General features: G+C 49.9%; 200 protein-coding genes and 2 tRNA genes (2 of these 202 only partly in view). 96 read left to right on the top strand and 106 right to left on the bottom strand.

Annotation, left to right across the window (positions count from 1 at the left end):
- Nucleotides 1-334, top strand: the 3' end of a protein-coding gene (locus SD10_RS03635; protein WP_046375728.1) for a DUF3108 domain-containing protein. Its footprint begins 455 nt before the window's first position; 334 of the gene's 789 nt are visible here — the last part of the coding sequence; the start codon falls outside the window, past its left edge; the stop codon is at nucleotides 332-334.
- A 53-nt stretch (nucleotides 335-387) separates the two neighbouring features.
- Here SD10_RS03635 and SD10_RS03630 read toward each other — a convergent pair whose 3' ends face one another.
- Nucleotides 388-1,251, bottom strand: coding sequence for a GNAT family N-acetyltransferase (locus tag SD10_RS03630; RefSeq protein WP_227699133.1), 864 nt, complete (start codon nucleotides 1,249-1,251; stop codon nucleotides 388-390).
- A 156-nt stretch (nucleotides 1,252-1,407) separates the two neighbouring features.
- Entirely contained in the window at nucleotides 1,408-2,817 is a 1,410-nt protein-coding gene (gene dnaA / locus SD10_RS03625) for a chromosomal replication initiator protein DnaA (RefSeq protein WP_046375726.1), read from the bottom strand.
- A 294-nt stretch (nucleotides 2,818-3,111) separates the two neighbouring features.
- Between dnaA and SD10_RS03620 the strand changes: the two genes are divergently transcribed.
- Nucleotides 3,112-4,497: a methylmalonyl-CoA mutase family protein gene (locus tag SD10_RS03620; protein ID WP_227699131.1), complete on the top strand. Its 1,386-nt coding sequence runs from the start codon at nucleotides 3,112-3,114 to the stop codon at nucleotides 4,495-4,497.
- A 22-nt stretch (nucleotides 4,498-4,519) separates the two neighbouring features.
- Entirely contained in the window at nucleotides 4,520-6,664 is a 2,145-nt protein-coding gene (scpA, locus tag SD10_RS03615) for a methylmalonyl-CoA mutase (RefSeq protein WP_046375725.1), read from the top strand.
- Nucleotides 6,665-6,733: 69 nt separating this feature from the next.
- On the opposite strand, the gene SD10_RS03610 is transcribed toward scpA, so the two are convergent.
- Nucleotides 6,734-8,767, bottom strand: coding sequence for a hypothetical protein (locus SD10_RS03610; RefSeq protein ID WP_046375724.1), 2,034 nt, complete (start codon nucleotides 8,765-8,767; stop codon nucleotides 6,734-6,736).
- 108 nt (nucleotides 8,768-8,875) lie between these two features.
- Here SD10_RS03610 and SD10_RS03605 point away from each other — a divergent pair, with 108 nt between their 5' ends.
- Complete coding sequence (locus SD10_RS03605) at nucleotides 8,876-9,769, top strand: DNA/RNA non-specific endonuclease (RefSeq protein WP_046375723.1); 894 nt, start codon at nucleotides 8,876-8,878, stop codon at nucleotides 9,767-9,769.
- A 73-nt stretch (nucleotides 9,770-9,842) separates the two neighbouring features.
- On the opposite strand, the gene SD10_RS03600 is transcribed toward SD10_RS03605, so the two are convergent.
- From SD10_RS03600 to SD10_RS03555, 10 genes are all read right to left on the bottom strand, one after another.
- On the bottom strand, nucleotides 9,843-10,940 hold the full coding sequence (locus SD10_RS03600) for a fatty acid desaturase family protein (protein WP_046375722.1): 1,098 nt from the start codon (nucleotides 10,938-10,940) through the stop codon (nucleotides 9,843-9,845).
- 217 nt (nucleotides 10,941-11,157) lie between these two features.
- Complete coding sequence (locus SD10_RS03595; RefSeq protein ID WP_046375721.1) at nucleotides 11,158-11,532, bottom strand: VanZ family protein; 375 nt, start codon at nucleotides 11,530-11,532, stop codon at nucleotides 11,158-11,160.
- Nucleotides 11,529-12,254 (bottom strand): gliding motility-associated ABC transporter permease subunit GldF, encoded by a 726-nt coding sequence (gldF, locus tag SD10_RS03590; protein ID WP_046375720.1) that lies wholly within the window; start codon nucleotides 12,252-12,254, stop codon nucleotides 11,529-11,531. Before gldF ends, SD10_RS03595 begins: the two co-directional genes overlap by 4 nt.
- A 61-nt stretch (nucleotides 12,255-12,315) precedes the next feature.
- On the bottom strand, nucleotides 12,316-12,837 hold the full coding sequence (locus SD10_RS03585) for a DUF4199 domain-containing protein (protein ID WP_046375719.1): 522 nt from the start codon (nucleotides 12,835-12,837) through the stop codon (nucleotides 12,316-12,318).
- Between the two features lie 11 nt (nucleotides 12,838-12,848).
- Nucleotides 12,849-13,400 carry a DUF4199 domain-containing protein gene (locus tag SD10_RS03580; RefSeq protein ID WP_046375718.1) on the bottom strand — a complete coding sequence of 184 codons (552 nt, stop codon included), beginning with the start codon at nucleotides 13,398-13,400 and terminating at the stop codon, nucleotides 12,849-12,851.
- Entirely contained in the window at nucleotides 13,397-14,713 is a 1,317-nt protein-coding gene (locus SD10_RS03575; protein ID WP_046375717.1) for a dihydroorotase, read from the bottom strand. The genes SD10_RS03580 and SD10_RS03575 overlap by 4 nt, the downstream gene beginning before the upstream one ends.
- Nucleotides 14,714-14,814: 101 nt before the next feature.
- Nucleotides 14,815-15,198 carry a glycine cleavage system protein GcvH gene (gene gcvH / locus SD10_RS03570; RefSeq protein WP_046375716.1) on the bottom strand — a complete coding sequence of 128 codons (384 nt, stop codon included), beginning with the start codon at nucleotides 15,196-15,198 and terminating at the stop codon, nucleotides 14,815-14,817.
- 107 nt (nucleotides 15,199-15,305) lie between these two features.
- A complete protein-coding gene (locus SD10_RS03565) occupies nucleotides 15,306-16,367 on the bottom strand; it encodes an aldo/keto reductase (protein ID WP_046375715.1) in 1,062 nt (353 codons plus the stop codon).
- A gap of 78 nt (nucleotides 16,368-16,445) precedes the next feature.
- Nucleotides 16,446-24,071 (bottom strand): T9SS outer membrane translocon Sov/SprA, encoded by a 7,626-nt coding sequence (gene sov, locus SD10_RS03560; RefSeq protein WP_046375714.1) that lies wholly within the window; start codon nucleotides 24,069-24,071, stop codon nucleotides 16,446-16,448.
- Nucleotides 24,072-24,378: 307 nt separating this feature from the next.
- Nucleotides 24,379-25,869 (bottom strand): cellulose synthase family protein, encoded by a 1,491-nt coding sequence (locus tag SD10_RS03555; RefSeq protein ID WP_046375713.1) that lies wholly within the window; start codon nucleotides 25,867-25,869, stop codon nucleotides 24,379-24,381.
- A 214-nt stretch (nucleotides 25,870-26,083) separates the two neighbouring features.
- On the opposite strand from SD10_RS03555, the gene SD10_RS03550 reads away from it, so the two are divergent.
- The 5 genes from SD10_RS03550 to SD10_RS03530 all read left to right on the top strand — a co-directional run bounded on the left by SD10_RS03550 (nucleotide 26,084) and on the right by SD10_RS03530 (nucleotide 30,388).
- Nucleotides 26,084-26,884, top strand: coding sequence for a Rossmann-like and DUF2520 domain-containing protein (locus tag SD10_RS03550; protein WP_046375712.1), 801 nt, complete (start codon nucleotides 26,084-26,086; stop codon nucleotides 26,882-26,884).
- Between the two features lie 254 nt (nucleotides 26,885-27,138).
- On the top strand, nucleotides 27,139-27,594 hold the full coding sequence (locus tag SD10_RS03545) for a hypothetical protein (protein ID WP_046375711.1): 456 nt from the start codon (nucleotides 27,139-27,141) through the stop codon (nucleotides 27,592-27,594).
- Between the two features lie 13 nt (nucleotides 27,595-27,607).
- Nucleotides 27,608-28,123, top strand: coding sequence for a hypothetical protein (locus tag SD10_RS03540; protein ID WP_046375710.1), 516 nt, complete (start codon nucleotides 27,608-27,610; stop codon nucleotides 28,121-28,123).
- Between the two features lie 69 nt (nucleotides 28,124-28,192).
- Nucleotides 28,193-29,233 carry a WD40/YVTN/BNR-like repeat-containing protein gene (locus SD10_RS03535; protein WP_046375709.1) on the top strand — a complete coding sequence of 347 codons (1,041 nt, stop codon included), beginning with the start codon at nucleotides 28,193-28,195 and terminating at the stop codon, nucleotides 29,231-29,233.
- 129 nt (nucleotides 29,234-29,362) lie between these two features.
- A complete protein-coding gene (locus SD10_RS03530; RefSeq protein ID WP_227699129.1) occupies nucleotides 29,363-30,388 on the top strand; it encodes a M48 family metalloprotease in 1,026 nt (341 codons plus the stop codon).
- Between the two features lie 78 nt (nucleotides 30,389-30,466).
- Here the strand turns inward: SD10_RS03530 and SD10_RS03525 are convergent, their stop codons facing one another.
- Together SD10_RS03525 and rocD are read right to left on the bottom strand one after the other, a co-directional pair.
- The gene (locus SD10_RS03525; RefSeq protein WP_046375707.1) at nucleotides 30,467-31,084 is read right to left on the bottom strand and encodes an NADPH-dependent F420 reductase; all 618 of its coding nucleotides are present in this window, start codon (nucleotides 31,082-31,084) and stop codon (nucleotides 30,467-30,469) included.
- Nucleotides 31,085-31,153: 69 nt separating this feature from the next.
- On the bottom strand, nucleotides 31,154-32,407 hold the full coding sequence (gene rocD / locus SD10_RS03520) for an ornithine--oxo-acid transaminase (protein ID WP_046375706.1): 1,254 nt from the start codon (nucleotides 32,405-32,407) through the stop codon (nucleotides 31,154-31,156).
- 123 nt (nucleotides 32,408-32,530) lie between these two features.
- Between rocD and SD10_RS29615 the strand changes: the two genes are divergently transcribed.
- The 3 genes from SD10_RS29615 to SD10_RS03510 all read left to right on the top strand — a co-directional run bounded on the left by SD10_RS29615 (nucleotide 32,531) and on the right by SD10_RS03510 (nucleotide 33,883).
- Nucleotides 32,531-32,692 carry a DUF5522 domain-containing protein gene (locus SD10_RS29615; protein ID WP_158500538.1) on the top strand — a complete coding sequence of 54 codons (162 nt, stop codon included), beginning with the start codon at nucleotides 32,531-32,533 and terminating at the stop codon, nucleotides 32,690-32,692.
- Between the two features lie 63 nt (nucleotides 32,693-32,755).
- Nucleotides 32,756-32,995, top strand: coding sequence for a 50S ribosomal protein L28 (gene rpmB / locus SD10_RS03515; protein WP_046375705.1), 240 nt, complete (start codon nucleotides 32,756-32,758; stop codon nucleotides 32,993-32,995).
- Nucleotides 32,996-33,160: 165 nt separating this feature from the next.
- Nucleotides 33,161-33,883 (top strand): RluA family pseudouridine synthase, encoded by a 723-nt coding sequence (locus SD10_RS03510; RefSeq protein ID WP_046375704.1) that lies wholly within the window; start codon nucleotides 33,161-33,163, stop codon nucleotides 33,881-33,883.
- Between the two features lie 132 nt (nucleotides 33,884-34,015).
- Here SD10_RS03510 and SD10_RS03505 read toward each other — a convergent pair whose 3' ends face one another.
- Nucleotides 34,016-34,513 (bottom strand): DinB family protein, encoded by a 498-nt coding sequence (locus SD10_RS03505; protein WP_082111504.1) that lies wholly within the window; start codon nucleotides 34,511-34,513, stop codon nucleotides 34,016-34,018.
- A gap of 126 nt (nucleotides 34,514-34,639) precedes the next feature.
- On the opposite strand from SD10_RS03505, the gene SD10_RS03500 reads away from it, so the two are divergent.
- The gene (locus SD10_RS03500) at nucleotides 34,640-35,605 is read left to right on the top strand and encodes an NAD(P)H-quinone oxidoreductase (RefSeq protein ID WP_046579002.1); all 966 of its coding nucleotides are present in this window, start codon (nucleotides 34,640-34,642) and stop codon (nucleotides 35,603-35,605) included.
- Between the two features lie 51 nt (nucleotides 35,606-35,656).
- Here SD10_RS03500 and SD10_RS03495 read toward each other — a convergent pair whose 3' ends face one another.
- From SD10_RS03495 to SD10_RS03485, 3 genes are all read right to left on the bottom strand, one after another.
- The gene (locus SD10_RS03495; RefSeq protein ID WP_046375703.1) at nucleotides 35,657-38,839 is read right to left on the bottom strand and encodes an efflux RND transporter permease subunit; all 3,183 of its coding nucleotides are present in this window, start codon (nucleotides 38,837-38,839) and stop codon (nucleotides 35,657-35,659) included.
- A 78-nt stretch (nucleotides 38,840-38,917) separates the two neighbouring features.
- Nucleotides 38,918-39,874: an efflux RND transporter periplasmic adaptor subunit gene (locus SD10_RS03490; protein ID WP_046375702.1), complete on the bottom strand. Its 957-nt coding sequence runs from the start codon at nucleotides 39,872-39,874 to the stop codon at nucleotides 38,918-38,920.
- A 2-nt stretch (nucleotides 39,875-39,876) separates the two neighbouring features.
- Nucleotides 39,877-41,172, bottom strand: a complete 1,296-nt coding sequence (locus SD10_RS03485) for a TolC family protein (protein WP_046375701.1) — start codon at nucleotides 41,170-41,172, stop codon at nucleotides 39,877-39,879.
- Between the two features lie 360 nt (nucleotides 41,173-41,532).
- Between SD10_RS03485 and rihA the strand changes: the two genes are divergently transcribed.
- A complete protein-coding gene (gene rihA / locus SD10_RS03480) occupies nucleotides 41,533-42,471 on the top strand; it encodes a pyrimidine-specific ribonucleoside hydrolase RihA (RefSeq protein WP_046375700.1) in 939 nt (312 codons plus the stop codon).
- A gap of 74 nt (nucleotides 42,472-42,545) precedes the next feature.
- Here rihA and SD10_RS03475 read toward each other — a convergent pair whose 3' ends face one another.
- Nucleotides 42,546-43,130 (bottom strand): hypothetical protein, encoded by a 585-nt coding sequence (locus SD10_RS03475; RefSeq protein WP_046375699.1) that lies wholly within the window; start codon nucleotides 43,128-43,130, stop codon nucleotides 42,546-42,548.
- Nucleotides 43,131-43,324: 194 nt separating this feature from the next.
- Between SD10_RS03475 and SD10_RS03470 the strand changes: the two genes are divergently transcribed.
- The 8 genes from SD10_RS03470 to SD10_RS03435 all read left to right on the top strand — a co-directional run bounded on the left by SD10_RS03470 (nucleotide 43,325) and on the right by SD10_RS03435 (nucleotide 50,029).
- Nucleotides 43,325-44,590 carry a glucuronyl esterase domain-containing protein gene (locus tag SD10_RS03470; protein ID WP_046579001.1) on the top strand — a complete coding sequence of 422 codons (1,266 nt, stop codon included), beginning with the start codon at nucleotides 43,325-43,327 and terminating at the stop codon, nucleotides 44,588-44,590.
- Between the two features lie 20 nt (nucleotides 44,591-44,610).
- A complete protein-coding gene (locus tag SD10_RS03465) occupies nucleotides 44,611-45,168 on the top strand; it encodes an NUDIX hydrolase (protein WP_046375698.1) in 558 nt (185 codons plus the stop codon).
- Nucleotides 45,169-45,369: 201 nt separating this feature from the next.
- Nucleotides 45,370-46,548 (top strand): pyridoxal phosphate-dependent aminotransferase, encoded by a 1,179-nt coding sequence (locus SD10_RS03460; RefSeq protein ID WP_046375697.1) that lies wholly within the window; start codon nucleotides 45,370-45,372, stop codon nucleotides 46,546-46,548.
- A 50-nt stretch (nucleotides 46,549-46,598) separates the two neighbouring features.
- A complete protein-coding gene (locus SD10_RS03455) occupies nucleotides 46,599-47,456 on the top strand; it encodes a prephenate dehydrogenase (RefSeq protein ID WP_046375696.1) in 858 nt (285 codons plus the stop codon).
- A 110-nt stretch (nucleotides 47,457-47,566) separates the two neighbouring features.
- Entirely contained in the window at nucleotides 47,567-48,433 is an 867-nt protein-coding gene (locus SD10_RS03450) for an aldo/keto reductase (RefSeq protein WP_046375695.1), read from the top strand.
- 101 nt (nucleotides 48,434-48,534) lie between these two features.
- Complete coding sequence (locus SD10_RS03445) at nucleotides 48,535-48,888, top strand: hypothetical protein (RefSeq protein ID WP_046375694.1); 354 nt, start codon at nucleotides 48,535-48,537, stop codon at nucleotides 48,886-48,888.
- A 107-nt stretch (nucleotides 48,889-48,995) separates the two neighbouring features.
- Complete coding sequence (locus tag SD10_RS03440) at nucleotides 48,996-49,388, top strand: hypothetical protein (protein ID WP_227699128.1); 393 nt, start codon at nucleotides 48,996-48,998, stop codon at nucleotides 49,386-49,388.
- Nucleotides 49,389-49,498: 110 nt separating this feature from the next.
- A complete protein-coding gene (locus SD10_RS03435; RefSeq protein ID WP_046375692.1) occupies nucleotides 49,499-50,029 on the top strand; it encodes a ferritin in 531 nt (176 codons plus the stop codon).
- Between the two features lie 89 nt (nucleotides 50,030-50,118).
- On the opposite strand, the gene SD10_RS03430 is transcribed toward SD10_RS03435, so the two are convergent.
- Genes SD10_RS03430 through SD10_RS03415 form a run of 4 tightly spaced genes read right to left on the bottom strand, consistent with a single transcriptional unit; the run spans nucleotide 50,119 to nucleotide 53,551 of the window.
- Entirely contained in the window at nucleotides 50,119-50,757 is a 639-nt protein-coding gene (locus tag SD10_RS03430) for an HmuY family protein (RefSeq protein ID WP_046375691.1), read from the bottom strand.
- A gap of 9 nt (nucleotides 50,758-50,766) precedes the next feature.
- The gene (locus SD10_RS03425) at nucleotides 50,767-51,012 is read right to left on the bottom strand and encodes a hypothetical protein (RefSeq protein ID WP_046375690.1); all 246 of its coding nucleotides are present in this window, start codon (nucleotides 51,010-51,012) and stop codon (nucleotides 50,767-50,769) included.
- A gap of 13 nt (nucleotides 51,013-51,025) precedes the next feature.
- Nucleotides 51,026-51,406: a hypothetical protein gene (locus SD10_RS03420; protein ID WP_046375689.1), complete on the bottom strand. Its 381-nt coding sequence runs from the start codon at nucleotides 51,404-51,406 to the stop codon at nucleotides 51,026-51,028.
- A 51-nt stretch (nucleotides 51,407-51,457) separates the two neighbouring features.
- Complete coding sequence (locus SD10_RS03415; protein ID WP_046375688.1) at nucleotides 51,458-53,551, bottom strand: TonB-dependent receptor plug domain-containing protein; 2,094 nt, start codon at nucleotides 53,549-53,551, stop codon at nucleotides 51,458-51,460.
- Nucleotides 53,552-53,729: 178 nt separating this feature from the next.
- On the opposite strand from SD10_RS03415, the gene SD10_RS03410 reads away from it, so the two are divergent.
- The gene (locus SD10_RS03410; protein WP_046375687.1) at nucleotides 53,730-54,659 is read left to right on the top strand and encodes a DUF6607 family protein; all 930 of its coding nucleotides are present in this window, start codon (nucleotides 53,730-53,732) and stop codon (nucleotides 54,657-54,659) included.
- 236 nt (nucleotides 54,660-54,895) lie between these two features.
- Here the strand turns inward: SD10_RS03410 and SD10_RS03405 are convergent, their stop codons facing one another.
- The 4 genes from SD10_RS03405 to atpA form a co-directional block, all read right to left on the bottom strand.
- Entirely contained in the window at nucleotides 54,896-55,198 is a 303-nt protein-coding gene (locus tag SD10_RS03405) for a hypothetical protein (protein ID WP_046375686.1), read from the bottom strand.
- A gap of 99 nt (nucleotides 55,199-55,297) precedes the next feature.
- On the bottom strand, nucleotides 55,298-55,867 hold the full coding sequence (locus SD10_RS03400) for a DUF4136 domain-containing protein (RefSeq protein WP_046375685.1): 570 nt from the start codon (nucleotides 55,865-55,867) through the stop codon (nucleotides 55,298-55,300).
- Nucleotides 55,868-56,131: 264 nt separating this feature from the next.
- The gene (atpG, locus tag SD10_RS03395; RefSeq protein ID WP_046375684.1) at nucleotides 56,132-57,031 is read right to left on the bottom strand and encodes an ATP synthase F1 subunit gamma; all 900 of its coding nucleotides are present in this window, start codon (nucleotides 57,029-57,031) and stop codon (nucleotides 56,132-56,134) included.
- Between the two features lie 92 nt (nucleotides 57,032-57,123).
- Nucleotides 57,124-58,698 carry a F0F1 ATP synthase subunit alpha gene (gene atpA / locus SD10_RS03390; protein WP_046375683.1) on the bottom strand — a complete coding sequence of 525 codons (1,575 nt, stop codon included), beginning with the start codon at nucleotides 58,696-58,698 and terminating at the stop codon, nucleotides 57,124-57,126.
- A gap of 376 nt (nucleotides 58,699-59,074) precedes the next feature.
- Here atpA and SD10_RS03385 point away from each other — a divergent pair, with 376 nt between their 5' ends.
- The 3 genes from SD10_RS03385 (at nucleotide 59,075) to SD10_RS03375 (ending at nucleotide 62,403) form a co-directional block, all read left to right on the top strand.
- Nucleotides 59,075-59,848: an FKBP-type peptidyl-prolyl cis-trans isomerase gene (locus SD10_RS03385; RefSeq protein ID WP_227699126.1), complete on the top strand. Its 774-nt coding sequence runs from the start codon at nucleotides 59,075-59,077 to the stop codon at nucleotides 59,846-59,848.
- A gap of 102 nt (nucleotides 59,849-59,950) precedes the next feature.
- Nucleotides 59,951-62,089: a carboxy terminal-processing peptidase gene (locus tag SD10_RS03380; RefSeq protein ID WP_046375681.1), complete on the top strand. Its 2,139-nt coding sequence runs from the start codon at nucleotides 59,951-59,953 to the stop codon at nucleotides 62,087-62,089.
- Nucleotides 62,090-62,163: 74 nt separating this feature from the next.
- Nucleotides 62,164-62,403, top strand: coding sequence for a hypothetical protein (locus tag SD10_RS03375; protein ID WP_046375680.1), 240 nt, complete (start codon nucleotides 62,164-62,166; stop codon nucleotides 62,401-62,403).
- A 5-nt stretch (nucleotides 62,404-62,408) separates the two neighbouring features.
- On the opposite strand, the gene SD10_RS03370 is transcribed toward SD10_RS03375, so the two are convergent.
- Nucleotides 62,409-63,812: an MATE family efflux transporter gene (locus tag SD10_RS03370; protein ID WP_046375679.1), complete on the bottom strand. Its 1,404-nt coding sequence runs from the start codon at nucleotides 63,810-63,812 to the stop codon at nucleotides 62,409-62,411.
- Between the two features lie 136 nt (nucleotides 63,813-63,948).
- Here SD10_RS03370 and SD10_RS03365 point away from each other — a divergent pair, with 136 nt between their 5' ends.
- From SD10_RS03365 to SD10_RS03345, 5 genes are all read left to right on the top strand, one after another.
- A complete protein-coding gene (locus SD10_RS03365) occupies nucleotides 63,949-64,797 on the top strand; it encodes a DUF4290 domain-containing protein (protein WP_046375678.1) in 849 nt (282 codons plus the stop codon).
- 86 nt (nucleotides 64,798-64,883) lie between these two features.
- Nucleotides 64,884-66,191, top strand: coding sequence for a UDP-N-acetylglucosamine 1-carboxyvinyltransferase (gene murA, locus SD10_RS03360; RefSeq protein WP_046375677.1), 1,308 nt, complete (start codon nucleotides 64,884-64,886; stop codon nucleotides 66,189-66,191).
- 264 nt (nucleotides 66,192-66,455) lie between these two features.
- On the top strand, nucleotides 66,456-67,112 hold the full coding sequence (locus SD10_RS03355) for a DUF305 domain-containing protein (RefSeq protein ID WP_046375676.1): 657 nt from the start codon (nucleotides 66,456-66,458) through the stop codon (nucleotides 67,110-67,112).
- A 63-nt stretch (nucleotides 67,113-67,175) separates the two neighbouring features.
- Nucleotides 67,176-67,982 (top strand): bacteriorhodopsin, encoded by an 807-nt coding sequence (locus SD10_RS03350; protein ID WP_046375675.1) that lies wholly within the window; start codon nucleotides 67,176-67,178, stop codon nucleotides 67,980-67,982.
- Between the two features lie 74 nt (nucleotides 67,983-68,056).
- Nucleotides 68,057-68,950, top strand: a complete 894-nt coding sequence (locus tag SD10_RS03345; protein WP_046375674.1) for an SAM hydrolase/SAM-dependent halogenase family protein — start codon at nucleotides 68,057-68,059, stop codon at nucleotides 68,948-68,950.
- Nucleotides 68,951-68,968: 18 nt separating this feature from the next.
- Here the strand turns inward: SD10_RS03345 and SD10_RS03340 are convergent, their stop codons facing one another.
- A complete protein-coding gene (locus SD10_RS03340) occupies nucleotides 68,969-70,801 on the bottom strand; it encodes an ABC transporter ATP-binding protein (RefSeq protein ID WP_046375673.1) in 1,833 nt (610 codons plus the stop codon).
- Nucleotides 70,802-71,014: 213 nt separating this feature from the next.
- Between SD10_RS03340 and SD10_RS03335 the strand changes: the two genes are divergently transcribed.
- The 5 genes from SD10_RS03335 (at nucleotide 71,015) to SD10_RS28580 (ending at nucleotide 74,971) form a co-directional block, all read left to right on the top strand.
- Entirely contained in the window at nucleotides 71,015-71,881 is an 867-nt protein-coding gene (locus SD10_RS03335) for a tetratricopeptide repeat protein (protein WP_046375672.1), read from the top strand.
- Between the two features lie 105 nt (nucleotides 71,882-71,986).
- Nucleotides 71,987-73,042: a chemotaxis protein CheB gene (locus SD10_RS03330; protein WP_046375671.1), complete on the top strand. Its 1,056-nt coding sequence runs from the start codon at nucleotides 71,987-71,989 to the stop codon at nucleotides 73,040-73,042.
- Nucleotides 73,043-73,267: 225 nt separating this feature from the next.
- Complete coding sequence (locus SD10_RS03325) at nucleotides 73,268-73,612, top strand: PadR family transcriptional regulator (protein ID WP_046375670.1); 345 nt, start codon at nucleotides 73,268-73,270, stop codon at nucleotides 73,610-73,612.
- 3 nt (nucleotides 73,613-73,615) lie between these two features.
- The gene (locus tag SD10_RS03320; protein WP_046375669.1) at nucleotides 73,616-74,266 is read left to right on the top strand and encodes a hypothetical protein; all 651 of its coding nucleotides are present in this window, start codon (nucleotides 73,616-73,618) and stop codon (nucleotides 74,264-74,266) included.
- A gap of 6 nt (nucleotides 74,267-74,272) precedes the next feature.
- The gene (locus SD10_RS28580) at nucleotides 74,273-74,971 is read left to right on the top strand and encodes a hypothetical protein (RefSeq protein ID WP_052731059.1); all 699 of its coding nucleotides are present in this window, start codon (nucleotides 74,273-74,275) and stop codon (nucleotides 74,969-74,971) included.
- A 1-nt stretch (nucleotide 74,972) separates the two neighbouring features.
- Here SD10_RS28580 and SD10_RS03310 read toward each other — a convergent pair whose 3' ends face one another.
- Nucleotides 74,973-76,070 (bottom strand): glycosyltransferase family 4 protein, encoded by a 1,098-nt coding sequence (locus SD10_RS03310; RefSeq protein WP_046375668.1) that lies wholly within the window; start codon nucleotides 76,068-76,070, stop codon nucleotides 74,973-74,975.
- 186 nt (nucleotides 76,071-76,256) lie between these two features.
- Between SD10_RS03310 and hemE the strand changes: the two genes are divergently transcribed.
- Entirely contained in the window at nucleotides 76,257-77,291 is a 1,035-nt protein-coding gene (hemE, locus tag SD10_RS03305; protein WP_046578999.1) for a uroporphyrinogen decarboxylase, read from the top strand.
- 40 nt (nucleotides 77,292-77,331) lie between these two features.
- On the opposite strand, the gene SD10_RS03300 is transcribed toward hemE, so the two are convergent.
- The 3 genes from SD10_RS03300 to SD10_RS03290 form a co-directional block, all read right to left on the bottom strand.
- Nucleotides 77,332-78,321 (bottom strand): bifunctional heptose 7-phosphate kinase/heptose 1-phosphate adenyltransferase, encoded by a 990-nt coding sequence (locus SD10_RS03300; RefSeq protein WP_046578998.1) that lies wholly within the window; start codon nucleotides 78,319-78,321, stop codon nucleotides 77,332-77,334.
- 108 nt (nucleotides 78,322-78,429) lie between these two features.
- Nucleotides 78,430-80,031, bottom strand: coding sequence for an NADH-quinone oxidoreductase subunit N (locus SD10_RS03295; protein WP_394330462.1), 1,602 nt, complete (start codon nucleotides 80,029-80,031; stop codon nucleotides 78,430-78,432).
- 56 nt (nucleotides 80,032-80,087) lie between these two features.
- Complete coding sequence (locus SD10_RS03290; protein ID WP_046578996.1) at nucleotides 80,088-80,900, bottom strand: TerC family protein; 813 nt, start codon at nucleotides 80,898-80,900, stop codon at nucleotides 80,088-80,090.
- A 365-nt stretch (nucleotides 80,901-81,265) separates the two neighbouring features.
- Between SD10_RS03290 and SD10_RS03285 the strand changes: the two genes are divergently transcribed.
- Both SD10_RS03285 and tamL read left to right on the top strand, forming a co-directional pair.
- The gene (locus tag SD10_RS03285) at nucleotides 81,266-86,320 is read left to right on the top strand and encodes a translocation/assembly module TamB domain-containing protein (protein WP_046375667.1); all 5,055 of its coding nucleotides are present in this window, start codon (nucleotides 81,266-81,268) and stop codon (nucleotides 86,318-86,320) included.
- A 2-nt stretch (nucleotides 86,321-86,322) separates the two neighbouring features.
- The gene (gene tamL, locus SD10_RS03280; protein WP_082111503.1) at nucleotides 86,323-88,758 is read left to right on the top strand and encodes a translocation and assembly module lipoprotein TamL; all 2,436 of its coding nucleotides are present in this window, start codon (nucleotides 86,323-86,325) and stop codon (nucleotides 88,756-88,758) included.
- Between the two features lie 19 nt (nucleotides 88,759-88,777).
- On the opposite strand, the gene SD10_RS03275 is transcribed toward tamL, so the two are convergent.
- The gene (locus SD10_RS03275; protein WP_046375666.1) at nucleotides 88,778-89,482 is read right to left on the bottom strand and encodes an arylesterase; all 705 of its coding nucleotides are present in this window, start codon (nucleotides 89,480-89,482) and stop codon (nucleotides 88,778-88,780) included.
- A 121-nt stretch (nucleotides 89,483-89,603) separates the two neighbouring features.
- Between SD10_RS03275 and SD10_RS03270 the strand changes: the two genes are divergently transcribed.
- From SD10_RS03270 to SD10_RS03260, 3 genes are all read left to right on the top strand, one after another.
- A complete protein-coding gene (locus SD10_RS03270; RefSeq protein ID WP_046375665.1) occupies nucleotides 89,604-90,299 on the top strand; it encodes an ABC transporter ATP-binding protein in 696 nt (231 codons plus the stop codon).
- Between the two features lie 77 nt (nucleotides 90,300-90,376).
- Nucleotides 90,377-92,875, top strand: coding sequence for an ABC transporter permease (locus SD10_RS03265; protein WP_046578994.1), 2,499 nt, complete (start codon nucleotides 90,377-90,379; stop codon nucleotides 92,873-92,875).
- A gap of 170 nt (nucleotides 92,876-93,045) precedes the next feature.
- A complete protein-coding gene (locus SD10_RS03260; protein WP_046375664.1) occupies nucleotides 93,046-93,738 on the top strand; it encodes a class I SAM-dependent methyltransferase in 693 nt (230 codons plus the stop codon).
- 35 nt (nucleotides 93,739-93,773) lie between these two features.
- Here the strand turns inward: SD10_RS03260 and SD10_RS03255 are convergent, their stop codons facing one another.
- From SD10_RS03255 to SD10_RS03235, 5 genes are all read right to left on the bottom strand, one after another.
- Entirely contained in the window at nucleotides 93,774-94,394 is a 621-nt protein-coding gene (locus SD10_RS03255) for an ABC transporter ATP-binding protein (protein WP_046578993.1), read from the bottom strand.
- A gap of 155 nt (nucleotides 94,395-94,549) precedes the next feature.
- Nucleotides 94,550-95,347 carry an acyl-ACP--UDP-N-acetylglucosamine O-acyltransferase gene (gene lpxA / locus SD10_RS03250; protein ID WP_046375663.1) on the bottom strand — a complete coding sequence of 266 codons (798 nt, stop codon included), beginning with the start codon at nucleotides 95,345-95,347 and terminating at the stop codon, nucleotides 94,550-94,552.
- 120 nt (nucleotides 95,348-95,467) lie between these two features.
- Nucleotides 95,468-96,862, bottom strand: coding sequence for a bifunctional UDP-3-O-[3-hydroxymyristoyl] N-acetylglucosamine deacetylase/3-hydroxyacyl-ACP dehydratase (locus tag SD10_RS03245; RefSeq protein ID WP_046375662.1), 1,395 nt, complete (start codon nucleotides 96,860-96,862; stop codon nucleotides 95,468-95,470).
- Nucleotides 96,863-96,985: 123 nt separating this feature from the next.
- The gene (gene lpxD / locus SD10_RS03240) at nucleotides 96,986-98,014 is read right to left on the bottom strand and encodes a UDP-3-O-(3-hydroxymyristoyl)glucosamine N-acyltransferase (protein WP_046375661.1); all 1,029 of its coding nucleotides are present in this window, start codon (nucleotides 98,012-98,014) and stop codon (nucleotides 96,986-96,988) included.
- 163 nt (nucleotides 98,015-98,177) lie between these two features.
- Nucleotides 98,178-99,437 (bottom strand): HD domain-containing protein, encoded by a 1,260-nt coding sequence (locus SD10_RS03235; RefSeq protein ID WP_046375660.1) that lies wholly within the window; start codon nucleotides 99,435-99,437, stop codon nucleotides 98,178-98,180.
- Between the two features lie 125 nt (nucleotides 99,438-99,562).
- Between SD10_RS03235 and SD10_RS03230 the strand changes: the two genes are divergently transcribed.
- Nucleotides 99,563-99,636: transfer RNA gene (locus SD10_RS03230), tRNA-Ile, on the top strand.
- A gap of 335 nt (nucleotides 99,637-99,971) precedes the next feature.
- Here SD10_RS03230 and SD10_RS03225 read toward each other — a convergent pair.
- The 8 genes from SD10_RS03225 to SD10_RS03190 all read right to left on the bottom strand — a co-directional run bounded on the left by SD10_RS03225 (nucleotide 99,972) and on the right by SD10_RS03190 (nucleotide 107,373).
- A complete protein-coding gene (locus SD10_RS03225; protein WP_046375659.1) occupies nucleotides 99,972-100,778 on the bottom strand; it encodes a carboxypeptidase-like regulatory domain-containing protein in 807 nt (268 codons plus the stop codon).
- Nucleotides 100,779-100,921: 143 nt separating this feature from the next.
- A complete protein-coding gene (locus SD10_RS28575; protein ID WP_052731058.1) occupies nucleotides 100,922-102,238 on the bottom strand; it encodes a hypothetical protein in 1,317 nt (438 codons plus the stop codon).
- A 48-nt stretch (nucleotides 102,239-102,286) separates the two neighbouring features.
- A complete protein-coding gene (locus SD10_RS03215) occupies nucleotides 102,287-103,300 on the bottom strand; it encodes a ScyD/ScyE family protein (RefSeq protein WP_046375658.1) in 1,014 nt (337 codons plus the stop codon).
- Nucleotides 103,301-103,409: 109 nt separating this feature from the next.
- The gene (locus SD10_RS03210) at nucleotides 103,410-104,006 is read right to left on the bottom strand and encodes a c-type cytochrome (protein ID WP_046375657.1); all 597 of its coding nucleotides are present in this window, start codon (nucleotides 104,004-104,006) and stop codon (nucleotides 103,410-103,412) included.
- Nucleotides 104,007-104,120: 114 nt separating this feature from the next.
- Nucleotides 104,121-104,966 carry a helix-turn-helix transcriptional regulator gene (locus SD10_RS03205; RefSeq protein ID WP_046375656.1) on the bottom strand — a complete coding sequence of 282 codons (846 nt, stop codon included), beginning with the start codon at nucleotides 104,964-104,966 and terminating at the stop codon, nucleotides 104,121-104,123.
- Nucleotides 104,967-105,071: 105 nt separating this feature from the next.
- Nucleotides 105,072-105,743, bottom strand: a complete 672-nt coding sequence (locus SD10_RS03200) for a hemerythrin domain-containing protein (protein ID WP_046375655.1) — start codon at nucleotides 105,741-105,743, stop codon at nucleotides 105,072-105,074.
- Nucleotides 105,744-105,894: 151 nt separating this feature from the next.
- The gene (locus SD10_RS03195; RefSeq protein WP_046375654.1) at nucleotides 105,895-106,287 is read right to left on the bottom strand and encodes a RidA family protein; all 393 of its coding nucleotides are present in this window, start codon (nucleotides 106,285-106,287) and stop codon (nucleotides 105,895-105,897) included.
- Between the two features lie 249 nt (nucleotides 106,288-106,536).
- On the bottom strand, nucleotides 106,537-107,373 hold the full coding sequence (locus SD10_RS03190) for a helix-turn-helix domain-containing protein (protein ID WP_046375653.1): 837 nt from the start codon (nucleotides 107,371-107,373) through the stop codon (nucleotides 106,537-106,539).
- 119 nt (nucleotides 107,374-107,492) lie between these two features.
- Between SD10_RS03190 and SD10_RS03185 the strand changes: the two genes are divergently transcribed.
- The 11 genes from SD10_RS03185 to SD10_RS03140 all read left to right on the top strand — a co-directional run bounded on the left by SD10_RS03185 (nucleotide 107,493) and on the right by SD10_RS03140 (nucleotide 116,212).
- The gene (locus SD10_RS03185; protein ID WP_046375652.1) at nucleotides 107,493-108,362 is read left to right on the top strand and encodes a 3-keto-disaccharide hydrolase; all 870 of its coding nucleotides are present in this window, start codon (nucleotides 107,493-107,495) and stop codon (nucleotides 108,360-108,362) included.
- A gap of 236 nt (nucleotides 108,363-108,598) precedes the next feature.
- Nucleotides 108,599-110,314 carry a tetratricopeptide repeat protein gene (locus SD10_RS03180; RefSeq protein WP_046375651.1) on the top strand — a complete coding sequence of 572 codons (1,716 nt, stop codon included), beginning with the start codon at nucleotides 108,599-108,601 and terminating at the stop codon, nucleotides 110,312-110,314.
- 314 nt (nucleotides 110,315-110,628) lie between these two features.
- Entirely contained in the window at nucleotides 110,629-111,960 is a 1,332-nt protein-coding gene (locus SD10_RS03175) for a DUF2254 domain-containing protein (RefSeq protein WP_046375650.1), read from the top strand.
- 15 nt (nucleotides 111,961-111,975) lie between these two features.
- Nucleotides 111,976-112,371: a DUF1622 domain-containing protein gene (locus SD10_RS03170; RefSeq protein ID WP_046375649.1), complete on the top strand. Its 396-nt coding sequence runs from the start codon at nucleotides 111,976-111,978 to the stop codon at nucleotides 112,369-112,371.
- A gap of 257 nt (nucleotides 112,372-112,628) precedes the next feature.
- On the top strand, nucleotides 112,629-112,775 hold the full coding sequence (locus SD10_RS29610) for a hypothetical protein (protein WP_158500537.1): 147 nt from the start codon (nucleotides 112,629-112,631) through the stop codon (nucleotides 112,773-112,775).
- Between the two features lie 96 nt (nucleotides 112,776-112,871).
- Nucleotides 112,872-113,228, top strand: coding sequence for a SpoIIAA family protein (locus tag SD10_RS03165; RefSeq protein WP_046375648.1), 357 nt, complete (start codon nucleotides 112,872-112,874; stop codon nucleotides 113,226-113,228).
- 153 nt (nucleotides 113,229-113,381) lie between these two features.
- Nucleotides 113,382-113,948 (top strand): hypothetical protein, encoded by a 567-nt coding sequence (locus tag SD10_RS03160; protein WP_046375647.1) that lies wholly within the window; start codon nucleotides 113,382-113,384, stop codon nucleotides 113,946-113,948.
- A 53-nt stretch (nucleotides 113,949-114,001) separates the two neighbouring features.
- Nucleotides 114,002-115,009, top strand: a complete 1,008-nt coding sequence (locus tag SD10_RS03155) for a mechanosensitive ion channel family protein (RefSeq protein WP_082111501.1) — start codon at nucleotides 114,002-114,004, stop codon at nucleotides 115,007-115,009.
- A 26-nt stretch (nucleotides 115,010-115,035) separates the two neighbouring features.
- The gene (locus SD10_RS03150) at nucleotides 115,036-115,251 is read left to right on the top strand and encodes a hypothetical protein (RefSeq protein ID WP_046375646.1); all 216 of its coding nucleotides are present in this window, start codon (nucleotides 115,036-115,038) and stop codon (nucleotides 115,249-115,251) included.
- Nucleotides 115,252-115,274: 23 nt separating this feature from the next.
- Nucleotides 115,275-115,676: a hypothetical protein gene (locus SD10_RS03145; RefSeq protein WP_046375645.1), complete on the top strand. Its 402-nt coding sequence runs from the start codon at nucleotides 115,275-115,277 to the stop codon at nucleotides 115,674-115,676.
- A gap of 50 nt (nucleotides 115,677-115,726) precedes the next feature.
- Nucleotides 115,727-116,212: a DUF305 domain-containing protein gene (locus SD10_RS03140; RefSeq protein ID WP_316933126.1), complete on the top strand. Its 486-nt coding sequence runs from the start codon at nucleotides 115,727-115,729 to the stop codon at nucleotides 116,210-116,212.
- A gap of 186 nt (nucleotides 116,213-116,398) precedes the next feature.
- On the opposite strand, the gene SD10_RS03135 is transcribed toward SD10_RS03140, so the two are convergent.
- Nucleotides 116,399-117,793, bottom strand: a complete 1,395-nt coding sequence (locus SD10_RS03135) for a DUF389 domain-containing protein (RefSeq protein ID WP_046375644.1) — start codon at nucleotides 117,791-117,793, stop codon at nucleotides 116,399-116,401.
- Nucleotides 117,794-117,883: 90 nt separating this feature from the next.
- Here SD10_RS03135 and SD10_RS03130 point away from each other — a divergent pair, with 90 nt between their 5' ends.
- Entirely contained in the window at nucleotides 117,884-119,146 is a 1,263-nt protein-coding gene (locus SD10_RS03130; RefSeq protein WP_046375643.1) for a cation:proton antiporter, read from the top strand.
- Between the two features lie 161 nt (nucleotides 119,147-119,307).
- Here SD10_RS03130 and SD10_RS03125 read toward each other — a convergent pair whose 3' ends face one another.
- From SD10_RS03125 to SD10_RS03110, 4 genes are all read right to left on the bottom strand, one after another.
- Nucleotides 119,308-120,615 (bottom strand): Gfo/Idh/MocA family protein, encoded by a 1,308-nt coding sequence (locus SD10_RS03125; protein WP_046375642.1) that lies wholly within the window; start codon nucleotides 120,613-120,615, stop codon nucleotides 119,308-119,310.
- A gap of 93 nt (nucleotides 120,616-120,708) precedes the next feature.
- The gene (locus SD10_RS03120) at nucleotides 120,709-121,485 is read right to left on the bottom strand and encodes a hypothetical protein (protein ID WP_046375641.1); all 777 of its coding nucleotides are present in this window, start codon (nucleotides 121,483-121,485) and stop codon (nucleotides 120,709-120,711) included.
- A gap of 22 nt (nucleotides 121,486-121,507) precedes the next feature.
- Entirely contained in the window at nucleotides 121,508-121,939 is a 432-nt protein-coding gene (locus SD10_RS03115; protein ID WP_046375640.1) for an ABA4-like family protein, read from the bottom strand.
- A gap of 111 nt (nucleotides 121,940-122,050) precedes the next feature.
- Nucleotides 122,051-123,256: a dipeptidase gene (locus SD10_RS03110; RefSeq protein ID WP_046375639.1), complete on the bottom strand. Its 1,206-nt coding sequence runs from the start codon at nucleotides 123,254-123,256 to the stop codon at nucleotides 122,051-122,053.
- A 214-nt stretch (nucleotides 123,257-123,470) separates the two neighbouring features.
- Between SD10_RS03110 and ubiE the strand changes: the two genes are divergently transcribed.
- The 6 genes from ubiE (at nucleotide 123,471) to SD10_RS03080 (ending at nucleotide 128,481) form a co-directional block, all read left to right on the top strand.
- Nucleotides 123,471-124,208, top strand: a complete 738-nt coding sequence (ubiE, locus tag SD10_RS03105; protein WP_046375638.1) for a bifunctional demethylmenaquinone methyltransferase/2-methoxy-6-polyprenyl-1,4-benzoquinol methylase UbiE — start codon at nucleotides 123,471-123,473, stop codon at nucleotides 124,206-124,208.
- A 32-nt stretch (nucleotides 124,209-124,240) separates the two neighbouring features.
- Nucleotides 124,241-124,963, top strand: coding sequence for a type IX secretion/gliding motility protein PorT/SprT (porT, locus tag SD10_RS03100; RefSeq protein ID WP_046375637.1), 723 nt, complete (start codon nucleotides 124,241-124,243; stop codon nucleotides 124,961-124,963).
- A 134-nt stretch (nucleotides 124,964-125,097) separates the two neighbouring features.
- Nucleotides 125,098-125,172 (top strand) — tRNA-Val (locus tag SD10_RS03095).
- 215 nt (nucleotides 125,173-125,387) lie between these two features.
- Nucleotides 125,388-125,978, top strand: coding sequence for a hypothetical protein (locus SD10_RS03090; protein WP_046375636.1), 591 nt, complete (start codon nucleotides 125,388-125,390; stop codon nucleotides 125,976-125,978).
- 129 nt (nucleotides 125,979-126,107) lie between these two features.
- Nucleotides 126,108-126,992, top strand: coding sequence for a hypothetical protein (locus SD10_RS03085; protein WP_046375635.1), 885 nt, complete (start codon nucleotides 126,108-126,110; stop codon nucleotides 126,990-126,992).
- Between the two features lie 40 nt (nucleotides 126,993-127,032).
- Nucleotides 127,033-128,481: an ApeA N-terminal domain 1-containing protein gene (locus SD10_RS03080; RefSeq protein ID WP_046375634.1), complete on the top strand. Its 1,449-nt coding sequence runs from the start codon at nucleotides 127,033-127,035 to the stop codon at nucleotides 128,479-128,481.
- A gap of 292 nt (nucleotides 128,482-128,773) precedes the next feature.
- Here the strand turns inward: SD10_RS03080 and SD10_RS03075 are convergent, their stop codons facing one another.
- Both SD10_RS03075 and SD10_RS03070 read right to left on the bottom strand, forming a co-directional pair.
- Complete coding sequence (locus tag SD10_RS03075; protein WP_046375633.1) at nucleotides 128,774-130,057, bottom strand: Y-family DNA polymerase; 1,284 nt, start codon at nucleotides 130,055-130,057, stop codon at nucleotides 128,774-128,776.
- Between the two features lie 44 nt (nucleotides 130,058-130,101).
- Nucleotides 130,102-130,572, bottom strand: a complete 471-nt coding sequence (locus tag SD10_RS03070) for a S24 family peptidase (protein WP_046375632.1) — start codon at nucleotides 130,570-130,572, stop codon at nucleotides 130,102-130,104.
- Between the two features lie 101 nt (nucleotides 130,573-130,673).
- Here SD10_RS03070 and SD10_RS03065 point away from each other — a divergent pair, with 101 nt between their 5' ends.
- A complete protein-coding gene (locus tag SD10_RS03065) occupies nucleotides 130,674-130,865 on the top strand; it encodes a hypothetical protein (RefSeq protein WP_046375631.1) in 192 nt (63 codons plus the stop codon).
- Nucleotides 130,866-131,138: 273 nt separating this feature from the next.
- On the opposite strand, the gene SD10_RS03060 is transcribed toward SD10_RS03065, so the two are convergent.
- A complete protein-coding gene (locus tag SD10_RS03060; RefSeq protein ID WP_046375630.1) occupies nucleotides 131,139-131,498 on the bottom strand; it encodes a LytTR family DNA-binding domain-containing protein in 360 nt (119 codons plus the stop codon).
- A gap of 464 nt (nucleotides 131,499-131,962) precedes the next feature.
- Nucleotides 131,963-132,376, bottom strand: coding sequence for a response regulator (locus tag SD10_RS03055; RefSeq protein ID WP_046375629.1), 414 nt, complete (start codon nucleotides 132,374-132,376; stop codon nucleotides 131,963-131,965).
- A gap of 214 nt (nucleotides 132,377-132,590) precedes the next feature.
- Here SD10_RS03055 and SD10_RS03050 point away from each other — a divergent pair, with 214 nt between their 5' ends.
- The 3 genes from SD10_RS03050 to SD10_RS03035 all read left to right on the top strand — a co-directional run bounded on the left by SD10_RS03050 (nucleotide 132,591) and on the right by SD10_RS03035 (nucleotide 135,142).
- On the top strand, nucleotides 132,591-133,001 hold the full coding sequence (locus SD10_RS03050; RefSeq protein ID WP_046375628.1) for a response regulator: 411 nt from the start codon (nucleotides 132,591-132,593) through the stop codon (nucleotides 132,999-133,001).
- 36 nt (nucleotides 133,002-133,037) lie between these two features.
- On the top strand, nucleotides 133,038-133,328 hold the full coding sequence (locus SD10_RS03045) for a hypothetical protein (RefSeq protein WP_046375627.1): 291 nt from the start codon (nucleotides 133,038-133,040) through the stop codon (nucleotides 133,326-133,328).
- A 716-nt stretch (nucleotides 133,329-134,044) separates the two neighbouring features.
- Nucleotides 134,045-135,142, top strand: coding sequence for a type I restriction endonuclease (locus tag SD10_RS03035; RefSeq protein ID WP_046375625.1), 1,098 nt, complete (start codon nucleotides 134,045-134,047; stop codon nucleotides 135,140-135,142).
- On the opposite strand, the gene SD10_RS30425 is transcribed toward SD10_RS03035, so the two are convergent.
- The 6 genes from SD10_RS30425 to SD10_RS03015 form a co-directional block, all read right to left on the bottom strand.
- Nucleotides 135,130-135,216 (bottom strand): DUF4113 domain-containing protein, encoded by an 87-nt coding sequence (locus SD10_RS30425; protein WP_227699220.1) that lies wholly within the window; start codon nucleotides 135,214-135,216, stop codon nucleotides 135,130-135,132. The genes SD10_RS03035 and SD10_RS30425 overlap by 13 nt on opposite strands.
- Before the next feature lie 59 nt (nucleotides 135,217-135,275).
- The gene (locus SD10_RS03030; protein ID WP_046375624.1) at nucleotides 135,276-135,455 is read right to left on the bottom strand and encodes a hypothetical protein; all 180 of its coding nucleotides are present in this window, start codon (nucleotides 135,453-135,455) and stop codon (nucleotides 135,276-135,278) included.
- A complete protein-coding gene (locus tag SD10_RS29605; protein WP_158500536.1) occupies nucleotides 135,452-135,625 on the bottom strand; it encodes a hypothetical protein in 174 nt (57 codons plus the stop codon). The genes SD10_RS03030 and SD10_RS29605 overlap by 4 nt, the downstream gene beginning before the upstream one ends.
- 66 nt (nucleotides 135,626-135,691) lie before the next feature.
- Nucleotides 135,692-136,030, bottom strand: a complete 339-nt coding sequence (locus SD10_RS03025; protein WP_046375623.1) for a hypothetical protein — start codon at nucleotides 136,028-136,030, stop codon at nucleotides 135,692-135,694.
- Nucleotides 136,027-136,428: a hypothetical protein gene (locus SD10_RS03020; RefSeq protein WP_046375622.1), complete on the bottom strand. Its 402-nt coding sequence runs from the start codon at nucleotides 136,426-136,428 to the stop codon at nucleotides 136,027-136,029. Before SD10_RS03020 ends, SD10_RS03025 begins: the two co-directional genes overlap by 4 nt.
- Before the next feature lie 201 nt (nucleotides 136,429-136,629).
- Nucleotides 136,630-136,836, bottom strand: coding sequence for a helix-turn-helix domain-containing protein (locus tag SD10_RS03015; protein ID WP_046375621.1), 207 nt, complete (start codon nucleotides 136,834-136,836; stop codon nucleotides 136,630-136,632).
- A gap of 436 nt (nucleotides 136,837-137,272) precedes the next feature.
- On the opposite strand from SD10_RS03015, the gene SD10_RS03010 reads away from it, so the two are divergent.
- Nucleotides 137,273-139,168 (top strand): hypothetical protein, encoded by a 1,896-nt coding sequence (locus tag SD10_RS03010; protein ID WP_046375620.1) that lies wholly within the window; start codon nucleotides 137,273-137,275, stop codon nucleotides 139,166-139,168.
- Between the two features lie 313 nt (nucleotides 139,169-139,481).
- Here the strand turns inward: SD10_RS03010 and SD10_RS03005 are convergent, their stop codons facing one another.
- The 18 genes from SD10_RS03005 to SD10_RS02925 all read right to left on the bottom strand — a co-directional run bounded on the left by SD10_RS03005 (nucleotide 139,482) and on the right by SD10_RS02925 (nucleotide 163,721).
- The gene (locus tag SD10_RS03005) at nucleotides 139,482-141,518 is read right to left on the bottom strand and encodes a hypothetical protein (RefSeq protein WP_046375619.1); all 2,037 of its coding nucleotides are present in this window, start codon (nucleotides 141,516-141,518) and stop codon (nucleotides 139,482-139,484) included.
- A gap of 26 nt (nucleotides 141,519-141,544) precedes the next feature.
- The gene (locus SD10_RS28570; RefSeq protein WP_052731057.1) at nucleotides 141,545-143,044 is read right to left on the bottom strand and encodes a terminase large subunit; all 1,500 of its coding nucleotides are present in this window, start codon (nucleotides 143,042-143,044) and stop codon (nucleotides 141,545-141,547) included.
- Nucleotides 143,041-143,448: a hypothetical protein gene (locus SD10_RS02995; protein ID WP_046375618.1), complete on the bottom strand. Its 408-nt coding sequence runs from the start codon at nucleotides 143,446-143,448 to the stop codon at nucleotides 143,041-143,043. Before SD10_RS02995 ends, SD10_RS28570 begins: the two co-directional genes overlap by 4 nt.
- A gap of 53 nt (nucleotides 143,449-143,501) precedes the next feature.
- Complete coding sequence (locus SD10_RS02990; RefSeq protein ID WP_046375617.1) at nucleotides 143,502-144,236, bottom strand: hypothetical protein; 735 nt, start codon at nucleotides 144,234-144,236, stop codon at nucleotides 143,502-143,504.
- A 29-nt stretch (nucleotides 144,237-144,265) separates the two neighbouring features.
- The gene (locus tag SD10_RS02985; protein ID WP_046375616.1) at nucleotides 144,266-145,708 is read right to left on the bottom strand and encodes a replicative DNA helicase; all 1,443 of its coding nucleotides are present in this window, start codon (nucleotides 145,706-145,708) and stop codon (nucleotides 144,266-144,268) included.
- Between the two features lie 7 nt (nucleotides 145,709-145,715).
- Entirely contained in the window at nucleotides 145,716-145,910 is a 195-nt protein-coding gene (locus SD10_RS29315; protein ID WP_046375615.1) for a hypothetical protein, read from the bottom strand.
- Entirely contained in the window at nucleotides 145,907-146,659 is a 753-nt protein-coding gene (locus SD10_RS02975; protein ID WP_046375614.1) for a hypothetical protein, read from the bottom strand. Before SD10_RS02975 ends, SD10_RS29315 begins: the two co-directional genes overlap by 4 nt.
- A gap of 281 nt (nucleotides 146,660-146,940) precedes the next feature.
- Entirely contained in the window at nucleotides 146,941-147,297 is a 357-nt protein-coding gene (locus SD10_RS02970; RefSeq protein WP_046375613.1) for a DNA-binding protein, read from the bottom strand.
- 76 nt (nucleotides 147,298-147,373) lie between these two features.
- On the bottom strand, nucleotides 147,374-148,219 hold the full coding sequence (locus SD10_RS02965; protein WP_046375612.1) for a hypothetical protein: 846 nt from the start codon (nucleotides 148,217-148,219) through the stop codon (nucleotides 147,374-147,376).
- An 8-nt stretch (nucleotides 148,220-148,227) separates the two neighbouring features.
- On the bottom strand, nucleotides 148,228-149,514 hold the full coding sequence (locus SD10_RS02960) for a site-specific integrase (RefSeq protein ID WP_148562376.1): 1,287 nt from the start codon (nucleotides 149,512-149,514) through the stop codon (nucleotides 148,228-148,230).
- A gap of 904 nt (nucleotides 149,515-150,418) precedes the next feature.
- Nucleotides 150,419-150,568 carry a DUF5989 family protein gene (locus SD10_RS29945; RefSeq protein WP_227699125.1) on the bottom strand — a complete coding sequence of 50 codons (150 nt, stop codon included), beginning with the start codon at nucleotides 150,566-150,568 and terminating at the stop codon, nucleotides 150,419-150,421.
- A 20-nt stretch (nucleotides 150,569-150,588) separates the two neighbouring features.
- On the bottom strand, nucleotides 150,589-152,496 hold the full coding sequence (locus SD10_RS02955; RefSeq protein WP_082111499.1) for a GDSL-type esterase/lipase family protein: 1,908 nt from the start codon (nucleotides 152,494-152,496) through the stop codon (nucleotides 150,589-150,591).
- A gap of 148 nt (nucleotides 152,497-152,644) precedes the next feature.
- Nucleotides 152,645-154,024, bottom strand: a complete 1,380-nt coding sequence (locus SD10_RS02950) for an enolase C-terminal domain-like protein (protein WP_046375611.1) — start codon at nucleotides 154,022-154,024, stop codon at nucleotides 152,645-152,647.
- Between the two features lie 46 nt (nucleotides 154,025-154,070).
- Complete coding sequence (locus SD10_RS02945; protein ID WP_052731330.1) at nucleotides 154,071-156,272, bottom strand: outer membrane protein assembly factor BamB family protein; 2,202 nt, start codon at nucleotides 156,270-156,272, stop codon at nucleotides 154,071-154,073.
- A gap of 206 nt (nucleotides 156,273-156,478) precedes the next feature.
- Nucleotides 156,479-158,209 (bottom strand): RagB/SusD family nutrient uptake outer membrane protein, encoded by a 1,731-nt coding sequence (locus SD10_RS02940; protein ID WP_046375610.1) that lies wholly within the window; start codon nucleotides 158,207-158,209, stop codon nucleotides 156,479-156,481.
- Nucleotides 158,210-158,251: 42 nt separating this feature from the next.
- Nucleotides 158,252-161,707 (bottom strand): TonB-dependent receptor, encoded by a 3,456-nt coding sequence (locus SD10_RS02935; RefSeq protein WP_082111498.1) that lies wholly within the window; start codon nucleotides 161,705-161,707, stop codon nucleotides 158,252-158,254.
- Nucleotides 161,708-161,889: 182 nt separating this feature from the next.
- A complete protein-coding gene (locus SD10_RS02930; protein WP_046375609.1) occupies nucleotides 161,890-162,999 on the bottom strand; it encodes a FecR family protein in 1,110 nt (369 codons plus the stop codon).
- A 110-nt stretch (nucleotides 163,000-163,109) separates the two neighbouring features.
- On the bottom strand, nucleotides 163,110-163,721 hold the full coding sequence (locus SD10_RS02925; protein ID WP_052731054.1) for an RNA polymerase sigma factor: 612 nt from the start codon (nucleotides 163,719-163,721) through the stop codon (nucleotides 163,110-163,112).
- Nucleotides 163,722-164,061: 340 nt separating this feature from the next.
- On the opposite strand from SD10_RS02925, the gene SD10_RS02920 reads away from it, so the two are divergent.
- The 4 genes from SD10_RS02920 to SD10_RS02900 all read left to right on the top strand — a co-directional run bounded on the left by SD10_RS02920 (nucleotide 164,062) and on the right by SD10_RS02900 (nucleotide 166,052).
- Complete coding sequence (locus SD10_RS02920) at nucleotides 164,062-164,610, top strand: DUF4468 domain-containing protein (protein ID WP_046375608.1); 549 nt, start codon at nucleotides 164,062-164,064, stop codon at nucleotides 164,608-164,610.
- Nucleotides 164,611-164,742: 132 nt separating this feature from the next.
- Nucleotides 164,743-164,943, top strand: coding sequence for a hypothetical protein (locus SD10_RS29940; protein ID WP_227699124.1), 201 nt, complete (start codon nucleotides 164,743-164,745; stop codon nucleotides 164,941-164,943).
- Nucleotides 164,944-165,238: 295 nt separating this feature from the next.
- Nucleotides 165,239-165,691, top strand: a complete 453-nt coding sequence (locus tag SD10_RS02905) for an Imm63 family immunity protein (RefSeq protein WP_052731053.1) — start codon at nucleotides 165,239-165,241, stop codon at nucleotides 165,689-165,691.
- Between the two features lie 67 nt (nucleotides 165,692-165,758).
- Nucleotides 165,759-166,052: a hypothetical protein gene (locus SD10_RS02900; RefSeq protein ID WP_148562375.1), complete on the top strand. Its 294-nt coding sequence runs from the start codon at nucleotides 165,759-165,761 to the stop codon at nucleotides 166,050-166,052.
- Between the two features lie 364 nt (nucleotides 166,053-166,416).
- Here the strand turns inward: SD10_RS02900 and SD10_RS02895 are convergent, their stop codons facing one another.
- Entirely contained in the window at nucleotides 166,417-167,280 is an 864-nt protein-coding gene (locus SD10_RS02895; protein ID WP_046375605.1) for an oxidoreductase, read from the bottom strand.
- 81 nt (nucleotides 167,281-167,361) lie between these two features.
- The gene (locus SD10_RS02890) at nucleotides 167,362-168,264 is read right to left on the bottom strand and encodes a helix-turn-helix domain-containing protein (RefSeq protein ID WP_046375604.1); all 903 of its coding nucleotides are present in this window, start codon (nucleotides 168,262-168,264) and stop codon (nucleotides 167,362-167,364) included.
- Nucleotides 168,265-168,504: 240 nt separating this feature from the next.
- Between SD10_RS02890 and SD10_RS02885 the strand changes: the two genes are divergently transcribed.
- Both SD10_RS02885 and SD10_RS02880 read left to right on the top strand, forming a co-directional pair.
- Nucleotides 168,505-169,383 (top strand): helix-turn-helix domain-containing protein, encoded by an 879-nt coding sequence (locus SD10_RS02885; RefSeq protein ID WP_046375603.1) that lies wholly within the window; start codon nucleotides 168,505-168,507, stop codon nucleotides 169,381-169,383.
- A 67-nt stretch (nucleotides 169,384-169,450) separates the two neighbouring features.
- Complete coding sequence (locus tag SD10_RS02880) at nucleotides 169,451-170,188, top strand: SDR family oxidoreductase (RefSeq protein WP_046375602.1); 738 nt, start codon at nucleotides 169,451-169,453, stop codon at nucleotides 170,186-170,188.
- A gap of 337 nt (nucleotides 170,189-170,525) precedes the next feature.
- Here the strand turns inward: SD10_RS02880 and SD10_RS02875 are convergent, their stop codons facing one another.
- The 5 genes from SD10_RS02875 to SD10_RS02855 all read right to left on the bottom strand — a co-directional run bounded on the left by SD10_RS02875 (nucleotide 170,526) and on the right by SD10_RS02855 (nucleotide 174,850).
- Complete coding sequence (locus SD10_RS02875) at nucleotides 170,526-171,113, bottom strand: hypothetical protein (protein WP_052731052.1); 588 nt, start codon at nucleotides 171,111-171,113, stop codon at nucleotides 170,526-170,528.
- Nucleotides 171,114-171,324: 211 nt separating this feature from the next.
- Nucleotides 171,325-171,567, bottom strand: a complete 243-nt coding sequence (locus tag SD10_RS02870; RefSeq protein ID WP_046375601.1) for a hypothetical protein — start codon at nucleotides 171,565-171,567, stop codon at nucleotides 171,325-171,327.
- Nucleotides 171,568-171,642: 75 nt separating this feature from the next.
- Complete coding sequence (locus SD10_RS02865) at nucleotides 171,643-172,575, bottom strand: dihydrodipicolinate synthase family protein (protein WP_046578979.1); 933 nt, start codon at nucleotides 172,573-172,575, stop codon at nucleotides 171,643-171,645.
- 1 nt (nucleotide 172,576) lies between these two features.
- Nucleotides 172,577-174,169, bottom strand: coding sequence for a sodium:solute symporter (locus tag SD10_RS02860; RefSeq protein WP_046375600.1), 1,593 nt, complete (start codon nucleotides 174,167-174,169; stop codon nucleotides 172,577-172,579).
- Between the two features lie 132 nt (nucleotides 174,170-174,301).
- Nucleotides 174,302-174,850, bottom strand: coding sequence for an RNA polymerase sigma factor (locus SD10_RS02855; RefSeq protein WP_158500535.1), 549 nt, complete (start codon nucleotides 174,848-174,850; stop codon nucleotides 174,302-174,304).
- 825 nt (nucleotides 174,851-175,675) lie between these two features.
- Here SD10_RS02855 and SD10_RS02850 point away from each other — a divergent pair.
- Complete coding sequence (locus SD10_RS02850) at nucleotides 175,676-176,410, top strand: LytR/AlgR family response regulator transcription factor (RefSeq protein ID WP_046375598.1); 735 nt, start codon at nucleotides 175,676-175,678, stop codon at nucleotides 176,408-176,410.
- A gap of 148 nt (nucleotides 176,411-176,558) precedes the next feature.
- On the opposite strand, the gene SD10_RS02845 is transcribed toward SD10_RS02850, so the two are convergent.
- The gene (locus SD10_RS02845) at nucleotides 176,559-180,776 is read right to left on the bottom strand and encodes a CheR family methyltransferase (protein ID WP_052731051.1); all 4,218 of its coding nucleotides are present in this window, start codon (nucleotides 180,774-180,776) and stop codon (nucleotides 176,559-176,561) included.
- A gap of 151 nt (nucleotides 180,777-180,927) precedes the next feature.
- Here SD10_RS02845 and SD10_RS02840 point away from each other — a divergent pair, with 151 nt between their 5' ends.
- Complete coding sequence (locus SD10_RS02840; protein WP_316933125.1) at nucleotides 180,928-181,962, top strand: chemotaxis protein CheB; 1,035 nt, start codon at nucleotides 180,928-180,930, stop codon at nucleotides 181,960-181,962.
- A 134-nt stretch (nucleotides 181,963-182,096) separates the two neighbouring features.
- On the opposite strand, the gene SD10_RS02835 is transcribed toward SD10_RS02840, so the two are convergent.
- Nucleotides 182,097-183,056, bottom strand: coding sequence for a glycosyltransferase (locus tag SD10_RS02835; RefSeq protein WP_046375597.1), 960 nt, complete (start codon nucleotides 183,054-183,056; stop codon nucleotides 182,097-182,099).
- Between the two features lie 244 nt (nucleotides 183,057-183,300).
- On the opposite strand from SD10_RS02835, the gene SD10_RS02830 reads away from it, so the two are divergent.
- The 8 genes from SD10_RS02830 to aspS all read left to right on the top strand — a co-directional run bounded on the left by SD10_RS02830 (nucleotide 183,301) and on the right by aspS (nucleotide 193,925).
- Nucleotides 183,301-184,608: a glycosyltransferase family 4 protein gene (locus SD10_RS02830; RefSeq protein WP_046375596.1), complete on the top strand. Its 1,308-nt coding sequence runs from the start codon at nucleotides 183,301-183,303 to the stop codon at nucleotides 184,606-184,608.
- Nucleotides 184,605-185,192: a D-glycero-alpha-D-manno-heptose-1,7-bisphosphate 7-phosphatase gene (locus SD10_RS02825; protein ID WP_046375595.1), complete on the top strand. Its 588-nt coding sequence runs from the start codon at nucleotides 184,605-184,607 to the stop codon at nucleotides 185,190-185,192. Before SD10_RS02830 ends, SD10_RS02825 begins: the two co-directional genes overlap by 4 nt.
- Before the next feature lie 220 nt (nucleotides 185,193-185,412).
- Nucleotides 185,413-186,489: a lipopolysaccharide heptosyltransferase II gene (waaF, locus tag SD10_RS02820; protein WP_046375594.1), complete on the top strand. Its 1,077-nt coding sequence runs from the start codon at nucleotides 185,413-185,415 to the stop codon at nucleotides 186,487-186,489.
- A 12-nt stretch (nucleotides 186,490-186,501) separates the two neighbouring features.
- Nucleotides 186,502-188,295, top strand: a complete 1,794-nt coding sequence (locus SD10_RS02815; protein ID WP_046375593.1) for a carbamoyltransferase family protein — start codon at nucleotides 186,502-186,504, stop codon at nucleotides 188,293-188,295.
- A gap of 3 nt (nucleotides 188,296-188,298) precedes the next feature.
- On the top strand, nucleotides 188,299-189,276 hold the full coding sequence (locus SD10_RS02810; RefSeq protein WP_046375592.1) for a glycosyltransferase family 2 protein: 978 nt from the start codon (nucleotides 188,299-188,301) through the stop codon (nucleotides 189,274-189,276).
- A gap of 36 nt (nucleotides 189,277-189,312) precedes the next feature.
- On the top strand, nucleotides 189,313-190,326 hold the full coding sequence (locus SD10_RS02805) for a glycosyltransferase family 9 protein (protein ID WP_046375591.1): 1,014 nt from the start codon (nucleotides 189,313-189,315) through the stop codon (nucleotides 190,324-190,326).
- Nucleotides 190,327-190,549: 223 nt separating this feature from the next.
- Complete coding sequence (locus tag SD10_RS02800) at nucleotides 190,550-192,019, top strand: amidohydrolase (protein ID WP_046375590.1); 1,470 nt, start codon at nucleotides 190,550-190,552, stop codon at nucleotides 192,017-192,019.
- Nucleotides 192,020-192,155: 136 nt separating this feature from the next.
- Nucleotides 192,156-193,925, top strand: coding sequence for an aspartate--tRNA ligase (aspS, locus tag SD10_RS02795; RefSeq protein WP_046375589.1), 1,770 nt, complete (start codon nucleotides 192,156-192,158; stop codon nucleotides 193,923-193,925).
- Nucleotides 193,926-194,052: 127 nt separating this feature from the next.
- Here the strand turns inward: aspS and SD10_RS02790 are convergent, their stop codons facing one another.
- On the bottom strand, nucleotides 194,053-195,450 hold the full coding sequence (locus tag SD10_RS02790; RefSeq protein WP_262507371.1) for a sulfatase family protein: 1,398 nt from the start codon (nucleotides 195,448-195,450) through the stop codon (nucleotides 194,053-194,055).
- 370 nt (nucleotides 195,451-195,820) lie between these two features.
- Between SD10_RS02790 and SD10_RS02785 the strand changes: the two genes are divergently transcribed.
- Nucleotides 195,821-198,805, top strand: a complete 2,985-nt coding sequence (locus SD10_RS02785; protein WP_046375588.1) for a sialate O-acetylesterase — start codon at nucleotides 195,821-195,823, stop codon at nucleotides 198,803-198,805.
- A gap of 49 nt (nucleotides 198,806-198,854) precedes the next feature.
- Here the strand turns inward: SD10_RS02785 and galU are convergent, their stop codons facing one another.
- From galU to SD10_RS02765, 4 genes are all read right to left on the bottom strand, one after another.
- Entirely contained in the window at nucleotides 198,855-199,718 is an 864-nt protein-coding gene (gene galU / locus SD10_RS02780; protein ID WP_046375587.1) for a UTP--glucose-1-phosphate uridylyltransferase GalU, read from the bottom strand.
- Nucleotides 199,719-199,798: 80 nt separating this feature from the next.
- Nucleotides 199,799-200,794, bottom strand: a complete 996-nt coding sequence (locus SD10_RS02775) for a mevalonate kinase family protein (RefSeq protein ID WP_046375586.1) — start codon at nucleotides 200,792-200,794, stop codon at nucleotides 199,799-199,801.
- A 155-nt stretch (nucleotides 200,795-200,949) separates the two neighbouring features.
- Nucleotides 200,950-201,435: a hypothetical protein gene (locus tag SD10_RS02770; protein ID WP_046375585.1), complete on the bottom strand. Its 486-nt coding sequence runs from the start codon at nucleotides 201,433-201,435 to the stop codon at nucleotides 200,950-200,952.
- Between the two features lie 123 nt (nucleotides 201,436-201,558).
- Complete coding sequence (locus tag SD10_RS02765; protein WP_046375584.1) at nucleotides 201,559-201,921, bottom strand: transcriptional regulator; 363 nt, start codon at nucleotides 201,919-201,921, stop codon at nucleotides 201,559-201,561.
- 255 nt (nucleotides 201,922-202,176) lie between these two features.
- Here SD10_RS02765 and SD10_RS02760 point away from each other — a divergent pair, with 255 nt between their 5' ends.
- The 5 genes from SD10_RS02760 to SD10_RS02740 all read left to right on the top strand — a co-directional run bounded on the left by SD10_RS02760 (nucleotide 202,177) and on the right by SD10_RS02740 (nucleotide 206,373).
- On the top strand, nucleotides 202,177-202,815 hold the full coding sequence (locus SD10_RS02760; RefSeq protein WP_046375583.1) for a hypothetical protein: 639 nt from the start codon (nucleotides 202,177-202,179) through the stop codon (nucleotides 202,813-202,815).
- Nucleotides 202,816-202,851: 36 nt separating this feature from the next.
- Nucleotides 202,852-203,640, top strand: coding sequence for a PD-(D/E)XK nuclease-like domain-containing protein (locus SD10_RS02755; protein ID WP_046375582.1), 789 nt, complete (start codon nucleotides 202,852-202,854; stop codon nucleotides 203,638-203,640).
- 96 nt (nucleotides 203,641-203,736) lie between these two features.
- Entirely contained in the window at nucleotides 203,737-204,084 is a 348-nt protein-coding gene (locus SD10_RS02750; RefSeq protein WP_046375581.1) for a hypothetical protein, read from the top strand.
- A 184-nt stretch (nucleotides 204,085-204,268) separates the two neighbouring features.
- Nucleotides 204,269-205,048: a pentapeptide repeat-containing protein gene (locus tag SD10_RS02745; protein WP_046375580.1), complete on the top strand. Its 780-nt coding sequence runs from the start codon at nucleotides 204,269-204,271 to the stop codon at nucleotides 205,046-205,048.
- A 131-nt stretch (nucleotides 205,049-205,179) separates the two neighbouring features.
- Nucleotides 205,180-206,373 (top strand): DUF748 domain-containing protein, encoded by a 1,194-nt coding sequence (locus SD10_RS02740; RefSeq protein WP_046578970.1) that lies wholly within the window; start codon nucleotides 205,180-205,182, stop codon nucleotides 206,371-206,373.
- A 60-nt stretch (nucleotides 206,374-206,433) separates the two neighbouring features.
- On the opposite strand, the gene SD10_RS02735 is transcribed toward SD10_RS02740, so the two are convergent.
- Together SD10_RS02735 and SD10_RS02730 are read right to left on the bottom strand one after the other, a co-directional pair.
- A complete protein-coding gene (locus tag SD10_RS02735) occupies nucleotides 206,434-206,763 on the bottom strand; it encodes a hypothetical protein (protein ID WP_046375579.1) in 330 nt (109 codons plus the stop codon).
- 44 nt (nucleotides 206,764-206,807) lie between these two features.
- The gene (locus tag SD10_RS02730) at nucleotides 206,808-207,086 is read right to left on the bottom strand and encodes a hypothetical protein (RefSeq protein ID WP_046375578.1); all 279 of its coding nucleotides are present in this window, start codon (nucleotides 207,084-207,086) and stop codon (nucleotides 206,808-206,810) included.
- A gap of 187 nt (nucleotides 207,087-207,273) precedes the next feature.
- Between SD10_RS02730 and SD10_RS02725 the strand changes: the two genes are divergently transcribed.
- The 6 genes from SD10_RS02725 (at nucleotide 207,274) to SD10_RS02700 (ending at nucleotide 213,304) form a co-directional block, all read left to right on the top strand.
- The gene (locus SD10_RS02725) at nucleotides 207,274-207,876 is read left to right on the top strand and encodes an RNA polymerase sigma factor (protein WP_046375577.1); all 603 of its coding nucleotides are present in this window, start codon (nucleotides 207,274-207,276) and stop codon (nucleotides 207,874-207,876) included.
- Nucleotides 207,877-207,930: 54 nt separating this feature from the next.
- Nucleotides 207,931-208,347 (top strand): hypothetical protein, encoded by a 417-nt coding sequence (locus tag SD10_RS02720; protein WP_046375576.1) that lies wholly within the window; start codon nucleotides 207,931-207,933, stop codon nucleotides 208,345-208,347.
- Between the two features lie 140 nt (nucleotides 208,348-208,487).
- Nucleotides 208,488-209,168, top strand: coding sequence for a porin family protein (locus tag SD10_RS02715; RefSeq protein ID WP_046375575.1), 681 nt, complete (start codon nucleotides 208,488-208,490; stop codon nucleotides 209,166-209,168).
- A 103-nt stretch (nucleotides 209,169-209,271) separates the two neighbouring features.
- Nucleotides 209,272-212,280: a glycoside hydrolase family 3 N-terminal domain-containing protein gene (locus tag SD10_RS02710; protein ID WP_046375574.1), complete on the top strand. Its 3,009-nt coding sequence runs from the start codon at nucleotides 209,272-209,274 to the stop codon at nucleotides 212,278-212,280.
- Nucleotides 212,280-212,747 (top strand): DinB family protein, encoded by a 468-nt coding sequence (locus tag SD10_RS02705; protein ID WP_046375573.1) that lies wholly within the window; start codon nucleotides 212,280-212,282, stop codon nucleotides 212,745-212,747. Before SD10_RS02710 ends, SD10_RS02705 begins: the two co-directional genes overlap by 1 nt.
- Nucleotides 212,748-212,773: 26 nt before the next feature.
- The gene (locus SD10_RS02700) at nucleotides 212,774-213,304 is read left to right on the top strand and encodes a DUF4468 domain-containing protein (RefSeq protein ID WP_046375572.1); all 531 of its coding nucleotides are present in this window, start codon (nucleotides 212,774-212,776) and stop codon (nucleotides 213,302-213,304) included.
- Between the two features lie 154 nt (nucleotides 213,305-213,458).
- Here the strand turns inward: SD10_RS02700 and SD10_RS02695 are convergent, their stop codons facing one another.
- The 4 genes from SD10_RS02695 to SD10_RS02680 all read right to left on the bottom strand — a co-directional run bounded on the left by SD10_RS02695 (nucleotide 213,459) and on the right by SD10_RS02680 (nucleotide 220,256).
- Nucleotides 213,459-214,121 (bottom strand): endonuclease III domain-containing protein, encoded by a 663-nt coding sequence (locus tag SD10_RS02695; protein WP_046375571.1) that lies wholly within the window; start codon nucleotides 214,119-214,121, stop codon nucleotides 213,459-213,461.
- Nucleotides 214,122-214,200: 79 nt separating this feature from the next.
- Nucleotides 214,201-215,499, bottom strand: a complete 1,299-nt coding sequence (locus tag SD10_RS02690) for an OmpA family protein (protein ID WP_046375570.1) — start codon at nucleotides 215,497-215,499, stop codon at nucleotides 214,201-214,203.
- A 327-nt stretch (nucleotides 215,500-215,826) separates the two neighbouring features.
- A complete protein-coding gene (locus tag SD10_RS02685) occupies nucleotides 215,827-217,197 on the bottom strand; it encodes a RagB/SusD family nutrient uptake outer membrane protein (RefSeq protein ID WP_046375569.1) in 1,371 nt (456 codons plus the stop codon).
- Between the two features lie 17 nt (nucleotides 217,198-217,214).
- Nucleotides 217,215-220,256 carry a SusC/RagA family TonB-linked outer membrane protein gene (locus tag SD10_RS02680; protein WP_082111496.1) on the bottom strand — a complete coding sequence of 1,014 codons (3,042 nt, stop codon included), beginning with the start codon at nucleotides 220,254-220,256 and terminating at the stop codon, nucleotides 217,215-217,217.
- A 538-nt stretch (nucleotides 220,257-220,794) separates the two neighbouring features.
- Between SD10_RS02680 and SD10_RS02675 the strand changes: the two genes are divergently transcribed.
- A complete protein-coding gene (locus SD10_RS02675; RefSeq protein WP_148562374.1) occupies nucleotides 220,795-223,845 on the top strand; it encodes a hypothetical protein in 3,051 nt (1,016 codons plus the stop codon).
- A 7-nt stretch (nucleotides 223,846-223,852) separates the two neighbouring features.
- Nucleotides 223,853-224,284, top strand: coding sequence for a hypothetical protein (locus tag SD10_RS02670; protein WP_046375567.1), 432 nt, complete (start codon nucleotides 223,853-223,855; stop codon nucleotides 224,282-224,284).
- A 133-nt stretch (nucleotides 224,285-224,417) separates the two neighbouring features.
- Here the strand turns inward: SD10_RS02670 and SD10_RS02665 are convergent, their stop codons facing one another.
- The 5 genes in view from SD10_RS02665 to SD10_RS02645 are tightly spaced (at most 22 nt apart) and all read right to left on the bottom strand, a layout consistent with a single transcriptional unit that may run on beyond the window.
- The gene (locus SD10_RS02665; RefSeq protein ID WP_046375566.1) at nucleotides 224,418-226,784 is read right to left on the bottom strand and encodes a M43 family zinc metalloprotease; all 2,367 of its coding nucleotides are present in this window, start codon (nucleotides 226,782-226,784) and stop codon (nucleotides 224,418-224,420) included.
- A gap of 4 nt (nucleotides 226,785-226,788) precedes the next feature.
- Nucleotides 226,789-227,283, bottom strand: coding sequence for a hypothetical protein (locus SD10_RS02660; protein ID WP_046375565.1), 495 nt, complete (start codon nucleotides 227,281-227,283; stop codon nucleotides 226,789-226,791).
- Between the two features lie 21 nt (nucleotides 227,284-227,304).
- On the bottom strand, nucleotides 227,305-228,135 hold the full coding sequence (locus SD10_RS02655; protein WP_046578966.1) for a hypothetical protein: 831 nt from the start codon (nucleotides 228,133-228,135) through the stop codon (nucleotides 227,305-227,307).
- Between the two features lie 22 nt (nucleotides 228,136-228,157).
- Nucleotides 228,158-229,549 (bottom strand): RagB/SusD family nutrient uptake outer membrane protein, encoded by a 1,392-nt coding sequence (locus SD10_RS02650; RefSeq protein WP_046375564.1) that lies wholly within the window; start codon nucleotides 229,547-229,549, stop codon nucleotides 228,158-228,160.
- Nucleotides 229,550-229,568: 19 nt separating this feature from the next.
- Nucleotides 229,569-230,686, bottom strand: partial view of a SusC/RagA family TonB-linked outer membrane protein gene (locus SD10_RS02645; protein WP_046375563.1) — the end only. 1,915 nt of this gene lie beyond the right edge of the window; only the last 1,118 of its 3,033 coding nucleotides appear in the window; its start codon lies beyond the right edge, outside the window — the gene reads right to left on this strand; its stop codon occupies nucleotides 229,569-229,571.

Raw genomic sequence — 230,686 nt, 5'->3', positions numbered from 1 at the left:
GTACTACTTCTTACGCACCATTGATTTCAGCAAACTAGCCAGTGGGCAGGTCATTGAGGTTCCGGCTTTTTACGACGATACCATCTACAACATGAAGATTCGTTATCGGGGCAAGGATGTGGTAAAAACGAAACGGGGCAAGGTGAATGTGATCAAGCTGAACCCGGTGTTGCCCCAGAACAAACTTATTAAAGAGGAAGAATCTATCCGGATTTTCGTCTCCGATGATGCCAACAAAGTGCCTATTAAGGTTGAGGTTGACTTTTTTGTTGGCTCCATGGAGATGGATCTTAAACGCGATGCTGGCCTGAAACAACCAATAAAATATTATTAAACAGAGAAACAAAAAGGCGAGCTACCGTTCAGAACGGTAGCTCGCCTTTTTGTTTACGAATTCAAACGGTTCACTACGGTTCTGGCAATCTTCTCGACGGCCTTTAGCCGACTCCAGCGCAGGTCATAAAACGGCTCATCACTCGCTCCGAAGCTCTTATAGAACTCTCGAATGGACAATTTCTCTGGGCTTTCGAAATCAAATAACAACTTCATTCCAGCTTTTTCCCGAATCATCTGATCAACCAATAGTGTTCGTGCGTTTCCCCGACGCCCGGCTTCCGACGCGGCATTGAACAGGTAAATGACTCGATTCCCCTCGGATACAAACAGGGCCCCTGCCTCCATACGCCCGTCCCGACAGGCATAGCGTAGGGTCATCAACTTACGCTTGCTCAGTTCGGCGACCAGATTCCTGAGAATAGCATACGCCCAATCGGCCACTCCTCCATCAATCCCAGCCGTGTGATTTTTGCAAAAAAGCGTTATCAGTGGCTCAGGGTCGGTAGACGCAAGGATGCTCCAGTTGGCAGACAGCGCCCGCTTTAGGTTTTGCTTCCTGTCGCGACTGTAGCGCTGATACAATACATCATACCCTACGGACAAGTTCAGAACCTGCGTACTCCTGGTTTCGACCCTACCGAACGAAAATGGCCCATCCGGCAACTGACGGATACGGAATGTTGATCCATAGCGAAAATGTTGCGGCATGAACTGCATGAAAGGGGTCGGATCAAGCGTTTGGTCGGAGCTAAAGACGCTAACAAACTGGCAGAAAAACGGCTGATGAACGACCCAGCTATAGGGTATGCCCAACATCCGTTTTTGCCGCAGAGGAATCGGCATCACCGCCAGGTAATTACCGGCGTCATCAGCGATAACAAGACCTATCCATTTCCACGATGGGGCCGGCAGCACAGTATCCAGATACCAGCTGTATCCGTACAGAATGCCTTGCGGAGAATTGGCAACGCAGGCATTCCAGGCCGAGTCGTTAATTTGATGGCGCGTTAACGTTTGTATGATGGCCTGATTGCCCCTTTGTCACCGGGCCGTCGTTAGAGATAACCAAATTTACTTAAACATCGCTTTCAGCTTCTCGATTATATCGCGGGTTTCAGCATGTTTAGCTACCAGATCGCTGATGGTTTGCACGGCATGAATCACCGTACTATGGTCACGGCCACCAAAGTGATAGCCGATGGATTTCAACGAAAGGTCGGTTTTTTCTTTAGCCAGATACATGGCCACCTGCCGGGGATGTACTAGTTCACGCTTACGGCTTTTCGCTTTCAGGTCGGCAATGGTGACGTTGAAGTAATTGGCTACGGCTTCCTGAACCGTATCGATGGTTACTTCCCGCTCGGAGTCAACAACGATATTGCGTAGGGTCTGCTTGGCTAATTCGAGGTCAATTTCCCGGCGGTTGAGAGAAGCCTGGGCCATCAGCGACACAATAACGCCCTCTAATTCCCGAACGTTTGTATTGACACTATGAGCCAGGTATTCAATTACGGCATCGTCAATGTATATGCCTTCAGCCTGAAGTTTTTTCTGGATAATGGCAATACGTGTTTCGAGGTCAGGCGTTTGTAAATCGGCCGACAAACCCCATTTGAAGCGCGACAGCAGACGATCTTCCAGGCCATCCAGGGCTCTCGGCGCCCGGTCGGAGGTCATGATGATTTGCTTGCCCGACTGGTGCAGGTGATTGAAAATATGGAAGAAAATTTCCTGCGTTTTTTCCTTTTTCTGCAGGAACTGCACGTCATCGATCACCAGCACATCCACCTGCATATAAAATGCGGTGAAGTCGCGAATGCCATCCGAACGAACCGCGTTCAAAAATTGATTGGTAAATTTCTCCGACGTAACGTACAGCACAAACTTAGTCTGGTTGTTATTCTTGATAAAGTTACCAATGGCCTGCACCAGGTGCGTTTTGCCCAAACCAACACCCCCATAAATCATGAGCGGGTTAAAAGAGGTTACGCCCGGCCGTTCGGCCACGGCATAGCCCGCCGAACGGGCCAGCCGATTGCAGTCGCCTTCTACGTAGTTATCGAACGTATAACTTGGATTCAGGTAGGAGTCGAGGGTAAGCGAATCCAGATCTTTGAGTTGGAACGGGCTTTTCAGAATGTCAGGATTGACATTATCGGGCTTCGACGTGTGCGTCGATTTGGTTGTCGGCACATTCACCGTCAAGGGGCGATTTTGCTCGTTTCCCTTGTCGACAATGATCGAGTATTCTAACTGTCCATTGCGTCCTATGGCCGTATCGAGGGCTTTGCGCAGCGCATGAACAAAATTCTCCTCAAGCCATTCGTAGAAAAACTCGCTCGGCACCTGAATAGTCAGCACATTGCCGTTCAGTTTGAGCGGAACGATGGGTTCGAACCACGTATTAAAACTTTGCTCAGGTACAATCTCCCGGATCACACTCAGACAGCGATTCCACACCGTCGTTATTTCGCGCTGCATGCCTGTCTGAGGAGTTAGATTCACGAGTATACGTTTAAGTTACGTTGGTGGTGTCAAAAAAGGGAGACAAATGTATGAAAATATCTAACCTACCGCGCAGGGCAAGGCACGTTTTTTAGACGAATTTATCTCCTATGGGTTAACAGTAAGCTAAAATTAAGGGATTCGGCCGGAAGGTCAAGGGCCTGCCGCAATCCCTTTGAATAATGCAATTAGGGGGTTAAATAAGCCGTTGCATCCTTGTTCTTACCTCGCTTAAATAAAAAGATTACTTTTACCCGTCCTTAAGTCCTAATGAATCTGATGGTTCCTTTTTTTCTATCGCTGTTCCCTGCCACAGGTAAATCAGCCTGGTTAACCCAGGTTCTGAACGAGTCAAAGGCCGCCCAACGTGGCGATAATGAGTATGAACGCTTACGCTGGCATACCGAAGAAGGCTTTACCATAGAACCTTATTATACGACCAGCGACCTAGCTGAAGGTCCACTTGCTCCGTCACAGTTGACAACCATTCAGGCAGCCCAAAAACAAAGCCCTGGCTGGCTGAACGCTCCGGAACACAAAATAACCGACGAAAAATCAGACAATGTCATCCTGCGGGATGCTCTTGCCCGAGGTGCCGACGCCCTTGTCCTCAATCTCCCGATTGCGGCTAACAACCTGAATGACTCCTTATCCCGACTGCTGAGTGGCATTAAGCTGAGCGATACGCCCGTCTTTTTCCGGCTCGCTTCCGGTCATGCTCACGATCTAATCAAGGCCTTAAAAATCGTTGCGCCTTACAACCTCAAAGGTGGTTTGCTGCTCGATGCTGGCGACTCAACGGCCGAAGTCACTCGCTTAACGGCCGATTCACCCCAGTTCCGCACAGTATGCGTGAATAGCCATACCTTTCATAATGCTGGTGCCACCGCCACACAGGAACTGGCGTTTACACTGGCTTCTCTGGCCGATGCATACGATCAACTTACCGATAGTGGACTCACTCTCGAGCAACTTGTTCCCAAAACGATGCTTTCGGTATCCGTAGGAACGAGTTATTTTATGGAAATTGCCAAACTTAGAGCGCTTCGGGTATTATTCGCCCGGTTTACGTCGGCATATTCATCAGCTCCTCTCCCACCGCTCTTCATCCACAGCCAAACGTCCATCTTCTATGATGCTAAAGCAACGCCTAACACAAACCTACTCCGGGCAACGACCGAAGCCATGGCGGCTGTGATAGGTGGTTGTGATGCTCTGACGGTTCATCCATTCGATACGGTGTTGGGCACGCCTACATCGGCAGATCGCTCTACGTCAGCAACAGACTTTTCGGCCCGTATTGCCCGGAACGTATCCATTCTGCTTAAACAGGAAAGTTATTTAGACAAGGTTGCTGATCCTGCTGCCGGGTCCTATTATAGTGAACTATTGACTCATTCGTTGGTAGAAGCCGCCTGGACCTTATTTCTTACGGTTGAAAAGCAGGGCGGATTTGCCAAGGCCCTGGCCAATGGATTTGTTCAGACAGAAATTGAGCAGGCTTATCAGGCAAAGGTCCAGGCTGTCCGCAATGGAAAGGTTTTGGTAGGTGTCACGAAGTTTCGCTTCGATGAACCCAACATCCAACTCTATACCGCCCCCGAACGTGTTACAGGCCTACTGCCTGAACGACGGCTGGCTGAAGACTTTGAGTAGACCTGACTTAGTAACAACACGTATGAGACCTTCTTTCGCAACTGTACCGAATACGTCAACAACGGCTAATGAACCGATGACACCATCTCAGGCTACAGCGGTTGCCCCCTTCCCGACAGCTGAAGGCGTTAAGCTAAAACCCCGTTTTACGGTTGCGGACGTAGCGACAACCGATCACCTGAATTACGCGGCCGGAATTCCGCCCTTTCTGCGGGGACCTTATGCCAGCATGTATGTTCGGCAACCGTGGACCATTCGTCAGTACGCAGGCTTTTCAACCGCCGAAGAATCGAACGCGTTTTACCGGCGCAACCTGGCGGGCGGTCAAAAAGGATTATCGGTGGCCTTCGATCTGGCCACACACCGGGGCTATGACTCCGACCACCCGCGCGTTGTCGGCGACGTAGGAAAGGCCGGAGTAGCCATTGATTCGGTTGAGGACATGAAAATTCTTTTCGACCAGATTCCCCTCGACCAGATGTCGGTGTCGATGACCATGAACGGGGCTGTGCTACCGATTATGGCCTTTTTTATCGTGGCTGCCGAAGAACAGGGCGTTCCTCCCGAGAAGTTGTCGGGCACAATACAAAACGACATTTTGAAGGAGTTCATGGTTCGGAATACGTACATCTATCCGCCAGAACCATCCATGCGCATTGTGGGCGACATTTTCTCGTATACTGCCCAGCACATGCCTAAATTCAACTCGATCAGTATCAGCGGCTATCACATGCACGAAGCCGGAGCCCCGGCGCATCTTGAACTGGCATACACCCTGGCCGACGGACTCGAATACATCCGGACAGGCCTCCGGGCGGGCATGAGCATCGACGCCTTTGCCCCACGCCTTTCGTTTTTCTGGGGTATTGGCATGAACCACTTTATGGAGATTGCTAAACTCCGGGCAGGCCGACTCCTGTGGGCTAAAATTGTAAAGCAGTTTGACCCGAAGAACGCCAAATCGTTAGCCTTGCGTACGCACTGTCAGACATCCGGTTATAGCCTGACCGAACAGGACCCGTTCAATAATGTAGCCCGCACCACGATTGAGGCCCTAGCGGCTGTGTTGGGCGGCACACAAAGTCTGCATACCAATTCGCTGGACGAAGCCATTGCCCTGCCAACCGACTTTTCGGCCCGTATTGCCCGAAATACTCAGCTTTACTTACAGCACGAGACCGACATTACCCGCGCCGTCGACCCCTGGGGCGGATCGTACTATGTCGAGTTTTTAACCAAAGAGCTAGTTGAGAAAGCCTGGGCGTTGCTTGAAGAAGTAGAAGAGTTAGGAGGTATGACAAAGGCCATCGAAACCGGCCTTCCCAAGCTTCGTATCGAAGAAGCAGCCGCCCGCAAACAGGCCCGTATCGACTCGGGTAAGGACGTGATCGTGGGCGTAAATCGATACAAACCCGCATCAGAAACCGTTATAGAACTGCTTGACATTGATAACCAGGCCGTACGCGAAAGTCAGTTAAACCGGCTGAAGGATGTAAAAAAAAACCGGAATCAGGCGAAGGTTGACCAGGCACTAGCTGCCCTTACAGAAGCAGCCTTAACACCATCTCCATCCCAGAACCTTTTAACGCTTGCTGTGGAAGCGGCACGCCACCGCGCTACCCTTGGCGAAATCTCCGACGCTATGGAAAAAGCATTTGGCCGCCATAAGGCCACCATCCGGGCAGTATCAGGCATCTATTCAGCTGAAGTCTCGGACGATGAGAACTTTCGTTTAGCCCGTGAGATGAGCGATCAGTTTGCTGAACTCGATGGTCGTCGACCACGTATTCTGGTGGCTAAGATGGGACAGGACGGCCATGACCGGGGCGCAAAAATTATTGCGACGAGTTTCGCCGACCTTGGTTTCGATGTGGATATGGGACCCTTGTTCCAGACGCCGGCAGAAGTAGCCCGGCAAGCGGCCGAAAACGACGTACACATTGTGGGCGTATCGAGTCTGGCTGCGGGTCATAAAACGCTGGTTCCGCAACTAATTGACGAACTCAAAAAAATTGGCCGCGATGACATTATGGTCATTGCTGGTGGTGTCATTCCAGCGGGCGATTATCAGTATTTATACGATGCCGGGGTCAAAGGCATTTTTGGTCCCGGAACTATCATATCGACAGCGGCTCAAAAGATTTTGACCGAGTTGATGCAAGGATAATAGGCTATAACACATAACGGACCGATCGTAACGACGATCGGTCCGTTATGTGTTATAGCCTAACTTACATTAGTACTTATTGATAATCGAATCGGGCAGAACTTGTATGTCGATACCCGTTGCTTTCATCAGGTTCGCCCGGTTGTTCTGCCCATCCACGTAGGCAGGATTGACTACCATCGAGCGATTGTAGTAATACGAAGCCAGTTGCAGTTTCTGCCGGTTGTTTTGCGCAAGCCCTTCGCCCTGGTAAATGACTCCTAGGTTATTATAGGCAGGCGCGTAGGCATTGGCCGCCCGAATGGTCTGTTTGTAATAATATTTAGCGGAATCGACGTTAGGCGTGATTTTCTGGAACACATACGCCATTGAGAAATAGGCTTCTCCGAAGTTTGGGTAAATTCGGGTCGACTCCTGCAAATGATCGAGCGCCCAACGGCCATGCTTATTGGCATGGGCAATATTGGTGTCAATCAACGCCTGCGCCTTCTTGATTTGTTCGGGTGTTGGCTTGGGCTTAATCGCATTCGTGGCGTTGGCAATCGAATCGGCTTTCGCCCGGTCTTTCACCCCTTTCTCAATCCATTCGTTGGCTACGTGTCGCTGCACTTGGCAACTGTTGGGCGCATACGGCAAGGCTGAATTAAAGAGCACAAAGTTATTTTCCCAATCGCGGTTGCGCTCCACGGTCTTGAAGGAGTACAAACCCGTTACGACAGCCATCAGGCCAAGCAACGGAGCATACCGGGCCAACACAGGCTGGCTGGTTTCTGCCGGCTCCGCTGGTTTACGCACCAAGAATTTCTGGAGTGCCCAGATGAGCACAAAGCCAAAACCCATAACGGCCGCGTAAGTAAAACGTTCGGCAAAAATACCGCCCCGAATCCAGATAAAACCCAGCCCAGGTGCCATCGTGACAAAGAACCACACGATGCCAAAGCCCCATAGTGTACGCTTGACAAAGCCTTTCCAAGCCAGCCAGATTAGTCCCAGCAAGGTAAAAAAGCCAGCCCAGGTCAACAAATCACCTTTCCCACCCGACGGAATTACATTGTACGAATAGTCATAAACGAGTGGATGAGGCAAGATCAGCAACCGGATGTAGTACTCCAGAAACTTGAACATGGTTGATTTCTGCGTCTTCTCGATGGCATACGGATAGTTGGCCCAGTCAACGGGTGGCGTCCCGCTCAAGGTGCCGATCATTTTCTGTTTCTGGTAGAAGAACAGAGCCGCCACGATCAAAAACGGCCAAAGGCTAATCAGCGATTGCCACACATTCCGGCGGGCAAACCAGTACTGCATAGCTGGAATCAGAGCCAGACTGACAATCGACGATTCTTTAGACAGGAAGGCCAGGTAAAGCGATACACAGGCACCCGCAATCCAGCCCCACTGGTTGGTTTCCAGATACCGCCAGTACGATAACAGCATCAGGGAAATAAACAGGAAACTCAGGATTTCATCGCGGCCCTTGATGTTGGCAACAATTTCGGTGTGCAGGGGATGCGCCATAAAAACCAAACCGATCAGGAAGGCGGTAATGGTTTGGTTAGCCAGCCATTTTTGAAGCAACACCCCAATGACCAGACCCGTAAGGCCATACAGGCCTGCGTTGATCATGTGGCTGATGTTTGGGTTGTCCTTAAAATATTCCTGTTCAAGTGCGAAAGTGATCAGCGATAATGGGCGGTAGTATCCCAGCGAAATATTACTGAAGTGCCAGAATTCGGTGCGCAGCAGGTCTGGAATACCAGCGATCCCGCGTTTCACGAACAAGTTTTGGCCAACTGCCGCAATATCGTCGAGGGCATACTGGTGACCAAAGGTGTTGATATACAACGCAAAACCAAGCAATGTCAGCACCAGCGGAGGCCACCACTCTACCGGACGCTTGCTGATCGGTAAGTCGGTGGCAGGCGTCTCGCTGGTAGACTTGGTAGCCACAGGCCGCACGGGGGGGCGCTGGGCTGAATCAGCCGGGCGGGACGGACCAGGCCGACCAGGGCCGTTTGCGGTCGTCAACGCAGGTTTAGCAGCCGTTGGCCTTTCGGAGGCTGAGCGAGAACTCTCAGCGCCTGTTGATTGCTTTTTTTTAGACATAACAGCAGATAGATCGTCTATTTTAGGTCAGTTCGATTCTTTACTCAATTTCAATAATAGGCTGCGAGGAGAATCATTACATTTATACTCTGTCAAAGTTCCGCAAGAATGTCAGCAAAATCAATGAAAGGCCTCAATCAACTCAAAACTATTGTTTTAGCACTCGGTCTGGGTGTACTTTTTAACGGCTGTTTACCCTCCGGCATCCCCAAGTCGACCAGCCCAACGGCTTCGGGCTCTACCGAACCTACCCGCGACGATAATCTGGCGCTGGGCAATCCCAGTGCGGCTTCAGTCGATAACCCGAACAACTACCTGATGGTCAAGTCAGGGTATGTAGTGTCGTACAACCGAGGTAGGGGTATTGCCAACTGGGTTAGCTGGCACCTCAGTGCGGCCTGGAAAGGTGACAGCCGCCGAACCAATGACTTTCGTCCGGATGCCACGCTGCCTTCGGGCTGGTATGCAGCCAAACCATCGGATTACACCAACACCGGCTTCGACCGTGGGCACCTTTGCCCATCCGACGACCGCGATGCTACGCCCGAAGAAAATGCTGCCACGTTTCTCCTAACCAACATCGTGCCACAAGCGCCGAAACACAATCGGGAAGTTTGGAAAAATTTAGAAGACTACGAACGGCAACTAACAACAAACGGCAATGAGGTATATGTTATTGCCGGCACCTGGGGCGCGGGCGGCACCGGTCAAAATGGCTATGCAACCACACTCGCCAATGGAAAACTAACGGTTCCGTCTACCTTATGGAAAATTATTGTCGTGTTACCAACTGGTTCCGACGATGCCGCGCGTATCTCGCCCAACACCCGACTTATTGCCGTTAACATCCCGAACAACCAATCGGCAGCAGATAAACCCTGGCGTGCCTACATAACGAGTGTCGACGACCTGGAAAATCTCACCGGTTACGATTTCCTGTCGAATGTACCGGCCGATATCCAACGGATCATTGAACGGCGAATCGACGGCGGCAATAGTTAACAAAGAACCGCCAACTGCACAGACGTGAGTGATTTCTGTGCAGTTGGCGGTTCTCAATTTTTCGGTTAATCTGCTAAGCAGTGGCGACAGCTATTCGGGACTTGGCCGGTACGCCTGGCTTATGCCCTGCCGGGGCCTGGATGCGTCGTGTCCGTCGGCGTAATAAGGCAATGGCATCGTTATCATCAACAAAGGCACCATTGATGTTAACCATGTGTCGGGCCAGTACATCGTATTTTTTGCCCATCAGCAAAAAAAACACCTGCCCGAAATCTATCCCATCGAAGACAATGGCTTTATTCTGAGCGTACTTATCAATCGTTTTCAGAAAAAACGTTGGATGCTCCGTCCAGTGCATCGCCGGCCGAACGTGATGGCTAATGTGATAGCCATCATTCCAGCACTTCCGGTTATACTTCACATTGATGCAGGTAAGGCTGTTTTTGTAGGCATTGCCGGGATCTTCACCATCCACAAAAGCGTGTTGTGTCCAGTTGCCCACCATAGCAATCAGTCGATAAACAAACAGCGGAAACACAAACACAACGATCACGGCAGGCCAGCTGATAAAGCAGAGCCCAATGCAGACAGCGGCAAAAACAAGCTCCCCCGTCATGGCACGCCACGCTAGTTTGGGTCGATTTTTCCGGCGCAGGTACGTCAGTAGATTTCGCACCCCAATCACAAAGAATCGACTGAAATAGGCGATGAAACTCCAAAAGCTGTCGCGCTGGAACGTCATCGTGCTGCTGTCGTCATCTTCAAGGTTATTCTCGGGATGGTGCATGCCGATATGGTGGCTGTAGTACGTCTCAGGCGTATGCCCAAAAAATGGAGCCAGTACCCAGGGCAGGTAATAATTCAGCCAATTATACTCCGTTTTAAAGAACTGCCGGTGACTTGTGCAATGGAGCATGAGCCCAAAGGGACCTTTTACACCGAAAGTACTAAAACAGAAATGCAGGATAGCGACCACCCACCAGGCCCAGCCCGTCAGAAAGGGCATAAATAGCAGAACGCTTAGGGGAATCAGGGTCAGGCTAATGCGTAGGGTAAGGTAGATGAAGGGTAAATCACGCTCGTCTTTGATATACTGGAGAAAGAATCGGTCAAGCCGATTGTAGTCACGACCCGTAAAAGTGGGGTCATGCAGGGTGCTCAGTACCTTCATGTATGCGTAGTATTGTTAAGGGTATATAAGTAAAAAGGACCAGACAGTTTCGATTTCGCTTTGGACGACAATAGAAACTGTCTGGACCTTTTAGAGTATTAACGAAATTATAAGTTTTGAATTGAATTATAGCCTGTTAAAATAAAATTTATTTTTCCCGGACAACGAAAACTCAACAAAAGCCTTATCCCAGGACTTCACACGGACCATTTACCGCTTATTCACTGATTAACTTACGACTAATACTATCCACTACTTTTTGAGCAAGGGGAGCCAAGAGTATACCGACAGCGACACCAATACTGTCGGCAAAAAGATCGGCCCAGTCGGCGCTGCGGTTAATTGGCAATACGTATTGCAGAACTTCGATAAGCGCCCCGAACACGATGCCGGTAAGGGCTACCGGAGTAAATTTGAGTCCAGCCAGTCGCCACAGAAGCGTAAATAAGGCGAATATGGCAATGTGTTGCGCTTTGTCATTCCAGTCCACCAATTCATCCGGTAATTCTGAATGAGGAGTCAGGCAGCCAATCAGCATGATTACTGTCCAGACAATGGCCAGCCAGCGGAATAGAGTCGGAGTTAGTTTCATTTGGTCGATTTCAGCCCATTGGCTGTGAAAAAGAGAAACAAAAGAATAAGACTAAGCAAATAGATAACGTTCCGCGAGTCGATAATGCCCCGGCCCAGCGCCCGGTACTGCTCATCGAGTGCCAATAAAGAGAAGTAGTATGACAACCCGCCAGCGACAGACAGGCCCGCCAGCGCACCGAGGCCCACATAAAGCAAGAAGCAAAAAAATACGCCCAATACAAAAGCAACAACCTGATTGTCATTGAGTGACGATGCCCACAACCCAATAGCCACGAATACGCCCCCTAATAAAACCAGCCCAATGTAAGAACCGAATACGCCAGCCGAGTCGATATTACCAACGGGCGAACCGAGCTGATATAACGTTACATAGTACAACAGTGTTGGCAAAAGCGTCAGAATAACAAGCAGCCAGCTTGCCAGAAACTTTCCGCCTACCACGCCCCATCGACTCACCGGTTTGGTTAACAACCATTCGAGCGTACCCGAGCGCACCTCATCGGCAATGGAACGCATGGTAACGGCAGGTACCAGAAACAACATGACATAGGGTGTTAGGTTAAAGAACGTGCCCATGTCGGCATAGCCGTTTTCCAGCAGACTCGTATCCGGAAAAACCCAGAGTAATAAACCGACCGCCGTCAGAAATACGCCCATGATAATATAAGCGATGGGCGACGAAAAAAATTGGTTAATTTCTTTACGGAAGATAGCCAGCACGAAGGGACGGGTTATGGTTTGTCGTATTCAGTTTGCGGTTGTCGGTATACCGTTAAACTATTTACTCAAACGGATTTGCCTTATTGCGACGTATAAAGGCAGCAATAATTAGCGACAGCAGAAAGCCCATTATTATCGTTCCGAAAAGGCCTGCGATGAAGGTAAAGCCAGGTGACTGAAGCTTTTCTGACCATTCCATGGCCTGATCAATTGATTCATCGGACATGTTTCCCTGCGCTTCCAATTTTTCACGTGCTTTTTCCATAGCGCGTTGCTGGATAGTAGGGTCGATGATCACATTATAAAAGGTGATAAAGGCAGACGATAAGAGCCCTGTCACTGCAGAGAGAAGAGCGCCAATGCCCAACCCTTCGCTATAACTCATGTAGCCGCCATTGAGCGTTCGGTACTCCCGCATCGCCAGAATCAGCATCGCCACCATGGCACCGAGCGTAAGCCCGCTGAACAACGGGTTGGTCGACTGGTCGGTCAGGTACATCACCAACGTAATGGCTATTAAAATAAGGCCAAGGATAGCGCCCCATTTCAGGGCCGTACGGGCAGTAGAGGGTTGGTCATTCATAGTCGGTTACCTTATTGCATGATGCTATAGTCCTGCTTCCGAAAAATAAGCGAAATTACGAGTACCGGCAGTACAGCCAGGGCTGTTTTTTTGGTCAATTCGTCGGGAAGCAGAACACCAGGTTCCATCGTCGATACCTTGTTCCACTGCTGAGCGAACGTTTCGGGGCCGAACTGGTCGGTAATCTGCTTCTTGCCTTCCAGCAGAAGTTTCTTCGAATTCGTTACGTATTCGGTAAAAACACCCGGATCAACTTGCGTAACAAACAGGTAAATGAGCCATCCTGTTACTAAAGCTGCCACTGTATTGAGCACATAGCCAATGGTTAGCCCTTCCCACAAATGCAGTTGCCCATGCCCGACATACTTCCGGTAATACCAGATGGTGGCGAGTATCGTGATGATGTGAATGCCGTAATCGAGCACCCGGATATTACCCAGAGCCGGTACGCCAACGGCGTATAAACCAAGAAAGTACAAAAAGCAGAGAACACCCGTAGCCAACCCGGAGAGCAGGGGAATTTTCAGCAACGGATGCGAAAAATAAGCGCGAATACTGTTCATACGGTAGGAGTAAATTGGCCTCGATGCACCGTGCCAATAACGCGGCCCGTGAGCGTTTGGCCCAGAAACGGTGAGTTTTTTGATTTAGACTGTGGCCGGTCGTACGTCCAGATACCGGTGGGATCGAACAGCGTCAGGCTGGCGGGCTGTCCTTCAGCAATGCTTAGGACGGGAAGGCGCAGGATATGCCGGGGCCGGGTTGCCAGTTTGTCGATCAGCTGCGATAAAGACAGCGCTCGGTTATGGGTAATGGTGCTGGCGAAAACCGTTTCGAGCCCCGTCACCCCAAACTCCGCCTGATCGAACTCCAGGTTTTTGCTTTCGGCATCCTGTGGCGTATGATCCGATACAATGGCATCGATGGTGCCGTCGGCCAGACCCGCCCACAGAGCCGCTACGTCGTCGGGAGACCGAAAGGGCGGATTAACTTTCAGGTTCGTGTCGAAGCTCGCCAGGGCCGAATCATCGAAAACAAGCTGGTGAGCTGCCACGTCGCAACTAACGGGCTTTCCCTGCGCCTTTGCCCGCCGAATCAAGTCGACCGAACGAGCCGTTGAAATTGTTGAGAAATGCAAAGCCGGAGGTACTGTGTTTATCGGGGATGTTCCTGAGTTCCTGTCAGACTGGCCCTCACTCGTTACATAATCCAGCAAGCGCAAGTCACGCTCAAGCATCAACTCCTCGGCTAAAGCGGGAATTCCCTTCAATCCAAGCAATGTACTCTGAATGCCTTCATGCATCTGGCCAAACTTGGTCAAATGCATTTCTTCCGGGCGGTTCATGAGCAAGCCATTGATGGGTTGCAGATACTGGAGCGTTTTGAGTAACAGATCCGGGTTTTGGAGCGGATGATTCCCGTCCGAAAACGCCACGGCCCCACCGTTATGCAGGTCGAGCATCTCCGTAAAATCTTCCCCGGCCGCTTTTTTGGTCACGGCGGCAATGACGTGAATACTAACGGGCTGGCCTTCGGCCAGGCGCTGAACATAGCCCAGGATTCCTTTGGCGTCGATAACGGGTTCTGTATTGGGCAAAACGGCAATATCAGTGAATCCTCCGGCGGCCGCAGCCCGGCACACGCTTGTCAGGTCTTCCTTGTGTTCGTAACCGGGGTCCTGCGTCGACACACGTATATCGACCCAACCCAAGGAAACATGCAGATTATCCGCTTCGATCACCCGGACGGTAGCATCGGCAGAAATACCGTCACCAATTTGACGAATCAGACCATTGTCGACCAGAATATCACGCACCTGTCCATCGAACGGTGAAGCAGCATCAATAATATGGGCAGAACGAATCAGGAGTTGCATGAGGAACTGCCCTCCTCTTTTTTCAAGTGAAGGGACCGAAGTAAAAAGATGGTTTAAAAAAAAGGCCCCTTACGGAGCCTTCTGGTATCAAGTACGTCGAATCAGGCACCCACTAACTCCGCATAGGCGTCGGCGGTTAGCAGGCCATCCTGTTGCGATGCATCAGCGGGTTTCAGGCGGATGATCCAGCCCTCGCCATACGGATCGCTGTTAAGCAATTCGGGTGATTTTTCGATGGCCGGATTCAGTTCAAGAATTTCACCTTCAATTGGCAAAAACAAATCTGATACGGTTTTGACGGCTTCAACCGCGCCAAATACATCACCTTTGGCCAGCGATTGACCAACGGTAGCTACGTCGATGAAGATAATATCGCCTAATTCGTTTTGGGCAAATTCAGTAATTCCAACCACGGCGGTACCGTCAGCTTCGATCCGAATCCATTCGTGATCTTCCGTATAGCTTAGTTCTGCAGGAAAAGTCATTGTAGGGGAATTGATTTATACCCACAAAATACGGTAGATGGGGCCGGATTTGCAAGCCGGATTTGGCTTCACATCCGCACCCCATCGGGTTTTCTCCGTTTACAGCTTTACTTGGCGGCTACCGTCGACTGGTTCGGCGAAAAATTAGCAACGCCTAACCGGTCGCCACCCTGCCGCTGAATCATCCATTGCGGGTAAGGCATGGGCGTGGCACTGATCGCATCCAGTTGATCGAGTTGCTCGGTCGTCAGGCTGACATCAACGGCTTTGATATTGTCCAGAAGCTGGTCTGTATTTTTAGCGCCAATAATCACGCTGGTCACCCCCGGCTTGGCCAGCACCCAGGCCAGCGCAATGCGCGCTACCGAAACCCCATGCGCATCGGCAATGGGCTTCATGGCGTCGATGATATCGTAAGCACGCTCCTGGTTAACGGGCGGAAAATCGAAGCCTAACCGGCGCGAGTCGCCTTCGGGCTTGTTATCGCGGGTATATTTACCGGACAGAAAACCACCCGCCAGCGGACTCCAGGGCAGAATAGCCATCTGCTGATCCAGCACCATCGGCACGATCTCATTTTCGAGGTCCCGACCCGCAATGGAGTAGTAGTTCTGCGTGGAAATAAATTTCGACCAACCGTATTTATCCGCGATGCCATTGGCTTTCATGACCTGCCAGGCCGCAAGGTTTGAGCAGCCAATATAGCGCACTTTTCCGCTTCGCACGACATCTTCCAGCCCTCGCATGGTTTCTTCCAGGGGCGTTATCGGGTCAAATCCGTGAATCTGATACAGGTCCACATGGTCGACCTGCAGGCGCTTGAGGCTGCCTTCCAGTTGTTGCATGATTTGCAGACGGCCCAATCCAACCTGATTTTTACCCTCGCCCATCCGGCCCCGCACTTTAGTCGCAATTACGAGTTCATCACGCGACAATCCCAATGATTTGATGGACTGCCCCAGCAGGCGTTCCGACTCCCCAAATGAGTAGACATTGGCCGTATCAATAAAGTTGATGCCATTATCGAGCGCGGTTTTTACAATGTCATTGACAGCGTTTTGCTGGAGTTCCCCCATGGCTTTCCAGTAGCCATTGCCGCCAAACGTCATTGTACCGAGGCATATTTCGGAAACTAATACACCCGTATTGCCAAGCGATTTATAGTTCATGGTATGTTGGTTAGTATGTAATGAATCAACCGGTAAACGAACGGGATTGTTAGTAGACGGCTCAATTAGCCAGCTACACTACTCCGCCAGATTGAACTTCACCTGAACACCACCTGAGGTTGTAGCCCGACGGAATGAATTTGACACAAGCGGATCGTTGAAGGTCCGATCGAAATAGAAATTGAAGTTCAGACGACGGCTGACAATGTAGCTCACTTGTGGGCGCAACTGAAAGTTCACGTTACCCGCCGTAATGATCTGCTCAGCGTCGAGCTTCCGCTGAATAGCCCGTGTGTCGCGTAATGTCAGGTTACAGGAGAACGTCAGGTCATTTTTCAGCTTTTTGTAAGCGCCGTTTATCTTGAACGGAATACGCATATTCTGCCGGGTAAACCCGATCGAAGCCGTCAAGTCTTTGTTGCTCAGTTCAGCCACCTGCGAGTTCGATAGACTCAGCGCAATATCACGGCTCTGGTTGTACTCCAACCGCCCGCTGATCCGGTTTTTCGTCTGGAACTGTACCCCGAGCATCGGCGCAAACTTCTCCGACATCGTAATGGTACTCATCGCAAAAACGGGGACATATTGGCCTATCTGGTTAATGGAGGCCGCCATTGGGTAACCTTGTACGGCCAGATTGACGTAGGCAGCGCCGTAATCCAGATTGGAAATAAAATTACCAACGCTATACGTCGATGAGTAACTATGGTTGATGGTAAACGCACTAAACTTCTTCCGAATGAACCCTAACCCCGACAAGCCGTTGTACGCAATTTGCCAGTTCGGGAGGGGGAAGTTGTAAAAAGGCGATAACTGCGCTTTCTCGACCGGTTGCCCGCTATAGGCGGCAAAAAAGGCGGGTATCAAAACATCCTGCGATGTTTTGTCATAGCGTCCCGTCTTCTCCGGATTGGCAGCCGTCAGCTTATCGATAAAGTACTGGCGATAGCTTTCGAATTTATCGAAAATGGGCGATGTGTTGTCACCCCGCAAGCCAATAAACGCGGTTCGGAACGACCAGAACGACATACTGAATTGCCCATTGCGTACGGCAGAAAACGTCTCGAACGGGCCACCCTGCGAGCCGGGCCGATAATATTCCTGGTACGCATCCGTCCGGTCCAGTCGCCAGTTGATCTGCATTCTGAAATCCTTGAAGGGCTCCAGGGTCGTACTAGCGGTGAACTTTTTGGTGATGTTTTGCTGAAAGGCCGTATTCAGGACGGTACTCGGCGACAGCCAACCTTTGTCCGCGGCTTTGTAGGCGATGTTATGATCCTGACTCCCTAACACAAACCCCAGTCCGGGGGCATTATCGGAGCTTAACCCAAACAGTTTAGGCGTTGGCAGAAAGCCGGGCAGGATCGTTGATTCCTGCAAGACATAGGAGAAATTGATGCCCCGTACGGTGAGCAGTGCCCGCGTGAAGTTTTTCAACACCTTGCTTTCCCCCCGAACAATGTCCTCGATATCGCCGGGGTTCCGGGCGAAGTTCTTGCGAACAGGCGAGGGTGTATTGGCAAAACGCAGGTACCGGATTTTATTATACAAGCGAATCAGGTCAACGCGTCCTGTAATGCCCCGTTCACGGTTGTTTCGCAGGATATTACCAAAAGGCACACCCAGCGAATCAGTAACGCCAAACGAATTGGCCTGAAACTGATACCCCACACCATACACCGCATCGGCCGCAATCCAGTCGAGGAGCGGAATCTTGTCCAGCGGCAGCCGGTACGTGGCTCGGATGTCCTGCACGAAGTTTTTCATCCGGCCCAGGTGCTTAATGCTGTTGATGATCGAGTCCCGTTTCGCCTGGGTGTTGATGTCACCTGCGGGTTCGTCGATGATGGCATTGGCCTGTGCATGATAGGTCAGCACCAGACTACGCGTCAGATTCCAGGTAAGGTCGTAATAGCGATTGAACAGAAAATACTTCTCGTACTGCGGCACAATACCATTGGTCGTCAGGTCCGACGAGCGGAGTTGTGTTTTGATAAAACTCCGGTCCATATCTGTTCGGATAGACACCAGTGTGGGCAACAATGTCAGGTTAAAATCCTTGAGCCAGCGTAGGTACGGAGCTTCAAACGAGGCAACATTCCGGAAGGGTTCAAAAGCCTTAGGCTGACCGCTGAAGGTATACGCAATGCCGCCCCGGTGCTGTTGCTGGAGATACTCCTGCGTAAGGATATTGGTCCGTTTGGCGTCGTTGAAGGCATAGGTAAACGCAAAATTCTCAAAGTCCCAGAAGTGTGACTTGGCATTCGGGTTGGTCTTTACTTTCCGAACGTTCGAGAAGTTATACCCCCGGCGCGTCGTATTGTCCTGCACCAACTGACGATAGCTGTCCCGCTCATTTTCGGGTTTGGTCGATAGCGACGTTTGCAAGGGCGTGTCGGGATCGAGCGGGTCAAAATGTGGGTTTACATTGCGGTGGTCATAGCTGACATATAACGGAATGCGAAGGCCCCAGCTGGCTGGCAGAAATTTGTCAATGGACAGTGCCGACGAAAACCCGAATTCGGAGGTGGTTTCGAGGGCTCGGTCGCCAATGCGTGTCTGTACGCCCCCGAAGCCAAAGGTCGTAATTCGGCCCGAAGCGGTCAGCGTACCAATATCGGCCAGTTTCATATTCAACGCACCAATAGCCGCCATGCCCGAATGCTGGTCGTAGCCATAGGCCCGGAACTCATCGACCCAAACGGTAAATGATCTGGGCCGTTCGCCATCCCCAGCGATTTTTGGGTTCCGAACGCCAATCATAACCGACTGCACCGAACTCAGATCAGGGTTACCCACCACGGTGAGTATATAATGCTGGTCTGCCGACTGCTCCGAATAGGGCAGCGATGTTCGGCGGGTGAGCAGCCGGTTTCGGTTGGCTTTCAGGTTAATCAATTCCTCCAGTGCCAGATCCAGTTGATTGCCTGCAGGCCACACCGTTTCAGGATCAGAATTATTAGGGGGCGAAGCGATCAGATTCGGAATTTCGATTTCGTAGTAGTTATCCGTGTAATCCGTACCAATCCGCACAAACGTCGATACACCCGGCATGCTTTCGTTATCGGGGTTGTGCATGTGCACGAACATTCTGATACGCTCCCGGAACAACAGGTTGAAGTTGGTATTCTTGAACGCGCCACGCGAATCGCCATCACGCAGGTTGGTCACGCTCAGCCGCATCGACTGCTCATTAAGTTCAACTACGTTTGGCTGGGTATAATCCCGGTCACGCTGGTAATTCGGTGGTACCGAATAAATGTATTTAGCGCCCCCAACGGTCGAGGTCTGCGTGCTGCTGTTCTCCTCCACGTTGACCGTAGAAACCGTAAAATTAGCGTCGTAGGGTTCGGGCACTTCCTGCAAACCGCGTTGCGTCAGGTCGCCGGTGTACTTACGGTACTGGTTGGCTTCCATTTGCAATTCCGCAAACCGGAGCACGACTGGTTCAGCAAAGTCGGTCAGGTACATCCGCATAAAGCGCATGGATTTAAACCCGTTGATGCTGCCGACTTTCCGCAGCGGTTCGCGAATCGGAATCCGGAACTGATACCAGTTGACCACGCCACCCGGTGCGCCTTTGGTCGGCACAGACACTTTGTCGACGATGTATTTATTCGTTCCAACTTCCAGTCTTCCAGGCCGTAAGTCCAGCTCATATTCATAATAAGCCTCGTTGTCGTTGATCGTATTGTCGATGTTCAGATCTTCAATATCGGGCAGCGTAGAGGAAGCCGGGGTCAGGAACTGATTGGTGCTGGTATTTTCGGGCGAATTGTTTTCCATACCCATAAACCGCTTGTAGCGCGCCACAAGGTATTTCTGCTGGTCGGCTTCTTCGCCCAGATAGAACTTAAAATCATCACCCGAGGGGTCCTGCTGAATGTCGGCCAGCGCCTGTGGGTTAGTCACTCGTGTTTGAATAGCCCGCAGGTAATTTTGAAAAAATTCCTGTTCAGACGTAACACCTGTTGGAATCGTTGGCTGGCTACTGAGTCCGTCCAAACCAATATCCTGCCGGTCACGAACCCCGCTCTGGAACGCATTGGTCACAAACTGCTGCGTAGGGGCCTTTCCCCAGGTGGTGGTTTGAACCGTACCCACGCGTAAGTCTGTGTTATCGGCACTGGCAGGAAACCCGTTTTCAAACTCATAGCGGCCGTCTTTTATAACGTCCTCCGAAATATCCCCGAGGTTGAAAACCAGTTTCCCCCCCGTGGTATTGTTTGTGTTCTTGCTGTCGTCATTACTACCCCGAACAACACCGGCTGACCCTGGTACAAAGGGGTCCATGAGCCAGAACGTAACGTTCTCGATATTGGCATTATCGAAATCAATATCCGACGCAATCGCCCGCGTTACAGCGCCAAAATTCTGTCTTGGGTTAGGTAGGTTTCCGTTAGCATCCAGATTCGTGTTGTAGTTGTACATCCCCCGTTCGCTCGGGAAGTAAGCTACGTCCAGAATACTTTCAGGCAACTGCACAACCCTGGCTGACCGCCCCGGAAACAAATCCTGCGGTAAAAATGGCCGCTCATATACGTGCGCATTCACGTCGTCCAGGTCGATATTCGATGTGACACCCAGCGTACCCGTTGAGCCGAAAATACTGGGGTCTACGGTATAGACCGAAATCCGGGCCCGGTTGTAGGCAAACGGCAACGGATCGGCAAATGTCCCCTGTGGGAATTGTTGCGGAGTGGCTCCTAACCGCCAGCGCGTTGGTTGCCGGGTCAGGTCATAAATAGTACGGGCAGCCTCAAAATCGTCCAGATAGCTTTCGTTCCGTGCCTTTTGGTTGGTGCCGGGAAATAGCTGGGCAACTTCGGCCGTTAGCTGGATCGTCGACAGCTCTTTGGTCTGTACACCCGGCAACGCATCCAGCAAACGCGTCAACCCCGGCGAATCCTTTCGGATGGTGGTATTCAGGCCAAGAATGGTATTGTTGACCGGCTCGTTCCCCAACGCCACGCGCGTCAGGAAACCAGCGGGCGTTTCTTTCATGTGCATAGCCGTCAGGCCAATGCTTATATCCCGGTTAATAGCATAATCCAGACGCGTACCGATCAGCGTTCTGATCTGGTTCTGAAACAAATCCGGCTGTTCGTAGCCTATACGAATCTCCCGGCCAGAGTTGGTAACGCTCTCGTTAATAATTCGCAACCGGCCTGTTTGTGCTTCAAAAACATAATCCTGGCCAGCCATCAGCGGCACGCCACCCGCCGTAACGGTGATCGACTGCTCATTAACACCGAATGGGAGCTGTACCTCAGCTCCATTGCCCGACTGAAAGGACCCTTTCAGGAAAAACTTGTTTTTCTCGGAAATCTGCTGGGCATCTGTCTGCGTGGTGCGGTAAAGCTGATCAAAAACGTACTTGGCCCGCAATGATGGGTCGTTCCCAAGTTTAGTGGCCAGGTAGGCGCCAAAGGGTTCCAAGGTCGGAAAAATGATCTTCCCATACCGACTATCGATGGTAATGTTCTCCACATAGTCGAAGTTACCATCGGGTTGGGCGTCCAGTTGCTGGTTGAGTCGGTCCATACCGAACACCTGTACCAACGGTATATTCTGGATGGCTCCTTCCTGCAGATTGGGGTTGTCGATACCCGTTACGTCATCTTTGTAGATGATCCGCAACTGAAATCCTTGCCGGGTAATTTGCGCCGTAGGAAGGGAATAGATGTTTTTCATCATCAAATTCCACATCGGCAATTGCAGGTTGTTGCGCAGGGTTGCCGACTTCAGCAGCTTCAACACCAGCACCTCATTTGGCTGCCGGGCCTGATAATCCTCTGTTAACTCACCTACTTTATAGCGTCGGCCCTGGTAAGTATATTCATAGGCGACCGCCAGAATTTCATCGTTTCGCAGGGGCGTTACCAGCGAGATATAACCCAGTTCGGGCTGGAGTTTATACTCCCGATCGGTCAGGCGTTTAGCGCCCCGAAGCAGGTCATAATCGGTACCTTTGGCCAGCTGATACCGGCTGGTGAGTATGTCATTTGTCTGATCCACCTGCCGGAGTGGATTGGCGGCATCAGCGGTCAATCTATTGTACAGACTATTGGCTGCATTATCCGATGGGGTTCGGTTATTCCGGGAAAATGGCGGCAGGTTCGGATTCGTCTGACTGTAAGGATTTCCTTCTCCTAAATCCTGGAAACCAACAATATTGCGGAGTGACTCGGTCGTGTTGGTCCGGTTCGTTACATACACTTCCACGCGGGTCACGTTCACCCCCGATGTTACCTGCGGCAGCGTTTTCAGCGAGGCTTCGTAGTTGGCCCGGAAAAACTGCGACAGGAAGAAATGCCGGTTTTCGTCGTATTGATCGGCCCGGATTTCATATGGTCGGTTGGAGGTGCCACCCCGCAGTACAATCTCGTTCTTGCGCGACCGCTGCTGGGAGGCAACCAGCGTGGCGTTCAGTTTACCAAACCGCAACTGGGTTTTTATGCCAAACAGGTTTTGTACACCCGGAATCAACTGGCTGTTGACGGCCCAGTTGATGTTACCTACTTCGAGCCCTTGCAGGATACTCTCGTTCTGAGGAGTAAACGTGGGCGTCGAACCATTCATGCCCGGCATACCTGGCAAATTCGGTGTACCTGGCAAATTAGGGACACTTGGCAGATTAGGCATACCCGGCAAGCCCTGACCCGTGCCAAAAGCGGGCAACCCACCGCCCGGTTTGTAATTGAGCTTGAGCGCATTCTCAAAGTTAAAGCTAGCCTTTGTATCGAAATTAGCCAGTACGCCCAGCTTTTCGCCAATCTTACCATTGAAGTTGATATTGATCTGCTCGTTGAACAGAAAGTTGCCATTACGACGTTGCCGCACGGGAAGCACCGGATTGTCAATAAATTGATAGAGATACCCAAAGTCAAGCGTTACGAAACCATTGGGTTTAAAATCAACCTGACTACCTCCAAAAAGCCGGTCAATAACAGGCGGCAATTCGAGTTTAGGAGACAGTCCCCGCCCACTCAGGGCACTCTGCCCATCACGCTTGGCGCTATACTCTCGCCAGATATTCTGTTCGACGCGCTGGTTTTGCAGCTGGTTGTAGGTCGAAAAGGGAATCGTTTCGGCGGGTCGGTATGGTAGGCCAAACTGCGAGGGTGGCAGAATGGAAACGGGTGGGCTGGTAGCCGTTATGCCTGCGCCGTTCGTGCCCGATACAGGCGCGGCAGAGGTGGCCGTGTTGCTCATGGGTGCTCCCGACAACGACACCCCCGTACGAACGCGCTCCGTTACGGCAATGCCCCCATCTGGACCGAGCCGAAAATCGGTCGATACACCTTTCGGATCGCGAAGAATAAAGGGTGATTTGGATGATCGTTCCGAAAAACGCGTGGCGCGTCGGTCAGGCCAGTTAACCGTTGGCCGTCGGTTGGCACTTCGCAAGGCACGAATGCTGTCATTACGATCCTGGATGGCTTGCTTCGCCGAATCGGCCCGCATGATTGCCCGGCGACGCGCGTCGGCACGAGCCGAATCGGTCACAGCCTGCTGTCGTCGGGCAGCAGCACCACGTCGGGCGGGTGTCGGAGCGGGTTGGCCCTGCCCTACACTTACGCCCAGCCCAATAAGCAGCCAGCATCCCAGCATCAACCATCCGTTTGGTATAAACAGGAGTCGGCTAACAGTAGGAACGAGGTGGCTAACGACAGAACTGTGAACAAAGTAGGGGTTCACCATTGAAGACACTATAAGGTTCAGAATTAGTAGCGAATGGCACGTTCTTCTATCAAACGGCCAGAAACGGGGCAATCGTCTGTTGCTAGAAAGATTTTTTAGCTAGCCGTTTTGTTAAGATTCAGCATAAACAATAAACAAAAGTAGGAATTAAGCGGATGCCATACGAACCGGCAACGCATCGTTTCAGAATTTTCAGTCCCGATGATGCGCCTGTTTATGCCAGAACCCCTACAATTACCAAGCCAGAATCTGCCAATAATTCGTTACCCTTACTTAATCTGAATGAGCTCCCTATGCCGAAGATGGCTTAAACGGGCACTGATGCCGAACGATTTACAGCCTGAATCAGTGAATAGATGGTGACCATACCAAAGCCAACCATGAGCATGATGTGAAGAAAAAACATGCGGTAGTCGTGGATATAAATAGCCAGCGCCAATCCACCTAAAAAATATAAGGCCAACAAGCCTTCCACCACCGTTAGCCAGCTAATCCGGCGACTGATGTATTTGTTAGCCGCCCAACTATCGGTCGCTGTTTTGACATTAAATTTTGGCGTCCGCACAAAAGGCGTTTTTCGGCCCATGTACCCTTCAATAACGGCAATCGTATTATGCAGCGACAAGCCCATCATGAGCGACGAATACATCGGAAAGTACCAGGCCAGTCTACTTTTATTCGCTCCCTTTAAAAACCAGACGGGAATTCCGTAAAACGTGATGAGAATTAATAAATTAAACTGAAATAAGTTGATGACCACAAACACCCACTCCCACTCGGGATGCTGGCTGCGGATATAAATCAGGGGTACACTCATTACGCCCAGCAACAGCACCAGAATAAAGGTAGCGCTACTGAACAAATGAAAGAACGCGTGTAGTTTCATCGAGAAGGATACATCCGGCGATTTGAGGACGTTCACAAAAAGCTTACGGGCGCATTCGGCCGCCCCTTTCATCCAGCGATATTGCTGCGACTTAAGCGCGTTCATGGCTACGGGTAATTCGGCGGGGGAACCAACGTCTTCCCGGTAAACAAACTTCCAGCCCCGCAACTGAGCCCGGTAGCTTAAGTCTAGGTCTTCGGTGAGGGTATCACTTTGCCAGCCACCCGCGTCAACGATGGCCGCTTTTCGCCAGACGCCCCCCGTTCCGTTAAAATTGGCCAATAGTCCGGCCGCATACCGGCCACTCTGCTCGACCGTAAAGTGCGCGTTGAGGCCAAAGGCCTGCAATTGAGTTATCAGCGAGAAGTCTTCATTTAAGTGTTCCCAACGCGTTTGCACAATCGCTACCTTCGGGTCAGCGAAGTGCGGAACGGTCTTCAATAGAAACTCCGGATCGGGCACAAAGTCGGCGTCGAAAATAGCGAGCAGTTCCCCTTTGGCAATCGTCAAGCCATAGGCCAGCGCCCCGGCTTTGAAGCCGTTGCGTTCGGGTCGACGAATGTGTTCGATGGCAAAGCCCTGCCGTTTGTAGTCCGCTATTTTCCGGGCAATAATGGCGACGGTCTCATCGGTCGAATCGTCCAGCAATTGTATGTCGAGCTTATCCTTCGGATAGTGTAACTGCACGACGGCATCGATAAGTCGCTCCACGACATACAGTTCATTATAAACCGGCAACTGAATCGTTACTACAGGTAATTGGTCTGGCGAAAGGGGTGTAGCTGACTGAGCGAGTGTCTGACGCTGTTTCTCCGAACGTAAATATTTGACTATCAGACTTAGTTGACCACAGTTATATACGAATAGCAGAAGTAAAGCCATTGCGTATACGATCAGGACCAGAATTTCCATAGGGATGAAGGCGAGACTTGTCTATTTATGCTTCTTAATCTAATAGCTAAGTAGGATTAATTAAAATAAGTAACTGGCTGACTAGCCAAATGGTTGACAAATGACGTACCTAATTAGGTAATACTATCGGTAAAAAGCCTGGTAGACAAATTGCTTTGGATAGACAATACCACAAAGACACCTTTGATTCAAGTAAAATAGTCTATACTTGAGCATGGAAATTTCGTTTATTGGCGCTGGCAATCTGGCCTGGCACCTTGCTCCAGCGCTCGAAAATGCTGGCCATCATATCAACGAGGTATATAGTCACCAGCTCAAGCACGCCCGGCAACTGGTCAGCAATCTTTACGATGCTCATACCCACTCCGAACTGAATTTCGCCGATAGTCCGTCGCAGCTGTTCGTGCTGGCCATCCCCGACGATGCCCTCGAAAGCGTTTGCTCCCAGTTGGTGTTACCTGAAAACGCCCTCGTTGTGCACACGTCAGGTGCGCGCTCGCTGGAGTCGCTGGAAAACTGGATGGCTATTTACAGCGATGTCCCCGTTCGAACGGGCGTTTTTTATCCGCTTCAGACCTTTACCAAAGGGCAGTCGTTCATGCTCTTCGATGAGATTCCGCTTTGTATCGAAGCCACTGACAGCACAACCGAAGATACCTTGGTTCAACTGGGACAAGCAATGAGCGATACCGTTTACATTATCACCTCCGAAGAACGTCGTACCTTACACGTTGCCGCTGTTTTTGCCTGTAATTTCACCAACCACCTGCTTACCATTGCGCATGATCTGACGGTTCGGGATGGACTGGAATTCGACTTGCTGCGACCTATTATTGCCGAAACCTTTCGGAAAGGGCTGGCGGCTCCAAACCCCACTGCTGTGCAGACGGGTCCGGCCCGCCGGGGTGATCTGACAACCATCGAGACTCATTTGACCTACCTGAGCAATCAGCCAAAACTAGCCGAAATTTATCAGTTACTCACCCAAAGTATTCGGTCTCAATACAGTCAGTGACCTTATCCAATCTTATTTATAGTCTATTAATATGTATGCCTTATAGGAGGCTAAATAGGCCGATTTATTAATATATGTTAACGTTTCTTTTGATTTCAACACAAAATTCCAGATGTTTAAATAAATTTTCCGTCATATAACATTCGTTTATTAACGTATTGACCCATATATAAACTTAAAGGTATAATCTTAGCAAAGATGACTATCGATACTAATTAGTCGTCCTATTGTGTTAATTTTAGGGTGGGAGTGGAATGAAACAGGCAGAAAAGAGACAAACTTCTCAGGAAGTTATAAGACATGCAGACCAGTTAACGTTGTATGATCGGTACGGCTCAATGGCGTACGGTGTCATTTTACGGATTATTCCAGAACCCGAACGTGCGCAGGCGGTATTAATCGACTTGTTTTCATCGCCCCAGTTACTGGCCTGTGCTGAAATTCCGACCCATACGGCAGGTGAGATCATTCGTCTGGCCAGAGCAAAAGCACTTGCCGCTAAATGTGTTGCTCCCGTTTCTTCATTAACTTTGTCAGATTCCGATGTAAACGGTCATTTTGATACGAACGATAACGTAGAAAACATCGTTTTCGATTTATCGTTTTGCCAGGGATATTCACTTGAAGCCATCGCCGAAAAGCTGCAGTTGTCTCGAACGAATGTCTTAAAGTCTATTTACACATATTTCAAACATCTCCGCTCGTCTTAATAGCACAACCACCTTGAAGACCTACAACTATTTAAAAGACGGTATTCTGGAAGCGTATCTGTTAGACTTAACGACAGAGAAAGAGAAGGAAGAAGTTGAGCAACTTCTGGCTACGGATGCAGACGTGCTGGCCGAGCTGAACGAACTCGAAGCGGATATGGAAGAATTCTTCCTTCGTCATGCGGTGCCCCCTCCGCCCAGCATCCGGGAGGCCGTTGCGCTACGCATCAGCGAAACAGAAATTAAAAAGTGGGAAGAGGCTCCCCATACGCAAACCCATCAAAAATCGACCGAATTCCGTCCGAATGAGCAGTCATATGTAAACGTCGAGGTCGACGATACGCATATTCGCGTTCATAAATACTGGCGTCCTGCGTTCATTGCCGTTTTCATTCTGTCGAAAATATTCCTAATACTGGGCCTGTATTATTACTTTAAAGCCAGTAGCCAGGCCGAGGAAATTATTCGCCTGAAGGCTGCCACGCAGCAAACAGCACCAGCCCCCCAGCCGGGTGGCCTGAAACCATAAAGCCATATAATTGATCAATGGACTGGCTTTTCCGGCAAAATTTGCCACTTTGCAGTCAATTGATCGTTCATGAAACAACTCCTTTGTCTCCTCATAGGGACACTGTCGCTCAGTGTCCCCGCTTTGTCTCAGTGGCAACCTCAATCCGTTGGGACCGACGCCAGTTTCCGGGCGGTTAGTGTATCTGGAGCCGATGTCGCCTGGATTGGCGGTACCAAAGGCACCTTTCTTCATACGGCTGATGGCGGAAAAACCTGGCAAACAGGCACTGTTCCTGATGCTCAAGGCTGCGATTTCCGTGATGTGCAGGCAATTGATGCCCAAACCGCTTACCTGATGAGCGCTGGCCCGGCCGAAAAAGGTCAGGCCCGGCTTTACAAAACAACGGATGGCGGTCAGCACTGGACGCTTCTCTATCAAACCCAACAAACGGGCGTGTTCTTTGACGGAATTGATTTCTGGGACGATCAACACGGTATTATTTTCAGCGACCCCCTAACCGATCCGTCTGTTGGGCGCCGGTGGTTTATGTTGACAACCGACGATGGCGGCAAAACCTGGCAACCTATTCCCCCGGCCAGCCTTCCCGTGATGGAGCCGAACGAAGCTGCTTTTGCCGCCAGCGGCACCAGTATCGTTGTGCAAGGCAAGCGAAACGTCTGGATTGCGTCGGGTGGCGGGGTATTTGGCCGCGTGTTTCGGTCCAAAGACCGGGGACGCACGTGGGCCGTCAGCAACACGCCTTTACCTGCTGGCGAAGCCACGGGTTTGTTTGGGATGCATTTCTTCACCGAAAAAATTGGCGTAGTCGTTGGCGGGAATTATAAGCAGGAACAGCAGCCCGGCCCCAATGGCGCCATCACCCGCGACGGTGGGCAAACCTGGACACTCCTCACCCCAACCGATCCGCCCGGCCTGAAAGAAGCCGTTGCGTTGCTTCCCGGCGACCGCTTGCTTGCTGTTGGTCCATCTGGCACAAGCCTCTCCGCCGATCAGGGGCAAACCTGGCAACGGCTCGATACGGACGGTTTTCATTCGGTAGCCTGCGCCAAAGGCACCTGTTATGCCGTGGGGGCCAAAGGAAAAGTGGCCATACAGCGGTTTAAGTAACCAGCCGGAAAACTTTCCTGTTCACGGCTTAAAATAGCCAGCCTGCTTTCGTCGTTATTCTGCCGTGTTGAACGATTAACCCACCCGGTTATGCCTGTGAGATCGGCTTTATTTTTACCTGTCCTTTTGTTGAGTACGGCCCTTGCTGGCCCCCTGATTGCCCAGACCAATACGCTGCCATTACCCTTAGGGTCGGGTGCCTTCATTTGTAGTTATACAGGCGGCAAGATCGGCCCGCAGGTAGTCTGCTCCCCAACAACGGCCTCCAACGGCCATGCCGAGAAAGTAGTGGATCGAATCCTGAAACCCATTGGCCTGATCCGTAATTTCAAAGTCATCGAGTGCTCCAACACCGACAACTGTTTTGCGACTGTTCTTAAAGGGCAGCGGTTTATCGTCTACGATGGGGCTTTCATGCAGCAAATCGAAGAAGAAACCGAAACGGACTGGTCGGCGATAAGCATCATGGCGCACGAAATTGGCCACCATTTGCAGGGCCACACGATTGACGGCCGGGGCGGCCAGCCGATAAAAGAAATTGAAGCCGATAAGTTTTCGGGCTTTGTGCTGCACCAGTTAGGCGCTTCACTGGACGAGGCAACGGTAGCCGTACGCGCCCTGGGCGATGAACATGCCACATCCACACACCCGGCAAAACCGGCTCGTGTTGAGGCCATTCGGAAAGGCTGGCTGGAAGCGGAATCTATGTATCCAAAAAGCCGAACAGCCATCAAAACACCGGTGGCTATGGCACCAAAAGCCATTACACCCACGAATACACCTGCGGTTGCCGCCCGGCCAGTGATTGCCCCAAAGGCTCCCGTTGGTAGTTCGTCAAGAGTCGGCTGCGTATCGGGCGATTGTGAAGACGGAACCGGCACATTCGTCTACCCTACCCGCGAACGCTACGTTGGCGAGTTTGAGGAAGGCGATAAACACGGGGAAGGCGTCGAATATTACGCAGACGGCAAGTTAAAATACAAAGGCAATTTCCGCGATAACCTCCGCTCCGATTATGGGGTGTACTATTACCGAAACGGAGATAAGTATGCGGGCTGGTTCCAGAACAATATCCCCAATGGCAAGGGAACCTATTACTTCGCGGATGGGGACAAAATCGTGGCTACGTTCAGAAATGGGAAGCCGATGCAATAAGCGAAAAAAGTCTAAAATGAATGGGGAGCGCATCTAGTCAGATGCGCTCCCCATTCATTTTACTGGCAAAAAAGCGCATTATTTAGGCAGTTTAATCAGGTTATGGGTAGGCAAAGGCCCGCCAAACTGCTGCAATTTTCCGCCCGTGACGAGTCCGCCAAGATCAATACCGGCAAAGCCAATAGCTTTGATCAGTTGACTGACGGTTTCCTTAGCCTCCTTGTCATCACCCGAAAAGAAAAGAACCCGTTGCCCACCGGCTTGATGCGGATCAGCAGCCAGCACGGCTGCATCAAGTGTATTGAACGCTTTCACAAGGCGCGCGCCAGGCACCAACTCGGCCACCACTTCACTCGATGTCCTGTCGCCGAGGTCAGCCGGTTTGAATTCCGGGAAAACAATAAAGTTGGTGGCATCTATAACAATACGACCATTCCAGGCTGGCAAACCGGCAAGCCCTTCTGATAAGTGCTGCCACGGCAATGCCAGCAGGACGATATCCGCCTGTGCTGCATCTGTTACCGTACCCGCCTTGATATCATTGCCAAGGGAAGTGACCAGATCGGCCAGTGATTCAGGACCACGACTATTGCTGATCATTACTGGATAACCAGCCTTCGCTACGTGTCGGGCAAACCCCTGGGCTATGTTACCCGCGCCTATAATGCCAATGCTGGTTGTGGTCGATGTGCTCATTGCTCGTGTCATTAACGTTGCTGGCGATACTGGCTTTAAGCCCTTATACCGCTTCCTAATGCATCAATTCTAAAAGGCCAGGATCGTTTTCTCGATAATATCGCAGGCCTCATGCATTTGCTCTTCGTTGATAACCAGCGGAGGGGCAAACCGAATTTTATCACCATGAGTTGGCTTAGTCAGCAGGCCATTGCCTTTCAACTTCAGACAGATTTCCCAGGCCGTTTCTGTACCGAGATCAGGGCGTTCCTGAATCACGATAGCGTTCAATAAGCCTTTACCACGCACCGATTTCACAAGTTCTGTTTTCTGACTCAGGGCCGTCATTCGGGCGCGGAAAACTTCGCCCATGGCGGCCGCATTCTCCGTCAGTTTTTCGTCTTCTACCACCTGAAGGGCCTCCATAGTGACAACGCAGGCCAATGGATTACCGCCATAGGTTGAGCCGTGCTCACCCGGTTTGATGGTGAGCATAACCTCATCAGACGTCATGACGGCCGATACGGGCATAGTACCCCCCGAGAGCGCTTTACCCAGCACGAGCAGATCAGGTTTTATCCCTTCGTGATCACAGGCCACACGCTTACCGGTTCGCCCGATGCCCGTTTGCACCTCATCTGCAATAAAGAGCACGTTGTATTTTGTGCATAGCTCCCGCACACCGCGCAGGTAGCCTTCATGCGGCACCACGACGCCCGCTTCGCCCTGAATGGGCTCGACCATGAACCCAGCAATGTTTGGGTCACTCTGAAGGGTAGCTTCCAGCGCGTCGAGGTCATCGTAGGGAATAATAATGTAGCCCGGCAGTAACGGCCCGAAGTCATTGGTGCTGCTCGGGTCGGTGGACGATGAAATAGCCGCCAATGTGCGTCCCCAGAAATTTCCGGCGGCAAACACCACCTTGGCCTGATCCTGCGGAATACCTTTGACTTTATAAGCCCATTTGCGCGTCAGTTTGAGCGCCGTTTCACCCCCTTCGGCACCAGAGTTCATAATCAGCGCTTTATCGAAGCCAAAGTAATCGCAAAGGTATTTTTCGCAAAGGCCGGTCTTGTCGTTGTAAAAAGCCCGCGACGTCAGGGTTAGGCGCTGAGCCTGTTCCATCATCGCCTTAATAATGCGCGGATGGCAATGTCCCTGGCTAACGGCACTATAGGCCGACAGAAAATCAAAGTAACGTTTATCATCTACATCCCAAACGAAGATGCCTTCGCCCCGCGTCAGCACCGCTGGAATGGGATGATAGTTGTGCGCGCCATACTTCCATTCCAGTTGCATGGCCTTATCGGCAGACGAGACGGGCGTTGTTGGTTCGAGTATCATAGTGAAAAGCGGTTAAATGAGTTTGTTGGCCGGAATCGGCAACGTTGTGCAACTAACAGGTCGTAGAACCCGTTGGCTTTCAAAAATACGGTTTCTTAAACAGACGCCCAAAACCAGGCACGTGTGCAACCCAGTAAGAAAAAAATTCCCGGTTTAGCCGACGAGGATTATTACTACACACCCGAAGGGTTTGTCGTTTTCACGACTGCTTATCACCTCAAACGTGGCTACTGCTGCAAGAGCGGATGTCGTCATTGTCCCTATGGATTCAAAAAAAAGGAGTAATGACTTGCAGATTATGAATTATTTAGCCAATTTTGCGCCCTCTAACGGAAAACGAGTACGGTAATGGCCAGAGTTTGTCAAATCACAGGAAAGCGCACACGCACGGGAAACAACGTTTCTCACGCTAATAATAAAACTAAGCGTAAATTCTTCCCGAACCTGCAGAAAAAGCGGTTCTTCGTCGAGTCAACCGGCGAATGGATAACCTTAAGAGTGGCTACGTCGGCCATTAAGACCATTAACAAAAATGGTCTGGAAGCAACCCTTCAAAAGGCTTACGAGCGCGGTACGCTGACGGTATAGTCTTTAGCAAGATAGTTTACTCTGAGCCTCTTCCGACTGGGAGGAGGCTTTTTGTGTTTAGTTTGAGGGATTCGGCTCACAGTTTATGGTGTTTGATGGGCGATCAGCCGGATACTTCGCACGCTAAACTAGCCGTCGAATACCATAAACTGTAAACCGAATACCATGAAATTAGTCTTTGAAGACCTCATCCTTTTTGAAAATGAGGACTATATATTGATCAACAAACCGCCCCACGTAGCCTCGCTCGACGAACGGACAACGGACCGGGGCGGCCAGAGTATTCTGCGGCTGGCTAAAGCCTACCATGCCGACGCTCAACTCGGCCATCGGCTGGATAAAGAAACGTCGGGTATTCTGGCTATCGCCAAAAATCCGGAAGCTTATCGCCACCTGGCCATGCAATTTGAGCACCGCGAGGTAACGAAACGCTACCATGCTGTGGCCAATGGGGTGCACAACTTTGAGGGCATTTCGGTGTACTTACCCATTTCGCCCATCAAAGACGGAACCGCCGTTCGCATTGATCGCGAGCATGGAAAAGTGGCCGAAACAATCTTCAATACCTTACAGGCCTACCGGACAGCAACCTTGGTCGAATGCATGCCCGTTACGGGTCGAATGCACCAGATTCGGGTGCATTTAATGTGCCTGAAGGCCCCTATCGTCAACGACCCAACATACGGTGGAAAGCCCGTCTTTCTGTCCGATATAAAGCGCAACTTCAACCTGAAAGAAGGCACCGAAGAGCTTCCGCTGATTCATCGGGTTGCGCTCCACGCCCATTCCCTAACCTTTGCGTTACTGGACGGCGAAGAGCAAACGTTTGTGGCTCCCTACCCTAAAGATTTCAACGTGCTGGTGAAGCAGTTGGAGAAATTCGCTTAGGAATGATGAATTAGAAATGATGAGTGATGCCTCCGTGGTCCGTGTCCTCACGGACTACTTTCGCGTCAGCCAAGGCTTTCCTCCTAAATCAACGGTCCGTGAGGACACAGACCACGGCGGCATCATTCATCATTACCACGCATCCAGCAACCGCCGGATAATGATAATTTCACCGACATGGTAAGCCGTATGGTCGGCGATCAACAGCGTTTCGCGGAGCAGGTTCTGCCCATCGCCATGCTCGAAGGGAGCGTATAAATCGCGGCCTGGATCGTTTAGTAGCGCCACAAATGCATCGCGGTCCTCTCTGATTTGTTCCAGTGCCTGCTGCCAGGCGGCCTCATCTGCCGGAGCCAATTCTTTTGACCAGTACCCCGATGGCCACGGTGGCGACTGATGACCGGAATCGCGGGAAAATTCGAGGATGTCCCATTGCGCAATACGAATATGATCGACGAGCTGCCAGATGCTATACGGCAGTTTGTCGGGCTTTACGCCACGCAGTTCGGTGGGCAAGTCTTTCACCGCATCGTCGAACGACTGATGAGCATTGCTACCGGTAAGTAAGGCGATCAGTTGCTGACGAACGACATCGTTTATATCGGAGATTGATTGATCGGGTTGAGTCATGATCCAGTTTGTGAGTTTTTACTGATAACTACTCGTTTTGTGATGAGGTGGTTTGAGAAAACCAACCTTTGCTTCCAAGAATGTATGCCTTTTCTGACAAAAGGCGATCGCAATGGTTATGCAGGTATGAAAGCAATCATGATCACACGTCCCGGCGATGGTTCAGTTCTCGAATTACAGGAACAACCTACGCCACAACCCCAATCAGGGCAACTCCTCATACGTGTACGGGCAGCGGGCGTCAATCGAAGTGATATTCATCAGCGAACCGGTGGCTATGGCATGGACCCTACAGGCCAAATTCCCGGACTTGAAATAGCTGGCGTTGTGGAGCAGTGCGGCCCCAACACCAGCCGCTGGCGGGTTGGCGACAGGGTATGTGCCCTAGTGAGCGGAGGAGGTTATGCTGACCATGTAACGGTCGATGAGCGGCACTGCCTCCCCATCCCATCGAATCTGACATTTGTTGAAGCGGCTTCTCTACCCGAAACGATTTTGACCGTCTGGTCTACGGTTTTTCGATGGGGGCATTTATCTGGCGGAGAAAACCTATTGATCCACGGAGGTAGTAGCGGCATTGGTGTAACGGCGATTCAGCTAGCTAAAGCGTTCGGAGCCAGTGCCTATGCCACAGCGGGAAGCGACGAAAAATGTGCCTTTTGCGAAGAGATAGGTGCCGTAAAATGCGTCAATTACAAAAAAGAAGATTTCGAAAAAGTCTTGGAAGACATAAACATCCATGTTATTCTGGATATGGTTGGCGGAGACTACACGCCCAAAAACCTGCGCCTGCTGGCAACAGATGGCAGGCTAATGTTTATCAATGCCATGCAGGGTGCCGACAGCCAGATTCACATTCCAACGCTGATGCAAAAGCGAATTACGATCAGTGGCAGTATGTTAAAGCCGCGCGATGCCAACTTCAAAGCGAACCTCACCGCCGATGTTGAAAAACAAGTCTGGCCGCTACTCAGCGATGATCGATTCAAACCGATCATCTACCGCACCTTTCCACTCTCCGAAGCGGCCAGCGCACAGGAATTGATGACCAGCAGTGAGCATATCGGCAAAATTGTTCTTGTCGTAGATTAAACAACAACGTTTACTCCACGGCCTATGAGGACACAGGCCGTGGAGTAAACGTTATATCTCCGTTCCTTCTTCGATGGGCTCCGGTGTTGGATGACCGGAGGAATCCAAGGCCGTTGGGCGGGGCCGACGGCGGTTAACTAGGTAAAACAAAGGAGGAATAATGAGTGGCGCGAAGAACAGCGTCGTTGTTAGCCCACCAATGATAACCGTCGCTAAGGGCCGCTGAACGTCGGAGCCGATACCGCTCGAAATGGCCGCTGGCACAAGACCAATGATCGCCACAACCATGATGGCCATAATGGCCCGGAATTGCTCCTGTGCCGTTTCGATGGTAATTTCCTTTAACGACTTCGGGTTATTGATCAGATTCCGGTTCAGGGCTGAGACAAGTAACACCCCCGCCATTACCGAAATACCAAAGATCGACACGAAGCCCACCCCCGCCGAAACGTTGAAATTATATCCCCGAAGCAGCAAAGCCCCAATACCGCCAGCCAGCGCAAATAGCAGACACGTAAGGGTTAACAGCGTATCGCGGACGTTTCCATACAGCATGAACAGAAATAGAAATACCACCACAATTGTCAGCGGAATCGAGACAGCCAGTTGCCCACCCGCCCGTTCGAGGTTTTCGTACTGACCACCATAGATGACACTGTAGCCTTCCGGAATTTTGACGTGCTGCCGAACTTTCTCGCTGATTTCTTTCACAAACCCGCCCTGGTCACGTCCGCGAATGTTGGTCCGAACCGTCACCATCCGCTTGCCATTGATCCGGTAAATGTTCGTCTGGCCCTGAACGTACCGAATGTCGGCCAGTTCACTCATCGGAATGAGCGCACCCGTTGCCGAAGGCACCTGCAATAACCGAACAGCCTCAATGCTTCCCCGGCTTTCGGGTGTGAACCGCACCACAATATCGTAGCGTTTAGCTTCGTCGTAGATCGACCCAATGGCTTTACCGCCAATCGCTGCTTCGATCATGTTTTCAATCTCGGCCACATTGATACCGTACCGCGCAGCCGCCGGCCGGTTAATTTTAATGGCTAACTGATCCTGAGGTCCCTCCTGCTCGATGTTTACCGAGACAGCACCGTTCATGGCTTTCACCAGCGCAGCAATGCTATCGGCTTTGGCCCGCATCAGCGTCAGGTCATTACCTACCACCGAAATGGCCAGGTCAGCTGCGCTACCTGTCACGATTTCCATGACCTGGTCAATAATCGGCTGCCCCGATGAAAAGAAGGCACCCGGAAAGGCTTCCTGCAACTTACCCTGCATGGACCGCACAATCTCTTTCTTCGAAATTGTATCCGACCAGGTGCTGTAATCTTTCAGGCCAATCAGAATCTCGGTGCGGTCTGTTGGGAACGGGTCCGTACCGTCGTCATTACGACCGGACTGCGTGATGACGAAACTTACTGGTTTATACCTGCTGATAATATCCCGAATCTTGGGGGCGATTTTCGCATTCTCCTGGATGGTAATGCCCGATGGCATAAACGCCCGCATGAAGATAGACCCTTCATCGAGCTCAGGCAGAAATTCGGTGCCGAGCTTCAGGCCAAAACCGATCATCACCAGCACAATCGCCATCCCAACCCCAACCACCAAACCCGGAACCCGAAACAACGTCGACGTGAGCAACCATCGATAGCCGCGCTCCAGGGGCGATAACAGGAAGTTCTTATGTTCTTTCAGTGGTTTACCGTCGGGTGCCAGTACCTTACGGAAGGCGAACGAGATAAGAACCGGAATAACGGTCAACGCGCAAACCAACGAACCAATTACGGCAAACGACAGGGTCAACGCCATCGGACTGAATAGCTTTCCTTCAACGCGCTGCATCAACAGGATGGGCATGTAGGCCAGAATGATGATGGTCACCGAGAAGAAGATTTCCCGCGCTACCTCCCCGGCGGATCGGGCCGTCACGTTTACAATACCCTGGTTCCGGTCGGCCGGTCCCGATGATCGGTATCGCCTGATAAGGTGCTCGGCCATGACGCTGGCTCCGTCGACAATGATGCCGAAATCAATAGCGCCCAACGAAAGCAGGTTGGCAGGAATACCAACCAGTTTCATCAAGATAAAGGCGAACAGCAACGAAAAGGGAATGGTCACCGTAACGACCAGCGCGGCCCGCAGACTACCCAGAAACAGCACTAGCAGGATAGCCACAATGGAAATACCTTCGATGAGCGTGTGGGCAACCGTTTCGAGGGAGTGGTCAATCAAAAAGCCACGGTCGTACAACACCCGCAGGTGAACTCCTTTGGGGAGTTCGCGCGCTTCGAGATCGGCAATTTTCTCTTTGAGTAGCTCCAGCACTTCGCTCGGGTTTTCGCCCCGACGGAGCAAAACGATTCCTTCGGTGGCTCCAATCACGTCCAGTTTCTCGTCAGGAATCCGGTACCCCAGAATACCCGAAGGGGACGGCGGATTTATTTCTACGCTGGCCACATCACGGACCAGAATCGGTACGCCTTCATTCGCTTTGAGCACAATGTTCTGAACATCATCGGGCGACTTGAGCGCCCCTAAGCCACGCACAGCAAAGCCCTGTCCTCCCCGGGAAATGATGTTTCCTCCGGTGTTCTGGTTGTTCTTCTGAACAGCCTCAATGACATCCTGCAAGGTTAAGCCAAACTTACGCAGCTTGGCCGGATCGGGAATAACCTGATACTGTTTAATCGGCCCGCCAAAGGTGGTTACGTCAGCCAGACCGGGTACCTGAAGCAACTGCGGAATGATGACCCAATCCTGCAAATCGCGCAGTTGCATGGGCGTCATACTCGCCGGTGCTTCGATAACGTAGCGATAAATTTCACCAACAGCCGTGGTCAACGGAGCCAGTTCCGGCGAAACGCCATCGGGCAACTGGGCACTGCTGAGCCGTTCGATGATCTGCTGCCGGGCAAAGTAATCGGTAACCGTTTCGTCAAAATTCAACTGCACCACCGACAAGCCAAAGATAGTCCGCGACCGGCGATCCGTAACGTGCGGTACGTTGTTCAGCACGCGCTCAATCGGGATCGTTACCTGCTGTTCGACCTCTTCAGCCGCCCGGCCATCGTATTTGCTAATAACAATAACGTTTGTATCCGCAATATCGGGGTAGGCTTCAATTTTAAGCAGTTTGAAGCACCACAACCCCAGCCCCATAATTGCCACTGCAAGACCAACAACGATCCAGCGGTTTTTGAGGGAAAAAAAGATCAGTTTCTGAATCATTTATTTTGTCTGGGCCAAGCTCCTGCTTGGCCTTGTAAAGTGTTGACGTCCGGGCAAAGCAGAAGCCTCAGCCAGACATTAATACCCAAAGCTTAAGCCTTTCAATTGCAGCACATTGGCCGTAACGACCTGGTCATTTTCTTTCAGTCCGTTCTGCACCACCACGCGGTCGGCACGTTGCTGCCCGAGTTCAACCGCCCGCCGTTCAACGGCTCTTGGACCCGTCTGGATAAAGACATAATCGCGCCCCTGTACCGTTACAATCGCGTCGCGCGAAACGGTCATCAGGTTGCCTTCCGACACACCAAACTCAGCCTGTGCGAACATGCCCGCTTTCAATCGGCCATCGGGATTGGCCACTGAAATCCGTAGCTTAATCTGGCGGGTCGTGTTGTCGACATAGTCGTTGACGTTGTCAATAACACCCACGAACCGCTCGTTGGGGAAGGCCGTAAAGTTCAGCCTACAGACTAAGCCTTTCCGGATACTGCCAAACTGATTTTCCGGTATTTCGCACACCACCAGAATCGTATTCGGGCGTGCTTTCCGAAGGGCTTCAGGGTCGAAGCCAGCCAGTTTCAGGGTTGCTTCGTCTGAGATAATAGCCGCTTCTTCGTTGGCCAGCTGCGTTTGGGCTTCAATTACTTCTTTGCCCGATGCCGCTCCGTGCGCCTGCAAGTCTTTTACTCGTTCCAGGTTACCCCGCTCTGTCTGAATGTTAATGCGATGTTGCAAGATAGCGGTGTAGTTATCGGACAAACTTGGCTCATCGAATAACACCAGCCGTTCCGCCGGATTTTCAGTAGACCGCAGAACCATAGCCGCCACATGACCCGGTGCCGAAAAATCGGTGCGGATCGCCCCCGACCGAGCCGGTTGGGTTGTAAAGGGACTCATCATCAGCGAATCTGGAAACGTGATGCGTGTGCCATCGGTGCTAATGGTCGGGTGCGGTATGGAGGTAACGACTGGCTTTGGCTTGTCTTTGCAGGCAACAGTCAAAAGGGCCAACAGGACTATGGGATGAAGTTTCATGATCAGTAAGCGTTAATCTGCCCGGTTACGTATAACAGCCGGACATAATTTTGACGGTGGGTATAGAGCGCCTGATAGTAAGCCGTTTGCGTTTCGAACCAGGACGATTGTGCCTGCAACAAGTCGATTAAGGTAGTAGCGCCCCGCAGATACGCGTACCGAACCGATGCCAGCACCCGGTCGGCATCACGCCGAATAGCTACATACCGTTCAATATTCTGGCGACTCGTCGTAAACGATTGGTAAGCCGTTTGCACTTCGGCCCGTATTTGCCGCTGAACCAGGGCAGCCGCCTGTCCTGCCTGTTCCTGCAACACCCGTGACTTCTGAATTTCGCCCTGATTACGGCTGTAAACAGGTAGTTCGAGGGTCAGAAAAACACCCGCGTAAGGAATTGCATTCTGGGGGTTCCAGATTAATCCAGCTTCGTTGCGCGGTTTGGCGAGCACTTGCTGTAAGTCCACGTTACGCCGGGCCGATTCCAGGTTAGCCTCAGCAACACGTACGTCAGTACGCGTTGTAGTCGCCATCTGTAACAGGCTGTCTGCGCTGGCATTCACAGACGGATACAAACTCAGCGGATTACTAAACGCGGGGTTAATAATCGAGTCGTTGAGCGCCACATTGATGCTGTCTGCCGCGCCGATCACCAGGCGCAGATCGTTCAGCCGGTTACGAAGATCCTGCTGAGCAGTGCGAGTCTGAATATCGTACTGATCTGAGATCAACTGTGTTCGGGTAAGATCAGTACTACTGATAACCAAATCTTTAAGACGAACCCGGTTCAATTGAACCAGCGTGTCGACATTGGCTTTAGCCCGCTGCAACAAGGCCAGTTGGATGCGTGCATACCAGGCATCCAGATAACGGTTGGCCGCATCGAACAGCAAGCCTCGTTCCGTTTCGGCTACACTTCGCACGGCCAGATTGGTGTTGGCTTCGGCAAAGCGGCTTCGATACGCGCGCTTGTTGTGAATATCAAACTCCTTTGTCGCCTGTAACCAGAACTGTCGTCGCTGGCGGTTTAGTACCCCAACGCCCTCTCCTGACGGCACTATAGCTCCGGGCGTTTGCTGGAGTTGAAATAGAGTCTGATTGTTTAGTACTGGATTAGGGCGCAGGTTAGCTGTAATCTGGTCAGCCTGGGCCGCGTTGATATTCAGTCGCTCAACACGTAGAGCCGGGCTATTCTCCCGCACTTGTTGAAGCGTTTGCCGCAAGGTCAGCGTTGTCTGTGCAGAGGCCGTTATAACCGAACAGATACACAGTAGGTATAGGCTTGTTTTTTGAAAAATCATTCGATGAACAGGGCCTCAATATAAATAGGTTTTACTACCCCTAAAACCGTAAAATTGCGTCTAAACAGTCCAAAATTATAATTAAAAATTAGTTAAATATACTTAATACGGGTTAAGTAACCGATTAGTGGTTAGACTGTAAACTATACATTAACCAGGAAAGGCCCTAATGATGCGCTATATGAATAAATACGACTGGTAATCTGTTAACCGCTAAACTTCGTAGAAAGCGTAACCAAGGTCAGAAAAGAACTCTTGAGTCGTTTGTCCGTTCGTGAATCCGAATGACTGTATCTTAGCGACCAAACGTGCGAACGGCCCTGGCCTTCGAGTAAGCTTTATGCTCTTACCTGCTAACTAATGAAGAAAATACCCATACTTATCGACTGCGATCCCGGTCACGATGATGCAGTTATGCTAATGCTCGCGTTTGGCAGCGGCCTGTTTGATATCAAAGCCATCACCACATCAGCGGGCAACCAGACTCAGGAAAAAACGCTAAGAAATGCGTTGAAAATCACCTCGTTGATTAGGGCTGATATTCCGGTGTATAAAGGCAGTGAAAAACCCCTCTTCCGGGAGCTCATCATTGCGGATAACGTCCATGGAGAAATGGGCCTCGACGGCCCGATTTTGCCCGAACCCGTCCTAAAACCCGGACTCCTGTCAGCCGTTGAGGCTATGGCGGCAATTCTGACGGAGAGCACAGAAAAAATAACCCTTGTTCCAACAGGACCACTCACCAATATTGCTACGTTCCTGCTGGCGTATCCACAGTTAAAAGCCAAGATTGAACGCATTTCGCTCATGGGGGGCGGGGCGTTTCGGGGCAACATCACTCCCACAGCCGAATTTAATATTTACGTTGATCCCGAAGCGGCTGCCATTGTATTTAGGTCTGGCGTGCCCATAACCATGTGCGGCCTGGATGTGACACACAAGGCGCTGGTGTTTCAGGAAGACATCGAGCTGTTCAGAGCCATCGGGAATAAGTCGGGGCAGGTCGTTGCTGAATTGATGGACTTTTTTTCCATTTACTACCGGCGCGAACGCCCCGAACTGGACGGTGGCGCAGCCCTTCACGACCCCTGCTCCATTGCCTGGCTTATTGACCCATCCATGTTTATGTCAAAGCCGTGTTATGTCGATGTAGAAGTAAACGGCACCCTAACGGCGGGCACAACCGTCGTCGACTTTTTCGATGTTCTGAAGAAAACACCGAATGTCGAATTCGTCTATGACATCGACCGCAAAAAGTACATTCAGCTGATCTACGAAGCGGTGAAGGGATTGCCCTAAATAAATTTGCGCACCTACATTTAGTAACGGTGAAGTCAGTGTGGAGAAGATAACTTTATAAGAAAGCGGCCTGGTCAAAACCAGGGTCTTCTCACTTTAAATGACCGTTTGAGGCCGCTGATGAGCAGAAACGCGCCCACAATACCGAAGATAATGGCGAGTATGGTAATGTGTAAAATAGCAAACAGGACCGCTACCAGAATAACAAGTACCGATGCTTTCAACTTCCAGCTAATCCGCTGCCACCAGTTGAGTTCAGGCCGAAGTTTCATACCCAGACTCTGACGGATCTGGTTACCTAGTCTGAGTTTTTTCTTGGGCTTAGGACCCGGTTGATGATCCGAAGCTTTGGTTGTTGGATTCGTTAATAAAGCGTTTATCCGATGCATTCGGCGTTCAATGCGCTTCTCCTCCGCTTGCGTAGGTCGATTCGTTCGGCTGGCAACAGCGGGCATAATCGATTGCGGAACAATTGCCGATGGACTAGTCACCTGTCTGGCCGAATCTGAACCCGTTGTGTTTGCCTGCGCCACTGGCTGCTCAGTCGGGATTCTGGCTGCCGCCGGATGGGAGGTCGGCTGGAAATAGGCAACGGGGCGATGGCAGGACGAAAAGAAAAGACAGGACGCAGCAGCGAAAAGGGCAATGATGTTCTTCATCAGGTTTCAGGTTGTGCGAACGAAATCCGCAAAAGCAAAAAGTCCTCTCTACAACGAATCAGGCAGGTTGGTTAATATGATTTTTGCAAAAAAGCCATAAATTCAGATACATTTTACGCTGTATAGAGCATCTAAACAGTATGAAAAACAGGGCCTTTCGCTTTTTCATCAGACGTTTCTCTCCGAACCTATTTATGACTCGATTGCTGTTTTGTTTAGCCGTTGCCTTGCTGACCGGACATTTTACCAATGGACAGGTAGCCGAATCCGTTTACAACTACGACGAAACAAAAGTGGGCACCTACAAATTGCCCAACCCCTTAATTAACGCATCAGGCAAAGCAATAAAAACGCGGGCCGAATGGGCTACTCGCCGGATCGAACTCCTGCAACTCTTTGCCGAAAATGTGTACGGAAAGACGCCTAAACAAACCGTCAGACTCCGCTTTCAGACAACTTCTGTTGACTCCTCTGCGCTGAATGGATTAGCCATCCGTAAACTGATATCCATCAAATTTGTCGACTACCCGAAATTACCATCCATTGATGTCCTGCTATATGTACCCAAGGGCCGAAAGGCAGCGCCAGTTTTTCTGGGACTGAATTTTTGTGGCAATCACTGCGTCACAACGGAAGCCGACCTTCCACTTTCAACACGCTGGATGATGAGTGGAACCGGCGACGTTTCGGTCAATAACAAAGCTACCGAGAAAGCCCGTGGTATGCAGGAACGGCGCTGGCCCATATCAATGATTCTGAAACGAGGCTACGCCGTGGCTACCGCCTATTACGGCGATCTCGAACCTGATTACCCAGAGGGCTGGCATGCGGGCATTCGGTCGGTACTGGGCGATACAACCAGGGCCGATAACTGGGGAGCCATTGGCGCCTGGGCGTGGGGCATGAGCCGAATACTCGACTACCTCCAGACCGATCCAGCCATTGATGCCAAACGGGTTATTTCCATCGGTCATTCACGCATTGGGAAAGCTGCGCTATGGGCTGGTGCGCAGGATGACCGATTTGCGGCCGTTATTGCCAATGAATCGGGTGAAGGCGGTGCGGCCCTGTCCCGCCGTTGGTATGGCGAAACCGTTGAACGACTCAATATCAGCTTTCCGCACTGGTTTTGTGAGCGCTATAAAACCTATAATAAGCGCGTAGACGACCTGCCGGTCGATCAGCACGAACTGCTGGCCCTGGTAGCACCCCGCCCCCTCTACGTTGCCAGTGCCGATGGGGACCAGTGGTCGGACCCGAAAGGTGAATTTTTGGGAGCTGCCTATACGACCCCCGTTTACGCCCTTTATGGCAAAGTTGGGCTGGGCACAACGACTTTCCCGGCCGTGAACCAGCCCATTGGGCAGACCGTTCGTTACCACGACCGGACTGGCAAACACGATGTCATGAACTACGACTGGGAACAATACCTGCGCTTTGCGGATGAATTAGTCCGATAGGTCTGCCTACCTTTGTAGCTATGACTCCCGACAATGATCCCCGGCCCTGGCAGGTCGAACGCTCTGAATACATCCATACATTACCGTGGTTCACGGTTCGGAAAGAAGCCATCCGCATGGAAAACGGTGGCACCATTCCCAATTATTTTATTTTCGAATACCCTGATTGGGTCAATGTTGTTGCCGTTACGACGGATAACCAACTGGTTCTGATCCGACAGTATCGGCATGGCCTTGCCGGTGTTCATTACGAACTGTGTGCGGGTGTCGTCGATCCCGGCGAGGACCCGCTGGTGGCTGCCCAACGCGAACTTCTGGAAGAAACCGGTTTTGGTGGAGGCCACTGGGAACCGCTAATGACCCTTTCGGCGAACCCTGGTACGCATTCTAACCTGACGCATGCCTTTCTGGCAACGGGCGTTGAGTTGAAACAAGCGCAACACCTCGAATCTACGGAGGAGATTACCGTCCATCTGGTATCACAGGAACGAGCCATCGCGATCATCAACAGTGGTGAAATGATGCAGTCATTGCACTTAGCTCCCCTCCTAAAATACTGCCTGAACCAGAATTCTTAGGTTTGTGTCTGCCCAGCCTTGATTTCTGGTATAACGTGAATGATGACAAAAATCAATCAGCTATTATTCACATTATTATACAAGTCTGTGATGATTCGTAGCCATTGTGCGGACGCGTATCTTTGCATGTTGTATTACCTCACTGGTTCGTCTTTTATAAAATCAGGGAACTAAAAAAATCCCATAAATCCCGGTTCAGAAGTGATTATCCCTCTTGCCCACCGCGCCGACCAAACGCAGGAATATTATTTTTCAGTAAAACTGGCCGAAGTCCGTCGTCTTCAGGCGGCTGGTCATGACGTCATTAATCTGGGCATTGGCAATCCAGACCTGATGCCATCCCCCAATACGATCGATGCCTTAATCAAGTCCGTGCAGCAGCCAACGGCGCATGGGTATCAACCTTATAAAGGCACGCCAGCACTTCGTCAGGCTATTGCGGCCTTTTACAATCATACGTATGGCGTTCCACTCGACCCCGATACGGAGATTTTGCCACTCATTGGCTCGAAAGAAGGCATTACCCACATCTCGCTCACGTTTTTGAACGATGGTGACGGGGTGCTGGTACCTGAACTTGGGTACCCGGCTTACCGCGCCGTGAGTGCAATGGTGGGTGCTTCCGTACGCGAATACCCGCTTATGGAAAATAACGGCTGGCAACCTGATTGGGACGTTCTGGAGGACATAATCGCCAATACAGACCCACGGCACCCGGTCAAAATTATGTGGATGAATTACCCGCACATGCCAACTGGCGCGCCTGCAACCCGTGCCCTGTTTGAGCGGGCGGTTCGCTTTGCGAATGACTATAAACTACTGTTATGTCACGATAACCCCTACAGCCTGATTTTAAACAAGAAGCCGCCCATCAGCCTGCTATCGGTAGATGGCGCCAGGGAGGTGGCGATTGAACTTAACTCGCTCAGCAAGTCACACAACATGGCAGGCTGGCGCATTGGCTGGATGGCAGGGGAAAAGCCTTACGTGGATTCGGTGCTGGCCATTAAAAGCAACGTGGATTCGGGCCAGTTCAAACCGTTGATGGACGCGGCTACCGAAGCCCTCACCAACTCCGATGATTGGCACCGGGAGCGCAATGCAGTTTACCAGGGCCGGCTGGATGCCATACATGCGTTGCTGGATGCGCTGGGCTGTACCTACTCCACTGATCAGGAGGGATTATTTATCTGGGCTAAGCTGCCTGACTCAGTACCCTCTGCCGAAGCGCTGGTCGATGATTTGCTGTTGACAAAACACGTGTTCATTGCCCCCGGCTTTATTTTTGGACCAAAAGGAAACCGCTACGTGCGCGTGTCGTTGTGCCTGCCCAGGGAGCGAATAGAAGAGGCAACGGCCCGTCTGAAGATGCCTCAATAGTCCATCAAAAAAATCATAAAAAATCCCGCCGGGTTGCCGGTGTAATTCAGATGGTTGTCAGCATTATAGGAATAGGCTTATTAGGCGGCTCATTTGCCCTGGCCATTCGTGAGAAATACCCCAAAATGCGCTTTATCGGCGTCGATACATCGGTCGTAAATGGACAGTTGGCTTTAGCCAAAGGAATCGTCGACGATGTATTGCCACTCGAAGAAGCCGTTGCCCAAAGCACGCTGGTCGTTCTGGCAACACCCGTCAATATTATCATCGACCTGTTGCCTACCGTCCTCGACTACTTGCCACCGGGGGCCACCGTATTGGACCTCGGCTCGACCAAAGGCCTTATTTGCGACGTGGCCGATGCTCATCCCAAACGAGCACAGTTTGTGGCGGTTCACCCTATGGCAGGTACCGAAAATTCGGGGCCGGGAGCAGCTTTTAAAGAGTTATTATCGGGTAAAAACCTCATTATCTGCGACCGCGAGAAAAGCAATCCGGATAGCCTGACGCTGACCGAAAGCCTATTTCGGGATGCAGGTATGCGGCTGTTTTACATGAACCCGCAGGAACATGATCTGCATCTGGCGTATGTATCGCACCTAAGTCACATTAGCGCCTTTGCCCTCGGGCTGACCGTGCTGGAAAAAGAAAAAGATGAGCAGGCTATTTTCGACATGGCCAGCACGGGCTTCAGTTCAACTGTGCGCCTGGCGAAAAGCTCACCGGCCATGTGGGCCCCTATCTTCGATCAAAATCGGGCGAATGTCTCGGATGCGCTGGCGGCCTATATCGAGTTCCTACAACAGTTCAAGCAGGTGATTGATGATCAGGATGTACATACATCGCTCGATTTCATGCAGCGGGCCAATGTCATCCGGCGCGTGCTGGACGGCATTGAGAAGCGGTAAAATTAAAAACTTCAGGCGGCAACTTATACAAAAGGGTTTTCTGTTGGTTTATGCATAAGATACACCGCCTGAACAGGTGGCGTACAACTGGTAAACTAGTAGAACTACTCATGCAAGCAACAGACCAACAACCAGCCACTCAAGCTGGTACAATTACGATTGGTGGCGATTTGACCGTCAATCGAATGGCTTACGGAGCCATGCGGATTACGGGTGAAGGTATCTGGGGCCCACCTAAAGATCATGACGAGTGCATTCGTGTCTTGAAACGCACCCTTGAATTAGGCATCAATTTCATCGATACGGCCGATAGTTATGGCCCGTACGTTTCGGAAGAACTCATTGCCGAAGCCCTTCATCCTTATCCGGATGGCCTGGTTATCGGTACAAAAGGCGCGCTACTCCGCACGGGGCCTAACCAATGGCCGGTTGATGGTAGTCGCAAGCACCTCGAAGAAGCGCTGAACGGTAGTCTGAAACGCTTGAAACTGGATCGCATTGACCTGTATCAGCTTCATCGGTTCGATCCGAAGGTTCCTTCAGAAGAGTTTCTTGGCTTTTTACAGGAAGCCCAGCAGCAGGGCAAGATCCGCCACATTGGCTTGTCCGAAGTAGGTATCGAACAGATCGAAGAGGCAAAACAATACTTCGATGTAGTCTCGGTTCAGAACATGTACAACTTCGGCGAACAGCGCTGGAATGACGTACTCAAGTACTGCGAACAAAACAACATCGCTTTTATTCCCTGGTTTCCGCTCAATGCCGGTAATGTTGCAGCAGAAAATGCGATCAAGAAAGTAGCGCAACGACATGGCGCGACTGATTACCAGATTGCCCTGGCGTGGCTACTGGCGGCTTCGCCTGTTATGCTACCCATTGCCGGAACGTCGTCGGTGAAGCACCTGGAAGAAAACGTAAAGGCAGCCACCATCAAACTGACGGAGGAAGATCTGCAGGACATGCCATTGCCTCAGTAAGTTTATAGTATCCGATAGTTGGTTTACGGTGGCTTAACGCGACGCGTTTTTGGTTTTGCGTTAGCCTGCCGTGAACCAACTACCGTAAACTAAATCGCATTATGTCAGCTCCAACAAAACAGGACCCACAACAGTTGCTGGCCAGAACCCTACAACGGCTACAGCAAGGCGCAGAGCACATCAGCCCGGTCAATGAGTTAATAAATGAGTGGAGTGATGCCCTCGGTGAAGGCAACCTCACCCTCGAAAACGTTGCAGATGAGTTATTTTCACTTAAACAGGCCTTAGAAGAAGGCAAAATCGCAAAGATATCGGGGTCATTGCACACGTTAAGCAAACTGACCAAACAGGCAGCTAATGAATCATCAGATGTGGGGGTAGTTGGCCAACTTCTCCAACTTGCCCAAGTGCTCGATGATTTGTCCGAACGGGTGCAAAATACTAATGCTGTATAACGAAAACGGATTGATTTTCAGCGGCTATTCATACGAATGTACTATTCGCTGAATCGATCAGGCAGCTGATGCAAAAAATATTGTTTAGAAACACTCTAAACTAAAGAATGCATTGTATCTTTGTTTATTCATTTATGAAAATGGTGGGCAAAGAGGGTTCAGCAACGTATCAGGAAGTATTTCGAACCGACAGAGGAGCTGTCTATCAGTGCGATGCGAGCAACCGGTTAATTCTGGATTTTTGGGATACGCATACGCCCTTATCGGCCCGTGATTTTGCTCAGTTTCGGCGCATGGTCGAAACCGTTGATATTCAACAAATGGCCTTAAGCACCGCTGCAGCTTATGATGTTGAAATCCTGACACCTCCCCGCTCCGAGCGGTGTTATGTGCTGACACTTTGCGAGATTATACACCTGCGCGAGCTATTAAACGGTGCCAAACTCATGCTGGAACTGAACACTATGCTCCGCGAATGCGGCTGTACAACGGCTAACTAACCGTAAATAGACTTCCTCTAAATTTCTTAAAAAAGAGCGGCTGCCCAACAACACCCGCTTTTTTTGTGTTCTTTTGTTTCATAAACGTCTCACCGAAACCAGTCACTCTTATGAAAGACTTAGCAAGATTACGCAGCTCCGTTAAGGAAAGCGTTGAATTAGCCCTGAATCAGCAAATACAAATGGAAATGGTATCGTCGTCGAAATATCTGGCGATGGCGGGCTGGTGTGATCGGAATGGGCTTGATCATTGCGCGGGCTTTTTCTACAACCAGTCGGAAGAAGAGCGTAAACATGCCATGAAACTGTTTCATTACCTCTGCGACCAGGGTGCCACGGCTTACTCGCCCGAAATTCCGGCTGTGAGTCAGGAGTTCGATACGCTTCGCTCGGTATTTGAAGGCGCTCTTGATCAGGAAATTGCCGTTACTGATTCGATTAACCGGATTATTGGTATTTGCCGCCGTGAAAGCGATTATGCTACGGAAGAACTTCTGAAATGGTATGTGAAAGAGCAAATGGAAGAAGAATACATTGCCCGTCGCTGCCTCGAACTGATCGACCAGATTCCATCCGATCAAATCTATTACCTGGATAAAAAACTCGCCAGCGTTACCTACGACGGTAATCCATTCGAATAGATGATTAGTATCGTCTACAAAAAAGACACCTGTGAAGGGTGTCTTTTTTGCATTTATGGGCTGAAGTTTGTTCAGACAGATTGGCCTTTCTACTTAAATACTTGACTTCCGTCCGGTTGGTACAGATACCGGAACGTATAATAGCGGGCTACACTATTCGCATCGGGGGCAGCCGGCGCATTCTGGTAATAACTCAATACCTCCATTTTGGCATACTTGCCATCGCCGGTTCGGATAATGAATACTTTGCCGGGAATAGGTGAAATAATATTGGTCGTCTGGTTGTAATTGTACCAGCCTTTACCCGAACCCGTAGTAATGGCCAACGTCGTGGCGCTTTGATCCTGACTAAAGGTTACCGACGCAGGTACGGATGTCAATTCATCGAACGTGCCGGTATAGATATAAGCGCCCCCTTGCCCCGAACGGATAGCCCCTCCGTTGACAATGATGGTTGTCCCCCGAAAGCCAAGATCCCATTTGTTAGTCGCCGAGTCAGCGTTAGCGATTTGCTTGTTATCTTTCAAACTGTACAGGGTAAACTTACCTGTGGCCGCTACGGGCTGCTGACCCGTGGCAGAGGTCATACTGGTTGGGTCGGCGGCTATATCTCTCACTGTGACGGCCGACAGCGGCTGAACAACAACTGGGTTATCCTCCTTGCTGCAGGAGAAAAATGCGGTGCTCAGGCCGATAGCCAGCGCTACTTTGTACATACTGTTGGTCATTGGAATTGGTTAGTTAATTAGTGATTCGTTTATTACCTCGCATTGCAACCCGGCAGCAGTCAATAGCCGGATAACATCCGTTTCCGTGAGCGATTCGGTTTCAATGCGCAGGATGCATTGGGTCGGCATACCCGCCCCATCGTCGAGGTCAATACGCCACCGACATACTCCTTTCAGCAGGCACAACCGACAGGCGGCCCGGTGAATACGCTCATCGGTGTTGATGTCGGTTCGAAACACGAGGACATTTGTCATAGCACAATCAGGCTTAGTTCTGGGCGTTGCGCAATACCTCAAACCAGTGCAGCCGCGCCACCGCACGGCTCAGCATTTTTCGCAACTCAATTAGCTCATGTAGCCGGAAGCTGAATTTGAGAAAACGTGATGGCGTACTCAGATGAATTCGTTCTTCGTAGGGGTGTGCCTCAAAATAGGCGGAGGTATCGATACTTCGCACATTCCATTCAAGCGCCAGAAAATCGTCGTAACACAGCCATTGCGTGATGTTGTTAAACTCTAACGCTATGTTGTACAGATTTTGCGCCGGTGTGGCCGCCTGGCTTGTCTCATTGACGGCCATGCCATCATGCAGGGTGATACGCCCATTGGCGGAATCGGATAAAAGGAAACACTGGCAGTTTTTACACATGGAGCTTTTCTGATTTAGATGGCTGATCGATACTTGGCTGATAAAAGCTACTTATGATTTCCAGGCCCATCGCAGCGATGTATACCACAAGCGACCTGCCAGATTTGGGATGTAAGATGGGTCGGTATAACCCGTCAGATTGTCTACACCGGCTTGTAAGGTCAACGCTTTCCAGGTCTTGGCGGCCGACACATTGTAGAGCATGTAGCTCCGAACGTATTCGCCATCTGAGTCGAGAATCAGGTTCCCATCCCGATCCGCATAGCCATACTTCCCGCGATAGACAGCCCGTAAGGAAGCCGAAAGTCCGCGTTTGGGCGATTCGTAAAAAAGTTTGAGGTTGGCCATATGCCGTGAACGGTTGAACAGGCCGCCATACTCGGCTGTCTTTACACGCTCGCTTACCAGCGTTTCCGGGTTGCGCCGGTACACCGTTCCGGATTTAATACCCTCAACAACGGCTTTATCTTTGGCAATGAGGTACTGATACCCGCCACTCAGCGTCAGAGAGCCAGTTCCAACAGCCCATCGCCAGCTACTTTCCAGCTCCGCGCCTTGTGTGAATACCCGGTTTAAATTATTGTAACTGAATACATTCTGCCCATTTGTTTTTCGGGCAATCACCTGCGTTTCGATCAAATCCCGGATATCGTTACGAAACAGATTCACGCTTACGGTCAAAGCGGACACGGGTGATTTCAGCTGTGCCCCCACGTTGTAGGCCATCGACCGTTCGGCCTGAATCGTTGTCAGTTGAGACGGATCGAGTACCACCTCTGCCAGTTGTCCCTGCTGCCGGAGTCGGGCGATACCGGCGGCAGCCTCCTGCGTGCCGAACACACTATAGCCCGCCACCGCATTATCGAAGTTCAGATACAGTTGCCGAAAATCAGGCGCTTTGAACCCAACGCCCACGCTTCCCCGCAGGGCAACCAGCGGACTAAGGGCATAACGGGCCGATAGTTTAGGGCTGAACTGACTGGCATACTGGCTATGTGCATCATAACGGCCACCGGCAATAACCGTCCAGCGAAGCGATGGCATCCACTCATATTGCGCAAATCCATACGTTGTGTTAAACTGCTTATGATCCGTGTAGCGCGTTGCTTCGACCCCTTCAGCAATGAATCCAGCGCCGGTAGTCAGGATGTTTTTTGGATTAATGATCTGTTCGACAACTACTTCCGGGCGGTTAAATGTCTGCCGAAAAAAACTGGCATCGTACTCTTCACGCGTTGCCGTGTAGCGGAGATCGGTATTGGTGTAATAACCCGTATGGTAGTAGCGATACGTGATTTTCCAGTTTGCCGAAACCTGATGCGTCAGAACGGGATTCAAGTTATAATCGCGTACAGTTCCGGGGCCGGATACCTTAGTATCAGGGCTAACGATGAAGTCATTTGATTGGCTTTCACTGAAAAAACGGCCCGATACGGCTAATTTTAGTTTCGATGAAAAGGTAAACGTTAGTCGTCCGCTAGCTGTGTAGTTTGTAAACGGAGCAACGGTTTGGGCTTGCGTCGAGCCATTCCCCAGCGAATACCCCGCCGACTGGTACCGATCTACAAAGGCATAAACACCTACCCTCCCCGACCGGCCAACGGCCCATTGTTTACTTACATCGCCGGATAAGTCACTGGTTTGATTGGCTCCGTAGCGCGCTGACAGACTACCTTTAGCCTGGTTCAACTCACTACCGGGGGTCTGTGTAATGATGTTAACTACACCCGCCAAAGCCTCAGAACCGTATAAACTGGACGACGGCCCTTTCACGACTTCGATCTGTTTGATGTTACCAACCGCCAGCCGGGTTAGGTCGAGCGTACCGGCTGTGCGCCCCACAATGGGTTCGCCATCCACCAGAATTAATGTATAGTCGGGACCGAAACCCTGCACCTGAATCCCCTGCCCGTGATCCGTTACAACGGCCAGGCCCGTTTGCTCGCGCAATACATCGTTGAGCCGCAGACTACCCATCTGCTGAATTTGTTTACTAGGAATCACCGTAACTGGCAGCGGCAACGCCCCCATTGGCCGCTCATTCCGCGTAGCTGTTACTACGACCTCGTCAATGGGCCGTGCTTTCAGCGTATCGTTTTGACTTGGCTGTGCGAAAGACAGCATTAGCAGTAAAAACAGGGACATGGTGGCGTTTAGTTAAATCCAGATTTGATTATCGACCTAACGTGTTGTCGAGCTGGTCTAGGCCACAAACGTAGACCCTATTTAGAATTTGTCCAAACAATTAAGAAAATAATTTGTAAACAGTCTAAATAAATATAATTTTGTCGAACCAATTTCTCATACATAAACGAATCTCCCTATGCGTCAACCGTTATTCATATTGGCTCTTTTGATAGCCATCAGTCCCCTCTATGCACAAACGGCACCGAAGCCGGAAGATATTGCGGCCATAAAAGGGCAGTGCGGCTGCCATGATGTCAATTTCCTGTATGCTGAGACATTTGCACCCGATAAGACATACACCTTCAAGGACCGCTACATGGCCAAAGGCACCGAACTGGTATTTGTTGACGAAGAATTAGGGCCAGCAAACAAACCGACCAAACTTGTTATTCAGCACTTGCTTGTTGTGAATGACACAATGGTCATCAAGCACTGGCGTGAAGACTGGGAGTTTCAGAATACGAGTCTCCTCAAGTTCGACCAGAGTGCCTCGTGGAAACGCATAAAGCTGACCCCAGCTCAGGTAAAAGGCCAGTGGACTCAGAAAGTGTTTGAAGTAGATGACAGCCCGCGCTATGAAGGATCGGCGACCTGGATTCATGTCGACGGCCGCACGTATTGGGAAAGCACCGTTGATGCGCCCCTGCCTCGGCGCGAATACACCAAACGAACGGATTACAATGTGATGCGCCGGACGAATCACCACGAAATTCGTCCGGATGGCTATGTGCACGAGCAGGACAATGATAAGATTATCCGCTCCGAAGCGGGCGATCAGTTACTGGCTTCGGAAAAAGGATTAAATACATACCGGCGTACGGACGACGCCAAATGCAAAGCCGCCAAAGATTTCTGGGCTAAACATCGGGCATACTGGGCCGACGTTCGGGTGGTATGGGGCGAGGTACTCGCCAAACGCGACGCGGTGGCCATAAAAGGTCAGGTAAAAGGCCAGACTCTAGGGCGCGAACTTGATGAGTTAGCCGTTACAACACAAAAGACAGGCTACAATTCAGCCGCGAGTCGGCCACTAATTCAACAGACAATTGAAAAATATTTGAAGTGAAATGCCGGTAAAAGACGTGTACCGTGGTTTAGAGCCATGTACACGTCTTTATTAAAACCTGACCTGAGTAAGCAAATGTAGATCAACGCTGAGCTACCGATTCTTAAAACATGACTATTGGTACAGAGCTTTGGAGATAACATTTTCCCAAGGCCATCTGACATGTACACCACCAGCCTATTTTTTATCCACTCGGGTTTGTAAAGCTGCTTTAGACGTTTTTTTCTTGTCTATCCTTAGAATGAAGGAGAAGAAACAGTTTGGCTAACCACAGCCGTAGTATCTGTACTGATAGAAGCAGGACCCCAACCTGAATCATTGGAAATGGTCGCCCGGACGGTATCGCAGTTTTCAAGCCGCTGTTGAAGATCTTTTATTTTCCCTTCTTTCTGATTCAGATTGCGCTGAAAATCAATGGTAGCATCTTTTAAGCGCTGGTTTCGCTGTGAAGCTACACTTATCAATGCCGCTATGCCCAGCAGTAGTACAACAACTACTGCCAGGAGAGAATACACAATTCCTCGGCTTACGGCAGGCATGACACGGTGAGAAAAGATACAAATTAACGAAAACCAGTGACCATAAAAAAACCTGCCAACCGTTGGGTAGCAGGTTTTTCAACCAAGTTATTTATCCTGTTAGCGGGCAGCACCGTAATCCTGTCCGGCACTTTCCGGGAAGTTCTTCATGATGCTGGTGATCGTCTCACGGAAGGCCTGATCGCGATCACGCTCCTTATTGCGGTTGTTTAACTGACCTGTTGCCCAACCCTGCCAGATGATGTCGTTTGTACGAGCATCCGACACGTTTACAACAACCCGGTTTTCTTCATATTGGCGCGAGTAAACATTGTTACCCATACCACCGTACCACCACGAATACGGTGAGTACATGTTGTTGGACTGAATTTGCTGCTTGTCTTTCGAATCCATGAAGAACCGAACAACCAGGTCGGCTTCGCCCTGCGTTACAGGTTTGTAACCACGGGCTTTAAGCGATTGATCGAGAGCGTCGGCAATCCGACGTTGGTTCAGATTACTACCCACAATGGGGTCAGCATTGCGCTGGCGATCAGCTTCGATACGATAAGTGGCAAACTGTCGAACATTTACTTTAGGATCGTAATCGTATTTGACCGTAATGGCCGGAGCGCAGGACGCCAGCGTACCGGCGACTAACAAACTGGTGATTATGCGGTTAATTTTCATTTTTTTTGAATCGTTAGATGGTATCGAACCGATTAGTAAACGTTGAAAAAAAGCTGTTCGTATATCCTATCGAAATAACTAAAATCAGGCCTCATTCGTTCGAATTTGTTGAGCCATTTACTAGATCAGCATGGCAAATAAACACCTATAAATCAATCGATTAAAACAAGTTATACAATTTTAACAGACACTTAATCCAAAACAAATAAAGCCACCACCCGTTGGGGCAATGGCTTTATCTATTACTCGCTAATCTAGAGGAAATTAAGCGCTGGCCAGCGCTTCAGCACCACCTACAATCTCAAGAATCTCGGTTGTGATGGCTGCCTGACGCGTCCGGTTGTACACCAGGCGCAGCTCCTTCAATAGCTCACCCGCGTTTTCAGTTGCTTTGTCCATCGCTGTCATGCGAGCACCATGCTCTGATGCGTTTGAATCCAGAACGGCCTTATACAATTGTATTTTGATTGTTTTTGGAATCAGCTCCGTAATGATTTCTTCTTCGGAAGGCTCGAAAATGTAGTTAATTGCAGCCGCCGGCGTACCGGTACCTGACGAACCCGGCTTTTCAGCCGAAACAATAGGTAACATTTGCTCCGTTCGCACAATTTGCATGGCGGCATTCTTGAACTCGTTATAGATGACCTCGACAACATCATAACGGCCGTTGGCAAAACCTTCCATTGCTTCTTCTGCTGCCGTCCGAACGGTGGCAAAACTCAGCGAACCAAAGGCATCAACGTGGGCTGTGTTGACTTTGAAACCCCGGCGCTGGAACGCTTCCGCGCCCTTTTTGCCAATGGCCATGATCTCTACATTACCCGAACGAGCCTGAGCAGCATATTTCTCATCCATCACCGTCAACGCACCTTTCACCACGTTTGTGTTGAAGGCACCGCACAGGCCACGGTCTGAGGTTACCACGATCAACAGGACACGCTCAACGGGGCGGGCCTGCTTGTAGGGGTTTTCTGATGCGGTTTCTGCTCCGGCCGAAACCGTTCCCAGCATCTGGCTCAGTTTCTGAGCGTAAGGTCGTAATTGCGTAATGTTATCCTGTGCCCGGCGTAGCTTGGCAGCTGCCACCATTTTCATGGCTTTAGTGATCTGCTGAGTCGAGTTGATCGATGAAATCCGTGCGCGTACTTCTTTTAGTGATGCCATGTGAGGTGTTCGGCTTACGGCTTACGGTTTAAAGTGAGTTGACGCGCTTGTGCGTGCGTCAGCCTACTTTAAACCGTAAACTGAAAACCATTTTAATAATTTGCCGAAAGGTCAGCGGCTACTTTCTTCAATGCAGCCGTAGCTTCGTCGGTCAATTTACCGGCCCGAAGATCATTCAGTACAGTTGGGTATTGTGCACTCAAAATCATACCGAACTCGCTCTCAAACTCTTTCACTTTGTTGACAGGAACCCGGTCAAGCAGACCATTGGTCGATGCATAAATGATAGCAACCTGCTGGTCAACTGGCACCGGCGAATACTGAGGCTGTTTCAGCATCTCCTGGTTCCGACGGCCCCGCTCGATGGTCAGTTTAGTCGACGCATCCAGATCAGAGCCAAACTTAGCAAACGCTTCCAGCTCACGGAACTGAGCCTGATCGAGTTTCAGCGTACCGGCTACTTTCTTCATCGACTTGATCTGAGCGTTACCACCTACTCGCGATACCGAAATACCCACGTTAATGGCAGGACGGATACCGGAGTTAAACAAGTTCGACTCTAGGAAGATCTGCCCATCCGTAATCGAGATTACGTTTGTTGGGATATACGCCGATACGTCACCAGCCTGCGTTTCGATAATTGGCAACGCCGTCAATGAACCACCACCTTTCACCCGGTCTTTCAGACTTGGCGGTAAGTCGTTCATCGTTTTGGCAATATCGTCGTTGGCGTTGATTTTAGCGGCCCGCTCCAGCAAACGGCTGTGCAGGTAAAAAACGTCTCCTGGGTACGCTTCCCGTCCTGGTGGGCGACGCAGCAGCAGCGACACTTCCCGGTAAGCAACCGCCTGTTTTGACAGATCGTCATAAACAACCAGAGCCGGGCGACCTGTATCACGGAAGAACTCGCCAATGGCGGCACCTGTAAACGGCGCGAAGAACTGCATCGGCGATGGATCAGATGCGTTAGCCGCTACGATTACCGTGTAATCCATAGCACCGGCTTTACGCAGTGTTTGCTCTACCTGCTTCACGGTCGATGCTTTCTGACCGCAGGCTACGTAGATACAGAACACCGGCTGACCTTTGTCGTAAAATTCTTTCTGGTTGATGATGGTATCGATAGCCACCGCTGTTTTACCCGTCTGGCGGTCACCGATAATTAACTCCCGCTGGCCACGGCCGATGGGAATCATCGCGTCGATAGCTTTGATACCGGTTTGTAACGGTTCGGTTACCGGCTGACGGAAAATTACGCCTGGTGCTTTACGCTCCAATGGCATTTGATACAATTCACCCTGAATAGGACCCAGACCGTCAATCGGCAAGCCGAGGGTGTTTACCACACGACCCAGAATTCCATCGCCAACATTTACGTAGGCAATTTGATCAGTGCGCTTAACGGTATCCCCTTCTTTGATTTCTGAGTAATCGCCGAGCAAAACTGCTCCGACGTTATCTTCTTCCAGGTTCAGAGCCATTGCCTGAAGTCCATTGTCGAAAGACAGCAATTCGCCGGCCTGCACTTTCGAGAGGCCGTAGATACGCGCTACGCCGTCACCGATTTGCAGCACCGTACCGACTTCTTCGAGTTCAGCCTCGGTTTGTGTTCCGGCCAGTTGCTGGCGAAGGATGGCTGATATCTCGTCGGGTCTTACGGATTCCATATGTGTATAATGAGAATTTAATGTTGTTTTTTCGGCCGCAAAGGTACGATTAAAAACTGATAAAAACGAGATAAAATACAGAAACAACTACTGAATGTTAGACTTTTCCGTTAACTGGCCAGCCTGTATTCAACCATTGGCCGAAGCCAGCTAACCGTTCATCCGATTTAACAATATTTAAAGTGGCTAAAATTGGCATCTGCCAATTATTCCAGTACTTTTAGTTACGGAACCCTATTCCAAGCCAAGTCTTTTGGGTCCGTTACCCAGGTACTCTTTTTCATTAAACTGAATTCTATCTAAACTTTTATCCTACTTATTCACGTTTAAATAGAGTATTACGTTTCCTTACATTACACCCCCGTTTCGTTTTCGCATGAAGTTCAACAAATGGATGCTGGCCAGTATGGCGTCAGCCGTTTTTGTCGCCGGTAGCGCGACTGCCCAAGTAAAGAAATCAACTGTAAAAAAGGCCACTCCAGCAAAATCAGCCACAGCCACTAAACCAGCCACCGTCGGATCGGCGTTGGCTTCCACACAGGACTCTGTTAGTTATAGTATTGGGATATTTATGGCCCAGAACCTTAAACAACAGGGATTAAACGACCTGAACAGTGATTTACTGATGCGTGGCCTGCAAGATGCCTTGAAGGGGCAGTCGACCTTATTGACACAAGAACAGTGCAGCCAGGTAATGAATGGGTTTATGCAGAAGCAGATGGCCGTTCGGAACGCTGAAGGCATGAAGGCGTCGGCTGAAAATAAAAAAATTGGTGCGGCTTTTCTAACAGAGAACAAAGCGAAGCCTGGGGTAGTTACTACCGCCAGTGGTTTGCAGTACTCGGTCGACAAAGAAGGAACCGGCGCTAAACCAACGGCTACGGATCGGGTAAAAGTACATTATACTGGCAAAACGCTGGATGGTAAGGTTTTTGACAGTTCGGTAGAACGTGGCCAGCCTGCCGAATTCGGTGTGAATGAAGTGATTAAAGGATGGACAGAAGCCTTGCAATTGATGCCTGTTGGCTCAAAATGGAAACTGTACATCCCGTCTGAATTAGCGTATGGAGACCGGGGTGCCGGAGCCGATATAAAACCCGGCTCAACATTAGTCTTCGACGTAGAGTTGCTTGACATTGTTAAACAATAGTTCAAAGAGCGAAAGAGTGAAAAAGAGAAAGAGCGAGAACTACCGGTTACCAATTTGCTCTTTCGCTCTTTCACTCTCTCGCCATTAACCTGGGTAGTATAGATGAAAAAGTATCTGGTAACCCTAGTACCCGTGCTGATGCTGAGCTTTCAGCCGGATTCACCATCGAATGGCGCGCCCGGCGTGGACGCGCCGAGTACAGCGCATGGCAGTGCGCTATCATCGCCCACATCAGCCACTGCCGCCGACGATCTCCAGCCGTCTATTTCGCAGGAGAAAGTGGAAACGCTCGTGGCAAAGTTGCTGACCACTTACCATTACCGCAAAGTACGGCTCAACGATTCGCTGTCGTCCGTTGTTTGGGATAATTACCTGAAAGAAGTAGACGGTAATAAAGCCTATCTGTTGGCGTCGGATGTAGCCTCGTTCGAGAAATACCGCTATCAGATTGATGATGCGCTCGTTAATGGCGATCTGACCGCGGCTTATGACTTGTTCAATGTGTACCGCAAACGATACCAGGAACGCAGTGCTTTTATTAAAGAGCAAATAAAGAAGCCTTTCACTTTCACCGCCGACGAGACGTTTAATACCGATCGGGAAAAAGCACCGTGGCCTAAAACGGTAGAAGAACAAAATGATTTGTGGACTAAGATCCTGAAAAACCAGGAGTTGGAACTACGGCTGGGCAACCGGAAAGATAGCGCTGTTGTGGCCTTGATGAACCAACGGTACACGAACCTGGACAAAGCGATCAATCGAGTGAAGAGTGCCGATGTATTCCAGATGTACATGAACTCGTTTGCCGAGGCTCTCGACCCACATACGAACTATTTGTCGCCAACCAACGCCGATCGTTTCAATCAGGAAATGAGCCAGTCGCTGGAAGGGATCGGGGCCATGCTTCGCGAGGACGGTGATTACATTCGTATTACTGATGTGCTGCCTGGTGGTCCAGCCTTTAAAAGCAAACTGCTCAATAAAGAAGACAAGATTGCAGGTGTAGCGCAGGGCGATAATGGCCCAATGGTTAACACCATGAACTGGCAGGTCGATGAGGTTGTCAAGTTGATCAAAGGCCCTAAAGGCACGGTTGTCCGCTTGCAGGTTCTCTCGCCGAATGCGTTAGCCGGTGCGCCACCAAAAGAAATCCGACTGGTGCGTGAGAAGATAAAGCTGGAAGAGCAACGGGCGAAAAAAGAAGTGATCGAGGTGACTGACAATGGGAAGCCGTTTAAGATTGGTGTCATCAACATCCCGATGTTCTACCGCGATTTTGAAGGTGCCCGCAAACGGGAAGAAGGTTTCAGCAGCACCACAAGCGACGTTAAGAAGTTTGTGGAAGAACTAAAAGGCGAGAAAGTAGACGGCATTGTGATTGACCTTCGTGACAATGGCGGTGGTTCCTTGACCGAAGCCATCGACCTGACGGGCATATTTATTCCAAAAGGCCCTGTTGTACAGGTAAAAGAATCGACTGGCGAGACGGAAGTATATTCGGATAAAGACGGCGGTACGGTTGTTTACGATGGTCCGTTGGCCGTACTGGTAAACCGCTTTAGTGCTTCGGCTTCGGAGATATTTGCGGCTGCCATTCAGGATTACAAACGGGGTGTCATTGTGGGTGGACAAACGTTCGGTAAAGGAACCGTACAAACGCTCATTGACCTGAACCAGTGGTTGCCCAAAGAGCCAGAAAAAGTTGGTCAGGTAAAAATGACCATCCAGAAGTTCTACCGCATCAATGGTAGCAGCACACAGCACAAAGGCGTAACGCCGGATATTCAGTTGCCATCGGCTTTCTCGGCAGAAGAATACGGAGAAAGTTCGCAGCCAAGTGCCTTGCCCTGGGATCAGATCAACACGACCCGATATGAGCAGTCGCGTGGTCTGGACGACAAAATCCTGAGCCGTCTGCGCGATCGCTTTGACCAGCGGCTTAAGTCTGATCCAGAGTTAAAGCAACTGGCGCAGGATCTGGCCGACTTTAAGAAAGCGAAAGAGAACACGGTTGTCTCTTTGCAGGAATCGAAGCGCCGGAAAGAGCGGGACGAAGCCGAGCGGAAACGGGCTGCAGCCAATAAAGTGTCGCAGGCATCTGCACCGGTAGACGAAACGGGCACACCAGCTGCCAGTACAACGGCCGCAACGCCCAAGAAGAAAAAAGACCTGTATCTGAATGAAGCAGGCTTGGTACTGGCCGATTACATTATGGCCGCTCACCTGGCCGTTAATAAATAACCAGGTTTTGTATAAACACAAGAAACGCGCAGCGAACCGTTGCGCGTTTCTTGTATAAAGACTTTTCCGGTAGCATGTGGTACTTCCTCATTAAGCAAGCCATGCTCGACAGGGCGCACTACGAGGCTTTACAAAAACGCGCGTCATTGACCGAAGTGGAGTTGTTCAATGAGCCTTACGAAAACTGGTACGTTTTTTCGGTTGAAAAAGACGCCTATACTCCCTTTATGGATTACCTCGACCGCGCTGGCATTGCGTATGATCTGATGGCCGACCGCCCCACGCGGGAAGAGATGCTGGAAGGCATGCGTTAAGTGAACTAGCTGGTCTGAGGTTTCGGGTTACTGTTCCCCAAAAATAAACTTGCCCGTCGAAAGAAACGCCAGGTCAGCAGGACAGCCGCAATACTCAAACCAGCCAGTAAGCCAATCCAGACCCCAACAGCGTCCATACCGAACGGAAAAGCCAGCACATAACTCAAAGGCAAGGCAACTATCCAGTACGAAAATAAGGTAATCAACGTGGGTACGTTGACATCCGACAGACCCCGTAAGCCACCCAAAGCCACCACCTGCACCCCGTCGGAAAGCTGGAAGAAACCAGCCATAATCACCAGCGAGGCCGCAATGGCCATAACCTGCGGGTTGTCGCGAATGTAAAGTGTTACCAGCCAATCGCTGGCGGTTAGAAACACAAGGGCCGTAATGCTCATAAAACTGACCGACAGCAGAAAAGCCGCTATGCCCGCTCGCCAGATACCATCCCGGCTGGCCTGACCCACGGCAGCACTGACCCGAATGGCGGCCGCCGACGAAATACCCGTTGCCATCATATAGGTCACGGAGGCCATATTGATCGCAATCTGGTGAGCCGCCAACTGCGCTTCGCCTAGCCAGCCAACAATAACGACCGCCAGCGAAAAAGTAGCGACTTCAAAGAAAAACGTCAGTCCGCCGGGAATACCCAGCCGTAAAATTGTCCAGGCTTCGGCAGTGATGGGCAGCGAGTTAAATTCTTTTTTTAGATAAGCCCGGAAGTTGGGCGCCTGGTACACATACACCAGCATGGCCCCGGCCATGAACACGCGGGACAGAAGTGTAGCCGTTGCCGACCCCATCAGCCCCAGGGCCGGAAACGGACCAACCCCTTTAATAAAAACGTAATTAAACAAGGCATTGACCCCAAGCGCCGATAGTGTAATAGCCATCGCCACCCGTGGGTATCGAAGGCCATCGCACAACTGACGAGCCGCCACAAAGACCAGCAAAGGGAATAGCGATACGCTCAAAATGAGCATAAAATTGCGAGCCAGGCGGGTTACTTCGGGCGTTTGCCCAAACAAACTAAAGTTATAAGCCAGCAACACCGACAAGCCTCCTACCAGTACGCTCAACAGAAGCGCAACGCGTAATCCAGCCCGAAACAGGCGATTTACGGCCGCCGGCCCACCGGACTGGTTGTTCGCTTTAGATACCAAAGCCGCCACCACCGTCAAGCCCCCTACCCCAATGCTCGACATCAGAAATGAAAGCGAGTTGGCCAGTCCGGCGGCACCCAGCGGTAAGGCACCCAGCAACCGCCCCACGAATAAATTATCTGTGACGCCCATCAGAACAACGCCTAGCTGAGCAATAATTATCGGAATACTCAGGCGAAGCGTATCTGCAAATTCGGCGCGATAAATGAGAAATAAGGAAGACAGCGGGCGTTGAACACGGAACATAGCGCAAAGGTAGCGCTTATGCATCTACCAACCTTTGCTTTCTGCCGCTTGTCGCTGGCCCCTTCGCTCGATACCCCTTGCCCCTTGGTCCATTCCTTCGTACTTTTGCTTTCTTTATCATCTATCGGGCAAGCCCTTGAAAGAATACGGCAGTAGTATCCAAAAGTTAGTTGACAACATGGTCAACATTGACGATCGCTCAACCCGAACTCGGTATGCACATATCCTGATCGAGTTGATGCGGCAAATCCATCCGAACATGAAGGATGGTCAGGACTACTACAATAAATTGTGGGACGACCTGTATATTATGTCCAACTTTACCCTCGATGTCGACAGCCCTTATCCGCCCCCATCGGAAGAAGCGCTGGGCAAAAAACCGCAACGGGTTCCTTATAATACGCATCACCTGAAGTTTAAACATTTCGGCCGAAATGTAGATTTACTGATCGCTAAGGCTGTTTCGCTGGAAGAGCCCGAAGAGCGACGTGCCTTTGTTTCCTACCTGACGCGCTTGATGCGTACCTTCTATCAGGCGTGGAACAAAGAGTCCGTTGAAGACGAAACGATTTATCAAAGCCTGATCGAACTCTCGAACGGTAAACTCTACGACGACATAAAACTCATTCGGGAAGAAGGGCTTGTTGAAGCAACGCCCCGTGAGCGTACTGGCGATCAGCCTCAGCGTATCGTCAATAACAATTACCGGAATGACCGAAACCGGGAAGGCGGCATTGGGCAACAGGGGCGCCGGAACGACCGGGACAACGGAGCTCGCAACAATAATAACCGGAATGATCGGAACCGGGATGGCGGGAATGGCCAGCAGGGACGGTCAAACAACCGGAACGATGGCTCACAGCGTAATTTTGGCAACCGGAATCGCAATGACCGCGATGGCGGACCACGCGATGGCGGACCACGCGATGGCGGACCACGCGATAACGGGTCACGTAATGACGGGCCACCTCGCAGACGGCGGTAGTTTTTTTTCGTGAAGACTGGTTAATGAAGGTTGATAACAGGCTTCGTTAACCAGTCTTCGTTTTCTCATTATTCATTATTTCCTAAATGGCATCTTTTCAAATCACAGGCGGGCGCAAACTAAAGGGTGAACTAAATCCGCAGGGCGCTAAGAACGAAGCGCTACAAATTCTCTGTGCCGTATTACTGACCAAAGACCCCATTACCATTCACAATATTCCGGGCATTCGGGATGTTAATCAACTCATCGATCTGCTTGGCGATTTAGGCGTATGGGTTACCAAGATTGGCGAAAGTTCATACCGCTTTCAGGCCAGCGACGTTAACCTCGACTACCTCGAAACGGATACCTACAAGCGCAAAGCAGCTGCCCTTCGGGGGTCTGTCATGTTGCTTGGACCGATGCTTGCCCGGTTTAAAAAAGGGCGTATTCCGCGGCCTGGTGGCGATAAGATTGGCCGCCGTCGCCTGGATACCCACTTTTTGGGTTTCGAAAAACTCGGTGCTCAATTCAATTACGATGCCAACGATGGCGGTTATTACCAGGTAGATGCCAGTAATTTACGCGGCACGTACATGCTGCTCGATGAAGCATCCGTAACCGGTACGGCCAACGTGCTCATGGCCGCCGTTATGGCCGAAGGAACAACGCAGATTTACAACGCGGCCTGCGAGCCCTATCTTCAGCAGTTGAGTAAAATGCTCAATTCAATGGGTGCTAAGATTACAGGTGTAGGCTCTAATCTGCTCACCATTGAAGGTGTGTCGGAGCTGACAGGGACAGAGCATACGATGCTCCCCGATATGATTGAGATTGGCTCGTTCATTGGTCTTGCCGCCATGACCCAGTCGGAGATAACGATCAAGAACTGCCAGATTCCTGAGTTAGGCATTATTCCCGATCAGTTTAAGCGGTTAGGTATTCAAATGGAGTTTCGGGGTGACGACATCTTCATTCCAGCTCAGGAGCGCTACCAAATCGAAAGCTTTCTGGACGGCGGCATGATGACCGTTGCCGATTCACCCTGGCCAGGCTTCACTCCCGATCTGTTAAGTATTGTCCTTGTTACGGCCGTTCAGGCGCAAGGCACCCTGCTGATTCACCAGAAAATGTTTGAAAGCCGGCTTTTCTTTGTCGACAAGCTGATTGACATGGGTGCCCAAATCATTCTTTGCGATCCGCACCGCGCAACTGTTGTCGGGCTAAACCGGCAGATTCCGCTCAAGGGCATTCGGATGTCCTCGCCAGACATCCGGGCGGGTGTGGCGCTGCTCATTGCGGCCATGTCGGCGCAGGGAACCAGTATCATCGACAACATCGAACAGATTGACCGGGGTTACCAAAACATCGATACGCGACTCAATGCCATTGGCGCCGAGATTATTCGGTTGTAATTGGTTGAACGAGTGTATTTCTTTTTAAATAGGGCAGGAGACTGCCCTATTTTCATTTTACTGGATTGAGCGCTGTTCCACTGGGGTTCCACCAGCGTGTGAAAGCTGTAACTTAATGGCTATTTCTCGTCGAAGAGGTGTTAGTTTACTGCCCAACTCACAAATTGCCTGACAGCGAAGTACCTGCCGTTAAACCTTCTGGCTCTATTTTTGTCTTTAGGCTATAGTAAACTTCGTTTAACACCTAAAAAATAAGTTCTCCCAATGAAAACGCGACAAGCTAATTTATCCATTTGGGCGCTGGCAGCGCTGCTCTCCAGTAGTTCGCTCATGGCCTGTGCACAAGCAACCACCGGCGCGGCAACGGCTAGTACTGCGCAAGCCAGCGATCCAGCTAAAACAACGCTGTTACAGCCGCTACAGCAGATGATAGCCAAAATGAAAAAATTACAAGCAACCGGAGACCCTGATTTCGATTACGCATTCCAAGCCAAAATACATACCCAAGGAGCGCAGGATTTGCTGAAACAGGAAATTCAAAATGGGAAGGATTCGTCTTTAAAGCAAATGGCGAAGACAATGCTAGCCGCTACAGACGCCGATATAAATGTGCTCAATAGTGCACTCACTGAAATTAAGCCTACTCGCCCAAATCAGGCTTTTGTGCAACAGCAAAGCCAGAATATAGAAGCTATGAATCTGAAATTACAACAGACAGGGGCAAGCGATAAACTAACGAGTAGTCTGGATTCTAATTTTTCTAACCTTCTTCTTGACCATCGTCAGGATGCGATCGACATGGCAACTACCTATTTGCAGTATGGCAAGAATAGTTCATTAAAAGCGTTTGCTCAGCAACTGGTTGACAAGTCCAAGCAACAAATGTCAACGATGAAAGCAATGTCTGGCACACCAAAATAGGCTTTACCATTGCGCCATGAATGCAGTAGCGTTAGTTTTGAGGTTACTAACGTTATTGCATTCATGGAAATAGCTGATTCTTTTGTTCCAACGGCGGGCGTCGTTGGTGTTTTTCCGTTAGTCACGTACTTTCTGCTGATCGTGGCTACGTATAGTTTTCTGGGTACATTCATTTTTGCGCTGGCCTCACGCCCAGGTATACCGTTACACCAGGCCCAGAATCTAGCCCCTCTTCTGACTGCTATTGTGGCGGCCATCTCCGGTCTCTCTTATTACCGAATTCAAGGCTATTACCACGATCTGCTGGCCGACCTGGTAACGGTAGCCAATCCTAGCGACAGGCAGGTACTCATACGCGAGTCATACAACGCCATTGGCCAATTTCGCTATATGGATTGGGCAATCACCATTCCACTGCTATTGATTCAGGTGGCTTTAGTGACCAAACTTCAGCCAGCTATTCGTACACAGATACTGACCCGATTGGTAGCAGGCAGTTTCTTTATGGTATTAACGAGCTATATTGGCCATCAACAACTCGCTTTTGATAACGAAATCCAGGTCGGTCCCAAATTGGTGTGGGGAGCCATTGCCATGCTTGGGTATGGTGTTGTTCTGCACACCTTAGTCAAGCTCTGGAAGCAGCTTATCAGCCAGGCACAGCCTGATTTGTCTTTTAAATATCGGCAGATTGCCTACGCACTTGGTATTTTGGGGGTTATTTATCCCCTTGGCTACTTTCTGACATGCACTGCTATTGACTTTAATTGGATTCATATAGCCTACACGATTGCCGATGTTAGTACTAAAATCGGGATAGGCCTGATCATTTCCTTCGCGCCCCTGACTGTCAACCCCACAAACGAATGAAGTATTTAGCCTTCCAGTTTATCCGTCAGGAAAGTTAAAGCGGCCTTATGTTCAATCCATAACCCGATTCTCGTATGCGGTCTCTTTACAGTTCGATTCTTTTTGTCTTGTTCGTTCTGCCGCTGGTCAGCGCGCAAAATGGCATCGTGGTTTTTCAGTCTGACTTTGGCCTGAAAGACGGAGCAGTATCGGCGATGAAAGGAGTGGCGGTGGGCGTATCGCCAAGTCTCACGCTGCTGGACCTTACCCATGAGATTCCGCCCTACAACATCTGGGAAGCTGCCTATCGACTCCACCAAACTGTACCCTATTATCCGAAAGGTACTATATTTGTGTCTGTATGCGATCCCGGCGTAGGTACCGAACGGCGTTCAGTTGTACTGCTCACGAAATCTGGGCACTACATCGTCACCCCCGATAACGGCACACTCACATTGATTGCCGAACACCTCGGCATTCAGGAAATCCGACAGATTGATGAAGCCATTAACCGGCTCAAAAATTCAGGCGCATCGTATACGTTTCATGGTCGCGATGTCTATGCGTATACAGCCGCTCGTCTGGCTTCCAAAACCATTACGTTTGCACAGGTAGGCCCCACGTTAGCCGCCGACGTTGTTCGCCTTCCTTACCAGAAAGCGGTCAATGAGAAAGGAGTGGTGAAAGGAAACATCCCTGTTCTCGACGTTCAGTACGGCAATGTCTGGAGCAATATCCCTAAAGCTATGATCGACCAGTTAGGCGTTAAGCATGGCGAAACCCTACACGTTCAGGTTTTCCATAAAAACGATATTCGCTACGACAGGCGTGTTCTGCTGGTCAACACCTTTGGGGAAGCCCCTACTGGCGACGATGTTGGCTATATCAACAGCCTGCTGAATTTCTCCATTGCAGTAAACCAGGGTAATTTTTCGGACAAATATAAGGTATTCAGCGGGCCAGACTGGACGATTGTCGTCAGTAAGTAATGATGAGATAATTACCGCTTAAACGCTCTGCATTGTACTTAACCGCCGATAGAATCCTTCGTCCAGGGTCAGGAGTTCGTCGTGACGCCCCCGCTCCACAATACGGCCCTGATTCACCACCAGAATCTCATCGGCGTGCTGAATGGTGCTGAGCCGGTGCGCAATGACCAAGGTTGTCCGGTTGGCCATCAGGCGCGTTAAAGCTTCCTGTACTAATTTTTCAGACTCGGTATCCAAAGCCGAAGTGGCTTCGTCGAGAATCAGAATCGGTGGATTTTTCAGGATAGCCCGGGCAATGCTGATGCGCTGCCGTTGTCCGCCCGATAGCTTGCCCCCCCGGTCGCCGATGATCGTTTGGTAGCCATCGCTCTGAGCCACAATGAACTCGTGGGCGTTGGCAATGCGGGCAGCTTCCATTACTTGGGCTTCAGTGGCCGCGCTACCAAAGGCAATGTTATTGAAGATTGTGTCATTGAACAGGATACTTTCCTGCGTCACAATGCCCATGAGCCCCCGCAGGGAAGCCATTGTACAATCGCGCAGGTCGACGCCGTCGATGAGAATACTACCGGCAGTAGGGTCATAAAATCGGGGAATGAGGTCGGCAATCGTGGATTTCCCCCCACCCGATGAGCCAACGAGGGCAATGGTTTTTCCTTTCTGAAGATCGAAATCAATGTCGCGCAGAACGGGTGTATCGGCGTTGTAGGCGAATGACACGTGCTGCACCGAAATTTTATCCCGGAATCCGGTCAAGGCAACAGCATTGGGTTTGTCCTGAACGATGGGAGTGGTATCGATCAACTCCAGCACACGCTCGCCCGAAGCCAATCCTCGCTGCGATCCACTAAAAGCATTCGAGATGTCTTTGGCAGGGCGGGTTACCTGCGAGAAAATGGCGATGTACGCAATGAACTGGGCCGCCGTTAAATCGGACTGTCCGCTCAGGACAAGCGAACCGCCGTAAAACAAGATACCAGCGACAACCACGACGCCCATGACCTCCGAAAATGGAGAGGCCAATTCGCGCCGGTTCGCCAGCGACCGAATGGCGTTTCGGTAGCCTTCGTTTTCGCGCCGAAATTTGTCCAGAATAAAGCCCTCCGCCACAAATCCTTTCACCACGCGCATGCCGCCGAATGTCTCATCCAGCAGACTGACCAGACCACTCAATCGCTGCTGGCCTTCCTGCGCGTCACGCTTCATCCGCCGGACAAGCGTGGCAATGAAACCGCCCGAAATGGGAATGACAATAATGGCAAATAAGGTCAGCTTGACCGATATGCTGAGCAGGGCCACGATGTAGCCAATTAGCAGGAACACCTCTTTCGATGCGGCCGACAGCGTATTGGCAATGGAGTTTTCTACTTCCTGCACATCGGTCGTTGTCCGCGAAATGAGGTTTCCCTTCCGCTCATTCGAGAAGAAGCCCAGATGAAGTTGCAGCGTTTGGGCAAAGACCGCTTCGCGAAGCGTTGCGACCATACGCGCCTTGAACGACTCTAATTGCCTGACGGAAAGATACTTAAACAAATTATTGAGCAACACCGACAGGATAATAACAAAGCAAACAAATTGCAGAGCTCCTACTTTGCCATATTCCTGAAACACCTGAGCAAAATAATAGCGAAAAAAATCGCTGGGTCCCGTTGTGATGGATGGAGCGGGTTGGCTCAGGAACGCCTGCATTTCTTTGGCATCGACCTTGTCGAATAAAATGCTGAGTAGGGGTATGAGCAGGGTGAAATTTAACACGCCAAAGACACTGGACAACAACGACGTTAAAACGAACGGCGTCAGGAAGCGGCCCAGTGGTTTGGCAAACGAGAGTAATCGAAGGTATGTTTTCATTCTTCCTGCAAAGGTAATCCGAACCGGGGTTTATCTGATTGATCTGAAGGCCTATGATTTTGCTCCCGAAAACCTCGTTGGTGAAATTGAGGGTTCATGCATAGGTTTGGTACATTAAATAGGCATTTTTAGGGACTCTTATACCCTTAGGGATGTTGTAGATAAAACATTCAACTGCCATCTGCCTGACAGATCGTACAATACTGATGACTTATGCTTGAATTCACCTTAGTGTCTGCTTTTGTCGGTTATCTAATTTACCTGCGCTATTATGCCGATCAACGGACAAATGCCCAGAAAGAGGCCGAACAGTTGCGGGAAGGCATCACCCTCTACGAAACAGGGCAGCTTGCCAAATCGTTGACTTACTTCAATAATGCCATTACCACACGGCCTACATCGGCGGTGGCATACTTGTATCGCGCCCGGATTTATCGGGATCTGGGCGACCAGCAGGCGGCAATGGCTGATCTAAACCAGGGAAAGAGCTACGATGACAGCATTGCCGAACTCCATCTGGAGAGCGGACAGATTCACTACCAACAGCAGGACTACCCGACGGCGTTTCAGGATTTCGATAAAGCGATTTTTCATACCCATGGCGATATGGCCGAGCCGTACCACTGGCGTGGTTTGGTGCGTCAGCAACTTCACCAAACCGAGCAGGCCGAGCAGGATCTGGCCAAAGCTACTCAGATTGAACAATTGGTAAAAGACAGGCCATTGGCCGCACCAGCTGAACAAACCGGCTTTTTTGACCGGCGTTTTTTTCTCAATGCGGGTCTAACAGTATTGGCGAGTCTACTTCTGCTGTATCTCATCAAAATAAGCCCGGTTATCCACTGGCCTTACTTATGGGCTGCCTCATCAGCCGTTGGTATCGGGTTTCTTGAGCCCCGAAAAGGGTGGGCTTTGGCGATTCTGCAAGCCTTCACGATTCTGGTTGGGTATTATGTGGTGGTAGGACCAGACCCGCTCAGTACGCATCGGGAAGTAGAAACGTTCAGTCTCTATGGGTCTATTGGACTGACATTTGCCGGCAGCCTCATCGGCAGCGTTCTGCGTAAGGCCCAGCGCTGACACAGCTATAGGTCAGATTTTGCGCCGAAAGAAGTGGCGTGAAAACTATTTGATAGCAATACGGTTGAACAGGAGGAGTATATACGTAAGTAGAAGACAACTCGCATGGAAAAATCAACCCAAAAAACAGTTAAGCGCGATATTGTTATTATTGGCTCTTCAGCTGGAGGCCTACCCGCCTTAATGGAGATTGTAGCGGCTTTACCACCAAATTTTCCAGCAGCTATTTTGATTGTCCAGCATATTCCCCCTTACTCTGTTAGTAATCTACACCAAATTCTCAATCGGTTAGGTCCCCTACCGGCGACTATCGCAAAGGATGGTGAGCTTATCGAACCGGGGAAAATTTACGTAGCTTCTCCGGATCATCACCTGCTGGTGGAGGACGGTAAAATAGGTGTAAAGCGAGGGCCGAAAGAGAACAGATTCCGACCCTCTGTCGATGCGCTGTTTCGCTCAGCGGCCTATACCTATGGTTCCCGCGTGATTGGCATTGTCTTGTCTGGGGTTCTGGATGACGGTACGTCTGGCCTTTGGTCTGTCAAACGCCTTGGTGGTTTAACGATGATTCAGCAGCCAGAAGACGCCTTATTTCCACAAATGCCGCTCAATGTGCAGGAGCAGGTAGAGGTTGACCACTCCCTTCCGGCGAGCCAGATGGCGGCCTTGCTAGCACAACTAACGGCTGAACCCACCAGGCCGACAATCAAATTGACCAAGAGAGAGCTCAAGCTTCTGGAAATGGAGATTGTTATCGCTGGTAAGGACAACGCCTTTGAAATGGGTATTATTGACATGGGCGAGTTAACGCCTTTTACCTGTCCTGAATGTCATGGAGCCCTTACACAACTCAAAGAAGGCAACATTATCCGGTTCCGCTGCCATACCGGGCATGCGTATACGATTAGCGCGCTTTTATCGGAAGTTACGACAAATGTAGAAGCCATCCTCTGGCAGGCGATGCAAGGGCTTGAAGAGACGACGATGCTGCTAACTCGTCTGGGGCAGCATTTTGAGAAGCTAAACCATGATGAGGTTGCTCAGGTCTTTTTTCAGAAATCAAAACTGATCAAAGATCGCTCTCAGGTGGTTCACGACTCAGTTTTTTCTCAGGAGCTACTGAGTGGCGATATCGGGCTTAAGATTCAGGCTGATGTATAAACGCAGTCAGAACCGTTTCCGCACTCGCGTGTATTGTCATCAGTTCAGGCCGGTTTACTAGCCTATAAGCGAGTGAACCGGTTTTCATTTATGCGGAGCAAGGGGTTTCAACTGTATTATACGACGCCTGAAACTGTTCTGGTTGCCTATGGAAACTAGTTCAAAACGCAAAATTCCCATACCTAAGATATGTAGGTATATAGAATTCTTTTGTACGTTTGAGCCATGAACGCTTCCAATACTTCCTCTTTATTAAAAGGTAGCCTCTCGGTGATAATTTTGCGGTTACTCGAAGACCGCGAAAAGATGTACGGCTATGAGATTACGCAAAAAGTAAAAGAACTGACGGCCGGTGAGATGGCCATTACGGAGGGTGCCCTATATCCCGCTTTACACAAACTTGAAGCGGACGGTTTGCTTACAACCGAAACGCAGGTAGTAGATGGCCGAGCCCGCAAATATTATTCGCTCACCAAAATCGGCCACGCGGAAGCCACCGGGCGCATCGCCGAATTGACGGCATTCTTAGAGAATCTAAATTTGGTCCTTAACCTTAAACCGAGTTTGTAAAAGATGGCGCTGACGGATGTTGAACTTAAGTGTTTACGCTACGATTTGGTCGAGTTGGCTCACATTGACTACACCGATGTGTTGAATGAGTTGCTCGATCATTATGCAACACTGACCGAGCAAAAAATGGCCACAGGCCTCTCCTTCGACGATGCTAGTAAATGGGCGTGGGCTGAACTGGGAGCAGGCAAAGGTTTACAGGCGGTTCAGAGGAATTATGCAGATAGCACCCGTAAGTACCTAAAGAACCGGCACCTCGCCATTGTGAAATCTTATTTCCGATGGCCGGCTATTGTCGTGACGCTGCTTGTGAGCGTGTTGATTTATCAATTATTGGCGGTAATGACACCTACGGCGAGCAATGTCGCCTTTGCTATACTCCTTCTTAGCCCCTGCTTGGCATTGACCTATATCTTCGTCAACGGAGGTAGCGAATATGATAATAGGCAAAAACTGGCCTGGCGTTATTTAAAGCAACAGGCTAACCTTCCAATGACCTTAATAAGTCTGTCCAATTGCTTCAGCGACGAATATAAGTCAGGCTTTCTTCCCCTAACGGCGGCTTTCGCGTCGGTCTTTTGCATTGCTTATTTATTGTACGCCGTTAGTCTTTTCCAATTGAGCCGCGAACAATTTCGAACTATACTGACCTAATTCCCTATGCTCACTCCCGCCCAACTTTCAATACTTGACAACCATCTGCGAAAGGAAAATTGGTTGCTCAATGAAGACCTGATTGCCGAACTCACCGACCATTATATACAGGGAATTAGTGAACGGCTAGACCAAGGTATGGAGTTCTCTGTAGCACTTCATGACATCCATACTGGCTTTGGCGGGCGTAAGGGATTGCTAAAAATGGAAGAAGAATATCAGACGCAGAAAGCTCGTCGCGTCTATGCGATGGAGTGGAACCTAGTACACTCCTTCATGCAGGGTTCGCACTGGCCACTGTCTGTCTGCCTGTTCATTAGTCTGTATATAGTAAACGCGTTTATAGGCCAGGAGGAAACGATTAAATCAGGTTTAGGTGTAGGTTTCTTTTATGTATCGCTTTCTGTACTTCTAAATGTAATTCTGAGTGGTGTATTCTTTTATCGGAACCGCCGTGAAGTGAATTATGCAGTTAGGCTGCCCAGCTCGCCGGTATATATTATTGCTTATGGGTTGAGCATGACATTGCTGGCAATGAATAAATATTTGTTTCCAAAGTTTGATTTAGGCCTCTCGCACCAGATCATTACCGTATTGGAAAGCTTTCTGGAAACACTATGCCTGATCTATTACGCAGCGATTATATTGTCAATTAAAAATGTGCTGATAAACAATCGGAGCAACCGTCTTCAAAAAGCCCCTTAACTCAAGCGTTTAAATTCACCAGTCCTTCATAAAGCTTCCAATACTCCCCCGCTGCACTGGGCCAGCTAAACCCGGCGGCCCGGCGACGTAACCGGTCTTCGCGCAGCGGGTTTTGGCCAAAGTCGTGCAGGCCATCATGAAGGACTTTGGCCATACTTTCCGGCTCGAAGTTTTCGAAATAATAGACCTCTTTGCCACCAACTTCGGGCAAGCTCGTCCGGTCCGAAATGAACACCGGCTTCCCGAACGCCATGGCTTCGGCCACGGGCAACCCAAATCCTTCGGAGAGGGAAGGGAACAAAAACGCTTCGCAGTGGGCATAAAGCCACAATTTAGTCGCTTCATCGACCGAACCGGGCAACAGTAAGCGGTCGGCAATGCCAAGCTTTAGGGCTTGCTCACGAATGTGCTGGGCGTATGGATGACCGTCCGGCCCGGCTAAAACCAATCGATAATCGGGAAACGCTTCGAGCAGGGGTAGCAGCGTATGAACGTTCTTTTTCGGGTGAATGACCCCAACGAACAGCAAAAAAGGCGCTTGGGTAAACGAACGAATGGGCGCATCGGCCGGTACCGACTCCGCAGGAATGTCGGTTGGCGCGTTTTTCGGATCGACGGCGACACCATTATAGATGACGTGTATGGGCTTGGCGGCTGGAATACGAAGATGTTCTTTCACCGTCGATGCCGTGTAGTGGGAAATAGCCGTCAACACGGTAGCCCGATCAATAATGCGTTGACTTTTTGCCAGTTTATCCGCTTTTTTTCTGTCAGAGTAATCAGCCCGTTCGAGAAAATTCAGGTCATGAATCGTTACAATTAATTTCCCCTGAGATGTACCTGGCAAATAGGCGGAATCCTGATGCAGACAGTGCCATACATCATACTGGCCCTGAATCCAGAGTTTCTGTAACCACGATGCGTCAATATAGCTTACCGAGTTACCGAAAATACCCGTTTGCCCTTTAGGCACCAGGAACGTTAACTTCCACCCATCGGGGCGCTGGCGAACGAGTTCATGGCCAAGGTGTAGGCAAACCTGCCCCAAACCACTATTGAGGTCGCGCAGCCGTTCGGCGTCGATAAAGAGAGAAGGCATAGCATCGTCTAGTTTTGGCAAAATTGGGAAATTTTGCCAGGACCCCACAAAATAAATTCAACGCAAATACTGTCCAGTTCGGATGAGGAGCTTTATCACCATAACCGGCAAGAAAAAGTCACCGAAGCAGGACTCTCCGCGAAACTCCTGGCAGATGAATCCTCGTTCCGGGCTTATCTTTGTGGCATGACTTTACAAAATGACTTATTACTCCGCACCGCACGGGGCGAGTTGACCGAGCGAGTACCGGTCTGGATGATGCGTCAGGCTGGGCGTGTGCTGCCCCAATACCGGGCCGTTCGGGAGCGGGCCGGAAGTTTCATTACGCTGGCAAAAACCCCTGAACTAGCGGCCGAGGTGACGATTCAGCCGGTCGACGCATTCGACGTGGATGCTGCTATTATTTTCTCCGATATTCTGGTCGTGCCCGAAGCGATGGGCCTGCCGTATGAAATGATCGAAAGCCGGGGCCCCGTGTTCCCATCGACGGTACGGAGCCAGGCCGACCTGAGTCGGTTGCGCGTTGCCGATGCTGAAAGTGATTTGGGCTATGTGCTCGATGCCATCAAACTCACAAAGAAGGAGTTGAATAACCGTGTGCCGCTCATTGGCTTTGCAGGAGCACCCTTTACTATTTTCTGTTACATGACCGAAGGCAAAGGGTCAAAAACCTTTTCGGTTGCCAAGAAGCTGCTCTACACTGATCCCAATTTTGCCCACGCGCTGCTACAGCAAATCACCGATAGCACGATAGCCTATTTGCAGGCTCAGATACGGGCGGGCGTCGATCTGGTTCAGATTTTCGATTCCTGGGCGGGTATTCTCTCCCCCGAGCAATACCGAACGTTCTCTCTACCTTACATCAAACAGATCTGCGATCTTGTTGGTAGTGCATCGGACCGCGATATCCCGGTCACTGTTTTTGCCAAAGGCGCCTTCTTCGCCCGCCACGAAATTGGGCAGTTGAGCTGCGACGTAGTCGGTTTGGACTGGAACATGGACCCGAAAGAATCGCGGGAGCTGATTCCGGACCGAGTCTTACAGGGCAACCTGGACCCTTGTGTGCTCTACGCCGATTTTACTCAGATACGGGCAGAGGTAAAGCAAATGCTCAGCAACTTCGGGCACCAGCATTACATTGCCAACCTTGGCCACGGCATCTATCCTGATACCGATCCAGACAAAGCCCGCTGTTTTGTGGACGCCGTGAAAGAAATGTAGTGTATTGTGGTGGTGCGGCATGCCGCACCACCACAATACACTACAAGCTCTCCTTCGCTTCCTGTTTCAGTTGGGCCTTGTCGATAGGCACAACACCTACTGACTCACAAACCAGTCCTCCCCCCAAGTTCGACAATCCGGCAATGATGCTGGGCGGCTGTTTCAGCGCTACGCAACAGGCGGCAATGCTGATCACCGTGTCACCGGCTCCCGATACGTCAGCAATTTTGCGAATATGAGCGGGCAGCTTCAGTTTCTCGTCGTTATAATCGATAAATGCACCCCGCTCCGATAAAGTAATCAGGGCGCCTTTCAGGTTCAGCGTTTCCTTCAACTGCTCAACCACAGCCTGGAATTCTTCGGCATTATCGACATCAAAATCTACTTTTAAGCCCTCGCGCAACTCTTTCAGATTCGGTTTGAAAAGCGTTGTGTTCTGGTACGACAGGAAGTTGCGTTTTTTGGGATCAACCACCGTAGGAACCCGCTGCTCATTGGCGAAATCGGTGATCTCGGCAATGGCTTCTTTACTCAGAACCCCTTTGTCGTAATCTTCAAAAATAACGACATGGCAACTTGGAATGAGCTCTTTGGCTTTGGAAATCAACTGTTCACGTTCGTCGATAGTAATGTATTTATCCGTCTCGGTATCGACGCGAACCACCTGTTGAGAGCCAGCGATAATCCGTTCCTTGATCGTGGTAATGCGGGATTTACTTCGGATAAGTCCATCGCAATTCAGGCCCCGATCGCAAAGCTCCTGCTCCAGCAGATCGCCCGGTCCATCTGTGCCGATGATCGAACAAATGATGGCTTCGGCACCCAGTGCCTGTACATTCAGCAACACGTTTCCAGCCCCACCCAGGCGCCGTTCGCGCCGATCGACCGTTACCACCGGCACGGGTGCTTCAGGCGAAATCCGCTCCACACGCCCCCATACGTAGGAGTCAAGCATAACGTCGCCAATAATCAACACGCGGAGTTTGTCGAACTGATCGAACAGTTCATCAAGGGACATATCTAAGACCATCAGGTCGCGAGCAGGACTCATAGGTGCAGCGGGATTGTTATAATACAAATAAACGAAACGTGAGCGCCTTTTCCGAAAGGACAGGATCTCTTCGAGTTAACGGGAAAATTACTGTCTATCAATAAAGTACAGCAACAGATCAGGCTTTAAAAATAAGAGGACCACGGGCAATGTTAAACTAACCGCCAGCCAGACCAGGGCCTTTGGTAAAACAACAGGTGCTAACACGTCGGTTTGCGTAGGAATTGGCCGAAAAAAAAGAAGGAATGGAATTTTCAGGTAATAGACTAATGAAATCAGGGCATTGAGCAGACCCAGCGCAAACAAAGCGAGCAACCAGGCATCACCCGTTTGCTGGTAGGCTTCGTAAAGCGCCGAAAAAGCCAGTAGCTTTGCCGTAAAACCAACGGTAGGCGGCAGACCCGTCAAGCCCAGCATCACCACCGTTAAGGCAATGGCCAGTAGCGGTTGCTTTGCGCCCAGGCCAGCAAAATTATGGATTGTAAGCGGTTCGTTTTGCGGGACCCCGGCGCTTCGCGCCAGTAAATCGACCAGAAAAAAAGCCGCCAGCGACATAAACAGATAGGTACCTACATAAAATAAACCCGCTTCGAAACCCGCGTTGTTCAAAGCCACCACGCCCACCAGCAGAAACCCGGCATGAGCAATGGTTGAGTAAGCCAGCAGTCGTTTGGCCTCCGTTTGCCGAAGCGCCGACAGGTTACCAATCAAAATACCCGCCAGGGCCAGTACGGCCAAGGGCGTTTGCAACACAGCTGCCGTTGTTCCGCCCGTCCCCGACTCGGCGGGCAAGGCGGTGATCACCCGCATCAGCACCAGTACCGCAGCCGCTTTTGGGCCAACCGAGAAGAACGCAGCGACGGGTATGGGAGCGGCTTCATAAGCATCGGGCGTCCATATGTGAAAGGGTACCCCGGCAAGCTTGAACAACAAACCAGCCGCCGTAAGTAACATGGCAACGGCCACAACCGAACCTTCCTGACGAGCCAGTTCGGCCCCAAAGGCATCCGCCGTTAGGTCGAGTGTACCGGTCATGCCATACAGTAATGACATGCCATAGAGCATGATCGCGGAGCTTACCGCCCCGAACAACAGGTATTTTATGCCACCTTCCGACGCTTTCCGACTAGTCGTGAGGGCTGTAAGTAGGTACGAGCAAATAGAAACCAGTTCGATGCTCAGATAAATACTGAGCATATTGACCGACATCGCCATCAGAAACAGGCCCAACGTCATGGCGACCAGCAGGGAATACCACTCGAACGGCAATCCTGGCTGCCGGATGACACCAACGCCCCGGCGAACCTGAAGCAATTGTCCTGTCTCGGCCTGTGGGAAAGACAAAAACTCGTACAGGACAACCAGTATAGCGCCTAACGCAACAATAGCCTGAATAAAAATAGCCTGATTATCAACAAACAATAGGTTCGTAAACAGGAAGCCCCGCGTGGGCATGTATACCGCCCAAAGGCCCGCTACCAGCAAAACAAGAACACTCAGCCCAGCCAGATAACGACGTGTCTTCGGTAGGGGCATGACCCGAACGAAAATTAATTCGGCAATCAGCAGCAAGCAAAATGACACGGATAGCCAAATTTCAGGACCGAAGCCGCGGAGGCTACTAAGAATGTCGGTTAGTTGATCAGTAAGTGGCAAATTGCAAATGATGAATAGTGAATGATGAAGCATAAATGATCAGTAACCAGCGTGTGAAAGTCATTCATGATTCATCATTTATCATTGATTTAAATCATGCCGTCGCGGTCGGGTTGGCCTTCGTAGTTGTGCAGTTTTACGGGCGACTGCTTCTTCCGAAGCCGGATATTCAGAAACTCGACCAGGAGCGAGAAGGCAATGGCGAAGTACAAATAACCTTTGGGCACCGTGCCGACTTCCTGATTGAAGATGACCACTTCGGACAAGTGAGCGCCTTCGGCCACCAGCATAAACCCAATCATAATTAGAAAGGCGAGGCCCAACATCTGGATAGTCGGGTGTTCGTTGACAAATGAACCGACGGGCCCGGCAAAGAACATCATGATCAGAATCGACAGTATGACGGCGATCATCATGATGGCGACGTTCTGCGTCAGACCGATGGCGGTTAAAATAGAGTCTATCGAAAAAACAATATTGGTAATGGCAATTTGCGTGACCACGCTTGATATCGTGGCTTTTCCTTTCACATTCCCTTCAGCCTCTCCTTCGTCGCCACCTTCCAGTTTATGGTGGATTTCGGAAGTAGCTTTATAGAGCAGAAATAGCCCCCCGGCAAACAGAATAAGACTCTGGCCCGTCAGAGCCGCTTTGAACCAGCCCGCATCAATGTGCGTAAACGGCTTGCTCAGCGATATAACAAAGGAAATGCCCATCAGTAACACCAGTCGGAAACCCATAGCCAGCAATAAGCCGATATTTCGGGCTTTAGGCTGATCGTTCCGGGCTAGTTTATTAGCCGCAATGGAAATAAAAATGATGTTATCGATACCCAGAACAATTTCAAGAAATGTCAGGGTCAGTAGGCTAATGATAGACTCGGCGGTAAAAAGATCGCTCATGGTTGAACTAAAGTGAAAGCCAAAATTACCCCCTACGGTCCGGGTCTGCAACAACTTGTCGAAGAAAGAGCACGCAGCCGGACAAAAGGTTGCCGGATTGGACAACTGGTTGATAACATTAAAATAAGATTGAAGCAACAACTTAGGGCCAAACGGCGTATAGTGTCTAGCGCTATCTGTTCTCCCTTAAAATGGGCTCGATAGGTAGGCCAAACTGATGCCGGTCAAATAGGATATATTTAAGGACATTAGTAGCTTTGGCCATAATCTAGTAACATAATAAGCGCCTAACTCGTTATAAAATGACGTGTTACTTCCTGACGTAATCCCGAACCGATTAGTTTTTCGCCAAAACTCAGCGTCTTGTGTCAAAACTGTTTGTCCGTATTCTGCTTGGTATAATTGCCATTATCCTCTTGCTGGTAGGATTTGTGGTTATTGTCGCTACAACGCCCTGGGGACAGCAACTGGTTACCAATCAGGTAAACTCATACCTTGCTCAAAAACTTCAATCGCCCTTTCGCATCGGACGGATCAGCTATTCGATTCCTGACTGGATCGAGCTGGAGGACGTCTATTTTAAGACCCCGAAAGGGGATACTCTGCTCAACGGTGGCCGGATGCGCGTGGACCTCGACATGTGGGGCCTGCTTAATAATCGGGTTGCTCTCAATCAAATTGAACTGGAACACATCCGTCTGAATATAAACCGCACATTACCCGACACCACCTTTAACTTTCAGTACATCCTCAATGCCTTCGATACAGGGACTGCGCCAGAGCCTTCGGATACGGTATCGACGCCTATGGCGATCAACCTGAATGGTATTGCCCTGAGAGACGTGCGAATCAAGTACAAAGATGACGTTGTTGGGGCCAATGTCAATGCGTATTTGGATAGCCTGCGGGCTTCGTTCAGCGAGACCGACGTAGCGACGTCAAAGTACCATCTGTCGAACGTAGCTGTCAATGGCCTCAACCTCTACACAAGGTTATACGAAGGGCTACCGACACCACCAAGCGCCCCAAGTAAACCGGGAGATACGCTCAATCTGGCACTGGGAAAATGGCAGATTAACCATGCCAAATGGGACGTACAGGTTGAAACAGCCGATTTCCAGACAAAAGGCAGCGCCGAACGACTCGCCATGGAGTCGGACTATTTCTACTTGGAAGGCGAGAAAATAGGCATTAAATCGCTCGATCTGAACAATGCCGATATAGCCGCCTTACTGACCAAACCGACAAAAAAAGCAGCCGCTCAACCCGTAGCCAATACGCCGGTTACGCCCGGTTGGCAAGCCCGACTGACCAACGTTCGTTTTGCTAACAACCGCATCCGTTACGACGATGAGACGGCTCCGCGCCAGAAAAAGGGCCTTGATTACGGTCACCTCGATCTACAGAATCTGGGAATAGACGGACGGTTTCTGGTGTATCAGGACCTCGGCAAACGAGGCCAGAAAATCAGTGGACAGCTCCGTAACGGCAAGTTTCGGTCAACCAGTGGCTTTGTTCTTCAGCAACTGGAAGGCAACGTGCTTTATACCGACACCACCACAACCCTTACTAAACTCTATATCCAGACGCCCACCAGTTTAATACGTGACCAGATGGTGTTGCGTTATGACTCATTGGGGCAGTTGACGAACCCCCGTTTTGCGAAGCGTGTGGGCGTTCGCGTCAACCTTCGTCAGAGTCGGTTATCAGTAGAGGATGTGCTGCAACTGGCTCCATTCTTAGCCGATACGCCCCCATTTGCCGGAAATAGCAGGGGCGTCTTCAAAGCGAATGCACAGGCCACAGGTACGTTAGCCTCGCTGAACTTACCCCGCCTGGAATTTGATATGCTTTCTGGCACGAAAATACGCGCCAGTGGCCGCCTGACGAATGTGACGGACCCCGATCATATTGGCGTCGACATGACCGTGCAGCAGGCCGTGACCAGTCTGGCCGACATCAACAAACTAGCCCCCAAAGGGTCAATTCCATCCTCTATTGCGCTGCCGCCCTCGCTTCAACTCACCGGAAAAATTCAGGGGCAATTGAATAACCTCGTTCTCGATGCCAAACTCAATACCGCGTGGGGTACGGCCGCCTTCGATGGAAAGCTGGCGGGCTTTGTTGCGGGTAAAAACCAGACCTACAAGGGCACGTTGAATCTTAACGATTTCGATGCGGGCAAGTGGTTAAAGCAACCCGAAACCATTGGTAAAGTAACCGGGCGGGCTACGGTGGACGGGCGCGGTATTGACCCAAAAACATTGTCGACGCGCTTTGATCTGGCTGTACAGTCGGCCGAACTGAGCGGCTACCGGTATCAGAACCTGAATGCAGAAGGCAACCTGGCCAATGGTAATCTGAACCTGATCGGTTCATTAAAAGACCCGAATGCTAACCTGACGCTCGATACGAAAGTTGGTCTTCAGGGCGATTTCCCAAGCGTTACAGGTCAGGCCGTCATCAATGAATTAAACCTGCAACAGCTGAAACTCTACAGCGACCCGCTATCGCTCAAAGGACGGATTATACTCGATATGGCCTCAACGGACCCTGCCAAGCCCGTTGGTACTGTGTCGGCCAGCGATGCTGTATTAAGCCTCAATGGCAAAAGCTACCCCATCGACTCACTCTATGCGCGGTTAGCCGCTGATGGGAACACTAAAAACGTGGTTGCCCAACTGCCGGGTGCCCGGATGACGCTAAACGGTCAGTTTGAATACACCCAACTATACGACATTATTGCAGGTGAAATCAGCCAATATATTGCCATACCCTCATTAACATACAAACGCATTCCGCCCCCGCACGCCTTTACGCTGGCGGTGAAGGCCTACCAGAATCCGCTCTTCCAGGCATTTGTACCAGGCTTGACCCGAATGGACACCGTCCGGTTCAATGCCTATCTGGACAATACCCGCGATACCACGCTGTCGGCTACACTCCGTACGGGCGTTGTCGTTTATGACACCACCACCTTACAGGGCAGTACCATGACCCTACGGGGAGCTAACAACCAGCTAAAAGTTGATGGACGAATCGATGGCGTTCTGTACGATGGCATCACCATCCGCCAGACAAACCTGAACGGTATAGCGGCCAACAACCGATTCCGATTTGCGGTCGTTAACAAAGACTCAATCGACCAGGATTTACACGGTGTTTCGGGTACGCTGAGTATTGTCGACTCCAGCTACCGGTTCAACTTTGCTCCTAATGGGTTACTGACAAACTACCAGCGCTGGCAAACAGATACGGCTGGTTTCGCGCAGTACGGTAAAGATGGCGTACTGCTCAACCGACTTCATATCGAAACCGGAGAACAGTCGCTGGAGATAAGCAGTACGGAGCAATACGGCAACGCCCCCATTCGGGTGACAGCCCGCGCCATTGAGCTGGGAAATCTGGCCCGCCTGGCCAATCAGGATACAACCCTGGCCAGCGGACAGCTTAACGGCACAGTGGTGGTTCGGGATTACATGAGTACCGACAGTAAACTGGCCTTTATCGGGTCCGTTTATGTAGATAGCCTGAAGGTAATGGCTAAACCCATTGGCAACCTCACCGCCCGTTTCAGTAACACATCCGACGGGCGCATTAGTGTGAATACGGCGCTCGCCGGACCCTACAATGACGCAACCGTTACGGGGTTCTACAATCCCGACGATGCAAAGCAAGCTCTTGACCTGGCCATTAAACTGAATCGCCTGGATGCGCGTACCATCGAAGCCTTTAGCTTTGGCGAGTTGCGGCAGGCAAAAGGGAATCTTACCGGTGGTTTCACGGTGGAAGGGGCCATAGATAACCCAAAGATGGACGGAAGCGTTGCGTTCGATTCTGTCGCGTTTAACATCAAGCAACTCAATGCAACCTACCGAATTGACCAGGAAAAGCTAGCCTTTTCGGGTCAAACGATTACGCTGGATGGGTTTAACCTCCGCGATGAACAGGGGCGAACCCTCACAACCGATGGTACCGTTGTTCTGAAAAACCTACCGGATGCGGCCTATAACCTGCGCGTTCGGGCCGACCATTTCCAGGTGCTTAACGCGGGCCGAAAAGACAATGATTATGCCTATGGACAGGCGTCGGTCAGTACCGATCTGCGCATCAAAGGCGCCGGATCCAATGCCTCGATCAATGGTACGGTCCGGCTCGAAGACGGCAGCAAAGTAGCGATGGTGCTGCCAGACCAGCAACTGGACGTAAATGAGTCCAGCAAGATCGTCACGTTTATTAAGCACAACGATTCACTGGCTTTAACTAAATACCTATACCGCCCCAAGCGGGATAGCCTGGCTCCGCGACTAGCCTTTGATCAACTTAGTAATGCCACCATTTCGGTCGACCTAGAAGCCGATGAGAAATCGGAATTAACGATTGTTGTCGACGAACTCAACGGCGATTATTTACGGGCGCGGGGTAATGCACGGCTCAATGTAGGCGTCAATGCCTCTGGTGAGATAACTGTCTTAGGTCGCTACGATGTAACCGAAGGCGAATACTCGCTGACCTATCAGGTATTGAAACGACAGTTTAAAATTCAAAAGGGCGGCTACATTCAGTTTACCGGCGATCCGCTCAAAGCCGATATAAACATGACGGCTATTTATCAGGTATCTACCTCCCCCGCCGACCTGATCGGCAATGAGTCAACGTCTGTCGATGCAGCAGCGCTCAATCGTAAGTTACCATTTGATGTGGCCCTGACGATCAGCAACAACCTGGCTGCTCCAAAACTGGATTTCGACATCCGGTTACCCGAGGCAGAGGAAAGCGGAGCCGCAGCATCCAGTGCGTTTGCAACAACGATCGAGAACAAACTGAAAACGCTCCGGCAAGATCAGTCACAGATCAACAAACAGGTATTTGCGTTGTTGATTTTAAACCGTTTCCTTCCCGAGAATACTTCAGACTTTTTTTCGTCGTCGAACAACGGTGGTTTGGATACACAGGCTGAAGGTGTGGCTCGAAATAGCGTCAGTAAATTAATTTCGGAACAGTTGGGCAAATTGGCGTCGGGTATTCTAAAAGGCTTCGATGTCGACTTTAATCTGCTTTCGCAAACAGGTAGTGCCAACACAGGAGGTACCACAAATGGAGCCCGAACAGATCTGAATGTGGGCTTGTCGAAGAGCTTTCTGTCGGGACGGCTTACAGTTTCTGTTGGTCGAAACTTTGTGCTTGAAAATGCAGCACAAAGTGCGACGCGAAACCCAAATGAGGTTTTTGACAATGTATCACTGAACTACAACCTTAGCCGCGATGGGCGCTATGTACTCCGGGGCTATCGGCGTAATGATTATCAGGCAGTGCTGGATGGTTATATTATTGAAACGGGCGTTGGTTTTGTGATCACGGTAGACTTTAATACGCTGTCTGACATTTTTCGTCGGTCGACAGGCCCTTCGCTGAACTAATTATGCTTGTTTACTTAAATTTCCTCGTTACGGCTATTGGCCGGTATTGGTCCCGGCTTCTATCCAGGAAGGTGCAGGTCAGTAACCGCCTGACGATTTACATGGCTTCTTTCCTGTCCATTCTTACGCTCAACGGCTGTAATATTGCCAAACACCTGCCCGCCAATGAACGACTCTATGCCGGTACCGACATTATTCTGAATGCGGATTCGACCGTCAATAAAGCTGAGCAAGGAACGATAAAAGAACAATTAGGTGCTTTGGCAAGGCCAAGGCCAAACAAGCAACTCTTTGGCTATCCTTACAAAGTCGGCTTGTACTATCTTTTTGGTGAGCCAAAACGGAATGGTTTACGGGCCTGGTTCCGGCGAAAATTTGGGGAAGAGCCTGTATTCGCCAGCGCCAAAGCCATTTCGTCCAACATTCCTGTCTGGAAAGCGACATTGCAAAATGAAGGGTATTTTGGCTCAAACGTTACCGGTTTACTGAAAGAGGCTGGCTATAAGGCCCGGGGTGTGTATACCGTTGACGTAAAGCCTCGCTTCTACCTTGATACCGTAATCTTTATCGACACGACGAATATTCGCGAGTCAATGAAGACGGCCATGCGATTGGCAGCCCGGCGTACAATCTTAAAAAAGGGAGACCCTTATCGGTTCGATAATTTGAAGTTGGAGCGAGAGCGGGTTAGTCAGGCAATTAAACAACGCGGATTTTATTATTTCCTGCCCGATTACCTGGCCATTCTGGCCGATAATGACACGATAAAGCATAGAACCCGTTTATTTTTCGCGATTAAACCAGATATGCCCGAAGCGGCCGGGGTTCCCTATGGTATTCGGAATGTATTTCTTTATCCGAACTATAGTCTCTCAACGGCGCAGAATGACACAAATCGGCGCCGGGCTTACCGCAGCGATGAACAATTTACTATTGTTGACTCGACACACCGCTTTGACCCCAAACTATTCCGGGATATCGTTACGGTAAAACCAGGGGCTCGTTACAGTAGCCGGGCACAGGATTTAACGCTGTCCAGATTTATCAATTTGGGCGCCTTCAAATTTGTTCGCAACCGATTTGAACCCGATCAACAGGGGGACTCAGCCGTGCTCGACGTACACTACTATCTGACCCCTTACCCCACAAAATCGGTACGGCTCGAAGTGGACGGTACATCTCGTTCAAATAATTTTAACGGGTCGCAGGTAACCCTGAGCTGGCGAAATCGCAATGCCATGAAGCGGGCCGAATTATTAACCATTAACACGAATGCCGGGATTGAATTTCAAATAGGTGGTGGGGAGCAAAGCGTTACCAACTATCGATTTGGGGCGGATGCATTGCTTAGTTTTCCCCGGCTTGTCAGCCCGATCCGTTTCAATTACGACGAGCGCCGACAGGCACTGCCCAAGACAAATGTAACCCTGGGGTACCAGAAAATTATTCGGGGCGGTTTGTACGACCTCAATTCATTCCAAACAACCTTTGGGTATGCCTGGCGACAGAACCAGCAAGTTGAACATGTTTTCCAACCGTTCAACGTCACCTATGTAAGGCCGTCGAATATCAGCACTGCCTTCCTCGACTCTGCGGTAAATAATATCATAACCAACCCGTACATCATGCAGCAGTACCTTACGGTAAGCCGCTCGCAACAACTGATTTTTAGTAGCCTGTATTCATTCAATTATAATTCATCCCTTCGTTCAGCATCGCCAACCACGTTCCGCCTGGCTACCAATTTAGAAATTGCAGGTAACCTGGCCAACTTTTTGTCAAAGGAGCGAAACGATGATGGGGACAAGGTTATCTTCAACGTTCCGTTTGCGCAGTTTTTACGGATTGATGCCGATGCTCGTTTATATACCAAGCTGACACCCAAAATAACCTGGGCGAACCGACTGTTTGCTGGTTTGGGCGTTACATACGGTAACTCCAGAGGGCTGCAATTGCCGTTAACAAAACAGTATTTTGTAGGGGGTAGTAACAGCATTCGCGCTTTCCGGCCACGGGCTATTGGACCGGGTCTATTTGCACGCGATACGATTCGTAATGGCCTGTTATTTCAGGATGGCGGGGGCGACATCAAACTTGAAGCAAACACGGAGATTCGGGCAAAATTTACTCAGTATATTGAAGGAGCCGTTTTCGTGGATGCAGGCAATATCTGGACTTATTCGGATAATGACATTTTCGGCGCAGCCGCTCAAGCAAAGTTTAGTCCGGAATTTTATAGGCAAATAGCGATTGGCACCGGCGTTGGTATTCGCATTGACCTATCTTACTTTCTGGTTCGTTTTGACCTGGCAACGCCCCTACGAAAGCCGTATAAAACCAACGGTAGCGAGTGGGTCATTAACCAGATTGACTTCGGTGACAGCAATTGGCGAAAGCAAAACCTGGTATTCAATATTGCTGTAGGCTATCCATTTTAAATTTTGTAGAACGTCTGCGTTATAACACCGGCTTCAGCACTTTCCAAACCGTGTTTGCCACAATTTTATGCCCGGCGGGTGTTGGATGAATGCCATCGGGTTGGTTTAATTTAGGAATACCGCCCACGTTTTCGAGCAGGAAGGGTATCAAGACAACCTTATTCTTGTCGGCTAACTCTTTGAACATCCCTCTAAATTCCTTCGCATAAGAAGTCCCCATATTGGGGGGAATCTGCATCCCGGCCAATACGATTTTAGCCTGCGGACTTTTCTGCCGAACAGTATCCATAATGGCCTGCAGATTTTGACGGGTGGCCGTTAAGGGAAGCCCCCGCAGCCCGTCGTTGCCGCCAAGTTCCAGCACAAAGACCGCTACGGGTTGGCGCAGCACCCAGCCAATCCGGCTTTTGCCACCGGCGGTCGTTTCACCACTCAGGCCAGCGTTGACAACGGTATAATTTAGTCCGGCGGAGTCAATCTTTTGCCCAATCAGCGCAGGGAATGCCTGCGTTGGTTCAACACCATAACCAGCCGTCAGGCTATTGCCGTAGAACAAAATAGTTTGGTTTTTGGCCGTACTGGCTGGTTTGGTATCCGCGGGTTTGGCAGCGTTGCTTGTTTGGGACGTTTTGGTATCGGATGATCCACATCCCCAGACCGTTAAGACCAGCAACAACCCGCTTATCACAGAAAAGGGTGTTTTACTCATTGGAAAGAACTTCATCGGTTTTGCAAGGGTTAAATCAGGTAAACGCAAAAATAAAGGTGAGGTTCGCAAAGTACGCTAAGAATCCATTGCGAACCCCGCCTTTACTTTTGCGTTGTTGCGGTTAAAACCTGTTTCCATGAGCATTCTTCGCGTCGAAAATCTAACCAAAACCTATTCCAGTGGGGGCCGCGAGCTAACGGTTCTGCATAGTGTCAACTTCACGCTCGAACCGGGAGACACCTTCTCCATCGTAGGGCCATCGGGTAGTGGCAAAACAACCTTGCTGGGTTTGTGTGCCGGACTCGACCGGGCTTCGTCAGGTAGTGTTTATCTGAACGATGTTCGCCTGGATACACTCAATGAAGATCAGCGCGCAGCCATCCGGAATCAATACGTTGGCTTTATTTTTCAGAACTTCCAGCTTTTGCCTACGCTCACCGCCCTCGAAAATGTGATGGTACCACTCGAACTGCGGGGCGAAAGAGGAGCCGGTAAAGCAGCTCAGGCGTTGCTGGAACGTGTTGGCCTGGGTCAGCGCGGGCACCACTACCCTACCCAGCTCTCCGGCGGTGAACAACAGCGGGTTTCGCTGGCACGGGCGTTTGCCAACCGGCCAAAGCTCCTCTTTGCCGATGAACCAACCGGTAATCTCGACGCTGATACCAGTGCCACGGTAGTCGATCTACTCTTTGAGCTTAATCGCGAAGCCGGCACCACACTTGTTCTGGTCACGCACGATATGGAACTGGCCTCCCGAACCCAACGCGTTATTCGGATCAAAGGCGGAGCGGTTGTGAATGAATTAGTGAATGATAGAATAATTGAGGGATGAATGATTGAATAGGTTATGCGCTAACTACTCAATTATTCACTAATTCAACACTTATGCACACCTCCTGGCTCTTTCGTATGGCCTGGCGCGACAGTCGCCGGAGCCGACAACGGTTGCTTCTCTTTATGTCGGCCATTGTGCTGGGTATTGCCGCGCTGGTGGCCATAAACTCGTTTGGCGACAACCTGGCCCGCAGCATTGATGAACAGGCCAAAGAGCTCCTGGGTGCTGACCTTACGCTGTCTTGGAACCGGCCACCATCGCCCAAAACGGCTCAATTGGTAAAGACCATCGGTCGTGATCGGGCTTACGAAGTTTCCTTTGCCTCGCTTGTCTCTATTCCTAAAACCGGGGGCGTTCGGCTGGCACAAGTCAAAGGATTGGAAGGTAACTTTCCGTTTTATGGCACCTGGGAGGTTCAGCCGGTATCGGCCATTCAAACGTTTCGGCAAGCAACCACTCGGGTGGCCTTAGTCGATGACGCGCTACTGGTGCAGTTAGGCGCGGTCCCCGGCGATTCCGTGCGGGTTGGAAACCTGTCATTTCTGATTGCCGGTCGGGTCACCAAAACACCGGGTCAGGCGGCTATTGCGGCTACCGTTGCGCCAACGGTCTTTATTCCAAATCAGTTTCTGTCTCAAACCGGCTTGCTCCAACGCGGCAGTCGGGTGGCGTATAAATATTACTACCAGTTTGCGCCGGGCACGGATGTCGAGAAATACGTTAAAACGATTTCCACACGCCTGGATAAGGACGGCATTAGCTACGACACGGTGGACGGACGTAAAAAACAGACCGGCCGCTCCTTCGCCGACCTGACCAAGTACCTGAGTTTAGTGGCCTTTGTTGCCCTGCTGTTGGGCTGCGTGGGCGTTGCCAGTGCGGTTCAACTCTACGTAAAAGAAAAAGTAACGTCTGTGGCTATTCTGCGAACGCTCGGTGCCAGCGGGCGGCAGGCTTTTTTGATTTACCTTATCCAAACGGCCTTAATGGGCTTACTCGGTGCCGTGATTGGTGCCTTGGGTGGGTCAGTAGTTCAGCTGATTCTCCCCCGCGTATTCGGCAATTTTCTGCCTATTACGGTCGAAACGACACTGTCGGGCCCGGCTATCCTCGGTGGCATTGGTACGGGCGTGCTCATCTCGATCTTGTTTGCCTTGCTACCGTTGCTGGCAATTCGCAATGTCTCTCCGTTGCGCACCCTGCGTAGTTCGTACGAAGCCGACCTGAGCAATAGAGACCCGTTCCGATGGCTGGTGTATTTACTGGTGATTGGCTTTATCATTGGCTTCGCCTATTTGCAAACCCATAACTTCATGCTTGCCCTCGGCTTTACGGGTGGGCTGGCGCTGGCGTTCGGCATCCTGACAGCGCTGGGACTGAGCCTGATCTGGCTCGTTCGCCGGTTCTTCCCGACTTCCTGGAGTTACATATGGAGGCAGAGCCTGGCGAATTTATACCGACCCAATAACCAGACGCTTATCCTGGTTACGTCCATTGGCCTGGGGGCTTTTTTGATTGCTACGCTTTACCTGACCCAGGGCCTTTTGCTCGGTCGGGTGGAGTTGTCGGCCAGTGGGAATCAGCCTAACATGGTGTTGTTCGATATTCAGAATGAGCAGATTGCGGGTATTCGATCCCTGGTGAAAACGCAGCGCCTGCCCGTTTTACAGGAGGTGCCCGTGGTAACGATGCGCCTGTCTGATATCAATGGAACGACCAGTGCTGTTCGGAAAGACACGGCCGCTAAAACGCCCAAATGGGCATTTACCCGCGAATACCGGGTTACGTATCGGGATACGCTGATCTCGTCAGAAAAGCTCACCGCCGGGAAGGCTCCTTATCAGGCCGATGGCGCTATTTATGTGTCTATCGAGAAAGATTTTCTGGATCGAATGCACCTCAAACTGGGCGACACCCTTGATTTCAATGTGCAGGGAGCACCCATACAAACCATTGTTGGCGGCACCCGCGAGGTCGAATGGAACCGCGTCCAAACCAACTTTCTAGTCGTATTTCCGTCGGGTGTTTTGGAGCAGGCGCCCCAGTTTCACGTGCTCATGACCCGCGTGCCCGATAACCAGGCATCGGCGCTCCTTCAGCGGGCACTCGTCAGCCAATTCCCCAACGTATCGGCAATTGACCTGGGGTTGATCCTGAAAACGGTGGACGACATTCTGGGTCAGATCTCGTTTGTTATCCAGTTTATGGCCCTGTTCAGCATACTGACGGGTTTGCTGGTGCTGGCCAGTTCGGTGGTGATTAGTAAGTACCAGAGGCTCCGCGAAAGTGTACTCCTGCGAACACTGGGGGCCAGCCGCACCCAGATTCTGCGCATCACTGCGCTCGAGTATGGATTATTGGGCTTATTGGCAGCTCTCTCGGGTATTCTCCTCTCGGTGGTTGGTACCTGGGCGTTAGCCCGTTATGTGTTTGAGGTCCCCTATCGGCCTGGTGTTTTGCCCTTGGTCGTTATCTCCCTCTCCGTAACAGCCTTGACTGTACTTATTGGGGTTTTCAATAGCCGGGAGGTACTGGTCAGACCACCCCTGGATGTACTGCGTGCGGAGAGCTGATGAACAAATAATAACGAAGATTGCCCCTAACTGCGTAGTTTCCCGCTATCCCTGCGCAATCAGTACGGGAATGTACGGCTTTTGCTAAACCGTACATCCGCTCTAAAACCTGGTTCCATAACATCGGAGATTTGTAGCACCAAAAACGCACTAAACTCTTAAATTTTGTTATGGAAAAAGCATTCTGGCTTAACTCTTGGGAATTAGAAGGCCCTTACACCAGTTTTCACCGCAAAGACATCCACCCTTACCTGATCAAGCACCTTCCACCCTTTTCGCTGGAGGGCAAGTCGGTTTTCGTTCCTCTCTGTGGCAAAAGCGTTGATATGATCTACTTTAGCCACTTCGCCCAGCGGGTTGTGGGGGTCGAGATCGTTGAGAAAGCTGTGCTCCAGTTCTTTTCCGATAACCTACTCCCCTACCAGCGGATTGGCAATAAATTCATGTCGGGCAACATTACCATTTTCTGCTGCGACCTCTTTAGCCTGACCACTGAAGACATTGGACCTGTGGACGTCGTGTATGACCGGGCATCGCTGGTGGCCTTACCCACACCCATGCGGATGCGCTACCTGCAAACGCTCGAAAAACTAACGCCCGTGGGTGCCTTAACGTTTTTGAATACGGTCGAGTATGAACCGTCCTTGTCGACTCCCCCGTTCAGCATTTCACCCAGTGATGTTTCCAGCTATTTCCCGAATTATGTCATTGATCATGTCGAGAGTCCAATCTTACCGAATCACGGTATGGTACGGAAATTCAATCTGACATTTCTGATCGAACATGGCTTTCTGATGCGCAAACTATACGACTCACCCGTTTACATGGACGCGGAGGAACTGTCGGAGAATGCAGCCAGGTAATAGCAAAGGCCCTGATAAGTAATCCAATTCTACCATCACTTCCACTGCATTACATCCAGCACATTGGGGCAGAAATCGTATTCTTCGGGCTGGTTAGAACCAATCAGCAAAAGCTGATCCGGGCCAAGTTGACGCACCTGCTCGTGATACCAGGCGGCTCCCTGCCGGTCGAGGTTGGCCGTAGGTTCGTCCAGAATAACGACCGGTGCGTTGGAAAAGAAGGCCAGCCCGAGTTTGACCCGCTGTTTCATACCCGACGAGAAATACTTTATTTCCTTATGGCGCGCGTGGGTCAATAACAGTCGGTCGGCAACGGCTTCTGTCGTCAGGTTGTTCCGGAATGGTTTGAAGGTTTGGTGAAACGTCAGTAGTTCATCCAGCGTCAACTCTTCCACTAATTCGAGGTACGGAGCGGCAATGCTCACCTGCCGAAACCAACTGTCGGGATCAATGAGCGTAGCATCCTGCGAATACGTCAGGTTACCTTCTGTATGGGGTAAATTTCCGGCCAGTAATTGCAGCAGCGTTGATTTTCCACTCCCATTGGGTCCAACAAACGTGTAGCTCGTACCGGCGTTGAGCGTCAGGTCTACGTGGCGAAAGATCCACTCCCTCCGGTACTTTTTACCGATTTTCTCGGTAGCGATTGTCAGCATTGTTTCTGGTATGAGTACCGGAATGGATGGCGCAAGGCTCTGGCCTTGTGCCGAGTATTTTCCGGCCTCTGGCCGGCATGTAGAACGGATAACTTTATCGGCCAGAGGCCAGGTACTAATCGGCAATAAGGCCAGAGCCTTGCGCCATCATGCGTTTATTCGCGCTCTGCGCTGCTGTTCGACGGCCCCTTCATGATGCCCCGCTCCGATGACCGGATGAAGTTCACAATTTCGTCGCGCTCATCAGATGGGGGCAGCTCCAGCTCGATCTGCGTCAGCGCATCGGCATTGTTCAACCCACGCATGTAGATGTACCGGTAGATTTCCTGAATCTGGTTGATCTTGTCGTTTTCGAACCCCCGCCGGCGAAGGCCGATGGAATTGATACCGGTATAGGATAGTGGTTCGCGGGCCGCTTTTGTAAACGGTGGTACATCTTTACGCACCAGCGAGCCGCCCGAAATCATGGCATGGGCGCCAATTTTCACCCATTGGTGCACTGAACTTGAACCACCAATGATGGCCCAATTGCCCATATGAACGTGTCCGCCCATTTGCACATTATTGATAATCAGGCAATGATTACCAATCCGGCAATCGTGCGCCACATGGGCGTAAGCCATCACGAGACAATCAGAACCGATTTCCGTTTTCCAGTGCTCTTCCGTTCCCCGGCTAATGGTAGCGTATTCACGAATGGTTGTATTATCGCCAATGTAGGTCCGGGTGTATTCGTTGTTGAACTTCAAATCCTGCGGAGTGGATGAAATTACCGCTCCCGGATAAATTTTACAGTTACGGCCGATGCGAGCCCCTTCGTTGATTACCGCATGCGAACCGATCCATGTTCCTTCGGCAATCTCAACGTCTTTATGGATAATCGCAAATGGCTCGATCACCACGTTCTGCGCTATTTTCGCTTCAGGGTGAATGTAAGCTAATGGTTGAATCATTTCTTTAATGATGAATGATGAATGATGAATTATAAAAGATAAACAACTGATAGCCTGACAATTAAAACGACCATCACGTATCATCCATCCTTCATCATTTTACTCCGGCCGCCCGGCTCACTACTTTTTCTTAACCAGACTGGCGATCATGTCGGCTTCGCACACCAGTTGATTGCTTACATAGCCACGACCCTGCATTTTCACAATACCGCGCTTCATGGGTGATGTGAACTCACATCGAAAAATGACGGTATCGCCCGGTAAAACGTTGCGACGGAAACGGCAATTCTCAATACCGACTAAAAAGGGCCAGTAATTTTCGGGGTCGGGTACGGTGCTTAAGACCAGAATCCCACCCGTTTGCGCCATCGCTTCCAGTTGCATAACGCCCGGCATCACCGGATTTCCCGGAAAGTGACCCGGAAAATACGGCTCATTCATCGTCACGTTTTTGATACCGACGACGCTATTTTCGTCCAGCGCGATGATTTTGTCGATCATCTGAAATGGATAGCGATGGGGCAGCAACTGCGAAATGCGGTTAATGTCCAGCACGGGCGGTTGCGTCGAATCGTATTTAGGAACCTGGTTAGCCGCGTTTTTCTGAATCAGTTTCTTGATCTTTTTGGCAAACGCCACGTTAGCCGCATGCCCCGGACGGGCAGCCAGAATCTGCGCCTTAATGGGCCGCCCAATCAGGGCCAGATCGCCCACCATGTCGAGCAGTTTGTGGCGCGCCATTTCGTTGGGATAATGCAACTCCAGATTATTCAGAATGCCTTCCTGCTTATTGACGCTTACCTTCGGCTTATGCAACAGGTCGGCCAGGTAATCCAGTTCACCGTCCTTTACTTCCCGATCCACAATCACGATAGCATTGGTAAGATCGCCCCCTTTTATGAGATTCTGTTTATACAAAGCCTCCAGTTCGTGCAAAAAGACAAAGGTACGGCAATTGGCAATTTGCTCAGGAAACTGGCTAATGTCGTTCAGGTAAGCGTGCTGGCTGCTGATTACCCGCGAGTTATAGTCGACCATAACCGTCAGCCGGTAATCATCCAGTGGCAAGGCTGCCAGTTCGATATCCTTTTCGGCATTGCGGTAGTGAACATACTCACTCACCTCAAAATAATTGCGGGTAGCGTTCTGTTCTTCGATGCCTGCATCCCGCAGGGCGTCGATAAACTGAATAGACGAACCATCCATAATGGGTGGCTCGGGGCCGTCCAGTTGAATTAGAACGTTATCCAGTTGGAGGCCAACCAGGGCAGCTAGTGTGTGCTCAACGGTATGAATGCGGGCGCCACTCTGCTCAATTGTCGTGCCCCGCGAGAGATCCACAACATTATCAACATCGGCATCCACAATGGGTTGCCCCGGCAGGTCGATGCGCTGGAATTTATAGCCGTGATTCGTCGGCGCGGGTAAAAATGTCATCGTTGCCGAGACGCCTGTATGCAGGCCCACTCCCGATACCGATACGGCTTTCTGAATCGTCTGTTGTTTGGTATTCATTCGTTGTCGGTTTACCGTTTACGGTTCGTGGTCTACGGTTGGCTGACCGCGTGCATAGCTTCGCCGGTGCGGTCAGCCAACTGTAAATCCCGGCGGGGAACCGCACGAACCATAAACCGTACACTAGTTTTCGTTTTTCTTTTCCAGATTTGACAGCCGTTGTTCCAGGGCTGGCAACTTCCGGAAAATGGCCAGTGACCGCATGCTCTCTTTAAGGCCAAAAGCAGGCGAACTATTAAGCGATGTTCCTTCTTCAACTACATTTTTACCGACGCCCGACTGGGCACCGACTTTGGTCCCATTGGCAATTGTCAGGTGGCCCGAAAAACCAACCTGACCGGCAATGACACAGTTCTTACCTAATTTGGTCGAACCAGAAATGCCTGTTTGTGCAGCAATGACCGTGTTTTCACCAATATCGACGTTATGCCCGATCTGAATCAGATTATCGAGTTTAACGCCCTTCCTAATGATCGTGGAGCCCATGGTGGCGCAGTCGATGGTTGTGCCGGAGCCCACGTTCACAAAGTCCTCCAGAATAACATTACCCAGTTGTGGAATCGTTTTGTAGGTTCCATCCGGTTGTGGCGCAAAGCCAAATCCCTCACTGCCAATGACGGCATTTGGATGAACAACACAATGCTGCCCAATAATACAATTGTCCAGAACACGGGCACCCGGATGAATGATCGAATTATCGCCGATGCGGACGTTGTTGCCAACATAGGCATGCGGATAGATTTTGACATTCTCGCCGATAGTACAATTCGTTCCGATGTACGAAAAGGCACCCCGATAGATGCGTTCGCCAACCGTCGTTCCATCACCGACATAAGATGGCTGTTCTACACCAACGCGGGAGAAACTCAACTGCTTGTAGTACTCTTCCAGCAGTTGGGTAAAAGCGGAGTAGGCGTTTTCTACAAAAATCAGGGCAGATGAAACCGGCTTTTTGGGCTGAAAAGACTGGTCAACAATGACTGCCGATGCCTGGGTTGTGTACAGAAACGGTTCATACTTGAGGTTCGACAGAAACGAAATATCGCCTGGCTTACCTTCTTCTATTTTGGCTAATCCGGTGATTGGTAATGAATCATTTCCGGCAATTTCGCCCCCCAGCAGTGTAGCAATCTGCTTGACTGTAAACTTCATATGTGTGTAACGACCGTCGCAAAACACTCGATTTTCGCGTTCGATTGGGCCGCTAAGGTAGCTAACAAATTGCATTTTTTGGATAGAACCACCCGGAAATGTTCAGAAAGCAGTGGCTTATTTGGAGCCCTAAGCGGATATGGACCCTAACATTAATCACTTATTAATTGACCGATTGCGGAACAGCCTTCAGGTCTTTGGCCCAACAGACGTAATATCGGCGAACTATGTTTGTCAGTACCTGAATATTTGATAGATCCGATGCATCAGCAATATCGATGACGTTGCCATTCTTCAGCTTTATACTAATCCGATCCTCCGAGGGGAGATACGCTGCGTTGGTTGCCTGTCCTTCCACCAGGAAATAAGAGAGCATATCAGCAGGGAGACCGAGCCGATGCAGTTGATTTTCAAGTTCATTCAGCAACTCACCCGCAAACGGTTCGGTCGACAACATAATTTTGAACAGCTTGCGGTCGAGCAGCATCTGGCAAAGCGTCGAGAGCACAAAATCGGGGTGCAGCGCCCACTCTTTAATGCAGGCCCACACATCAAAATCATCCAGACGGGTGAAGGCGTCGAGGTAAGACCGGTTTGTTTGAAAATCAGTCAATGTCACACTTCTTTGTAGAAACAACCGGAAGGAAGCCGAAGCAAAAACGGCCTCAGTCCCAGCTTGCTGCAAGAGAAACCGTGCCCGGCGCAACACTTGAATAAGCATCGACTCAGCACAGATCGACGTTTTATGCAGATACACCTGCCAGTACATCAACCGGCGTGCATTCAGGAAATTTTCGACACTCAGAATCCCTTTCGCTTCAACCACTAACTGATCACCTACCAAATCGAGCATTTTAATAATTCGTTCGGCTCCAATAGCGCCCTCGGCTACACCCGTATAATACCCATCACGGTTGAGGTAATCCATCCGGTCCATATCCAGCTGACTGGATATAAGCTGATGGAAAAACGTTCGCTCGTAGGTACCGTCGAACATGCGGATAGCCAGCGATAAAGCACCATTGAACTGACGATTCAGCTCATGCATGAGCAGCAGCGAAATCTGCTCATGCGAGACTCCTTCCAGCAGGCAACACTCCAGCACGTGCGAAAACGGCCCGTGGCCAATATCATGGAGCAGAATGGCAATCTGAGCCGCTTCGCACTCGTCACTGCTGATGGAATGTCCTTTGCTTTGCAGCGTACTCATGGCCTGCCCCATCAGGTGCATAGCCCCCAGGGCGTGGTGAAAACGGGTGTGTAAAGCGCCGGGATAAACATATTCCGATAAGCCTAATTGTTTGATACGCCGAAGTCGCTGGAAGTAAGGGTGCTCGACTAAATCGAAAAGTAATTCGGTCGGAATGGTAATAAACCCGTATACGGGATCATTAAGAATTTTCTTCTTGTTAGGCGCTGACATTCAGCAAAGATACCGGACAGGATTGCAGGATTAGCAGGATTGTCGACTGAAAATCGGACTAATCCTGCAATCCTGTTAAAAAATTCGTAAATTTGCCTGTTGACTTTGAGCAATCAATCAACAGCGGGCTTGTAACTCAGTTGGTTAGAGTGCCTGACTCATAATCAGTAAGTCGCAGGTTCGAGCCCTGCCTGGCCCACTTGACTATCAGCCGCTTAACAGAAATGTTAAGCGGCTTTTTTATTGGGTTGCACTATATATTTCCTAAGTTAGGAACAACGACGATAGAAATTCAAAAGGGATGTTGAGAAGCTGGTTATGAATTAGTAAACCGAGCGCGGTTATGTTAAGTGCTTATAGGCAACTTAGTGTCCAGCTCCATTTTGATTTATCACCGCTCATATAAAAGGCCCGTTTGCCCTTCTTACGGGTTTACCAACAGCCAGTGCACCAATTAGCCTGGTAGCTAATTGAAGGGATTGGGTACGTTTGTGCCGATTAGGCTTGTTGGCTAACTGATGGGCTGTCAAGCCATCAGCGGTTGGTGAAGCCTAGACCCATCTGGTTGAACCGGGTAGCCGATTCATTCCCCACGAAGTCTAACGTTACTGAAGAACGGTAGTCAAAATTCTCGCCGTCCCAGGCGTTACAGACCCGAAGTGGTTCGCCAGTGGGCTTGTATACGGCGGTAATCGTATACCGCCCAATAGGGATGTCTTTGATAATGCCATACGTGCCTCTTTTCGCCTGAAGCGTCAACACCTTGCCGGTCGAACCGTCGATGAGTGGCCCACTCGGCGTCAACGTCAGTTCAACGTTTTCTTCATCGTATAAGCCATTGGCGTTCAGATCGCGGAACAGTTCAAGAGTACCACCGTAATAAAGATCTAAGCTCAGGTCAGGCATGTGGCCGGTTAGTTTCCATCGAAAATTGCGAACGGGTTTTTCGTGGGCCGTGAAGGGGGCATCATTTTCGGGGTCGAGCCAGAGCTTATAGATCCGGTCATTGTATTGCTTGAGCAGATAGCTTTTGGCTATCCACTCTCCGGCAATATCCGTCATTTGCACCCTATATGTACCATCGGCAGCGGTCTTGACCTCGGGGCCGTCGCCACTGAACACCGCATGGTCAATGAAAACCGTCGCCCGGGGTAGCGGTTTGCCTTGGGAATCGGTGACTTTACCAACTACGTAACCGTCCTGACCCATCGAAGCCGTGTTGGTGTTCGCAGTGTTGCCGGGCTCAGGAGACTTTGTTTGGCAGGCCGTCAGGGCGACTAAACTGCTCGCCAGCAGCAGGGTAATACCCTTTAGAAAGTGAAAAGAGAGAAAGGAGTTCATGATTGTATTTGTTTGTTTTGATAAAAAGAAGAAGGAAATAGCGTTTGGAGAACCCGCCCGGTTGGTGGAACCTGACTGCTGGTTGAAAAAGACAGGGTGGCTTAACCCTGGTTGCGTTGACGAAAAAATTGATTTTAGCACCGTTATTCAGCCACGGCTGTTCGAAACTCGCCTTGAATCTGTTTCCCAATGATTTCGGCCGGACATGGTCCACTCAATTTGTAATAGGTACCGCTCAACGTCCCTCTGACATAGTTCACCCCGTCTACTTCGTCGAAACCGGTAATGATTACATTACCAGGAGAAATAACATACTTTGCCGGAACACAGGTTATAGTATAGGAAACATAGCCATCATACGTCGAAACGGAGGGAGAAAATTCTGCGACAGCGGCTCCAGTCTTCATGCCTTGTGTATACGGATAAGCGCCCAGCGGATTATCCGGATTTGGCAGCGTCAGAATGACATTTAATGATTGAGTAAAGGCTTCATTCGTTCCGGTCAGCGTCAGCGTTTGCCCCCGTTTAGTGCAAACGATTTGGCTCCACTCAAATGGCTCTCCGCCAAATGTGCCCGTAAAGTAGTCAGACCCAATTAAGATGCGTTTTCGTAAAAACACTTTCTTGGCGCTGTTCTTAAATGTAATCTCCGCTTGAACGGTAACTGGATTTTGGGGCGGATACTTAGCGGGGGCGGTATAGGTTACCTGAAGGCCTGCTGTTTTGGTCACTAGTTTGCCGTTAGCCTCCCCACCCACAACCGACCAGACGATGTCTTTTACCTTAAACGTTTCGTGTTTGGTTTCGGTCAATGGCGCAATCAAGAACGCTTCAGTCACGTTTATAGTAGCTGACTGGCCAAAATCCAGGGTCTTACCTTTATCGGGCCCTCCTTCCAGGTCAAGGTCTTCAAGGCGTTCCAGTTCATAAGCCGTCCAATCGCTGAAGTGAGGCATCGCCACTGAAATCAATCGGTTCGTCGTGTCAACAATTATATCCGATGCCCGTTGCCACCGCCGATCGGTTTGCTGAAAACCGGCGGCCAGCATATCCGGATCATTAACAGCCACCTGGCCCGCATCATAGTGGAATGTTAAGTGAGCCGCTTTGGCAAATTGGGTGCCATCCGGTGAAAATCGATACGCTAGCCCTACTCCATTCGGAGCTTGATTTGTAATTGGTTGAATAGTAATGGTGGTGGCTGTCGTGAGCGCACCAGCTGGGATGACTAAGTCAACAGCGCCATCCGTTGAGCGAACCGTTCCACCCTGAGGTCCGATGAGTTGACTGCTTGATGTTCCCTGTGGTTGACCTATCTCGGTAACAGCACCTGATTCTGTACCTGAAGGGTCAGTGGATGTAACAGGGGATGTAGGTGACACAACATCGAGTTGTTGTTTACAGCCCGTCGCACTGGCGAGTAGTGTCCAGACAATAAAAAAAGAATTACGTAAGTTCATTAGCTCTTGTTGTTGTAAAAATTGGGGCGAAATAGATGGAACAAACGCTTAAAACGTGATTTTCATCAGGCTACCATCCCCTAAGCTGGTCAGGTAAGCCGTATGGTTGTTGACCACTTTGAGATCCGTTGGCAGATTCAGCTTGTCAAGCAATACATCGCTGGTGGTTCCTCGGGCCCGTACTAAGCGCCCCGTGTTGGCAGTAAAGCCGGTTGGTCCGAATACCGCATGTTCCAGTACGAGGTAGTTCCCGCTGCCATCGTTCTCTACATCCACCAGGCTATTGAATGCCTGCTGAAACACACTCAGATTTCCGGCCAGATCCATCCGGTATAGCAAGGCTTTGCCAGCCGGGAACGGAAAACCTAACAACGTACTGATGGCAAACTGCTTCCCATCGTAGGTGATGCCCGTTGGTACGGATTCGATGACCGGTGGACCCGGTGGCGGACCAGCGGGGTTCGGATTCTGAATGCCTAGCACCTCCGTAACGATGCTCAACTGCCCAGCCGGAGACCGGCGAACGATCGCATTGGCAGCCGCATCTGCAAAGTAAAGGGCCCCATCCGGCCCAAGGGTCATGCTGTACAAGTGTGATTCACCCGTATCATTCTTAAGATTCTGATTGATCACAAACTGCTGGATTGGTTCTGGCGTTAAGGTGGTGGCCGAAATGGCTGGATCACCCGTTTTGACCGATGCCAGGTTCAGGGTATAGAGCCCTTTTGCATTCAGTACATAAAGCACACCATTGGCAATCAGGAGGTGGTCGGTAGCATCCAGTTCGTTGTCCGGCCGTTTGAACGAGTACAGGCCGGTAATCACCGGATGAACCTGGCCATCGGGGGTAATTTCGGATACCCGGCCATCCTGTTGGCCGGTTCCTTGCTCGGTAACAAAAACGCGTCCAGTAGCATCAGTTTCGACGCCAATGGGGGCCACCAAACCGGTAACGAACGTAGTGGCGGTCGGTGTAATAGCTGCGATGTCTCGGTGATCCTGGCAGCTAATGACCAATCCTGCTGCGAAAAATAGGCTTAGGGTAACTTTTCGGGTAAACATAGGCGTGTTGTTGAATTGAGTAAAAGGCTACTTGTTAACCAGATGCCCTGCTTTCGCAGGGCATCAATAGGTTTTTAGGGTGATCATCAGACTAATCGGTAAGTGTACCTCAAGGGGCTGGCGGCATCGGGGCCGGAACCGTATTAGCCACCGGTTTGAGCGATTTCAAATAAGCGAACACCGCTTTCATATCGTCATCAGTCATATGGGTGTAATTGGGCCAGGGCATCGGGGGTAGCAATGGCCGGTTATTATCCAGCCCTTTGGCTTTTCCCTGCCGCATGGCTTTGGTGAACTGAGCCAGTGACCAGCTTCCAATACCCGTTGCGTCGGGCGTTAAGTTGGCCGCAAACGACACACCCCAGGGGCCAATGAAGGCGGTATTCTGACCATTGAACAGTACCCACTGCCCTGTTTTGACCATATTCTTATCAAAGCTGCCTAAAGGTTCGTTGCTGTTGTAGCCCGACAGCAAGCGGTCCATGTCTGGGGCTGGCCCTTGCGGAGTCATTTTTTTAGGCGAATGGCAGTCGCCACAGCCCATGGTCATCACCAGGTACTCGCCCCGTTTAAGTAAGGGGTTCTGGGTCGGCCGTTGGTGAACGGTGGTCACCTTCTGTTTTTGACTGGGGGTGTCATGCCGGTTGGTAAAGGCACAAACCAGTCCTGCAGCGGCCAAAGCCGCTCCGTACATCAATTGCTTCATGGATATGGTGAATTTTGGGTAAAGAGGTGCCTAGGGTCTAGTTAGCCCAGGGCGGGCAGACCCGAAATAGAAAAATAAAGACAAGAGGATGACCAGCCTGAACTACGCAGGATGTTAGGCCCTTAGGCGCATTCGTTGTTGAGGAGGCCGGCGGAAAAACTGATCGGAATCGTGGTAAACAAGCGTGGGCACGTCATTGGAGAACTCCTTGAAATCCCGAATGAAGTGAGCCTGATCTGAATAGCCTAAGTTATACGACACATCCAGCCAGTTGGGCGTGGTAGCCGTTTGCTGAAACGACTCGTAGGCATTTCGGAAGCGAATAATCCGCTGATAGAGCTTGGGCGTGGTGCCAAAATTATCCTTAAAGCTACGTTCTAATTGCCGCTTACTAACAAACAGATGCTCACTTAAGGCTTCAATGGACACATTGCCCTTTGCCTGCCGAATCAGTCGAGTAGCCTCGTATAGATAATTACGTTCCCCTTTCAAATTTTTGAACTGGGCCAGTAAAAACGATTCAGCGACCTCAATAACCGACTGGATATCCGGCAGGCCATACACACGCTCCGTCAGCCGGTTTGTTTCTTTGCCTAAAAACGTTTCCAGATCGGTGAACTGATTGAACAGCGAAGCTACCGGTACGTTGAACAGTTGGAGCAGGCTTTCAGGTTTAAGCCGAATCCCAAACTTACGGCTGGTACCTACGGCTTTCCACTGGACAGTATCGCGGTAGAGGCCTACGAAAAACGCCTGGGGAAGCTCCTGCCAGCTATCGTTGAACAGCACGTGGGCGTGGTTATCGTCCAGGTGCAGAATCAACTCCAGTGCCCCAAAGGGCATACAGCGCTGGATAGGCGACTCCAGCCTGCCTTCCGTTTTAAAGTCGTGCAGCCAGTAACATTCCACGAAGGATTGAAGGGCCGGAGATGGACTAAACTCCTGGTAGCTTGTGCTCATACTGGTCGATGTTATTCGCTAATACTGAGTAGGGTACGTTGATAAAACAAAAATACAGGTGCTGTCTTAGTTACCATTGAAGAAAAGCGACATATTTTCAACCGTTTACACAGTTTCCAGCGCGGCATGGACCTTTACCAGCCGTTCCGATGGAAGTTCATCCCTGGCAATGCCCAGAAACGTCTCGAAGACGGGTGCTGGCGCTTCTTTTTTTACACCCAATAACCAGGTGATCACTTCGTTATCGTTGATCGAACGCATCATCCAGCGGCTCTCGGCCAGCAGCGTAGGCAACGGAATCGATTGCAGGATTTGAGCTTCCATCTGGCGAATCTCGGCATCGGAATAATGCTTCCAGAGCAGGTACATCAGCACGTTTTCCTCTTTGTTCATGTGGTAAAGGTTAAAGGCGATGAACTCGTTAAACGCATAGCCGATGCGCTGCCCAATGGTTTCTCGGGTAATTGCCGAAGGATTGGTCCGCCAATCCTTGATGTGCTCAAATAACGTCTCCGTTAGCCGATGATCGATGTCATGGTCTTTTTCCAGTTCGTCGATCAGTTGGGCGTTGTGCTGGCGAATTTTGGGCAGAATAAACTGGTCTTCGTTTTCAGCGTGCTCGTCAAAGAAGCGAAGCACCTGCTCCAGTTGATTGACCGTCGCTTCGGCTTCGGGTTGAGCAAAGTCGGTTTGTTGAATACAGCGGGCCGTATCGTATAACATACCCCGTAAGCCTTTGTGAATTTGGTTAAACACGTTATAGCGTTGTTGTGACATGACTTTTTTTGTTTTGGAAGATAGGTGTATTGAAGGTTTGGGGACGGCTGCGGGCGGCATCGATGGTGGCCCGTTTATGGGCGCACCGAAGCGGGCACCGAATGCATCCTACCGCTTGAGGTCTGGTCTGTGGGCAAGCCATGAGCTGCGATTATTTTACCGCTGTGGCTTCGATTTCGACCATGAGCTGCGGAAAAGCCAGGGCATTGACTTCGGTTAGCGTACTGGCCGGTGCGCACCCAACGGCTGCCAACCGATCCATAACCTGTCCGTAAGCAGCAAAAAACTGACCTAGCGATGTTGTGTAAAAATTAAGCCGCACCACGTTGGCCAGGGAGTAATTCGCCTGTTGCAAAACGGTTTCCAGGTTGTCGAAACTTAAATTAATCTGCCCACTCATATCAGTTTCAACGGGCCGTCCGTCCGCATCCATGGCGGCTTGTCCAGCACAGTAGAGCGTATGGGTTGCCTGAGGGATTTCGACGGCCTGGGCATAGCCTAACTGGTCCTGCCAGTGCCAGGGATTAATGATTGACTTTTGCATTGTTCTTAGTATTTAATGACGCTCTGTGTTAAACGTCTATGCAAAAGTAGAACTGCCCATACGCCCAGTATTGAAGAAATGCGACACGTAAAAATAGTAAGAGAAACTGCAACGAGCCGCAGCACTACACGGCCCCTTTACAGACTGACAGCTAAAAAACCAGACGCCTATAATTCATCCGGTAAGGTTTTCAGAATAAGATTGGACCGGCTAAAGCGGAAGCTTCCGAACAACTCGCCCCTGCATTTGTCAAGTTTGTTTGCGGAAAGCGGTGGGTGTATTACCCGTATACTTCCTGAACTGCTTACAAAAGTGACTTTCATCCGTGTAGCCAAATTCATCGGCAATCTGCGCTAGCGTTAACGGGCTATACAGCAATCGGGCTTCAATAAGTTTAATCCTGTGTTTGATAATGTACTTCTTTAGGGATTCGCCCGTTTGCTTTTTAAAGAAGAGACTAATGTAAGCCGGGGCATAATGAAATACATCAGCTAAGTGCTCGATACTGAGTTCTTTAGGCCGGTAGATATGTTGCTGAACATACATCAGAATTGCTTCCACCGAAGCGTTGACAACGGGCCTGGACGGCGCTTGTCCAAACAGATTTCGAGCCAGGATCATCAACATACTTCGCATTAGGCTGTCTCGAATAATGGCAAAATAGGGTGGCTGGTGACGTTCGTACTCTTCTTCCAGAACCATCAGCAGGTGGCGCAGTTTTTCCTTCTCCTGTTTATCTACAACGATGGAACCACGACTTTGGGAAGAAGTCGTGAGCAAAGTTTTTATGATCGGTTGCCAGGGGCTGTCTTTGTCCACAACAGGGTGATCATGGATCGACTCATTGAAGCGGATAAAGCAGAACTCGGTTAGCTCATGAATCGCAAAATCGTGATAGTCTTCCGGCCCTAACAGAAACACATCACCCTGGCTATAGCCAAACCGATTGCCGTTTATATGATGAATGCCAGCGCCTTTGAGTATAAAAATAATCTCAAAGTAGGTATGCTTATGGACCGCATGCAACCAGGTCGTAGCCTCAAAGTGATAAATGTTAAAGGGAGTATGTAGTATATATCGTTTCATAAGCCTTCGGCCACGTATAAACATACCGATAAAGAATGGATTTATACAATTTATCCAAAATCGTCCTACCCTAGCTTTGCTGCTGTTTAATGAGTTTCTCTACTGACTCAAGCAGGCCTATGAAAAATTTCGTTTTGTTAATCATCAGTTTAGCAGCAACCTGTCTGCTACCATCCATGCATAAGCCCGACGAATGGGTTCCTCTTCTGGACAAAGATTTGACCCAATGGGAAACCTATATAAGCTATGCCCATAAGCTTGACTATAATGGAAATATACCCAAAGATAAGTCGGGCAATCCAGTGCAACCTGTTGGGTATAATAAAGATGAAACCCATGTTTTTTCTGTCCTGAATGAACCGGGTGGCCCCGTGCTACGGATAAGCGGGGAGAAGTATGGCTGCCTGTTTACCCGCCAGTCCTATGAAAATTACCACCTAACCCTTCAGGTCAAATGGGGTAACCAAAAATATGAACCCAGAAAAAATAAATTACGTGATTCGGGCATACTCTATCATTCGATTGGCGAAGCGGGCGTCGAGTATTGGCGTTCGTGGATGCTGTCGCAGGAATTTCAGATCATGGAAGGACATATGGGTGACTTCTGGTGTCAGGCCAACTCCGCCATTGACATCCGTTCTTTCCAATCCGAGGGCGTTATGAACCGGGTAGCAGACGAAAAACAACCGTTTGGTACCTTTAAGAAAGGCAGTGACTCCTACTGCCTTCGATCAGCAAACTACGAAAGTCCGGCTGGCGAATGGACAACTCTGGAACTGATCTGTTTTGAGGGAAAAAGCCTCCATATCGTCAATGGCCACGTAGTGATGGTCCTGAAAGACTCTCGCTATACAAACTCCGATGGGCAGGACGTGCCCATGAGAAAGGGTAAAATTCAGTTACAAAGTGAAGCAGCCGAAGTGTTTTATCGAAACATTCGCATTAAACCACTGACGGTCATGCCCAAAGCGTACGCGGGCTTATTTTGAAACCGGCTTTTCAGTAGCCCTCATGGTTTGCACTGGCCGCGCTGGCCCTGCACATGTACGGCTTACCCTATTATATCGCCATTCGTTTATCCTGTTATTCGTGCTATACGAGGTAACAAGTCGTTTTCTAAGTCAATTCTAAGTAATCGTTAAGTTTTCTCTTAGATCTGTGCTATAAATTGCCTGCATTCCTCCAGAAGACTCAACGGACTGGGGGAAACAAACCCTAGCACAACATGAAAACGCAACTCACATGCTTACTTTTTTCAGGTGTCGCGGGAGCCATCTATGCGCAAACCCCGACGCCCGATGCGAATACCCTGATGAACCTTGGGCGGTTTGACGAAGCCAAAATAATCCTGACCCAAAATGCGCAACAGAATCCGTCGGCACAAACCTATTTCGACGCTGGTTACGGTTATCTGAGGGCCGGCCAGCCAGACTCGGCCCGCACGTGGTTTGACAAAGGAATCTCGTTGGATGAAAAGCGTATTCCGCTCAATCAGACGGGGTTGGCCATTACGTATCTGGTCAAAAACGATAAGACCAATGCAGAACCAAAGCTTAATGAATTGGTCGATAAGAGTAAAGGCAAAAACGCGGAGATTCTGTACCGAATCGGTGAAGCGTATACGGGTTACTTAACCCCCGGTAACGGCTCAATCAAACCAGTTTATCCCAAGGCCGTGGATGCTGCCAAAGCCATCGACTACCTGAACCGGGCGGCCGACCGGGATAAGAAAAACGCAGCCATTCAGCTTGCCCTGGGCGATGCGCACTACCTGAACAAAGATGCCGGAACGGCCGTATCGCGTTATGAAAGCGCCCTTGAACTGGGCATGAACGCTTCGCGCGTGTACCAGCGAATCGGCGATATTTACTGGCAGGGACGGAATCTGAACCTGGCAGTCGAAAATTACAAAAAAGCCATCGACGCCAATCCGACCTATGCACCGGCCTATAATCAACTGGCAGAGTTATATTTCCTGGTCAACCGCTACAAAGAAGCCGCCAATTATATTGATCAATATGTGGACGTATCAAAGGATAAGCGCCAGGAAACACTATTGCGGCAGGCTCAATTTCATTTTCTGGCCAAAGACTACCAGCGTACGGTCAATATGATCGACAGCAATCGGACTGCGCTGGCGCAGAATCCGATTGTTTACCGAATTGAAGGCTGGGCCTATTCCTCTCTGAAACAACCGCAAAAGGCCATTCAGAACATCACTACGTTTCTGGAAAAAGCGCCGGACAAAGTCATGCCGGACGATTATAAATACTTGGGTAATGCCTACTTAGGTATCGACAATCCGGGCAGCGATTCGCTCAAAGCAATCAATGATTCTCTGGGGATAATGAACCTCGCTAAAGCCGCTCCGTTCGATACAACGGAGAATCTGTACAGCACCATGGCTAAATATTATTACCGGTCGAAAAAACATCCGCAGGCTGTTGCCGCGCTCGACTCGGCCGCTAGACACGGTTTCAAAGCCGATGGGCAGGATTTATTCCGCTACGGCATGAGCAATTATACGCTTGGTTTTCAGCACGATAGCCTGGGCAAGCTGATCCGGGACACTACGCGCTTTGCGCTGGCCGACTCGGCGCTGGCCTTATCACAGCAAGTCACACCCGATTATGCCCCCACTGTGCTCTATCGGGCCAAGGCGAATTACTATGCGTATCCACCTGAAGAAGCCGTACGAAAGGGCAAAGCGAAGCCCTACTTTGAGCAGTTCATCAACATGGTAGCCGATAAACCAGACGACCGGAATCGTTATAAGAAAGATCTGATCCTGGCCTTTAAGTACCTGATTTCCTACAATGAGCTGGTCACCCAGGATGCAAACGCCCGAAACGAGTGGCTCCAGAAAGGTCTATCGTTTTTTCCGGAGAATAAGGACCTAGCTAAAATTGCCGCTCCCGAAACAGATACGGCCAATCAATAATGCTTTTTCATCGTTGAATATGTGTAATGATTGAATCGCTACCGGGGCACTGTTCTCTGGTAGCGATCTTGTTTTTGAAGACTAGTGCCCAACCATTGCCTCTATACTGGCTGCTGGCCGTATCGCCAGCACAGGAATAGTGCCGCAAAGGATCTTTGGAAAAGAGCCAACTGTCCGTTGCCGGCCATCGGTCCACTTTTCGCCACGACTACCCTGTCTTTAAGCCACATGTAGTAATGCCTTTGTTAGACGACTGATCGGCAAACCATTTCCCGAATGCCGGGTTTGTAAAACACCCCCAATCGACACGCTTAATGACGACCCAGCTCCAACAGTATTGGCAACAACTTAAGGAATCACTCTGGTTTGTACCCGGCCTGATGGTGCTATCATCGTTTGGATTGGCCTATGGGTTGGTTGAGTTCGATGTGCATACCAGTTGGCAGGGCCAAAAACGCCTGCCTCTTTTATTTGGAACAGGTGCGGACGGAGCCAGAGGCATGCTATCGGCTATTTCCAGCTCCATGCTCACGGTAGCTGCGCTGGCTTTTTCCCTGACGCTGGCCACCATTACGCAGGTAAGCAGCCAGTACTCGCCCCGCGTGTTGCGTAACTTTATGCGTGACCGGGTCAATCAGGTAGTCATGGGCTACTTCGTGAGCGTTTTTGCCTACTGTCTCATCGTGCTGGGTACCATTCGGGGAACGGATGAAGTGAAATTCGTTCCTGCTACGGCCGTGCTGATCGGTCTGATCCTGGCCCTGGGTGGGGTAGTAGCCCTGATCTTTTTTATCCACCATATCGCTGAATCCCTGCAGACAGGCACCATCGTTCAGCATATTTTTCACGAAACTAGCAAAGCCATCGAGAACCTGTTTCCTGACCGGTTTGGCGAACCCATCGACGACCCTAAAAAGGCAGAAGCTGCCCTGCACTACGCCGATGAACAGGCGGGCTGGCATCCCGTTCAGACCAGCCAATCGGGCTACCTGCAACGGATCAATACCAACGGTCTGTTAAAATGGGCCAGCCACAACCACGTTGTACTACGGATTGAAAAAGAAATGGGTGCTTTTGTGGGTGAAGGCACGGTGCTCTTCAGCGTTCGTAGCGGCATGGAGCGGCCCGACCCCGCCGAAGCTGACTGGCCCAATGACCTAATGATATACGTGAGTATTGGCCGACACCGCAATGTTGAGCAAGACGTTGCTTTTGGCATTCAGCAGTTGGTGGACATTGCCTTGAAAGCGCTCTCGCCAGGCATCAATGACACCACGACCGCCATAATGGCGGTGGATTACCTGGGGGCTGTCGGCGAACAACTCGCCCGGCGCGAATTCCCTTCCCGGCTGCGTTCCGATGGCCAGCACCTGCGGGTGCTATTGCGAAGTTCGAGCTTCGAGGATTACATCCGGCTGGCATTCGACCTCCCACGCATCAATGCGAAAGGCAACTTCGCCGTCTTTCGCCGGTTGCTACGGGCACTGGCGCTGGTCAATGAAGCTGCCTGTTCTAACGATCGCAAATCGATTTTGAGTAAACAGGCTTCTCTACTGATGACTTACTCGGAGCAGACACTTGACAGCGATTATGAAAGACAACAAGTGCATGATTTGTATACAAAACTTAGGAAGACGTGGTCGTAATCCGTTAGCAGACTCATGGAAGAATTTATTAAGGCCGCTACTTTACTATCGGCTCGCTGGATAGAAGCCGGGGCCGCCACCGTAATCGCGGTCGCATCACTGCGGGCGCTGGGTGGTTTTTTACTGGCGATTGCTACCGACCACAGTCTGGCGGTTCCCAAAGAAGAAATTCGACTATCGCTGGGTCGTTCGCTGGCCCTGGCCTTGGAATTAGAATTAGGCGCCGATATTTTAAAGACGGCTGTTGCACCAACCTGGAATGACATTGGTCTGTTAGCCGCCATTGCCGTATTGAGAACGGCTCTCAATTACTTTCTCGAACGCGAATTACGTAACGCCGAGCAACGAGACGATTCCTGGCGCATCAAACCTGGGGCATCCGGCGTTGATCCGGCCAACAAGCCCGCCTAGACCTTATTGGTCAGCAACGCTCTGGCAGATCGTCTCTTCATAAGCGATTGGATACGCTGGTCCTATTACACAAGTCAACCCCTGTTTGCCGCCCCAGCGAGTAAGTAGTAAATGAGGTTGAGCGGGTCTTCAATGAGCGGTACCAGCCAAAGGCGCTTCACAATCCAGCTGCCAGAACTCGGTTAACGGAGCTGCCATACAGCACCAAACAAACTACTGCCCTACCTGGTGTCGGCGACAAGGCACTCTGGAATCCGGTGGAAGAATTCCTGCACGTGCTTTACCTGCAGCACATCTTCAGCGTTCAGCTCAACACCGACGACTCATCCGACAGGCAACGCAAACAGGCGATTAGTCTGGCTTTGCTCACCATCGACAACTTAGACGATACAGGCCGTGGCTAAGACAATCAGCCTAATCAACCGGTCTGTACTGTCAACAATTTAGCAGATGCCCGGTTGATTACTCATTAAGCAACACGAACCTAAAACTCAACAGATATGATTAAGCCAATTGAATTCCAGGCCGATAACATTATTGGCTTCCAGATGACAGGTAAGATTACCGAAGCCGACATAAAGCAGTGGTCTTCAGTGCTGGACCAGCAAAGCAACAGACATGATAAACTAAGAGTGTACATCGAGTACAACGATGTAGATGCCGTATCCCTCAAGGCGGTACTGGCTGATCTGAAGTTTGACCTGACTCACCTTGGCGATTTTGAAAAAGCAGCATTAGTGGCCGATCAAAGCTGGACAACAGTACCGGCCAGCCTCGCCAATCTTATTCCGAACTTGCAAGCCAAACAATTTTCAATGGACCAGAAGGACGAGGCCAAACAATGGATTGCCAGCTGATTGCCAACTTCCCACTCTACCCGGACGCAGGCACGTCCCTTTCTAACTAAATTCTAAGCTTCCCCTAAGGGTTTCCTAAGGCATTCGTTGTTTCTTGAAGTAAAGGCCATCCACCTGGGGCCTTTACTTCAGCTTCATGACTCAACGGACGACATGACTACCCAACAGCCAACAACGGAAACCACAATGACATCCAAACTAAGTTTGGAACCTAAGAATGTGCTTTATATCGCAATCACTCTTTTAGGAATGGGTTGCGCTTATTTGCTTTATCGGAACTGGGCGCTGAAAAACGAGTTTACCCACGAACGCAATACCATACGGATAACCGCTCAGAATAACCAGCTATTGGCCAATCAACAGCAGTTAATGTTTGGGATGAAAACCTTTGTCTGGGCCGTTCGAAACGCTATGCTACAGAACAAGCCTGGTGAAATCAACGAGTATTTCAATACGCTGGTGCAAAACAAAGGGGTGCAGGAAATGCTGCTGGTTGACCCCGCCGGAAGGGTAACCCTCTCAACGAATAAGAAAAACCAAGGTATCGTGTTCGCCAGCCGTTTTCCGGGCTATCTGCTTCAGCAGGAAGACGTTTACTTCAACAACAAAGCGGTGTATGAGCTTTCGGCTCCTGTAACGGCTCCCAATAAGCGATTGGGTACGCTGGTTCTGTTTTACAAGCCGACGCCTGTTTTACCTGCCCCCGCTGCAAACGAGTAACAGACGAACCACCAGTAATGATAAGGAACCATTGGGCGCCTGGTGTCAACGATATGACTTACCTACTGATTTTTCTGCAACCCCCTCGCGTTAATGAACCCCCATTTACGCTCAATGGTGGCCTGATCCTGTTCTGGCGCACCGTTCGTGATTTCCTGAAAGGCACTGCTGAGCGGCTGCCTTACCTGCTAGTTGGCATTTTTGTCTTCGTACTGTTCTGGCTGCTGGGTAAACTCCTGCGGAAAGTTATCAACAAAGTGGCGGTTAAAACCCACGCTATTGATGATATGCTGGCTAATCTGGTCAGCCGTATTGTGAGTACGCTGGTCACCATTCTGGGTTTTCTGGTCGCCTGCGTCATTTTCTTTCCGTCGTTTAAGCCGGGCGATATTATCGCCGGATTGGGGATCACATCCGTAGCCATAGGCTTTGCCTTCAAAGACATTCTCCAGAACTTCTTTGCGGGCCTGCTTATCCTGTGGCGTCGCCCGTTCAAAGTTGGGGACCAGATTAAGATCAATAGTTTCGAAGGCACCGTTGAAGACATCAACATGCGCTCGACCCGGTTGAAAACCTACGACGGCGAGCGCGTTATTCTGCCAAACGGGGATGTCTATACCAGCTCGATTCTTGTCCGGACGGCCTACGATAAACGTCGGGTGAAGTTTGTGGTGGGCATTGGTTATCCCGATTCGATTGACCAAGCCCGTCGCGTCATTCACGGTGTTTTGAGTCGTATTGACGGCGTCCTCAAGGAGCCTTCCCCCTGGGTATACGTTTCCGAACTGGCAGGCTCATCAGTAAACTTGACGGTTTATTTCTGGGTGGAGTCGCATCAGGCCAATGTTCTGAAGGTGAGTGACCAGGTGGTGACGGGTATAAAACTGGCCCTCGATGAAGCCAGCATCGATATGCCGTATCCGCATTCGGTGATCCTGCTGGAAAAACAACCCGACGGACCGGCCATTCTGTCCCGCCCACCCGTGGCCACGCCCGACAAGACGCCTGACCGACATCCGCAGTCTGCAAAACGTCACTCATGCTCCTCGGCCAGAAATTAACTGGATAAATTAATCCTGTATACCTCATGAAACACCACCTCTCCTTTTCCGTACGGACGTCCACGGCAGCATTTATTTGTTTGCTGATGGCGGCTTTGTTTCTGCTGGTAGGGTTTGCCGCTAATTTCTTCTTTCTGGTGTTTGGCGGAATCATTGTGGCGGTGGTACTCAGTGGCCTGAGTCAGTTTGCCAGTAGCAAAACACGGTTATCGTATGACCGACTGGAAAAAGAATCAACTTAAATCAAAACTAAAACGTCAACGACATGAAAACGATCCGAACAATCACGCTGCTGATGGGTGCATTTGTAGCCCTCAATGCCTGTACACCCAAAATGACATTTACGAACTCGTCTGTTGTTCCCGCTGCTGCTGGTACCATAAATGTTAAGAAAGACAAGAACGAAAATTATACACTGAACGTACGTGTCCATAATCTGGCGGAATCCAAAAAACTGACGCCGGCCAAAGATACCTATCTGGTCTGGATGAAGCAGAATGACAACTCGGTCAAAAAGTTGGGCCAACTGAGCCCATCCGGTAAAGCGCTGACAGCCACTTTAACTGCGACGGCCGTCGCCAAACCCCAGGCGGTTTTTATCACGGCCGAAGACAACGCCGATATGCTGTATCCAGCGGGACAAACGATTCTGACGACCGAAGAATAACCACATCTGTTTTTCACACGTTTTACTTATTGGATCTAATTGAATACCTTATGGAAGCGAACCAGATGAACCAACAGCCAATGAAAGGAGGGAATTACCTTCGGTTCTTTCTGATGCTGGGCGTATCCTTTGTGATCATGCACCTGACCATGTATCTGAACACAGAAAAGGCGGATCACTTGTATCTAAGCACAAACCGACTGTATATGACCACGCTCATGATTACGACGATGGCAGTTGTGATGCTGTTATTTATGCGCTCTATGTATCAGAACACCCGAACGAACACGATGATCATCGTAGGGAGTGTAATCCTATTTGCGGCTGCTTTGTTTGGCGTCCGAAACCAGGTTTTCATCGATGATGAACGGTTCATGCAGTCGATGATTCCTCATCATTCGATTGCCATTCTGGTTAGCAAACAAGCCAATTTGAAAGATCCTGAAGTTAAAGAGCTAGCTCGTTCTATTATCGACGCCCAGGAACGGGAGATTGCTCAGATGAAGCAAATTCTGTCGAGACTGGACAAAAAATAAAAAATTGGTAGCCCATTCAGCAGACCTGACCACCGGTTCACAACCTGCGTTTTAACGACAGCCCGGTTGGCCAGATCACTAGTAGCCGTTTTCAGATCAGAACCTGTTTCTTACAAAAGTAAGTGGCTATTATCAACCAGGACAAACCGGAACGCCCTGGGTAAACCTGAGGTTAATTTAGCTCGGTTATTCGACCAGCAGTTTTATTTTTTTGCTCTTCGTACGGCTTTGCAGCCAGCGTTCAATCCGGCGTTTTTCGCTCGTTGTATGCCGACGGGAGAACCGTGCATAAACGAGCATCACCGTGTCGGGTTTGTTACTGCTTGCATTCATCACCAGCGACGGAGCCGCTGCAAACGTTTGCACATCCGGTACAAGGGTTTTAAGTTCATTTCGCAGGTCGGCCACCGCTAAGCGGGAGGTCTGAGTGAGGTCAATGTACCGACGCAGCGAGTCGATGGTATGATCTTTTCGGGTAATGGTGGCTTGACTGTATTGAATAACCTGATCGGCCAGTGTCGTTTTAAGGGCATCTACGTCGATTTCCGTATCTTTAAAACTGCCCTGCCTGACAACCAGATTCACCTCGTTCAGGCCATAGGCTGGCATTTTGGCCCGTAACAGATTGATCGAATCCTTGGGTAGCGGTTCGCCGACCAGAGAGAGTTCCAGCACACTCTGCCGCCGATTGAACCGGGCCGTATAATTGATCACCTGCCGGTACTGAAAATTACATTCGTTCGTAACAAATCGCTTGGCCGATTGCTCAAAAATCGTTTTGCGAACAATCTGATAACCCAGGTAACTGCTGGGTACAACAACGATGAGAACGGCCAGCCAGATGGTATGCCGAACCCGGCGTTCTACATCAGACGATGGATATTCTTTCTGATGAAAATTTAGAAACCGAACAATTAGAAAGGTGGCCAGGCTGATGCAGACACTGTTGATGAGAAACAGGTAAAATGCCCCGGCAAAGTAATACAGGTTGCCGGTCGACAGGCCGTAACCAGCTGTACACAGGGGCGGCATGAGCGCTGTAGCAATGGCAACCCCAGGAATAACATTGGTCACTTTATCGCGCCGTGTTCCCGCAACAATGCCCGCTAGTCCACCGAAAAAAGCGATAAATGCATCCCAGACGGTGGGCGAGGTGCGGGCCAATAGCTCCGACTGGGCAATGTGCAGCGGACTGACGAAGAAGTAGAGGGTTGAAGTCGACAGACTGATAAAGACAGCAATGCCTAGGTTTTTCAGCGCCCGCTGGATCATGGTCAGGTCATTGATGCCAATGCCCAGACCAATGCCCATGATCGGGCCCATGAGTGGAGAAATAAGCATGGCGCCGATAATAACAGCGGTGGAATTGACATTGAGCCCAATGGAGGCAATGAAGATGGCGAAAATGAGCGTCCATAGGTTCACGCCCCGGAACTCGATGCCTCGGCTAATCGACTGAATGATTCCTGCATCGTCCGCCTTGTCTGCTTCCAGGCTGAACCGGTCCCGAATCATGTGGCTAAAGCGGGAGAGCGGGTCCGTACGGTTAGTTTGTGGGTTTTGTGAATCATTAACGATCATAGGCGACGCCGATTAAGAAGGTTTGTAGATAAGAAACGGCTGGTTTTAATGGAAAGTTAATGTATCCTTGTACGATTCTTCTGGTAAGCTATGGACTTATTTACACTGATTACCCTACTTATTGTCATGGCAGCCTTATTTGCCTACTTCAATACGCGCTGGTTGAAACTGCCCGATGCCATTGGAATTATGGTACTATCGCTTGGTTTTTCGGCGGTATTGATCGGGGTAAATGCCATTCAACCAACCTGGTTTGTAGTGGTACGTCAAACCATTACCGAAATTGATTTTGGACGAGTGCTGTTCGATGTCATGCTCAGCTTCCTGCTCTTTGCCGGGGCTTTTCATACGGATGCCACGCAATTACGGGTTGAACGTCGATCGGTCATGTTATTCGCCCTGGTAGGCGTCCTGTTGAGTACAGGGCTGGTGGGAACAGGGCTTTATCTGGTAACGGGCTGGTTCGGGTTTGGCTTGTCATTCCCGCTTTGTTTGCTGTTTGGCGCTCTGATTTCGCCTACTGATCCAATTGCGGTATTGGGCATTCTGGCTAAATTCAAGCTGCCGGAGAGTGTTAAACTCAACATTGTAGGCGAATCCTTATTTAATGATGGGGTTGGCGTAGTAGTTTTTGCCTCTATTTATCGAATTGTGGTGAACGGAACCGAAAGCATCAGTGCCGGCCAAATCGGTTTGTTATTTCTGGAAGAAGCTGGTGGTGGTATTCTGTTTGGGCTAGCGCTGGGCTATGGGATGTACTGGCTCCTGCGTTCGATCAATCATTATCAAACCGAAGTCATTATCACGATAGCGGCCGTAATGGGCGGTTATCTGTTGGCTCAGAAACTCCATATTTCGGGTCCTCTTGCCATGGTAGTAGCTGGTCTGTTTGTGGGTGACCACGCCCGGGAAGAAGCCATGAGCCATCAGACGGAAGAGTACATCGATAAGTTCTGGGAATTAATTGACAGTATCCTGAACGCGCTGTTATTTGTGCTGATTGGCCTGGAATTACTGATCATCGATTTTCAGTCGGGCTATTGGTTAATTTGCGTCGTAACGATCATACTGGTACTGCTCGCTCGATTCATTTCCATCTGGCTTCCTTTTCAACTGGCCCGGCGCTGGCTTGATCTGGATGATAAAGCACCCATCATGCTGACCTGGGGCGGCCTACGCGGAGGATTGTCAATTGCGATGGCCTTGTCGATTCCGAATGACTTGTCCGACAAAGATTTGCTGGTAACCATTACCTATGGCGTGGTCTTGTTCTCTGTTATTGGGCAAGGTCTAACCATGGAACGACTTATCCGGCGTTTATACCCCACGGATGAGTCAATAAAACCTAAGTGAACGTAACGATGAAAAGCCAACATCATGGCAATGAGAAGGGCGTTACGTCTGCAGGAAGGTCAGGCGGCTTAAAGATTTATGCCGGAGACCATGGCCAGTATTTTGTTGTCCAGTCTAGACTTAAAAGCCTTCATATCAATGTGATATGAAGGCTTTTAAGTCTAGACTGGATATTGCCAGTCACCTCGATAAGCGCGGCTCAGGAGCTTGTTAGCTTCAGGATCATTCGAGATCTGTTTCCCATCCCAGGCAACGCTTCGTCCCAGCTTCATAGACAACATACCCAGCAGGGCCATATTGGTGGAGCGGTGTCCAATCTCGATGTCGCAAACAGGTAATTTATTGGTTTTGATGCTGCTCAGGAAGTTAGCCCACAATAGCGCAATGTTCTGATCATCGGGTTTGTCCAGTTGCGCATCCTGGTGAATGACTGGCTTTTTGGGATCTGACGGATAGAATGTCCAGCCATCCAGCCAACCCATGTGAAAAGTGCCCTCGGTTCCGTAGAAATAAACGCCTACCGCTTGTTGTGGGTGCGTCTTTTCGGCCATATTCCCGGCAAAAGAACGCTGCTCCCAGATAGCCGTAAAGTTCTCGAACTCGTAGGTTGCCACCTGGTGATCGGGGGCGTCGGTGCTGTCTTTTTTAATCGCTCGCCCGCCTGTCGAATAGACCTTGCGTGGATGGTTCTCTTCCGTACACCACAGGATTTGGTCGAGCCAGTGAATACCCCAGTCGCCGAGGGTTCCGTTGGCATAATCCAGAAAATTACGCCAGCCTCTTGGGTGCATGGTCGGATTATAAGCCCGCAAGGGAGCCGGTCCGCACCACATATTCCAGTCCATTTCTTTGGGGGCTTCCGCATCGGGTGTGGGCTGACCCGCACCGCCGGGGTAGTACACAAACGCCCGGGCCATACCAATTTGGCCCGCCTTTCCCGATCGTAAAAACTCCCGGCCGGATACGTTGTGGGGCGACACCCGCCGGTGCATCCCAACCTGGCAGATGCGGCCTGTTTGCCGCGCCGTTTTCACCATTGCTTTTCCTTCATTGATGGTATGGCTTATGGGCTTTTCGACATACACATGAGCTCCGGCTTTCATGGCCTCAATGGCGACGAGCGGGTGCCAGTGATCGGGCGTAGCCACAATAACAATTTCGGGTTTCTCGGTAGCGATCATCTCGCGGTAGTCCCGGTATAATTTCGGCTGATCGGCGGTTAGTTTACTGAGTTCTTCGCTGGTCTTTTTAAGCTGGCGCGTATCCACATCACAAAGCGCGACAATTTTCGATTCACCCGCCTGCACCGCGCAACGCAGAATATTACCACCCCACCAGCCAGCACCGACAACGGCTGTTCGGTATTTCTGAGCGGATTTGCGGGTAATAAACGCCCGAACGTCAACGGGGTCGGTGATGAGCGAGGCTCCGGCAAGCGCAGACGTTTTCAAAAAATCAGTACGATTCATCAGGTAAGAAAGAGTAGACGTTTTGACGTTGAGACAAACCATGTTTTCGTCTCTATTCAGTCAAAGCATCATTTGCCCGTTTTTTACCATCCATTAGTGGCCCACCGTGGCCAATAGCGGTTTACCGGCCAGCGCCTGTATCAGTAAGCCGGTAACCACAATAAAATAGATGGCTGCCACGACAATAACCTGACGCGGTTGCCGGGCGATATAGTAGCCAAACAGCGGAATGAGCTGTAGCGCATGCATCCCAAAAAAATGAGCTACCCGCAGGTCGCCATGCCGAATGCTCCAGTTAAGCACCGGCAAACCCGGCCCGCCATCGGGTGCACCGACCGTGTGGGATAGCCGACTCACCATCATAAATCCCTGGAAGGCAAAAAGTACAAACAGGGTTATTCCCAACCGGATGCCCCATAAATAGGTTGGGCTAAGAGCCTGGGTGTCGAGCCGAAAAAAGAGGTATCCAATATAGGCGGTCCAGACTGTAAATACCGTAATGGCTATACCCATCACCCCAAACAAAAGACCATCGGCGGGCGTCGAAGCATTGAAATGGGATAGTTTGCCGCGAGTAGCCTGCCAAATAATGATACCCAACTCAATGGCGAAGACAACAACAACCATCCAGGAATAAGCCTGTATACGCCCTTTTTGAGGAAGCTCGGCCAGGTACCAGGCCATTGTCCAGCAGAGAATAGTGGTAGACGCCAGAAATTTCATAGGTTTTATGTAAGCGCTGATGCCCATTACCTGGGTCTGGGTAGTCAGTATCAGCACGGTACAGATGAGCACGCCTGCCAGACAAACCCAGCCTAGCTGAGAAAGAACGGCATTGCGTGCGTGAAGGGAAGTAAATAAAGCGACCATTGTCGTTTTGGTTTTAGCGTAATTAGACAGATACCTGATGGGTTCGTACCGTACGAATTATCCAGTACAGCAACAACCCTACCGGACCTAGCATGAAGCAGAAAAACAGCGGCAGCACAATCAGCCAATGTGGAATGGCTTTCTCCTGCGAATCACGCACCACGACGGTACCGGCCACCAGATCAAATGCGAGGTAATGTACCCAACCGGCCAGCATCACACCATCGCCCCCTTGGGCGAACAGTTGTTTTACACCTGCCAATGTCCCAAAGGCACTAAAATCCACAGGGCCACCACGGAACAAATAAATTACGTAAATGACGGCCAGACAAACCGGGATCAGGTAGGCGTTCATCAGCCATCGGGTTACAAACCAGCGTGGCGCCAACACCATAAGCAACCACTGCGGCAGTACGATCGTACTCGCCAGACTAAAAACGGCTTCGGGAGACATGTGGGGTTGATGGGTTTACGGTTTGTGGTTTATAGTTGGCAGTTTATGGTAGGCTGACGACGCGTCAGCAACACTCGTGCGTCAGCCTACCGAATACCGTAAACCAAATACCTACTGTACTTTCGCCTGGCCTAAGACCCGGAGTAAATTACCGCCCCAGATTTTGGCGATGTCGGCTTCGGAATAGTTTCGGCGTACCAGCTCAACCGTCAGGTTTTCAATTTCACTAACATCTTCGAGACCATTGACGCCCCCGCCCCCATCGAAATCCGACCCAATACCCACATGATCGATGCCGACCAGTTTAACGATGTGGTCAATATGATCGACAATATCCGACAGGCTGGCCCGCTCCGACGCATACACTTTAGAAACGGAGTCGCTCATGGCCGTCATGCGGGCTTCCATCTCAGGCGTTACTACCTTCCCGACCCGTGCCATCCGGATTTTGGTCTTGGCAGCCCGGTTCGCATCCGATGGTTTCTTTAAGTAATCACTCACAAAGTTTACCTGCACCACGCCCCCTTTGGCCGCAATGGCCTTGATCATATCGTCGGTCATGTTACGGGGAAAATCGCAGAGAGCCCGGCAGTTGGAGTGCGACGCAATAACAGGTGCTTTGGATAAAGCCAGGGCATCATAAAACGTACTATCGGCCACGTGCGATACGTCGATCAGGATACCCAGTCGATTCATTTCCGGCACTACTTGTTTACCAAAGTCGCTCAAGCCGCCATAAATTGGGCCATCAGGATCGGTCGATGAATCGCCGATGAGGTTGTTGGCGAAGTGCGTTAAGGTCATATAGCGGCAACCCAGGTCATAATAGGTCTTCAGCATCGACAAATCCTTCCCAACCGGATAGCCATTTTCCATACCAATAAATACCGCCCGCTTACCCGCCTTTTTTATCCGATAGGCATCGGCCGGAGTAGTCGCCAGTTCGGCCAGATCAGGGTATTTTTTCAGAGCCTGATGGATCAGGTCAAATTGATTCAGGGCATTTCGTTTAGCCTCGGCATGGCCTTCGTCTGTACGTGGCCCTTGCGAGGTGTATACAGCAAAAAACATGGCATCCATACTTCCCTTCTTCATGCGGGGAAAATCGATCTGCGATCCGTCGCGTTTGGTATCATGCGAAGCGCCCACATCAAAACCCGGCTTTTGCATCATAATCGGTGCATCGGCATGGGTGTCGAGGGTTAAAACGTGCTGGTGAATCTTACGGGCTTTTTTGGTTAGCTTATCATCATCGCCGGGCGAATGAACCGCGAACGAGCTTAGCGCCAGTATGGCTGACAGGAAAAGAGGGAGCATAGAGAATCAGGTTGTTGCGAAAAAAGACATTCTCTCGAAACTACACATTGCCCGCTGGAATATCAAACTTTCGGCTGAAACGTGCTGTTATCCCACTACCTTTGCCATGTTTAAAGAGCGAAAGAATGAATGAGCGAAAGAGCGGTCCGCCGATGTGGTGAAACCGTTACGCTCAAGCACTCATTCGTTCTTTCACTCTTTCGCTCTTTAAAAAATGTCCGTCGTACCTTACAAAGATAAAGACACCTCCAAACGGGAACAGGTTGCTGAAATGTTCGATAGTATTTCGCCGAAATACGATCTGCTAAACCATGTTTTGAGTGGTGGAATCGACATTCTGTGGCGCAAACGAGCCATTCGTGAGCTAAAAAAAGCATCGACCAAATCGCCCAAACGTATTCTCGACATTGCGACCGGCACCGGTGATTTTGCGCTGGAAGCCCTGTCATTGAAGCCGGAGAAAGTCGTAGGAATGGACATTTCGGAAGGGATGCTAGCCGTTGGTCGCGACAAAATGAAGAAGCGGGGCGTCGACCAGATCATCGAAATGCGGTCCGGTGATTCAGAAGGATTGCCCCTGCCAGACAATGATTTCGACGCTGTCATCGTTGCATTTGGTGTGCGCAATTTCGAGAACCTGCTTAAAGGGTTGACCGATATGCACCGCGTGACGCGCCCTGGTGGTGTATGCGTGGTCCTGGAGTTCTCGAACCCGCGCCAGTTTCCCTTTAAACAACTATACGGTTTTTACTCCCGTACCATCCTGCCGCTCATTGGGCGCGTAGTGAGCAAAGACGCATCGGCGTATACTTACCTGCCTGAATCAGTGCAGGCCTTCCCCGATGGTCCTGACTTCCTGCGCATTTATGAAAAGGCTGGATTCAAAAACACCAAATGGATACCGCTCACCTTCGGCGTTGCGTCAATTTACATCGGCCACAAGCTGGCTTAACCAAGCCGGGCCAAACCACTGTAGGCCAGCCTATGATAAACTTTACTGCCCAATGGCCGGTTCGGCTTGCGCTGGTTGTGTTGCTGGTTGGTCTTCTATCGGTCAGGACACAGGCACAGACCAGCTATAAATACGTTCGTAAGCACCTCGAACGCTACGACGACAAGACAATCCACTATGGCTTCTTTTTTGCCATGCCCGTGACTCGTTTCAGCGTTACCTACAGCCCGGCGTTCCTGACGGCTGATTCGGCCTCCCGAATTTATTCGCCCAACAAACCGGCGTTTCGGGTCGGCTTTGTGGTCAACACGTATTTAAGCAAGCATTTCGATTTGCGGCTAACGCCTTCGGTGTCGTTGTTCAGCCGCGAAGTACAGTACGATTATCCGGGTGGCACCTCCAAAACAGAAACCCGCGAATCGACCTGGATTGACTTGCCGCTGCTGGTCAAGTACAAATCGGAGCGACGCAACAACAGCCGGATGTATTTGCTGGCGGGGGGCGCGTTCAGCATCGAAAGTAACGTGCGTAAGCAAGAGGCTCAGGGCGTCAATAAGCTAAGCACGGGAACGATGGATTTCTCGATTGAATACGGCATCGGTTTCGAGCAGTTTTTCGAGTATTTCAAATTTGCCCCTGAACTTCGGTTCTCGCACGGCCTGGTCAACCTCTATCGGCCAACCAACAATATGGCCGGTATTGGCATCAATCGGCTTACGTCACACTCGGTGACACTGTACCTAAATTTTGAATAAGAGGATACCCTTGTCAATCAGCGGCTTAAAAAAAACTTTAACTTTTTTTGGCTCCTGGCTTGCATAAAGGCGATTTAGGCTCTTATATTTGCACTCCCAAACGACGACAATCGCAAAGGGAAAAATAAGAAAAAGGGAGTTTAGCTCAGCTGGTTCAGAGCATCTGCCTTACAAGCAGAGGGTCGGCGGTTCGAACCCGTCAACTCCCACTAGTGAAAATCAAGCACTTACGATGTAAAATTGTAAGTGCTTTTTTTGTTGGTGTACATTTTGGTGTACAAAAGTATTACAACTCCTATAAGCGTATTTCTACATTTAGTAGATTCTTCAGAAGTATAAAAATAAAATAATGGCTTCATTTGTGGTACGGTATTAATTAACTGAACTGGCTCTTATCTATAAAGTCAGTATCCCACACCATCACATGAATCGCTCAACTTTATTAGCCCTACTATTAGTTGTTTGTGGCTGCTCCTACCGTCATGAAAATGACCAGAGCTCACAAACAGCAGCTTTTGCTAAAGAAGACTCCATTCTTCTGGCAGAAGTGAACAACGCTCCTGATCCAAAACCACGTCAGATTCCACTGTTTAATGACGTCCCAAAACTTAGGCGAACTCTCGGGTCCGTAGGAATAGGCGAAATGCGTAAATGGTGGAATGATGGTATAAGCTGGATGTCAGCCAGTAACTTTTATAATATTGGCTCACCTGGACCTAGTGGAATGCCCGGTAACCTCGCCTTCTATTTAGAATCGCCCTCCGAAAAGTATGTTGAATCGCTGAAGGTGAAAGTCAATATCAATAACATGTCTGAGAAGGAAGCTGCGCTTAAAAAGTACGCTCAAACTGTCGAAAGAACTTTCAATGTGATAGGCGTAGCTATGCCATCTGGCCTAAAGCCAGCTCTGTTGGCAGGAAAACCCTATGAGAATGTCACTACACAGCGAACGATAAAAAACATCTTTGAGCCAGGCAATTTTGACTCATGGAAGATGCAGGTCCTTTCTCATTGATTGGAGATGATAATGCACCAACCCTAAGTCGCCCATTGGGTAAAGTAATATTATGCTTGACAGTAAGAGAGAATTTTTTGACAAAACGATGACTCTGATCGCCCGCTTGGATTTATCTTTCAGAATAATATGCAACAACCTCTACTCAAAAGACTTACAAGATTTAGAGAAAATATATTAGTTATTCTAAGTATTATTTATGGTATAGGTTATTTTAGTTGGTCTATTTATGCTTATAAAGAATCTTTAGGTGTCGTTTCAGCTGTAGAAGTGCAATATTTTGTTAGTGGCCTGCCTCCTTTTATATTTATTATGATAATTTATTTTATCTATTTGTATGAAGCCAGGATGCTAGCAAAACTTTCTAACAATACAACACTAATTAATATTGACAGAATCAATATAATAGTAATAATAATAATTTTCTTTTTTATCAGCACGGTACTCTATATGCCTTTTTATAAGTTATTGTATAATATTTTTAAATCTATTTGGAGTGGTTATGAGCTAAAGAAATTTAATATTACCAAAATATTAAATTTCTTGTCTGAGAATCTGCTTGCTTTTATACTCATCTATTTTTATTATTTAATTTATCCAGCCACATATACTATGGTTATGGAACATCATAAACTTAAAGAGTTTTACTCTTCAATGAACTTGAAACAAATAAACAGAATACCTTCAATTTTAAGGCCTATTGTTTATAGTACAATTATGTTACTAACCCTTAATTTATATTACCGAAAATTGTTCCCTATATTACCCCAGGAGTTTGGTGGAACCAGACCTAAGATGTGCCTTTTTGAAGGAAAAGTCGAGGACTTTCTAATACCTCGTTCTGACAAAATTTTATCAAACATCTACTCTGAAGATTGCAATATAATATTAAGTGATACTGTACTAGTTTATTACTACAATGATGAGAAATTCGTCATTAAACCTAAAAAAGACCCGACGAAAGTATACGAGTTATCTCGCGACATTATAAAAACTATTACTTGGATTGAATAAATTTTCTAACTGTTGAGTAAAGTATTTTTTGATCTTAATTATGACTGAAAATCGTGAGTGGATTGGCAAGTGGACAATCAATTTCGGTGAAGAGGAAAGGATTTTTCATGGAGTTTTAACTTATTCTCTAAAAAGCGGAGGTGAATTAAAAATAGCAAAAGAAGGTGCTCATTGGGATGAATTCTTTTTGCTTGATCAATCAACTCTAATCCCAATTATAAAAGGGTATGAATATTCAACTGGAAAAGGTATAACACTAATTAATTCGCTAATTAGAAATTATAGCGTTTCATCAGGAGTTAAAATTACCATTCTTCCCAATCTAATTATTGACAATTTAGACTACGCTGACAAGCACTCATTACAATTTTTAACGGCTACTGTAGTATACGAAGGCTTGGGTCCATGGCTTGCAATTACCGGCGTAACCAAGTCATTTAAAGATGATGGAGTAAAGTTTACAGGAGTAACAATGGAATATAATCAACCTGAAAGTTTGAAGTTTGACATACAGAACCTATTTAAAATTCAGATCGATTTTGGTTACCAACCTGGAGACTCGAGAACTTATACGGGTTATTCTTTGAAAGAAGTCTATTATACAAATTTTATATTTAAGGAACCAGGTGCGAATATACATGACTTATTAAAATGGGTTGAACACTACAGGCGGTTACTCACTACTTTATTCGGTCAACCATCATTTATAACATCATACTCTATTACAAATAGTCTTGACATAACGCCAAAAAACACCTCTACTTTATACTACAAGAATACAATTGACGGGTTTCCAAATAATGCGCCTACTGGCGTTAGGATGCGAACACTTTATGCGTTGCTAAAAACGCCATTAAATGACATTTTAAACAAATGGGCTTCGTATCATCTATCTAATGATTTAGATTATGTAGCTTGGATTGCGTCAAAAGATTTTCACCGTTTTTCAGAGGAAACCTTTTTAGAAGTAGCTAGATCGCTCGAGGTTTTCTGTGGTATAGATACGGACAAAAAATTATACAGTGATATAGAGAAAAAAAATCTAAAAAAGGCCATCAAAGATAAAATATCTGCTAATGATTTTTTAAATAACTTTAATACAGAAATAGCATCAGGTGAAAATGTTGAGCGCTTTAACAACATGTTAGAAAAGCTATTAAGTGCTGTCACTTATGCTGACTCTTTATCATTGAGGCGAAAAATTAAGTTAGCCTTAGAGCAAATAAAGCAAAAGATAGAGGCTGAGAGTTACGAAAAATTATTTCCAGATAGTAAGTCATTAATCAACAAAATCGTAGATTATAGAAACTATTATACTCATTACGATGAAAAATCTATTGAAATTTATCAAGGTGAAGAGCTGACAATAGATCAATTAGTTTTGCTAGCACGAAAAGTCAAGAAAATAATGTTACTACTATTGCTCAATGATTTAGGTATACCTATGCAACAAGCGGCTGATAGCTTTATACGTTTAGAGGTAAGTTAATTCTCTCTTAGATATCATTTTTATTTCCTATTTGAGTGAGTAATTATAATCCATGAGAGCATACATACATGTTCTTTTCTTCCCACTTATCGATTACCTATTCAATAATATGTATTGTTCGACAATATAATAAGCCTTCATGAAGCGGAGATAGATTCTTGTCGTCAAAGGGTCACTATGTCGATTGTGATGCATGAGTCTGAGTAAACCTTTGTGACCAGCGTAATAATGCAAGTTGCGAGTATATCGACAACAGAAGGTGTATGCTCATTTAAATTTTTACCTGAAACAATCATTTGACCGTGAGAATATCCACCCATCGTGTCGTGTATCGGGGTGACAGATACGATGGCTTCATTGGCCATTCAGGATTAGATATCTGTGATGCCATCCGTAGCTTATCCTGACCATAACGCTTATTGACCTTGTCCACGACAGCCGAGAGTCTGATGAGCCGCTCATCCGGTCCTTTTGTAAATACACCCACCTGACGATAGTCGGCTGGCACCAGGTCCGTGAGCATGATACCTACCCGCTGGTAGTTGTAGCCAAACTTGAAGATTGCCTTCAAGCCGGATTCAGCATATTTGATGATCTCCAACGTGGAACTGGTTGGATGAGGAAGCCGCACTGTGACACTATTGCTGTACTGTTTGACGGGCATATAGTTGCCGGGCGTTCTCCGGTGCGGGTTAGTGCGCAGCCATACCGTAACCGCACCACAAAGCGATTCCTGTTTGCGCAGTTTCTCGCAGATTCGGGATAAATGAGAGGTTAACGCATCGGTGATGTTATCCAGATCAGGAATCACTTTGCCAAAGCCTGGCTCGGTGCAAATCGCCTTACGCGCTGGTGGGTTTACCTCCAATAGTTTGCAGGGCAGTCCTCGTAGCTCATGAACCAGCCGCAGCCCATTGACAGTCATCACACGCCCGATCCAATCATCATTGACCTCCCGCAGCTGATAGGCCGTGCGGATGCCTTGTTTCTTCAACTTACTGGCTGAGCGGCCACCTACGCCCCACAAATCATCAATAGGAAAGCCCCACAGTGCCTCGTCAATTGCCTCTTTTGTATCCAGCACACAAACGCCATTGAACTCTGGCTTTGTCTTGGCCAGGCGATTAGCCACCTTGGCCAGAGTTTTAGTGGGTCCGATACCAACGCCCACCGGGAGCCGCAGCCACTGCTTTATGGACGCTCGGATTGTCTCACCAAGTCCTCGATATGTCGGGTAAATGCCAGTGTACTCTTCTAGCTGAAGAAAAGCTTCGTCAATTGAATATACCTCTACATCGGGCGCAAACTGCGTGAGCAGGCTCATTAACCGGGCCGAGATATCGCCATATAGCTCGTAGTTGGAAGAGAAGACAACCACCCCATGCTCATCAACAAGTTCTCTTGTCTCAAAAAAGAGTTGCCCCATCTTGATGCCTAACGCTTTAGCCTCAGCACTTCGAGCCACCACATTGCCATCCCGGTTAGATAGCACAATCACAGGCTTACCTTCCAGCTCGGGCCTGAATATCTGATGACAGCTGGCGTAAAAACTATTGGCGTCAATGAGGGCGTACATAAAGAAAGCATTTATTCTTATACCGATCTCGATTACAAATAATCTTAGCGATAGCGGGCATACCGGGGTGGTTTTGAGATGATGTAAGTGACTTCGCCAAGCACAGCAACTTTGTCCCGATCCGGGTGCAGATACATAGGGGCATAGTTCTCATTACTTGATTCCAACATAATCATCGGGCTTTTATCAATGTAGCGTTTGACGCACCAGCCCTCGTTGACCCAGATAACAATGACCATGCCCGTTTCAATTGGCCTGGTCGAGTCAACCACCAGAATGGAGCCTGGAAAAATGTAATCACCCAGCATACTCTCTCCGGTAGCTTTAACGAAATACGTATTGTCAGGGTGCAGCACACAGAGGTCCTGTAAGTTCAGCCGCTGGCGTATGTAATTGTCGGCCGGATTGGGGAAGCCTGCCTGCACGGCTGCATCGAAGAAAGGTAGTTCTTTGCGCCTTGTCGGGTCGGTCAGGAATATATTTTCAGGAGGTATGTAGTCAATCCAGTCAATCATATGGCGGTGTTTAAATGTAACAAACTGCTATATAATACAATTATTATATATGTTGCAACTATGGTATATTGAAATGCGCTTTATGCAAACATGGATTGAGTATGAAAATGGTCATTTCCCCGGGTGATCGGGTACGGGTTACGCAAGTTCTAAAAGGTTACGAACGTGGCTACTATGCAGGCACCGTGTTAACCTGGACCGAGTCGGGCAAACTTAAAATTAGAGCGGATGCCGGCACAGTGGCAATTGTATCGAGCGAACTGGTCAAGAAGATAGCAGATGGCGCTGTGTGAATGGGTAAAGTACTGATGAGTAAGTTTCATGCAAACTAGGATGTTTCTTTTATCCACTTCCTCACTATAAACTTTTAATTAAAGCGAATTGAACCGCAGGGGGTTAAGACATCAATCCTGTTTGAAGGAATTATTATCGTACTCAGCCGCCCTCCTCTGGATGGCGGTTGTTTTTTGCCATATTCTAAATATTGTTGGCACTAGAGACTAGTCTCTTTTATTTAGCGATTCCATTGAGTTAATATAATAATGCATGTCAACTACAGCCAGATCTTATTGGGGTCTGGCTGTTTTAAGTATGACCTGATCATCTGATTTCGTCTCCAGTAATACTTTCCAGCGTCGACGGGAAACGGACAGTTCGGTCCCATCGGTCATGCAGACTAGGCTGATGCGATGTCTAGCCGATCTGGTCGGACCAAGGGCTGCAATAAAGTGTTGATTGACCAGCGTACCTTTATTGATGCGCAGCAGCGTTGTTGATTGAACCTCGACATCTTTCAGCGTCATGGTAGCTAAGACTCGTTTGCCGCCAGTCAGGTAGACATTGGAGTAGTTTCCGTCACCCAGCACGTATAGGATCTGGATGACGGGGATAGGTGCTTTATGACCAACAAGTTTGATAATACTCATAGTGTAGTGGATGTGGCTCTCGACCAATTTATGTCAAATTATTGAATTTTGGTCAAGGGCGATGAGGAGAATTGCTTACGCAACTGGTTTATTGATAAGCTTAAACTCGTACACCCATGCGTATGGATTTTCAGCCCATGAACCTTTCCCATTGATTGAGTCCCACAGCGATTGATAAGACGCTTTCCGATTCGCAGTAAGCCCCCTATACTCCCTTTTTCAAAACGTGCTTTCTGACACTACCCTGCCCAGCGGATAAAATTCATAAAAAGGCAGATGAGGAAGTTTAGCTTAGCTCGAAACAGTATAGAACTTTTCATACTATTCGCACCCGAGAATTGACTAATAGGCGGTTTTCGCATCTCCAGATTGGCCGCTACAAAACAAAAGTGCCCAACTCAGGGAGCTGGGCAATTCCGTTTACATAGGTTAAACGCATGACTGACTAAAGTGACGGCCAAAGTCTAACAGCATCGGCCCACCAGCCACTCCTCCCGCAGCCTGATGACTAATTGACTCAATAATGTTCCATTCATCGGCTTAGTAATAAACTCGCTGGCACCAAGTACCTGTGCTCGTTGTCGATCCTGCTCCTCATCAGATGTGGTTAGAATAACAATAGGCGTACACTGGTAAAGTGGGTGTTCCCGAAGTTGTTTCAGTGCCTCAAATCCGTTAAGCCGGGGCATATTTAAATCCAGAATAATCAATTCAGGTGTCGATCCGCTTTGTTCCAGGGCTTCTAATAAGGCCAGCCCATCGTGAGCAAAGGCGAGCTGGCATTGGGGGCTATTCTTAGCGAAAGCACTATTCAGCAAGTAGCGGTCATCCTCATCATCATCGGCCACAAAGACGCAGGTGTAGGAGTTTTTGGTCATCAGTAAGGCTGAAGGTTACAATGGATAAAAAGGGACATCTCAATAGCCTTTTATACAATCAGTCTGCCAGCTATTCAACAGACAATAGTACGGTGAACTCCGGTAGCATGCGCTTTGTTTGTTACTTAATCGACTAACTAGTTCACTGAACAAAGGACTTCCGAATGCGCTTATCCTAAGTAGCTGTTTTACACCACAAAACATAATACCGCTTATGGATACGATAAAGCCTTGGGTTGCCCTGCTGGATGCCGATGAAGATGACTACATATTCTGGCAACATGGCTTTCTCTCATGGGCCCAGCACCTGGAACTTTACTGGTTTAACTCCATTAGTGCGTATCTCTCAGCAACCTCCCTGGGCAAGGATACGCCGGTGGCTTTAGTGATGGATGGCGTGATACCCGATGGAGAGGAAATGAAATGGCTGAGTACCTTACTGCTCCATCCCAGTTGTCAACGGGCCTGTCTGATTATGTTGTCGGCCGAGGTAGATGACCAACAGCGGGAAGCCTCCGTGCGGCTAGGAGCGGCAGCCCATTTGCAGAAGCCATCGAGTTTGGATGAGCTAAAGGCAACGATCTTGCAAGTAAGTGCACATGTAACCGCTGGGAGCAATAACTAGTTTAACTACCTGAAGAGTCTAAACCAACTTAACGCGATGAGAAAGATAATCATAAGTAGCGCTTTACTGCTGAGCCTGATCAGCTTTCGTTTACAAGCTCAATCAACCGCATCAGGCAGTAGCAACACCGGCATTGGTACATCGGGATCAACACCAGCACAGAATGGCTCTACGGGCCCTACTGTGTCCAGCGGTTCAACTGGCAGCAAAACACAGAACACGGAGTCAAGCGAGCAGGGTAGTTCGAAAAGTAAAACTGGTAGTAGCCGCAAGATGAAAACCGGCAAGGCTAGTTACAAGGCTTCTACCACCTCTTCCGGCCGTTAAGTCTATTCATTGTAAAGGAGTATGTCTTGTATAAAAAGAAGCCCGGTTGAATCGCCTATGGCAACACTCGTGCTGGTCGGTGAAGCGTTCTCCCGTCTCACGCCAACTGATGATGTGCTTAACGCATATCTCAACATTCGAGAAACACTATGTGAGGTGATTGAAGAGATTACTGATTCAACTCCTTATGCTCATAGCTGCACTTTTTTAATAACCAAGCACAAGTAAGTTTAATGGAATTTATGCAGGGCAATATAAATGCGTTAGACGAACTTAAAAAGCGCGTCAGAACTAGTATCGAATTGATGCCTTGACGCAATTGAATTGTAGAAGCTATATCCATGATAATAGAAAAGCTCGGCCTTAATGAGGCCGGGCTTTTGCGTTCAATTACTTTGAGCACATGCGTTGATAACACCGTTTCCGCCCAATCGTATAGTCATCGATGAAGTTAGTATCAACTCAATTATATCCTACGCTCGTCATCAAGCCGAGTGTCCACCAACAGGCCTAAGCTCCGCAGGTAGCGCATTGTTACTTTAGGATCGGTGTGCCGGTTGTGACGCATTATCCTCATCAAATCTTTCGTCTGTATCCATAAGTGAACATAGCCGCCCCACACATAGATTTTTATTGAGCCGATCATTCTATTAGTTAACGAGTAGTTACTATAATGTACACCCTTTGGCACGAAAGCACCATAACAATCTTCTTTCATGGATTTCAAAGACCAAATTAAACAGTTAGCTGAGCGAGTATCCCGCTTAAAGGATTCTATTCAAACCGAGGAGGCCACTAAGAATGCCCTAATAATGCCCTTCATCAATGCACTGGGTTATGATGTATTCAACCCCTTTGAGGTGGTACCCGAGTTTATTTCTGACATTGGCACCAAGAAGGGCGAAAAAGTGGATTACGCTATCATGCGCGAAGTAAGCGATGGGCTTCCTGAGCCTTGTTTGCTTATTGAGTGTAAGCATTGGAAACAGGCTCTGACGCTACATGATAACCAGTTGCTTCGCTATTTCCATGTTACAAAGGCTCGGTTCGGTATCTTGACCAACGGTATCATTTACCGCTTTTACACGGACTTGGAAGAGCCCAACAAAATGGACTCAAAGCCTTTCCTTGAGATCGATATGCTCGACTTACGGGAAAACCAGGTCGAAGAACTAAAGAAGTTTAGCAAGCCCTACTTTGATGTTGACCTCATTTTAAATACCGCCAGTGAGCTAAAGTATACAGGTGTACTTAGAACACTGCTGCTAGAGGAATTTGCCAGCCCCTCAGAAACGTTTGTTAGGCATCTAGTTAAGGGAAAGTTGCAACAGGATAAGCCATTCACCGCTAAATCCCTGGAGTATTTCACGCCATTAGTTAAAAAAGCAATTCAACTAACTATTTCAGAGCAAATAACGGATAGGCTTAAAACGGCCCTAGTTGCTGAGGAATTGTCGCTGCCAATTCCAACACCTGCCAGTGAGCCGACTTCTAGTCAGTCAGAAGAGAAGGCAGGGCCAACAGTTGTGACAACAGCCGAGGAATTGGAAGGCTTTTATATAGTTCGGGCTATTCTTAGACCTCAGGTTGCAGCCGAACGTATAGTACACCGTGATGCTCAATCATACTTTGCTGTCTTACTCGACGATAACAATCGCAAGCCGATATGTCGGCTTAACTTCAACGGCCAAAAGAAATTTATCACTTTGTTTGACGAGGCCAAAAAGGAGACTAAGCACGAACTTGGCTCCCTAGATGATATCTTCAGCCACGGTGAGGCATTGGCTAAAACTCTCTCCTCCTATCTTTCCTGATAATGCATAGGCCATTCATGATCACAGTGTTGCGAGGCCAGCCGTAATTTGTCCTGCCCGAACTTACGGTTCAGCTTATCTATTACAGAGTAGGCAAGGGCTGAAATGCCCTTACCTACTCGACTACCCCAGCTTACTGTTGATTGGCTAGTTTGGCCCGCTCTTTCTGTATAGCATTTTCTCTGCGAGCAAGGAACCGGGCGGCATATTGTTCACCCTCCAATCGTTTATTATCGAACTGCGCGAACTTGGTTGGCACTGGTGGAGTTGGCTCGCCCTGACCACCACGGGTGATTTTGAATGGATGCTTCATAGGTTGTTTAGTTTAGCTCTTTCACGATCAATGGCCCGGTCACGACTGGCTAAAAACCGGGCCACGAATCGGTCACCGATGGCTCGGCGCTGATCATACTGCGCGAACTTGGTAGGAGGTGGAGTTGACTCGGCCTGACCACCACGGATGATTTTAAATGGGTGCTTCATACTACCTTGGTTTAAGTAATTTAACCAAGGTAGTGATTCTCGTGGCTTGCCCTTTGCTATTCCCGCTTACTGAGTGTTGTTGACGCTGGTCGGGCCATCCTTCTGCACCTGAGTCATAAGCCGCTTGACATCCTCAATTTGCTTGCACTGATCAAAGACCTTCACAATGAAATTGACCACCGACAACACCTCTCTGAGCTGCTTTTTACTCCGCTTCTTGGTTGAGGTCGTCAGCCAGTGATAGAGTAAGGTGTTGATGGCCTCCACTGGATACGAGGCATAGTGTTGCTCAACGAATGAATCCACGATCTTTAGCAGTTCACTTTGTGCTTTGTACACGTGAGGATTCACCGGAGCGGTTGAGGCCCCTGTGGGTTGGCTTGGTTGTTGATCTGGTATGTTCATTGTGGTTGGTTGTGTTTGATGCTGTGGAGGATAGATGCTGACTCAGAAAGGCGATTGTAGATTCGATCAAGGATCGTGTCTCTCACCTCATCAATGAGGTCAAGGGTAAGCTCTTTATCACCTTTCCACTCACGAACCGACTTTTCATATATGGTGAGTGCTGCTAGCAAAACATCAAGTTGAGAGACCTCAACGTGACCATCCTCTTTACCCTCAGCACGCAGGTAGACTGGCACATTGATGTAAGCGGGGTCGAAGGGTATTGTAAGCATCGGCCGGTTGTCAGCCGCAGGAGTGGTTTGGGCCAGTGTATTGGCCACTGATGGATTTGGGGTAGCCGTTGGCTCAGTAGAGGTTGTAGAATCCCCTTTCCCCACGTAGTTTTGCTCCGTGTTCATTTGAATTTAACGGTTTAAGTGAAACATCACCCCTCTGCTGCATCCGCCAAGATCATAGCATTGGGGTTTTTCTTTGCCAATATGGTTCATACGGTCCAGCGGGCAACCTCATCGGTACTATTTCGCCTTTTCTGTTCGTCAATGGCATTACAATATTACAAAAACTTTGTATTTATACAAAGAAGGCTAGCAAAAAAATATCTATTTAAAGAATGTGGCTATATCAATGCTCAACGCATCCGCTATTTTCTGTAATGTCTCAATTGTGAGGTTTTGTTTACCGCTTTCATACAGACTAAAGGTTGATTCGGCCACACCCACTTTCTCTCCAATTTCTTTTAACGTTAATCCCTTCACTTTCCGAGCGTCACGAACCTGTTGACCAACCTTTTGCTTTATATCAGCCATTACTATATGCTTTATGTATGTAAAAATACATATTTTTGACTTAGTATCTATACAAAGTCACGTTAAAAATTAACCACTTAATCAATCTGATACGCCGAATTTAATGCCTAGTTGCCTATGGCTAAATAAAGATTTTCTAAAAGGGTAGTTTTCCCATAGGAATTTAATTTGTAAAAACAGTTCTTGCAAATGACTATTTTGTAACCTTTCATATATTATTAAAGGGGATTGTGTGATCCACAGAAAGGCTTTATCTTTTTAGGTGGATGGTGGTGGCAAAGCAAATGCTCTATTGAGGCCAGCCCTACTGAATAGGTGAGTTCCCAGTGATAACTAAAACTTAAAACAAACGCCATAATCTCTCTGTAGAGTTTATAAGGAAGTCAAACCCATATCTAGGCATTATTACCTGAGTTATAAAACGCCATCAATCATTATGCGAAAAAGTAAATTTCTACTAGGTGTATATTTTTTGATAACAATTTTCTCCACAATAAGTATTGCTCAAATCAAGGGCACTCAAGTTGTAGCTGATGATAGTTACTTGATAGTTGATGGTAATAAAATAGAGCTTGTTGAGTCATATTATCCCCCTGATAAATGGACTTTGCATAATTTAGCGGTCCTTAATAAAGGGTATTATTCACCTAAAAAAGATGAAGAAGACCAGTATACGTTGAGTTTTGGCCTGCATACTAAGGAAGCTCTAGGAAAAAAAATAGAAGATGAACACATTTATCACACTTGGTGGCATCCAAATCAAGCTCCTGTGTATACAGGTGACAATCCAGCAATTTCCTTCTCTATAAGTATTGCCTCGTATAAAAAAAAAGCTTTACAAAACGTACAATATTGGTTTGCGGTAGAGGATGAGGGTATTGTTGAAGTTAATGACGCTTATCAAATTGATAAGAACATAATTAAACAAGGAAAATTAGTTCTATTTAAAAATTTACGTCTGAAATACGTTGATTTAGACGATCACTCCGACGACTCAACTTATAAGGCCCCAGTTTATCCTGAGAAATTAATTTCGGGTAAACTATTTTTACCGGGATCCGAGAATGAAATACCTATTGCTAAATCTAAATTAACAAGATTTTGCGATCAATATGACTTACAGGACTATTATAGTGGCCAGGAGCCTAACTATCACGAATATAAATTAGATAAAGAGATTTGCAAGAAAAAAGATAACCCCTACTGCACAGTTGACAATGTTTTTAAGCATATGGTATCAAATCTTAATTATGCAGCTCCAGGTAATATAGATGCCTTACTAAATCCTGATTTTAATTTAACCTTCATAGCTGGAAAACCAATCTTACCAGCCGGATATGACCAGGAAATTTTAAAACGCCGAAATGAAGGAAATCATATCTGTGATTGTATGGTAACCAACTTGTTCGGTTTTGGTGATCCTTCGAATGGTACTAGAGATATGTATGAAACGCTGAAAAGAGTCCTCTCTCCTGAAGCGTATTCTGGTCTTATTTATGAGAAAAATGCGAGCCCAATTGTCAACAGTGTATATCCCGAAAAACATATGGTTGTCAACCGTACGTTGCCTAGTCACTTTCTCTACCCTGGCAAGGTGACCAGGACAATTTTAGAGTTAGATGGTAAGGTAATTGTTCGTACGATTGGTGTAGGTACAACGGCAAAGAGTACGCTTAACAAAGAGGTAGGTCTTTATTTATTCGACCGCATTAATTATAACCTTTGGTTTGATTTTAATGTCATTGCTAGCTTACCTCGGTTACAAAATCTAGTTAAAGATGTTCCATGCAAAACTTCAGCAACTTTAAAGTCTGTCGACTACAACTATTTAAAATGGAAGAATAACGAAATTATATTAGAACCTGAAAAATATATATCTTATCCAAACAGCATAGGAATACAGCAGTCTGGGGTTATAATAAGAAATAAAAAATATGATTTTGATGGTGCTGATTTATCAATCTTATTTTACGCGAACATAAACACTAAACCACTCATAGAGGTTGAGTCCTTCCAGCCTCATCAATGGCCATATCCGACGCCTATTGGGTACTCGGAGGAAATGAAAGAGCCTTGGGTGGATATAAGTCTTAGTTATGGAAAGGAAAAGCCCTACGTTAATTGGATAAATGTTAAAAATGAAGGCACAGTAACTGTTAAAAACGCTAGTAGAAATATAAACGGGAAACGCGTAGATGGCAAATTGATATCCTTTGAAGACATTATTATGGTACCTGATCCCAACAACACACCTAGAGAATTAAGAGAAACTATATCCTCTATACCAAAACAAACGATATCTGGAATGGTTTTTTGCATTTTAAAAAAATAGTAATTCCTACTTAATTTCATACACTAATTCCATATAGTGTTATAGAACTTACGTTGTCATCAGCAGTTGAGCCAAATAGATAGCCCTGTGTGCTGACTGAGACTCATATGCAATTGCCTGTTTTCAGGACAGCGACATTCCTGACCGGTCGGCTTCTGTTTCGTCTCCCAATAGAATGGCCGTTCCATGAAAAGCTAAATCAAGTCGATATGATATCATTTCAAGCTCAAGAAATTGTTTGATAACCTTCTGATCAGATAGGTTTCATGAGGCTGCATAAACTAGCCATAGTGTATGCAGCCTCCTCTACAGTTCAATATGGAACGAGGACCATTGTGCAGGTGCGACCCGACACGTAGTTATTGACTTTGCTGAGGTAGTAGAAATTGTCATTCAAATCGAGTGACCCGGCCCGAACGGCCCGCAGCCGAACCGGTGCATACAGATCAAGCGTGGCGAAATCCACAGGCCGAAAGTAAACCGATGGTGTTAACTGTCGTGGCCTTCTCAGCATCCGGCGCAGAGCGTTGAAATAGCGTTGTGACATCGTCTGCTCACGGCTATACACGCTTGATGGCTTGTCAAATCCAAGGCCAAATGCGTTGGCAACCGTTACTACCCCCTCTGGCCTTGCGTGCCACCAGCAGCCCGTGAGCGGAACGGGTGTTTTGGTCACGGAGAGGTCCTCATTAACAACATTCACCGTGACGACCACCGTGCGGGTTGGCTCAGCCAGGAGCAGGCACGGCGGTGCGGCCTGTCGGGATACCTGCACACTGGCTCCCGATCCCGAGATGGCCCGCGTTTTGATCAACGGTGGGCTTCCGTAATTAGCCAGGGTGGCCGAGGAGGAGATGACGGCCGAGAAAGGAAGTTCAAACAGGGTAGTTTCCAAAGGAATGTTCTGTGCGCCACAGGTGATGACTCCATCGCCCCAACCAAGCAGGGTCTTGTCGTCCTGTTGCTTCCATTTCAAGAGGTTCTTTTGGCCGTAGGGTGATATGGTTACCGCGTTCTCAGGCTCGGCGCTCTCCTCAATGCAGTGGCTCAGGTCCTGCACATTGGCTTCGTTGGCAATCACCGCATCCAGCGTGCGCAATTCGATGGTGCGGGCTACCTCGTTCACCTCATAGGTACCCGACATCATCAGAGCGATGGATTTGAGAAGCTCTGCGCAGGTCAAATCGGGCATGTTGGTTGATACAAGCCACGTGTCACCGGCTTTGATGGCCACATCCGGCTGAAAGAACGCCCAGGTGTTGGCCTCATTGATAAAGCCAATATGCGTGAACTGCGCGAAGGTGGTTTGTTTGCGTAGAATAAACCGAATTTGAATCTGATCACCGGCCTTACAGTCAATATGTTCATCCAGCGTGATGATTACGTTGGGCACATCCCCGAAGGTGAAACTTCCCCACGGCCCGCCGTGTGACACGTATTCCTGCGCCACGTTCTGGCCGTTCTTCTCTACAATGAGCATGGCTTCGACCGCGCCAAAGTCTACCTGTAGGCTGAACTGTTGAAAAGCCATGACATGGAGTCGCATGGCCACATCACACACGTAGCGGGATGATTCGGCCTTGAAATTGTTCTGCTTGCCATCGACCCACCCTGTCAGCGGTTCGGCGTCCCGATTGAATTGCAGCATGCCGTCAAAGGTGCCAAACGGCGGGATGGGTGTGGTGCCGGTTACGGTTACTCTGGCCATGCGGGCCTGCTGCCAGTCAAGATCATGCGCCACCGGCTCATCTTCGACAAACGGGATGATAAGCCGGTTATAAAGTGCATCACTTTGCCAGTCACCCACGGCCCGGTAGCCGAACCGCTGCAACATGGCATTGATGACCGACTTGGCGTAGATGGCCGGGGTGAGCGTGTCCTGCGCAAACACACCGTTATCAATTGACCCGTAATCAATGGCCGGATAAATACACCCTTCGGTTTTGCCTGCCAGTGAGATGATGGTGGGAATCGTCCACGGATGATCATAGCGGCTAAGGTCGAGGTCTCCTAACTTGAGGTCAGCCAGTTGCTCAAACAAACCTTTGAGTGGAGCAGTGAGTGATACCTTCCAGCCACCTTGAAAGGAGAGTAGCGTGGCATTCCAGATTGACACCTCACCCTCATCAACGAGTTTGGCCGGGATGAGCCGGTACGGGTCACGGCCACCCGCATCGACCTGCTCAGCGTTCTCAAGAAGGGAACGAATGGCCTGTGTGTCGGGGAGGGTGAATAGATTGGCGTAGGAGGAATTGATGGCCGTGGGATTGCTGAGATCGTTGGCCTGCTTGGTGATGGCTACCTCAACCTGAGCTACCCAGGTGTTGTATAAATAGAGTCCGTCTTGCATAAATATAGCTGTCAGTTAGTATGTGATTAATAGGTTCTCCCTTTTTTAGCTTGTACCCGTTTGGCGGTGGTATTGCCACCCTGCGGTTTACCCTTTCTGGTGAACACCGCCGACCGTATGCCATCAAGAGCATGGTTCCACTGGCCAATCGGTGTGTTAGTAGCCTTACCTCCCTGCGTGATCCAAGTGTAATTATCCCGCTCGGCCTTGATGTTGCGGCTCCGCTTGGTATAAAACACGTTGTACTCCTTGAGCTTCAATATGCCCGCATTGATTGAACCCGGCCCTTTCTCACAGCCACGTGCATTGAACCCTTTCATGAACACATTGCCCGGCTTATAGTAGCCTCTCCGTATCTCCTCAATGCTCTTTGGTTCGGCTTTGTCGCATATTGTGTCGATGGTGGCCGGTAAGCCAGTCAAATGAAGCTGATCAATGATGTCCTGATTGGTCATGTCAGTCTCATAAAACAGCTCATCCAAATAAATATTCCGGCCTGTGATGCCGATGCGGGTGGCTGCGGTCGGGTCATTGCTGAATCCAAAGTCAAGGCCAATGAACTCCTCATCCAGGTGGTCAGGGTACTCATCGATTTGCGCCCAATCATAAAAGATGGTGAGCTTACTTGATGGTTTGGGGTCACCCTGATACAGTGCGTTGAAGGTCAACTCACTGTCCCGCTGCTTCTTGAGCATCTTGGCTTTAGAGTGCTTCTGCGGCCACAGTGCCTCACCCACGGCCCGGTCATCGTAGTCATTGACATCGGGTGTCTTCAGGGCCGGAAAGTTCAAGAGTACCCACCCATCGGGATTGTCTTCTGAGTAGTAGCCATCTTGATCAAGAAAGCGGCCAGCCGGGTCATCCTGATGCCAACGTGTTGTCACGTACAGGATTTGGCTATCGTTGTGGAATCGAGTGTCTACCACTGTTTCGAGCCAGCCCCACGCTTGTTCTCTGATGGTTGGTGACTGAGCCTCTACCTGATCCTTGATTAAGTCATCGAGGATGGCAATATCAACCGGGTCACCAGTCAGGGCACCACGTCGGCCCACCGCTTTCAATGAGCCACCCGTGCCGACAATATCAAATTCCTTTTGCGTCTTGGTCAGTCCTTCATCACGGGCCGTGGCCAGCCGAACGAACGGGAATACCTCACTGTACTCATCCGAGTCGATGCGTTGTTGGATTTCACGCGAGAACTTGGTGGCCTTGTCGGCTGCGTAGGAGAGCACCGCAATCTTTAAATCAGGACGAAGGCCGAACAGATAGGCCGGAAAGTTGCGCGTAGACAGCTCACTCTTACCGTGCTGCGGTGGGCAGGTGATCATCAGTTTTTTGATCTTACCCTCGGCAAAGAGTTGGAGGTGGCCAGCCATCACCTGATGAAACGGTTGGGTTTCATACTTGGGGTTGACGTACTCCACGAAGTCGATATAATTGAGCCGTGCCAATTGCAGGTCAATCATTCGCCCCTTACGCTCAAGAGCTGCATCAATGTCAGCAATGTCCACATCTTCAAGTGTCATTTCCCTTTGCTGGTTAGCTCTTTACGAAGTTTGCGAAGCTCAGATACCGTTAGATTATCCAACTCATTGGTGATGATGGTGCCAGAATGTTCGATTGATCGCGATGGTGCGCCATAGCTGGAGTCCATGATGGCTTTATAAGCCGAGGTATCACCAGAAAGCGCCTTGATAATCTGAACAGCGGTTAGCAATGCTTCAGCCTCATCATTGGTCGCAAAGCCCATTTTTTCCAATAGACTCGCGTTCTTTTTGCTATAGTTGGCCATGTTGACCACTTGGCCAAGGAGCTCTTTTACAATAGTGGATCGATTCCTCTTGCCTGGGGTTCGTCCTTTCTTGGCGGGTTGGTTTTCAGCGGAGAATAGCCCCTTGGGATTTCCCGATTCTCCTTTTGGAAATGGCATATCATTCGGTTTTTATTGGGTTTTCTAGACTTCACAGGTCATGACGTATTGGCTCAATCGATAGGCATAAACTCCACACTAAATGCCAGGTGCTCACCCGTAGCGGCATACTCGTTATTGTATTGGCCAATTAAACTGGCCGCATACCCCAGAGCGTCGTAGAGCATAAAGCTCAGCCGAAGCCCGAGTTTAAATCGGGTCTGCTTCTGACGTTTAACTAACTCAGTCATGGCTGCATCAGCATCTCCCTCCTCGGACACCACCTGGTCAAGTAAATGCTGGTCACCAGGTCCGAGAATGCCCACTATTGCATAGCCAAATCCCGGTGGATGGCCGTAGGAACGGTAGTATTCGTATTCAATGACCAGTCCACTAACATTGTCGAAGATGGCTTCGGGAGTTTCAACTGCTTCATCTACTGCGGTGGGGTCTATCGTCAGCGCCAAGGGAGACTCAAGTTGGTCGAACTCTGGACTTACCTCCATTGTCAGGTTGAGGGTATAGGTATCCGGTTCGAGGACTCGTTTGCTGCGGTGAAATCGGCGTTTGAAAACCTGCGCAAGGAAAGGAGTCTCAGCCTGACCGTTGTTGAACTCAACTAAATGAATCTCCACCGTCAATACCTCAGCTGGAGACTTCTTGACAGCCAGAGTTTGAGCATAATGAAATGCGGCTTGCCGAGCAGTTAGCAAGTCGGCGTCAATGAATGATCTTGTCGTGTTCTGGTCAGGCTGCTCCCAGTACTGGACCTCGACAATGTATCCGGCCGTTGGTGTCAGTGTGTTCATGGTTTCTATGTTTTAGCTGTGAATTGGTCTCAGAAAGCGGGACTGGCTGAGGATTGATGATCAAATGAATTCAGTGAAGGCCTTGCCGTAGTCGGCATTGGCTTTTCAACAGGTGGGGCCTCATCCGCAATGCGGTTCGTAGCTACATCGACCCACAACACAGCTGTACCTGTCTCGCCATCCCTACTCTTGATGATCCCGTACTCAAGCTGCTGATCAAAACGGGGCTCTTCGTATTGCCCGCCATTGGCCTCCGCAGCATCACGAGCGGCCTTCTCTTTGTAGTAATCATCTCGGTAGAGCATAATGATCACTGTAGCGTCCTGCTCGAACTGACCCGTTGAGCGCAGGTCCGACATGCCTGCCCGTTTACTGCCTTGTCGGCTCTCAACGGCCCGGCTCAGCTGAGCGAGTTCGATGATGGGACAGTTTAGGCGCTTTCGTAACCGCTGGAGCTTATTGGATACGCTGGTGAGGACATCATACTCAGCCGATGATTTGATGGTGCGGTCAGTCAATTTCTGGACATAATCGATAATGACCAGGCCAATGCTATAGCGTTTTTTCCAGTGGAGCAGTTTGTAAGACAAATCATTCACATCGGCGTTGTGATCATCATAGAAATGAATAGGTAGCTGCTCGATCCGGCCAACGGCTTTCTGAATCATCGCAAACTCATCCCGGCTGATAGTACCCCGCTTGATTCGGGAATAGGCAATGCCGGTTTCGTTGGCAATGATGCGGTTCATCAGTGATTTGGCGGGCATTTCCAGTGACAGGAAGGCCACTGGTACTCCTTCTCTGGCCGCAGCAATGGCATGGAAAACGCCTGCTATACTTTTGCCCATTCCTGGCCGACCTGCGATCATCACGATATCCGAATCCTGCCAGCCACCAAGTACCCGGTTAAGTTTACCCAGGCCCGTATTGACGCCCGTGAGCCCACCTGTTTTATTCATGGCTGATTCAAGAGAAGTCACGGACTCCCGAATGATGTCGGTTAGGCTTTGATCAGTGCCAATGGCTAAACCAGCCGATACTGAATCCATAGCTTTAGTGAGTACATCGACAATCTGACTGATTGTATCACCGGATCGGACACTAGCCAGAATGGCTCCGGCTGACTCAATGGCCATCCGCTTGACCCATAGCCCCCTCAGGTGTGTGCAGGTATCGGCAAACTCGGAGGTCTTGGCCTCAGCCGGTAGGCCCATCAAACTGATGCCCATATCGATCAGTCTGGCTGTAGTACCGTTGGCGTTTATACGTTGCAGAACGGAACCAAGTTTAATGGCCTTCCCCTCATCATAGAGCATACATAGAGTATTAAACAGGATTCGGTACCCCTCATGGGTCAGCACCTCACCCGTACCGAGCCGCTCCCGAGCATCAGGCATGAGCTTTGGTGAATCCAGCAGGATGGCTACTAACGCTCGTTCAGCGGCTGAGTCAGTTAAAGAAGATGTTTCCATACCTGAATTAGTAGCCTCGCTGGTTTTTCGTGTCTTGTAGTTGCTGTTCATAGTCAAGGAGTAATTTTGCTTCTTCTAAATCGTCCTGTTCTGAGACAGGCACCGGATAGGTCAAGTCAGGAGTTGGCTTCAATCGTGAACTGTTGAGATGCCGATAGTCTTTCCGTTTCAGTATATCATTGATTGGTTCAGAGCGTGTCATACGAGTTCGCGGTATGGTTTATTGGCGGGGAGGTTCTGATGAGATTGAATCGCAGCTAAGTGTGGGGTGCCTGGTAACTGATTCGTTGTCTTTGGTGCTACCTCAAATTCACTTTCCCAAACCCGATGCTTCAAATAGCGCTCGGGATCTTTTCGATATTGGGGATCGGGCTGGTAGGCTTTGTACTTCTCAACAGCATCATATGCAGCCCGCTGCTCATCGGTTGACAGCTTATTCCATTCCTTCAGCGTAGTGGATTTACTGCCTGTCTTTTTACCATAGTGATTCCAAAAAAGATCGAACTCACCCGGATTATTTGTTTTACTAGTTTTATCTGTTTTATTAGTTTTAGTTGTTTGCACTTGTATTGCAGTGGTATTGCACTGTAATTGCATTTCTGCAATTGCCACATTCTCTTTATTAGCGTCGCTATTGCAGTGCTTTTGCAGAAATGCAATAGCGAGTTTAACCTTGGTGCCATACCCTTTACTCTGCATGAGCACTTCAATCAATCCCCACATAGCCAGGTCATCAATAGCTTTTGCCAACGTATGCTGTGAGCCAATGAATGTCATTTGCATCGTGTATAGCACCGGCAAATCCAGAATTTCACGGTTCGTCCGATTGCGCAGCTCACAAATCCAGGTGTACAAACTCTGATGGTGAGACTTACAACCCATCTGCATCGCTTCGTTCTGCTCTACCTCAGCATAGAAGGCTTTGGTTAGCTGATATCCACTGCCAATCATAGGAATAGTGTTAAAGTAGCCTAGTGGCTATGCTGCCTGGAGGGCTCGTTTTGGAGAAAGAGAGTTGAGCCAGTTGTGCAGGCTTTTGAGGTCAGAGACAACGTGCGTTTGACTACTTGGCTCAAGGGGGATGCATCTCATTGGTTTACCAGCCAAGAGCGTGATGATTCGGCAAGGTTGACCTTTTATGAATGCTCGAATGATAAAGCCGAATGAAGCAGGACCGCACAAGAGTACTTCACCATTTGTGGCTCGTATTGCTGAGGTAATTTGACTGAGAGTCATACCGCTTTACGCCCTCCTCTACGCTGGTGTCTTATGTTAAAATTTTCTTCTGAGAGTAGATCAAGTTCTGAAGTGGGAACTCGATCATTTTTTGATAACCAGTCAATTACGATAGCTTTGTCAAAAACCAGCCGTTTACCTACCTTCTTGACACCTGGAATTTCATCTTTAGCAATCTTTTGGCGAAGAGTAGATTCGGGGATTGGCAATACTGATACGAGCCAATCAAAATTGCCGTAAAGAGTGTCATTAGACAAAGTGGATGGGGCTTCACGTAAATGCTGACGAATGTCAAGCAAGAAACTCTCAATTACGCCAAGGCGTCGGTCAATAGAAGCAAAAGGATTATCCATGTGTCGTATATGAAAATGTACGACACGAAATTGAAGTAGCTTTAGTGTTATTCCCGGGAGTTCCCGGGCAAGAAATTTATGGTTGTCTACCAATAGCGACCATTAATTCATCCAAGGCGGAATTTAAAGCACTTTCTCTATTTTGAAGATAAGGTAAAACTGCTCTAATATTTTTTGCAGCCTCCCTCCCCGCTGTTCGTTGATTTGGTTCAGTTAAAGTCATATAATGATCTTTATATAGTTTATACCCGGCTGTCGAACCTGAGTATCCAAATTGTTCGGCGATTTCTTTACTGTTCAATTCATTTAGAGTTTCTCCAGTGTATTGATAGAAATAGGCAATCTGCCTTAACGACAGCCTTTCTATCTTTTCAGAACCCTCTTCTACAGAATTACATACAAATATTCCATCATGCAATGAGGGGTGAAAGTGAGTTAATTCATTAATTTCACTTATTAGACCAGCATAATACCCGAATTCCCAGAACATTGCATGATAGACATGGCTTGGAGATGCAGTTTTATAAAATTCCCAAGCAAGACCACGCTCTTTACTATGATGTTTATAGAGATTATGCAAATTTTTGAGGCAATAAGAAAGCCCTAGCTGGGCATTGAGGGGCAAATTGGGGGAAAGATGCTTAACATAAACCTCAACTCCATATTGGTAACCTCTCACATAGCTGCCTTTATAATCAGCGCCATTTAAGTTAGTTATAACATTATCTTCATCTTTAACAGGTATAAGCTCACTGTTAAATAGCAAAGCAGCTATGAAGGGATTGTAGACCTTGTAAGTGTAGCTGTCTGAACTACCTTGCACACTACCACTTTCTACAATATACTCTTTGAAGTATTCATACCTCTCACTTTTTAAAAAGGTCTTTTTATCAAGAAAATAACGGGTGTCCTTCTTTTCCATGTTGGTAGTTACAGATTGTCAAAAGCCGCATCAATCAAATCACTCTCAAATGAAGCCAGGTAGGTCTGAGTGATAGTTTCAGTCTGATGTCCCATCGCTTCAGAAATAATGGCTGTCGAAACGCCAGAACGCTTCAGTACCGTAGCAAAGCTATGCCGTGCGACATAGGTAGTCAGTGGTGTTTCGACGCCTGCCAGCTTACCAATGTCCTTTAAGTCTTGGTTCACCTGACCTTTGATCTTGTGAAGCCGGTTGGCGATCTGTGAGGAAGTTTGATGCTTCTCAAGGTTGAGGATGCCAAACACATAGGATTCAGGACCGGCAAATGTCAGTGGCCGGTAGTAATCCAGGATTGTGGCTAGTTGAGTCGACAATTTTAGATTGAACAAGCCACCCGTTTTCTGACGAACATATTGCAACCGGCCACCCTGCACATTACGCCAGCGGAGTTGAGCCATATCCACGTAGTTGATGCCACCACCATAATACGAAAACAGAAACAGATGCTGAGCCAGCAACAATCTTGCTGTAGTCACCTCAACTGTTTCAATGCTGCGGATATCATCTTTCGTGATAGACCGTTTACGAGTGGACAAATCAAACTTGGCCAGGCTGAATTTATCCCGCTGAGAGGTATGTCGGCTGAATGGATACAAATCGGCCGGTAGCAGCTTTTCACTGATAGCCCTATTGATGGCCGCTCGAAGCGTTCGAAAGTAAACGCTCATGGTCGTGTCCGTACAGCCTTCACTACGCAGGTGCGTTTCGAAGCGATTGAGAAACGGTACGTTGACATTCGACAGTGGACAGTCTTTATCATGCAGAAACTTAGCCAGCACCCGGCGCGTGTCTCTGTACACATTTGAATTACCCACCTGCCTGGCTTCCTGTAGCTGGTCGACAATGTTTTGCAGATGACTCAGCAACATAACTCCACCACGCTCCTTTCGGGGTTTCTTACTGGCTTCCGTTACCGCATCGATAATCATATCAATGGTGAATGGATGGCCAATGTCCTGTAGTCTTTTGGCTGCTTCTGCGTAGGTCGTTTCCCATTTCTTGATCAGTGCCAACAACCGCTTCTGCTCAGGGTGACTCCGACGAGGTAATTCTTTCTCGACATCCCATTGAGCCCGTGGACAATTCTCACCAATGGAGATATATTTGCGCCCACCATCCTTTGTGATCCGCAAGCGCAAAGGGTGTGAGCCATCAGCCAGCGTCTTGCTGGTATAGAGCATTACTTTAATCTGGGGCAACCGCTCAGTAGGCAGAGGATTAGGAGTTGTTGGCAACGGTGTACATTTTGGTGTACATAAAGGTATGATAATAACCGTTATTATCCAACACTATCCACTACCCTAATCCTCATCAATTAATTGATATACAGGAGGATGAATATTATTAAATTTTATCCATTACTAAAGGTATCATGCCTTACAAGCAGAGGGTCTGCGGTTCGAACCCGTCAACTCCCACCACTGAAAATCAAGCACTTATCAGAAATGGTAAGTGCTTTTTTTGTCGTCAGGTACAGCATTAGGTAAAACAAATATTAAGTGGATCAAGTCCAAAAGTTGAGGAGCTACTTGGATTGTGTGTGACTGTTAGTAGTTAACAAATGGTAAAATCTCCTTTTATGGGTTAGAAGGCTTCTGAATAAAGCCGATCTGTGGACTAACCGATGGTGTAGGCCAGTGTATAGGTCAGTTTAGGCCAAAGTTCCGTATTGCTGACTTCTCGGCTGTTACTAGGGCTGGTTGTCCCCAAACCTACGTTTTGAGCTAATTAAGTCTGCGTTGTACTTGGCCTCCCTATCTGTTCTTTCCCTAAAAACCAGCCAGTTCACTGCTTTGCCATAAAACGCCATCAAACAGGCTTTCTCAAACGGCACCCGTATGTCTACCGACTTACCGACTAATCACCACCCATATTGTAGAAAAAAGAATTCACCTCTATTTTACTCAGGCTTGATTCTTCTTGATTCAAGGCTATGGGCCCTGTAGGTCATATATTATAGCTTAAAAGAATCCAAGTGTGTGTTTAAGGGCAAGGACAATCGTCTGTTACGATTTGTAACGATAAGTACAACTGAAGTAGGACCTACGTTTACTTACAGACGCACTTTAACAGTATTCTCCTAGCGATCAATGTAGGACCAGCGTTCAAAAAAACGTCCGTATGCTTTCTATATAGCACTCAAAAAATCGAATAAATAAAAGGAGCAAGCGCAGATCCAGCCATTAGTACCGACAGAATACTCAATAAGAGCAATAGAATAAACATAGGCCATAACCAGTAGCGTTTACGGGTTCTGATGAACAGCCAGAATTCCTTAATAAATTCCATTGATATGCCTGGTTAAGCCTTCATTGTTTGATCGACAGAATCTGCTTGTTTAATTGCCGAGCAAGAGCGTTGTTCTTATCTAATTCCAAGCTCCTGGCTACGTATTTAGCAGCAGCGCTGGCATTGGCAAATTTTAGATAACCAGCGGCTAGCTGATTGCTCAAATTGACATTTGTTGAATCGGCAGCATACTGTTTTTTTATGGCAATCAGCTGGTCAACAAAGGCTTGCAACTCGATCAAACTAAACGTCGAGGGATTGTGCGTTGCGGCAAACTGAAGATACGGCATCGCGGCCTCAGGCTGATCCAGTTTAAGCAGCGTGATAAAGAGTTGCTGAGCTCTTTCGAACGTATTTTCCAGCTGAAAAGCCTTTTTCAGATAGACAACCGCCTGCTCATTTTTAGTTTGAGCCAGCCACTGCTTACTGGCCTGATCATATAAACTGGGCTCATAGGGGTACTCTAGTAACAGTGCTTCGGTAACCTGTACAGTTTTGGCCGGGTTGTTCGCTTTCGCATAATATGCTGCGAGTTGATTCATAGCGTCGCGCCAGGCGATTTGCTTAACAACAAGCCCACCCGCTAATTGCTCTTCTATCGTTTTATTCCGTTTCTCTTCCGCAGGCATTAGTTCATTAAACGGCCAGCCTTCTTTGAGGATCATTATTTCATAAGCACCTTTCAACGAATCGACCGCCGTAATGGGCATTCGCTGCCGCAATTGATCGAATGAGAGTTCATCTTTAGGGTTAGGAGTAATAAGCTGCTGTTTTTTCAAAGCCTCGTAAAACGCATCAGAAAGCAATGAGTAGCCTAGTAAGTTAGGGTGAACGTGTTCCAGTAACGTTTCTTTCCCTAAAATACGCTGGGGCGAGTACTGATTGAATCGGGCTCTGGTATCCACCACCGTTACGCCGGGATACCGTGCGGCTACATCCCGAATAACTTTGTTCATGGCCTCAGGTGCCCGGAAACGTAGCAAATCCAGCTCTTTTGCTTGCACAAACGCATGCCTGGCTTGCCTGAAATTGCCCTGTGCGTAAGCTTGTCTGGCTAGCTGGTATTGCTGTTGAGCCGACGTCGCGGCATCACTACCCGGCGAGCTGATAAACGGCTTCAGATCTTTTTCATTACTGACCAGATTACTGATAAAAACCGGAATTTTCTGGCTCGTCAATAATTGACAAAGATCCGTTAGATTGGTTTGAAACTGGTCGATCCCCTGTTGATACGTGGCGGAACCGTAGGGAATCTGTTGATCAGCCGCCATACGTTTCATCAGGTTCTCCCGCAGATCAACCTGCTTCCCCATAACGGCCTTCCGAACACCTGTCAGCAGGTGATTGATCAATTGCATCAGTCGGAACTCACGGAGTCTTAGCACAAATCGAACCAGATGTGGACTTCGGGCAAGAGAACTCGTTGACCCAACGCCAAGGGCACCATAATATTCGTTATGACCTGTGTAAACCAGCACAGCGTCAGGTTGATACTCGGCCAGTTCCTGCGCGAAACCAAATACGGTATATGAGTTTACGGCGGTGAGAGACAGGTTGATAATCTCGAATTCTTTTTCCGGAAAGGTTTGCAGCAACCGGTATTGAAGCCAGCGATGGAAGGAACCATTGTGCATGTACGGATAGCCAATGGTTGTTGATTCGCCCAGCACAAAAATCCGCAACGTACCGTCAGCTTTGCGTTTTCGAAAGGGTTCAAAGTTCCCGATAGTGGCATTGTCCGTTTCCGTGAAGTACTTCTCCGACGCATACTGATTCATGACCCAGAATTCTTTCTGCTTAGGATCTTCCACAAAAAGACGTACATCATGACCGTAGCCAACTAGCCGAAGCAAACCCTCCACCAGAATCAGTGCAAACAGCGGCAACAGCAGCGCAATTCCTTTAAACAGCCATAACCGCTTTTTCATGATTAACCGTCTATCATTTTACCTTTGACCCATCGAACGATCGCTGAAAGAGACTTTATTCATGCCTGGACAAAGCCTTCTTCAGGAGTTGTCCGATAGGTCGTTTACCAAGTTTGAAAGTGGCTCTTGATGTTGAGTTACTCATTTATTACGGCCTGATGATTGTTCCATCCATTCGGCGCACCTGCCAGTTGGACTTGGTGGTGATGGGATACTTGGCCGCTTCCTTCTCGTTGATGTCTACCCCTAAACCCGGCACTTCGTTGACCGACATGTAGCCCTTGGCCATCGTCGGACAACCGCTGAAAACAGCTTGCGTCTTCTCCGAAAAAGCCACCGCTTCCTGAATCCCAAAGTTCCACACCGCCAGATCGATGTGCGCGTGGGCCGCGTGGCCCACCGGCGACACATCCCCCGGTCCGTGCCAGGCCGTCCGTACGTTGAACCACTCGCCCAACCGGGCCACCTTCATGGCCGGGGTGATGCCCCCAATCTGAGAAACGTGAATCCGGATGTAGTCAAACCACTGGTTGACCATGGGCTCCTTGAACTCATTGATGTTGTTGAACAATTCGCCCATTGCGATGGGCACCGTGGTGGTCTGCCGCAGTTGGGCAAACCACTTCATGTTCTCGGGCGAGAAAGGGTCCTCGATGAAGAACGGCCGGTAGTCTTCTACCTGCTTGATCATGTTGATGGCCTCGATGGGTTGCACCCGCTCATGGACATCATGAAGCAACTCGATCTCTTCTCCGCACTGTTTGCGGACTGTCTCGAACATCTTGGGCACTGACTTGAGGTAGCCCATTACATTCATGTAGGCATCGCCTTCATAGCCGAAACCGGCCGTCTTGAAGTCAGGTTTGTCGACGTTGCTGCCCACCCCACCGTACCCGCCCTGCTGGATGCGGATGTACTTGAAGCCCTGCTCCATGAACTTCTTGACGCTGTCGGCGGTGGCTTCGGGGGTGTTACCACCGGCGTGGGTGTAGCAGGGAATGGCGAAGCGGACTTTGCCCCCCAGCAGTTGGTAAACCGGCATCTTGGCTCGTTTGCCTTTGATGTCCCACAGGGCCTGATCCAGCCCCGAGAGGGCGTTGTTGAGCACCGGCCCATTGCGCCAGTAGGAGCTCACGTAAGCCGACTGCCACATATCTTCGATGTTATCGACATCTTTGCCCACACAAAACTCATTGAGGTAGGTGTTGATGGCGACCACGACGGCAGCCGCCCGTTGGGTGAAGGTGGCGCAACCCAGGCCATAGAGTCCGGGTTCGGTGGTTTCGACTTTGACCACGATGAGGTTAGATCCCTGGGGGGCGGTGGCGATGGCTTTGACCGATTTGATTTTGACGGGTGGGGCGCCGATGGCGTAACTTGGCTTGCCCTGTTGTTCGCGCGCTTCGGCAGTTGAGAGGCCACCAAAGAGGCTCAGTACACCAGCTGATGAACCAAAACCAAGCATTTTGAGGGCGTCACGACGACTCTGATTAAGTTGAGATTCTGGGGATTCAAGGTTTGTATTCATGAAATGAGTTTTGATCGGTTAATGAGTTTGTTTAGTTTAAGTTGTTTCAGGGAAGGGCAAACGCGATATAAGAACCGCCGGGTTTGTGCCCATTTTTGACGCCCCCAGCAGCTATAACAAGGTATTGCTTGCCGTTCACCTGATACGTGATGGGCGTAGCGAATCCGCCAGCCGGCAGTTGATACTCCCAAACGACTTTACCCGATTTACGGTCGAATGCCCGAATGCGCTCGTCGTAGGTAGCCGCGATAAATACCAGGCCACCCGCCGTGACAATCGGACCGCCGTAGTTTTCAGTACCGGTAATGGGAATTCCCTTTTTTGTCAACTCAGGAAACTCGCCCAATGGCACCTTCCACAGGTATTCGCCTGTGTTTAGATCAATAGCGTTGAGCGTGCCCCATGGCGGTTTCACGGCCGGATAGCCATCTGGATCGACGAAGCGTGTCCAGCCATTGTTGATGTAAGGCGGGATGTACGGAAACTCCGATTTTTCGGCTACCGCCGTGGGCGCATTCGCGCTGTGCTGGTCGCCCGGTTCACCCGCTTTGGTTTCAGTATTGAGCAAAAACCGGACAAGCATCCCTCGGTCTTGCTCGGAAATATGCTCGAATGACGGCATGCGGCCCCGACCGGTTTTTAGAATAGCCTGAATGTCCTGGCCCGACAACCTCTTCCCAACATCGACCAGACTCGGATAAGCCTCGCCACTTCCTTTCCGGTCGATACCATGACAGGCGGCACAGTTGTTTTGATACAATGATTTTCCTTTTGACGCTATTTCTGCCGTTCGGGCGGCCATATCTGCCATTTTCAGATCCCACACCATCTCGTTGGAATTCTGATACAGGATGCCATCCGGGTCAGCCGCGTTACCGCCCCATTCCGCTCCACCACCGATTCCGAAGAACAGCGTTCCTTCCAGACTGGGTGGCATGAATTTATTACCGGATCGTGTTTTTTTAAATCGCTCCTTAACAAAGGCATGGGCTTCGGGCGTGCGGTCGGTGATGTCGGCCTCGGTGAATACCTGTCGGGCAAAGGGTTTAGGTTTCAGCGGAAAGCGTTGTTTGGGCCAGGGCTGCTCGCCGGGAAGGCCAGTCGTTGGCACCACCCGCTCCTCGACCGGAAAAAGCGAAGTCCCTGTTTCGCGGTCCAGAACATAAACCAGGCCGTCTTTCGTAGACTGCGCCACCGCATCTACCAGCCGACCATTGTGCTTTACGGTAACCAGATTTGGTTGACAGGGCAGATCACGATCCCACAAATCATGGTGAACGGTCTGGTAATGCCACTTCAGTTTGCCCGTTTCGGCATTGAGCGCAAGGATACAATCGGCGTACAGGTTCTGCCCGGCCCGGCTTCCGCCGTAGAAATCGACCGCTGGTGAACCGGTACCTAGGTACACCATACCCCGCTTCTCATCGAGTACCATGCCAGCCCAGTTGTTGGCTCCGCCAATTTTCTTGTAAGCGTCTTTCGGCCAGGTTTCATACCCGACATCACCCGGTTGGGGAACCGTACGAAAGGTCCAGCGAATCTTCCCCGTGCGAACGTCGAACGCGCGAATATGGCCCGGCGCGGCATCACCATATTCAGAGACGGTACAGCCCATGACCAGCAAATCCTTATAGATAACGCCCGGACTGGTCGCCGTAACAGCCAGTTTAGTAATGTCCTGTTGCGGGTTGTCGATCAGCCCTTCCCGCATGTCGACCGCCCCATTTTTACCAAACTGCGCCACCGGCTTGCCTGTCAGGGCATCAATCGCGAAGAGCGTCGGCCCGGCCGAATAGAGAATCCGTTTGTCCGGCCCACTGTTAGGGGCGCTATTTTCCCAATAAAGAACGCCCCGGTTTGGGTTATAGCGGGCCGGCTTGTCTTTAAATGGGTCAAATAGCCAGAGTTGCTCGCCCGTACTGGCCCGCAGCGCAAATAGCTTCAGCTTAGGCGTTGTGCCGTATAAAATACCATTGACCACAATGGGCTGACACTGGATTTCCGGCTGACGAGCGTCTTTACCATCGGCCTCAGCTGCATTGTAAGTCCAGGCTACACGGAGATTTTTAACGTTTCCGATATTGATCTGGCTAAGCGTTGAGTAACGATTACCCGCCTTATTGCCGCCGTAGTTGACCCAATCTGTATTACCCGACGGCGGATCAGGTACCGCATCTCGACTGGGATAAGTGGCCATCAGGAGTAACGCGGTTACTCCAATCGACCCAATTTGTATGATGTACTTCATGAAGTGCTGTTGAACTGATCGAAACGTTCTGAATTGGCTGGCTGACTGCTGGCGGTACATACTAGCCGTACATTATTTTCCGGGTAAACTCCTTTCCGGGCTCAGCTTTGCGGCTCTCAATCCGGGCTGGCCAAAAGACGGCCCGTCGAAATCTGCATGGGTGGTACCGTGATGCCTGGGTAAGCACCCGACACCACGGTACCTACTCAATAGCCTGGATTTTGCTTTATACTGACATTCGACGTGATCTCATTGATGGGGATGGGCTGCGCGTAGTCGGTCGCATCCCATTGGATGGCGCCACCACGGACCCGCTGGTAATACGCAGCTTCTTTATCCCCTATTTTCCAGCGGCACACATCAAACCACCAGTGTCCTTCGCCAAACATCTCCGCCCATCGCTCGTATTTGAGCGGGTCATTTTTAAGCACATTGTCGGGCGCGCTGGTCTGATCGGTCAGGGATTTATAATCAACTGCCGATGGTGTGTTGACGGCATAACCATAGGCTCGTCGTCGGACTTTATTGACATACTCCAAAGCAGTGGCATTATCGCCCGAATGCGTCAGCGTTTCGGCATAGAGCAGGTATACGTCCGCCAGCCGGAGCCACAGGATATTGTCACCATTCGCCATATTGACCTCCCCCTCGGCTCCGTTCAGGTAAATGTATTTCCGGAAGCTCCAGGCTTCCATGTCGATTTCGGAAATATCCAGGTAGTGTGAAATTGGCTTTTTAACTCCACTTACAATCATTGAATCGACGTACGGTTGCAAACAGGAAACCCACAACCGAGGGTCTACCGTTTTATTGGTTCGGGCTGCCATGGAGCGCGTGATGTACGATTTATCGACATTCGCCACATTGGCCGTCGCGGTTCCTGTCGGGAAGTAGTGCCCCAGGTTAAAGCCAAACCGAGCAATGTTCTTTGCATGCGGGAAGACGTTCGACCAGGCCGATGCGGCCTGAGCGCCGTTGGGTCCGACGTAGGTCGGCGCAATCACCATGCCGATGCTGGAGCCCATCGAGCGGTCGTCCGTACCCCGGTATGTCATATCAACGTTTAAATTGAGTTCAACCAGTGATTCCGAATTGAATTCATTTTGGCCGTTGAACATGGTTTTGTAGGTTTCGAAGGGAGCCAGGGACTTGCCACTGTTGGTGACCACGTCGCTCAGGTAGGTCTTCGCATTCGTCCAGTCCTGCGTGTATACATACACCTTACCCAGAAAGGCCTTGACCCCCCACTCGCCGATCTTGTATTTGTCCGTTGCGCCCGCCCAGCTTTTCCCTTTCAGCAGGGTTTCGGCTGCTTTTAGATCCGTGACAATAAAGTCCCAGCACTGCTTAACGGTAGAACGGGCCACCTGCGTTTCGGGCAGGCTAGTCGAAGTTTTCGTGATCAGCGGTACGCCCATTTTATCGCCACCCTGCCCATCAACGATAAAGCTTTCGCCCCATAATGTCGTCAGGTAAAAATAATACCAGGCCCGCAGGTACAAGGTCTGCCCTTTGATCAGATTCGCCGAGGCCACGTCTGCCGCATTCGCTTTTGCATTGAAGGTTTCAATACCGGCCAGCAACGTATTGCAGCGTTGAACGCCCCGCCATAAATCCTGCCAGGTTCCCTGCAAAAAGCTGTCGTTAGGCTGCGAATTATTTTGCGCTAACTGAATCCAGGTCGTTGTTCCCTGCCAGCTCAGATCGGTGGTATGATCCCACAGATACGTGTTTTTGGCCAGCATGTTGTGGCCATACAGGCTCGGCGCATGTTGTGTTGCATAGGCACCCAGCAATAGCTGCTCCAGGTCAGCCACCGTAGCCGGGTAACTGGCGGTGGAAATAGCCGTCGGGTTATCCACATTGACGAAACTCTCTTTGCAGGATAACGTACCCAGCACGAAGACAAGGAGGAAAAGTTTGACTAGTATTTTCATAATGAACGATCGTTTGATATCACTTTATACCGTGAATGAATTTTAGAAAGTCACGTCGATGCCCGCCGAAACAAGCGAGGTGCGCGGATAGGAGTAAATCGTATCGACGCCCCGGGCGGTGGTGCCATTACGGCCCAGCACTTCAGGATCGAGCCCGGAATACTTGGTGAACGTCAGCAGGTTTTGTCCTTGCAGGTACACCCGAAGACCCGACATTTTCCATTGCTTCATGAGCGAAGCGGGCAGTGTATAACCGAGCTGAACCGTACGCAGCTTGAGGAAAGCCCCACTTTCAACGGCATAATCCGAAATGCGGGTGTAGTTGGCATTCGGGTCGCGAACGTAGTTGCCCGAAGCATCGGTATAGCCTACGCGTGGCAGACTGGTGAGGCCATTGCCATTGAAAAACGACGTATTGAAAATATCACGGGTGGTATTATAATCACCCACAAAAATTGGCGTGTAGTACTTGTTTCCATTGAACACATCAACGCCGGTAATGCCCTGGAACAAGGCCGAAAAATCGAAGCCTTTCCAGGCCAGATTCAAGGTGATCCCATAGGTCATTTTCGGCCACGGGCTACCAATGAATGTTTTATCGGCGGTGGTAATTTTCCCATCCCCATTCGTATCCACGAACTTTAGGTCGCCAGCTCCCGTAGCGGCTGCCTGGTAATAAACGCCGGTTGTTGTGCCACCCGTGGCCGCAGCCGCTTCCTGCGCTTTTTGGTTCAGTGCGGCTACTTCGGCATCACTCTGGAAAATTCCAGCCACTTTGTAACCATAAAACTGCCCTAGCGGCTGGCCTACCTGAGTACGGGATACGGTGCTTTCCAGATAATCGCCGGCAGTACCGTCATTGATCGGGTTGTTATTCACACCGTCCAGTTTTTTCACCAGATTAGTGTTAAACGACGCATTGGCCGTAATGCCATAGGTGAAGGCACCTTTCTTGTTTCGGTAATCGATCGCCAGTTCCAGGCCTTTATTGCTCATCTGACCAATGTTCGTGTAGACGACCGTTGGCGAGGTGGTGCTGAAACCAGCCGACAGGGCTACCGGAACCTGGTAAATCATTCCATTTGTCTGACGGCTATACCAGTCTACCGTAATATTCAGGCGGTTGTTCATCAGGCCAACATCCAATCCGATATCGGCCTGGTTAACCGACTCCCATTTGATATCCTGATTGGCGAGCTGAGCCGTCAGGGCATATCCTTTCGCGCGGGAACCATCGGGTAGCCCCATGCTGTTTGTCCCTCCATTTCCCGCAAAAGAAGCCTGATACGTGTATTGAGGAATGTTACTCGTGCTCCCTAATTTTCCGTAACTGGCCCGTAATTTGAGGTTCGTGATATAGCTGAGATTGTCCCGAATGAATGCTTCTTCATTCAGTTTCCAACCCACCGATGCCGATGGGAAAACGCCGAATTTGTTGGTGGGTCCGAATCGATCCGAACCATCCCGTCGAACAGTCGCCGTCAGCAGGTATTTGTTGGCGTACGTGTAGTTGACACGCCCAAATTGAGACAGCAACCGCGTCTGCGGGAATTCGCCCCCGCTGGCTATGTAGCTGCTTGGATTACTCGTAAGACCCAGGTTGTAGGTAACGTAGGGAAAACTCTGGGCCGATGCGTTCAATGAACTCAGATCGGATTGGTAGGCTTCATAGCCGGCCAATGCTTTGAACTCGTGCTGACCAACCGTTTTGGCATAGGTCAGCACAAAGTTGGCCGTCAGGTTGCGCTGGTTGTTCGTTTCACGATACAGATACGCATTATGGTTGGCCACCGTACCGTAGTCATAGGCTTCCGTGAACTTGTAGTTTTTTACGTTGATGACCGAGGCCCCGAACGTAGAGCGAAGATTAAGGCCGGGGATAATCTCCCAGTCGGCATACATATTTCCTTCCAGCGCGTAGGTCTCATTCGACTGGTGATTCTGGTATTCCTGCCCAACCAGGTTGGGTCCGGTGAAGAACGTACCGGTTTTGGCCCAGCCACCATACGAGTTGGTCGGGTCATAAATAGGAACGACGGGCGCCGATCGGAACGGGAAGGTCGTCGTTACGGTAGGGTTATTACCGGTTTTCCAGGCGTATAACGTTTCACCAACCTTAAGCTTTTTGTTAATTTTGAAATCCGCATTCGAGCGTAGGCCATACCGGTCAAACCAATTGTCGATCATTGTACCACCCTCCCGCTGGTAGTTGGCAGATATATAGTAATTGGTTTTAGCCGTAGCGCCCGACAGCGACAGCGAGTAACTCTGGTCTGATCCGTTTGTATAGAGATCCTTGGCCCAATCGTTATCAGGTAAGGTATTTGGATCGCCCCAACCACCCGTGCTCACGCCAAATGCCTTTTTGGCCGTAACGTAATCTGCCGTATTCAGCATTTTATACAGGTTGAGCGGCTTCCGAACCCCATAATAGGCGTTGAAATTGATCTTCATTTTATCCAGGCTAGTACCCCGTTTGGTCGTAACGAGCACTACCCCACCAGCCGCCTGGGCCCCGTAAATAGCAGCCGCACTTGCATCTTTCAGGATTTCAATGGATTCGACATCCTGAAGATTAAAGTTGTTACCCGTTCCCATTCGGATCCCATCGACGATATACAGCGGAGACATGCCGCCAATGGAGCCGACTCCACGGATAACAATGTCCGAACTGCTGCCCGGTGCTCCGTCATTCCGCGTAACCTGTACCCCGGCGGCCCGTCCCTGTAAGGCTTCATTAACACTCCGAACGGGTAAGTTCCTGATCTCCTCCGATTTAACTGAAGAGATCGAGCCTGTCAGATCCGACCGCTTTTGTGTACCGTACCCCACAACGACAACTTCGCTCAGGTTTTTGGTATCGATCGCCAGATTGACATTGACCGATGTTTGATTTCCCACCGTGACTTCGCGCGACAGATAGCCCACAAAGCTGAAAACCAGTATATCATCGCCCGTCAGGAGAGTCATCCGGAACTGACCATTGGCATCGGTCGTCGTGCCCCGGTTGGTTCCTTTAACCACGATGCTTACGCCGGGCAGCCGGGAGCCCGCTTCATCGGAAACGGTTCCGGAGAGGTTCCGGTCGGCGGAGTTCTCATCGTTGGTCAAGGGCAATTCGACAGGAACAGGAGGAGGTTCCTGATTCAGAATAATCTGCCGCCCTTTCACCTGATACGTGAGCTGATGCGCTTTTAGCAGCTTATCCAGTACGTCAACCAGGGGTTGATTCGTCGCATCCAGCGATATACGGTCATTTAACTGAACCAAAGCTGACCGGTAGGCAAAGTGTGCATCGGCCTGGCGCCCTAATTTATTCAGAACGGTTTTCAGCGATAAATTATCGGCATGGAGCGTAACGCGCTGATCCATTACCCGTTGTGCTTCCACCGGGCGGGCCGCTGCCAGACCGGCTACCATAGCCGCTAGTAGTAACTGATAGACAGTAAATTTCATAAGGCTGCGCAACAGGCTAAGCGGTTGTCGAAGTTCTTTCATACTTTTACTTGTTTTTTGGCTATTTGAATTTAGAAATGGACAAAGAACCCCCTGCCTCATCCTGGATGAGGGTATCGAACAAGGGTGAAGTTTAAGCCAGTGATGCCGGAATCATCACTGGCTTTTTTTGTGAAAAAGTGGTTTGCTACATAGGCAGAAGACTATAATGGAAGAGGTTAAGACTATTTACACCCTTTACTGGTAATGACGATTTGCCCATCCAGCACCTCATACGAAGCTCCGATGGTCTGACAGATTACATCGATTCGTTCGAGCAGGCTTTCATTCGAGAACGTGAAATTGATCAGACAGGCAGACAGGTCATCTTCGTTATAAATAAGATTTACACCGTAGGTATGCTCGATGGTCGAAAAGACTTTTGCAACGGGCGTATCCTCGAATACCTGTTCATGATTCACCGATTCGGGAATCACCACTTTAGGCTTGTCAACCAGCGCTTTCATGAGTCGATTATCATCCAGGTTATAGCTCAATTCCTGATTTGGAGTCAAGACAACGCCCTGTATTCGGCGCAGACCTGATAGCCGGGCATTTTCGAAATCCTCCTGCGCATAAACGGATACACGGCCCGTTCGTACGGTTACGGTTACGGCTTTTTCACCTTCGAAAGCCCGAACCAGAAAGCTTGTACCCAGCACTTTAGTAACCGTTTGGTTAGCATAGATCAGGAAGGGTCTGGCCGGGTTTTTCACGACATCGAAGAAGGCTTCACCATCGAGATAAACCGTTCGGCTGCTCTTGTCGAACTGCTTTGGATAACTCAGGCGGCTATTGGGCCGGAGCGTAACGAGACTGCCGTCACTCAGTAATACGTTGGCAGTATGATTGCTTGTATTAATTTTTTCCTGGAGCGGAAGGTGAGCCAGCCGTGTAAGATGCGCGTATGAAGCAGACCTTGCCTTCGGGATTATATGGCTGTACATCCAGATACTTAGCCCAACTGTAAGCAGCACAGCAGCTGCCCAGCGCCACCGAAATTGTGGCTGAAGTGGGATGATAGGTGCTTCTAAATCGGCCTCCCGATGTTCTGCTGCCACCTCCATCAGGCGATTCAGTTCGCTGGTGAACCGGGCTTCCGTTGCATTATCCCGATAATGTTCATTCAGGGTTCTTACAAGCGCCTGCGCGTTCTTGACTACATAGGCCCGGTCAGGATTTTGCGCCAGCCACTGCTCCCAAAAAGCAGTGGCCTCGGGCGAGGTACCGCTCGTCCACTGGCGAAACGACTCATCGAACAGGAAATCTTCGGCATTATAAGTCTTGTACTTCATGACGGGGCCAATAGCGCACTGTTGCTTCTGGCTCTATAGTGCTATTCTCCGCCGGGCAATACTCAAAAAATATGAAAAATATTTTCGCCTAGAGTGCAATTAATCCGTTATTATCCCTTCGAGAGGATATATGTGAGCAGGCCCATAAGCAAATTGGGCGACCACTGACTCCGTAGTTCCTTAAACGTGCGGTACAAAAGGTTGGCCACACTTTGCCGTTCCATTCCCATAATCTGAGCGATTTCATGGTTTTCCAGATTTTGGTAGAAACGCAGATAGAGCACTTCTTGCTGACGCTTCGTGAGGGTGGTCATTAGCTGGTGGAGCAGCCGTTCCTGTTCGGTATGCAGTTCTTTATCAATAATTTCTTCTTCTATTGACCCCGTAAATGACATTTTACTGATTTCGGAATCCTCAAGGTGAACTGGCTGTTGATGACCCCGGGTTTTTAATAATTTGTAACGCAATGCTTTCAGCAAATACGTTCTTACAAAAACGGCGTTTCCCACCGATTCCCGATGGACCCATAGTTCTAGAAACAGGTCCTGGATTGTATCCCATACCTGTTCAGAATCGGTCGTTAAACGTAATCCGTAGTTATACAGGCTCGGATAATGCTCCCGGGCTAACTCGCCCAAAGCCCGTTCGTCACCAGTTTTAAAGCGTCGCCATAGCTCCTCAGGCGCTAAAGACCGATAAGTAATAAGCCTGAAATCTTCCAACGGATTACACTATGTTTTTACAAATACATAAAGACACATGGTATTATTTTATATTGATTTGATTTTTAAATTAGATAGCAGTTCAACAATTAGGGTTGACTTGACCAACCGTATGCTAACGAAGATGCTCTAAAGTAATGAGTCATTGGCATGTTGCGTTTCCCGGTACCTACCAGACCTAACCATTTCACAAAACGATTCATTGCCAACCCATTACGATCGATCGGTCCAAAACAGGCGACTCGACCTTAAATAATTGCCGGCCTGTGTAGTCCTACCCACCTTTGTGTTATCCAAATGCCCTGTTGGTATAAAAACAGCATTTAAACTACACCTTACCATGCGTCTTTTTCTTATCGGCCTGTTCATGGCCTGTCTCGTAAACCCCAGCTACGGAATCGTGGATTGTCCACCGGTTATCACCAACGGAAAACTATTAGGCATTCTGCCGGTAGTGAATCAAAAAGTAAGCTACTCGGACGTAGTCGATTGCGGGGCTGTTTCTCAGGCCGATCTGTTCCGGCGCGTCCGGTTGTGGGCTGCCCAATCTTGTTATTCGCCCGGCGATACATTTTCAATGAGCGACAAAGAAACCGGCGATTTGGTCGGGCGGGTTTCGCAGGTGGTTACGCTGCTCCGTTCGGAGAATTCAGTCGGTGGCGTTTACACGTTTCGGTACAGCCTTATTATCGAGTGTACTAATCGCAAATACCGGGTAACCATCACCCAGCTTGATGTGCTGGAGAATGGGACCAAAACAACCCCGATCGAAAGCTACTGTCAGAAAAACGAAGTCGATCTTCGCGCCATTTACACAGCCCTCGACACACAGATCAACCACAAGTTAACTTCACTTCAGAAGTACATAGAAAATTACAAACCGTTCTGACGATCAGCTCAATAGCCAGGCAGAACCTCATCTGAACGACTTTACAACTATAACAACCGAAAAAACGATTATCGATGAATGGGCGGTCAAAGACCTTCAAGACGGTTCATCTTTAACCAGTACAGTCGTGTATTGTATATAGGCAATACCATCAACTACGAGCCGCTGGCTGGTGAGCGGCTGGCATATCAGGCCACTAAAGCCAGCGTTGACGAATACCAGCTTGATGCTTACTCATGGATGGTACATGACGATCCGTTCGTTAAAAACTACCTCGTGCTGGGTTCACCCCTAAAGGCTAAAGTAGCCGTGAAAACCCGTAGCTCTAAGTAAAACCAAAGAATACGAATTCCCTTTTGACGTATGAAAACCACCGACGGCCGCACCTCAGGCGTACACAGATGAATTTGCTGTTTGTATGGGCCGCCTTGTTACGCTCGCTTCGGCTTGCCAGTTGCAGTCTGCACCCAGTTGGCTGTTTTCGCATCACTACACTGTTATGGCCAAACTTCTGCTTGCCATCTTGGCGGTACCCAGCGTGCTCGATGGTCTGTTCATGGGGCTAATACTTTCGCCGGCAATTCAAGTAGCTGAATATGAGTGAGAATACGCTACAGAACCATACCATTTGACAGATATACTTACCAAGACAGGAATCAAGACAATGACACTTTCAGCGATAAAGGAACAGGTAGAAACCTTGGGAGACCTGATCAATGCACCCCACTATCTGTATCCAACCTATGGCCATTCTGTCGATGGGGCGCTGCCGCACGTCGAACTTGATGATTCCGGCACTTTCCATTTTGTGGTAGTAGAGCGGGGTCAGGAGTTGGAAAGACAAACGACTACAGCACTAGACGAACTCTTATTCTGGATTTTCGACTCAATCACCTTTTCGATGGCTTGTCGATTTGAACGGGCTAACCGTAATCATAACCAAGACTTTAGACGAACACTATTTAGGTATCAGGAAGAACTTTTAGGATGTCTCAACGTGAATTGGCAGGCAAGAAAACGTACCGATCACAACCTGACTTTAGTCAGACATCCTTTTACGGATGACGTCTTTAACGCCTAATGTAAGGGCCGCCCAAACCCGTATGACTTTTTGAAAATGGCTTCCATATACCAACTGGCTGCTCATTGTGGCATGGACAGCCTTGGTGCTCTATTACCTGACATGGCCGAATGGCCCCACCGATGCCGTCGAGCAGGGTGCCAAATCGGCCATTAAAGAAGTGTGCGCTTTTGTCCTGCTTGCCCTGATCGGACTCAATCGGCTGCCCCAGCAAAAAGCCGTTCAACGTTGCCTGAACAGAAACTTCCCTCTGACAAGGATAAAAACCTTTAATATCAGCCAAAATGAAGTCTGTATTTTGACTGGCCGGTTTAGCCGGTCTACTCGCACTATTCAGTCAGTTGTATGGGCCGACAGCTAAAGAACATGTTACTTGAAAAAAGTAAGGATACCGTTAGGTTTGAAAATTCCCCTTTACCTTTGCCAGCGGTGGGCTTGGCTGGTAACCTTGTCCGCGCTTCCCCTACGTAGCGGTTCTCCGACCTAACGCGTAGGGGCTTTTTATGACTTTAGTCGATTATAAGATACACGCATAGCAAGTTGGCTGATGAAAAGAGGGGTTTGTAAACGATTAACGAACTTATCTGGTCAGCTTCTTTCGTTGACCAGATAAGTTCGTTACGAATACCTTCGTGGGCTTTGCAAAAAAGGATTTGGGGTAGTTTCCAGAAACAAAGCCTTGACTAATCCTTCAGAAGCGGCCCGACGCTATACGCTTTAACGCGTTAACTGATCGCTGGAGCTGGCTGGGCAAAACCGGTAGACACTGTCAACGCTTTCCATTGCGCTATTTCGGCCTGAAAGGCCGAGATCTTCTGGTTGGCGACATCGTAGGCATCCTGACCCAGCAACAGATGCAAAGGCGGGTTGGGCTCAGTGGCAATCTGAATCATGGCCGCTACAGCCTTCGATGGATCGCCGGGCTGGTTTCCTTTTATTTGGTTTTGGTGAACCGCTGCAGACTGCCGTACCAGTTCGTACTCTTCTATCTGCTCCTGGGGAACTCGCAGCGAACCGGACGACAAAAACTCGGTTCGAAAATAACCCGGCTCCACAATGGTTACCTTGATGCCGAATGGAGCCACTTCAGCTGCCAGCGATTCGGATAACCCTTCAACAGCAAACTTAGTAGCGCAGTAAATGCCCCAACCGGGAAAATTGCCTGTGATCCCAGCAATTGAGGAAAGGTTGAGAATGTGCCCCGACTGCTGTTTCCGCAACTGGGGCATAACCTGCCTGATCACGTTCAGCATCCCAAACACGTTGACCTCGAAATTAGCACGGGCTTCCCCGTCAGTGAGTTCTTCCAAACTGCCCAGTTGGCCATACCCCGCGTTATTGACCACCACATCAATCCGCCCGAACTGGCTGACGGTCGCTTGTATAGCTTCCCCAACGCTGGTTTCGGTGGTTAAAGCAACGCCCAATGGCAAAAAATCGTCGGATTCGACACCGACGGACCGGCGTAACTCCGCAACATCGCGGGAGGTAGCCGCCACTCGATGACCCTGCTTTAGCAACTGTTCGACTAATTCAAGGCCTAAACCTTTAGAGGCCCCGGTAATAAACCACACTTGTTGATTGTCCATACTATTAATTGTTTAAGGACAGCAAAGGTAGACCAGGGGCGAAGGGAACAATTGCTAAATTCAAGCCAATACTTACCAAATTCAAACATGCCGAAAGGCCGAAGGGGCCAAACCGGTATGCTTTCTGAAGAAGTAGTTGAAGTGGGACGGTTCATCGAAGCCCAGGCTATATGCGATTTCAGCTATGTTCCAGTCGGTATGTTTGAGCAATGCTCTGGCCTCAGTGGCTAAACGGGCGGCAATATGGTCAGTCGTGGTTTTGCCGGTTGTGTCACGCACGCAACGGTTTAAATGATTGACATGTACGGCAAGTTGATAGGCAAAGTCACTCGCCGAGCGCAGGGTAAACCGCCGGGTCGGCGACTCGATGGGAAACTGCCGTTCCAGAAGTTCGATAAAGATCGCCGTCAGCCGCGCTCGGGCATCGGTATGCTGGTGCAACGCATCGGTAGGCCGCAATTTGAGAGCATAATGAATTAGTTCTGACACGTAGTTTCGGATCAGATCATATTTAAGGATATAGTCTGAGTTAATCTCATCCAGCATTTTCTCGAAGAGCCCACTCACGATGGCCTCCTGGCTGGCCTCCAGCGTAAAGGCAGGCTTACCGCCGGGCTGGAACAGCGGCAGCTCCGTCAGACCCGTGTTGAACCGCCCCCCAAAGAGTGTTTCGCGAAAAATGCAGAAAAACCCAGTTGTATCCCCCGAAACAGCTTGCCAGGTATAGGGCACCTGAGGATTAAAAAATACCAGCGTCGGCCCATTGATCTCAATGCTTTTGTCGGCATAGTGATACAGGTTGTGTCCCCGAATGAGGGTAATCTTATAGAAATCCCGGCGGCTGTACTGAACCGGTGCGGTACTGGGGGCCAGACAATCTTCCAGCCGAAACACATTGACATGCCCTGTGTTAGCGGGTAGGGTATCAGGAAGACTATTAAACTTATGTCGATAAAATTCTTCGAGACTTTCGGTCTTTTGCATCGCGCAAAGTTACCATATTCAATCCTAAACCTAATAGCCGTTGGGTCTGTCATTTTTCCATAAACAATCGTTTTTTTACGGAGGCAAAGCTCCCGACAAGGCTGAAAAAGGCTGTAGTCAAATCAGATTTTATTGACGCCAAACATCGATTCAACGTCTCCCGTAAAGAGTAGTTGAGAGGCAGTCGAAACGCTAATCCGTTCGTTTCTGTTATAGGTGTTTTAACGTATAAGGCTAGCCGTGCAAGAGACAAAGGGATTACTAGACAAGATCAAACACCATGACAAATTGTCGATCATGGTAAACGAAAACTGTACAATCGCATTACCCGACGATGTTTTACCCGCGCTGCTCCGACCTCACAAGCTGGCCTACTATTATTTTATGTTTGTAGACCGGGGGGCTGAAACCTGTCAGGTAGATCTTCTGGAAACAACCGTTTCCGACAGCCAGTTGATTTTCGGCTTACCAAACCAAGTCTTCGCTCATTCATCCCCCAATAAAAACAATCGACAGTACAAATTCGGATTCGATGAAAACACACTGGCGCTATTGCCGAATGCATTTCCCTTTTTGATTAACCCGTTACATGTAAACGTAATCACGTTTGATTCAGCCGCCAAAGAGCGGGTTAAGGCCATTCTTTCCATTCTGTTTCATTTGCTTCATTCGCCAGGAAAACCAACAGATACAGCCATTATTCTGGCCCATTTAAACGCATTGCTCACCGAATTCAACAGCGCTTACTTTGAGGGGAAAAACTACGAGACCTTTTCAAATTCGAAGCTTTCAAAGTATGTCGAGTTTAAACTTGCCGTAGAAACGCAACTGACTGAACAACACGATGTTCATACGATCGCCGAAAAATTGGGCATGACGACTAGCAGCCTTTACGCTGTCGTGAAGGAGTACTCCGGCAATTCGCCGAAAGAGTGGATTACCAACCGACTGATACAGGAAGCTCAACGGAAGCTACAGTACTCTTCCCTCTCGGTAAAGGAGCTGGCTTATGAATTGGGCTATAATGACCCTGCTTATTTTTCACGGCTGTTCAAAAAGAGGATGGGCAAGAGCGTTCGTGTATTTCTGGCGGGCTTACAGGATTTGTCCCCTAAATAAGGTGATTTGTCCATGTCGACTGTTTTTGAATGAGCGACTTTTGCTTCGTTCTAAAACAGTTCATGAGATGAAGACAGCAGTAGTGACAGGGGCCAACAAAGGTATTGGTCTGGAAGTAGTAAGACAGCTTGCCCAAAACGGGTTCTTTGTCTATTTAGGTAGCCGTAGTCTGGAAAGCGGTTTATCTGTAGCGGAAAAGCTCCACGCCGACGGAATTCGTGCTATTGAGGTTATTCAATTGGACGTCACCGATCCTGAATCGGTCCTGGCTGCCCGTGCACACATAGGCAACAAAACGCCGGTGTTGGATGTGCTGGTCAATAATGCAGGCATTTCAGGAGGATTTCCCCAATCCGCCCTTGACGCAACGATTGATCAATTTAAGGAAGTTTACGACACCAACCTGTTCGGGGTAGTCAGGGTTACGCAGGCGTTTATTGATTTGCTGAAAAGGTCGCCTGAACCACGCATTGTCAACGTAACTTCGGCAATGGCCTCGCTTACCCTGGCGGCTGACTCGTCCGGTAGCAGTTACCACAACAAATTGTCGGTCTACCAATCGAGTAAATCGGCGCTCAATATGTACACAATCAATCTGGCTTACGAGCTTCGTGACACTCCGTTTAAAGTGAATATGGTTTGTCCTGGCTACACACAAACCGATTTTACCGGTCATCAGGGAACAAGCACTGTGCAGCAGGCAGGGCAACGGATTGCCAAGTACGCGCTAATCGATCAGCATGGACCAAGCGGCAAATTTATTAGTGAAGAATATTTTCCTGAACCAGCCAGTTGTCCCTGGTAAAACCAAAAATTACCGATAGGGCGCTTTACAATACTTTAGAGCGCGTTTGAGAATTGATAAAGATTGGGACCAAAGGTGTAATCTGAATGAAGAATAGTCAAACTAGCAAGCTGTTTACTATCAACAAATATTACTTTTTACCCTAAATACGAAAATAGTATATAAATCAGTGAAATTTAGATCAACAGCATATGGAATGACCTAATACTTTTACCCCCTACTCTCGCATCGGTATAACTGGCGATGTGTAGAGGTGTGGATAGAAAGAAAACGCTGGCACTTTTAGAGCCAGCGTTTTTGGATAACCATACGTAGAAAGTTCAGTTCTTTATCCTGCTCATGGGCGCTGGCCATCAAGTAGACGATCATACAAATACGGCCTGCTTCCCAGATCACAGTCCGATGACAGCGTGATAACCCGCCGGCTGGCAACCATCAACCAGTCACTTTCTTCCTGGCGACAATCGGAATTGAAGCCTTCCACCCGAATAGCCACTGCCTGAATGTCTCCGTTCATCCAGCTGTCACCCCCGATGAGCAAGGGCTTATCCTGCCTGTTGATGCAGGTCGGAAGGCTAACGGTCGACAAGTGGCTCCCCTGCCCATGCTTCCCAACAAAGGCGTTCTTTAGGGCAGGGCTGTAGTCGCAGGAAATGGCAAACAACTTGTTGTCATAAAAAGCCAGGGAAAGATTGGTGATCCGTATGCCTTCCATGTCCAGCCTGGGTGCTTTAAACAGACGGATGTGGGAACAGGCCAGTGTCAGGGTTCCTTTGGCATATACCTGCTCCTCCTCCCTGAAGACTGCTTTATCCAGCGACTCAGGTGTGGTAACGCCAATCGAATAACTTCCCAATCCGGCTACGTTCAGGGTAACGCCAGACCAGTAAGGCAGGAAGAGCAAATACAACAACAGGTAATGCATGTACGTGGTATACTAAAGTACTTCTTTGACAATGTATCCATACTAAACAAACATAGCCTGGATACATATCCTACCTATTCAGCTCTTGACCCGACTGTGGCCTTCACCTTACTTGGAAATGCCTGCGTAGGCCACTCAGAATAACGAAATGAGTTACCCGTTGTACAGCCGGTTCGCCTGGCCTTTTAATCGACAATAAGCCGAACGGGTTTCAGGGCAAAAAAAGCGTTAAAGCATCAAATCGCTCCACCCGGTGCAGAGAGCCAAAAAGCGCCTTCTTCGCCGATTGATCGGTTGAATTAAAGACGCGGAAATTAGTCCAGTTTACATACGCGGTATTGGTGTCCACCTCAAGATAACCGGCAACTGTAAATGCATCTAGTTGAGGCACATACACAACCGTCAGCGTAATATTGGGTTCCCCTTTGGGGTAGAATGTCCAGGTGAGTTTCATGGCCTTCAGAAAAAGTACTGCAAGCTACGAAACCGTTTAGCTTCCTGGCACATCTGTATCTAAAGCCCCGTCCCGTTAACGAGCAACCGTCAGCGCCAGATCATCCTGTAAGCGGGTGTAGGCGGCAAACAGCGCGTCAATCTGCCTGGCTAATTCAGGGGTAAAATGGCCTACATCCCGGCGGGTAACGGTCGTTATGTCGAATCCCCGTAGCTGCAAAAAGTATTTTGATACAGTTGGATAAACGTTGTGCATCACATCCATATGCTCGATGATAAACTGTTGCACACGGGCAACGGCCTCCTGCTGGCTAGCGTCATCGTAGTGGCGACAAAGCCAGACGATCAACTCGGGAAAGTAGTTGCCCTGAATGCAGGAAAGCCCCGCCGAACCCGCCCGTAACGAATCGACAGCGTGCACCATATAAGCATCGTAAAGGCCGAATCCGGGCCGCGCAGCCAACCGGAGCTTTTCTTTGATCTGCACCAGATCGAGCGAGGTATCCTTATGGTAAATCACCCGTCCTGTATCCACAAATACCTGCAATTGCTGGGGCGAAATCAGGCGTTTATACGGCACAGGGCACTCATAAAAACCGACCGGAATCGTGCCCGTACGATCCAGCAACTGAAAAACCCGTTCGTTGAATACCGAATCCGGGTCGGTTTCATCGGCGAGCAGGCCCGTAATCAGAATGACCGCCTGTGTGCCCGTATCATGCACCTTTTTCACGAAATCGGCCTGTTGATCAATGGGCCCGCCAAATGTTCCTGTAGCCACTACGGGTACCAGACCATTGACTACGTGTAGCACGTGTTCGATGACCCGAAGCCGCTCGGATTCGCTTAGTTCGAACATTTCGCTCGACAGGCAATTGGCAAACAAACCAGCCGCCCCGGCCTGCAAATAGAAGTCCGTGAGCCGGGTCAGGGCATCGAAATCAATAGCGCCCGTTGCCGTAAATGGCGTAAGCATGACGGGAATGAAGCCTTTTTCGGATGTTTTCATGTTACTCGCGCGAAACCATAGCGCCTTCAGCACGAGGCCGGGTGCTACGGTTGGTAATTTTTGTTAATAGGATACCAATCAGGAAAATCGTTAATGTACCCACAACGATAATCATGTTGCTGTGCAGGCTATTCCGGAGGTAGCTATACTGGTCGGGCAGATTGCCGGAAAATGTCATCCAGAGAATTACCAGCACACCCACGGTGGTGGCTGTCAGGGCTACATGACTGGTTGTCTGGCGGCTAATCAATCCCAGCAAAAAAAGGCCGAGCATACCCGCAGCAAAAATTCCGGATAATGTCCACCAGGCATCCAGAATACTTTTTACCCCAATCATGGCCAGCCCCGCCCCTAACCCCGCCAGCCCAGACACCACCGTCGTCAGATGCAGCAGCGTCAGCAATTTGCGGCCCGACAGGTGAGAATCGATGTAGCGTTTATAAATATCTTCGGTAAATACCGTGGCCGACGCATTCATTCCGGAACTAATGGTGCTCATGGCGGCCGATAAAATAGCCGAAATGATCAGGCCCATCAGGCCCGGCGGGATGTTGGTCACCATAAAATGCGGCATCACTTTATCACCATAGTCGGCGGGCTGAAGCGTAGCCACCAGACGGGCAACTTCCGAAGCCGGCGCGCTGGCTGGCAACCGATCCAGCGCCACTTTCTGCTTAATGGCCTCGATGGATTCCGGATGAAGCTGGTAATACGAGAACAAACAAGCGCCAATGATAAAAAAGAGCAGCGACGCGGGTACATACAGCCACACACAGAGCCAGAGTGATTTCGACGCTTCCTGGGTCGAGGCCGTTGTATGATAACGCTGAATGTAATTTTGATCCATCCCGAAGTTGTTCAGGTTGATAAAAAAGCCATACAGCAACACGACCCAAAAGGAGGACTCCGTGAAGGTAAGCGAGAATGTGCCGAGGCTGAATTTGCCATTTGCCTGCCCGATCTCGACAATTTTAGCGGTTCCGCCGGGTACCGATCCAACAATCAGGTAAAGAATGAGCAGGGCGCCAAAGGTTTTGATAACCGCCTGAACGACTTCCGTCCAGATGACGGCTTCCATCCCACCCAGAACGGTATAAATAATGATACAGACCCCCATCACGACCATGATCAGCTGCATGGAATAACCGGTGAGTGCCTGTAAACTGAGGGCAATTCCCAGAAAAATAGAGCCCATCCGAGCCAGTTGAGTCAGTAAGAAACAGACAACTGCGTAGGTTCTGGCCCAGGGACCAAACCGGTGTTCGAGATGTGTATAAGCCGAAATTTCGCCGGTACGCCGGTAAAAAGGAATAAAAAAACGAGCGGCTGTATAAGCTGCCAGGGGCATCGACAGGCTGAAAACAAACGCATTCCAGTTGCCCCCAAACGCTTTGCCGGGCACGCCCAGAAACGTGTTGCTGCTCAGAAAGGTGGCGTAGATGGATAAGCCTGTTGCCCAGCCCGGAATCAGGCCGGACGCTTTCGTGAACTGATCGGCGTTTTTGTTTTTCCGGGAAAAATAAACGCCCACCAACACCATAGCGACTAGGTAGCTGGCAATGACAGCCAGATCAATGATGGGCAGATTTTTCATACGGTGCAGCCATTGAATAAGTGGGTCGTGCTGGCCGACAAACGACCAGGCTACAGGCCAAAAGCGGCCGCCAATAGTTTTCTTACTCAGGCTGAGCCAAATTTACCCACGCTCCATACAGCCGAAAGCTATTCAGGATTCTCCCTCAGCCAGAATTCTATCATACAAAATCCGGGCATATTCACGCGCTCGTTTGATTCGCATCTTAACCGCACTCGTGGTTATAGCCTGACTGAAGGCAATGTCTTTGATCGGTGCCCGTTCGCCGTATTTGGCCAGCAACAGGTCGCGCTGATAGGGAGGCAGCTGATTAAGCACCCGCTCGAAGGCTTGAAAGTACACCTCATCAGAGCCTGCCCAGTCGTCCATCTGCAACAAATCATACTGATAATTCCGCCACATAGCCTGGTTCTGCTGCTGTTTTCTTAATTGATCAATGCAGTAGTTCACCGTGACGGAATGAAGCCAGGTGGTAAATTTTGCGTCCCCTTTATAACTATAAACCTTGCGGGTCAACTGCACGAAAATGTCCTGTACGAAGTCTTCTGCATCATCCGTATTGCTCACGTAAAACAAACATTTTTGATAGACGAGTTGACGGTGGCGGATGTAGATCTGGGCAAAGTACTTGTCCTTGCCGGTGGTAGTGTACTGTTTAACAAGTTCTTGATCTGATAGCATGGCCATACTATTTTTAGGGACGGTGGGATGATTGTACTGAATAGATCGCTTGGCGGCTATTACCGTAGATCAGGTTTGACGACTCGGTCGTCTTACAAAAAAACAGGTTTAAACAACGGCTCTTTAGGCTACTCTATGCCACTAAACGGCAAGAAAACTGGTGATAAGACCGCTCAATTACAGCGGTTGCTGTAAATCAAATCTCATTATTTTTTTCGATAGTAGCGAAGGATGGCCTCGACCAACCACCGAAAATTACACGAATGCTGTTTTTATTGTTACCAATAGATAATTTTTTGCCATAATTCACACCTAAAGCATACACTATAATGTCTAAATGAATATACAATGCTTACCGCACAATATCTGACGTATCCCGATTACATCTATTTTAGCCGTTAACAGATCTATAAAGTAACAAATCAGGATGCTAACCAAGCACGCATATACACGACTAAAGTGTCCCTTTTAAACTAATATGAATAATGGCACTACGGCACTTCCGGGTCTATCACGAACGCTGGCTACAAACCTTAGATCGCTACCCGGTCATAATCCACAGTAGACTAGTTAGTAGAAGCCATCAAAAGTGGCAACTCAACTGAGTAACAGATCGTGTGATAAAAATACGGCTAACTCACTGTATGTACAGTTCATACAAAATAAATGGCCATTCATGCACCTACACAACTAACCTATATCTATATACGCAAGGACAGATTAAATCAACGGTGAAAGTAATCGATTCCCGCCCTTTGCCGATAAGATATTACTTATGAGCCGCTTTGGCTCCTCCACTGTAGCATAATCACTAGCCTCTTTACCATGGTAAAATCGTATAATGCATTAATCGTTGATGATAGCCCCTCAGATGTTGCCATTTTAACCGAGTACATCAGCGAAGCCAACATGGCCGTTACTCCTTACACAACCGACCAGGTTACGGAAGCCTATCAAGTACTAAATAGGCAGCCGATTGACCTGATCTTCCTGGATATGGATATCAATGGTGCATCAGGTTTTGATTTATTGGCCTTACTCCCCAGTCATCCGCCTATTATTGTTATCTCTGCTCACCCTGCCTACGCCGTCGATTGTTTCGATCTGGACATCGTTGACTTTATTCAAAAACCATATACGTCTTCGCGTTTATACCGGGCTATTAGCCGCGCCCTAACACCAGAGCAAGCACCGTCCAGCTCAACCGCCCTCCCGACGCTTCTGACCAAGCCCGCTCGGGAAACCATTTATTTAAAAGCCGGACGCAGAACAGAACGCTTTTTTCTAGACGAAATTCAGCTGATCGAAGCATACGGAATTTATAGTAAGCTACACCTTACGCATACGATGTCTGTTGTGAACGAAAAAATTTCCCAACTGGAGAGCCTACTCCCGGCCAATCAGTTTATCCGGATTCATAAATCGTTCATTGTCAACACAGCTTACATTACGGGCGTTGAGCCCAAGGCCATTTACCTCGACAAAACCCGCCTGATTATCGGCGTTACATTCCGCGATCATGTGCATAGCCAGCTGAAGCAACTCGGGGTCGAGCAGTAAAAAGGGAAACCAGCGCTCGTTATGGAGCGGCACCGGGTTGTAGCTTTGCCAACGCCCGTTTATTTTTTAATAGCACTGACTGGGCGATTGGCAGACATAAAATCGGTCAAAATCAGCGGTTTTCTATCTACCAATCGCTGCACGAGGCTTAGGCGAAGTATACGTGTACCAGCGTGCCTACACCAGCCTCACTTTCTACCTCGATACGGGCTTTCAGCATGGCACTCAACTGCTGGACAATGGATAGGCCGATGCCCTCGCCCGAAGTCGGTGACACGGCGGGTTCCTGCTCATTACGGGGCGTTGGTTCCGCTTTGTTAAGCAATTGGCGGATCGTTTGTTGGGGCATGCCCGGCCCCGTATCCTGCACACTGAGTTGCCAGCCACCATCGTCGCTGGCACGCCAGACGATGGTTACGCCCCCTTTCTGGGTGTATTTCAGGGCGTTCAGCACCAGATTTTGGGCAATCCGCTGAACCTTTACCAGGTCGCCCGATACGGGCAGCGTATCGGGCCCCTCGACGCGAATCCAAAGCTTCCGTTCTCCGGCAACGGGCTCCATACTCTGGCTAAGTTCGTGCAGAACCGTCGATGCGTCGAAGAACTGGTTATAAACCTTCTCCTGCCCCGACTCCAGACGCGAATAATCGAGCAGTTGGGTCAGCAGCGAAGTTACCTGCCCGAGATTTCGGTTCAACATACTCAGCATTTGCTCCCGTTCTTCTTTGGTGTCCATTAAATTCAGCAGTGAAGCGGCCCCTTGAATAACCCCAAAGCTACCCCGCAGGTCGTGAGACGTTGTTCGCAGAAACTCGCCCCGCTCCCGTACATACCGGCGCATCTGCTCCAGATCCTGCATGGTTTGCTGCGAACGCTCCAGTTCCTGAAGCCAGCGATCCTGCTGCTGTTCGGCCTGTTTCAGCAAGGTAATATCCAGCCCTGTCAGAATCACCCCATCGTCGTGTCTATCAATGGCCATGCTGATCCACCGCTCCTGGCCGCCCACAAGCTCCTGCCATTCCCGATAGGTAGCTTTACCGTTTTCGTGTACTTGCCGAAGCTGGTCCAGGGTTTCTTCATGCCACAGGCCATCGGCCAGTTCACTGGCCAGTTTGCCCGGAAGCCGTTTCATCGGCTCATGCACGACTTGAGCAAATTTCTGATTCCAGACCACGAGTTTAAAATCGGTCACCTCGTCCTGCTCTGACCGTACAGCCTTCAATAGGCCAATGGCAGCTGGAGATGTATCGAGAACAGCCTGCAAGTTTTCGGCCGTTCGGCTCAGTTCACTATTGGTCTGCAGCAGTTTATTATTGGCTACAGTCAGTTCATGCGTACGCTCCTGCACCCGGCTATCCAATTCCTGGTTCAGGCTTTTCTGCACATGCACCTCGGCACAGGTACCTATAAAGCCGCTAAACGTGCCATCGGGCCCAAACGTAGGCTGCGCGTTTTCCATCATCCAGCGGTATTCCCCATCGCTTCGCTTCAGCCGGTATTCGGCCTGATACGGCTCTCTGGCAATAAAACTGATTTTATACAACGCCACATACTCCGCGCGGTCTTCGGGGTGAATGTCTTTCACCCAGCCCTGTCCGGTATCCTGACTGACCGTATGACCCGTGTAGTTGAGCCAGGCTTTGTTGAAGAAGGTGTACCGGCTATCGGTCCCGGCCAACCAGATCAGCGTAGGCGCCGAGTCGATGATGTCGTTCAGCCAGACCTGGCGTTCTTCCATCATCTGCTGCACCTGCCGCTGCTCGGTGATGTCTTCGATAGCCAGCAGAATGGCTTCCTGCCGTTGCTGTTGAATAACCCGGCGGGCGTGTACCCGCATTACCTTTTCGCCAATATCCGGAAATACGTTCTTCATCTCGAAGCCCTGAATGAACTTATCCTGCCGGAAGACCTCCTCCAGCAATTCGCGCAGGCGTGGAATATCCCACTGCCGGTTACCGATTTCGTAGATCAGCCGCCCTACAGTCGTCTCCTCCTTCATGCCGTATAGCTGATAAAAGACCTGGTTGGCGCTTTTTACCCGAAGGTCTTTGTCGAGCACGAGTGTAGCCTCGCGAATGGTCGAAAAGATGGCTTCGGCATACATATAGGCTTCCGTGAGCTGATCGTTACGAAGCTGCAACTCCTGGTTGATCGTCTGAAGCTCTTCGTTGGTGGATTCAATTTCTTCTTTGCTCGTTTCCAGTTCTTCGTTGATGCTTTGCAGCTCTTCGTTGCTGCTCACGATCTCTTCGTTGGCTGATTGCAGCTCTTCATTCGCTATTTCATGCTCCTCAATGATGGCACGCATCTCTTCCCGAACAATAGCCAGTTCTTCCTCCAGGGGGTTATGATTACCATCCCTCAACTCCGACCCGGCGGGTATGGCCAGAGAAGCTTCCTGAAAAAGAATCAGAAACAAGCGCTCTTCAGTCCCATCGCCGACTGGCAGCACGTCGATAGAAACGAGGTGACTTTTCCCGTTTACCGTGATTGGCAGGCCCGACTTATGCACTGGCTGACCCGATCTGCGAACTTTATGAATCGAGCTCCGAATCTCGAAGGCCAGCGAGGGGCGTGCCATTTTCATCAGGTTCAGGCTGGCCCGGCCCGATGCATGTTCCAGGTACAGGCTGGTTTCTCCCCGGAACTGTACGATGTCCAACTCCTGATCGACCAGTACGCTGGCAGGCTTGAAGTGGTTCAGGAGTACCTGATCGACCAGTTTATCTAAATCATTCACAGCTTGAGGACTTTTACCTGATGGATGTCTACCGATAGTGGCCCCAGTAGTTCTGGGAGTCAATGTGGGGGACGCTTGGCTCCCGTTCGGGCGATCAACAATGGCCTCACTGACCGTTATACTGTCTGACCGCTCATTTTTACGGCTGAATAGTTTGTGATTCTTTTCAACAGGCGTAAACAAAGATACTTTAGAGCCAACCGTTTCGGACTTCCCGAGCAACAAATATCCATCAGGGTTCAGCGCATAATGAAACGTGATCAGTGCTTTTCGTTGTAATATCGTGTTGACATAAATCAACAGGTTTCGGCAACTAACCAGGTCGATTCGGGAAAAAGGCGGATCCTTGAAAATGTTGTGCGGAGCAAAAACGCACAGGTCCCGTATGGTTTTGCTGATCTGGTAAGTCGTGTGGTTTTTCGTAAAGAAGCGCTGTAAGCGCCTGGGCGATACGTTTGCCACTTCACTCAGGGAATAGGTACCCTGCCTGGCCCGGCCAATGGCCATCTCACTCAGGTCGGTCGCAAAAATCTGAACGGGTACCGAGTGCGCTTCGTCGGCGAATAGTTCTACGAGCATCATGGCCAGCGAATAGGCTTCCTGCCCCGTCGAACAGCCCGGCACCCATATTCGAAGCGGACTGCGCTCGGATTTGCGCTTGATGAGCCTGGGCAGTATATCCGTTTTTAGGAAAGTCATTGTTTCTTCATCCCTGAAAAAACTGGTTACGTTGATGAGTAGATCATTGTACAACAGACCTGGTTCCGCCGGGTGCAACCGTAAATAGTGCAGGTAGTCTTTCAGGGTTTCCTGTTTGTAGAGTACCATGCGCCGGATGATGCGCCGATGGATGGTGGTCATTTTGTACTGACTGAAGTCGACGTCGATGGCTTTTCTCAGGAATTGAATGATAGCCCGCAGGTCTTCCTCTAGGGCGTCATCTGTTGCAGGCAACGATTCGGCCTGTATCGTTTGCTGAAAGATAGCCGGCTGCTGGCTAAGCCGCTCCAGTTCGGCCGCTATCAATCGAGGGGGTAAAACCAGATCGACAACGCCCTCGGCAATGGCCGATTGCGGCATACTTATGTATTTGGCCGTCGAATCCTGGGCAAAGGTAATTCCTCCGGCCACTTTGATAGCCCGCAAACCCAGCGTACCGTCGTGTGCCATACCGGACAGCACAACCCCAATAGCGCCCTCTTTTTGGCGTTCGGCCAGGGATACAAAAAACTGGTCAATGGGCAAATGCTGGAATAATTCCAGAGTGCTATCCGATTCCGGCTCAGCTTTCCGCCGACGGGGCATCAGGGTCAGCACCCCGTCGATAATCTCCATATTTTTATTGGGCGGAATAATGTAAACCTTATTAGCTTCCACCCGAAGCAGGTGCTCGGCTTCCTGAACGGGCATCTGCGTTACCCGACTCAAAATGGCTGTCAGTTGACTTTCGTAGGTTGGGCTCAGGTGCTGAATATATACATAAGCCAATCCGGTAGTGGGCGACAGGTTTGCCAACAGTTCGGAAAAAGCTTCCATGCCGCCAGCCGACGCGCCAATCGCGACAACGGGTACGGGTGGTATTTTGCCGGGCTGCAGATCTATTGAGGAAGGGTGTTGAGGCATCATGTACAGTTTGTGAGTAAACCAATTGGTGGTTCAGTTGTTGAGTAATTTATTTCGGCATCAACCCGTCAACGTACGGACCGAATACAGGCACATCAAAGCCGAAACTTACAAATAGCTAGACAGTAAAAAAAGGACGAACCGAGTAGTTAGTATGCATGTAAGTACCACAAAAATGGCGAAACGGGATATAGTTGTCATCGGCTCGTCGGCCGGAGGTGTTCAGGCTCTCAAGGAGTTAGTAACCTCTTTACCGGCTGACTTTAAGGCACCCATTTTTATTGTACAACATGTAGCCCCTTATGCGATCAGTATGCTGCCGGAGATTTTAAACCATGCCGGTTCGCTCAAAGCAGTACACCCTACCGATGGCGACCCCATTCAGCCGGGACACATCTATCTGGCCCCACCCGACCACCACCTGCTGGTTGAGAAGGATCGGGTGCTGGTGAAAAAAGGTCCTAAAGAAAACCGATTCCGTCCGTCCATTGATGCGCTGTTCCGATCGGCGGCCTACACCTTCGGGTCGCGGGTGGTAGGCGTTGTGTTAACCGGTTTGCTCGACGATGGCACATCGGGTATGTGGTCAATCAAGCGATTGGGCGGCCTGGGCATTGTTCAGGAACCCGACGACGCCAAGTTTTCCAGCATGCCCGCCAGTGTGCTCGAATACGTTAATGTTGATTACGTTGCCCCGCTCACCGAACTGGGAAAGCTGCTTTGTCAAGTCACGACGGAGTACGCTCCGGAGACCCCAGAACTCTCTGAAGAAGAGGCCCATAGACTGCGAACGGAAATTAACATTGCTGCTCAGAAAAATGCCTTTGAGATGGGAACTCTAGACATTGGTGAATTATCCCCCCTTGCCTGCCCGGAATGCCATGGTGTACTGGTTCGATGGACCGAAGGCAAACTGATTCGCTACCGGTGTCATACAGGCCATACCTACACGGCGGGGGCCTTGTTGGCCGAAGTGGACAAATCCATTGAAGATAACCTGTGGAAATCGGTACGGGCTATCGAAGAAGCGATCATTCTGCTCGAAGAATCGGGGAAAGCATCTGCCCTGGGTGGTGATGAACCGATGGCCAAGCGGTTTTTCACCAAGGCTACCGAAAACCGGGCGCGGGCTGAAAAGCTGCATCAATTCATTTTTCAACAGGAACAATTCCTTCAGAAACCGGCCTGATAACGCGGGAATAGCCTGACAGAGGGCCGTTGCCTCACTAGTTGAATTAAACGATCAGGTTGTACCTTCTCCGTGGCCCATGAGGATCGGAACGCCGACCGCACGGACCACGGAGGAATTCAACTAATTACCCGCTAACTCATTACCGCTTGCGTTAATTCGGCAAACACCGCATTCCAATCGGCCACAAACCGGTCCAGCCCAAAATCTCGCCGGGCCAGCTCGCGGGCATTGTCGCCCATGCGCCGGGCTTCCGCCGGATTGTCTAGCAACTGCTCCATGGCGTCCATCAGTTCGTCGGGGTCCGTCGAGACAAACCCGTGAACGCCATTCTGAATAACTCGGGGTAATTCGGTCGTGGCCAGGGCCACAATGGGCATGCCAATCGTCATCGCTTCAATCACGGCCAGGGGCAAACTGCTGTAACGCATCGGACTGAACAGAAACCGATACTCAGCCACCGTCTGGTGCAGTTGGCTATAGTGAATTTCGCCAATGCCCCCGATCTCGGCTGATTTCATCCCGACTACCGTGAGCGGAAGCCGCTGCCGAAACTGCTCAAACAGATCGAAGCCGGCCATGCGCCCCCGGCGTTGCAGTTCATTCACCACCACAATCCCCTGCTTATGCCGACCGGTGTAGCGAACCGAGGTATCTATAGCCACGCTATGATTGATCACTCGAGTGGGTGTCTGGCCATTATCCCACATCAGCCGATTGTAGTTTGTTACATGAATAAGCACCGCCCCCGGATCATCGGCCGCCGGGTGCCGGGAGTCGGTGGGGTGCGGCTCGGGCGTATTGTGTTCGAGGTAGATAGTGGGCAACTGCCGCTGAGCCAGCGATAGAATCTCGAACCGATCGGTTTGGTAATTCCGGGGCGTCTGACAAATAACCAGGTCAAGATCGAGGTTTCGCACCGCATCGGCCGGTACTTCACGCACATAGTCGGGCATGGTCGAATCCTTGCCCCGGCCGCTGTAGCCTTCGGGTGCTCCAGGCTTTGTGGGCAGATACCAGTTGTGTTCGGCCTGGGTAATGGCCGTTAAATAGGCCCCATGAATGTGCCAGATCAGTATATTCAGTCGTCTCATTGCAGGTAAATTAATGGGTTCAGGCGTCTGCTGGCCCGTTTACATCGAGATGCCTAACCGCGCTAGCCAGCCAACTGTTTTTCACAAAATCGGTTTCGCCCGCCTTTTTTTGACCGGAGTCCGCTACCTCACTTTTTGAACATAAACGCTTCGTCATACGCCTGGATACTAACTGTGACCTGTAAGGTGTAGTTAAGCCCTGTACGATGGACAATTCTACTCAACATAAAACCGCGAATAGGCTATGGACAAGAGGCTAGCGCTTATTTCCGAACATGCGTCTCCCCTGGCAACCGTCGGTGGCATCGACGCGGGCGGACAGAACATTGCTGTGGCCGAACTGGCAAAAGAGTTAGCCCGGCTGGGGTTTACCGTCGACGTATTCACCCGGTGCTGTTCGCCAATGGCGCCAGAAATTGTCCAGTGGCACCCCCGCATACGGGTCATTCATATCACGGCCGGCGCACAAGACTGTTTAGCCAAGGAGGATCTACTCCCGCACATGGATGAGTTTGCCCGGAACATGAGCCGCTTTATCCGCAAGCAGGCGCTCACCTATTCGGTCGTCCACGCCCACTTCTTTATGTCGGGCCTGGTGGCCATGCAGCTCAAACGGGAGTTCCGGATTCCATTTATCATTACGTTTCATGCACTGGGGCTGGTCCGACGGCTATGCCAGGGCAGCAGCGACGGTTTTCCCATCGAACGAACACGCCTTGAACAGCGAATCATGCAGGAAGCCGACGGCATTGTGGCGCTTTGCCCGCAGGATAGCGACGACTTGCTGAAGCTTTACGGAGCCGACGCCCAAAAAATTACGATCATTCCGAACGGCTATAACCCGCAGGATTTCTTCCCGATCAGGCAGGAATTAGCGCGCCAAACCCTCGGCCTCAACGCCGAAGAACCCTTGCTGCTGCAACTGGGCCGGATGGTTCCCCGCAAAGGTGTCGACAATGTCATCCGGGCGGTATCGCTGCTGCTGCAACGGCACGGTATCGCGGCAAGGCTCCTGGTTGTGGGCGGTGATTCCCGAAATCCGGACCCGACGCTCACGCCCGAAATCGGGCGGCTCCAGCAACTGGCAACTGACCTGGGCGTGGCTCATCTGGTCACCTTTACCGGAAGCCGTAACCGCGACGAACTTCGGCATTATTACAGCGCGGCCGATGTGTTCGTGACAACACCCTGGTACGAGCCTTTCGGCATTACGCCCCTGGAGGCTATGGCCTGCGGAACACCCGTGATCGGGGCCGCTGTTGGAGGCATCAAGCATACGGTTCTGATTAACAAAACGGGATTTCTGGTACCGCCAAACGATTCATCGGCATTGGCCGAGAAACTGGCCGTGCTGATTAGCAATAAATCGCTTCGTCAGCGATACAGCCAGCAGGCCATCAGCCACGTAAAAGAAGGCTATACCTGGGCGCGGGTGGCGCAGCAAACGGCAGATCTGTATGACCTGGTCACCAATGGGCGTATCCGGAAAAGTATTCGGCTACGGACAGCGGATCACCAGGCTTCGTCACTTCAGATGCCGGGAATGCCGTGAACAAGGCTGTTTTCTGGGATAAAGATGGTACCCTGATTCCTGACATTCCGTATAATGTTGACCCGGCCAGAATCACCCTTTATCCGGATGCTGGCGATAGCCTATACCGCTTGAAGACGGCTGGTTACAAGCTGATTATTATTTCCAACCAATCGGGCGTTGCTCGGGGGCGCTTTACGGAAAATGACCTGGCCGGAGTTTGGGAACGGCTGACCCGACTATTGGCCCCATTCGGAGCGGAGCCCGATGGGTTTTACTATTGCCCACATGACCCTAATGGATCGGTACAGCCCTATGCCGGATCCTGCCTCTGCCGAAAGCCTGAACCGGGTCTGCTGATGAAAGCAGCTCAGGAACACCGGATAGACCTGAGCCAGTCGTGGATGGTGGGCGATATTCTGAACGATGTTGAGGCAGGCAACCGGGCGGGTTGTCGGACGATATTGCTTGACCGGGGAAACGAAACGGAGTGGTTGATGAACGCCCACCGGCAGCCAACCACAACAGCCGCTACGCTCAGCGAAGCAACGGAGTATATGTTGAGGGAGACAGCCAGGTGTACCAGACAGCAAGATGCTGTCTGAGCGATTTTCCTTCAACTCTATTTCCGTGGTTTGTTTGTATGTCCGTGGTCCGTGTCCTCACGGACCACCTGAGACCGAATGGTGTTGCTGACACGTGAGTGGTCCGTGTCGTCACGGACCATGGGAATGGAAATGAGGACACGAACCACGAAAATAGAAATAGCGACAGACCTTCAAGTCAGACCCAAAAAAGAAGTGCACAACGAATGACCGCAACGATATGGATTTTTGGAAAGATGGCTTGCGGATAGTATGTGTCAGGCTGGATAACTTAGGCGATGTGTTGATGACGAGCCCGGCCTTTCGGGCCATCAAAACGACCTGGCCCAACTGTCACCTGACCTTACTGACCTCCCCGGTGGGCGCGGCTGTTGCCGACTTCATCCCTGATGTGGATGACGTTATTTCGTTCGACGTACCCTGGGTAGCAGGAAAGAACAATCAGCCGGAGCAAATTATAGAACTGGCGAACCAGCTACGTCAGCACTCGTTCGATGAAGCCATTCTTTTCACGGTGCAGAGCCAGAGCCCGCTACCGGCTGCCATGCTGTGTTATATGGCCGGTATTCCCAGGGTGCTGGGCTACTGCCGCGAGAACCCATACGAACTCATAACCGACTGGGTGCCTGATCCTGAAGTGCTGGTCGCAACCCGCCACGAAGTCATCCGGCAACTGGAACTGGTGCAGCGAATTGGCTGCTACACCGATGACCAGCGCCTGTCATTCCGGTTACCAATGATGGACCGACAGCTGGCCCGGCAAAAACTTACAGCCGCCGGGATTGATTTCCACCGGCCCTGGCTAGTCCTGCATCCAGGCGTCAGTGAAGCCAAACGGCGCTACCCGGCCGAGAAGTTTACCCAGGCCGCTGACCGGCTTATGCAGGAGTTCGATTATCAGGTTGTGCTGACCGGCACCAAAGACGAACAGCCATTGACCCAAACGATCCAGAATGAGCTAACTGGGCAGGTGGTGGATCTGGCGGGCCAGCTCACCATTGGGCAGTTGGCGGGTGTCATTGCCGAAGCGCCCCTGCTCATCGCCAACAATACGGGCCCGGTGCATATTGCGGCTGCTGTCGGAACGCCTGTGGTGGTGCTTTATGCCAAAACGAATCCCCAGCATACGCCCTGGCTGGTGCCCAACCGGGTTCTGTATTTCGATGTACCCCCCAGCTTACGCTCAAAGAATACACTCTTACAACAATTTCCAGCCTCTCCCGGACCGGAAGCGTCGCCCGAGGCAATCGTTCGGGCCGTTAGTGAACTCATGGCCGAATGGCAATCCATTGCTTAAAACACACAACCTATGTACACGTTAGGAATCAACGCGGCTTTCCATGATCCAGCCGCCACCCTTGTCAAAGATGGTATCGTACTGGCAGCCGCCGAAGAGGAGCGCTTTACGCACATCAAACACGGCAAACGGCCCATTCCCTTTTCAACCTACGAACTTCCGTACAACGCCATCGACTTCTGCCTGAAGACAGCCGGTATCAGCCTGACGGATGTCGATCATATTGCGTACTCCTTCGACCCAGGCCTGGTCATCGGCGATCATCAGGATAAAAATACCGTCGAGATTCCGCTTCGGCCGGGTGTTTCCTCGCTGAATGGCTGGCAGAATCCATACGACGGGCTTTTCTTATCGTCCATTCTCAACGCGCCCGGCCATCTGGTCGATGGCGTTCCGCTGCACCTGGCCGACCGGTTTAGGGGTGCTACGGCCCAAGGGCCTTATCAGTGGCATTTTGTGAATCACCACCTCGCCCACGCAGCCAGCGCATTTCTGCCCAGCCCCTACGAACGGGCGGCCGTTCTGGTGCTCGATGGCCGGGGCGAAGTGGCCACCACCAGCTATTGGTTGGGCGAAGGCAACCAGATGAGCCTGCTGGATGAGGTGAAATTACCGCATTCGCTAGGTCTGCTTTACGAACAACTAACCACTTATCTGGGCTTTCTGCACTCGTCTGATGAATATAAGGTCATGGCCGTGGCGTCATATGGGCAGCCCGTTTATGTCGATCAGTTCCGTCAGCTGATTCAGGCTGGAGCAGGGGGCCAATATACAATTGCACCTCTGCGGCTGGAAGAAACCTTCGGCCCGGCCCGCCAGCGAGGTGGCCCGCTGGAGCAGCGTCATTTCGATCTGGCCCATTCGGTACAGGCCGTTCTGGAAGAAACCGTGCTTAACCTGCTCACGTGGCTCCACGACAAAACGCAGGTCGATTCGGTTTGTCTGGCGGGTGGCGTGGCGCTCAATTGCGTCATGAATGCCCGGCTCCGCGACAGAGGACCGTTTAAAAACATCTGGGTTCAGCCAGCCGCCGGTGATGCCGGTACGGCGTTGGGAGCCGCCATGTGGATAGACGCCCAGCAACGCCAGGCCGGTGATCGCAACGAACGGCGCTACCAGATGCACCACGCCTATCTTGGTCCGCAGTTCAGCGACGACGATATCGAAGCGTTCCTGCGCTGGTCGAAGCTCCCCTATCGTCGCCTGACCGACGTGTCGCAGGAAGTAGCGGCCTACCTGGCGTCGGGGCATATTATTGGCTGGTTTCAGCAGGGCATGGAGTTTGGTCCGCGCGCTCTGGGTGCCCGGTCTATCCTGGCCCCTCCATTCCCAGCCGAGATGCAGGCCCGGTTGAACGATCTGAAAGACCGGGAGGATTTCCGGCCCGTTGCCCCGGCCGTGCTGGAAGAAGCCGCCGATACGTATTTTATCAACGCCCGCCAGTCGCCGTTTATGCTGTTCGTCAACGATGTGCGCCCCAACATGGTCAGTACGATCCCGGCCGTTACCCATACCGATGGAACCGCCCGGATTCAGACGGTGAATGAACAGCAGAACAAGCCGTATTATGACCTGATCAAAGCCTTTGCCGAACAAACGGGTGTACCGGTTCTGGTAAATACCTCCTTCAACACACGGGGCGAACCGGTTGTCTGTACGCCCCGCGATGCAGTTGAATCGTTCTGGACATCGCCCCTTGATGCGCTGGTGATCGGCTCGTTTATGCTGGAGAAAAACAGCGATGGCCCTAAAGAAGCATACAATACATTAACCCAGCCGGAAAGCATCACCGCTGACGCCCAGTAAACGATGGAAAAACCGGTAGTCACCGTGGTCATTCCTACCTACCAGCGACCCGCCCTGTTGCGAAACTGCCTGGAAGCCCTTGCCAACCAGCAACTGCCAACCGATCAGTTTGAGGTGCTCGTGGTCGACGATGGCAATGAACCAGCGGTGGCCCAGGCAAGCCAGGATGTAGCTCGGCAAACAGGCCTTTCGATCCGGTATCTTGGTCAGACACAGCGTCGGGGACCGGCTGCCGCCCGAAACGCCGGGTGGCGGTCGGCCCGTACGCCTTACATCGCCTTCACCGACGATGACTGCCTGCCGCAACCCGGTTGGCTTAGTACGGCAATGGCCCAGTTTAGTCGGGGGGCGCAGGTCATCACCGGGCGCGTGCGCATGCCGATGCCCGAACAGCCTACCCATCATGACAAAACAACGGCTCTACTCGAAACCGCCGAATTCGTAACAGCGAACCTATTTTGCCGCCGGTCGGTGCTGGAGCAGGTGGATGGTTTCGATGAGCGGTTTGACATTGCCTGGCGCGAAGACAGTGATCTGCACTTCAAAATTTTGCAGGCCCGCATCCCGATACTAGTCTGCCCCGAAGCCGTTATTGTCCACCCGCTTCGGCAGGCGCCCTGGTATGCCACCCTCCGCGACGAACGGAAGAACCGCTACGATGCTCTTCTTTACAAGAAGCATCCGGCTTTGTTCAGAGAGCGAATTCCGGCTTACAAATGGCTGGTGGTGCGGTATTATGCCACGGTACTGGCTTTCTTCATTGGGCTGCTGGCCCTGGTTACGGATAACAGCCCGCTGACTATCGCTTGTTTTTATCTTTGGCTGCTGCTCACGCTGGCCTTGATGAGTGAGCGGTTAGCCGACCAGCGACTGAACTGGGCAACCGTAAAACCAGCTCTTTTAACCAGCCTGATGACCCCATTTCTGTCGGTTTACTGGCGGCTATACGGGGCCTTTTCGTATCGGGTCTGGTACTTGTAAAACCTTTGATTACCAACACGCCACCGACTCACCAACATGGATAAACTGACCAGCGCGCTAGGGTATACACCTAAAAAAATAGCTATTTTCCGAGCCATCAAGCTCGGCGATTTATTATGTGTCATACCCGCGTTCAGAGCACTACGAGCCGCCTTTCCCGAAGCCCATATCGCGTTGATCAGTTTACCCTGGGCGGCTGAATTTGTGGCTGGTTATCCGCAATACCTTGATGAGTTTATTCTGTTTCCCGGTTGGCCGGGTTTGCCCGAACAACCCGTCGATCCCGTTCGGACGGTAGACTTTTTACAACAGATGCAGGCCCGTCAGTGGGATGTGATGCTGCAAATGCAGGGCAACGGAACCTTGGTCAATGCGATGGTAAGCCTTATCAATGCCAACGTCACGGCGGGTTATTATCCGGCCGATGTACCGTCGGAAGCGTGGGCAGCCCACTCTGGCCTGTTTCAACCCTATCCCATCAACAGCCACGAAGTGCATCGGCATGTCGGTTTCATGACGTTTTTGGGTATTCCCTCACAAGGGTATGCCCTGGAATTTGAACCGGGAGACGCGGCAAAAAAACAGGTCCTCACCCTGCTTACTGATGTACAAGTTACACCCGGTCAATACGTTTGCCTGCACCCCGGCGGTATATCGGGTAGACGCTGGCCCGCTCATCGCTTTGCCGAAGTTGGGGATGCGCTCGCCCAAAAAGGGTACACCATTATTCTGACGGGAACGACCGCCGAGAGCCCCATCCATGACGATGTTCGGGAGCATATGACCCACCCGGTTCTCTCCTTAGCCGGCCAAACCAACCTCAACACGTTAGGCGCAGTCCTGCATTTTTCGGCCCTGCTGGTTAGCAATGACACCGGCGTTGCTCACCTGGCAACCGCCTGTCACACACCGAGTGTTATTCTGTTTACCTCCGCCAGCCCGGCCGAATGGGGGCCACTCGACACCAGTCGCCACCGGATTATCCGGGAAGAAGATGCCCAGGGGCCTCAGTCAGTAATAGCCGAAGCCCTAACGTTACTGACAAACTAAAAAGGTCGTAACCCAGAGATGCACGGAGAAAAAATCATTAAATCTCCAAGAATCTTTTTACCCTCTCTGCATCTCTGTGCATATCCTATTCCGGAGCCAATATAACATGAAACCATTTTTTATTTGGGCTCTACCAACAATCTCATTATCAAATTGACGCGCTGACCTTTTTATCCTAATTTTATGGACCATTAATCTCTATTGTCCGAATACAACTAATTTCATGAGAACACAACTTCTTACCGTAGCCCTGTTGCTGCCCATGCTGGCCTTTGCCCAATCCAAGCCCAAAAAAGCAGCGACCGCTACCGTCGACAAAGACAAGCAGGCGATCCTGGCCGATCTGGACAAACGGTCGCCCGAATTTGCCGGTATCTCGAAGCAAATCTGGGACTTCGCTGAACTGGGTTATATGGAGGAGAAGAGCTCCAAACTTCTTGAAGACCAGCTGGTTAAAGAAGGCTTTGACGTCAAAACGGGCGTAGCAGGTATTCCAACAGCTTTTGTAGCTACATACGGTTCCGGTAAACCCGTCATTGGTATCCTGGGCGAATACGACGCCCTGCCCGGACTCGCGACGGAGGCCAAACCCGATTTCACGCCTATACAGGGACAACGCGGTGGACACGGCTGTGGCCATAACCTGTTCGGGACGGCTTCGATGGCAGCGGCCGTAGAAGTTAAAAACTGGCTTAAGTCATCGGGTCATTCGGGAACAATCAAGATTTATGGCTGTCCGGCCGAAGAAGGTGGCGCCGGAAAAGTATACATGGTCCGGGAGGGCTTGTTCAACGATGTCGACGTCGTTTTACACTGGCATCCCGGCTCGCAGAATGCCGCTGATGCGGGCACGTCGCTGGCGAACAAGAACGCTAAGTTTCGTTTTCGGGGTATTGCCGCCCACGCGGCTGCTTCGCCCGAGCGGGGCCGGTCGGCGCTGGATGGCGTTGAAGCCATGGATTACATGGTGAACATGATGCGCGAACACATCCCGCAGGATACCCGCATTCACTACGTCATTACGAAAGGGGGCGACGCGCCGAACGTGGTCCCGGCTTTCGCGGAGGTCTATTACTACGCTCGCCATAAAGACCGGGACATCCTGCAAAGTGTCTGGAAACGAATTGAGAACGCAGCCGAAGGAGCGGCCAAAGGAACCGGCACCAAAGTAGAGTGGGAAGTTCTTGGGGGCGTATTTAACCTACTGCCCAACGTGACACTGGCCGAAGTGATGCACCAGAATCTGAAAACGGTGGGTGGTGTCACCTACACCCCGGAAGAAACTGCCTTTGCCGAGAAGATCAGCGAGACCTTTGGCGAGCAAAAAGTACCCGTAACGAACGCAGCCCTGGTCAAAGATTTCCGCGATGCCTCCGAAAGTGCGACCAGTGGCGGCTCTACCGACGTGGGCGACGTGAGCTGGACCGTCCCAACGGTTGGGCTACAAACGGCGACCTGGGTGCCGGGCTCATCGGCCCATAGCTGGCAATCGACAGCGGCCAGCGGCATGAGCATTGGTCAGAAAGGCATGATCGTAGCGGCCAAAACGTTAGCCCTTACCGCCCTGGATTTATACAAGTCTCCGGCCCTCATCGAGAAAGCCCGTGCCGAGTGGCTGCAGAAGCGCGGAGCCAACTTTAAATACGAAGCGCTGCTCGGCGATAGAAAACCAGCCCTGGATTACCGGAAATAGCCTTGCCCGGTGCGGTCGAAGTCTGTACCTTTGCGGCAGAATTCAAAGAGCGAAAGAGTGAATGAACGAAAGAACGGAGTTCCATCCGTCGACACGCTTCACTCTTTCACTCTTTCACTCTTTCGCTCTTTACCTAATGCTTCGGACGCACACCTGCGGAGAACTCCGCCTTACCGACGATAACACGACAGCCACCCTGTGCGGCTGGGTTCAGACCATCCGCGACAAAGGCGGTGTTTTATGGATTGACCTCCGTGACCGCTACGGCATCACCCAACTATTGCTCGAAGACGGGCAAACCGCGCCTGAATTATTCACGACGGCCCGTTCGCTCGGCCGCGAATTTGTCGTGAAAGCGACCGGGACGGTTATCGAACGGAAATCCAAAAACCCAAACATCCCGACGGGTGATATTGAGTTGAAAGTAACGTCGCTGGAGGTGCTGAATCCCGCCAAGCTGCCGCCTTTTCTGATTGAAGATGAAACCGACGGGGGCGATGACCTCCGGATGAAATACCGATACCTCGATTTACGCCGGAATCCCGTTCGGCGGAGTCTGGAACTGCGCCACCGCATGGCCCAGCAAACCCGGGTGTATATGGATGGGCAGAACTTCATTGAAGTTGAAACCCCGGTTCTGATCAAATCGACACCCGAAGGCGCACGGGATTTTGTGGTGCCTAGCCGGATGAATCCGGGCGAGTTTTATGCCCTACCCCAGTCGCCCCAAACGTTTAAGCAGTTGCTGATGGTATCGGGTTTTGACCGGTATTACCAGATTGTCAAGTGCTTCCGTGACGAAGACCTCCGCGCCGACCGCCAGCCGGAGTTTACCCAGATCGACTGCGAAATGTCGTTTGTGGAGCAGGAAGATATCCTGAATATGTTTGAAGGGCTGGTCCGGCACTTGTTCAAAGCCGTCAAGGGTATCGACATGGCCACCGTGCCCCGCATGACCTACGCCGATGCCATGAAGTTTTATGGTTCCGATAAACCCGACACGCGGTTTGGCATGGAGTTCGTGGAACTCAAAGGCACCTTCGATACGGTCGATATGACATCGGGAAAAGGGTTTGGCGTCTTCGATTCGGCCGAACTAGTCGTCGGCATCAACGTACCCGGCTGCGCTCACTACACCCGCAAACAACTCGACGAACTGACCGACTGGATCAAACGCCCGCAAATTGGGGCCAAAGGCCTGATTTATGTTCGTTACAATGAAGATGGAACATTAAAGTCATCCGTCGATAAGTTTTATTCCGAAGCGGACCTAAAAGGCTGGGCCGCTCATTTCGGCGCCAAGCCCGGCGACCTGATGCTGATCCTATCGGGCGATGCAGCCAAAGCCCGTAAACAATTGAGCGAGTTACGTCTGGAAATGGGGAGCCGTCTGGGCCTCCGCGATCCAAACGTGTTCAGTACCCTGTGGGTGCTTGATTTCCCCTTGCTGGAATACGGCGAAGAAGAGCAACGCTGGTTTGCCATGCACCACCCGTTCACCTCACCCAAGCCCGAAGACATTCCCTTGCTGGATACTGATTTGGGCGCTGTTCGGGCCAATGCGTATGACCTGGTCATTAACGGAACCGAAGTAGGTGGCGGCTCGATCCGGATTTTCAACCGCGATCTGCAGGCACGGATGTTCAGTATTCTGGGCTTCTCCGACGAAGAAGCCAAAGCGCAGTTCGGGTTCCTGATGGATGCCTTCGAGTTTGGTGCACCACCCCATGGCGGAATTGCCTTCGGCTTCGACCGGCTTTGTTCGCTCTTCGGCGGTGCGGACTCGATTCGCGATTTTATTGCTTTCCCGAAAAACAACTCGGGTCGCGATGTCATGATTGATTCGCCCTCTCCCATCTCGCAGGCACAGCTGAATGAGTTAAAAATCGCAACCGTAGCGAAATAAGGAGTTAACCGCAGAGGCACAAAGGCCACGGAGATCAGTTGTTTCTCGCTGTGGCCTTTATGCCTCTGCGGTTAACCTCTTTTTAGCTCTTACCGTACATTCAGTGATTGTTGATCCCAACACATCATTACTCACGGGTCTCTTTATATAGCCAAGGGTCGCGGGTTTGCTGCTGGAAGTGCTTCAGTTTGGCCTGCAATCGGACCAATACGTTCTGATAGCGTGGGTTAGCAGCCAGATTCTTCACTTCGTCGGGGTCCGTTTGAAGGTCGTATAACTCAACCGCCGGACGATGCAAATAAGCGGCTACGGTTCGCTTGCCAAACAGTTTCCGCTTTGTTCGCAGGGCATCCTGCCACGTAAACGAGTTGTATAAATCCAGCGCCATTGGGTATGGAAGCTGGTGCGCCAGGTTGACAATCAGCTTATACCGCCGTTCGCGGACGACCCGCATGGGGTAATACATCGTTATCTCATGCAGGGAATGAGACGCATAGACCTCATCCCAACCCGAGACGTTCTCCTGCTCGATAATTTTCCGGAACGACCGCCCCTGTTTTCCCAGACTGCTTGTCCCGACACCGGCAAAGTCGAGAAGCGTTGGCGTTACGTCGACCCAGGAGATCATAGCATCCTGTACGAAACCCGGCTTCTGCGGCTTAGGCAATTTTATAATACACGGCAACCGCATACCCGGCTCATACAGAGTTGTTTTTGCGCCGGGGAACGGAGCGCCATTGTCGGACAGGTAAACGATCAGCGTGTTGTCATACTGGCCTGTGTCTTTCAGGTAGTCGATCAGGCGGCCAACGCCCGCATCCAGGCGGCTGATCGACTCATAATATTGTGCCAGTTCAGCCCGGCAGGCTTTTGTATCGGGCAAGTAGGGAGGCACCCGAACCTGACGGGGCTGGTAAAAATGGTCGCCAACCTGCGGATACCCACCGGGGCGATTGCCAAACAGATTCGGTTTGGACCCATCGAAAATTGGTGAACCATCAGCGGCAACCGCATTGCTCCGATGCGGATCATCAGTAGCGAAATAAAGAAAAAAGGGTTGGGCCACGCTTGGGTTGGCCGACTGAGCGGAGTTCTTATCCAGAAAAGGGTAGCACAGCCGGGCCATTTCTACCGGACTACGGCCAATCGACACAGGATCATTAACGCCCCCCGCTTTAAGTACCTGCTGAAAATGGTAGACCCGCTCGGGAGCCACATGTAATTTCCCAATTCGGGCGGTGCGATAGCCCGCCTGTTCGAGTAGAACGGGCAACGACCGCACGGTATCAAACGAGCTGAAGTGGTGTTCCTGATGCTCCAGCCCATACATTCCATTGGCATGATTATGGAGGCCCGTCAGCAGCACAGACCGGCTGGGGCTACAACTGGCGGTTGTGCAGAACGCATTCGAGAAACGAGTGCCATCAGCGGCCAACTGGTCAATGTGTGGCGTCCGCACCGTTGGCGATTCGGCCCCTAAACTACCATAACAACCGAGCGCTTCACGCCCGTGATCGTCGGACACAATCAGGACAATATTTGGGCGCGGCTCTGCTTGCAGAGAATTGGTTCCTATAGCTTTTGCAGAAGGCTTCGTTCTGATTGGTGACCCCGACAAAGCCCAGACACCGCACAGAAAAAATAATAAGCCAAAACGGCCAACAAATCCAGCAGTAAACGCAAAAAATTTATAAGTATATTTTATTTTGGATATCATATATATAACTAATTATGAGGAACTTACAAAAAAACACATCTCTACTTATTTTACTATTTGTTACCCTTTGTACTAAGAGAAAACCATTTTAGAGAAATTTAATCTTAATGGTAACAAGATAGGGCACAATAATTGCACTCAGCTGTATTGCTTTATTCAACTATTAATATCAATATTCATGACCGTATTTCTCCGATGGGTAGCGGTGTGGGGATTTTTGTGCCAATTTTTTGCGGTGCCTGTATTTGCCCAACTCAGCATTACCAGTCCCGTGCCACGAATGGTATTCCAACGCAATTTAGCGAATGAAGCTGTGGTAACGGTAACGGGTATGGCCTCGCCAACGGCAACAACCGTCGAAGCCCGTTTTGTCCCTTTAGCCTCTGGTCAGGGCGCCGTTACGGCCTGGACTCCCCTGAACTTCCTGACAGGCTCGAAGGCTTTTCGCGGAAAAGTGACCGTTGCGGCTGGCTGGTATCGGCTGGATGTCCGCTCTAAAGTAGGTACCACGATTCTGACCCAAACCAAAGTCAACCGCGTGGGCGTGGGTGAGGTATTTGTCATTGCGGGTCAATCGAACGCCTTTGGCGGCATTGAGCGGGGGCTTGTCGCTGCCGAAGACCGGGTTATGTGCGTTGATTTTAGACAGGATAGCCTGAGTGAACAACTCTTACCACTTCAATTCAGCCATATCAATTACGGCTCTAATATGGGCCCAAGTCAACCGCCACATATGTATGGTCTACTGGGCGATAAACTGGTACAGCGGCTCAACGTTCCCGTCTTATTTATAGGCGCTGCGCTTGGCGGCACCAGCAGTACAGAGTGGAGACAGTCGGCTGCAGGAATTATTGGAACAACGCCAAACCCATCCGTTTATCGGCGTTTAGGGGCTGTCCTGCTTCACTACATTGCCCGAACGGGAGCACGCGCCGTTCTTTGGCACCAGGGCGAGAGTGATATTAACTCGTCGACCCAAACCTATTTCGACAACATCAAATACGTAATCGAGAAAAGTCGGCAGCAGGTTGGTTCGAAACCACTAGCCTGGGTTATTTCACGGGCAAGTTATATATCGGGGCAAACAAACCCGCAGGTGATCAATGCCCAGAACCAGTTGATTAATAATGTTGCCAATGTATTTGCAGGACCCGCTACCGACAACATCATTGGCCTTGATAACCGTCCTGACGATATTCACTTCAAGGGGATTGGCCGTCTTCGATTCACCGAAGCCTGGGACGCGAGCTTAACGGCTTCTTTCTTTCAGAACTCGGTTCCCTTCATGCCAACGGATTCGGCCGTGCAGATAACCAGCGGCTATACGTTACCGCTTACCCGCCGACCGGGTGAAATTATAGCTGTTGCCTCCCTACGCAGCGATCCACACGAATCGGATAATAAATACGTTGCCCAGATCGTCAGAGTCAGCGATGGAGCGACGGTTTTTGAATCGGACCCAAGCACCGATAATCCTATCTTGATAACCTTGCCCTTTACACTCCAGAATGGCCAGTACCGGTTACGGACTCGCTCTACCCACCCGGTCGTTTTAGGCACGCTGGGCGAACCATTCAACGTGCAGCAGGATGCAAGCCCCAGTATTGCCTTTCCGATATACCGGCAACCGATCATTGTGGGTACCGCCGATTCGGTTATCCGTCGTTTCGGTTACCGATATGAAAAAGGCGCCACCACATTTTGGGGGCTGATTCAGGCGACAGCCCCTGTAGAAGTTAAATTGGAGAGTCTTTTCAGCAATCCCTTTATTAATTCCAACTGGCTTGTTGTTCCACCCAGCTCGCAGGCACCGGACTTCGATGCCTTTAGTGATTTCAACTACATCCAAAATTATCCAGCTGCGCAGGCTGGCGTAAGTGGTGTGGTTCCGGGCAGATACCGGTTTTCCGTTCGTCGCCAGGGCGACACCGGACCGGGTATATCGTTTGAAATGGAACTACTCGACGGTCGCCAGATTCTCTATTACCCGATGGAACCCATTGGCGCCATTCCCCCGGTTCTCACCATTGGCAGTTCACTGAATTCGTCCTGCCTTAGTGGCTCATTCAATGTGGCGGTCGATGTAACGGATAGCGTCATGAACAGCGGCAACGTATTCAGTGTACGACTATCTGATGCCAGCGGGTCGTTTGCCAACGAAACAACCATTGGGAGTAGTACAACCAGCCCTATTACGGCCACCTTATCACCTTCATTGCCAGCTGGGACTAATTATCGCATTCGGGTTGTGGGCAGTAATCCCAATGTGGCCAGCGCTCCTAGTCAATCGTTATCCATCTGTCCCGGAGGAGCTGATCTCTCGATGAGTATGAGCGTCAGTAACCGAACACCCGCACCCAATCAGCCCGTTACCATTACGCTGGTGATCACGAACAGTGGTCCGGCCGATGCAGCCAATGTGAGGGCCCAAAGTTTATTGCCCACGGGCATGAGCTTCATCGGCGCCACATCGGCGGCTACGAGCGCATCGGCCAACACCGTGTCCATCAATGTCGGGACCGTGCCGAATGGCGTTAGTAAGCCGTTTATTTTCCGGGTCAAGCCCATCCAGCAGGGAACTTTTGCCACATCCGCCCAAATAACCGCCAGTGCCCAACGGGACCCCGACAGCCAGCCCAATTCCGGTACTGGTGATGGACAGGACGACGAAGCTACAGTCGATTTTCGCACACCGAGTGCGAGTGGGCCTATCCTGGCATCGGATAACTCCAACCAGGTGCCCCTTCCCCCCCTTCAGCCTAATCAACCTCCTACAGATCCGGCCAAGGCCGATTTGAGTTTAGGCCTTAGCGCGAGTAATTTAGTGGTTAGTACAAATCAGGTAATTAGTGTGAGTCTGGTAGTTAGTAACCTCGGGGGCGCAAATGCTACCAATGTAAACGTACAAACACTATTACCAACAGGCTGGCAATTAACTGTAACGACGGGCCTGACGATTAACGGACAAACCGTGACGGCCTCCGTAGGCTCTATCCCGGCGGGTAGATCCACCACCATGATCTTATATGTGCGGGTACCAAGTCTGGGAACCGTCCGCTCGCAGGTATTCAGCGCTTCGCCTACCGACCCCGACTCGACGCCGGGGAACGGCTATACCAAAGGAGAAGATGACGAAGCTGCCTTAAGTGTACGAATGAGGTGACCTCTTTCAGAACGAAGAAGGCCCCGCTCATCGCGGGGCCTTCTTCGTTTTACTTCTTAATGATTTCTTCGAGAAACGCGCGAAACGGCCCCGCAAACTCGGGTCGTTTGAGGGCAAACTCAACCGTTGTTTTCAGGAAGTCCAGTTTATTGCCGATATCATGGCGTTTGCCTTCAATGCGATGTGCGTAAAGATTCTCACGTTTCAACAACAGCAGCATTGCGTCGGTCAGTTGAATCTCATTGTTTTTCCCAACCGGCGTTTGCTCCAGCATGGCAAAAATCTCGGGCGTCAGAATGTAGCGTCCGGCAATGGCCAGGTTCGATGGGGCCTCGCTGATGGATGGTTTTTCGACCAGCGTATCCAGTTCAAATATCCGATCACTCAACGACTTCCCTCCTACGATTCCGTAGCGGTTTACTTTGTCGTGAGGCACCTCTTCAACAGCAATGACTGAGCCACCAAACTGGGCATAGGTATCAATGAGTTGCTGTGTGACAGGAATAACCGAGTCCATGATGGTATCGCCCAGCAGTACTGCAAACGGCTCATTTCCAACATGGTGCCGGGCATAACGAATGGCATCCCCAAGTCCGTTGAGTTCCCGCTGGCGAACGTAATGCAGGTTCGCCATGTCCGACAAACGACGCATCTCATCCAGCAGTAACTGATCTTCCTTCTCTTCGAGTCGGGTTTCCAGTTCGTAGTTACGATCAAAATGGTCTTCGATCGCCCGCTTCCCTTTTCCCGTAATAATCAGAATATCTTCGATACCCGAGTCAACGGCTTCCTGCACCACGTACTGAATGGTAGGGCGGTCAATAATGGGCAACATTTCTTTGGGCTGCGCCTTTGTGGCGGGCAGAAACCGGGTTCCGAGACCGGCAGCGGGGATAACGGCTTTCTTTATCATTTTTGAATGATTGAATGTCTGAATGTCTGAATGATGTGCGCGTCAGCTATTCTATCATTCAGGCATTCAGACATTCAAAATTAAACTACATAGGGTTTGATAACGCGTGCATTGATTTTCTTTAATTCCACAAAAAGCCGGTTTAGCATGGCATCATCGCGGTAAAGACCGATGATTGAGCCCCCCGAGCCGGTGAACGAAGCCGATGCCCCGCAGACACGGGCGGCTTCAATCAAACTTCGGTTGCGGTCGGTGATGTTGTATATCTGTGCCCGCAGATCGAAATTACGATTAACCAATTCATTCAGGGCTTTTCCGTCCTGGCGAAGCATCGCTTCCCGGCCTTCGCGGGCCACATCGGCAATGGCGCTCATGGTCTCAACCACAACGGGCTCTCCTTTGAGCCATCGCGCCCGAACGTCGTTGTGCACCCGACCCGATTGCTTGCCCAGATCCGTGTTGTAGGCAATGTATAGTTTAGGCAGCAAGCGGGAATCGAGCGGTTCGTACTGGCCATAGCCCTGGCGTTCCATGATATCCCGGTCAAAATCCATGTAGACGCAGCCTTCATAGCACTGAATCACGCGGTCCTGCAACCCAGCCGTAATGCCCAGCTCTTCAGCTTCCGTAGCCAGTACCAGATTAGGCAGGATCGGCTGTGGAATTTCAACGCCGTAAAATTGCATGAGTGCCCGGAAGGTGGCGACAATGATGGCGCTGGAGCCCGAAAGGCCAACCTGGCGGGGAATAGACGTGTTGTAGCGAATTGAAAAATTCTGGTTCGGCAGCCGGATGTGTTCGGCTTCGCAATATTCGGAAAATTTCTTGATGGCCGCTTTTAATAGCGGAACACCGCCATGGTAACCCAACGTGCTGACCGAATCGCGCAGGTGGTATAAACTACGGAACACGTTGGTATCCTGCAACTGCGGCTCAATATGCAGTTCGGGTGAGGGATAAAGCGTCACAGACGCTCCAAAGTTGCGCACAGAAATGGCAATGGTCTTCCCAAAAAATCCATCGGACGGGTTGCCAAGTAGTCCCGCCCGGGCATAGGCACGGGTTTCGATGAGCAAATCAGTAGCGGATCAAGTGTCCGCTGGCTAAATAATTAAACGACAAGTTTACGAAAGAATCAGCAGGATAAAGATGAGCGGTGCCGTCTTACGATAAAAAAAGCGACCCGGATGCTCTCCGGGTCGCTTTTTTTATCGTTTGATCGTCTCGGAACTTAGTGCGTATCTTCTTTCGAGACATCTGTTTTTTCCTTACCGTCATAACCTACGTTATGCGGATCATAACCCTCACCAGGCCTGTCTCCCTCTTCGAGGTAAGTGGCGTCCGAACGGTGTAAAAGCGCATCATCGGATGGATTCTCGGCTACTTCGCCCAGTTTTCTGGCTGCCTCGTCACTCATCATACGACCCTTAGGCTGGTCGGAAATAGCGTCGGCGTCAACGTCCCATTCCTGGGTTCCACCCAGGCTTTCGCCTTTGGGTTCACCCACCCGGCCTTCGCCTTCGTGTGCCACGCGGGTATCCTTCGTTATGTTCAGGTTTTCCGTTTCCATATCCAGGCCCGACGTTGCATCTCTGTATGAATTATTCCCAACGCCTTCCGACTCACGACCGTAATCGGAATCGCCATGCTGGTTGGGGTCACGGGAATAAAATTCAGGATCTAGTTTATCCGGGTCGAATGGTGATGTAGTTGCCATAGCGTTAAGTGTTTTCAGACTATAACCCGAAAGGAGGGCGGTTGTTTGGAAAGGGCGTAACGCAACGAAGCCGAAGCGATAGCAGGCAGCCACCCTGACCAACAGCCTCTTCCTTTTGTTCGGCTATTCCCGCTGCCCCTTTATCTCTGCCAGAAGCTGGTCGTTGGTTTGTTGTAGCAGCGCCACGCGCTCCGTAAGCTGAAACAGCAGGAACTCCATGTTCCGCAACCGCTCTTCGGTTGTGATAGCCGCTGAAGGCGAATTGAGCGCTTTAAACATCAGGCCCTCGCCCCGTAGCAGCCAGTCGCCGTTGACCTGCGGATAGGCCGCCAGAATTTTTTCGAGTGTATCGTAACGAGGTTTCAGCCGACCGTGTAAAATATGATAAACTTTCTCGCCCCGGTGTTCGCCTAGTTGCCGGGCGAATTCGAGCACACTAATGTCGAGCGAGTCGATGAGTTGCTGAAGGCGTAGATTGATCGTCATAATTTACAGATTTGTATGTAAGAATACGCCAAAAAGAAGGCGTTCTAAATAGGCTGGGTTGGGCGACGTCAAATCAGCCTAAATGTTCTCTGAAAAACCAGAAAACAGCCTTCTACAGCCTTAAGAATACTTATAAAACGGGGTTGTTTTTTTACACAAAAGTATGTAAATTTAAATCAGTAAACGCAAGGCCTTAAAAAGGCAAAAGGGACCTCAAAATGGGCCCCCTGCTTGAACAGTAAACAACAAATACTAATGAACACACAAAACAAAAGCCAAATCGAGACAATTCAAAGCGGTAATGAACTTAAACCGTACCAAAAGATTCACGAGTTGACTGGCGAGGTCGTCAATAAATACAAATATCTGGAGGGCCATCCCCGTCAATATCGGTTCGATGCCAAGGAAGGTGTGTTCAATATCAACGGAAGTGAGAAACTGGGGCGCACCCTCACGTTTCAGCCAATTGCCTGGCGCATTTTCACGGACAACATCCTGAATATGGGCACCAAAAACTGGGCGGAGATTTTCTTTATCGACGAGAAGAACTGCGTATCGGCGGTGTTATTTCACGGCTACTCGGTCGACAACATTTTTCGGTTGATCGAACCCCTTTATTATGACGACCTGACACTGGCCGATGTGGTCATTACAGCCGTTGCCGAGAAGAAAGAGAATAACAAAATTCAGCCAAAAGGCGTGTACTATATCGCCAACTTCACCTATAAGATGGCTGACGTTGAGAAGACGAAAGAGTTGAAACAGTTTGCGCAGGAGGTTAAGGTGTTCCGCCAGGAAACGCTGACAGACATTGCCAACATCAAGACGGCCATGAACTACTACAACCCCTTCATAAACCCCGTAGAAGAGCCTGCCTTGCTGGCGGCCGGGTAGTTTGTGATCGTTTCATTCAACGTTTCTCCTTCGCTTATGATTTCTCAATTGTTAACACCATTTTCCCAACCGCTCATAATGCCCGGTGACGATTACCGGGCATTGCCGCGTGTATCGAACTCTGACCTGACCCGACTGAAAGAAGAGCATCTGGGCTACTGGTCGGTGCCCTCGGCGCGGTTCATTCCCGAAAAGACCAAGGCGTTTGGGCGGGCGTTCCACCAGCATTTACTCGAACCCGAAACGGTCGGTACGGTTTTGTCGCAGTTTCTGCCCGACATGATGGACCCAGCCCTACGGCCTGATGGACTTGCTCCGGCCCAAACCAAACAACTGCATACGCTAATGCAGACGATCCGACAGGATGGCTTTTGCCGACGGTATCTGCGGCTGTCGGAGCGAGAGCGCATTGTGCTTTCGACAGAACCAACAACCGGTATCGCCTGCAAGGCGCGATTGGATATGGTCTATACCAGCCCCAAACGCCGAAATGCGATGGTAATCGACCTAAAAACAACGTCGGCCCGCACGCAGGCCCAGTTTCTGGAATCATGCTACACCTATGATTACGATCGCCAGGCCGCTTTTTATGTGGACAGCCTGCGCCATGCCGACGGACGCGAGTGGAGCACGACGAAGCAGTTTCGCTTTGTATTTATTGGTATCATGAAACAAAGCCCATATCGGCTCTTTGCCGTCGATGCGACCTCCATTCCGGGCTTTATTGATTATGGCCGGAAGAAGTACCGCTTCTGGCTCCGCAAATGGCGCGACGAGCAGACAGCCGAAACGCTGGCGGCACCCGCCTGGAGTATGAGTGCTTAAAAGAAGTTTACGATTTGTGGTTGACGGTTGGTTGACGTATCAGATAAACATGCATCAGCCAACCTTAAACCAAATTCCTACAAACAACAAACCGTTATGAACGCATCGATCATCACCCTCACCCCTACTGATCTCCATTTCGATTGGGGAACCGATGGGCTGGTGCTGTGGATTGAAGAATTGGATGGAGCCGATAGTTTGGCAGGGCAGATGAGTGAGGTTATGGACCGCATTGCCTTTGCCATTGAACTCCAGACGGGCTGGGACCATAGAACTGATGCCGATACGCTCCATCCGCTGTATGGCTACCGGCTGCTTCTGCGCGATGCGTCGGGGTTATGGAATGCCGTCCAGACCGACGAGACTGGCCACTTCGCGGGGTTAATAGCTCTGGAAGAGCTGGACTATGAAGTGGCGTATGACAAAGTGATGTGGCTGGATTAAGCTATAGCTTACCCAGGCGGTTCCCGCCTGGAAACCGTAAAACATATAGAGTTACCCCTCTCGTTTATGTCATCAATACGGCCAAACCTAGAACCGGTTTGGCCGTATTATTTTATGATCACGCAACCTTTTACCCTGCCTTTGCATCTTTAGTGAAAATCAAGCACAAGACCGATACAAACGCATGAAAACTAGCCTCCTTTTGTTCCTGCTCGCCTGCCTTGCGATGGCCCCAACTCTGGCTCAGACGACCGTTAGTGCCAGCGATATTATGGCCAAAATCAATCGCCGGGAAGCGGTTTCTTATCAAAATACCACCATCACCGGCGATCTTGACCTGACCAGCCTGGCGAATCGAAAAGAAGTCCGCGAGGGTAACTGGAAAGGTGAATCGCAGGAGTTCCTGAGTACAGTTGATGTTCCGTTAACCTTTAAGAACTGTACCTTCAAGGGCAAATTTCTAGCCTACCGGACAGAGCAACAGGAAGAACGAAAACTCCTGAACATGAGCAATAAAGTTTATAACACGGACTTCACCGAAGCCGTTACCATCGAAGGTTGCCAGTTTACGAACGATGCTGCGTTCAAGTATTCGACTTTCAGCCAGCGCGCGATTTTTACCGATAACAATTTTCAGGATGGGGCTTTGTTTAAGTACAGCAGATTTCGTAATGAGGCCGATTTCAGCGGTTCGACCTTCCGGGAGTATGCCGACTTTAAATACACCAAATTCGATGAGTCATCGTCGTTTCGGAGGGTAGCCTTCGAGCGATATGCCGACTTTAAATACACCAAATTCGATGAGCGCGTCGATTTCAGCCAGGCCCGCTTCAGTAGCAACGCCGACTTTAAATATACACATCTGCCCCGAGGCACCAACTTCGACGATACCCGGTTCAATGGGTCTACTGATTTCAAATACACAACCCTCGATGGGCGCCGGTTCTCTCCGAATGGACGGTAGTGCCTAACCATACAAGACAATAGAAGCCTGGTTGGCTCGGTTGCCGGACTTTAACTTAAAGTCCGGCAACCGAGCCAACCATTTGTATGATTACGTGTTTATCAAAACGTTACACCAAGTCAGTCAACGTTTTGAAACGAACAACAAAAATTATACTTGCGCTTGTCGTACTCCTGATCATCGCCCGGTTATTGCTACCTTATTTCGTGTTGCGGTATGTCAATAAAACATTAGCCGATATGGGGAGTTACACGGGCCATGTCGATGACATCGATATCCAGCTTATCCGGGGCGCCTACCAACTCGACAACTTGAACATTCGTAAAATCAATGGCAAGCTAAAAGAGCCCTTTGTCTTTATCCCTAAAACCGATTTATCGGTCGAGTGGAAGTCGCTCTTCAAAGGGAAACTGGTTAGCGAGGTCGAATGCTACGAGCCGAAAATTAACTTCGCTTTTAGTGATACGGAATCCAGTAACCAAACTGGAGCCGATGTAGACTGGACTGTTTACCTGAAAAAACTGCTGCCCATCAGCATCAACCGGTTCGCGGTTATCAACGGTAAGGTCAATCTGACAAGTCTGGTCACCCAACCCCGGGCCGATTTGTCTATCCAGAAATTTCAGGGAGAAATTCGGAATATCCGGAACGTAGAAGACAAGAATAACAAGCTGCCTTCACCGGTCGAAGCGTCGGGAGATGTGCCGGGTTATGGAGGCACCATGAATTTCTACGCCAACATGAACCTGCTGAAAGAAGTACCAGATTTTGATTACAAACTTCGGTTCAGCGACCTGCAGCTAGTAAAACTTAATCCTCTCGCCCGTCACTATGCCAACCTTGATTTCGAGCGCGGAACCGTCAGTGTATACAGCGAGATGGCCATGCTCAACAGCAAACTCAATGGCTATCTGAAGCCACTCACGAAGGGCATGCAGATCTTCAAGCTTGACGAACACGAGGGCCGATCTATCGGAAAGTTTTTTACAGAGCTGGTTGCACAGGCGGGAACGGCCATTTTTAAAAATCAAAAGCGCGATCAGGTAGCCACGCGTATTCCGCTCAATGGCACCATCGATGATATTAAAACCGCCACCTGGCCAACTATTTTCGGTGTATTGCGCAACGCGTATATCGAAGCGTTCAAGGGTGAATTCGATAACAATATCACGCTGCAGGATGCGGTCAAAAGCTTTAAAGACGACTTTAAGGCCAAGCGGGCCGAACGTAAAGCGGAGCGGAAAGAGAAACGAGCCGAGCGAAAAGCCGAACGGCAGGCGAAGCGGGCAAAGCGTAAGGCTGAGAAAAAAGAGAAAAAGAAATAAAAATGCCCTGTAGCCAGGGCGATTCCTCAGGCTACAGGGCAGTAAAGTTTGTTGTCATTTCTATTGGCTCTTGCGCCGATCGATCAGGGTATCTTTGCGAGCACCCGACTCCGTCCGGCGGGGTTGGTAGCGGTAACGGACCTTTTGCACACCAGCATCCTTCTCTTTCTTGTAAGTAGGAATTGCATTATCCTTACTCTCCAGGTTATCCTTCATGGATGGAGGTGGAATAGGCTTTTTTGACCGTGCAGACGCTGAAGCCGAGGTCGGTTTGGCCGAACTAGCCGAACCCGAGGCCGATTTCGGCGCACTTGTTTTAGCCGTTTGGGGTGTCGTCTGAGCCAGCGCAGGAGTAGCCATCAGCAATACACCGAGCAATACTTTAATCATAACGTTTGGTTGAGTTTGGTCAATGAAAAAATTACACACAAAACTTACCGGCGAACACTATCGACCTTGGTAGCGCCCCCCCGACGCAGCGAATCGGGCCGCAATCGCTTTTGTTTCCGATTTTTGGGTAAGGTCGAATCTACACCCGCTTCCATTTTCAGCCGCTCCTGCCGATTGGCAGGCTTTATTTTTGGCCGAACTGGATTAGCCTGCCGAGTATCCGTTGTTGAGGTCGATTGCTGCATCGTTGGAGCCTGATTACTCTGTGCCAACGCACTGATGCTAACCAGTAGTCCTAACAGGCTGAACGAGAACCGTTTCATAATTTCGATGAGTTTGTATTAGATTGTAACGACTTGCGCTAACAATAGGTTATAGTCTTGGCGAGTTATTGATTGTATGACCTGGTTAAATAGCGTTCCTTTTACCGTCAATGTCTAATCTGCCAGTAAACAAATGTGGAATTTGGGCTCCTCCTGCATCGTTATGGAGTAAGCAGCCAGTTCGTGTATGTTTCTAAAACTGTTTCGTAAGCCCAGGGCCAGTTCCGGCCACTCCCGCAAGGAACCGGCTGACTACATTGCCGCCTATCGGGCTACCGGCGATTTGGCGGTATTGGGTGAACTCTATGAGCAGCACATGGACCTGGTCTATGCGGTTTGCTTTAATTACCTGCGCGATGAGGATGAGGCCAAAGATGCCGTCATGAATCTGTTTGAACAGTTGGTAACCGACCTGCGCAAACATGACGTACAGCAGTTTGGCCCCTGGCTCCACAGTGTGGCCCGCAATTATTGTTTGATGCAGCTCCGTAAAATGCAGGCGCACCCCAAAGCCGCGCTGGTAACCGGCACCGGAGCCGACCTCGACGATGAGCCCATTATGCAGCTATCGGCGGATGATGCCGACAAGTCGGAGCTTGAAGAAGACCTAACGACCATGGAAGCGTGTTTAAAAACGTTGCCCCACGAACAGCAAACCTGCCTGACGCTCTTTTACCTGGATCACAAAACCTATACGGAAGTAGCCGAGCTAACGGGCTACGACCTGAAACAGGTAAAAAGTTATTTGCAAAATGGGCGTCGAAATTTGAAAATTTGTATGCGTAAGTAACGCGGGCGAAAGCTCGTTTTTAGTTGATAGCGGGTTTCCACCTGCGCTACTGCCATGAACGACCAACTAAGTTTTACCGATTTACAGGCCTATCAAGCCGGTCAGTTAAGTGGCCCGGCCCGGTATCGCGTAGAGCGGCTTCTCCTCGAAAATCCATTTTATGCCGACGCCCTGGCGGGACTGGAGGCTATGCAGCAAACGGCCGCCGATGCAGCTACCCGTCCCACGACCGAACAACTGGCTGATCTTCGGGACGCCCTGCATGAGCGTATTCACGCATCGGCGAATCAGAAACGGCTTTGGCCACTCTGGATTGCGACAACAACAGCGGCTATTCTGTTTATGCTGGCAATGGCAATTTATTTTATATTCTTTGCGCCCAAACAACCCGTCAAGCCGGTTCTAAAACCAACCACAACGGTGATGACTAGACCGCTCAGCAGTACGCCATTAGGGATGATGAAAACGTGAAAGCGAGTTGCTCTTTCAGGGTTCATTCGTCACCCTATTCCTATCCCTTTCGGTAAAACTCTCAATAATCTTTAGAAACAAATAAAACATTTATAAAACGTAAGGCGTTAACCGGACATATCAACTTTATTGGATTCTCTATGTTTCGCGCAAATTCATTACGTTTTACCATCTTCTCGTTTCTCCTCGTTACTAGCTGTCTATCAAGCAGTTTTGGCCAACAGCGGTTCAGTGCAGGCCCACGTGTCGGCTTAAATTTATCCACATTTGGCATGGATGCCAAGGACTATACGTTGCGGCCGGGTGTAACAGCCGGGGCTTTTTTGATGTATAGTTCCCTGAACCATTTCGGCATCTCGGGCGATGTTCTTTACTCGCAAATGGGTGCTAAATATGCAGACCCCGCTAATAGTCAGGCCAACTCGTTCAAACAACGGATTAATTATCTGGAGGTCCCAATTGCTCTACGCTACTTCCTGACGCTGAGCGGTAATTTCCGACCCAACGTTTTCTTTGGTCCATCGTTTGGTTTTAAGCTGAATGCAAAACGTACGAATTACATAGCGCAGGGAGTTGCTCAGCCAGATTTCGATAACAGCGCCGAATTCCGGTCAATGGATTTAGGCCTGATCGCTGGTTTCCAGCTCAATTTCAAGGGGTTGGGCGAACGGCAGCGTTTTCTGATCGATGCGCGCTACCGCTATGGCTTGAGCGATATCACGCTTAATAACAACCAGAACGTCAACAACTCGACGATCACGTTGACCCTCGGTTATGGCTTCGGCGTTGGCCCCGAACACCCAAGCCGGTACCGGAAGTAGTCGATCTCGGCTTTCTACCAAGTGTCCTCGCTAGACTTATTTAATGAGTTAGCGAGGACACTTTTTTGTATTTTTGGCCTATCACGACCCAATTCTCTTTCTCATGCCTTTCTGCCGGTCTGTTCTTTTCGGTTTATTCAGCGTTTTACTGTCCTTTTCGACCTTCGCGCAAACAACACCCTCAACGTTTCTTAAACTCAATGCCCGCCAAAGTTGCTGGGCCGACTCGGTGTTTACGAACATGGCCCCCGACGATCGGATCGCCCAACTGATTATGGTGGCCGGTTATTCGAACCGCAGACCCGCTTACGAAGACTCCCTGATTACGCTGGTACGGACCAATAAACTGGGTGGCGTCGTTATGTTTCAGGGTGGGCCCGTTCGGCAGGCTACGCTAACGAACCGCCTTCAGGCTAACTCACCCGTGCCCCTGCTTATTGCCATGGATGCCGAATGGGGCATTGCCATGCGCCTGGACAGTACCGTTCGCTACCCCTACCAGATGACGCTTGGGGCCATGCAGGGTGCTGGTTCTGACTCGCTCATTTACCAGATGGGGGCCAATTTGGCCAAACAGGCGCGCCGGTTGGGCATGCACGTCAACTTTGCGCCTTCGGTGGATGTAAATAATAACCCAAACAATCCCGTCATTAATTTCCGCTCCTTTGGTGAAGACAAATATGCCGTGGCCCGCAAAGCCCTTGCTTACATGCGCGGTATGCAGGACAATCAGTTGCTAACCAGCCTGAAGCACTTTCCTGGTCATGGCGATACAGGTACCGATTCCCATTACGACTTACCGCTGATCAGCAAGAGCCGGGCGCAGCTCGACTCGCTGGAACTGTATCCGTTCCGCGAACTCATCAAAGCGGGCGCCACAGGGGTGATGATTGCGCATTTAAGCATTCCTTCTCTCGACACCACCCGCAACCGACCCTCAACGCTCTCGCCCGCCATTGTGACCAACCTGCTCAAGAACGAACTGGGCTTCCGGGGTCTCGTCTTTTCCGACGCCATGAACATGAAAGGCGTAACAAAATTTTACCCGTCAGGAAAGGCCGATGAGCTTGGGATGGAAGCGGGTATGGACGTACTGGAGTTTACGGAAGATGTACCCAGCGCGCTGGCACAGGTTAAACAGGCCATCGCTGATGGGCGTATCAGCCAGGCCTCTATCGACGCCCGCTGTTTGAAAGTATTACAGGCCAAAGCCTGGGCTGGGCTGGATCAGTATAAACCCGTTGTGCTGGATAACCTGGTCAACGATCTTAATTCTGTGCAGGATGAACTGCTCAATCGCAGGCTCACCGAAAAAAGCCTGACGGTGCTAAAGAATGACCAGAATATAGTACCGCTACAGCGACTGGATACTCTCCGGATTGCCTCAGTGGCCATTGAGAGCGATAAAGTCACGGCTTTTCAGCAAATGGCGGCTAATTATACAAAGGTCGATCACTTTAACCTGACCTCGCGCACCCCTGATTCTACGCTGGCTCAGATTCGGGATTCCTTACAAAACTATAACCTGATTCTGGTCGATGTTCACCTGAATAGCATTCGTCCGGCCGTCAAATACGGTCTACAGTCCAAAACAGCCGGTATTCTGAGTGAGTTAGTCGCTACCGGAAAAGCCATTGTGACGGTGTTCGGAAACGTGTATGCGCTGGACAAACTGACCTTCCCGGCAGATACCGCCCAGCCCGGCCGTACTGTTGAAAAGGCAAGAGCAATCATTATGCCTTACCAGTTAACCAACTTTACCGAAGAGCTATCGGCGCAGTTGATTTTTGGCGCCATTGGCGCGTCGGGGAAGTTGCCCGTTACGGTCAATCAGCGCTTCCGGCTGGGCGACGGTATAACGGTTCAGCCCATCGGTCGCCTTAAATACACCATTCCCGAAGAAGTCGGCATCGACAGCCGGTTTCTGACCCAGCAGGTGGATTCGCTGGTCAATGTGGGGCTGACGCAGGGCGCGTTTCCGGGTTGCGTAGTGCAAATGGCTCGCAATGGCAAGGTCATTTTCCGGAAAGCGTACGGTAAGCATACCTACGATGCCTCGCTCGGCGCCGAACCAAGGCCTGTCCAATTGGATGACCTCTACGACATGGCATCCGTTACGAAGGTAAGTACATCCACCCCAGCGTTAATGCACCTGGTGGACGACAAGAAGTTTAACCTGGACGGAAAAATGGCCGACTATCTACCCAGTTTTAAGAAGTCGAACAAAGCGGATTTGCGCTGGCGTGATGTACTAACGCACCAGGCTGGGCTCAAAGCCTTTATACCGTTCTGGATGGATACCAAAAATCCAGACGGCTCGTGGAAGCCGAAAACCTTCAAGAATGAACGGTCAGCGCGATACCCCATTGAGGTAACCGACAGTCTGTTCGAATTCAAGAGCTACCCGAAAACCATTTTTGAGCAAATCCGGGACTCGCCCCTGAACGCCAAGAAAGAATATGTTTATTCTGACTTATCGTTTATCCTGTATCCACAGATTGTGAAGCGATTGACCGGCGAAAACTTCGAAGATTACCTGAAAACGACTTTCTATAAGCCGCTTGGTGCCACAACACTCACCTTTTTGCCCCGCCGTTTTTATTCACTGGACCGGATCGTTCCAACCGAGTATGACTCGCTGTTTCGGAAGACGCTGATTTGGGGACGCGTACACGATGAAGGCGCGGCTATGCTCAACGGGCTGTCGGGCCACGCGGGCTTGTTTGGGAATGCCAACGACCTAATGAAAGTGTACGAGATGTATCGACAGAAAGGCAGCTACGCGGGCCAGCAGTATATTTCGGCCAAAACAATAGCCGAATTCACCCGCTACCAGTTTCCGGAGCTGGGTAACCGGCGGGGTCTGGGCTTTGACAAGCCGTCGTTTACCTACACAGGCAACGCGCCCCGGTCGGCGACCAAAGCCAGTTATGGGCATTCGGGGTACACAGGCACGTTTGTCTGGGTCGAACCAGACCCCGCCTACAACCTGACGTATATATTTTTGTGCAATCGGGTTTATCCGACCCGAAATAACCCTAAACTTGGTAACTTAAATACCCGCACCAACATTGTTGAAGCACTTTATCAGGCAACTAAACGTGGACTCTGATGAAAAATTACCTGATTCAACTACTGGACTATGAACTTTGGGCCAATCGGCGCATCATCGACGCCCTCGAAAAGATCGACAATCCACCGGCACGCGCGCTGGCCCTGATGGGGCATATTTTATCGGCGCAACATGTCTGGTATGGCCGGATCATGCATGAGTCGACCTTTATCACCATTTGGGAAAATATTCCGGTGAGTTGGATGGGTGAAACGGCCGAACGGCAGCACCGCCAGTTGGCAAGCCACGTACTGGCGCTCAAGGAGTCCGAATGGCTGGAACAAATGGAGTACGTTAACACCAAAGAGGTGGCCTACAAGAGCTCATTGCTTGACATTTTAACCCACCTAAGTCACCATGCGGCTTACCACCGGGGCCAGATCGTTCAGCTCATCCGGCCCATGGTGAAAGAAGCGCCCGTAACGGATTTTATCATCTGGAAGCGGGAAGAAAAAGTAGCAAAATAGAAACGACTACCCGACGTTTATTCACCATGAAATACTTGTTTATTCTCTTTTTATTCGTTTCAATCAGTGCATTAGCGCAGGTAAAGCTACCAACTAATGAAGTAGGCCAAGTTCAATATCAGGAGCTTGTACGCGTACCTGACAGCAAACGGACTGCCCGGCAGCTTATGGAGCAGGTCCATTCATGGGCTACCCGGTATTACCCCTTAGGCAACGAGGCCGAGCAACAATATGACCGGGAGCATAACATTTTGTTTGTCAGAACCTTTTATTCGATTGGCAACCAATCCGTACGCTATACCCTAACAATTGAAACCAAATTTGGTCGATACCGGGCCACGATAACCGATTTGATTATTGACGACAATGGCCGTACTCAACCTGTCCGTGCCGTGACGTCAACTGTTGACGAACTGGCTGTAGCGGCTGATAGTACGGTTAAAGACAAACGTGTGATTGAGCAGATTGCTGCCGATCAGGCTGAGTTATATCGACAAATTGACAAAGCCTGCCGGGAGACCCTGGCGAATTTGAAACAATCGTTGACCGAAAATTAGCAGACGAGTTTAACGATGTTACTCCCAGGCTCGTGTCCTCACGGGCCATATTCGCGTCAGCAACACCATCCGGTCAGGGCGAGGTTCTGTATCCGGCGAAAAACTATCCGGTTCTCTGGTCCGTGAGGACACGGACCAAGGGAAATTAGGAGTTTCACCGATGTCGGTCAACGCCAACCTGTTCGCACCAGGGCAGCACCGGGCAGGTTGAGCAATGCGGTAACGTACCCGTACAAATGTGCTTACCAAAGGGCATCAGCAACCGGTTTATATTGACCCACTGGTCGCGGGGGACCTGGGTTTCCAGCACCTTCAGCGTTTGTTCAGGTTGCTTGGTGTGCACATAACCCCAGCGGTTGACAACCCGATGCACGTGCACATCCACACTGATCGCGGCCATTCCCGTTGCCACTCCAAGCGCCAGATTAGCGCACTTCGGGCCAACTCCTTTCAAGGAAGTTAGGGTATCATAACTGGCAGGTAATTCGCCACCAAACTCATTCACGATCCGTTCGGCAATACCCAGCATGGTATAAGCTTTCTGATCGGGATAGGTTGTGCCGTATAGCAATTGAGTGAGCGTCGGCACATCGAGTTTGAGGAGTTGCTGGGGCGTACGTGCCTGCTCAAACAAACGAAGCGATACAGGAATGGTTGTTTCGTCGAGCGTCCGAATCGACACAATGCACGACATTAGCTGCTCGAATAACGTATTATACCCCTGCTCGAACAGATCAAACATAGCCGCCTTGGGATATGGCCGGATTGCTTCATCGATATGTGCCAGAACAACGTTGAGGTCAAAGGTAGGTTTCATTCGGTTTTCGGTATTCAGTTTATCGTGGTCTGTCACTATAACCCATAAACCAAATACCGAAAACCCACTGATAAGGTTTTCACACCTTGACAATGACCATTTCCACGCGCCGGTTTTCGGGGCGCTCTTTCAGCGTTTTGTTGGTATTAATGGGCCTGGATGGGCCATACCCGACGGTTTCGATTCGGCTGGCACGAATGCCTTTTTCAACCAGATAGCGTTTTACTTCATTGACGCGGTTGCGCGACAGTTCGACGTTGGCGTCAAATTCACCTACTGTATCGGTATGGCCTTCGAGCCGGATTTGCATGGTTGGATTGGTCTGCATCACCGTAACCAGCCGATCCAGTTCTGGAAATGACTCAGGCTGCAGGTCGTACTTCGACGCATTGAAATAGATGTTTTTCAGCGTTATTTTAGCCCCTGCTTCAATGGGCACCAGATCAAAATCGCGCGCAACATCGACGCGGTTTGTTACCAGGGTATCACTCTGACTAAAATAGCCTTTTGCCGACGCCGTGACCGCGTAAACTCCCCGGCGGTCAATGGGGATTCTGTATTTCCCGCCAGGCGTTGCACTCTGTACAGAGTCCGCCGGATCGTTGCCCGATGCTTCAGCCCCTGACAACAGGCGATACGTAACGGTTGCCCCGATGGGTTGTTTTGTTTTCGCATCGCGGGTAATGCCATTAATCGCCACGGCAACTGGCGCAGGCGTTTCTTTCGGCTGAACGGGCGCCGGTGTCGCGGGTTCTGTAGGGCTGGCGGGTTCGCCCATGCCGGGTTTTGTTCGGGGTGTGTAGCGGGGTTGCTGCTGTTTGGGTTGAACAGGCGGCTTGGGCGTGCGCTGCGAATACTGATTTTTACGAAGTGGATTGATGATGTGAACTCCCCAGAAATTGAAACAAACAAAGCCTCGCCCATCTTTACACTCAAACAAATCGAACGTTGTATAGCCAGGGTCTATTCGTTCGAAATAGGCCACAAAGTCGACGCGCTCGCCGGGTTGCACGCGCCGGCGGACTTCGAGCGGGATATTCTCGGCACGAATAAATTTATAGGAATGCTCCCCCTGATTCACATATAATCTCGATGTTGGCTGAAACCCGATATTGTTCGTACTTTCCAGTTCACCGCCCCGGCGGCCATCGGGAGATGGAATCGCAAAGGGCCACGAACGGCCATTGAAGCCCTCTTTTCGGGCCTGAAACTTCATATACACAATGGTGTACTGTGCCGTTAATTCAATGCGCTGAATGCTAACATCAGGATCGTTTATGTCATCCACACGCGGATTTTCAGTTGTAAACTGTACCTGCGCGCGTAGACCTGAGGCAACCAGCAATAAAAACAGACAGGTAAGTAATTGGCGGCTCATAGTCGTTGAATACAAAGTACTTGTTGTATAAACGTTTGACTATGCCAGGTAGTTTATGGTTTAATAAATAGCGACCTAACAGGTCAATTTTAGCCAAATAAGGCGTACCACGGTTTGGAGCCGCAACACGCCTTATTCAATTCTTCTAAAGTCAGGTTTAAGAACTCAACTCCACAACCTCACTTACCGCTATTAGGTAGCTCAGATACATTAGCTTATTTTTGTCATGCTGACGCAGGAAACATCTTAAACGTCAAGCATTAAGATTAAGGTGCTTCCTGCGTCAGCATGACAAAAAATGGCTATTAAACTATTTCAGCTTGATACTTAATAACCTGCATTCTGCAACAGGGCAGGATTAGTCGTTATTTCCCGCAAGGGAATCGGGAAAATCAGTTTGGGCGAGTTATAAGGCAATGTACCCACACTCCCTTTCGTCCGCTTGATATCGTGAATGTACGTTCCTTCAAAAGCCAGCTCCAGGCGACGCTCTCTCAGGATATTCGCCAGCGTTAACTGCGCTGTGCTCAGGGGCGTTGCGCCGGCCCGATTGCGAATGACATTAATGTCGTTGAGCGGTGTATCACCAACCGCAGTACCAGCCCGGAAATTGGCTTCGGCACGGGTCAGGTACATTTCAGCCAGCCGTAACACCTGAATGTTGCCATATTGGTTGATAAACTTCGCGGTCCGAATACTACCGTCATCATCATAAAACAGATTTGCCCGACCATCAGTAGCCTCAAATTGCTGAAGGAAGCTTTCGTTTATATCGATATCTCCCCGGCCGCCTTCAGACGATGACCCATAGAATGTATTGACGTCGTTTGTCCCGTCCTGGTCGGTGATTTGAACCGCAAAAATCGTTTCATCGGTGTTGATCCCATTCTGGAATTCGCGTGTATCAAATACCTGCTCGATATCGACCAACTGATACGTTTTGCTGGTAATGACCCGGTTGGCCGCATTAGCCGCATTGGGGTAATCTGCTTTTTGCAAATAGACCCGCGACAGTTGTGCACCAGCCGCGCCTTTCGTGGCGAAGAAGCTGTTTGTTGCGGGAAGTTTGGCTTCAGCATCGGTCAAATCCTTAAGTGCCTGGGCATACACAGCCGCCACAGTACTCCGTGCCACGTTCGAGTTGGCATCCAGATTGACCGTTGGTGTGGTTACAATGGGAACGCCGGGATTGGCATTCGGGTCGCCATCACTCCAGTCTCTGGCGTAGAATCGTACCAGTTCAAAATACAGGGAGCCGCGAATAAACTTTGCTTCACCTTCAATCCGCGGCTGATCGGCCGTAGCGGCCAGGTTCAGGTTTGCCAGTACTGTATTGCAGATATTGATCGTGCGGTACGCATCTGTCCAGGTAAGGTCGGCCTGCCCGTTGTTTACCAATATATTCTTGGTATAAATCTGCTGAGGAGCCACGTAGGTACCCGTCCAGTTTACATCGCCGGTCGAGGGCACAGTAGCCAGCAATTCGCCGTCGCGGATCAAGCTCCCGCCATACAGATTGATACTACTCAGGCCATCATAGGCCCCAACGAGCAACGCGCTCAGGTCAGACGCCGTTGACAGCGCCTGGCCTGTTGCTACCGAGTTTACCGGTTTAATATCCAGTTGGCTATTGCAGGAGGCCAGCCATAAGCCAACCGACATAACCGACGCCAGTATGATTGATTGTTTCGTTCTCATAAGTTGTTTGTGGTCGCTTAGAAGCCAATTTGTAGCCCACCGATAATGGTACGTGGCTGTGGAGCGGAATAAAAATCAATACCAAGGTTAACGGGATTGCTCGTATAGGCATCTGAGTTAACTTCCGGATCCCAACCCGTATACTTCGTGAACGTCAGCAGGTTTTGTCCCGTTGCAAAAATCCGAACCCGGTTTAAATGAATGCGGGTAAGGAGCGCTTTGGGCAGGGTATAGCCCAGCGTAACAGTCCGTAGACGCACATAATCACCTTTTTGCAGGTATCGGGACGATTCGCCGGTGCCATTGCCGCCGTATAAACGAGCCTGCGGAACGTTGGTTACATCGCCTGGTTTTTTCCAGCGATTCAACTGATCAATCGACTGGTTATCAAAGTAATCGCCATTGGCTGACTGGAATTTACCACCACCGTTATAAATGTAGTTTCCCGACTGGCCATTGAACAGTATGCTCAGGTCGATGCCCATGTAGTTGAAGGTATTGGTAATACCACCAATAAACTTGGGCGATGGACTACCCAGCGGTACATAAGCAGCTTCGTTGTAGTTATTTGTGGTCGAGCGATCCAGTGTACCATCGGGCTTGGTCGCGTTCTTGTAATAGAGCGCGTCGCCATTCTGCACATCCACACCAGCGTATTCGGGGCCAACGAACACGCCCAGTGGCTGACCTTCCTGCGCCCGGTTCAGGAAGCTACCCGTAATGGTGGTACCGCCCAAATTAGTGACCACGTTCTTATTATAAGCAATGTTCAGCGAGGTTGTCCATTTAAACGGACCCGTGAGGTTGTTGGAGTTGAAGACAAACTCAAATCCCTTATTTTCCAGCTTACCGACGTTGCGCAACTGCGTCCGGAAACCCGACGAACCTGGCACGTTCACATTGAGCAACAGACCGCTTGTGTTTTTCTGGTAGTAATCGATTTCGCCCGAGAAGCGATTGTTGAGGAAACCAAACTCAAGGCCGATGTCGGTTTGCAATGTTTTCTCCCAGGTCAAATCCGGGTTTGGAATCTGCGAAGGTGCCTGGCCCGGTACACCAACGTAACCCGTTGCACTGTACAACGCCAATGAACTGAAATTACCGATTTCGGCATTTCCTGTCAACCCGTAGCTGGCCCGCAATTTCAGGAGGCTTAATGAACGAACATTTTTCAGGAAAGACTCTTCATTCAGAATCCAGCCCGCCGATACTGCCGGGAAGAAGCCATACCGGTTATTGATACCAAACCGTGACGATCCATCAGTACGGCCCGAGACGCCCAACAAATACCGGTTATTGAAGCGGTAGTTTACCCGGGCAAAATACGACAGAAAGCTAAAGCGACTCTCCTGCCCATCACCCGCCGTGATTTTCCCCGCAGATATAATTTCCTTATAGGCATTACTCGGAAACTGCTGCCCCGTAACAGAATTAAGATTCAGTCGCGATTCCTGGTAGGACATACCGAGGGTAGCGTCTATGTCATGTTTCTCGGCAAAGGTCCGGCCAAACGAAAAATAGTTGTTGGTCGTGTAGTTGGACACCTGCCGGAAACTATTTGATCCCAGGCCATTTGGAGCGCCTGTATTCCGCTGGGTTTCCCGTCCGTAATATTCATCCTCCTGCTGGCTCAGTAAGTCCGTTCCAAATTCAGTGCGGAACGACAAACCGGGTAGAAGTTTATAGTCGGCATAAACGTTACCGATAACCCGATACACACGCGCCTGCAAGGCAGCATAATCGCGGTTCAGGAGCGGATTATAATACAGCGTATAATCACCACTCAGTTGACTGGTACGGGGATCAATAACGGGCGTCATGGCAGGTAAGGCCACAATTTGCATCGGTGTCGAGAAGGCGTTATCGTTCGATACACGGTCGTTGATCGAGTGCGACAGGTTGAAGTTCACCCCCAGCGTCAGCTTATCCGTAGCCGTATGGTCCAGATTCACCCGGCCACTCAACCGGCGAAACCGGTTTTTGATAATAATCCCGCTCTGATCGAAATACTGCCCTGAAATGAAGAAACGGGTTTTTGCATCACCACCCCGTGCACTCAGATCATACTGCTGCGAAGGTGCTTTCTGAAAAGCCTCCTGCTGCCAATCGGTGTTGTATTTTGGATTTTCGCCCTGCCAGCCCGCCGGATCGCCAGCGGCATAGCGCGTAAATCGGTTGGCCAGCGATGTCGCCGATACGGCGTTCGTGTTAGCCCGTGCCTCCTGTAACAATTCTACGTACTGCTGCGTATTTAGCCACTGACGCAGGTGGGTAGGGTTGCTGGCACCCATTTGGGCCGATGCTTCAAAAGTTGTTTTGGCGGCCCGACCTTTCTTGGTCGTGATCAGCACCACGCCATTGGAAGCCCGCGCGCCATAGATGGCAGCCGACGAGGCATCTTTCAGGATTTCCAGCGACTCAATATCGTTGGGGTTCAAGTCGGCAATGGGGTTGGTGGGCGCCGTTGTCGACGACTGATCGGCGGAGGTCATCGGAATACCATCGATCACATACAGCGGCTGGCTACTGGCCGTCAGGGACGAGGAACCCCGCACTCGGATTTGAAGCCCCTGACCCACTTTACCATTCAGCGAGGTAATCTGTACACCCGCTACTTTACCCTGCAACGCCTGTTCGACGCTGGGCACCGGAATATTTTCAATATCCCGAGAGCCTACTTTAGCAATATTGCCGGTCAGGTTACGCTTCGACTGGGCACCATACCCCGTGACAATCACCTCATCGAGCGAACGGGTATCGTTGCTCAATGTCACATTCACGGCAGACCGATTGCCGATGGCCACCTCCTGCGTGACAACCCCGACAAAGCTGAACACCAGCGTTCCAATATTGGCTGGCAGGGTAATCGAGTAATTACCGTCGGCATCGGTTTGCGTGCCCTTCGTCGTTCCTTTAGCAACGACAGATACGCCTGGTAATGCGGACCCATCTTCGGCCGAACTGACTTTTCCTGTCACTCGACGCTCCTGCTGGGCACTGACGCTAATGCTTAGAACGCTACACCAGACGATCAACAGAAGTAGTAGAAAATTTCTCATTTGTTGATAGATTAAATTTACAAAACATCAAAATTACAAAGCAATGTTCTGCAATATCAAGACTTATCATAAAAATCATATAATCTAATTTTAAAATATAGTTCATATTATTTTTTAGGAATCGAGTTTGTAAACCAATACAATTGTACAGCAGCCTTATTACGTAGAAAGCAAATATCCTTTCTCAATAAGGTTACAAACAGAAAGCGTTCGGGGAAAACTCTCTAGTAGTCTTTCCCGAACGCTTTCCTACTCTATAATCCTACTTTGGATTAACTTTCTTTCTCTCTACGTCCATTCTTAGAATAGATTGCTTTTTAACTGCTTTTAGCTTAGGTACTGATTGAATTTACTAAACTTTTAGTAGTAAATAGTTACTATTTGTACTACTAATTAATATATTTTATTGGTTATTTTGCATACTAATAATGCATCTATCTATATATTCGCGGCACATCACTAAAAAACAGTCATGATTAGAGAGTTACTTAACTATTTAAAAATTGACCGCCTGCCTTCTTAGTCTTTATCGATACCTTTGGCAATCAGTCTTTTATCATTTACAGGGGATACAGCTATACCCGACACCAAAAAAGTAAATCATGAGCCTGCCAAAAACAGGCATTATCTTGCTAATACTAAATCAGTATCTCTCCATTTTGACAGTGACCCAATTCGGTTCACGCTAAGAGCCGATAAAAAGCAGGTTGCTTTGGGTGATGACATTGCATTTACCATCACTGCCCATTATCTCAACCTAAGCCCGGCGTTACTCTTCACAGCCGAGGGGTCCAATGCTTTTCGCTTGAAACTGTTGTTGCCCGACGGCTTTGTGCAGACAGGCGGCAATTACAGCGATTATATCGGCGCTGAATTATCGTCGGCAAAAACCACTGTAACCTACACCCTGAAAGGCTACTTTACTAAAGTGGGGAGTAAGAGCGAATTCAGATTACTACGTGGCTCTGGAAATGCGGATGAAACCAGCCTGTTTATCGAAAAAGCCAGATTGTTCATTTCCGTCGATGATCATGCGGATCAAAGTAAGAGTGGGCGTCTAGCCTCCAACTGTGATTTTACAGAAGGACAGTTTTTACTCAATTGGTACGGCGAACAAATCTACGCGCATTATTACAATGGCATCTTGTTTGCCAGTTATCAGGACCCTTCCCAGGGCTTCAAACCTCAAAGCTGGTTGCAGGCAACAGGCTTTGACGCCAGTAAGGTAGGCTGTTTTGCGGTGAATGATCCACACACATCAACGACAAATCCCCCTACGACCAACTGTGGCTTTACCGAAGGGCAGTTCTTGCTCAGTTGGTACGGTGAGCAAATCTACGCCCATTACTACAATGGCGTTCTGTTTGCCAGTTATCAGAATCCTTCTCAGGGCTTCAAGCCCCAAAGCTGGCTACAATCAACTGGGTTTGATGCGAGTAAACTGAGCTGCTTCGCGACCAGTGATCCACACACATCATCGACTCCCCCAACCACACCAACGACGAATCCTCCCGTTATTCCACCATCGGGCACCTGCTCGGTAAGCAGCCCCAATGCCGCCTTCGACTTTGCCGACTGCAACGGTATTGGCGGGTGGGCTCTCGACCAGGCTAACATGAATCAACCTGTCCTTATCGACATCTATGTAGATGGAGTTAAAACCTATGCAGGCATCACGGCCAATGGCGACCGGCAGGATCTGGTAGGTGCGTTTGGCAATTCAGCCGCCCGCTATCACGGCTTCAGTTACTCCTTCCCGGCCAATGCCCCCTGGAAAAATAGTCAGAATCATTCCATCTCCGTCCGTATCTGCGGAGTTAACAACGAAATAGGCGGGTCTCCCAAAACGGTTAGTGGTTGCACAGGGGGAACTAATAACCCAACCACACCAACGACGAATCCACCCGTTGTTCCCTCAGGAGGCACCTGCTCGGTAAGCAGCCCACGGGGAAGTGTCGATATTGCCAATGAAAGAGGTATACATGGCTGGGCGCTGGATGAAAGCAATATGAGTAAAACGGTGATCATTGATATTTACATCAACGGCACAAAAGTAGCTTCAGTACCAGCTGATGAAGATCGTTCTGATTTAGTTAGTGCTTTTGGCAATAACCTGGCCGCCCGTTATCACGGATTCAATATCGATTTGGCTAATGTACGATATGACCCGAAGAACTATAATCTTGCCGTTCAAATTTGTGGTGCGCCAAATCCGCTTTGGTCAGGTCAAGTTAGCTTTAGTGCCAGAAGAAGTGGCGACCCTGAAGAACCAGTAGATTGTGGAGATCTCCCTGAAATTGTCGTTAAAGCGAAGAAAACCAAATGGGGATATCCAATTTGTAACCCTAGAGGTCAGAGTGGTGGAACAGGCGGTAGTCCAGATAACACACCAACCACATCACCTGGTCCTGACATTCCTCCAGCCACTAATCCTGAAACACCAGCAGGAAATAATCCCGGTAATGGTAGCGGTGGTACGCCTAACACAAACCCTACTACAGACATTACTTCCAGTAATCAACCTGTTCCAACGGTAGCTATCCTGGATGTAGTTGATTGTGAAAAAATTAGTGGCTGGGCTTATGCTAAAAATGGTGGATATGCGAACCTAGATATTTACATTTCTGACATATATGGTCGTTTTTCAAAAGCTGCTACAATAAGAGCTAATACGGTATCACGACCGGATGTGCGGCAAGCCTATAATAACAATCCTAATATCCCTCTCGACTGCGGATTCATATGGGGTATTCCCGATGGCTATAAACATGGTCATAGTTTAACGATCAAAGTCGTACCTGCTAATGATATATCACCTACAGGAAATATTACCCAATCACCCATGGCTACACCAAGTGACTGTAATAATCCAAATATTGTTCCTCCTGGAGACCCTTCCAACCGGCCACCCACTTGGAAGGATTTTCCTGATTTAAAAAATTTAAGCGATCAATATTTTCTAAGTAACTATGTTTTAGCTGGCCCAACACGTCCAATAAATATCTCTCAAAAACTCAACTGTTTCGGCACAGTACCTGACGATTCAAAATACAAATACAGTATAACATTGTACGTTGACCAGCCTGTTAATGGGACGAGAGAAATAGCAAATTTCAATCCTAGTGAACCTTATAGAAGGCCAGGACACACTTATTTAGGCTTTGAACGTTACGACTCTTCTACTGGCCAAGTCATAAGACTAGTCGTGGGCTATTATGTACAGACTGAGTGGATTGCTGCAACAGGTATCTCTACAGAAAGTGTTTGGGGCGATGACGGAGGCACTCGTTACGATGTGGCTTTAAAAGCTGATCTATCAGCATATGACTTTAAGAACGTTATCTATTATGTGAAAAATCTAGGTAATCCAAAGTATAATTTAGTGGATAATAATTGCACTACGTTTGCCTGTAATATCATTTCTCCTTATATATCACTTCCTAATGGTAAAGGTTATATTGGACCGCTCGGCCAAGGATATAATCCTGCTGACTTGGGTCAAGATCTGCGTGAAAATAAAGCTGCATATGGCACTAAAATCACTGTTGCAGATAATTCAACTTCCCCTATAAGCACCAATTGTAATTAACAAGTTTATGAAAGAGTTATTAAACGAAAAAAAATCTAAATATCCTTACTCCTCAATAAAAGCACTTGAGATACTAATTGTCGTGTCCTTTGCTTCAATCACTTTTGATGATTCAAAACTTGATTGGCCTATACTTATATTGGCCTCTGCGGCCGTATTTGCAGGCTCACCTCCTGAAAAGCTGGGTTACTTACTTGTACTTCTGAGTTGGATATATCTTGGGAGCTTAATTTTGGATAAAAACATCGGTAAACGACTAGTAATAATTATAGCTATTGGAATATTAGCCATAATAGTTATCCTTCAAGGGTATGGAATGTTTGCTAATGGGTATCCAGATATAGTCAATAGAAATCACTGGTTTATTGGCTCAAGTGTATTATTTCTGATTAGTTCAGCTATACTACTTTTCCGCGTACTTAGCACGCGTAAAGTTTGAATGATAATAAGCCAGTAAGAAATGAAATCTGTAAATAGAGCTTCCTAGATTTGCCATTAACTTGTTTTATGTTAGTACTGGATAAGCCGTATCGTAGTTACAACACCGGTACGGCTTATTTCTATTATCCCATTCACTGCTTCACTACCCGACTTCGGTACACCTGCTCCCCTAGCCTGACCTCCACAAAATACACGCCTGCGGGGGCGGTTTTCAGGTCAAGGGGTTGCTGGAAGAGGTCGGCCGTTTTCTGGTGATTTTGCCGGATCAGTTCAACCCCGTTCAGGGTACGCACACCCAGCGTCAAGGCACCCCGTAGTGGACCGTTGAACAACACCATCATTTGGCCATCACTCGGGTTGGGCGTTACCTGTAACGACTGCTCAGCCAGGGGCGTTGAGGCCGTGACGGTTCCTGCTCGGACGTTGATGGTCACGACAGCGGTGGTGCTGCACAGATCCAGCCCCGAACCTGCCACTGTATACGACGTTGTTTGCGTCGGTTGGGCAATTACCTGTGGTCCCAGGGTCGTGTTCAGCCCCGCTCCTGACCAGGTGAAGATACTGGCCCCGCGGGCATTCAGCGTAACGGTTTGTCCCGGATCGATAAAGATAGCGGAGGCCGCAATTTGAACGAATGATTTCTGACCCACAACAGCCGCGATGTTATGCGCCACGTTTAGCCCCAGACTATCGGCATACCGCAGCCAGTCGCCTTTCTGATTCTGGCGCCAGGATGTTGCCGAAAGCGACTCCCCATTTTTGGTCGTCACCAGCGCTACTGTGTCACCCGACGCATAGGGCAAAGTGATACCAATGTGGAAGGGTAAACTGCTCAAGGGTACGTTCCTGTCAAACGTAACGTTCGTTGGTCGATTGTTGGCCACATCGTCCAGAATCACTCGTAGGGGAACATCTTTCTGTGTCAGGATTGCGCCCGGTCCATTCTGGAAACCCCGGCCATTCCAGACCGTCACCGTCACCACCGACTCCGTTGTGGCGCCTTTGGCCGCTTTCGCTACGCCAAATTTCAGGGAGGCTCCGGCCAGATTCGAATACCCGAGCTTGTTGGCAAAGAACTCCGAAACCGCCTGACTCCGGTGGCTATTTTGTCCGGCTACATAGCCCGTTCCGTTCACTTCCCGCAAGATGGTTGGTGTACCGTTGAAGTTGGTCATATCACTGCAAAGGCCCGCGTTCAATACTTCAATGTATTCAGTGCGAACAACGGGATCGGATTGACCAATGGCATTCGAGGTGACCAGTGTCACTTTGAATTTACCGGGCTGGGTGTAGGTAACGGTTGGGTTCTGCTCCGTTGAGGTAGCGGGGGTACCCCCTTCAAATGTCCACGACCAGCTCGTCGGGAATCCATCCGATAGATCGTTGAATTTAATCTGTCCGCCCAGCAATACCTGCTGATTATCAGCCCGGAAATTCGACACGGGGCGGCTTGCCACCAGCGTACCACATACGTTGGACGACAACAGGCTAAGCCGCCGTGGGCTCAAGGCCATGACCGCCCGGATGCGGTCTTTCTGGTTGAGCGTGAAAATATTCATGCAGGCATCATTGGAGTAATCCATGTAGTTCTGCACCAGGTTCGTTGACCCACAACTTACCCGGCCTACCGGACAGCCGCTGCTCGCCGATGCCTGAGGGGGCGTATCGGCACAAAAATCGTCGCCACAACTGGCATCTCCCCAGATGTGGCGCAGGCCCAGCCAGTGGCCGGTTTCGTGCGTCAGCGTACGGCCCAGGTTATACGTGGCCCGCATGGTCGGAAAGTTGCCCTTCTCCGCATTCCCGAAGGAACGATAATCGATCACTACGCCATCGGTACTGGCCGGGCTGTCGGTTGGAATACCCGCCAGATTCGACTGGCTTGGAAACTGCGCGTATCCGAGCAGTTGGCCACCACCCGCCACGGCGTCATTCAAATCGACCACCCATATGTTGTAATATTTATCGGGATTCCAGTAGGTGCTGGGTTTCAATACGCCTTCAATATTATTCTGATTCCAGTTGGCCTGGTTACCATTGTACCGGTCGATACCCGGTTCGGCCATAGCCTGGCCCTGCGGGTTGACCACGGCGGGGCAAAACTCAATTTCGATATCGGCTCCAATTGGATTGTCGTTAAAACCGCGGGTACCCGCTCTCCGGCGATAATCTTCATTTAATGTGGCCAACTGGGCCTGCACCTGCGCCTGACTAATGTTTCGGCCTGATCCAACCGATTCGCCATTGTGCACAACGTGAACGACCACTGGAATGGTGATGACCGTAGCCAATCCAGTCCGGCCATTGGCCATTTGCTTTTTGAGTTCAACCATTTTGCGCTGCAACGACCGCTCGAAATCAGCGAGGGTGCCCATTTCGGGATGTTTGGCCCGTAGCAAACTATCCATTTGCATGGTAATGCATTGCTGAGGTGCCTGCGCACGAACACCAGCAGTTACCAGCACGAGCAGTAGTAGGCTGAGTACTAATCGAAACATACGCCTATTTGGTTGTAGTCGAGTTAAACGTAAACTGGTAGCTGGCATCAATATCCGGGAAATAATATTGAATTGTCAGTACCGTAGCCGTCAGGTTCTTTATTGTCCAAGGATATTTACCATTCAGTATCGGCAAATAAAACTCCAGCGTCGCATTGGCATTAACGAGCGTCCACGTGTCGGTTACGTAAACATCCGGGTCAGCGGAACTACATTTGGTTGCTCCTTCGCTGGCTTCAAATTTGTGTTCCGCATCAGCGTAAAAAGTACACAAATCGTCTGTTATGCAAGGATTTACGCCACTTTGAGAAATAGGTATCACACCCGACGGTGTACCATTATCAATGACTTGAAGTGAAACCATGCGCCAGGATTTTTTGTCGGTGCCGGTCAGCAATTGCGAATACGTAGCAGGCTTCGGCTCTATTTTCTCGGAACAGCCCCCCAGGAGCCATCCGATCACAGCCGGAATGAATAATAAGCGTATAAATTGTCGCATAGTCGAAACTCGTCAAATGCCTTACTGGGGCGTATAGGTCTGTACGTAATTTAGGGTTGTGTCTTTCGTACTACTGAGTGCAATCTTGAACTGAAGATTCAGCGTGATCTTCTTATCGCGGGGATTCCAGGCACCGCTTCCTTTAATGGTATCCGTTGATCCCAATTCAGCATTGCCCTGTGTCGGCACGGTGAGGGAGTTATCCCCATTATCAATAAAGGTCAGGGTTGGCTTAATGGCGTCAAACGAGAAAAAGGGGATGCCGATGTTCCAGTTGCTCAAAAGATAGTTCTTACAGTCGGTGCTGGTAATGGCTATGTTGGAAACGGTAGCCGTCTGTGCACCATATTTCTGAGTGCCTGTGTAAGACCCACCCAACAAGCAATCGTCCTGAATGGTCAGCACCAGTGTTTTTCCAACAATACTGTTTTTCCCGAATCCAACCTGCAATGTGCTCGGCTGAACCCCTGTGAGGGTAAACGTTAGCGACGATGATTCCAGAATATTATTCGCATTGTTGATCAACTGCACCATGATGTTGCCCGAACTTGCCTTCGCGGGTATGACAACCGTTCCTTTGGTGCCAACTATGGTATACTCTTTCCCTTCTCGGGCGGTGCCGCTCACCACATAGTTGACCGTGATGGGTTGGTCCAGGATGGGGCCAACATTATGAACCTGAATGGCAATCGGTTTACTATAACTCTCTTTATACGTTACGGTCGTATCGGTAAAGCGGACAAAATAAGGCCCCTCGAAAGTACGGTCAACGTCACTTGTTTCACAGGCAACGATTGCCATACCCAGCAACATGACCATTCCGATTAGCCCGTATAGTTTATGTTTTCTCATAATCATTAAAACGCTCTATTACTTAATACCCTGGGTTTTGTTGAAGGGCCGTATTTTGTTGAATCTCCCGTTGAGGAATCGGCCAGAGTTCATACCGGCTATTCCAGTTGGGCGAAAACGCCGACATAACAGCCTGTGCCCGCCCTGTTCGCACCAGATCATACCAGCGTTGTCCTTCAAACGCCAGTTCATACACGCGCTCACGCTCAACGGCTAATAACACATCGGCCTGAGCGCCTGCCGTTATCGCGGGTGCTTTCGCTCGGGTACGGAGTACGTTTAGATCAGCAATGGCTCCCGTTGTACCCGTTAGTTTGCCCTGTTGCGCCCGCGCTTCGGCCCGGATCAAATACATCTCGGCCAGCCGCATTAACACAATGTTGTTGTTATCCTCAGAAGCCGTTCCATATTTTCGTACGGTCCAACCGTTATCATTACCCCGTTGCTGTTGTGCGTTAAACGTAATGGTGGTACTCCGGGTACCGGCTTCGGCCGAAAGCAGTGAACTGACTAACTGATTGGAAGGAATGACCTCCCGACGGCCAACCAGCAAGTTGTTTAACCCAGGTGAACCTGTAACCGGATCGTTACTGGTTCCCGGATCATCAGTCAGGTTATAACCAACTTCCAGAATTGATTCGCTGGTGAAATCTTTCGTAACAATGTCAGAATAATTGGTTTGTAGGGCGTATACCCCTGAGTTAATGACAACAGTAGCCAACGACTCGGCCTGAGCCCAGTTTTTTTGATACAAGTAGTAGCGTGCCAACGCTGCCTGACAATTTATTTTATTGAGATAGGTGGCATTCGTCGTTGCATTGGTCGACGCAGATGTCACGCTTGGCAAATCCGCCAGAGCTGCCTGATAGTCGGCCAGAACAGACGCCAACATGTCGGCTTTAGCAATTCGTGGAATAGTGGTATTAGCAGATTGATCCGTAGACGTAACTTTAGGAATATCACCATATGTGTAAACGCCAATGAAGTTGGCCCATCCCCGCATAAACCGAGCCTCGGCAAGTACCTGTTTTCGGGTGGCTTCCGGCACAGTCGTTAAAGCAGGCAAACGCTCCAGGATAAAGTTCGCGACGTAAATTGTCCGGTACAATCCGCTCCACAACGCGTCAACGGCTCCGTTGGTAGCGGTAATACGCTTTGTACCCAGTTCAATTTCGTCGGTATACGTACCGTTCGCCTGGATGTAATCGGCGGTAAAATCACCGGCTATGATATTTGGAGCCGCCATGCTCCGGAAGGCGCTGTACAGACCGATCCGAACGGGTTGCACATCGTTTGGTTCGTTGAGCACCAACTCATCAACGAGGAGCGTCACTGGTTTGGGTTCCAGTACTTCCTGACAGGCTGCCAGACCAATCAGCGTAATCAATAAAGTATATCGTATATAGCGAATCATTGTAAAGCGAAGTATTGAATTAAAAATTGAGCGTTGCCCCCACAATCAGGGTTTTCACCTGAGGAAACGTAAAGAAGTCAATACCCTGAGCAGTGGTCGATCCATCAAGCGTGCTTACTTCCGGATCGGGGCCAGAATAACGAGTCCAGGTCAGAATATTCGTTGCTGACACATACAGACGGGCGTTACTAACTTTGTATTTGTTGATCCAGGCCTTCGGGAAATTATACCCCAGCGATACGTTCTTCAGGCGCAGGTACGACCCATCCTCAATAAATCGGCTGCTCGTGTAGTTGTTGTACGTATTCTGATACACGTAGCGGGGAACACTCGTGATGTCACCTTCTTTACGCCACCGTTTTAAGGCCTGCCGTGTTTGGTTATTCTGAATATCGGCACCCGAGTTCAGCAGCGTCTGATTTGAAAAATTCAAAATACTGTTTCCGTACGAAAACTGAAGCAAAGCGCTCAAATCAATCCCTTTCCAGGATACTTTATTCGTTAGGCCTCCATAAAGTTTAGGCTGTGCGTTACCGATCACCTGGCCATCGGCTGGCGTAATACGGCCATCCCCGTTTTTATCGTCGTAAATGGCATCACCGGTAGCTGGATCAACGCCTAAAAACTTCAATCCCCAAAACGTTCCCAGGGGCTGACCTGGTAAAACAACGTTCGTATTTGATACCCCATTTCCCTGGTAGCCGCGAAAAACCGGTTCGGAACTAGCCAATTCGACTACTTTATTGCTATTGTGCGATAGGTTCAGGTCCGTACTCCAACGAACTGCCCGGTTTAAATTGACTGTGGATATGGTTAGTTCTAAGCCTTTGTTAGACACTTTTCCAATATTACCCTGCACCGTACTAAAACCTGTGGTTTGTGGAATAGGCTGAGCGAATAACAGCTTATCGGTCAGGTTGTCATATGCATCAAAGATCACATTGAGTCGTCCACTAAAAAAAGACGCATCCAGACCGATGTTCGATTCGCGAGTGCGCTCCCATTGCAGATTAGCATTGGCCAGTGCAGAAGGGCCAACACCCGTTGAACCGCTGTATGTAACCGACGACCAGGTACCCAGGAATTGAAAATCACCAATGCGTTCGTTACCGGTAAAGCCATAGCTGGCCCGCAGTT

This window comes from Spirosoma radiotolerans (genome assembly GCF_000974425.1).
Taxonomy (GTDB): domain Bacteria; phylum Bacteroidota; class Bacteroidia; order Cytophagales; family Spirosomataceae; genus Spirosoma; species Spirosoma radiotolerans.
The sequence above is the reverse complement of the archived record's forward strand: the minus strand, read 5'-3'. Positions and strand labels throughout refer to the sequence as shown.

Excerpts from the sequence above, each read along its gene's own strand:
- dnaA (WP_046375726.1), bottom strand. The coding sequence starts at position 2,817 with ATGCAGCGCGAAATAACGACGGTGTGGAATCGCTGTCTGAGTGTGATC.
- SD10_RS03620 (WP_227699131.1), top strand. The coding sequence starts at position 3,112 with ATGAATCTGATGGTTCCTTTTTTTCTATCGCTGTTCCCTGCCACAGGT.
- scpA (WP_046375725.1), top strand. The coding sequence starts at position 4,520 with ATGAGACCTTCTTTCGCAACTGTACCGAATACGTCAACAACGGCTAAT.
- SD10_RS03610 (WP_046375724.1), bottom strand. The coding sequence starts at position 8,767 with ATGTCTAAAAAAAAGCAATCAACAGGCGCTGAGAGTTCTCGCTCAGCC.
- SD10_RS03605 (WP_046375723.1), top strand. The coding sequence starts at position 8,876 with ATGTCAGCAAAATCAATGAAAGGCCTCAATCAACTCAAAACTATTGTT.
- SD10_RS03600 (WP_046375722.1), bottom strand. The coding sequence starts at position 10,940 with ATGAAGGTACTGAGCACCCTGCATGACCCCACTTTTACGGGTCGTGAC.
- SD10_RS03595 (WP_046375721.1), bottom strand. The coding sequence starts at position 11,532 with ATGAAACTAACTCCGACTCTATTCCGCTGGCTGGCCATTGTCTGGACA.
- SD10_RS03585 (WP_046375719.1), bottom strand. The coding sequence starts at position 12,837 with ATGAATGACCAACCCTCTACTGCCCGTACGGCCCTGAAATGGGGCGCT.
- SD10_RS03580 (WP_046375718.1), bottom strand. The coding sequence starts at position 13,400 with ATGAACAGTATTCGCGCTTATTTTTCGCATCCGTTGCTGAAAATTCCC.
- SD10_RS03575 (WP_046375717.1), bottom strand. The coding sequence starts at position 14,713 with ATGCAACTCCTGATTCGTTCTGCCCATATTATTGATGCTGCTTCACCG.
- gcvH (WP_046375716.1), bottom strand. The coding sequence starts at position 15,198 with ATGACTTTTCCTGCAGAACTAAGCTATACGGAAGATCACGAATGGATT.
- SD10_RS03565 (WP_046375715.1), bottom strand. The coding sequence starts at position 16,367 with ATGAACTATAAATCGCTTGGCAATACGGGTGTATTAGTTTCCGAAATA.
- sov (WP_046375714.1), bottom strand. The coding sequence starts at position 24,071 with ATGGTGAACCCCTACTTTGTTCACAGTTCTGTCGTTAGCCACCTCGTT.
- SD10_RS03555 (WP_046375713.1), bottom strand. The coding sequence starts at position 25,869 with ATGGAAATTCTGGTCCTGATCGTATACGCAATGGCTTTACTTCTGCTA.
- SD10_RS03550 (WP_046375712.1), top strand. The coding sequence starts at position 26,084 with ATGGAAATTTCGTTTATTGGCGCTGGCAATCTGGCCTGGCACCTTGCT.
- SD10_RS03545 (WP_046375711.1), top strand. The coding sequence starts at position 27,139 with ATGAAACAGGCAGAAAAGAGACAAACTTCTCAGGAAGTTATAAGACAT.
- SD10_RS03535 (WP_046375709.1), top strand. The coding sequence starts at position 28,193 with ATGAAACAACTCCTTTGTCTCCTCATAGGGACACTGTCGCTCAGTGTC.
- SD10_RS03525 (WP_046375707.1), bottom strand. The coding sequence starts at position 31,084 with ATGAGCACATCGACCACAACCAGCATTGGCATTATAGGCGCGGGTAAC.
- rocD (WP_046375706.1), bottom strand. The coding sequence starts at position 32,407 with ATGATACTCGAACCAACAACGCCCGTCTCGTCTGCCGATAAGGCCATG.
- rpmB (WP_046375705.1), top strand. The coding sequence starts at position 32,756 with ATGGCCAGAGTTTGTCAAATCACAGGAAAGCGCACACGCACGGGAAAC.
- SD10_RS03510 (WP_046375704.1), top strand. The coding sequence starts at position 33,161 with ATGAAATTAGTCTTTGAAGACCTCATCCTTTTTGAAAATGAGGACTAT.
- SD10_RS03505 (WP_082111504.1), bottom strand. The coding sequence starts at position 34,513 with ATGACTCAACCCGATCAATCAATCTCCGATATAAACGATGTCGTTCGT.
- SD10_RS03500 (WP_046579002.1), top strand. The coding sequence starts at position 34,640 with ATGAAAGCAATCATGATCACACGTCCCGGCGATGGTTCAGTTCTCGAA.
- SD10_RS03495 (WP_046375703.1), bottom strand. The coding sequence starts at position 38,839 with ATGATTCAGAAACTGATCTTTTTTTCCCTCAAAAACCGCTGGATCGTT.
- SD10_RS03490 (WP_046375702.1), bottom strand. The coding sequence starts at position 39,874 with ATGAAACTTCATCCCATAGTCCTGTTGGCCCTTTTGACTGTTGCCTGC.
- SD10_RS03485 (WP_046375701.1), bottom strand. The coding sequence starts at position 41,172 with ATGATTTTTCAAAAAACAAGCCTATACCTACTGTGTATCTGTTCGGTT.
- rihA (WP_046375700.1), top strand. The coding sequence starts at position 41,533 with ATGAAGAAAATACCCATACTTATCGACTGCGATCCCGGTCACGATGAT.
- SD10_RS03475 (WP_046375699.1), bottom strand. The coding sequence starts at position 43,130 with ATGAAGAACATCATTGCCCTTTTCGCTGCTGCGTCCTGTCTTTTCTTT.
- SD10_RS03470 (WP_046579001.1), top strand. The coding sequence starts at position 43,325 with ATGACTCGATTGCTGTTTTGTTTAGCCGTTGCCTTGCTGACCGGACAT.
- SD10_RS03465 (WP_046375698.1), top strand. The coding sequence starts at position 44,611 with ATGACTCCCGACAATGATCCCCGGCCCTGGCAGGTCGAACGCTCTGAA.
- SD10_RS03455 (WP_046375696.1), top strand. The coding sequence starts at position 46,599 with ATGGTTGTCAGCATTATAGGAATAGGCTTATTAGGCGGCTCATTTGCC.
- SD10_RS03450 (WP_046375695.1), top strand. The coding sequence starts at position 47,567 with ATGCAAGCAACAGACCAACAACCAGCCACTCAAGCTGGTACAATTACG.
- SD10_RS03445 (WP_046375694.1), top strand. The coding sequence starts at position 48,535 with ATGTCAGCTCCAACAAAACAGGACCCACAACAGTTGCTGGCCAGAACC.
- SD10_RS03440 (WP_227699128.1), top strand. The coding sequence starts at position 48,996 with ATGCATTGTATCTTTGTTTATTCATTTATGAAAATGGTGGGCAAAGAG.
- SD10_RS03435 (WP_046375692.1), top strand. The coding sequence starts at position 49,499 with ATGAAAGACTTAGCAAGATTACGCAGCTCCGTTAAGGAAAGCGTTGAA.
- SD10_RS03430 (WP_046375691.1), bottom strand. The coding sequence starts at position 50,757 with ATGACCAACAGTATGTACAAAGTAGCGCTGGCTATCGGCCTGAGCACC.
- SD10_RS03425 (WP_046375690.1), bottom strand. The coding sequence starts at position 51,012 with ATGACAAATGTCCTCGTGTTTCGAACCGACATCAACACCGATGAGCGT.
- SD10_RS03420 (WP_046375689.1), bottom strand. The coding sequence starts at position 51,406 with ATGTGTAAAAACTGCCAGTGTTTCCTTTTATCCGATTCCGCCAATGGG.
- SD10_RS03415 (WP_046375688.1), bottom strand. The coding sequence starts at position 53,551 with ATGTCCCTGTTTTTACTGCTAATGCTGTCTTTCGCACAGCCAAGTCAA.
- SD10_RS03410 (WP_046375687.1), top strand. The coding sequence starts at position 53,730 with ATGCGTCAACCGTTATTCATATTGGCTCTTTTGATAGCCATCAGTCCC.
- SD10_RS03405 (WP_046375686.1), bottom strand. The coding sequence starts at position 55,198 with ATGCCTGCCGTAAGCCGAGGAATTGTGTATTCTCTCCTGGCAGTAGTT.
- SD10_RS03400 (WP_046375685.1), bottom strand. The coding sequence starts at position 55,867 with ATGAAAATTAACCGCATAATCACCAGTTTGTTAGTCGCCGGTACGCTG.
- atpG (WP_046375684.1), bottom strand. The coding sequence starts at position 57,031 with ATGGCATCACTAAAAGAAGTACGCGCACGGATTTCATCGATCAACTCG.
- atpA (WP_046375683.1), bottom strand. The coding sequence starts at position 58,698 with ATGGAATCCGTAAGACCCGACGAGATATCAGCCATCCTTCGCCAGCAA.
- SD10_RS03385 (WP_227699126.1), top strand. The coding sequence starts at position 59,075 with ATGAAGTTCAACAAATGGATGCTGGCCAGTATGGCGTCAGCCGTTTTT.
- SD10_RS03380 (WP_046375681.1), top strand. The coding sequence starts at position 59,951 with ATGAAAAAGTATCTGGTAACCCTAGTACCCGTGCTGATGCTGAGCTTT.
- SD10_RS03375 (WP_046375680.1), top strand. The coding sequence starts at position 62,164 with ATGTGGTACTTCCTCATTAAGCAAGCCATGCTCGACAGGGCGCACTAC.
- SD10_RS03370 (WP_046375679.1), bottom strand. The coding sequence starts at position 63,812 with ATGTTCCGTGTTCAACGCCCGCTGTCTTCCTTATTTCTCATTTATCGC.
- murA (WP_046375677.1), top strand. The coding sequence starts at position 64,884 with ATGGCATCTTTTCAAATCACAGGCGGGCGCAAACTAAAGGGTGAACTA.
- SD10_RS03355 (WP_046375676.1), top strand. The coding sequence starts at position 66,456 with ATGAAAACGCGACAAGCTAATTTATCCATTTGGGCGCTGGCAGCGCTG.
- SD10_RS03350 (WP_046375675.1), top strand. The coding sequence starts at position 67,176 with ATGGAAATAGCTGATTCTTTTGTTCCAACGGCGGGCGTCGTTGGTGTT.
- SD10_RS03345 (WP_046375674.1), top strand. The coding sequence starts at position 68,057 with ATGCGGTCTCTTTACAGTTCGATTCTTTTTGTCTTGTTCGTTCTGCCG.
- SD10_RS03340 (WP_046375673.1), bottom strand. The coding sequence starts at position 70,801 with ATGAAAACATACCTTCGATTACTCTCGTTTGCCAAACCACTGGGCCGC.
- SD10_RS03335 (WP_046375672.1), top strand. The coding sequence starts at position 71,015 with ATGCTTGAATTCACCTTAGTGTCTGCTTTTGTCGGTTATCTAATTTAC.
- SD10_RS03330 (WP_046375671.1), top strand. The coding sequence starts at position 71,987 with ATGGAAAAATCAACCCAAAAAACAGTTAAGCGCGATATTGTTATTATT.
- SD10_RS03325 (WP_046375670.1), top strand. The coding sequence starts at position 73,268 with ATGAACGCTTCCAATACTTCCTCTTTATTAAAAGGTAGCCTCTCGGTG.
- SD10_RS03320 (WP_046375669.1), top strand. The coding sequence starts at position 73,616 with ATGGCGCTGACGGATGTTGAACTTAAGTGTTTACGCTACGATTTGGTC.
- SD10_RS28580 (WP_052731059.1), top strand. The coding sequence starts at position 74,273 with ATGCTCACTCCCGCCCAACTTTCAATACTTGACAACCATCTGCGAAAG.
- SD10_RS03310 (WP_046375668.1), bottom strand. The coding sequence starts at position 76,070 with ATGCCTTCTCTCTTTATCGACGCCGAACGGCTGCGCGACCTCAATAGT.
- hemE (WP_046578999.1), top strand. The coding sequence starts at position 76,257 with ATGACTTTACAAAATGACTTATTACTCCGCACCGCACGGGGCGAGTTG.
- SD10_RS03300 (WP_046578998.1), bottom strand. The coding sequence starts at position 78,321 with ATGGTCTTAGATATGTCCCTTGATGAACTGTTCGATCAGTTCGACAAA.
- SD10_RS03295 (WP_394330462.1), bottom strand. The coding sequence starts at position 80,031 with ATGCTTCATCATTCACTATTCATCATTTGCAATTTGCCACTTACTGAT.
- SD10_RS03290 (WP_046578996.1), bottom strand. The coding sequence starts at position 80,900 with ATGAGCGATCTTTTTACCGCCGAGTCTATCATTAGCCTACTGACCCTG.
- tamL (WP_082111503.1), top strand. The coding sequence starts at position 86,323 with ATGCTTGTTTACTTAAATTTCCTCGTTACGGCTATTGGCCGGTATTGG.
- SD10_RS03275 (WP_046375666.1), bottom strand. The coding sequence starts at position 89,482 with ATGAAGTTCTTTCCAATGAGTAAAACACCCTTTTCTGTGATAAGCGGG.
- SD10_RS03270 (WP_046375665.1), top strand. The coding sequence starts at position 89,604 with ATGAGCATTCTTCGCGTCGAAAATCTAACCAAAACCTATTCCAGTGGG.
- SD10_RS03265 (WP_046578994.1), top strand. The coding sequence starts at position 90,377 with ATGGCCTGGCGCGACAGTCGCCGGAGCCGACAACGGTTGCTTCTCTTT.
- SD10_RS03260 (WP_046375664.1), top strand. The coding sequence starts at position 93,046 with ATGGAAAAAGCATTCTGGCTTAACTCTTGGGAATTAGAAGGCCCTTAC.
- SD10_RS03255 (WP_046578993.1), bottom strand. The coding sequence starts at position 94,394 with ATGCTGACAATCGCTACCGAGAAAATCGGTAAAAAGTACCGGAGGGAG.
- lpxA (WP_046375663.1), bottom strand. The coding sequence starts at position 95,347 with ATGATTCAACCATTAGCTTACATTCACCCTGAAGCGAAAATAGCGCAG.
- SD10_RS03245 (WP_046375662.1), bottom strand. The coding sequence starts at position 96,862 with ATGAATACCAAACAACAGACGATTCAGAAAGCCGTATCGGTATCGGGA.
- lpxD (WP_046375661.1), bottom strand. The coding sequence starts at position 98,014 with ATGAAGTTTACAGTCAAGCAGATTGCTACACTGCTGGGGGGCGAAATT.
- SD10_RS03235 (WP_046375660.1), bottom strand. The coding sequence starts at position 99,437 with ATGTCAGCGCCTAACAAGAAGAAAATTCTTAATGATCCCGTATACGGG.
- SD10_RS03225 (WP_046375659.1), bottom strand. The coding sequence starts at position 100,778 with ATGAACTCCTTTCTCTCTTTTCACTTTCTAAAGGGTATTACCCTGCTG.
- SD10_RS28575 (WP_052731058.1), bottom strand. The coding sequence starts at position 102,238 with ATGAACTTACGTAATTCTTTTTTTATTGTCTGGACACTACTCGCCAGT.
- SD10_RS03215 (WP_046375658.1), bottom strand. The coding sequence starts at position 103,300 with ATGTTTACCCGAAAAGTTACCCTAAGCCTATTTTTCGCAGCAGGATTG.
- SD10_RS03210 (WP_046375657.1), bottom strand. The coding sequence starts at position 104,006 with ATGAAGCAATTGATGTACGGAGCGGCTTTGGCCGCTGCAGGACTGGTT.
- SD10_RS03205 (WP_046375656.1), bottom strand. The coding sequence starts at position 104,966 with ATGAGCACAAGCTACCAGGAGTTTAGTCCATCTCCGGCCCTTCAATCC.
- SD10_RS03200 (WP_046375655.1), bottom strand. The coding sequence starts at position 105,743 with ATGTCACAACAACGCTATAACGTGTTTAACCAAATTCACAAAGGCTTA.
- SD10_RS03195 (WP_046375654.1), bottom strand. The coding sequence starts at position 106,287 with ATGCAAAAGTCAATCATTAATCCCTGGCACTGGCAGGACCAGTTAGGC.
- SD10_RS03190 (WP_046375653.1), bottom strand. The coding sequence starts at position 107,373 with ATGAAACGATATATACTACATACTCCCTTTAACATTTATCACTTTGAG.
- SD10_RS03185 (WP_046375652.1), top strand. The coding sequence starts at position 107,493 with ATGAAAAATTTCGTTTTGTTAATCATCAGTTTAGCAGCAACCTGTCTG.
- SD10_RS03180 (WP_046375651.1), top strand. The coding sequence starts at position 108,599 with ATGAAAACGCAACTCACATGCTTACTTTTTTCAGGTGTCGCGGGAGCC.
- SD10_RS03175 (WP_046375650.1), top strand. The coding sequence starts at position 110,629 with ATGACGACCCAGCTCCAACAGTATTGGCAACAACTTAAGGAATCACTC.
- SD10_RS03170 (WP_046375649.1), top strand. The coding sequence starts at position 111,976 with ATGGAAGAATTTATTAAGGCCGCTACTTTACTATCGGCTCGCTGGATA.
- SD10_RS03165 (WP_046375648.1), top strand. The coding sequence starts at position 112,872 with ATGATTAAGCCAATTGAATTCCAGGCCGATAACATTATTGGCTTCCAG.
- SD10_RS03160 (WP_046375647.1), top strand. The coding sequence starts at position 113,382 with ATGACTACCCAACAGCCAACAACGGAAACCACAATGACATCCAAACTA.
- SD10_RS03155 (WP_082111501.1), top strand. The coding sequence starts at position 114,002 with ATGACTTACCTACTGATTTTTCTGCAACCCCCTCGCGTTAATGAACCC.
- SD10_RS03150 (WP_046375646.1), top strand. The coding sequence starts at position 115,036 with ATGAAACACCACCTCTCCTTTTCCGTACGGACGTCCACGGCAGCATTT.
- SD10_RS03145 (WP_046375645.1), top strand. The coding sequence starts at position 115,275 with ATGAAAACGATCCGAACAATCACGCTGCTGATGGGTGCATTTGTAGCC.
- SD10_RS03140 (WP_316933126.1), top strand. The coding sequence starts at position 115,727 with ATGGAAGCGAACCAGATGAACCAACAGCCAATGAAAGGAGGGAATTAC.
- SD10_RS03135 (WP_046375644.1), bottom strand. The coding sequence starts at position 117,793 with ATGATCGTTAATGATTCACAAAACCCACAAACTAACCGTACGGACCCG.
- SD10_RS03130 (WP_046375643.1), top strand. The coding sequence starts at position 117,884 with ATGGACTTATTTACACTGATTACCCTACTTATTGTCATGGCAGCCTTA.
- SD10_RS03125 (WP_046375642.1), bottom strand. The coding sequence starts at position 120,615 with ATGAATCGTACTGATTTTTTGAAAACGTCTGCGCTTGCCGGAGCCTCG.
- SD10_RS03120 (WP_046375641.1), bottom strand. The coding sequence starts at position 121,485 with ATGGTCGCTTTATTTACTTCCCTTCACGCACGCAATGCCGTTCTTTCT.
- SD10_RS03115 (WP_046375640.1), bottom strand. The coding sequence starts at position 121,939 with ATGTCTCCCGAAGCCGTTTTTAGTCTGGCGAGTACGATCGTACTGCCG.
- SD10_RS03110 (WP_046375639.1), bottom strand. The coding sequence starts at position 123,256 with ATGCTCCCTCTTTTCCTGTCAGCCATACTGGCGCTAAGCTCGTTCGCG.
- ubiE (WP_046375638.1), top strand. The coding sequence starts at position 123,471 with ATGTCCGTCGTACCTTACAAAGATAAAGACACCTCCAAACGGGAACAG.
- porT (WP_046375637.1), top strand. The coding sequence starts at position 124,241 with ATGATAAACTTTACTGCCCAATGGCCGGTTCGGCTTGCGCTGGTTGTG.
- SD10_RS03090 (WP_046375636.1), top strand. The coding sequence starts at position 125,388 with ATGAATCGCTCAACTTTATTAGCCCTACTATTAGTTGTTTGTGGCTGC.
- SD10_RS03085 (WP_046375635.1), top strand. The coding sequence starts at position 126,108 with ATGCAACAACCTCTACTCAAAAGACTTACAAGATTTAGAGAAAATATA.
- SD10_RS03080 (WP_046375634.1), top strand. The coding sequence starts at position 127,033 with ATGACTGAAAATCGTGAGTGGATTGGCAAGTGGACAATCAATTTCGGT.
- SD10_RS03075 (WP_046375633.1), bottom strand. The coding sequence starts at position 130,057 with ATGTACGCCCTCATTGACGCCAATAGTTTTTACGCCAGCTGTCATCAG.
- SD10_RS03070 (WP_046375632.1), bottom strand. The coding sequence starts at position 130,572 with ATGATTGACTGGATTGACTACATACCTCCTGAAAATATATTCCTGACC.
- SD10_RS03065 (WP_046375631.1), top strand. The coding sequence starts at position 130,674 with ATGAAAATGGTCATTTCCCCGGGTGATCGGGTACGGGTTACGCAAGTT.
- SD10_RS03060 (WP_046375630.1), bottom strand. The coding sequence starts at position 131,498 with ATGAGTATTATCAAACTTGTTGGTCATAAAGCACCTATCCCCGTCATC.
- SD10_RS03055 (WP_046375629.1), bottom strand. The coding sequence starts at position 132,376 with ATGACCAAAAACTCCTACACCTGCGTCTTTGTGGCCGATGATGATGAG.
- SD10_RS03050 (WP_046375628.1), top strand. The coding sequence starts at position 132,591 with ATGGATACGATAAAGCCTTGGGTTGCCCTGCTGGATGCCGATGAAGAT.
- SD10_RS03045 (WP_046375627.1), top strand. The coding sequence starts at position 133,038 with ATGAGAAAGATAATCATAAGTAGCGCTTTACTGCTGAGCCTGATCAGC.
- SD10_RS03035 (WP_046375625.1), top strand. The coding sequence starts at position 134,045 with ATGGATTTCAAAGACCAAATTAAACAGTTAGCTGAGCGAGTATCCCGC.
- SD10_RS03030 (WP_046375624.1), bottom strand. The coding sequence starts at position 135,455 with ATGAAGCATCCATTCAAAATCACCCGTGGTGGTCAGGGCGAGCCAACT.
- SD10_RS29605 (WP_158500536.1), bottom strand. The coding sequence starts at position 135,625 with ATGAAGCACCCATTTAAAATCATCCGTGGTGGTCAGGCCGAGTCAACT.
- SD10_RS03025 (WP_046375623.1), bottom strand. The coding sequence starts at position 136,030 with ATGAACATACCAGATCAACAACCAAGCCAACCCACAGGGGCCTCAACC.
- SD10_RS03020 (WP_046375622.1), bottom strand. The coding sequence starts at position 136,428 with ATGAACACGGAGCAAAACTACGTGGGGAAAGGGGATTCTACAACCTCT.
- SD10_RS03015 (WP_046375621.1), bottom strand. The coding sequence starts at position 136,836 with ATGGCTGATATAAAGCAAAAGGTTGGTCAACAGGTTCGTGACGCTCGG.
- SD10_RS03010 (WP_046375620.1), top strand. The coding sequence starts at position 137,273 with ATGCGAAAAAGTAAATTTCTACTAGGTGTATATTTTTTGATAACAATT.
- SD10_RS03005 (WP_046375619.1), bottom strand. The coding sequence starts at position 141,518 with ATGCAAGACGGACTCTATTTATACAACACCTGGGTAGCTCAGGTTGAG.
- SD10_RS28570 (WP_052731057.1), bottom strand. The coding sequence starts at position 143,044 with ATGACACTTGAAGATGTGGACATTGCTGACATTGATGCAGCTCTTGAG.
- SD10_RS02995 (WP_046375618.1), bottom strand. The coding sequence starts at position 143,448 with ATGCCATTTCCAAAAGGAGAATCGGGAAATCCCAAGGGGCTATTCTCC.
- SD10_RS02990 (WP_046375617.1), bottom strand. The coding sequence starts at position 144,236 with ATGAACACACTGACACCAACGGCCGGATACATTGTCGAGGTCCAGTAC.
- SD10_RS02985 (WP_046375616.1), bottom strand. The coding sequence starts at position 145,708 with ATGGAAACATCTTCTTTAACTGACTCAGCCGCTGAACGAGCGTTAGTA.
- SD10_RS29315 (WP_046375615.1), bottom strand. The coding sequence starts at position 145,910 with ATGACACGCTCTGAACCAATCAATGATATACTGAAACGGAAAGACTAT.
- SD10_RS02975 (WP_046375614.1), bottom strand. The coding sequence starts at position 146,659 with ATGATTGGCAGTGGATATCAGCTAACCAAAGCCTTCTATGCTGAGGTA.
- SD10_RS02970 (WP_046375613.1), bottom strand. The coding sequence starts at position 147,297 with ATGGATAATCCTTTTGCTTCTATTGACCGACGCCTTGGCGTAATTGAG.
- SD10_RS02965 (WP_046375612.1), bottom strand. The coding sequence starts at position 148,219 with ATGGAAAAGAAGGACACCCGTTATTTTCTTGATAAAAAGACCTTTTTA.
- SD10_RS29945 (WP_227699125.1), bottom strand. The coding sequence starts at position 150,568 with ATGGAATTTATTAAGGAATTCTGGCTGTTCATCAGAACCCGTAAACGC.
- SD10_RS02955 (WP_082111499.1), bottom strand. The coding sequence starts at position 152,496 with ATGAAAAAGCGGTTATGGCTGTTTAAAGGAATTGCGCTGCTGTTGCCG.
- SD10_RS02950 (WP_046375611.1), bottom strand. The coding sequence starts at position 154,024 with ATGAATACAAACCTTGAATCCCCAGAATCTCAACTTAATCAGAGTCGT.
- SD10_RS02945 (WP_052731330.1), bottom strand. The coding sequence starts at position 156,272 with ATGAAGTACATCATACAAATTGGGTCGATTGGAGTAACCGCGTTACTC.
- SD10_RS02940 (WP_046375610.1), bottom strand. The coding sequence starts at position 158,209 with ATGAAAATACTAGTCAAACTTTTCCTCCTTGTCTTCGTGCTGGGTACG.
- SD10_RS02935 (WP_082111498.1), bottom strand. The coding sequence starts at position 161,707 with ATGAAAGAACTTCGACAACCGCTTAGCCTGTTGCGCAGCCTTATGAAA.
- SD10_RS02930 (WP_046375609.1), bottom strand. The coding sequence starts at position 162,999 with ATGAAGTACAAGACTTATAATGCCGAAGATTTCCTGTTCGATGAGTCG.
- SD10_RS02920 (WP_046375608.1), top strand. The coding sequence starts at position 164,062 with ATGCGTCTTTTTCTTATCGGCCTGTTCATGGCCTGTCTCGTAAACCCC.
- SD10_RS02895 (WP_046375605.1), bottom strand. The coding sequence starts at position 167,280 with ATGGACAATCAACAAGTGTGGTTTATTACCGGGGCCTCTAAAGGTTTA.
- SD10_RS02890 (WP_046375604.1), bottom strand. The coding sequence starts at position 168,264 with ATGCAAAAGACCGAAAGTCTCGAAGAATTTTATCGACATAAGTTTAAT.
- SD10_RS02880 (WP_046375602.1), top strand. The coding sequence starts at position 169,451 with ATGAAGACAGCAGTAGTGACAGGGGCCAACAAAGGTATTGGTCTGGAA.
- SD10_RS02875 (WP_052731052.1), bottom strand. The coding sequence starts at position 171,113 with ATGCATTACCTGTTGTTGTATTTGCTCTTCCTGCCTTACTGGTCTGGC.
- SD10_RS02870 (WP_046375601.1), bottom strand. The coding sequence starts at position 171,567 with ATGAAACTCACCTGGACATTCTACCCCAAAGGGGAACCCAATATTACG.
- SD10_RS02865 (WP_046578979.1), bottom strand. The coding sequence starts at position 172,575 with ATGAAAACATCCGAAAAAGGCTTCATTCCCGTCATGCTTACGCCATTT.
- SD10_RS02860 (WP_046375600.1), bottom strand. The coding sequence starts at position 174,169 with ATGAAAAATCTGCCCATCATTGATCTGGCTGTCATTGCCAGCTACCTA.
- SD10_RS02855 (WP_158500535.1), bottom strand. The coding sequence starts at position 174,850 with ATGCTATCAGATCAAGAACTTGTTAAACAGTACACTACCACCGGCAAG.
- SD10_RS02850 (WP_046375598.1), top strand. The coding sequence starts at position 175,676 with ATGGTAAAATCGTATAATGCATTAATCGTTGATGATAGCCCCTCAGAT.
- SD10_RS02845 (WP_052731051.1), bottom strand. The coding sequence starts at position 180,776 with ATGATGCCTCAACACCCTTCCTCAATAGATCTGCAGCCCGGCAAAATA.
- SD10_RS02840 (WP_316933125.1), top strand. The coding sequence starts at position 180,928 with ATGCATGTAAGTACCACAAAAATGGCGAAACGGGATATAGTTGTCATC.
- SD10_RS02835 (WP_046375597.1), bottom strand. The coding sequence starts at position 183,056 with ATGAGACGACTGAATATACTGATCTGGCACATTCATGGGGCCTATTTA.
- SD10_RS02830 (WP_046375596.1), top strand. The coding sequence starts at position 183,301 with ATGGACAAGAGGCTAGCGCTTATTTCCGAACATGCGTCTCCCCTGGCA.
- waaF (WP_046375594.1), top strand. The coding sequence starts at position 185,413 with ATGGATTTTTGGAAAGATGGCTTGCGGATAGTATGTGTCAGGCTGGAT.
- SD10_RS02815 (WP_046375593.1), top strand. The coding sequence starts at position 186,502 with ATGTACACGTTAGGAATCAACGCGGCTTTCCATGATCCAGCCGCCACC.
- SD10_RS02810 (WP_046375592.1), top strand. The coding sequence starts at position 188,299 with ATGGAAAAACCGGTAGTCACCGTGGTCATTCCTACCTACCAGCGACCC.
- SD10_RS02805 (WP_046375591.1), top strand. The coding sequence starts at position 189,313 with ATGGATAAACTGACCAGCGCGCTAGGGTATACACCTAAAAAAATAGCT.
- SD10_RS02800 (WP_046375590.1), top strand. The coding sequence starts at position 190,550 with ATGAGAACACAACTTCTTACCGTAGCCCTGTTGCTGCCCATGCTGGCC.
- aspS (WP_046375589.1), top strand. The coding sequence starts at position 192,156 with ATGCTTCGGACGCACACCTGCGGAGAACTCCGCCTTACCGACGATAAC.
- SD10_RS02785 (WP_046375588.1), top strand. The coding sequence starts at position 195,821 with ATGACCGTATTTCTCCGATGGGTAGCGGTGTGGGGATTTTTGTGCCAA.
- galU (WP_046375587.1), bottom strand. The coding sequence starts at position 199,718 with ATGATAAAGAAAGCCGTTATCCCCGCTGCCGGTCTCGGAACCCGGTTT.
- SD10_RS02770 (WP_046375585.1), bottom strand. The coding sequence starts at position 201,435 with ATGGCAACTACATCACCATTCGACCCGGATAAACTAGATCCTGAATTT.
- SD10_RS02765 (WP_046375584.1), bottom strand. The coding sequence starts at position 201,921 with ATGACGATCAATCTACGCCTTCAGCAACTCATCGACTCGCTCGACATT.
- SD10_RS02760 (WP_046375583.1), top strand. The coding sequence starts at position 202,177 with ATGAACACACAAAACAAAAGCCAAATCGAGACAATTCAAAGCGGTAAT.
- SD10_RS02755 (WP_046375582.1), top strand. The coding sequence starts at position 202,852 with ATGATTTCTCAATTGTTAACACCATTTTCCCAACCGCTCATAATGCCC.
- SD10_RS02750 (WP_046375581.1), top strand. The coding sequence starts at position 203,737 with ATGAACGCATCGATCATCACCCTCACCCCTACTGATCTCCATTTCGAT.
- SD10_RS02745 (WP_046375580.1), top strand. The coding sequence starts at position 204,269 with ATGAAAACTAGCCTCCTTTTGTTCCTGCTCGCCTGCCTTGCGATGGCC.
- SD10_RS02735 (WP_046375579.1), bottom strand. The coding sequence starts at position 206,763 with ATGATTAAAGTATTGCTCGGTGTATTGCTGATGGCTACTCCTGCGCTG.
- SD10_RS02730 (WP_046375578.1), bottom strand. The coding sequence starts at position 207,086 with ATGAAACGGTTCTCGTTCAGCCTGTTAGGACTACTGGTTAGCATCAGT.
- SD10_RS02725 (WP_046375577.1), top strand. The coding sequence starts at position 207,274 with ATGTTTCTAAAACTGTTTCGTAAGCCCAGGGCCAGTTCCGGCCACTCC.
- SD10_RS02720 (WP_046375576.1), top strand. The coding sequence starts at position 207,931 with ATGAACGACCAACTAAGTTTTACCGATTTACAGGCCTATCAAGCCGGT.
- SD10_RS02715 (WP_046375575.1), top strand. The coding sequence starts at position 208,488 with ATGTTTCGCGCAAATTCATTACGTTTTACCATCTTCTCGTTTCTCCTC.
- SD10_RS02710 (WP_046375574.1), top strand. The coding sequence starts at position 209,272 with ATGCCTTTCTGCCGGTCTGTTCTTTTCGGTTTATTCAGCGTTTTACTG.
- SD10_RS02705 (WP_046375573.1), top strand. The coding sequence starts at position 212,280 with ATGAAAAATTACCTGATTCAACTACTGGACTATGAACTTTGGGCCAAT.
- SD10_RS02700 (WP_046375572.1), top strand. The coding sequence starts at position 212,774 with ATGAAATACTTGTTTATTCTCTTTTTATTCGTTTCAATCAGTGCATTA.
- SD10_RS02695 (WP_046375571.1), bottom strand. The coding sequence starts at position 214,121 with ATGAAACCTACCTTTGACCTCAACGTTGTTCTGGCACATATCGATGAA.
- SD10_RS02690 (WP_046375570.1), bottom strand. The coding sequence starts at position 215,499 with ATGAGCCGCCAATTACTTACCTGTCTGTTTTTATTGCTGGTTGCCTCA.
- SD10_RS02685 (WP_046375569.1), bottom strand. The coding sequence starts at position 217,197 with ATGAGAACGAAACAATCAATCATACTGGCGTCGGTTATGTCGGTTGGC.
- SD10_RS02680 (WP_082111496.1), bottom strand. The coding sequence starts at position 220,256 with ATGAGAAATTTTCTACTACTTCTGTTGATCGTCTGGTGTAGCGTTCTA.
- SD10_RS02670 (WP_046375567.1), top strand. The coding sequence starts at position 223,853 with ATGAAAGAGTTATTAAACGAAAAAAAATCTAAATATCCTTACTCCTCA.
- SD10_RS02665 (WP_046375566.1), bottom strand. The coding sequence starts at position 226,784 with ATGTTTCGATTAGTACTCAGCCTACTACTGCTCGTGCTGGTAACTGCT.
- SD10_RS02660 (WP_046375565.1), bottom strand. The coding sequence starts at position 227,283 with ATGCGACAATTTATACGCTTATTATTCATTCCGGCTGTGATCGGATGG.
- SD10_RS02655 (WP_046578966.1), bottom strand. The coding sequence starts at position 228,135 with ATGAGAAAACATAAACTATACGGGCTAATCGGAATGGTCATGTTGCTG.
- SD10_RS02650 (WP_046375564.1), bottom strand. The coding sequence starts at position 229,549 with ATGATTCGCTATATACGATATACTTTATTGATTACGCTGATTGGTCTG.